Here is a 219,962-nt window from a genome sequence, read left to right as displayed (position 1 = left end):
ACGTGCTGGCGCGCCACCACCGCAGCGAGGCCGCGCTGGAAAGCTTCGAACGCGCGCTGGCCTGCCGCCCGGACTACGCCGATGCCTTCGTCAACCGCGCCAAGCTGCTCAAGGACCTGGGGCACCTCGAGGCCGCGCAGGCCGACCTCGAGCGCGCCGTCGAGCTCGAACCCGAACTCGCCGCCGCGCACTGGAACCTCGGTTTGCTGCACCTGCTGTGCGGACGCCTGGCGCAAGGCTGGCAGGGCCACGAGTGGCGCTGGAAGGTCGACCAGCTGATGCTGGGCCGCGAACGGCGCCGCTTCGACCAGCCTCTGTGGCTGGGCCAGCACGCCCCGGCGGGCAGCACCATCCTTCTATGGCCCGAGCAGGGATTGGGCGACACGATCCAGATGGCCCGCTATGCCAGGCTGCTGGCGGCGCGCGGCGCCATCGTGATCCTGGAAGTGCAGCCGCCGCTGGTGTGCCTGATGGCCGGACTGGCGAACCGCGTGCTGGCCCGGGGCGAGCCGCTGCCGGCCTTCGATTATCACTGTCCGATGATGAGCCTGCCGCTGGCTTTCGGCACCGAACTCGCCGGCATCCCCCGCGAGGCGTCTTATCTTGAGGCCGACCACGAACGGACCGCGCAATGGGACGCCCAGCTGGGCCCGGCCCGCGGCCCGCGCGTGGGCCTGGCCTGGAGCGGCAATCCGGTGCACAAGAACGACCACAACCGCAGTATCGCTTTCGACAAGCTTGCCGACGTGCTCACGCCGGCCTGCGAGTTCGTCTCGCTGCAGAAAGAATATCGCGCCTCCGACGTAGCGCTGCTGGCGGCCAGCACGGTGCGCGATGTCAGCCCCCAACTGCAGGACTTCACCGACACCGCGGCCCTGTGCGCCGCGATGGACGTCATCGTCGCGGTCGACACCAGCATTGCCCACCTGGCCGGCGCCCTCGGCAAGCCGGTCTGGATCCTGCTGCCGGAAGCCTCGGACTGGCGCTGGCTGCTCGAGCGCAGCGACAGCCCGTGGTATCCGAGCGCGCGCCTGTACCGCCAGCAACTGGGCGAGGACTGGAGCGCCGTCCTGGCGCGCGTGCGCGCCGACCTGGATGCGCTCGCGGGCGCTGGGCGATGAGCGCGCTGGTGAATGTGCCGATCGCGCCGCAGGCCGAGTCCCTGTTCGCGCAGGGGCTGGAATGGCATCGCCAGGGTTTGCTGGAGCAGGCGCTGGCCGCCTACGAACAGGCACTGCAGCTGCAGCCCGGCTACCTCGACGTGCTGCACCATATCGGCATTCTCGCCTACCAAGCGGGCGATTACGCCAGCGCCGAACAGTTCCTGCACGCCGCCATCGAGGTGGACGGCAGCGTGTCGGCGCTGCACAGCAACCTGGGCAATGTATTGAAGGCGACCGGTCGCCACGAAGCGGCGCTGGAGAGCTACGCACACGCGCTGGATCTGGACCAGGCCAATGTGGACGCCTGGTACAACTGCGGCAATACCTTGCAGGCGCTGCGCCGCTTCGACGCCGCGCTGGCCTGCTACGACCGCGCGCTCGCGCTGCAGGCGGACGATGCGCAGGCATGGAACAACCGCGCCGCCGTGTTGCAGGAACTGCGGCGCCACGACGAGGCGCTGCAAAGCTATGGCATGGCGCTGCAGCACCAGCCTGGCAACGCCGAAGCGCACTGGAACCGGGGCCTCCTGCATCTGCAGCACGGACGCTTCGCGGAAGGCTGGCGCGGCTACGAATGGCGCTGGCAGGTTGCGACTCTGTCGGTATCGCGGCAGCGCCGCGAGTTTCCGCAGCCGCTGTGGCTGGGCCGGGAAGACCTGGCGGGGAAGACCATCCTCCTGCATGCCGAACAGGGCCTCGGCGACACACTGCAGTTCTGCCGCTACGTGGACATGGTGGCCGCGCGCGGCGCCCGGGTCATCCTCGAGGTACCACCCACGCTGCTGGGACTGATGCGCACGCTGGCCGGACCGGCCAAGGTAGTGGCGCGCGGCGCGGCGCTGCCGCTCTTCGATTATCACTGTCCCTTGATGTCACTGCCGCTGGCCTTCGACAGCACGCTGGCCACTGTTCCCGCGCCTGCGGGCTACCTGCGCGCCGACGCCGGCAAGGCCGCGGCGTGGGACGCCTTGCTCGGCCCGAGGAGCAAGCTGCGCGTCGGCGTGGCATGGCGCGGCAGCCAGGCGCACAAGGACGACGATCGACGCAGCATCGATTTTGCGGTCTTCGCCAGCGTCCTGAGCCCGGCCTGCGAGTTCGTCTCGCTGCAGGACCGGCATCGTCCCGAGGATGTGCCCTTGCTGGCTGCCAGCACGGTGCGCGAGTATGGGCAGCGCCTTGCCGACTTCAGCGACACGGCTGCGCTGTGCGCGGCGGTGGATCTCGTGCTCACGGTCGATACCAGCATTGCCCACCTCGCCGGCGCGCTCGGCAAGCCGGCCTGGATCCTGTTGCCGGCCAACGCCGACTGGCGCTGGCTGCTCGAGCGCGCCGACAGTCCGTGGTATCCGTCGGCCCGCCTCGTCCGCCAGCAGCCCGGCGAGACCTGGGCTGCGGTGCTCGCGCGCGTACGCACCGGCCTTGACGCAATGGCAAGCTCGGCGAAGCCGTGAACTGGCACGGATTCATTGCTCTTAAGTTCGGATAAATCCGGCCGATAACTAGGTACATTACAGTCCGTTCAATTCGAAAAGTTTCACACGGAGGTTCAAGATGTTTGGAATGACGCAACGCGGCGTGCAAGCTTACGCCAAGGTTGGATTGGAAACCTCGGTGGTCGCCGCGTCGCCCCATGAGTTGATCGTCCTGCTGTTCGACGGCGCCCTCGCCGCGATCCACTCCGCACGACTTCACATGAAGGCTGGAAAGATTCAGGAAAAAGGGACGTCGATTTCGCGCGCCATCGAGATCGTCAACGACGGCCTGCGCGCCAGCCTCGACAAGAAGGCCGGCGGCGAGATCGCCAACAGCCTGGACAGTCTCTACATGTACATGACGGAGCGCCTGCTGCAGGCCAACCTGAAGAACTCGGTCGACATGCTCGACGAAGTGCATACCCTGCTGGCTGACCTGCGCGACGCCTGGGCCTCGATTGGCAAGACGCCGGCGCCAGCGCCAGCGACTGCCGCATCGAATGCAGCCCGGGTCCTGGCGAGTGCCTGATGATGACCCGCGACGAAATCCTGTCGACCTACGAGACACTCGAACGCATCACCGGCGACATGCTGAGTGCGGCCAGGAACGCCCAGTGGGACAGCCTGGTCGAGCTCGAACAATCATGCACGGCCCACGTGACGCGGCTGCGCGAAGGAGGCGACGTTGCACTCGGTCCGGAAGGACGCCAGCGCAAAATGGAGCTGATCAAGAAGATCCTTGATGCCGACCGTCACATTCGTGACCTGACCACGCCGTGGTTGGCACAGCTGTCGGCGATGATCAACAACACGACCACCCGGCGAAGACTGGCCAACGCCTACGGGGACGTCTAGGAGGAACGATGACGCCGCGTATCGGTCCTGGAGGCGTGTACCCGGTCGGCCAGGCCGAGCCGGTGGCGAACATCGAGGCGATCGCCCACCCCCGCCAACTGGCCAGCCAACCGTCCCTCGCGAGCCTGCTCGGCAAGTCGGTGCAGGGCCAGGTGCTGGCACGACTGGACGACGGCAGCTTCATCGTGCGTGTGAACGACCTTGCCGCACGCATGTCGCTGCCGGCCGGCGCCCAGGTCGGCAGCCAGTTGCCGCTGACCCTGGTGGCGCTGGCGCCACGTCCCACCTTCCAACTGCGGACGGATCAGGGAAGTCTCGTGCTCGCCGAAGCGGGGCTGGCGTCCGCTAAATTCGCCCATCGTCCGGATCCGCCCGCCGCACTGGTCCGCAATGTCGCGCTGTACGCCGGCGAGGCCGGGACGCCGCTGCCAGGCGCCGGCACCGGCGCCGATGGCGCGCTTGCTTCGTTCAGTCCGGCCGGCAGGCTGCTCGGCGAGGTGCTCGCCACAGCCCAGAAAAACGGCACTCCGGCGACCGCCGCCCTTGGCCGCACGCCCCTGCTGGCCGCACCGGCAACGGATGGCGAGGTGGTGGCGGCCGCACTGCAGGATGGGCTCGCGAAAAGCGGCTTGTTCTACGAGTCCCACGTGGCCGAATGGGCGCAGGGGGCGCGCCCGCAGGCAGAACTGGCGGCCGAGCCGCAGGCGCGCGGCATGGCGCCGCCGTCGGACCCGGCCACCGCCCAGCTGATCAACCTGCAGCTCAACGCCCACGAACAGGCGCGCGTCGCCTGGCAGGGACAGCTGTGGCCGGGCCAGGAACTGCGCTGGGAGATCGAACGCGATGCGCCGCAGGGCGAAGACGGCGGCGGCAATGAGGGCGATGGCAGCGATGGCGCCCAGGCCGGCTGGCAGAGCAGCTTGCGGCTGCGCTTCGGCCGGTTGGGCGAAGTGGCGGCGAAGCTCGTGCTGTCCGGCGGCCAATTGCACATCCGCCTGGACGCGCCCGAAGCCGCACGCGCGCTGCTGGAAGCCGGCAGCGGCCGCCTGGCCGATGCGCTGGACGCCGCCGGCACGCCCCTGAGCACGCTGGCGATCCACGCCGCGATTGGCAGCGATGGCACAGGACAATAAGCCTCGCCGCCAGCACGCGGTGGCGCTGGCATATGGCGCCGGCGACCCGGCGCCGAAGGTCGTAGCCAAGGGCCAGGGCCTGATGGCCGAGCAGATCATCGAACGCGCACGCGGCGCCGGCGTGTTCGTGCACGAATCGAAGGAGCTGGTGGCGCTGCTGATGCAGGTCGATCTCGACCGGCAGATTCCACCCGCCCTGTATCGCGCCATTGCCGAACTGTTAGCATGGCTTTATTATATTGAGTCAGCGCAAACTACCGGTCAGGTCTTATCCCCGCCTCCGGACGCGACGCGACTCCTGCAACCAGAAGAATCACCGGTTGGAACAGATGCAAGCAATCACTGATGCCGAACTAGAAGCCTGGCACGACTACGAAGTCGAGTCTCGCAGGGAAATCGTGGCGCTGTTGCGCCAGATCTCCGAAAAGAACCAGCTGGTCCGTGTCCTGATCAGGGGCGAGGCCGACGTTTGCGTCACCTCGATCCTCGACGTCGATCCGGACAGTAATACCATGATCCTCGACCGTCCGGTCAGCCGCGACCAGATCCAGCGCATCGTGGCAGCCGGCACGGTCCGCTGCGAGACCTCGCTCGACAAGATCCGCATCCTGTTCGGCGCCAAAGGCCTGAGCGAGATCAGCTACGACGGCGGCACCGCGCTGCGCGCCGAGCTCCCCGCCAGCCTGATCCGCCTGCAGCGGCGCGAGTTCTACCGGATGGCGACCCCGGTCAGCAATCCGGTGCGCGTGACCATTCCCATGCCCGCCGAACTGGGCGGCAAGCTGGAAGCCTTCCCGCTGGCCGACATCAGCTGCGGCGGCATCGCCATCCTCGACAACAAACAGGTGCTCGGCACGACCATCGGCGAGACCTACGTCGGCTGCCGCCTGGAGCTGCCGGAGATCGGCCCGGTCATGACCTCGCTGCAGATCCGCAACTCGCTGGACATGACGCTGCTGAACAACAAGACCAACCGCCGCCTCGGCTGCCAGTTCGTCGACATCTCGCGCGGCAACCTGGCCGCCGTGCAGCGCTACATCACCAAGCTCGAGCGCGAGCGCAACGCCCGCCTGGCCGGGCTGGTTTAAGGCATGTCCTAAATCAAACCGGGGTCAGACTCCGATTTTTGGAAACGGCCTACGGGCAATTGCCAAAATCGGGAGTCTGACCCCGGTTTGATTTGGTTTAAAGGGTAAGCCGATTACACTTGCATGTTCATGATGTCGTGATACGCCGACACCAGTTTGTTGCGCACCTGCAGGGTCGCCTGGAAGGTAATGCTGGCCTTCTGCATCGCGATCATGGTGTCGGACAGGCTCACCGAGTCGTCGCCGGCGGCGAAGCGCTTGCCCATGTCGTCGGCCTGGTTCTGGGCATTGCTGACGTTTTGCAACTGGGCTTTCAGGGCGTCCGAAAAGCTGACCTTGGACGAGGACTCCGCACTTTCCGCAGCGCCGGCCTTGCCCAGGCCGCCGACCCCGCCGATGCCGCCGGCGTTCAAGGCGGAGGCGGCCGAGGGCATGGCCGGCTTGCTGGCCGCCGCCTTCAGTTGCGCCATCATCGCTTCGATGCGGCTGCTGTCGATTCCGCCGATATTCATGTCCGCCTCTCGAGAACAGGTTGATTCAGGCTGTCAGAATATCAGCGCCACGGCAAGGGTTGGCCTCGATCAGCACCGTAAACATCCCCCTTTTCGGGGGTTTGAATGTTGCCCTACGGCTTCATAATGGCGTTCAACTACCCTAGACCCCATACCCCGACCACCCACCATGGCAACAGCAGCGGAACCACTCCTCGAGGATGACCTCGGCGCCCACGCCGAACCCAAGCCGAAGTATTGGGAAACCCCGATGGGCAAGCGCGTCGTCATCGGTGGCGCGATCGCTGCCGCGCTGGCCGTGATCGCCGCGATCTGGCTGTGGAGCTCGGCGCCCGATTACAAGGTCCTGTTCTCGAACTTCAGCGACCGCGACGGCGGTGCGATCACCGCCTCGCTCGACCAGATGGGGGTCAAGTACAAGTTTTCCGACGGCGGCACCGCGATCCTGATCCCGGCCGAGCAGGTCCACAACGTGCGCCTGAAACTGGCCGCCCAGGGCCTGCCGCGCGCCGGCAACGTCGGCTTCGAACTGCTCGAGAACCAGAAGCTGGGCACCTCGCAGTTCGTCGAGCAGGTCAACTACCAGCGCTCGCTGGAAGGCGAGCTGGCGAATTCGATCCAGGCCGTGTCCGCGGTCGCCTCGGCGCGCGTGCACCTGGCGATGCCGAAAGCGTCCGTGTTCGTGCGCGAGCAGCAGAAGCCGACCGCCTCGGTGCTGCTCAACCTGCAGCCCGGCCGCGCCCTCGACCAGGCCCAGGTCAGCGCCATCGTGCACCTGGTGGCGTCCTCGGTGCCGGAACTGACCCCGGCCAACGTGACCGTGGTCGACCAGAACGGCACCCTCCTCTCCGACACCAGCGCCCGCAACGGCAAGCAGCTCGACCCGAACCAGCTGAAGTACGTCGAGGCCCTGCAGCAGAACATCGTCAAGCAGGTCGAATCGATCATCGCCCCGATCGTCGGCCAGAACAACGTGCGCGCCGAGGCGACCGCCGAAGTGGACTTCGCCCAGGTCGACACCGCCGCCGAGATGTACAAGCCGAATTCGCCGCCGGAGCCCCAGGCGATCCGCAGCCAGCAGACCTCGGAGTCGAGCGGTCCCGGCACCCAGAACCCATCGGGCATCCCGGGCGCGCTGTCGAACCAGCCGCCGGGCGTGGCCACCGCGCCGATCGAAGGCGCCGCGCCGGCCGGCCAGCAGTCCGCCACGAGCGCCCCGACCAGTAAGAACGCGACCACCAACTACGAAGTCGACAAGACCCTGCGCTTCGAGCAGAAGCCGATGGGCGGCATCAAGCGCCTGACCGTGGGCGTGGTGGTCAACTACCGCCGCAGCGTCGATCCGAAGACCGGCAAGGTCGCGATCAAGCCGCTCGCCGCCGCCGAAGTCGCGCAGATCAACGAGCTGGTGAAGCAGGCGATGGGCTACAACCAGGCGCGCGGCGACACCCTGAACGTGGCCAACGCTCCGTTCGACGGCATCGACAAGCCGGCCGACGTCGTCCTGGACTGGTGGAAGGACCCGAACAACCTGCCGCTGGCGAAGGACGTCGCGAAATGGGTGTTCATCGCGATGGTGCTGCTGTTCCTCTGGTACCGCATCCTGCGCCCGCTGCTGAAACCCGTGATGAAGAAGTTCGACCAGGCGGTCGAGATGCCGCCGGAGCCGGAACCGGAAGTGCCGCAGCCCGAACCGGAACCCGACCACGAACAACTGGCGCGGATCGCCCGCGAGGCGGAAGAACAGAAACAGGTCATCGTCTACAAGAGCAACCTGGAGATGGCCAAGACCCTTGCGCAGAACGACCCGCGCATCGTGGCGAATGTGATCAAGGAATGGCTGGGTGCCGACTGACATGAGCGATAAAGACAAAGACATCAGCAAGGCAGCGATCCTGATGCTGGCCCTGGGCGAATCCGAAGCGGCCGAGGTGATGAAGTTCCTCGGCCCGCGCGAAGTGCTGAAGCTGGGCGCGGCGATGGCGCAGATGAAGGCGGTACAGCACGACGAGGTGCTGAGCGTGCTGAACGACTTCCGCGAGCGCGTCGACCTGCAGTCGACCGTGGGCCTGGATTCGGACGAGTACATCCGCCAGGTGCTGACCAAGGCGCTGGGCGACGACAAGGCCGCGGTGCTCCTGAACCGCATCCTGGGCGGCAAGGACGCCTCCGGCATCGAGAGCCTGAAGTGGATGGACTCGCAGTCGGTCGCGGAATTGATCCGCAACGAACACCCGCAGATCATCGCCACCATCCTGGTCCACCTCGAGCGCGACCAGGCCTGCGAGGTGCTGGCCCACTTCACGGACCGCCTGCGCAACGACGTGGTGCTGCGCATCGCCACGCTGGACGGCGTGCAGCCGGCCGCCTTGCGCGAGCTGAACGACGTGCTGACCAAGCTCCTGTCGGGCAACGAGAACATCAAGAAGTCCTCGCTGGGCGGCGTGCGCGCCGCCGCCGAGATCCTGAACTTCATGAGCGGCGACCAGGAAAGCTCGGTCATGGAGAACATCAAGAACTACGACAACGACATGGCGCAGAAGATCATGGACGAGATGTTCGTGTTCGATAACATCATCGACATCGACGACCGCGGCATCCAGCTGCTGCTGCGCGAAGTGCAGTCCGAGATGTTGATCATCGCGCTGAAAGGCGCTTCGCAGGACTTGCGCGATAAGGTCTTCAAGAACATGTCGCAGCGTGCCGCCGAGATGATGCGCGAAGACCTCGAATCGAAGGGGCCGGTGCGCCTGTCGGAAGTGGAATCCCAGCAGAAGCAGATCCTGCAGATCGTCCGCCGCCTGGCCGACGAAGGCCAGATCGTCCTGGGCGGCAAAGGTGAGGACTCGTTCGTCTAATGGTGAACTCGAAAGACTTCCAACCCATGTTCAAGCGCTGGGAAATGACCTCCTTCGGCGACGAGCGCGAAAGCAAAGTGGCCGAACGGCGCGCGGCCGAAGCCGCTGCCATGGTCGCCCAGGCCGAAGCGGCGGCACGGCGCCCGGCCGAACCGCCGCCCGCGCCGATGATCAGCGAGGCAGAGCTGGAAGAGATCCGCGAAGCCGCGCGCCAGCAGGGCTATGCCGAAGGCTTCGAGGCCGGCCAGGCCAGCGGCCATGAGGACGGCATGGCCATGGGCCGGCTTGACGCCGCGGCCGAACTGGCGCACCTGCAAGGCATCGCCGCCGCCTTCGGCGACGCCGTCACCCGGGCCGACGAAGCCATCGCCGCCGACGTGCTGGAACTGGCCCTGCACCTGGCGAAGAACATGGTGCGCACCGCCTTCGAGGTGCGCCCCGAGCTGATCCTGCCGGTGGTGCGCGAAGCGGTCGACTACCTGCCGACCCTGCAGCAACCGGCCCTCCTGGCCCTGCATCCGGAAGACGCCCTGATCGTGCGCGGCAGCATCGGCCACGAGCTCGAAAAGACCGGCTGGCGCATCGTCGAAGATGGCGGCTTGGCGCGCGGCGGCTGCCGCATCGACACCGCCAGCAACCAGATCGACGCCCAGATCGCCTCGCGCTGGCAGCGCTTGGCGCATGCGCTGGGACGCGACGTCGAGTGGCTCGGATGAGCGACGCCACGCTCGACCGTCACACGGCGCGCTGGAAGTCCTACCTGAAGGACTGCGGCAACGTGCTCGATTTCGTCGAGCCGATGCAGGTCTCGGGCCGCGTCACGCGCGTGGCCGGGCTGGTGATGGAATGCGTCGGCCTGAAGCTGGCGGTGGGCAGCGCCTGCACCATCCCGGTCGCATCGGGCGCGCGCATCGAGGCCGAAGTGGTCGGCTTCGAGGGCGAGCGCCTGTTCCTGATGCCGCAGAGCGACGTCGAAGGCGTGGTGCCCGGCTCGCGCGTGTTCCCGGTCGAACCGAGCGTGCCGAAGCCAGGCAGCGTGGATCACCCGCGCCGCCGCCCGATGGACCGCGCACGCCACCTGCCGGTCGGCTGGGGCCTGCTGGGCCGCGTGGTCGACGGCGCCGGCCGCCCGCTGGACGGCAAGGGCCCGCTCGCCACCACCGAAATGGGGCCGCTGAACGCCCGTCCGATCAATCCGCTGGAGCGCGCGCCGATCTCGGAAACGCTGGACGTGGGCGTGCGCGCCATCAATGCGATGCTGACGGTGGGCCGCGGCCAGCGTCTCGGCCTGTTCGCCGGCACCGGCGTCGGCAAGTCGGTGCTGCTCGGGATGATCGCGCGCTACACCACGGCCGACGTGATCGTGGTCGGCCTGATCGGCGAGCGCGGACGCGAGGTGAAGGAATTCATCGAGCAGATCCTGGGCGAGGACGGCCTGGCCAGGAGCGCCGTGGTCGCCGCCCCGGCCGACTCCCCTCCCCTGGTGCGCCTGCAGGGCGCGTCCTACGCCACCGCGATCGCCGAGCACTTCCGCGACCAGGGCAAGAACGTCCTCTTGATCATGGACTCGCTGACCCGCTACGCGATGGCGCAGCGCGAGATCGCCCTGGCGATCGGCGAGCCGCCCGCGACCAAGGGTTATCCGCCCTCGGTGTTCGCGAAGCTGCCGGTGCTGGTCGAACGCGCCGGCAACGGCCAGGAAGGCGGCGGTTCGATCACTGCCTTCTACACCGTGCTGTCCGAGGGCGACGACCAGCAGGACCCGATCGCCGACGCCGCGCGCGGCATCCTCGACGGCCACATCGTCCTGAACCGCAAGCTTGCCGAAGCGGGCCACTATCCGGCGATCGACATCGAGCAGTCGATCTCGCGTGCGATGCACGGCATCACCTCGCGCGAGCACCAGCAGGCGGCGCGCACGCTCAAGCAGCTGTACTCGCGCTACGAACGCGCGCGCGACCTGATCAGCGTGGGTGCCTACGTGGCCGGCACCGACCCGGTGCTGGACAAGGCGATCGCCCTGCACGAGCGCATCGAAGCCTTCCTGTGCCAGGAAATCCACGACAACGCCGACATGCTGCAGAGTTTGGGGGAATTGACCTCTCTGTTCGGCTGATTGGATGAAGCGTCCGGCCGATATACTCGATCATTATGGCCAACCCATCCGCACTCGACACCCTGATCGGCCTCGCCCAGCGCGAGTCCGACGACCGCGCCCGCCGCCTGGGCGCTGCGCTGAAGGCGCTCGAGGAAGCCGAACAGAAGCTGCAGATGCTGCTGGGCTACCGCCAGGATTATGCGGACCGCCTCGACCAGGCCCAGATGAACGGGATCACGCCCTTCGCCTACGCGAACTTCGTGGCCTTCCTGGGCAAGCTGGACAACGCGATCAACGGCCAGAAGGAAGTGATCAAGCATGCGCAGTACAAGGCCGACACGGAACGCAAGGCCCTGCAGGAGAGCGAGCGCAAACGTCTCTCCTACCGCACCCTGAACGAGCGCGCCGCAGCCCAGGCGCTGGCGGTCGAGACCAAACGCGACCAAAAAATGATGGACGATTTCGCGGCCCGGTCCGCGAGCCGAACGAGATGACGATGCAGACCACCTCCCTCCCGATCCAGCTGAACACGAACAGCCCGTCACAGGTCCAGCGCAATGGCGGGTCCGCCAGCAGCGACGCTGCGCAATTCGGCGCCATGCTGTCGAACGAACTCGATCTGCGCCAGCCCGCCCCGGCACCGGCGCCCGCCCCGAAGACGCAAGCGCCGAAGCCGCAGGCCGCCGCCAGGCCGACCCAGCCCGACGATGCGAAGGCGCCGCAGCAGGCCGCCAAACCGCAAGCAGCGGACCGGCCGGCCGACGCCAAGGATGCCGACAAGGCCGACCAGGCCAAGGAGAGCGATAGCGAGGACGGCAGCGCCGATGCGCATGCGGGCCAGGCCGGCGATCCGGCCAGCGCCATGCTGGCCCTGATGGCGAGCCTGCAGCAGCCGGCCAAGGACGCCAAAGGCGCCGCCACGGCCCAGGCCTACGACGCCCTGGGCGGGGCCACCGGCAAGGGCAAGCGCGGCGATGCCGCCCAGCTGGCGGCCCTGCAAGCGGCAATGAAGTCGGTGTCGAAGGACGGCGCCGGCATCGCCACCACCGCCGGCAAGGCCTTCTCGGACACGGCGGCCCTGAGCAACCCGGCCCTGGCTGCCGCCGGTGCCGCCCTCGTCACGGATGACAAGGCCGCAGCCGGCACCGACGCCGGCGCCAGGCTGGGCGCCGACCTGCGCGCGGCACTGACTGCGACTGCCGGCAAGGGCCAGGCCGAAGTACAACTCGATACCGCGGCGCTGAGCCTGCAGCAGGCGCGCGAGGCCGAGATGACCCGCGCCGTGCACGAACCGGTCGCCGCCGCACTGGCCCAGGCCCAGCCGGCCGTGATGGAAGCCGTGCAGGCGGCGGCCGGCGCCGCCGAGGGCCTGAGCGCGCGGGTCGGGACCGACGCCTGGGAAAACCAGGTCGGCCAGAAGATCGTCTACATGGCCGGCAGCGAAGAGCAGACCGCCTCGCTGACGCTGAACCCGCCGGACCTCGGTCCGCTGCAGGTAGTGCTCTCGGTGAGCAATGACCAGGCCAGCGTGACGTTCTCGGCGAACCAGGAAGAAGTGCGCCAGGCCCTCGAGAATGCCCTGCCGCGCCTGCGCGAGATGATGAGCGAAAGCGGCATCGCGCTGGGCAACGCCACCGTCAACGCCGGCATGCCGGACGGCCGCCAAGGCCAGGAGCAGGCGGCCCGCAACGGTGGCGGATCCGGCAACGGCAACCGCGGTCGTGGCGGCAGCGGCGGCGGGGTCGATGAAGTGGCGGCCCGACCGCAGACGCGCACCGCGATCCTGGGCGACCGCGGCATGGTCGACACGTTTGCATAAGGTAGGGTGGGCGCGGCCGGCGTAGGCACCCCGTGCCCACGCGTAAGGTTAGCGTCATACGACCATCCGCGTGGGCATAGGATGCCCACCCTGCAACAAACGCCTCAAGAAACAACGAGATAGCCCCCGTTCTCCCCTCTTTTCAACAATTGCTCCTGCTCACTTTTTCCCGATAATGACATAATGACGGGACGATCCACAGCAGCACCGAGGTATCTTGAAAGCGAATCCAAAAATGAAAGCTGATCCGAAAGCGGAGGCAGCGGCGCCGGCGGCAGGCGGCAAGAACAAGTTGTTCATGATGATCGGCGCGGCCGTGCTCGTGCTCGGCCTGGGCGGCGGCGCGGGCTGGTACTTCATGCACGGCAGCGGCGGCGCGGAAGCGTCCGGGCCGGCCAAGAAGGACCACGGCAGCAGCAAGAAGAAAAAGGAAGCGCCGCCGGAATACCTTGCGATCGAACCCTTCACCGTGAACCTGCAGCCGGAGAACGGCGACCAGTACCTGCAGGTCGCGTTCTCGCTGCAGGTCGGCGGCACCGAGCAGGTCGAACTGATCAAGACCAATATGGCCAAGGTGCGCAGCCGCGTGCTGCTGCTGCTGTCGGGCAAAAAGGCTTCCGAGATCAACACGGTCGAGGGCAAGCAGCAGTTGGCCGGGGAAATCCTGGCCGTGGTCAAGCAGCCGTTCAGCGAGCACGGCGAGGAACAGGAGGTCTCGGATGTCCTGTTCACCTCTTTCATTATCCAATGAGTATCCGGTAAAGCAGCATGGCCGATAATTTTCTCTCCCAGGAAGAAGTCGATGCCCTCCTCAAGGGGGTCAACGGCGATCAGGACGATGTCGCCGCTCCTGAAGACACCTCGGGAGTCCGCACCTATAACCTGGCAACGCAGGAGCGGATCGTCCGCGGCCGCATGCCGACGCTCGAGATCATCAACGAGCGTTTCGCCAGGTATCTGCGGGTTGGCCTGTTCAACTTCCTGCGCCGCAGCGCCGAGGTCTCGGTGGGATCGGTGCGCGTCTCGAAGTACAGCGAATTCATCCGCAACCTGGTGGTGCCGACCAACCTGAACCTGATCCACATGAAGCCCTTGCGCGGCACCGCGCTGATGGTGTTCGATCCGGGTCTGGTGTTCCTGCTGGTCGACAACCTGTTCGGCGGCGACGGCCGTTTCCACACCCGTGTGGAAGGCCGCGACTTTACCCAGACCGAGCAGCGCATCATCATGCGCATCCTCGACGTCGTGTTCGAGGCCTACACCAAGTCGTGGGAGCCGGTCTACCCGATCGAGTTCGAGTACATCCGTTCGGAGATGAACACCCAATTTGCGAACATCGCCACCCCGAACGAAGTCGTGGTATCGTCCACCTTCACCATTGAGCTCGGCTCGGTGTCGGGCCAGATCCACTTCTGCATGCCCTATTCGATGATCGAACCGATCCGCGACGCGCTGACGTCCAGCATCCAGGGCGAGGCCCTGGAAGTGGACAAACGCTGGATCCGCCTGCTGACGCAGCAGATCCAGGTGGCCGAGGTGGAGCTGGTGGCCGTGCTGGGCCACGGCAAGGCGAACTTCGACGAAATCCTGAACATGAAGGTCGGCGACGTGATCCCGATCTCGGTCCCGGAAACGATCCAGGCGACCGTGGACGGCGTGCCGGTCATGGACTGCAGTTATGGCGTCTTCAGCGGCCAGTACGCGCTGAAGGTCGAAAAACTGCTGGCCAACAGCGAAACCTTCAACAAGTAATACGACGACGAATTCCGGAGAACCTTCATGTCCGACACCCAAGACGACCAAAGCAGCCTCGACGACGATTGGGGCGCCGCGATCGCCGAGCAGGCAGCCGCGGAAGCCGCTGCGCTCGCCAGCCAGCAGCAGGCGGCCAGCGCCGCCGTGTTCAAGGACTTTTCGAACAAGGGCCCGCGCCCGGACACGCCCAACGATATCGACTTCATCCTCGATATCCCGGTACAGTTGACGGTGGAGCTGGGACGCACCAAGATCGCCATCAAGAACCTGCTGCAGCTCGCGCAGGGATCGGTGGTGGAGCTGGACGGCCTGGCCGGCGAGCCGATGGACGTGCTCGTGAACGGCTGCCTGATCGCCCAGGGCGAGGTGGTGGTCGTGAACGACAAGTTCGGCATTCGCCTCACCGACATCATCACGCCATCCGAGCGTATCCGCAAACTGAATAAATGACGACGACCGCGCGCCTCCTGAGCATCCTCGCCCTCACCTTGCCGCTGGCCGCCTGCGCGGCGCAGCCGGTGCCGGCCGGCCAGGATGTGCAGGCGGGCGGTGCGGCCGCTGCGCCTGCGGCTGCACCTGCGGCAGCTGCGCAGGCCGCCGCGGCTCCGGCTTCGCAGCCGCAGGCGCAGAGCGCCACGCCGGCCGCCCAGCCGCGCCGGTCCGCCGGCACTCCTGCCGCTGCAGGCGCTGGCGTCCCGGCCGCTGCGAATACGCCGCCGGCCGCCACGCCGGCCGCCCAACCATCCACCGTCCCGGCCGCCCAACCGTCCACCGTGCCGGCTCCGGCAGCTGACGCTCCCGTCATTAATCCGGCCAGCCCGGCCGCGCCGGAGACCACGGTCGGCGGCGGCGCCGCCAACCGTCCCGCGCCCGCCGCCGGCCCGGTCACGATGCCTTCGGGCTCGGCCACCGGCAGCCTGCTGCAGACCCTGCTGGCCCTGATCGTGGTGCTGGGCGTGCTCGGCGCCCTCGCCTGGTTCCTGAAGCGCTACGGCCCGAAGGCCGGCGGCGGCAACGCCAACCTGCGCGTGGTCGGCGCCCTCAACCTCGGCGGGCGCGAGCGCGTGCTGGTGGTCGAAGTCGGCAACCAGTGGATCGTGGTGGGCGCCTCGCCCGGCCGCATCAATGCGCTGGCCACCATGCCGAAACAGGAAGGCATGGAGCATGCGACGCTGGCGCCGCATGGAGCCAATGCGGCCCCACCCGCGAACAGCTTCGCCGACTGGCTGAAGCAGACCATCGACAAACGTAAGTAAATGCGTAAACAAACTCTCCTGCTGGCGGCGGGCCTGATCGCCTTGCCGCTGGCAGCGGCCGCGGCACCCGCCATCCCCGCCTTCACCACCAGCCCCGCACCGGGCGGCGGCACTGCCTATTCGCTGCCGGTCCAGACCCTGCTCCTGATGACGGCGCTGACCTTCATCCCGGCGGCGCTCCTGATGATGACCAGCTTCACCCGCATCATCATCGTGCTGTCGCTGCTGCGCCAGGCGCTCGGCACCCAGACCGCGCCGCCGAACCAGGTGATGGTCGGACTGGCCCTGTTCCTGACCCTGTTCGTGATGGGTCCTACCTTCGATCGCATCTACACCGAGGCCTACGTGCCGCTGCAGGAAAACCGGATCCAGATGGGCGAGGCGATGGACAAGGGCGCCGCGCCGCTGAAGGCCTTCATGCTGAAGCAGACCCGCCAGTCGGACCTGGCGCTGTTCGTGAAGATCTCGCGCACGCCGGCGCTGCAGGGGCCTGAAGACGTGCCGCTGCGGGTCCTGATCCCCTCCTTCATCACGAGCGAGCTGAAGACCGCGTTCCAGATCGGCTTTGCGATCTTCATCCCCTTCCTCATCATCGACATGGTGGTCGCCTCGGTGCTGATGTCGATGGGTATGATGATGATGTCGCCGGCGGTGATCTCGCTGCCGTTCAAGCTGATGCTGTTCGTGCTGGTCGACGGCTGGCAACTGCTGCTGGGCTCCTTGTCTCAAAGTTTTAATTAGCCAGAGCTTCAATTGAGGATACGAGCATGACTCCGGAAAGCGTCATCGCAATGGGCCGCACGGCCATGGAAGTCACCCTGATGGTGTCCGCCCCGCTGCTGCTGGTGGCCCTGATCATCGGCCTGGTGGTCAGCATCTTCCAGGCCGCCACCCAGATCAACGAGCAGACCCTGTCCTTCATCCCCAAGCTGGTCGGCGTGTTCGTCGCCCTGGTGCTGGCCGGTCCGTGGATGCTGACCGTGATGACGGACTACATGCGCAGCGTGTTCACCGGGATCCCGGGATTGATCGGTTGATCTCGTTCAGATGATCAGCTTCACCACGACCGAGCTGTATGCCTGGATCGGGGGCCTGCTGTGGCCCCTGACGCGCATCCTCGGCCTGGTGGCGGCCGCGCCGGTGTTCGGCAATACCGGCGTGCCGATGCTGGTCAAGCTGAGCCTCGGCGTGCTGCTGTCGGCGATCGTCGCGCCGACCATCACCAGCATCCCGGCGGTCGACCCGACCTCCTGGGCCGGCATCCTGATCCTGGGCCAGGAAATGCTGATCGGCGTATCGATGGGCTTCGCAATGCGCCTGGTGTTCGCCGCCATCGAGTTTGCCGGCGAAATCGCCAGCACCACCATGGGCTTCGGTTTCGCCACCTTCTTCGACCCGACCTCGGCCGGCCGCTCGTCGGCGATCAGCCAGTTCCTGGCGCTGATCGCGACCATGGCCTTCCTCGCCATGAACGCCCACCTGGTGCTGGTGCAGGCGCTGGTCGAGAGCTTCTTCACCCTGCCGATCTCCGCCACCCCGATGTCGCTCGGGGCGCCGCTCGAGATGGTGCGCTGGGGCGGCCGCATCTTCTCCGCCGGCCTGCAGATCGGCATGCCGATCATCGCCGCCATGCTGATCACCAACGTCGCGCTGGCGATCCTGACTCGCGCCGCGCCGCAGCTGAACCTGTTCGGCATCGGCTTCCCGATCACGCTGGGCGCCGGCTTCCTGGTGATCAGCCTGACGCTGCCCTACCTCGGCACGCCGCTGCAGAACCTGTTCAACCAGGGGATCGAGGCGAGCCGCCGGATTCCGCGTACCGGCGGCGAGCGGCCGGCGGCGATCGCGCCGGGAATCAGGTGATGTAGTTAAACAGCGACAGCCCCGACATCGTCTTGAACGACATCTGTGCGGCCTGCAGGGTCTGCTGCTGCTGGGTGAACAGCGAGATTGCCTTGGTCATGTCCAGATCCTTCATGTCGCTCAAGGTGCTCTGGTATTGAATGTTCAGGTTATCCCCGCTGCTATCCAGGTAATCAAGCTCTTTCAGGCGGGAACCGACCGAGGCGCGTACCGTGAGTATATTATCCAGTGCTTGGGACAAATTGGTGCTGGCCGCGGCGACGCCGTTGCTCATGAGGGCCTTGCCGGCACTGGTGCCGGTTGGCACACGCAGCGCGCCGACCAGGTTCGTGATTGTCGTGAACAGCGACTGCTTTGGGCTTGGCTGCACATCCAGGGCATCGCCATCGGCCGGCGCACCGTCCATCTTGATCGACATCCCGTCGAAGTCGATCTGCTGGCCGCCGGTGTAGGTACCGGCCGCCCTGGCGGTGTTGGTGGCGGCGTCGGTCACGGTGTAGGTCGTCACCGCCGGCGTCCCCGTTACCTGGAACTTCACGGTGTAGTTATGGCCGGTCAACTGCGTGCTGTCCGTCACTGCGGCCGTGGTGCTCACGACGTTGCCCTGGTTGGTGCCGCGGGCGTTGACTTGGAAAGTGCCGTTCCCGGTTGGGATGTTGTCGAATATGTTGCTGCCGGTCTCGCTCATTGCCATATTTCGGGTCGATCCCACCTTCAGCGAGCGCTGGCCCTGGTCGCCCTGGTAGGTGGCGCCGGTCGACGTCTGCACAAAGGGCTTGGTGTTCGTCTGGTAGCCCGAGAACAGGTAGGCGCCGGTGCCGTCGGCCGTGTTGGCCACGCCCAGCAGATCGACCATGCGCGCCTCCAGTTCGGTCGCCAGCATCCCGCGTTCGGAATCGGACAGCGTGCCATTCCCTGCCTGCACCGTCAGCGTCTGCACGTCCTGCAGCAGGCCCGTGGCATCGTCGAGCGCATTCTCCACCAGCGACAAGGACGACTTGGCATTGGCGCGGTTGGTGCCGAACTGGGTATTCATCGACTGCGACTGCGTGACCTCCAACGCCCGCGCCGAGGCAATCGGGTCGTCCGCCGCGGTCAGGACGCGTGTATTGCTGGACAGCTGCATCTGCGTCTTGGCCATCTGGGCCTGCAGCGTGTTGAGTTTGGTGGTGCCGATCGCGAAGATGGCACTGGTACTGATTCTTAATGTCACGGCTTCTTCCGCTTATTGTTAACCGCCGATGGACAGCAGCGCATTGAAGATGGTGTCGGCCACCTGCATCACCTTGCCGCAGGCCTGGTAAGCCTGCTGGTACTTGAGTAGATTGGCCGCTTCCTCGTCCAGGTTCACGCCCGACACGTTGTTGGCCGCTCCCTGGGCCTGCTCCAGCTGCACCGCGCTGGCTTCCGCATTGACCTGTACTTCGCGAGTCTTGTTGCCGATCGCGCTGACGATGTGCGCGTAGGCCGACTGGTACGTCGCGGTCCCGCCATCGAGAATGGTCTTCGACTGCAGGTCGCCCAGCAGGCCGGCGTTGCGGGTATCGCCCGGACCGGTGTTGCGCTGGATGGTAAAGGTGTCGCCGTCCTGCGGTGCCCCGGTCAGCGTGAAGCTCATGCCGGCCACGGTATAGGTCGCGCCATCCTTGAACGGGACCGGATCGCCGGCGGCGATGTCGGTGCTCACGCCGCCAAGCACCATCTTCACCGCCTGGCCCGCCGGCAGGCCGCCCAGCTGACCGCCCGTGTAGGTGATGTTCACCGGGCCGGCGAGCGGTCCGGCCAGGTAGTCCTTGGTGACCACGCCTTCACTGATCTTGGCGGTGCCCTTGTTTGTCAGCGGGATGCTGGTGGCGATCGGCGCACCGGCCGCGACCTGCGAGACGTCGCTCAGCGCCAGCTTCAGGCCGGCGGCGCCGTTGATGGTCGGGCGCACCAGGAAGTTGTCGCCGGCCGCGACCTTGGTACCCGTGATCGAATAGGACATGCCGTCGATCACCTGCGGATTGGTGGTGATGTCCCAGGGGTGGTTATCCGACAGTCGGATCACCTGGTACTTGGAGCCGTTGTACTGAACCTTGTAGTCGCTGGTGGTCAGCTTGGTGGCGTCGGCAACCGTGGCGGTAATCGTGGTGTCGGTGGTCTGGTTGTTGTTGACGTTCTTGGTGACCTCGGCCGGCGCCACGGTGAAGAAGTCGCCGCCCGGATTGCCGTTCGCGTCCAGGCCCAGGTGATGCTGGTCGTTGAAGGTCTGGGCCAGGCCCAGCGCAATGCGGCCCAGCGAGTTCTGGGCCAGGTCGAGCGACTTGGTGCGGAATTCCAGTACGCCGCCGAGGGCGCCGCCGGTGAGCGCGTTCTCCGGCAGCGGCGTCAGCTTGCCGCCGGTGACGTAGCCGATCGTCACGCGGGTCTGGTCGGTCGGTGAATTCATGGCCGCCAGCTGGAACGAGCTCGAGCCGACCACCAGCGGCTGGCCGTTGCCGATCGAGACCGTCAGCATGTTGTTGTCGCCCGGGATGACGCTGGCCTTGACCTGCTTGTTCAGGTCCATGATCAGCTGGTCGCGCTTGTCCACCAGGTCGTTCGGCAGGTTCAGGCTGTCGCCCGCGGACAGCTTGCCGATCTGGTCGTTCAGCCCGGCGATCTGCGAGGCATAGGTGTTGACCAGGGTGACACTGGAGGTGATCTGGGTGTTCACGCCCTTGCGGATCTCTTCCAGGCGCCCGTTCACGCTCTGGAAGCGCGCGGCCAGGGTGTCGGCCGAGCTCAGCAGCGCGCCGCGCGAGGGCAGACCGGCGTGGTCGCCGGTCAGGTTCTGCACCGCCGAGAAGAAATCCTGCAGCGCCGGCGACAGGCCGGAGGTGGTGTCGGACAGCAGGTTGTCGATCTGGGTGACCTGGGCCTGGTAGGCATCGAGCCCGCTGCTGGACGCCTGGGCGGTGCGCACCTGGGCGTTCAGGAACTCGTCCGAATAGCGCTTGACCTGGGCGATCTGGGTGCCGGTGCCGATGAATCCATTGCTGCCCCCCATCGCGATCGACGCTTCCTGCACCACCGCCTGGCGGCTGTAGCCCGCCACGTTGGCGTTGGTGATGTTATGGCCGGTCGTCGACAGCGCCGCCTGGGCCGCATACAAACCGGACTTGCCGATGCTGAGGAGGGACATGTGCTCTTCTTCCTATACGTATCTTGTTTTCGGCAGGACGCGCCGAAACTTTATGCCAGCGAGTGCTTGATGATGCGCGACAGCTTGGCGGCGTATTGCGGGTCGGTGGCGTAGCCGGCGCGCTGCAGGCCGTGGGCGAAGGTGGTGGCGTCGCCGCCATGCGCCAGCACTTTTTCGTAGCGCGGGTTATTGCTCAGCATCTTCGCGTAGTCCTTGAACGCATCCGCATGCGAAGCGTAGGAGCGGAATTTTTCGACGCGCGCATGCGGCTTGCCGTTCACGTACTCGGTGGTCACGGCCGTGGCGACCTTGCCCTTCCAGCCCGGGCCGGCCTTGATGCCGAACAGGTTGTTGCTGGAGCTTCCGTCCTGGTTGCGGATCACGCGCTTGCCCCAGCCGGTTTCCAGTGCCGCCTGGCCCATCATGAACTTGGCCGGCACGCCGGTGGCGCGCTCGGCTTCCTCGGCGGCGTCGGCCAGCTTGTCCTGGAAGGCGCGCACGTGGGCCGGCTTGCCGGCGCTGGTGGTGCTGCGCGCGCTGCCAGTGAGGCCCGAGGCGGCGGCCGCGCCGTCGGTCGACATGGTGTCGGCGTCGCGCTGCAGACGGGCCGCGCCGGTGCCCTGCCCGGCGCCCGGGGTGGAGCCGATTGCCAGGGCGCCTGACTGCATCTCCTTGGCCAGCGCCTGGCCGGACTGCTGCGCCGTCAGCTGGCGCACCAGCACGTCGGCCAGGCCGATGCCGCGCTTGGCCAGCTTCTGGCTCATCTGCTGGTCGAGCATGGTGGTGAAGGTCCTGGTCTCCTGGCTGTCCATCGGACCGTCCTGCGGCGTGGCGTCGCGCATGCTCTTCATCATCATGTTGACGAACATGGATTCGAATTGCGTCGCCGCGCCTTTCAAGGCTTCCGGCGAACCGGCCTTGGCGGACTGTTTCAGGTCGCCGAGGCTGTTGGTATCGAGCGCGAATTTTCCGGACAGGTCTGAGGTCGAGCCGAGCATGGTGGGCCTTCGTGGTCTTTTAGATGATCTCGAGTTCGGCGCGCAGCGAGCCGGCGGCCTTCAGGGCCTGCAGGATCGCCAGCAGGTCTTGCGGGGTCGCGCCGATCGCGTTCATCGCCTTGACGACGTCGGCCAGCGAGGCGCCGCTGTTCAGCAGGATGACCTTGCCGGCGTCCTTCTTCAGCGCTACCGACGGGTTCTGGGTGACGACGGTGGCGCCGCGCGAACGGCTAGGGGGCTGGCTGACCTGCGTGTCAACGCCGATCGACACCGACAGGTTGCCGTGCGAGATCGCGCAGCTGTCCAGGGTCACGGCGCGGTTCATCACCACCGAGCCGGTGCGCGCATTCAGGATCACCTTGGCGGCGGCTTCGGCCGGCTTGACGTCCATGTTTTCCAGGATGCCCAGGAAGGACACCCGCTGGTCGCTCGACGAGGGCACGCGCACGCGGATCACGCGGCCGTCCAGCGCGGTGGCGATGCCCGGGCCGAACTTGTCGTTGACCGCCTCGACCACGCGGCTGGCGGTGGCGAAGTCGGTGGTGTTCAGTTCCAGCCTGACCTGGTTGTCGGCGCCGAGGTTCGAGGCGACCGCGCGTTCGACGGTGGCGCCGGCCGAGATACGGCCGACCGCCAGCTGGTTCACCTGCACCGAGGCGCCGCCGCCCGAGCCCCCTGCTCCGCCGACCAGCACGTTACCCTGGGCCATGGCATAGACCTGGCCATCGGCGCCCTGCAGCGGCGTCATCAGGAGCGTGCCGCCGCGCAGGCTTTTCGCATTGCCCATCGAGGACACGGTCACGTCGATGGTCTGGCCCGGCTGGGCGAAGGCCGGCAGCGAGGTGGTGACCATCACGGCCGCCACGTTCTTCAGCTGCAACTGGGTGCCGGGCGGCAGGCTGATGCCCTTCTGCTGCAGCATCGCCATGATCGACTGCACGGTGAACGGGGTCTGGGTGGTCTGGTCGCCGGTGCCGTCGAGGCCGACCACGATGCCGTAGCCGGACAGCTGGTTCTGGCGCACGCCGCCGAAGCTGGCGATGTCCTTCAGGCGCTCGGCCTGGGCCGGGGTCGACAGGATCGGGCCCAGGAGGGCGGTGGCCAGGATGAGCAGTTTTAAGTTAGTCATATTCAGTCGGGGTCAGAGCCCACCCGCGTATCAGTCAGTTGGGGTCAGAGCCCACCCGCGTGAACCGGGCTCTGACCCCAAATAATTAAGCTTTTAAAATGGCAGCAGCGACTGGAAGAAGCGCGACATCATCGAGGTGAATTCGGCGCGGTCGATCTGGCTGTTGGTGCGGTACTCGACGCGGGCGTCGGCCACCAGGGTCGACGACACCACGTTGCCCGGCTGGATCGTATCCGGGTTGACCATGCCGGAGAAGCGGATGAATTCGACCCCCTTGTTCATCGCGACCTGCTTCTCGCCGACCACGATCAGGTTGCCATTCGGGAGCACCTCCGAGACCGTCACGCCGATCGTACCGGTGAAGGCGTTCGAGGCGGTCTGGGTGTCGCCGTCGGCGAACTTGTTGGCGGTGCTGGCGGAGATGTTCGCGCCCAGCCTGCCGGAAAGCGGTCCCGGCACGCCGAAGCTGGCGCTGCCCGACTTGTTGCCGGTGCTGGCGCCACTCTTGTTGGCGGAGGTCTTCTCGACGATGCTGACGGTCAGGATGTCGCCGATGTGGCGCGCGCGGCGGTCCTCGAACATCGGACGGAAGGTGCTGGCGTTGTAGATCGCGCCTTCGGAAGGCACCCCGGTATCGGCGATCATCGGGCGCACCGAGGTCGGGCCCTTGACGATCGAGGTCGGGGTGGCGGCGCAGCCGGCCAGGGCCAGGGCTGCCATCAGCACCAGGCCGTTCAAAACGTTTTTCATAACTGTGCCAGCTTCTGCAGCATCTGGTCGGAAGTCGTGATCGCCTTCGAGTTGATCTCGTACGCGCGCTGGGTGGTGATCATGTTGACCATCTCCTCCACCACGTTCACGTTCGAGGTTTCGACATAGCCCTGCATCAGCGCGCCGGCGCCGTTGGTGCCCGGGGTGTTGGCGTTCGCGGTGCCGGACGCGCCGGTCTCGACGTACAGGTTCTCGCCGCGCGATTCCAGGCCGGCCGGGTTCACGAAGGTGTTCAGCTGGATCGAGCCGATCTGGGTCGGGGCGGCCTGGCCCGGGGTCGTCACCGACACGGTGCCGTCGCGGCCCACGGTCAGCGACAGCGCGTTGTTCGGGACCGTGATCGGCGGCTGCAGCACGTAGCCGCTGGAGGTGACCAGCTGGCCGTTGGCGTCGGTCTGGAAGGAACCGTCACGGGTGTAGGCCTGGCTGCCGTCCGGCAGCAGCACCTGGAAGTAGCCGGCACCGTTGACCATCACGTCCTTGTCGTTGCCGGTCTGCTGCGGATTGCCTTGGGTGTGGACGCGCTCGGTGGCGACGGCGCGCACGCCGGTGCCGATCTGCAGGCCGGACGGCAGCTGGGTCTGTTGCGAGGACTGGGCGCCGGGCTGGCGCACGTTCTGGTACAGCAGGTCCTCGAACACCGCACGCGACTTCTTGAAGCCGTTGGTGCTGACGTTCGCGAGGTTGTTGGTGATGACGTCGAGGTTGGTCTGCTGCGCTTCGAGGCCGGTCTTGGCGATGAATAAGGAACGGATCATGGTGGAGTTCTCCTGACGGCGACGGAACTCCATCGCCCACCATGAAATTATGTCCCAGAAGCAATCAAGTCAAAGCGAGGATCTGGGTGGCTTTCGTCGCGTTATTCTCGGCGTTCTTCAGCAGGCTCATTTGGGTTTCGAAGGAGCGCGCCAGCGAGATCATGCTCACCATGGAGTCGACCGCCGACACGTTGCTGCCCTCGAGGGCGCCGCCGGCCACCGTCACGGCGGGGTCGGCCTGGGCGCTGCTGCCGTCCTTCAGGCGGAACATGCCGTCGTCGCCGCGCACCAGGTCGGCCTGGTTCGGATTCACCAGCTTGATCCGGCCCAGCACCGTGGGCGCGGCCGGCGTGGTGGTGGTCGAGAGCGTCGAGATGGTGCCGTCGCTGCCGACCGCCACGGTGACATCGGGCGGGATCGTGATAGGGCCGCCTTCGCCGGCAATGCTCAGGCCGTTCGAGGTCTGCAGGATGCCGTTCGGGCTGATCTGCAGCGAACCGTTGCGGGTGTACGACTCGGTGCCGTCCGGGTTCTGGACCGCGATCCAGCCCTTGCCCTTGATCGCGACATCGAGGTCGCGCCCCGTCACCTGCATCGACCCGGAGGAGAAATCGGCGCCGCTCGTGTTGTCCACCACGAAGGTACGCGTGGGCAGCCCCCCGCCCTGGACCGGCACCGCGCGGAAGGTATCGAACTGCGCGCGAAAGCCGGTGGTGCTGACGTTCGCGAGGTTGTTCGAGGTGGTCGCCTGCTGTTCCAAGATGTGCTTGGCGCCGCTGGCTGCCGTGTAAATCAAGCGATCCATGATTTTCCTCTAACCGGGGTCAGAGCCCGAATTCTGGCAACTGCCCCTTAGCTATTTCCAAAAACCGGGCTCTGACCCCGGTTTGCGTTAGCGCAGGTTCACCAGCGTCTGCAGCACCGAGTCCTGGGTCTTGATGGTCTGCGCGTTCGCCTGGTACACGCGCTGCGCCGTGATCATGTTCACCAGTTCGGCGGTCAGGTCGACGTTCGAGGCTTCGGTCGCCGACGACTGCAGCACGCCCAGGCTGCCGGTGTCGGGGGTGCCGACCAGCGGGGTGCCGGAGGACGAGGTCTCGGCGAAGGAGTTGTTGCCCAGCGGCTCGAGGCCGTTCGGGTTGGTGAAGTTCGCCAGCACGACCTGGCCCAGCGGCTTGGTCTGGCCGTTGCTGTACTGGCCCAGGATGGTGCCGTCGGCGCTGGCCGAGAAGCGCTGCAGGTGGCCGGCGGTGTAGCCGTCCTGGGTGGTCTTCTTCTCGCTGGTGTCGGCGCCGTACTGGGTGGTGCCGGCGAAGTTCAGCTTGATCGCCAGGTTGTCCTTGGCACCGGTCGGCGGATACACCGGCAGGTTGACCGTCAGCGGCAGGGTCTGCGGGCTCATCAAGGTGGCCGACAGCGCGCCGTTCGAATCGAAGTTCAGGTGGCCGACCGGCACCGAGGGCACGGAGACGGCCGCGGCGATGTCCTTGTCGATCTGGTCCGGGCTGTAGCCGGCGGTGCCGCCGGCGCTGCTGGCCGCGGTCTTGATCGCGTCGATGGTCGCGGCGCTGGCGCCGGCGGCGGTGGCGGCCGCCACCACGGCGGCGGAAGCCTTGTCGCCGTAGTCCTTCAGCTTGGCCGCGATGTCGGTCGCATCCGGCGGCGCGGCCTTGGTGGCGGTCAGCCAGGCGTCGCGCGCGGCGGTCACGGTAGCGTCCTTCTGCCCGGCCGCGGCCACGTTCACGTTGGTCAGTTCGGTGCCGTCGCTGCCGGCGTACACGTCCCAGGTGCCGGCGCCCGTCTTCACGTAATACAGCGACATCACGTGCGCGTTGCCCAGGGTGTCGTAGACGTCGACCGGGGTCTGCTTGTTGTAGGTGGTCGGGTCGTTGGCGTTGAACGGATAATTGGTCGGCTGGGAGACGCGCGAATCCAGGTTCAGCGCGGTATCGACCTTCGACGTCGGCACCGGCTTCAGGTCGGCGGTGCTGATCTGCAGCGGAATCGGCGCGCCGGCGAGGACTTGGCCGCTCGGGCCGACGCCATAGCCGGTCAGGTTGGCACCCTGCGGCGTCACCAGGAAGCCGTTCTTGTCGAGCGAGAACTGGCCGTTGCGGGTGTACTGGACCAGGCCCGAGGTCTCGGTGCGGAAGAAGCCCGCGCCGTTGATGGCGATGTCGAGCGGATTGTTCGAGGTCTCGATATTACCCTGCGTGAACTGCTGGGCGATGCCGGCCACGGCCGTGCCGATGCCGGCCTGGTTGCCGCCCGCGCCGTTCAGCGAACGCGCGTAGACGTCGGAAAACAAGGTGGTCGAACCCTTGAAGCCGACCGTGCTCGCGTTGGCGATGTTGTTGCCGATGACGTCCAGCGATTTCGCGGCGCCGTTCAAGCCGCTCAGGCCCTGTTGGAAAGACATGCTCTGCTCCTAATATTCGGATTCGAATTCGATTACAAGACCTGCTTGATGTCGGCCAGCTTGACCACGCCCTTCGCGGGCAGGTTCAGCTTGACGCCCTCTAGGCTGTTGGTGGTAACCGAGGCCACGCTGTCGAAGGCCAGCGTCTTGGCATCGTTGACCTTGTCGCCGCCCCTGGTGGCGACGACCTGGAAGCTGTAACTGCCGTCGGCCAGCGTGACCGGCTTGCCGTCGCTGCCGACCTTGCTCGCATCCGGCACGCCGTCCCAGGCCAGCGGGATCACGCCGGCCTTCTGCGCGCCCAGGTCCATGGTCTGCACTTCCTTGCCGTTCTTGTCGCTGATGACCACCTGCAGCTTGTCGACGTCGCTGCCCAGCTCCACGCCCATGACCGCCTTGCTGCCCGACAGGGTCACGTTGCTGCCCTCGACCAGCACGCCATGGCCGATCAGGCTGGTCGCCTGCATCGCTTCCGAGCTCTGGTAGCTGGCCTTCAGCGTGTTCAGTGTGTCGTTCAGCTTGTTCACGCCGGTCACGGTCTGCAGCTGGGCCAGCTGGCTGGTGACCTGCGCGTTGTCGAGCGGGTTCAGCGGATCCTGGTTCTTCAGCTGGGTGACCAGCAGGGTCATGAACTTGTCGGTGTCGGCCTGGACGCTGTCGCCACTGGTGGTCGCGGTCTTGGCGTTCATCGTCGACATCAGGTCGTTGATGGAGGTCGTCGAGCCGGTGTTGGTGTTTATGGTGGACATGGATTAGAAGTCTTTATTGGCCGATGGTCAGGGTCTTGAGCAGCATGGTCTTGGCCGCGTTCATGGTTTCGACGTTGGTCTGGTAGGAACGCGAGGCCGACAGCATGTTGACCATCTCGTCGACCACGTTCACGTTCGGCATCGTCACGTAGCCCTTGTCGTCCGCCAGCGGATTCTTGGGGTCGTACACCTGCTTCATCGGGGACGGGTCCTCGACCACTTCGCGCACCTTGACGGCGGTGGAGCCGGCGGCCACCGGCACGGCTTCGAACACGACCTGCTTGGCACGGTAGGCTTCGCCGCTGGCGCTGGTGGCGCTGTCGGCGTTGGCCAGGTTGCTGGCGGTGGTGTTCAGGCGCTGCGACTGGGCGCTCATCGCCGAGCCGGCGACGTTGAAGACATTAAAGAGCGACATGGTTAAGCGACCTTAGCGAGCGACGTCATTATTGGCCTCCCTGGATGGCGGCGAGCAGGTTGCGGATCTGGTGGTTGATCATGGTGATGCCGGCTTCGTAGCGCAGCGCGTTGTCGGCGAACTGGGTGCGTTCGGTGTCCATGTCGACCGTGTTGCCGTCGACCGCGCCCTGGGCCACGTTGCGGTACAGGACCGGGGTGCCGTCCGCCAGGGTCTTGCCATCAAGCGGGCCGTTGGCGATGTGCGCCTGGGCGGTGGTGGCCAGGCTACCCTGCGGCTGCGTGGCCCGCCCCATCGGTTTCATGAGCGCCCCCTGCAGCGCATTCGAGAAATCGATGTCGCGCGCCTTGTAGTTGGGCGTATCCGCGTTCGCGATGTTCGAGGCGAGCAGCTCCTGGCGCTGCGAGCGTAGGCTCAGCGCGGTTTCGTTGAAACGCAGGTAATCGTCGAGTTTGCCGATCATGCCGCCTCCGGGCAATAACTTATTGGACAGGATCGATCATACGGGCCTGCGGAGTCTTCCAATCCAGCAATAAAGACAGGCAAAAGGGGGCTATTCGAAGTTTCAGTAAGGAATCAAGGCACCTAAGATGGCAGCATCGAATTCCACCGAGCCGTCTTTTAGGCTTATCGCAATGATCCGCACCCTGTTTGTCATCCTGTCGGCCGCATCGCTGTTCGTCCTGTCCGGCGTCGCCCAGGCCGCGCCCGCGATCCAGAACCTGAACGCGTTGCGCGCCGTGGCCGAGCAATTCCTGATGGCCCAGGCGGCCGGCCTGCCGGGCGAGGTGTCGGTGAAGGTCGGGGCGGTCGATCCGCGCACCGCGCTGGCGCACTGTCCGGCACCGGAAGCCTTCCTGCAGCCGGGCGCGCGCGCCTGGGGCAAGACTACGGTGGGCGTGCGCTGCACGGCGCCGTCAAGCTGGACCATCTTCATCCAGGCCCAGGTAAACGTGAAGGCGGACTACGTGGCGGCGGCGGTGCCGCTGGCGCAGGGCCAGGCGGTCGAGCAAGGCCAGCTGATGTTGGTAAAAGGCGACATCGCGGCGATGCCGAACGGGATCGTCACGGACATGGCGCAGGCGATCGGACGCACCCCGACCGTCTCGCTGGCGGCGGGCACGCCGCTGCGCCTGGACCTGCTCCGCAGCAAGCCCGTAGTGCAGCAGAACCAGGCGGTGCGTTTGGTGTTGAGCGGCAACGGTTTTTCGGTGTCGGCCGAGGGCCGCGCGATCGGTACGGCCGGCGAAGGCCAGGTGGTGCAGGTACGCACCCCGTCCGGCACGGTAGTGAGCGGCACGGCGAAGGCCGGCGGCATGGTCGAGGTGGCGTTCTGACTTGTTTGAGGCTAAAGTTTTCACCTGCAAGGTCGTTAATCAATGCAGATCCCGGGCTTCCTGTTCCGACCTGCAAAGGATAATGCTGTGAAAATCAACGATACCCTCAAGAACAACGCAGGCGTGCAAGCGAATACCACGCCGCCGGCCAATGCGAAGACCGCCGACAACGCGGCCGCAGCCGCCGCGAGTGCGACCACGCCTGCCGCTACCGACACCGTGCGCTTGTCCAAGCAAGGACAGGCGATGGCTGCGGGCGGCACGAATCAGGTGTTCGACACCAAGAAAGTCGAGCGCATCAAGGCGGCCATCGCGGATGGCCAGTTCCATGTAAATTCGGAGAAAGTGGCGGACGGCCTGCTGGAAACGGTACGCGACCTGCTGCACTCCCGCAAACGATAGAGTACACATGGCCATTGCATCCCCCGGCGCAAGCCTGCGCGACGAACAGCAACTGATCGCCTCCATCGTGGAGCTGATGAAAACGGAACAGCAGTTCCTGGTCAGTGCGGATGCCGATGGTCTCTCCACCATCACCCCGAAAAAGCTGCAGCTGGCCCAGAAGGCAGCCGAGCTGTCGCGCCTGCGCCACAGGGCCCTCGGCGCCGCCGGCTTCCTCGCCGGAGAGGGAGGCATGGAGCCCTGGCTGGCGGTCGGCGGCAACGACGAGCTGCGCACCCAGTGGAACCGCCTGCTGGAACTGACGCGCGAAGCCAAGGAGCTCAACCGCGTCAACGGCATGCTGGTCAATAAGCAGCTCGCGCACACCCAGGGCATGCTGAACACGCTGCGCCCCGCGGCAGCCGGCGCCGGCGTGTACGGACCGGGCGGACAGGCGATGCCGGCCGGGCCGTCGCGCAGGTTCGTGGTCGGCTGATTTCTTGCGATAAGGCAATATCCCCCGCTCACAGCTTGCTACAACCGGAGTCTTGTGCAAACTCCGGGAGATACGCATGGACTGGAAGTCGATCATGGGAGCGGCGCTCGTCGCGGGCGCGCTGGCGGATCCGGGTGCCGCAAGGGCCGCCACCGCGGGCCAGGGCACGGTTAGTGTTCGAACAGTGTTCACGGAACTAAGTTGAAGCTGCACAATCATATGCAGTATGAACAAGCTCCTTCCCATCGGTGCGGCGGCCCGCGCACTTGACGTTTCGACCGATACACTGCGATGCTGGGAAGCGAGCGGCAGGCTCACGCCAGCACGGACCGAGGGTGGGCAGCGCCGTGACGATCTCGCGGCCCTGCTGCCCGGACGCTTTCATGGCGCCCTGACGCCCCGCCGGACAGTCGCTTACGCGCGCGTGTCCAGCCACGACCAGAAAGCCGACCTCGCGCGCCAGCGGGAGGTGCTGGAACGCTACTGCGCCAGCCAAGGGTGGCCGTTCGAGGTGATTGCCGACCTGGGCTCAGGGATGAATCACCACAAGAAGGGACTGAATGGCGTGAAGGCCGCCGTCGAGAGTGCGCAGTCATGCTGATCGCCCATCGTATCGCCCTCGATCCGAACAACGCGCAAGCCACCTGTCTGGCGCGCGCAGCCGGCACGGCGCGCTTCGCGTACAACTGGGCCCTGGCCGAGTGGAAGCGGCAGTACGACGCATGGAAGGCCGACAACACGCAGCCCGAGCCTTCCCAGGCCGCACTGCGACGACAACTGAACGCCATCAAGCGCGCGGAGTTCCCCTGGATGCTCGAGGTCACGAAGAACGCGCCGCAAATGGCGATCATCCAGCTGGGCCAGGCATTCCAGAATTTTTTCGCTGGCCGCGCCCGTTATCCTGTGTTCCGCAGGAAGTGCGTGCACGACCGTTTCTCGCTGACCAACGACCAGTTCCGCCTCGACGGTTCGCGCATTCGCATCCCCAAGTTCGGCTGGGTGCGCATGCGCGAGGCCTTGCGCTTCGCCGGCAAGATCATGTCGGCCACGGTCTCGCGCGTGGCCGACCGATGGTTCGTCAGCATCGCCGTGGACACACCCGACAGTTCACACCTTCCCGAAGCCGAAAACCAAGGCACGATCGGTGTCGACCTGGGCGTGTCGGCGCTAGCAACGTTGTCGACGGGGGAGACATTCCCCGGCCCGAAAGCCCACAAGGCGCTGCGCGACAGGCTGCGCAGGCTCTCGCGCAGCCTGTCGCGCAAGGTCAAGGGCTCGGCCAACCGCGGTAAGGCGAAGGCCAGGCTGGCAAGGCTGCACGCCCGTATCGCCGCGATCCGGTCGGACGCCACGCACAAGCTCACCACGGACCTCACGCGCCGCTTCCACACCATCGGCATCGAGGACCTGAACGTGCGCGGCATGATGGCGAATCGGCGTCTGGCGCGTTCGATCGCCGACATGGCCTTCTTCGAGGTGCGGCGGCAACTGCAGTACAAGGCGGCGATGCGTGGCGGCGTGGTGGCGGTCGCCAAGCGCTTCTACGCGAGCAGCAAGACCTGTTCAGGGTGCGGGCACAAGCTGGAAGCGTTGCCGCTGTCGCTACGCGAATGGACGTGTTCTTCGTGCGGCGCGCATCACGACCGCGACGAGAACGCCGCCATCAACCTGGCGGCCATGGCCGTGAGTTCCACGGTGTCAGCCTGTGGAGGGGAAGGCGCTGGCCCGGTGCGCGAGCACCAGGTGGAACCGGCCCCGGCGAAGCAGGAATCCGGCGGCAAAGTTAACTTTGCTTAGCTTTGTATAAGTCCGGAAGAACGGTCACGCCGGAACGCCAGCGCCTGGCGAAGAGCGACAACGTGGTGGTCGACGTCACCGTCACGAATACGAGCGCGGCCACGCAATACCTGCTGAAGTGGCAGACGCCGTTCGGCGCCATCGAAGCGCCGCTGCTCGACGTCACGCGCGACGGCCTGCCGGTGCGCTACCTGGGCGTGCAGGTCAAGCGCCGCGCCCCTTCCGCCGCCAATTACCTCGCCCTCAAGCCGGGCGCCTCGCGCAGCGTGCGGGTCGAACTGTCCGCGCTGTACGACATGGGCATCACCGGCGCCTACAGCCTGCGCTGGCGTCCCGGCGCGACGCAACTGTTCAGCCGTCCTGGCGTGGTCTGTACGGCGGCGGGTCCGGACGGGCTGCCCGCACGCCTTAGCGCCCTGCCCGATCCCGCGTCCGCCTCGGTCTGGATCGACGGCCGCCTGCCGCGCGGCGCGCTCGACGCCGGCATCCCGGCGCCGGAGGGCGCGGGCCTGTCCTTCAGCCGCTGCTCGAACGCCCAGCAGGAAACGATCGGCAGCGCCGTACAGGCCGCCCAGGCGATGGCGCAGGACGCCGGTCTCTACCTGCAGCGCAGCTCCCTGGGCGCGCGCTACGCGAGCTGGTTCGGTGCCGTCGACGCCGAGCGTTCGGCCACCGTGGTGCGCCACTTCCAGGCGCTCAGGGACGCCTTCGCGACCAGGCCGGTGACGCTCGACTGCGGCTGCAACGAGTCCTGGTATGCCTACGTCTATCCGAACCAGCCCTACAAGATCTATGTATGCAAGGCCTTCTGGAGCGCGCCGCTGACCGGCACCGACTCGAAGGGCGGCACCCTGGTGCACGAGATGAGCCACTTCAACGTGGTGGCCGGCACCGACGACTGGGTGTACGGCCAGTCGGGCGCGGCCAGCCTGGCGGTCAGCAACCCGTCGCAGGCGATCGACAACGCCGACTCGCACGAGTATTTTGGCGAGAACACGCCGGCGCTGCAGTAATCACTGCCCCACGACGAGGATGTTTCAGCGTTCGGTGTGGCTGAACATGACCGCATCCGTGCGGATATCGTTCGAGGACTCGAGCTGGCGCACGTCCGCCAGCGCGGCGCCTTCGTAGCGGATCACATAGGTATGGGTGCCCGGCTTGAAGGCGTAGGCGTGCGTGATGTCGATGGTGTGCGTGTGCGCCGAGTGCGGCGCCAGCTCGACGTAATCGTCCAGGCCCGAGGGTCCGCGCTTGACCATGCGGCCCGTGTACGGCACTTCGGCATCGCCGGGATGCACGCGCAGGTCGAACACGCGGCGCGTCAGCTCGGTATCGGAAGCGATTTCCCGCGGCAGGCCGACCCGGCGCTCGCCGCGGTTCTCGACCCTGAAAGTCACCAGCACCTTGTCATGCCTGGCGTCGACGCTCAGGCTCGCATGCACATTCATCGTCTCTCCTTTATCGGCACCCGCGGCAGCAGCCGTCACGGTCCACAGCGCGGCGCAGAGCATCGTTGGTGTTCGCATTCGACCATTCCTGTCGGGTTGGAACGATTGTGCGCTGCCGTCGATGAAATGCCAAGCGTGCGATGGCCGGAGGCCGCCACTATTCCGTGCCGGACAGGATAGTGACCGCGACGCGCCGGTTGCGCGCGCGCCCGACCGGGTCGCCGTTCGATGCGATAGGCTGGTTGGCACCGCGCCCCACCGCGGCCAGGCGCTGTTCAAGCACGCCATTGTCGGCGAACAGGCGCACCACCGTGCTGGCGCGCACCGCCGACAACTCCCAGTTCGAGGGGAAGGCCGCATTGCGGATCGGGGTGGTGTCGGTATGGCCCTCGACTTCGATCGCGTGCGGGTCGTCCTTCAGCAGGCCGGCCACCGCCTGCAGGGTCGCGCGCGCGTTGCCGACCAGGGCCGCGTCGCCTTCGTCGAACAGCACGCTGGCGTTGATCTCGACGGTGATGCCGCGGGCGGTCCGGGTGACGCGTACGCGGCCGGCGTTGACGAGCGGCGCCAGCACGCTATTGAGCTTGCGGGCCAGCAGGTCCAGGCGTTCGCGGTCGCGCCTGGCCGCTTCGAGCCGCTTGTGCGCGATGATGTTCGACAGCGGCAGCGCGTCAGGCTTACCCGGCGCGACCGAAGCGCCGGCATTCGGGGCGCCGCGGCCGCCGAAGGCGTCGCCGAGGGCATCGGACAGCACCTTGTACTTGCCCACGTTGACCACCGACACCGCGTACATCACGACGAAGAAGGCGAACAGCAGCGTGATGAAATCGGCGTAGGAGATCAGCCAGCGCTCGTGGTTCTCGTGGGAGTCGTCGTCGAAGCGTTTGCGGCGCGCCATCGGGTGCCGCCTCAGTGATGCGCCGTCAGGCAGGCGATGCGTTCCTCGAGCACGCGGGTGGTGTCGCCGGTGGCGATGTCGTGGAACACGTCGGTCAGGATCTCGTACTGCAGCACGCGCTCGGCGACGATGCCCTTCAGTTTATTCCCGACCGGATGGAACAGCAGGTTGGCCAGGCCCACGCCGTACACCGTGGAGACGAAGGCGACCGCGATGCCGGCGCCCAGGCGCGACGGGTCGCTCAGGTTTTCCATCACGTGGATCAGGCCCAGCACGGCACCGAGGATGCCGACCGTCGGCGCATAGCCGGCCGCCGATTCCCAGATGCGGGCAGCCTGGCGCTCGCGCAGCTCGTAGGCGTCGATGTCGGTTTCGAGCAGGCTGCGCAGCTTGTCGGGCTGGATGCCGTCGACCACCAGCCGCAGCCCCTTCTGGATGAAGGGATCGGCCTTGCTCATGTACTGTTCGAGCGAGAGCAGGCCGTCGCGGCGCGCCGACAGGCTCCACAGGTGGATCTCGCGCGCCAGTTGCTGGCGGCGGTCGGGCGGCGGCGCGAATACCCAGCGCAGCATGCGCAGGCCGCGGATGAAGGCCGACTTTTTCGTCTGCAGCAGCACGGCGCCGAAGGTGCCGACCACGACGATCAGGAATGCGGCCGGCTGCACCAGCGACGAGAACTTGCCGCCGTCGAGGGTATGGCCGACCAGGATGCCGGCGACCGCCAGCAGCAGCCCGAGCAGGCTGGCTATGTCCACGCACGCTCCCTCAGGTAGGAACGCAGGCGCGCCACCGCCTGGCTGTGCAGCTGCGAGACGCGCGATTCGGACACGCCCATCACCGCGCCGATCTCCTTCAGGTTCAGCTCTTCCTCGTAATACAGGCCCATCAGCAGTTTTTCGCGCGGCGGCAAGGCGTCGATGGCGTCGATCACGGCCTGGCGGAAGTCGGTCTCCATGAGCGCGCGCAGCGGGTCGTCGTCGTCGACGGCATAGCGGTCGAGGAAGCCGTCGCTGCCGCCATCGCCGTCGTTGTCGTGGAAGTCTTCGTAGTAGACCAGCTGGTGGCCGCCGGAGTCGCCCAGCAGCTCCTGGTAGTCGGCCAGCGACAGCTTGAGCGATTTCGCCACCTCGGATTCGCTGGGCGGACGGCCGAGCTGCTGCTGCAGCGTGGCCATCGCCTGCTCCACCTTGCGCATGTTCTGGCGGGTCGAGCGCGGCATCCAGTCGCTGCTGCGCAGCTCGTCGAGCATGGCGCCGCGGATCCGCAGCACCGCATAGGTCTCGAACTGGGCGCCATGGTTGTCTTCGTAGCGGCTGATCGCATCGAGCAGGCCGATCATGCCCGCCTGTACCAGGTCATCGACTTCGACGGACGGCGGCAGCTTCGCCTTCATCTGGTGGGCGAGACGCTTCACCAACGGCATGTGCTCCGTCAGCAAATGATTCTTGTCCGCTTTCCCTTTGACTGTATACATTCAAATAGATCTCATGCCCGTCGCAAAACGCCCTGCCAGGCGGCGGAATGCCACCGAGGCCCCCGCCAGCGGGAACGCGTCGACCACGGCGCGGCCCAGGCGCGCGGCGCGGTGCAGGTACTCGTCGGCCGGCACCGAACCCATGGAGCTCAGGGTTACCGCAAGGTAACGTGTTGCCGCAGATGACATATTATCGTATACCACCTTTGCCTCGGCTTCGGTAGCGCCCGTGACAAGGATGCCGAAGGGACGGCGGCCCAAATGCTGGGACAGGCGCTTGATCAATGCGTAGGCGTTGGTGATCGAGGTGGCGCTGGTCGAGACCTGCACCACGATCTCGGACGAGGCCATGATCGGCACCGGGAAGCCGCCATCCTCGGAAAATTCGCCGTCGACGATGACGATGCTGCCGGCCGACTGCTTGACCAGCACGTCGAAGGCTTTCGCCAGGCGGCGGGCATCGTCGTAAGCAGCCGTCGTTCCCGCGGTTCCTGCCGTCGCCCCCGCGAAGGCGGGGGCCCAAGCTTGGTTGCTCACCCGACTGCTCGGCGAAATTTGGATTCCCGCCTTCGCGGGAATGTCGGAGCTGGCCATTTTCACCACCGAAAAGCCCTGCGGCGCCGGGTGAATCACCTGGTTCAGCGCGCACTCCTGGCGCGCCACCTGCAGCAGGCCGGGGCCACGGTCCAGGCCCAGGCGCTGGGCCACGCCGTAGTCGCGCTCGCAGGCGTCGACGATCAGCACCTCATTGCCGGACTGCGCCAGCGAAGCGCCGAGGTTCACCAGCATGGCGCCCTTGTCGTCCTGCGGAGTCGCCGAAAGGAAGGTCACGATACGCGGTTTGGGGCCGGCCAGCATCCGGCGCAGGCCTTCGGCCTGGTCGAAGTCGAAACTAGCCAACGGTCACCTCGCGCAGCGAACGGTCATTGTTCAGGTTACCCAGGCCGGACATCATCAGCGGCAGGTCGGCATCCAGGAATTGGGCGGCGGCCTCTTTCTTGTTGCGGAAGGCGCGGTCGACCAGCATGGCGCGGTCGGCCAGGTGCAGGTCTTCCGGCACGCGTTGGCCGTTCGAGATGTAATACAGGCTCAGTTTCTGCCGCACCAGCACGTCCAGCACGTTGCCGATCGAAGCCGCTTCGTCCAGCTTGGTCATGATGCAGCCGGCCAGGCCGCTGCCCTGGTAGGCGCGCACCACTTCGTTCAGGGTCTCGTTGGTCGAGGTGGCGTTCAGGCACAGCAGGCGCTGCACGTTCGCGCCGCTCTCCGTCAGCATGGCCACCTGCTCCGTCACCATCTGGTCGCGCTGCGACATGCCGATGGTATCGATCAGCACGGTGTGCTTGTTGCGCAGTTCCTTCAGGGCGATCCGCAAGTCGGCCTCGTCCTTCACCGAGTGCACCATCACGCCCAGGATCTTGCCGTAGATGCGCAGCTGCTCGTGGCCGCCGATACGGTAGGCGTCGGTGGTGATCAGGGCCAGCTTTTCCGGGCCGTGGCGCATCACGCAGCGCGCGGCCAGCTTGGCGGTGGTGGTGGTCTTGCCGACACCGGTCGGGCCGACCAGGGCGAACACGCCGCCGCGGTCGAGGATCGCATCTTCGTCGGCCATGGTGGTGATATTGCGCGCCAGCACAGTCTTGATCCAGCGCATGGACTCGGCAACATCTTTGCCGGCCGGGAGTTTATCGATCAGGTAGCGCGACAGGCTGGCCGAAAAACCAGCAGCCAGCATCTCGCGCAGGACGGCCGCCTTCTGGGGCTCGCGCTGCTGGGTCGTGCCCCAGGACAGCTCGGACAGCTGCGATTCCATCATCCCGCGCATCGCGCGCAGCTCGCTCATCATGCCCTGCATCTCGGCGGCGGCGGCGCTTGCAGCCGCGCTTGCAGCCGACTCCTTGGCCTGGGCGATCGCGGCCGACATCATGGCCGTCATCGCGGCCATATCGATGGACGAAGTGTCGGCCTGGGCGCGGCGGTTGGCGTAGGTTTGCGAGGCCGGAGCCGGCTCGTCGAGGTCGTGGAAGGACGGCATTGCCGGGCGCGCCATCGGGGCACGCGGGCGCTCCGCCGCTGCAGCCGGCTCGGCCGGGGCTTCGTAATAGCTGCGTGCGGCCGGGGCATCGTAGGGGCGCGGCGCACCCGCTGCATGCAGCGTGCGGGCTGCCGGGGCTGCGGGCACATCGTCCATATGTTGCAGCTGGGGCCGCGGGGCCGCCATGTCGGACTCGGGAGCCGGCGACGCCAGCGAGGCGACGTCGTCGTTGTCCAGCGCCAGGATCTCGACCACGCCATCCACCGGGCGGTTCGACAGGATGACCGCGTCCGGTCCCAGGGCATCGCGCACCTTGCGCAGGGCCTCACGGGAAGTCGGGGCAGTAAATTTCTTCACGTTCATCGTTGGTCTCCGCTCTCGCAGGCAGGGTGTTCGGTCAATCGGTCGCTATCGGTACGGCGGGCGCATTGGCCCATTCATGGATAGGATTATTGACGATGCCGCCAGGAAACCATCGGGGGAAAAGGGAGGGGAAAGAGGCTTATTTCTTCAGGATTGTCATTTCGAACTGGTCATATCTTTGTGATCGGCGGAAACGAACGCCAAGGCTTGTATCGAGTGACGCGACACTGTGGGAAATGGCGACAATTTACAGCAGTATTTTCGATTACACTTGCAGGTTTGACCTGTCGCACCGCCCGACTGCCGGCATTGAAGCGGTTGTTTTCAATGAGCTAGCAATAGGTGACACCGCTATGGATACTGTCCGGAAAACTGAACGTGCCTAACATAGCCTGCCACTACGGAGTAATCGCACAGGAACTGTTATTCGTTCCTTAGAAAAGTTCTTCATCATGAAAATCTATCCAGTCATTCTCTCCGGCGGCGCCGGTACCCGCCTGTGGCCGTTGTCGCGTGCCATGATGCCCAAGCAGCTTTTGCCGCTGGTCACCGACAAGACCATGCTGCAGGAAACCGCGTTGCGGGTCCGCGGCTGGCCGGGGTTGATGGCGCCGCTGGTGGTGTGCGGCAACGAGCATCGTTTCCTGGTCGCCGAACAGCTGCGCGAGGTGGGCATCAGCCCGAGCGGCATCCTGCTCGAGCCGGTCGGCCGCAACACGGCCCCGGCCGTGACGGCGGCCGCGCGGCACCTGGCAGCCGAGGATCCGGACGCCATCATGCTGGTGCTGCCGGCCGACCACGTGATCGAGAAGAACGAAGCCTTCCGCCAGGCGGTCGAGCGCGCGTTCAGGCTGGTGCAGGACGGCTCGCTGGCCACCTTCGGCATCGTGCCGAGCGGGCCTGAGACCGGCTACGGCTACATCCGCCGCGGCGAGCCGTTGCCGGGCTGCGACGACTGCTACAAGATCGAGCGCTTCGTCGAGAAGCCGGACCGCAATACCGCCGAAGGCTTCGTCGCCGACGGCGGCTTCTACTGGAACAGCGGCATGTTCATGTTCCGCGCCGACCGTTTCCTGGCCGAGATCGAGCAGCATGCGCCCGCGATCGCCAAGGCGGCGGAGGACGCGATGCACAATGCCTACCGCGACCTCGACTTCTGCCGCCTGGACGAAGCCGCCTTCACGGCCAGTCCGTCGGACTCGATCGACTATGCGGTCATGGAACATACCCGTGACGGCGTGGTGGTGTCGGCCGACATCGGCTGGAGCGACGTCGGTTCGTGGTCGGCCCTGGCCGACGTGCAGCAGGCCGACGCCCACGGCAACGTGCAGCGCGGCGACGTCTACCTGGACGGCGTCAGCAACTCGCTGGTGCGCGCCGAGAGCCGCATCGTGGCCGTGGTCGGGGTGAAAGACCTGGTCGTGGTCGAGACCGCGGACGCGGTGCTGGTGGCGCACAAGGACCAGGTCCAGCGCGTGAAGAACATCGTCGACCACCTGAAGGTCCAGGAGCGCACCGAGCACCTGTACCACACCCGGGTGTACCGTCCGTGGGGCTTCTACGAAGGCATCGACGCGGGCGACCGTTTCCAGGTCAAGCGCATCTGCGTCAAGCCGGGCGAGAAGCTGTCGCTGCAGATGCACCATCACCGTGCCGAGCACTGGGTGGTCGTGTCGGGCACCGCGCGCGTGACCTGCGGCGACAGCGTCAAGCTGCTGGCCGAGAACGAGTCGACCTACATCCCGATCGGCATGACCCACCGCCTGGAAAACCCGGGCAAGCTGCCGCTGCACCTGATCGAAGTACAGTCGGGCAGCTACCTGGGCGAGGATGACATCGTGCGTTTCGAGGACGTCTACCAGCGCGCCTAAGCCCTCCAACAAAGTACCGGCGCAGTCAGGGCGGCGCCGGTACTTCTCCCCGCCTTGACCAACCATGTCACTCGCCGGGCTATCTGAATAAGCTGACTCTCTCAAATCCGGCGCTGTTAAACGCTTAGGCTTTGCCTCTGGCCGTATGAGCTAGGAATTAATTCAATACAATTGTGGTGGAATGTAACAGTGTGCGTTAAAGCTCGTGTTAGACTTTACTCAAGTAATCCCCCGACATGGTCAATCGAAAGGCCAGCAAATGAGACTAAGACTACCGAAACGCCAAGCTGGAGGGTCAGAAACCGTCCTCGCGTACGCTTGCGAAACGATTGACCGTAGCATTCCTCTGTTGCGCACGATGCTCATCGTTTCCGGCCTGATCGTAGCTGCCGTACGCGGCGGCCGGCTCGCCGATTTCCTGTTCGTGACCGGCCTACTCTTCCACTTTGCAATTTCGTTCGAGCACTGGTGGATAAAAAAACGGACCCGCTAAGGGTCCGTTTTTTTAAAATCCGCCGGTCAGAACAGATCAACGCATCTTTGCATCGGCGCTCATTTCGGCATCGATCCGGCTGGCCTGACCAGCTATCCAACGGCCGCGCACGAGACGGCCGTACGCCAGCACATACATTACAAGCTGTACCCCGACAATCACCAGGCTTACGACGGCAGATGCGCCGAGCAGCACGCTGGTTGTCACGCACACCGCCACCGCCGGTGCGATAACGCAGGCGACCGCCGCGTTGCGCTTCCAGGGGCGGGCCGCATCCGGACGCACGTGTTTGAATACGAGGCGGCGAAATACCAGGGTATGCAGGTGCAGAGCGTCGGGCGCACCAGGGCTCACTTTCTGGATGACCTTACGGCGATACATGCTGAACAGCACCTCGATGACCGGGTAGGCACAGATCGCCAGCACCTGCCAGGCGTTCACTGAAGGGTTACGGACCAGCAGCAGCACGGCCATTTCCGACACCCAGAAGCCCAGGAAGTAAGCGCCACCGTCACCGAGGAACAGCTTTCCGCTCGGATAGTTCACAGCCAGGAAACCCAGCGTCGCGCCGATTCCAAGCGCGCCGAGCGTAACCACCAGTCCGTCACCATGCTGGAATCCGACCGCTGCCAGGCCTGCAGCCATGATGATAATGGTGCTGCTCGACAGGCCATTAAATCCATCGATGATGTTGATTGCATTCGAACCACCGGCCACGACAATGGCAGTCACCAGCACAGCAAACGGCGTAATTGCCAGCAGAGTATCGATGCCCCACAAGTCGAGTTCGTTGACGGTTGCACCGAGCAAGGCGCTGGCAATGACTGCGCTCAGCGCCGTGGCGGCCAAGCGCATCTTCACCGACACGCGCTTGGTCATGTCCTCGACAACACCAGCGACGAAGGCGGGCAGGCTTGCGGCTACCAGCAGATAGATTTCACGGGCGAGCGATGTATTCGTACTTCCGCCGAACTGATGCTGAAAGCATAGAAATCCCAGCACAAGCCCAACGAAAACGCCAAGCCCGCCAATACGCGGCACAGCCGTCGTATGTACCTTCTGTACACCGTCGAGGTCGTGGTCATGAGACAGGCTGCCGTGCCACTTCTGCGAAAGCACAATGAGCAGGCATGCAGCGAAACTTGCGCCAAGGACTGTTAACCCGAGCTGAAAAAACTTAAATTCCGACATTAATTTACTTTCTTCTAATACGTGAGCTCGCGATAACACCCCACTTTCGAAAATTCAGCCGCATTTCGATACCGAATCAGGACAGGGAGATATCAAATTTATAGAACGACAGAAATGTTATCACGAATCAACATCTGAACTTACCGTATAGATGGGGGGAATGTTCTACTTGTTGTAGCGCAACAACCTGTAAATACATGGAAAACAAGAGCGTCCAAAGCGTCCCGTTTCAAACAAGCTCAAAACAAAGTGTTACTACGCAGTACCTACCAGGCTGGTCACCCGAATCGTCTTCGTCTCCGGAATCTCGGAGTGCGACAGCACCTTTAACTGCGGCAGCGCCCGGCGCAGGAAGCGCGAGAGGAGTGTCCGCAGCGGCCCCGGCACCAGCAGCACCGGCGTCAGGCCCATCGCCTCCTGCTGTTGCGCCGCGTTGGCGGCCTGCTGGACGATGGTGTCGGCCAGGCCCGGCTCGATGCCGGTGCCGTCGCCGCCGGCGTTCAGGGCCTGCACCAGCAGGCGTTCCAAACGGTTATCCAGGGTCATCACGGACAGTTCATTCGTGCCCGGGAACAGCTGCTGCACAATCGCGCGGCCCAGCGCGATGCGGACCAGCGCGGTCAGGTCGTTCGGATCCTGGGTGGTCGAACCGTGTTCGGACAGGGTCTCGATGATGGTGCGCATGTCGCGGATGTGCACGCCTTCCTGCAGCAGGTTCTGCAGCACTTTCTGCAGCGTCGACAACGACACGACCTTCGGCACCAGGTCCTCGACCAGTTTCGGCGCATCTTTTGCCAGATGGTCCAGCAGCGCCTGCACTTCCATGCGGCCCAGCAGTTCCGATGCGTGGGTGGTGATCAGGTGGTTCAGGTGGGTCGCGATCACGGTGCCGGCGTCTACCACCGTGTAGCCCATGCTCTGCGCCTCGTCCTTCAGGGCGGCGTCGATCCAGATCGCCGGAAGGCCGAAGGCCGGATCGGTGGTCACGAGGCCCGGCAGCGTGCCGCTGGCCATGCCCGGATTAATCGCCAGGAACTGGCCGTTCATCGATTCACCACTGCCCACTTCCACGCCTTTCAGTGTGATGCGGTAGCTTGATGGCTTCAGCTCGAGGTTGTCGCGGATGTGCACCGGGGGCGCCAGGAAGCCGACTTCCTGGGCGAATTTTTTACGGATCCCCTTGATGCGCTTGAGCAGCTCGCCATTCTGGCCCTTGTCGACCAGCGGAATCAGGCGGTAGCCCACTTCCAGGCCGAGGGTATCGACCGGCATGACGTCCTGCCAGGTCGCCTCTTCCTGCTCGGCCGGGGTCGTCGCGGCGGCGGCACCCGCGGCGCCCGCTGCCCCGCCGGCCTGCCCGGCCGCGCCCGGCGATCCCGGCGCTCCCGCCGGCGGCGCGTTCCTGTTGCGTTTTTCCACCAGGTAGCCGGCGCCGAACAGGGCGCAGCCCAGCAGCAGGAACACCAGGTTCGGCATGCCCGGGATCATGCCCATGCCGCCGATGATGGCGCCGGTGATGTACATGACGATCGGCCGGCCGAACAGCTGGCCGATGACCTGGTCGCCGACGTCCTTGTCGCTGGCCACGCGCGACACGACCATACCGGCGGCGATCGAGATGATCAGCGACGGGATCTGCGCGACCAGGCCGTCGCCGATCGCCAGCAAGGTGTAGTTCTTGACCGCATCGCCGAAGGCCATGTCATGCTGGAGCATGCCGACGATCAGGCCACCGATCACGTTGATCAGGGTAACCAGGATACCGGCCACCGCATCGCCGTGCACGTACTTGGAGGCACCGTCCATCGCGCCGTAGAACTCGGCTTCCATCGCGACTTCCGAGCGGCGCGCCTTGGCTTCGTGCTCTCCGATCAGGCCGGCGTTCAGGTCGGCGTCGATCGCCATCTGCTTGCCCGGCATCGCATCCAGGGCAAAGCGCGCGCCCACCTCGGCGATACGGCCGGCACCCTTGGTGACGACCATGAAGTTGATGATGGTCAGGATGATGAACACCACCAGGCCGACCGTGTAATTGCCGCCGATGAGGAAGTGGCCGAAGGCTTCGATCACCTTGCCGGCCGCGGCGGCGCCGGTATGGCCCTCGGTCAGCACCACGCGGGTCGAGGCCACGTTCAGCGCCAGGCGCAGCATGGTGGTCACCAGCAGCACCGCCGGGAAAGCCATGAAGTCGAGCGGCTTGACCGTGTACAGCGCGGTCAGCAGCACGATCACGGACATCGCGATGTTAAAGCTGAAGAACAGGTCCAGTGCGAAAGCCGGCAGCGGCAGGATCATCATCGCCAGCAGCATGATGATGAGGGCCGGCGCCGCCAGTGCGTTGCCGCGTCCCGCGATGCCGCGCAACCAAGCTGGCAGGGTGAAACCGTTCATTGGGTCGTACCTTTATTATTGAAAGGATCCATCTCCGGCGGCACCGGCAGCTTGCTCGGGCGGTCCGGATAATGGTCGCTGCTGCCCTTGGTGTAGGCGCGCAGCTGGTAGACATAGGCCAGCACTTCGGCCACGGCCGAGTACAGGGCTTCCGGGATCTCGTCGTCGATGTCGGTGTGCTTGTACAGCGCACGGGCCAGGGCCGGCGCTTCCAGCAGCGCGACCTTGTTTTCCTTCGCGATCTCGCGGATCCTGGCCGCGACCGCGTCGGTACCCTTGGCCACCACGCGCGGCGCGCCCTGCTTCCCATCGGCGTACTTGAGCGCCACCGCGAAGTGGGTCGGGTTGGTCACGACCACGTCGGCGGTCGGGACATTGCTCATCATGCGCTTGCGCGCCATCTCGCGCTGCAGCTGGCGGATCTTGCCCTTGATCTGGGGGTTACCGTCCGATTCCTTCGATTCCTGGATCACTTCCTGGCGCGTCATCTTGAGCTTGTTGGCGTAATGCCAGATCTGGTATGGGCCATCCAGCAAGGCGATCGCGCCGAGCGAGCCGACCATGACCAGGAAGGCCTTGGCGACCAGGCCGCCCAGGTGGGCCGTCGCGGCACCCAGGGGCTCGACCGCCAGGCCGACGACCGCATCTTTCTCGCTCATCACGACATACCAGGCGACGGCACCGACCAGCAGGGTCTTGGCGACCGCCTTCAGCAGTTCGACCAGGGCATTGGTCGAGACCATATTGCCCAGGCCATTCATCGGATTGAGCTTGCCGAAATTCGGCATGAAGGATTTGGCGGAGAAGTTCCAGCCGCCGATCAGCAAGGGTGAGACGATGGCGACGAGCATGATCGCCAGCGCCAGCGGCAGGCAGGCCAGCATCACGCCACTGATGTCGGCGCTAATGCGTTCGATCAGGACGCTCGGGTTGGTGATCTGCTCGCGGTCGAGCGACAGGCCACGCTGCAGCGTGCTGGAGAGCTTGTTGACGACGCCGCCACCCAGCATCCACAGGCCAGCGCCGGCCGTCATCAGGACGGTGAAGGTTGCGACTTCGCGCGACCGGGGAACATCGCCGCTCTCGCGTGCCTGCCTCAGCCGTTTCGCTGACGCCGGTTCTGTCTTTTCTGCGTTGCTGCCGTCCGCCATGCCCTGCTCCTGTTACGCCGGCTGCGCAGCCGACTTTCATTCAGGATGGCATTATTCCAGATGTTGCCGTAAGGCTATAGAGGGAACAGGAGCGGAAACAGAGGCCTTTTCACCTCCTGAATGCAACCCGGGGTTAGAAAAGGTGAGATTGTCGAGAAATTATTCCGGCAGACTCATGTGTTGATGCCAAAGTGGAAAAATGTCCACAATTTGCGCGATAGTGCCGGACAGGCAGGCTTGTAGTGAATCAAAGCAACATTTCGTTGTTATAATTCCTTAGCAACTAAGTATTGCTGTACTAAATTTCCAATCAAAGGACCCATCATGAAAAAAATCATTGCTACCGGCGCAATCCTGAGCCTGCTGTCGGCTCCTGTGTTCGCACAAGAAACCGCTGCTGCCGCTGCTTCGAACGCTGGTAACGCAGCTGCTGCCGCTGGCCAAGCTGCCGGCGCCGCTTCGGGCACCGCTGCTGGTACCGGCGCTGCTGCCGGTGCCGCCGCTGGCGCCGCCACTTCCGGCGGCTTCCTGGGCGTCGCAAGCGCTGCAGTGGCTGGCCTGTCGACCGGCACGCTGGTTGCTGTCGGCGCCGCTGTTGCCGGCGTAGCCGCTGCTGCTTCGGACAATGGCTCGACCACCAACCACTCGACCACGACCCACCACTAATCGGTGGCGCAAGGCTCTACCTTGTGTTCCCTTGCAGGGGACCAGTTGTAGGGAGATCGGCTGCACATGCAGCCGATTTTTTTACCCGAACACCTCGATCTCGCCGAACAGCTTCCCATTCACGTCCTTCGGCGCCAGCCGGGGTTCGCCATCAATCGGCCACGCGATGCCTAGCGTCGGATCCTTCCACAGCAGCGTACGCTCGTACTCCGGATACCAGTAATCGGTAATCTTGTAGAGCACTTCCGCTTCGTCGCTGAGCGCCAGGAAGCCATGTGCAAAGCCGGGCGGAACCCATAATTGCCTGCGGTTTTCCGCGCTGAGCATGGCGCCCACCCAGCACCCGAAGGTGGGAGAAGACTTGCGCAGATCGACCGCCACGTCGAACACGCTGCCGTACGTTGCCCTCAGCAGCTTGCCCTGAGGATGCTGAAACTGGTAATGCAGACCGCGTAGCACGCCCTTTTCGGACAAGCTATGGTTGTCCTGCACGAACTCGACCTCGTATCCGGTTGCTTCCCGAAAATCGCGTGTATTGTAGCTCTCGAAGAAATAGCCGCGGTCGTCGCTAAAGACCTTGGGCTCCAGCAGCAGCACTTCGGGGATCGCAGTCGGTGTTACTTGATAAGGCATGTTTCAAAGTATCAGGTTTCAGGAAGACTTCAGTAGCTTCAGCAGATAGTCGCCGTAGGAGTTTTTCGATAAGGGAGCGGCCAGACGTTCAAGGTCGGCATCGCCGATCCATCCCTGCCGATATGCGATCTCTTCCGGGCAAGAGACCTGCAGGCCCTGTCGTTTCTGCAGCGTGGCAATGAAACTCGCGGCTTCCAGCAAACTGTCGTGGGTGCCGGTATCGAGCCAGGCCAGGCCGCGCCCCATGATCTCGACGTTCAGTTGGTCCCGCTCGAGATAGGAGTGAATGACGTCCGTGATTTCCAGCTCCCCTCGTGCGGACGGCTTGATGTCGGCGGCGATGCTGCAGACGTTCTTGTCACAAAAGTACAGCCCCGTCAGCGCATAGTTCGATTTCGGCGTCTTCGGCTTTTCCTCGATGCTGACCACGCGGCGCTCGGTGTCGAATTCGACTACGCCGTAGCGCTCCGGCTCATGCACGTGGTAGGCGAACACGGTCGCGCCGTCGACGCGTGCGCTGGCACGCTTCAGATGCGTCGCCAGCTCGTGGCCGTAAAAGATGTTATCGCCCAAGACCAGCGCGCACGGATCGTTGCCGATGAAATCGCGGCCAATGAGGAATGCCTGGGCCAAGCCATCCGGCGAAGGCTGGACTGCGTACTGGATATTCATTCCCCACTGACTGCCATCGCCGAGCAATTCGATAAAGCGGTCGGCATCGTGCGGTGTGCTGATCAAGAGGACGTCACGGATCCCGCTCAACATCAGCGTGCTGAGCGGGTAGTACACCATCGGCTTGTCGTAGACCGGCATCAGTTGCTTGCTCACGACCTGGGTCGCCGGATACAACCGGGTGCCGGAGCCGCCGGCCAGGATAATGCCTTTGCGTTTGGGTTCAAGCATCGATGCCCCTCTCGAGAATTTGCCGCAGTACGTGAAGCGCCCCTTCCTGCCAGGGCGGAAGGCGCAGGTGGAAGGTATGGCGGAACAGGCCCGTATCGAGCCGCGAATTGGCGGGGCGCCTTGCCGCGGCAGGAAACGCCGCCGTCTTCACCGGCAACACGTCCTCAGGGCCGGCCAGCAATGGTTTGCCCGCCGCGCGGGCGGCGTCGAGCACGAAACGGGCGTAATCGTACCAACTGGTCTCTCCCGCCGCCGCCACATGGTAGATCCCGTATGGAAAGGCGGCAGCGCCCTCGCACGCGTACTGCCGGACCAGGTGGGCCGTCAGGTCGGCCAGCAAGGCCGCGGAGGTCGGGGCGCCGAACTGGTCGTCGACAACACTCAAGCGTTCGCGTTCGCGAGCCAGGCGCAATATGGTCTTTGCAAAATTGCCGCCGTGGGCACCCAATACCCAACTGGTGCGCAGGATCAGGTGGCGCGCACAAGCCCCGGCCAGCGCACGCTCGCCGGCGAGCTTGCTGCTGCCGTACACGCTGCGCGGCGCAGGCGCATCGCTTTCCGTCCACGGCGCCTGCCCCGCGCCGTCGAACACGTAGTCGGTCGAGTAGTGCACCATCAGCGCATCGAGTCGAGCCGCTTCCTCGCCGAGCATGCCGGGGGCGCGAGCGTTGACGCCGAAGGCGGTCTCCGGCTCGGATTCGGCCTGATCGACAGCGGTCCAGGCGGCCGGGTTGACGATAACGTCGGGCACAACGCGCCGCACCAGCGCGCGCAGCGCATCGGCATCGAGCAGGTTGCAGTCCGCGCGGCCGACGGCAACGACCTCGCCCAGCGGTGCCAGCGCACGCACGAGTTCGAAGCCGACCTGCCCATCCTTGCCCGTCAATAGAATCTTCATTTAGTCCCCACCTTGCGCCCCGTACTGCCTGCCCACCCAGTCGCGGTAGGCACCGCTGGTCACGTTCCTCACCCAGTCCTGGTTGTCGAGATACCAGCACACCGTCTTGCGGATGCCGCTTTCAAAGGTCTCGACCGGCTTCCAACCCAGTTCGCGTTCCAGCTTGCCCGCATCGATCGCATAGCGGCGGTCATGGCCGGGGCGGTCGGCGACAAAGGCGATCTGCTCGCGGTAGGACCTGCCGTCGGCGCGCGGGTTCAGCGCATCGAGCATATCGCAGAGCGTCGTCACCACCTCGAGATTCGCTTTCTCGCTCCCGCCGCCGACGTTGTAGACTTCGCCCACCTGCCCTGCCTCGAGCACGCGCCGGATGGCCGAGCAGTGGTCTCCCACGTACAGCCAGTCGCGCCGCTGTTGGCCGTCGCCGTAGATCGGCAGCGGCTTGCCGGCCAGTGCATTGTGGATGCATAGCGGGATCAGCTTTTCCGGGAAGTGAAAAGGCCCGTAATTATTCGAGCAGTTCGTGGTCAGGGCCGGCAGCCCGTAGGTGCGGTGCCAGGCGCGCACCAGGTGGTCGCTGGCGGCCTTGCTCGCCGAATAAGGGCTATTTGGTTCGTACCGATTGGCCTCGCTGAAGGGCGGGTCGATCCTGCCCAGCGAGCCATAGACCTCGTCCGTCGACACGTGCAGGAAGCGGAACGCCGACTTCTCCACGGCGGCGAGGCCGCTCCAGTAGTCACGCACCGACTCAAGCAGGCGGTAGGTGCCGACGATATTGGTCTGGATGAAATCTTCCGGGCCGTGGATGCTGCGGTCGACATGGCTCTCGGCCGCGAAGTTGACGACCGCGCGCGGCCGGTGCTTCGCCAGCAGCCGGGCTACCTGCGCGGCATCGCCGATATCACCCTGCACGAATACATGGCGTGGATCGGCGCAAAGGCTGGCCAGGTTTTCGAGATTACCGGCGTAGGTCAGCTTGTCAAGATTGAGCACCGGCTCGTCGGAGCCGGCGAGCCAGTCCAGCACAAAATTACTGCCGATGAAGCCAGCACCGCCAGTCGTCAAGATCATGGATGGAGTGTTCCTGTTTGCGCGTACATGGCCGGTATTGTACGCGCCAGGCCGGTGCTGTCAGTAACTGCCCCTCCAGGCCACGTTGACCGACTTCGGCCCCGGGGCGACGGCAAAGTTCGAGCCGGTATTGCTGCGCTGCGTCTGCCACAGCCAGCTGCCCATCGCATACCCGAGTACACCGCCGGCAACGACATCGGACACCCAGTGCTGGCGCCCCGCGGCACGGCCCATCGAACTGGCGGCGGCAAGGCCGTACAGCCATGGCGCATCGTATTCCTGCGCGAACGGCGTTACTGCCGCGAACGCGACCGTGCTGTGATTCGACGGGAAGGACGCGTTGGAGCGGTCCGAGGTCTTGCTCCACTGCCCCTGACCTTCGCTCGGCCGCGCGCGCCCGACGATGCGCTTGGTGGCGATCGATACGGCGGCCGCACCCGCGATCGATTCCAGCGAGATGATGCCCATGTTCTGGGCGCGGGCATCGCCGAACGCGACCGCACCAGCAGCGCCGCCGGCCAGCAGCACCGGAATGCCCTTGCCCATATTGTCCCAAGCGCGCGCGACGCGCGAGCCCGCATGCTTTTCCATAAAGCGATCGACTGGCTTGTCCAGAAGGGCACCACCCAGAATGGCGCCGCCACCGAGTATCGTACCCTTGGCCCACTGCGGCAGGGTCGGCGTATTCGAGAACGACTGTTCGAGACGCCAGCGGAAGATCGGCCACATGTTTGGTATCGGCCGCAGCGGCGGGTTCACCGCTGGGTGATTCTGCTCGTCGCGGCGCTCGGCAAAGTTGCCGAGGCCGTCGTAGGTGGTCAGGTCGCGACGCGGCTGCTCGAACAGCTCGTACAGGTCGCCCGGACTGGCGACCATCTGGCCGACGTCGCGGGTCCAGGGCGAAAGGCCGATGCCGGCCGTCGCCTGCGAATCCATCGGCAGCATGATGTTCAGCGGGACCGACAGGAAGACGCCCTTGTCGTTGTACGGATTGGCCGGCGTCCCCGGATTCGTGATGTCCCGGCCGTTGGTCTTGGCGTACCAGGCGCCGATCTCGACGCCCGACTGGAAGCGCCGCTTGAACTCGAGGCGCACGCCTTCGTCGCGGGCCAGGAAGCGCCCTGCCCTCGCGGTCGCGGTGATGTCGTACGGAAGCTTATAGTGCAGTGCACCCAGCGCCGTGACCGTCTTGTAGTCGCGCTTGTCGAACCAGCCTTTGTAGCCGCGCTGCTGCAAGGCGTCGACACTGAGGTCGGCCGCCCAGCGGCTGTCCTTCGGCAGATACAGCACCTGGCCACCGAAACCGCGATACATCTCCTCGTAAAAACCGGCCGAAGCGCGCGCGTAGATACGTTCGTCGAGTGTCAGGTACTGGTTGAGCAGCAGGCGGTTCAGCTTGAAGCGACCGCCACGCTTATACTCGGCGACGTCGGTACGTACGTGCGGCAGCAGGCTGTTCGACTTCTGGGTTACGCCAGAGACGTTCTCGAAGAGGTCCAGCTTGAAGTCGGTGTTCAGGTAGGTACCCTGACCCAGGCGCCTGTCGTAGTTGGCGGCAGCCGCCACCTCGTAACGCAGGGCGCCGCTCGGGTCGTTGAAGAAGAAGGAGATCTTCGGGATCGTCTTGAAGCGATTTGCCTCGCGGTCTTCCGATACCACCTGGACGATGTTACCGTCCTGGCCTACCTGGACCGCCAATCCGTTGCTCTCTTCGCGCACGGCGGCGAGCAGGCTTTGCTGGTCGTCGATGCGGTCCGTCGGCGTCGAATAACGCACCAGCACCGTTTGCAGGAATTCATCGCGGTTTCTCAGACCCGTCAAGTAGTCGGTGAGGCGCTGCAAATCCTGGAACTCGTAGGTCGCAATTGGCTGCTCGAGCTTGGTGTAAGTAATGTGGATCGCACGCGTGCCTTCTGGCGCGAACGCGAGCGCGGTGCGCGCGGCGCGGCCGATCGCGCGGCCCATGCTCGAGATGCGGTTATTGGTCAGCGTAAGCTTGAGGACGTTGCTATCGAGTTCGACGCGCACGTTCTTGAAGTCCTGCTCGACCAAGGCTTCGGCCAACGCAGCGCCGCGGCTGCCGTCCTGCTGCCATTCGGCGGCCGAGACGCCGGCTGGCGCCTTCTTCGCGTCGAACGGGGCCGGCTCGTACAGCTTGGGGATGAACTCGCGTTCCGAGAACGGGATGCTGACGTAGACGTTGGCACTGAAATGGTCGCGGTGGCGGGCGACCTGAGCTCCTAGCCAGCCCCAGCGGTATTCGAGACCTACCGACCCGCCCTTGCTGCGCTCTCCGGCGGCGGTTTCGGCTGCACGGAAATCCTTTTTGTAGTCGTTGGCGTCGTATTCTGCGACCATGGCCCAGCCCGGCGTCGAGAGCGGTGCCCAACGGATGCCTGCGAACACGCCATCCGGGCGCTTGCGTCCGTAACCAATGCTGGCTTCGGCGTTCCTGGCGCTGCCGAAGGTCTTGGTGGCAACGAGGTATCGTCCCTTGAACAGTTCCGTGCCGAGCAGGTCGGTCGCGCCGACCGATACCTCGGGCACCCAGCTGGATTCATTCACCAGTCTCAGTTTAGCGTCGATGACCTTGTCTTTATAGCGTCCATACTTTTGGCCGTATTCACCCTCGACATTAGTGAACCCAGGAATCCCGGTAACAGACACGTATCGGCCAGTGAGCTGGAGAAAAGGAAGCACCGTCGCCGAAACCCAGAAGCTCCCATACGGTCTGTCATATCCATACCCGGTAGAAAACGTCCCGTCGCGCTCCACCCATGCACTAGGCATATTGATATAGCCGGACTGCCCTTGTAAAGTTGGCGTCGATGCAAAGGCGTTTACGGCGCCAAAAATAATACAACTGTACCAAGAGTACTTGAATGGACTTCTAGATGATTTTAACACTGACAATCGACCAGCCGAACCTCGGCAGAAAGCAACTCAATTAATAAGAAAGTCCTGGCTGCTCGCCAACCTCATCAAGACTATCAACAGAATCATATAGCTCAGTGATTTTGGCCATCCGCTGAGATAACGAATAAGCATTCGATACCTTCATACGGGCGGCGACCGCTAAACGCTGCCGCAAGCCGATATCTTCGATCAGCTTTAACAGTTGAATCGACAAATCCTCGGCGTTATCAGCCTCAAACAACAAACCAGTATTATTATGGTCAACTAAGTCATGATTCCCGGGTATATCTGAAACGACGACAGGCAGATTTGACGCCATGGCTTCTAAAATCGCCAGTGGCATCCCTTCCCACAACGATGGCAAGACAAAAATATCAATACTGGAGAGAAGCACCGGTATATCGGAGCGCCAGCCAAGCACCTCAACCTTCTCACTCAGCTTGTACTCCTTAACTTTGCTCTCAACTTCGCCCTTGAGTTCACCGTCACCCGCAAAAAAGAATTTTACCGGGAAATCTGTTTTTTCGAATATTTTTTTTGCTGCCTCTACAAGACACAAAGGATTTTTCTGAGCCCAAAGGCGCCCGACCATGCCAATACAAATCATATTCTGATCGACGTCACCCAAAACATTTTTTCGAAAATCTTCACGGACCTCTTGCTTGATACCAAAAGCTTCGATATTCACGCCATTAGGAATCAAATGGACTTTATGTTTTGGCAATCTGAGGTTTTTTATCGCGTAGTTATAATCGGTGGCATTAAGAACGACGACCTTGTTACTCAACAGCCCGCCAATAAACTCCGCCACGAAATAAAAACACCGGACGAAACGGCTTTTCGCAAAAGGAAACGCAAATCCATGTACGGTATGGATCACATTCGGCACCCCAGCAACTCGAGCAGCCAACCGCCCCAAAATTCCGGTTTTCGACGAATGCGTGTGAACGACATCTGGGCGAAGGCGCCTGAAGCATTTCACCAGCTCCAGAAAGGCTTTGCCATCCGCTTTAAGGGAAATTTCGCGAGCCAGACTTGGGATGTATTCGCACTTCGCGCCTATGGATTTTACAGCTTCGACTAGAGGACCTGATTCTTTACACACAAGAACCGGCTCGTACTTCTTCTTATCTAACTTGGAAAACTCATCAAGTGTGACTTTCTGGACACCCGACAGTAGAGGCAAAAGTTGGAGGTGAATTAAACGAATTGGCGCAATATTAGTCTGATCTGGAATCGCCATGGTATGCGTAATTATCTTAAATTGATTAATTTGGAGTGGCAATAATTGCTTTGCGCCAAGCCATGTTATAGGCGTCCACCATTTTTTCAAGCGAGAATTTCTGTTCAATTCGCTGTCTGGCAGCTCTTTGTCGTACTTGCCAAGAGCTCAGGTTGGACGATTCGTGTTTTGACTCGATGATTGCATTACCAAGTGCAGATGAATTTCCGGCCGCGACCACCCAGCCCGTCGCGCCCACGATTGCCGCGGCATCACCAACGTTTGTGCTGATGCACGGGGTTCCGCACGCCATTGCTTCAGCAAGTACATTGGGAAATGCTTCTTTGATGCTAGACAGAACGCAAACATCAAATGCACACATTAAAACATTTATATCTGACCGAGCCCCCAACAGTGACACTGTACCGCTGAGGTTACCACTCGTCAACATCTCCGCAAGTTCGTGGTTTTCGTGAGTGATTCCCGCTCCTACCATGACGATTTTGACATCAATACCGCTTTCGACTACCCTGTGGACTGCTGCGCAAAAATTCTTATGATCTTTCATCGGATCAAATCTGGCGACCATTCCGATGACAAAATCACTCGGTTTAAAACCAAGCCGATCTCTTATGTCGGCCCTTTGAGTGCTATCCGGTTTAAAAGAATCTAAGTCATAGCCGTTATAGATTACCTGGCCGCGTTGGCGGTTATACCCCAATTCTTCATGAACTTCTCTAGCCCGTTCCGCGCAATAGATAATTTCGGAAGGAAATACATGTGACAAGACGGCATTTATTTTCGAAATAAATATGGTCCCCCGCTTTGAACGACCAGGAACAAGAGCAGAGTTGTGAACACCCCAGCATACCGGCACACGTGTAGCTGCTCGCGCTACTAAAGTCCCAAGGAGGTCCGCGTGATACATCCATGTCTGCACGACATCGGGATTATAATTTCGCACAGCCTTATATAAACCTCTGACGTTTGCAAACGTAATCTTAGATCCACTCATCTTGAGATGTTCAACCGGAATCCCAGCCTGCTCTAGCAACTCAGAATATTTTCCACGCCCGCCCAACGATATAACCAAATGCCGATTTTCAATATCAGCCCGACATAGCTGGAAAAGAATTGATTCTGCCCCACCATCGGCCAATCCACTTATAATATGCAAAACTTTCATTTCAATTGTATGACGATTTATTTTAATTCCCATCCGAACCACTTGCGATCGATCTGATGCCAGGCGTAACCAGCAGACCGAACCCGGGCTCGAACCGACAATTTCTCAATAGTTGACATCAGATAATCGCTTGCGAAAGTCTTATGCAAAGGGTCAACCAATACCAATCCGGTCCTGATATAAGCGTCGAGACTTTCCTTGTCCGTACGGGTCCCAACCGAAGTGATCGACCTAGCTGCCATGAAAGGCTTTAACAAAAACGCACATACCGCGCATCCGAAGGAATACAAGCTATAACGTAACGAAATGCGAAAATTAGAATGCACGACGGGCGGAATTCGATGGGCAAGCGTAACCATATGCGCTCCTTCGATCCAAATCCCCTTTTCATTACGTAGATCAAACGAAAGAACATCATCTTCCATCTCACCCCACCGCAATGGCGTGAGCAGGTAATTCATAAGGGAACGTCGAATAAAGAATTGCCCTCCGTTGATAGCGATTTTCTCGGAGGCGCGCTCATCGTTGGCAACAACGATTAACCGGCCTTTTCGCTCGATAGCGTCATCGAAGTTCGAATTTACGCAATGCTGTTGTAACCGAAGTTCTCCTAGGGCCAATGTCCCGTCTTGATTGAGCACATCAACTGCACCAAAACCGACGTTGCGAGAGGTGAGCGCTGCCTCCACAGTTTTTCGAAAGTTAACTGCAGGAATAAATCTATCATGGACCAAATAGACAAATTCAGACTTCAGAGCCTCGCATGCCGAATGCTTCTTAGCGTTGATACGAAAATTCTTTCCTAGATCGGGCTCGTCATTGAATTCAATGATCGCCGACGCCGGAATTTTCTTATCCAGCAAAATCTCCTTGGGGCCGCAGAGATAAAGGTCGCTACCTAGAACGAATTGGCCATTCGCAGTCCATTCTCGAATACAACGATCAATATTGCTACCTCGACCATTAGTAACGATAACTACGTTCAAAAGCTGGAGTAGAGAATTGTCCATAACACGACCATCAGATAAATAACGACACCAAACCAATACGCAGCCCGTGGTCCCCAGGACTCAGATTTCATCAAGGACCGATACAGGACCAAATTTAATGACGCCGTCAGTCCTACAACCATCCAAGGAGAAACCGCTGAAAAGATGGACGCGCCTGAAAACACCAGCAGGGCCGTTTCGACGACGATTATGCCAATCAGAAATCCGCTTCCTGCCATATTGGGACGTGCTCGACCGTCACGTAACATATTAATCATTACGATCCCTGCAGGAAGGGACGCCATATACAATGCCATGAGCATTGGCGCGGCCTGAAACGTCGTTATAGGGAGCGATTTCAGAATCCCCAATTTCGCTAAGCGCGGCTGAACATATGGAGCAAGATAAAATCCAACTATCGAAAGTAACGCCGCAGGCAGAAAGACAGCGAAACCTCGTTTTTGTTGAAAAAACATAGCTTCGTCAAGCCTTTGGTTTGGCGTGCCTGACAGAGATTCAAATACAACAGCGTCGTCCATCCCTACCTTCCGCCATGCCTGGACCAATCCTGCGGCAAGTGAAATGACCGTTAGAAATGCTGGAGCAACAGCGCCGATAACAAGTCGTTCCAGCTGAGTACTAATCAAAATTCCTGTCAAAGGCATAATGCCGTGCTTTCCGCCAGACGTTTCTATCGGATCGTTAGAATTCTGAATACCCTGCTTTTTTGCTATCAGAAAAATTACCGCATTCGCCATCGCCAAGATTAACAAAACCGCTCGCGACAGGAAAACCTCAGGCACGAACTTGGCAGCCAAAGCAATAATTATCGTCCCAGTCGCACCGCTGACTGCCTCGACAAAAAGCACTTGGTGGGCGCCATATTGCGACCTAAGCCGCCCTATCCCCGCACCGTACATCAGCAGCGAAATTCCGAACACGAGATACCACCACAATGCCTCGGCCCCGTGCACGAGAAAGATGTGGATTATCGTAAACGACAGGACGATAGCTACTATGCCGATCTCGTGAGTTTCATATGACTGGTTATTCTTTCTATATTGAAGAACTTCCAACGCCAAAAACTGAAAAGGAATGGAAGCCAAAGTCACCAAAAAATATAAAGTCAACGATTCTGCGTGATTTGCTACTGATAGCAGGAGCGGAACCCGAAGAAATTGACTGATAAAACTTATGGCAGAAAACCAACGCCAATTGTACACAGACATCTTATCCATCGAACATCCAAGCAATTCTCACAATTACCTGCGCCCTAACTCGAGATCGCCGATGGCGTTCTTGGACGCAGGACGTGGCGAAACTTCCAAATCGGCCGACGCGAGACGTGTCAACCGAAGACCAATTAATGGTTGAATGGCAAAAATAACCACAACAAATGAGATGTACATCTTAAATACTTCAGCCGATCCAATCCTCCATATATTCAAGAATAGCGCCATCGACATTGCAATCGCCACAAACGAAATGCAGCGTCCTCTCTTGAGATAATAGGCGGGCCAAAAAAACATTGCAGCGAGACCAAGTACTAAAAACAAAGACCCGCCATACGACGTTAATGCCTCGGTCATAGGTGAACTACCGATACCCTCTCCCGGAGGCGCATATAGTTTCGAAATGTATTCGGTAAAACTGATGAAGTCGACAGGCTTTAGGAACGATGGAAACTGGTTAATAAAGAAAGATAAAACTTGGCCGTATGGTGCATTGGAGAGCTCCTCGATTGCCGAGCTATTCGAATGAATAAGTTCAAAGGTTCGATACGAACTACCAAATTCATGAATAATAGGGTCGAAATAAATCCAACTTAGACCCTCGACAATCTCGTCTTTTCCTAATAAGACCGACAAGAGACCAGTATTGCGAATAAACGCGAATAACACGGCAAATAAGTAAAATGCGAATGGCATCATAAAGATGTACCGGTACTTCAGTCGCGACAATACTAAAGCTAAAACACCCGAAAGACACCAGAGGAGAATGTTGCGGCTACCAAGCGCAGAGATCAGAAAGATTGATATCAATAACAATAAGACCTTTAGCCACGACCTCGCGAATTTATTAGCATATAAGTGTGTCGCAAAAACAAAAGTCAATGCCGTAAACAGAGTTGTCACGGGATAGAAGATAAATCGAATCGGACCCTGAATATCACCAACGCGATCGTTATAAGAAACGACAAAGGCTGACGTAAAATCTCCGTACTGAGCGATCTGAACTGTAATATAAAGGACAACAGCCGCAACATAAAAAAAAGTCAGCCGAGCGTTCGAGACCTCTAATTTAAACCTGATAAAACGAACGCTTGGAAATGAGACGAGAAAGAATGCCAAGAAACACAACGAGAAATATAACGAATACATCTCAAGACTTGGCAATGCATTATCAAAAATCAATGCGGATAGCGCAGGGCTCAGGCCATACATTAGCGCCATCAACAAGCCCATCAAATATATCTTGTAGGTGTCGAATTTGATCATTAGTAGCTATGAGTACGGACAACGCCGGCATCACCGAACATCAGGTTCGATATTGCGGACCACGAACGTGTCGATGCCAGTAAATCCGCAACTTGCTCTGTGGTGTTATTCCATGCCGAAGGATTGCTTGTAATCTCTTTATATTTTGCTTCGACTTCTCTCTCGTCAAGCACCATCTGGACTGATGCTAGGGCAGAGACCGAAGCGTCCAACGATTCATGCGTGCATATTATTGGACATCCCGCAAGCGCCGCATCGAGTATTTTGTTCTTCGCCCCAGCGCCAATAGAGATCAAAGAAATGTAAATCGGCCGACGAGCAGCTAGAAAATCGACCACTGAAGGAACGTTATCGTGCAGTTCTATAGCTTCATCGTATGACCGAAGATCGTTGGCATAATACCCGACAAAAATCAACTTAATGCGGGGGAAATTTTTCAGGCGCTTTATGAGTGCCAAAGCTGCAAGGCGGTTTGGCTCATAACGAAAATTTCCTGAAAAACACACATGATCGACAGTGATAGAGCTTCGACGCGGCACCGAGGGAGGATTAATACCGATTGGTATGTGGTACGACTCTTTAAATCCGTTTGCTATCGCAGCATTTGTATCTTCACGTGACACAAAAACCAGTCTGGTTTTTCGCGACAATTTGAGCAGACGATAACGAAAACGCAGTGTTGCGGCGACTCCCTTGAACCATTTCCCAGATTTCAGAACTGAGTTCCAATAAATTCCTGCCCAGTCGCCCACATGCACAGTCGCATTGGGAATAGCGGACACCAAACGTCCCAGACTCCGGTACTCGAGATGAGTAAATATGACAGTCTCACCTTCGAGACGTTGGGCAGGCAGCGGTTCGGCATTTATTTGACCAACCGATATCATTTGATCTGAATAGAGTCGGTACGATGAAGAGTCCAAAGGAGACAAAAGACCGACAACGTTGGACATGATACCAGTCTTCTCCAACGGAAAATCGGCGACGACGATTATATTAATCATACAATTAATCAGATTATTCTATAGTTCCCTGGAAAATCATTCGTGAACGACATTATCGTCCGCTCTGATTCACGGATGACCAGTATTTCAGTTACCGAGTCTTGCCTTCATATACTCGTAATCATTAGGAAGACCGCAATGATCAATAAGCTCTGCCTCGACAAGCCGGTATTTTATATCCATACCGCGCGCGATCAAGGTGTTAAATAATGGGGCAATATATTGTTCGCCTTTGACACTAAGGCCACGCTCGTTATAGTCGAGGTATGCAGCGCGAAAATCTTCAAGTCGAGCGAAGCCGTACAAACCGTTACTGCACAGATCGGAAATCCGGTCTTTCTCAGTAGTGCGGACAACGGAGCCATCGCGGCCGGGTTCCACGAACGACCAACCATCGCCCGATCCTTTGAATACCTCTAAAAAACCGTCACCAAACTCAATTTCCGACGGCCAAGAAAATTCATAACGAATTGTATCGATGTTAAAGATTATGATCGGCTGTGAACCTGAGTAGTCGAGCGTTCCTTGCATGACTGAGTCTGCCTGACCTTTGGTTTCGTGCTGAAACTCAATTATCCGGTAATCACGTAGTCCAAGGTTAGCTAACTGAGTTGCAACAAACTGCTTTGCATGATGATCGCTTCGAACAAGGAACACAAAATGCTGTGAACCGAATTGTTGACTGAAAGATCGAACCGATTGCGCAAATACGGTTTCGCCCGCTAGCGGTAGCTGGTATTTCGGCAACTGATAACCGTGATCGAAAAACCTTGAACTTCTGCCGAGCATTGGAATAATAATCATCTTAGACCGGTAAATTTATTTCATGAAGGTTGCATAAAGACGCAAAGCATTAGCGAGAAGAGCGTGTTGTCTGCGCTGGTCATCGTTATGTAGTGGAAGCATCGAAAGGAACAACAAGATCGTCAGTGGCATAACATCGACCGGGGAAAGTCCACCAATAAATCTTCGCGCCTCAAATACCTCCTGTATCTGCCGAGTTCTTTCGTCTATATGAATCTGCAAGTCAAATTTACACAGTTTTAGGGATATCTCACATTTGAGTTCGAAGGCACCTGCGATAATAAAATCATAAAGTCCAAGTATTGAATGAGAGAGCTTAGCCAAATCATAGCGGAGATCACCGAATTGCGTTTTTTCGCTTGCGGCATTGAGACCTCGTGGATCAATGACTTTAATCCTATCGCTTCGCGAGTCGAAAAGGATATTACTTAGGCAAAAGTCTCCATGCATGATTCCAGCGAATACACCTTGGTTTTGCAGATGTTCTTGGCAATCTTTAGAGATTTTCCTTAGTCCAGGTACAGCCACTCCATTAATGATAGATGGAGTATCCAACCCAGGGTGATCAGTGAGGTCTATAAAGCGATCAAGACGTTGCCACGTCTTGTCAGTAATAAGCGCAAGCGCATCCCCGTGCACTCTTGCAATCTGTTCGCTTGTTAGCTCGACTTGGACGCACTGCTTAAGAAAATTCGAACAAAGACCAAATATTTTATCCCAGTAGAATGCAGGGTTTTTTCCATGAACGAACACTTCATTCAGTGGCGGCAGCGGAAGATACTCGAGAATATAATATGGCTGACCGCCCTTGCCCCCCCCGTCGATAAGTTGCGGAGTATATATTTTTAGCTCAGTCGGCAATTCCTGAAACCACTGAAGCTCCGCCTCTATCTTTTCATGAGGAGTTCCTGTTTTACGAACGCAGCCATCCGTTATGCTGAGTTCATTAAAGGCTCGTTCAGTGGTTAGGCGTGCTCGGCTTTGAAAATAGGTATTGACGTGACCGAAGTCATGCCATCCTTGAACTTCAGTGCGTTGCAATGCGATCAAATTATCGTATTCACGGACAGCGTGAGAAAATCGTGCCTCGGGCGCCTTAAGGAAAGACAAGAAAGTCGACGAGTCCGAAAATGCAAAATATCCACACCAGACAAATTCGGAATATGAATCCTTTTCTTCTACTTCCCAGACGTAATCCTCGTTGGTCTCGACGATACCGATGCAATCGCTGTAATCCGGTAGGTCTTGCAACCATGTGTCGCCATGCAAAAGTCGAAGCTGCAGATCGTCGCATTCGGATTTATCTAACGCTTGGGCGATCCCTTCGGCAAGAGATAACGTCTCGTCGCTGCGCAAAACGTACACCCCTTCGCGTTCGAGGTAGTATGAATCCTTATAGCCGAGAACATAGGAATCCGGCAAAGAAAGATAGATCTTTTCTTTTGGGAAAACGTTCTTTAGCGTCCGGATTTGATATTCGAACAAACGCTTGTTTCCAATAGGCAAAAGCGCTGGAGGTAGCTTGCCAAATTCTATTTGAAACTCGGCATTAACGTACGCTGCAGATGCGATCAAAATCACTTTTCTTGCCTCAGCAATTCGTAGATTTCATCAATACTGTATTTTGAAAATTCGGAAGGACGGATTGCGCGATCATCGACGTAAAAACCTTCAAAACCGCACCATGGCTTCCCTACATAAACCTCATCGTATGGAACCTCATGGCGATTGAGCCAGTCGATGACAATGGGCAATGTATGGACAGCAATTTTCCCTACGTTTCCTTCAAAAGTTCGCATATTACGACTGGTATTGATGACGATCTCAAATCCATCACGCTTGTAATTTCGAATCTGTTCGATCACAGAACTTACCGGGGTGGCATTTTTATAATCGCCACCTACGGTTCTACATACAGTGTCATCAAGGTCGATTATTAATCGTTTCATTTGGATCGCAAGTTCGATTTTAGTTCACCCCACTTGGCTGCACCAGTTGCAGATGCCAAGAACTTTCTTTTCGCCTCCACGAACAAAACGCCAGCAATGGTGATCAGAAGGGCAAACATCGTGGAAATGAACACGAGAACCAATCGCTTCGGCTTAAATGGTCGTTCAGGCTCTATTGCAGGATCAAGAACCTGAATGATAGCGGGCTCTTTTGCCTCATCGAGTCGAGCAACCTCATATTGCTTCGCCAACAATTCATAAAGCATTTGGTAATACTTGACGTCACGCAGCAACTTAATATTACCGAGCCCACCGGTACTTGTTCGATTTTCAATTTCAATTTGATTGGCACCGCGACCACGCTCGAGTTTCGCAAGCTCATCTCGAAGACTCGACAACTCCTGCTCTGTCCGCATGTACTCAGGATGGTTCGGCGTAACGAAAGGACGCATCGAATTCAGCTGAATTTCTTTTGCCGAAATCTGCGCTCGGAGCCGGGCCGCTGTTTCCAATACTGCGCGGCTTTCGGCATCGACACTGATAACACCTCCGGTGTCCAAGGAGCCTTTTAGCGACATCTCAGCGTTACCTAAGTTATTTTTAGCTTGCTCAAGTTGGCGCTCAAAGAATGCTCGCCGCTGAGATGCTTCGGTAACGGTAAGAGACTTCGTTAACTGAAATAGTTCGTCGACATAGGCGTTAGCGATTTGAGCGACCAGTTTCTGATTCTCGTCCTCGACTTCAATGACAATAAGTCCGTCCTTGCCAGAATTGATACTAGTGTTTTCAGCAATTTTTTTCCGAGCAGCTTCTTGCGAATTAAGACCGTAAGCCGTTTTAAGGTTGAACCGTTGTATTAGTTTATCCGCTATCGTTCGACTTTTAAGCATCCCGATATAAAGGTCGTTCGGGTTTTTAATTCCGGCGACACCGGCTGCTATCCCAGCCATACTTCCGAGTTGCGATAGCAACATTGATGCGCTAGATTGCGATTGCTGGGGAGGCAGCAGGTTGGTGACTGCCTTGTAGCTTTTTGGGATTGCGAAACTTATGGCTGCAGAAATAATCGCCACAGACAATGTGACCACAATAATCATCCGTTTATGCCTGCTCAAAGCAACAAAGACATCGAACAACGTCATTCCTTGCTCATCCAAACGTTCGTCCGTCTCGCTCTCTGCCATCTGAAGTTTATTCATACTGCTCATGCTTTATATCTCTCGTTTCTGCTGCACGGTAAAACCAAGGCCGCGTACCCTGGTCAATCACGGAGGGTTTTGACGGCTGCGGCACCCAGTCCGAAGTTCGCCAGAATCTGCGTCCATTCTCGCGCACCCTGCGTGAACTTGGTCCAGGCAGTCTGCTTGTCCAGCTTCTCAGGAACGATTATCGTGTCTCCCGGCATCACTTCAACACCGCCTAGCTTGCCGAAGAACCAACCCTGCGATTCCGACGACACCACGGTGCCGTCGACACGCAGCACAAAAGCGTTTTCGACATCGGCATCGGTAGTGGTACCCGCCAGCTTCAAGTAGTCCTTGACGCGACTGTTCGGTTTCCAAAGCGGTGAAGCTTCGACGTTGACGGCGCCGAACACGTGCACGAATGCCGGCTTCGAAGGCACCACCAGACGGTCGCCATTCTGCAGTGTCACCTGAGGCAAGCGGGCGAACGAGCGCTCATTCGGGTCCAGACCAAAGGCAATGCGGCCGGTCGGCTGCAGTTTGCGAAAGCGTGCCACATGCTCTTCCGCAGTGCGGCGCTCGGCTTCGAACTGGGCAGTCATCGCCGCAGCTTCTGTCGGCGACATCCCGCGCAGGTTGGCCAACTGGTGCGACTGCTCACTGCGCAACTGGCTTTCCAGACGATCCGCCGCACGCTGCAGGTTCGCCTGCTGCTCCTTCTTTACTTCTTCGCGATAGAACCCAGTACCAAACAGATAGGCGTTACCAGTCGGCCCGCCAGCCTTGGCGATCAGGCTCTGCAGCGTATCACCAGCGGTCATCTGGTACACACCCGGCACTTTGACTTCGCCTTCCACGCGGACAAACACCTGGCGCTTGTCCATCGGTACTGCCACGTCTTCTTGCGAGAAGATGGTCACGGTATCGCCCGGCTGCAGCTGGACGTTGTCCGGGCCGGTCGGGTTGGCGAAAACGGCGCCAAGGTTGAACGGAATAAGACTCACGCTCAGGTCCGAGCGGTTGACGCGCTCGACAACGGCGTAATCCCAATTAATTGGAGCGATCAAGCCACCGATGCGTGCCGCGATCTTGTCCGCGTCTTCGGTCGTATCCTTCTCGTTTTCGCCTGCCGCCACGACGTTGTTCTGGCGCTTGGTCGATTCGCGGGTGATAAGGTATTCACGGCTCGGGATCAGGTCGCTAACGCGCATACCCTGTTTGAACGGTGAACGTACCGGCTGATCGACATTACCGCGCAAGACCACGGCATTCGAAAAGTCCGGGGTTATCGAGATCACGTTAAGCACGTCGCCGTTCTTCAGCGGACGCTGCAGGCCTTCAGCGTTCAGCGCGAACTCTTCCACGCTACGCGGATGGCTTTTGCTCGGGTCGATGCGTTCCAGGAAGGCGCGGCGCGGATCGGCTACGACCGGCAGGCCGCCGGCCACGTCGAGCAGAGAGGCAACGCTGTCGCTACTATTCTTCAGTTCGTAGATAGCCGGGCTGTTGACCTTGCCGACCAGCGCGACATAGCCGCCCGCCGGCGGGATGTAGATAGTGTCGCCGTCCAGCAGCTTGATGTCGGCCGACTTGTCGCCCTTACCGATGAACGAATATAGGTCCAGCTCTGCCGCAACCTTGCCGCCGCGTTTCACCTGCACGCGACGCATGCTGCCGTTAGCGTTTGGACCACCGCTCGCGAACAGCGCCGTCACCAGGGTCGACAGGCTCGACACGGTATAGGTGCCCGGGCGACTGGCCTGGCCGACCACGTATACGGTAATCGCGCGCAGCTGGCCAAAATTCACGCTAACGGTCACGCCTTTATAGAGGCGCGCTACGGCATTGCGGATCACATTTTCCGCATCGCTTGCTTTAACGCCTGCTAGTACCACCGAACCGATGGTCGGGATATTGATCGTGCCATTACGGTCGATGGTAGCGCGGAAATCGATATCGATCGTGCCCCAGCCGCGAATCATCAATTCGTCGCCTGGGCCGAGCGGATAATCGCTGGGCACTGGCGAATTAAGGATAGGTGCAAATGTAGAGGGCGCATTTGCAAAGAATTCAGCGCCGAAAATCGGCAATACCTTGCCGGTGTTGTTCGAAACGAATTTCTGAAATTCGCTCAGCTCAGCGCTTTTATCGACGCCCTGTCTTGCCAATGCTTTCGGTGCAATCACACCATTACCTGCGTCGGCCGCAGCCTGGGCTGCGGCTGCCGCTGGGCTGGAAGCATTGGCGATCCTGACGCGTCGAGCGGCACCTGGTGCGGGCGCAGTGAGAGCGTCCCCCACGCTAGGCGACTCCTGGCCGAACATGTCAGCTTTGTTACTTGTCTCTTGAGCGGAAGCGGCAATAGCGGTCACGGCCAGCGCGACAACTGAAAAACTTTTGGTGAACTTGAACATTGGTCTCGGGAGGGATGAGCGTGGGCACGTCTGGAACAGCGCGCTATTTTACCCGACAGCAACATGGTTGGGAAACCTTTTGTTGTCTGGGTTTCTATGCTTTTTGTCGGTAAAGATGAGGAATTCGGCATATTCGCCACAATTCGCGTACGCGTTGATGGGGGATTAGCAAGCGCGCAAAACGTCTGTGTTTATCTATGTGTAAATTGATCTTGGCGAAGTAACACTGCTGTGGTTTTTAGTGAGATTTAAGATCGATCTATACCCACACGCCGATTAACATAAAACTAACGAAGTTAAAATTAATCTAATATGCGCAGACAAATTGATAGAAAAATATTTCAACTGAACAGACTTTTCCAAGTTGGAGGTTTTTTCGTTTGCCTAGCACTTGCAACAACTTCTTACCCTGCATACGGTGCAGTAGGCAGCCCGGACCTCCTGTCCGCCCAACGCGAAGCCGAAGCCCGCGCCGCCATCGCCCAAGCCGAACGCGCCGAACTCCTGGCCCGGCTGCCGCCCTCCTCCATCAAGCCGCTGCAGGGCAACATCGACACCAGGCAGTTCGGCGCCGCCGCCCTGGTGAAGGCTTTCGATTTGGCGCGCGACCTGGCTGAAGAAGTCTGCGCCGCCCTCCCTGCCGACCGCAAGACCGCCATCCATGAGCCGGCGACAACCCAGGGCATCCTGGCCGCGCGGCAGGTGTTTGACGCCATCGAGCGCCTGAAGGACGACCTTAACAAGCAGAACAGGGAACTGCAGCAGGTGATCGAAGCGCACACGCCGCAGGGCAGCGCCGCCGCCATCGGGCTTGCCCTGCTCACGGCGGTGCCGGCGACGCTGAAGGCTGGCGCCGACCTGTCCGCGCTGTTCAAGACCGATGTGTCGGCGCAAGGCATCGCGTATGGCGACGGGGCCAGGAGCCTGTTCGCGACGCTTCTTTCGCATCGGTGCCCGGACAAGGTTGCGGCGCTCGGGTCCGGCTATCTGGGCGAGCTGGACGGCAAGCAGTACGCTGCCCTGCTCTCCCGCGTGCGGGCGCTGGCGGCGCAGCGTGGCGAGCTGGCGCAACGGACCGCAACCCTCGACAGGCTGGCGGATGCGGCCAAGGGCGAGGAAAAGCGCACCCTGGCAGCCGTGGCGTCGGGCGCCGGCGCGCTGCTCAAGACCGTCGACGCCTTCATCGACTCGCTCAAGGCCGGGGAAACGGGCGACCGCAGCCCGCTGTTCAACGCGGCGCGCTACCTCGGGTATGCGGCACGCACCGAGGGGATGCTGGTGCTGGATGTCGACCTGTGCCTGGAAGGGATGACGATCGTGAAGGATGCCTTGTTCACGGGTCAGAAGCTGCGCCTGTCGGGGGTGGCTTTCCTCTGGTACCGGCTACATGAGCCGGATGGCACGCTGCGGATGGCGGATGCGGTGCGCAGGATTTCGCGGCCGGTGGAGGTGGATTTGAGAGGGGATAACGTGAGCGCGGACTTCTTCGGCTCCGGTAAGTAAGCTTGGGTTCCCGCCTGCGCGGGAACGATGGTAGTTAAGGTTCGAGCCACACCACCTTCTGCTCGATCGCCCCGAAGATCGACTTGCCCTTCTCATCCAGCATCTCGATGCGGATCGTGTCGCCGAAGCGCATGAACTGCGTGACCGGCTGCCCGAACTCGGTCGTCTCCAGGCTGCGCTGCGCGGCGATGCACGAGTACCCCTTCGATGCGTCCTTGTTCGACACCACGCCCGAGCCGACGATGCTGCCGGCGCGCATGTTGCGGGTCTTGCAAAGGTGGGCGAGCAGTTGCGGAAAGTTGAAGACCATGCCGACGCCCGCATCCGGCTGGCCGACCAGGCGGCCGTTCCAGGTCGAGCGCAGCGGCAGGTGGACTTTGCCGCCGCGCCAGCTGTCGCCCAGCTCGCTAGGGGTCACCGCCACCGGCGAAAAGCCGGCCGCCGGCCTGGACTGCAGTCCCTGCAGCTTGCGCAGCGCGACGCCGTTGGCCAGCATGAGCAGTCGGATCTGCGCGATCGCGTCGTCCGGCGTGGCGCCCGTCTTCACGTCGCCCGTGACCACGGCGACTTCGGCTTCGAAGTCGATGCCCCACTCTTCATGCGCAAGCACGATATCGTCCATCGGGCCGAGGAAGCCGTCGCTGCCGCCCTGGACCATCGATGGCTCATCGTCGCTCCCGGCGTCGGCGTGGCCGGCGTAGGCCGAGCCGGCTACCCATTGGTAGGCGCGCGGCAGCGGTGCCATGCAGCGCGCCGGGTCGAAGTCGAAGGGACGGCGGGCGCGGCCGGCATTGAGCTGGTCGTAGAGGTCCGCCAACTGGGGCGCGATGAAGGTCCAGTCGTCCAGCGCGGCTTGCAGCGTGGGGGCGATGCCGTCGGCGATGTGGGCGGTTTTCAGGTCACGCGAGACGACGGCCAGCTGGCCGTCGCGCGATCCGTCGTTGAGGGTGGCAAGTTTCATGTCGGCGCAAAGTGTGTTTGGCCGACATTGTATTAGAAGGTGCCGAGGAGCCCCAGGCCAACTACATTCTGGTAGTAGTTGTAGTCGATCAGGCTCTGCCCGTACCCGGAGAAATACTGCGTATAGCCCTTGAAATGGCCGGCCAGCGGGAATGCCCAGCTGAGCTGGACCGCGCCGCGATTGGTCGAGAAGTTCCGGCGCAGCAGGGCCGAGTAGTCGTGCCCGTTGCTGCTGCGGTAGGTGACCGCCAGGTCGCCGCGGCCCATGTAGTCGACGATGTCCGGATTGTCGTCGTCGCTGGCCGCTTCGTTGATGCGTTTCCACACCCGCCCGAGGACCGTGAAACCGGCGCGCTCGAGGCCGACCTGGGCATAGACCCGGTTCCAGCTGCGCGACAGCGTCGATGCCTGGCCGTTCGACTGGTGGACCAGGCCCAGGTTGAGGAAGCTCGCATGCATGCCCAGCACGTTAAAATTCAGCGGCGTCACCGCCATCAGTTCGGGCTGGTAATTGGTCTCGCGGAAGGGACTAGAGGCCTGGCGGTTGCCGGCCTGCCAGAAGCTGTTCTGGGTGTAGCCGAACCACAGGTCGACCGGCTTGCTCGCGATGTCCTCGGCCACCTTGGTCTTGAAACTCAGCTGGTACACCAGTTCGTTGTGCGACAGGTCGGTGTTGAAATCCGCCAGGTTGCGAAACGGCCGGTAGGGCTCGTTGTTCGGGTGCGCACTGCGCGTGACCATCAGGTAGGTCGCGTGGTGGGGGCGGAAATTGAATACGCCGCGCCGGTGCTCCTGGTCCAGCTCCCAGTGGTCGGCCAGGCTGAAGCCGCGGGTCTTTTCCGGCGACAGGTCATGCGACGTCTGGTCTGCATGATCAACCTGGGCTACCAAAGATGCGGCCGTCGCGCCGGCGGACGGGGTCGTGTTGACCCCGACGAGATGGTCATAGCAGGCAAGACGCAGGCTGGCATCCGTAATGCAGGCGCAACCGGACAGGTCGGGAACGCCCTGCTGGGCCAGGACCGGGGCGATAACGAGGAAAGGTAAAAGAGGGAGAAAGCGATACGGGTTCGTGGACATTTGTCATCATCTTGTTGAGCTGACTCTTGTCTGGCTCTCTAAATTATTGACAAGAGTGAGATGACGAGTATCGCGGAAGAACTCGTCGCGCGTCGCACGAAAGCGACATGCAAAATTATTCAACCGTTCTTTAACTGCTCTTAAACGCAATAGCGTGGCGACTTCGGCGGAGAAAAATTTACCTACCGGGTATTTGAGGCAAGTGCCATACGTAATTATGAGCAAACATATCGCTGTGCCGATGTACTGAGATAGATAATACTTACTTGCATGCTGACACCCAGTGGCTCTTAAAAAGGCGTTACATATCTCGCAATGCTAAACGAATGCCAGTAGGCCCAACTCCGGCACCTATGATGCCAACTCCAAGTTGCAACAACCGGTTTTTTATCAATCGCCCAAAATTATGACAGCCAAAACGTCACAAGGCGATTACGTTGCGCAAGTTCAAGTAGATTAAGTTGCCACCTGAAATTAATCGCTTACGTTGTCTACTCTTACACTATCGAACGAGGTGACGATTTAAGTAGGCTACTACGTCGTGATGAGAAGCGATTGCGAAGCTTGAGTGCCGGCATCTCGATAAAGCGAAGAGATATCACACTACCAACTGCTAAGAGAATAGCTCCAATTCCAAATGCAACTATATCAGGCATCCATTTAAACTTGTTTAACTTCACCGCTATTGGCAAAACAAAAAATTGAAGTAGATAAACGGCATAGGTGTATTTCCCAAGGAAAGAAAGCTTCCAATCAAAGTTCTCTTCCAAACCAAGACAAAAATATACTAACAATGCAGCCGGCCCCCCCCAGGCCACAACTCTTGGAATCTCACCCCATTCATAAACAATCCATAGTCTCGGAATTTGGCTATACATAGCGTGATCGCTTTCACCCCAGTCATGACCTGTCGACACAAGGAGCAACAACCCAAGAGATGCGAACATGCCTACTAAGAACGGCACATATCCCAACCGAACGCGCACCTCATCTATTATCGATGCCTTGTAAATACTTAGCAAAAACCCAACCATAAACTCTAGCACCAGCGGTGCACCAAAGTAAAATCCGTTCCAGATCCATGCAATGAATGACGCGCCGACTCCAACCATCGGCACTAAGATCTTGCGATCGAACGCAATCCCAACTGACACTAAAAGATAAAAATACATTTCAAATCTTAGAGTCCACCCCATACCGACGAGTGGATCAAGAAAAAACGAGGGTCCAGAGGTCGGCAGAAAAATTAGCGATTGAAATAGCTGCGATAACTCCAAAGGCTTTCCATTTGCAACCAAGTAGGCAGCAGCAGCAACAGTAACTAGTGCATAAAGCGGAAACAACCTTAGGAGACGGCTGATCACGAACGAAATTGCATTCTGAACACCAGTTCCAGATTTAGTGGTTGCAATGCCCATTACGAAGCCGCTGATCACAAAAAACACGTCCACGCCAAGCGAACCGAGAAACACTGAACCACCAAGGAAAGGATGTAAAAGTGGGATGTTAAATTCGCCACTGTGCGCCAGAACCACCGCCACGGCGGCAGCAATTCGAAGAGTTTCGAGTGATTTAAATACGGCAGAGTTGATGCCGGTAGACTGATTTTTCATTGAGTTTCGATGAAACCGTTTGGTCGAGGCTTACAGAAGTTAACTCTCTTGAGGCAACCCGTCAAGATAGCAAAGACCCCGCTTGCCGTCCAGCAACCAAATTTTTGAGTCTATGTAACGGTATGGAAATGTTGTATTTCAGCTCAAAAAGCAGGAAAATACTGAAATGTTTTTCGCTAATATGCGGTTTGTAAGCGCGGTCTTTGACCATAGGGCACCTCGAAAAACCGCCGCCGATCTGGCATGATGGCGCTGCCTCGAATCTGACGTAAATTTTCATGATCAAGACCAGTCTGTTTGCCGACCAGGAGCGTGAAGCGAAGCTGAACAAGCTGGGCGATGCGTTGCAGGTGATGGAGCAGCACGTCGACTTTGTCGCCCTGGCGGCAGAGGTCGATCGCGCCGCACCGCGGCCCGGCCGCGAGCGCGGCGGCCGCCCGCCGTTTCCCACCGAGTTGATGGTGCGCGTTCTGCTGATCCAGCAGTTGTTCAACCTGAGCGACGAGCAGATGGAATTCCAGTTGCTCGACCGCCTGAGCTTCCAGTGCTTTGTCGGCCTGCGCGCCAGCAGCCAGATTCCGGACCGCACGACGATCTGGACGTTCAAGGAACGCCTGATCCAGGCCGGCGCCAGCGAGAGCATCTTCGACGCCGTCAACAAGCAACTGTCGAGGCATGGTTATATCGCGCGTGGTGGCCAGATGATTGACGCGAGCATCGTGCAGGCGCCCAGGCAGTCATTGAGCAAAGAAGAAAAGGGAGTGGTCGGCGAAGGCGCCATGCCCATCACCTGGACACCCGCGAAGCGCCGCCAGAAGGATCTCGACGCGCGCTGGACCAAGAAGCATGGCAAATCTTATTTCGGGTACAAGGTTTCGGCCAACGCCGACAAGCGCTACAAGCTGGTGCGTAGAATCAAGGTGAGCACGGCCAGCGAACACGACACGCTGCACTTCGAAGATGTGCTCGATCCGAACAACACGAATCGCAACATCCTGGCCGACAAGGGTTATGTCGACGGCGCGCGCGAAGAGCGGCTCAGCAAGCAAGGCTGGCGCATGCACATCCAGCGCAAGGGCACGAAAGACAAGCCGATTTCCGAAACGCAGCAACGGCGCAACCATCGCATCGCCAAGACCCGCGCCCGCGTCGAGCACGTGTTCGCCGGACTGGCGCAGCTCGGTGGCAAGGTGGTGCGCTCGATCGGCCTGCCGCGCGCGACGCTGCAGTTGAACTGGAAGGTCGCTGCCTACAATTTGCAGCGCCTGGTTTATCTGAAGGAGGCCAGGATCGAGGCGTTCTGACGCCCAAGGTCCGTTTGGACCACCGAAATTGACGACTGCGGCCTGAAAAAAGGCTCGGAAACGGCTCTGCTTACGCATCGCCGTATGCATTTCACGCATTCGCCTCGGTGACCTCGCTGGAATCAGCGGTTATTCGAGGTGCCCCATAGGTTCAAGAACATCGCTGATCCGCCTGTCTTATTCCTAGGTCATCATCTGCAGGCTGGCGGGCGCCGAAGATGTCACAATATGTATGCTCCTAGCGGTGCGCTTGTCGATGGGCCTACTTAACATGTATTGCAAACCATTGCGACAGCACGTTTCCTAACCCATCTGTACATTTGCAACTGCCAAGGACTCACGCGTCGATTCACCAGTTATCCAGTTCAAACCAGCGCCAGCAAATCCAGCTGCGCCTGCTCCAGGAAACACCACTCCCCTTCCTTCAGCCCGAGCGCATCCAAGCTCAGGCCGCCGATCTGCGAGCGGTGCAGGGCCACGCAGTGGTTGCCCGCGGCCGCCAGCATGCGCTTGACCTGGTGGTACTTGCCCTGCTCCAGCACAATCTCGAGCTGGTACTCGCCGCGCTGGATGCAGGTCTGGGCCGCCAGCGGGGCCGGCTCGTCATGCAGCTGCACGCCGGCGAGCAGCTGGTCGACCAGGGCCTGGGTGACCGGCTCCTGGGTCCTTGCCTGGTAGACCTTGGGCACGTGGCGCTTGGGCGATGACTGGGCGTGGATGAAGGGGCCGTCGTCCGACATCAGCAGCAGGCCGGTGGTGTCGTGGTCGAGACGGCCGACCGGCTGCACGTCGCGCCAGGTGAATTGCTCGGGCAATAAGGTCAGCACGCCGGGATGATGGCTGGGCTTGCGCGAGCATTCGAAATTGGCCGGCTTGTAGAGGGCGATGTAGACGCGCTCGCGGTAGACCCACTCTTCGTCGAACACGGTCAACACCAGGCCGTCGGTCTCGACCGCCGTCTTGTAGCTGGTCTGGACTTCGCCATCGATCGCGACGTCGCCATCCTCGATCAGGGCACGGCAGTATTTGCGCGTGCCGAAGCCTTGCGATTGCAGCACGCGGTCAAGGGAAAGTTTGCTCATGGGGCGCGACTTTAACAGAACCGATGTGTATGGCAAAGCTCAGTTGGTTCCGGGTTTTGAATCCATACCAAGAACACGTTTGATAAACGTCAAGAGCACCTAGGGTTGTGTTGTTAGACTGAAACCTCGTTAGGAATCGGCCTACAACCGATGAGCGTAGGACTACGATCTACCAGCTTGTAGGACTCACACTCATCGAACCACACCCAAGGAATGAGGTAAACGTGCATACCCAACAAGAGCAAAGCTGCAACCCATTTTCCGCCAATGCGGCCATCGACCGTTCATGCCAGGCCGCCGCCGAGTATGTCTCGGCGTTCCCGACCGCCCTGGCGCTGGCACGCTGGACGCGCGGCGGCGATATTCCACACCTTGCTTCCTCTGCCCTCCACGCGCCGATACGCGCCGCCTGGTATGCCCAGGCCCAGTGCCATTTCCAGGCCTGGCTCGAGGATGGCGGTTTTTACCGCCAGGAGAGCTGAATCCCAAAGTGAAACGACGGCTTGCGCCGCCGTTTCCTCCCATTGCGGGGTCCAACCTGAGGAATTGAATTCACTCTAAACCGCACGTATGCGGGTCTGTAGTTATCAGCTACTAAACAACTATAGCCGACAGATCGGAAGTTTCAAGACGCATTGATGTGGATCAGCGCAAGCTCGGCACGGCGCCGCGATAGATCGAACGCACGGCGCCCGATCCCACCGATGCCCCGAATTTCTTCAGCACCCGCTCCGGCAAGCCTTCATGGGCGGTGTAGTCGATGATTTCCTCCGCTTTCACCACCTCGCGGGCGACGGTGTCGACGGTGCCGAAGCCATCCGCCAGGCCCATTTCGACGGCTTTCGCGCCGGTCCAGTAGAGGCCGGAGAAGATTTCCGGGTTTTCCTTCAGGCGCTTGCCGCGGCCGGCGCGCACCACCGAGATGAATTGCTCGTGGATTTCGTTGAGCATCGTCAGCGCGTGCTGTTTCTGCTTGTCCGACTGCGGGCTGAAGGGATCGAGGAAGCCCTTGTTCTCGCCCGCCGTCAGCAGGCGGCGCTCGACGCCCAGCTTGTCCATCAGGCCGGTGAAGCCGAAACCGTCCATCAGCACGCCGACCGAACCGACGATGCTGGCTTTATTCACGTAGATCTTGTCGGCCGCCGCGGCGATGTAATAGCCGCCCGAAGCGCAGATCTCGTCCACCACCACGTACAGCGGCTTGTTCGGGTAGCCCTTCTTGAGGCGCTGGATCTCGTCGACGATGATGCCGGCCTGTACCGGGCTGCCGCCCGGGCTGTTGATGCGCAGCACCACCGCGGCCGAACCGGCGTCGGCGAAGGCCTTGTTCAGGGACGGGATCACGGTGTCGGCGGCGCCGCTGCCTTCATCATCGATGGTGCCGTCGATCTCGATCAGGGCGGTATGGCGACCCAGCGATTCGATGTCCGATCCACTGAAGTTGAAGTCGAAATAGGCCCAGATCGCGAAAAATGCCAGCAGAAGGAAGGATAGTTTGAAGAAGATTCCCCAGCGCCGCGCAGCCCGCTGCTCGCGCACCGTGGCGAACACGAGCCGCTCCAGGGTGTCGCGTTCCCAGTTGCGGATGGGGCTGGAGTTGGCGTCGATCGCGTTCTGGTTGTCGTTCCGGTTGTTTTCGCTCATAAGTGTCTGCTTGATTTACTTCGGCGGCTGGAAATTCTGGTCCGGCTGCCAGTAGATGCCGTCTGCGGATTCACGCACGGCAATCGGGCGTAACCTGCCGCCCCGGCAAGGCCCACCGGTGCAGACGCCGGTTTCGGGAGCATAGGTCGCGCCGTGCGTCGAACACATCAGGTATAACTTGCTCGATTCGAAGAATTCGCCTTTGAACCAGTCCAGTTCGATGGGAACGTGGGCGCAGCGGTTCAGGTAGCCATAGACCTTGCCGCCATACCGCACCACGAAGCCGCTTGCATCGGTGCCGAACGCAAGGACGGGGAAGCGTATGCCGATGCCGCCATCGACCAGGGCATCGGGGTCACAGATGAAGACTTCGGCAGCAATGCTCATGCGTTCTCGATCAGCCACCGATGGAGCTCGGGCACGTTCTTTGCCGTGAAGACCGGGTGACATGCCTGCAGCTGCTGCACGGGATGCGCGCCGTACTCGACCGCGATGCCGGCGGCGCCCGCATTGTTGGCCATAAGCAAGTCATGCGTCGTGTCGCCGATCATAACGGTACGACGCATGTCCTGCCCCAGTTCCCTTGTCAATTCTTGCAACATTGCAGGATGGGGCTTGGAAAATGTCTCGTCCGCGCAACGGGTCGCATCGAAGGTCGACAGCAGGCTACAAGCGTTCAGCGCACGGTTCAGGCCGACCCGGCTCTTGCCGGTAGCGACCGCCAGGAAATAGCCGAGCTGCGAGAGCTCTTCCAGCATGGCGGGAACGCCCTTGAACAGGACCAGTTCGTGGTCTTTTGTCAGGAAATGGTAGCGATATCGCTCCACCATGCGCGGATACAGCGCCGGATCGATGTCCGGCATGACCGCCTGCATGGCTTCCGACAGCCCGAGCCCGATCACGTGCGCGGCCGCGGCGTCGCTGGGGACGCTCAGGCCGAGATCCTTGGCGGCGGACTGTATACATTTGACGATGGTGGCGGTGCTGTCCATCAGCGTGCCGTCCCAGTCGAAGACGATCAAATCGAATTGCTTTCTTGCCATGGTTTCCGCCCCCGAGGGGGCGTTCCTTCCTTAGGAGTGTTTGCCTGTTGGTTGCCCCAAGCTTACCAAGAAACGCTCGCATTCCGGCGGCAGCGGCGCCGTCAGGGTCATCGGCTTACCGGTATCGGGGTGCTGGAAAGTGATGCGATAGGCGTGCAGGAACATGCGCTTGAGGGCACCGCGCGTGTCGTTTGCCTTCTGAAGCTGCTTGTTCAAGGCAAAATCGCCGTATTTCTCGTCGCCGGCGATCGGAAAGCCGCTCGATGCCAGGTGCACGCGGATCTGGTGCGTGCGTCCGGTCTTGAGCTCGGCTTCGAGCAAGGCAAAACCTTCCCATTTGCGCAGCAGGTTGAACACGGTATGCGCTTCCTGGCCGCCGGCCTGCACCACCACGCGGCGTTCGCCATCCGGTGTCGTGAATTTATGCAAGGGCAATTTGACGTGCTGGCGCGGATTCTTCCAATCGCCGCTGACCAGGGTCAGGTAGCGCTTGTCCGTTGTGCCGTCGCGCATTTGCTCGTGCAAATTGGTCAGCGCCGAACGTTTCTTGGCCAGCAACAGCAGGCCCGAGGTTTCGCGGTCCAGGCGGTGCACCAGCTCCAGGAACTTCGCGTCCGGCCGCGCTGCGCGCAACTGTTCGATGACGCCGTAGGACACGCCCGAGCCGCCGTGCACGGCGACCCCGGCCGGCTTGTCGATCACGAGCAGGTGGCTATCCTCATGGACGATCGCGAATTCCGCGCCCGGCACCGGCGCGCTGCCGGCAGCCTTCTCGGCGATGCGGATCGGCGGGATGCGCACCACGTCGCCGGCTTGCAGGCGGTACAACTGATCGATACGTCCTTTGTTCACGCGCACTTCGCCGGAGCGGAGGATGCGGTAGATATGGCTTTTGGGGACACCTTTACAGACACGCAGCAGGTAGTTGTCGATGCGCTGTCCAGCCTCTTCTTCGACGATTGTTACGAGCTGGACAGAATTTCTCTCTAAGTCCTTCATTTTGAATATATAATCGACAGGCGGCGGTCAAACCTCTGCTGGTGTAAGAATTAAAACGATATTTTACACAGGGGCGTCTTCATCGGCCCCGCAAAAATGCGAATTCGATGAAGAAAAGAAGGAATCTTACAAAACCGAAGCGAGCGGCAGCCGTGCTGGCCGAGAAACGCAGCTGTACGAGATGTACAGCGAGCATCGCAGGCCGGCAATGCAACGCGCAGCAGGTTTGGTGAGATTACAAAACGTGTACGCACGGTCTTGCGTGGCTATCAGGGTTGCACCGCAGTTGTAATCGGGTAGCGCACAGGACTGCAGGATTGGATTGTTTGGAATCGTAAGGATAAGTACCGGCAAGCCGGCTTCAAGCTTGGCTCGCCGGGTGATGGCGTCGATAACGCTTGTCGTTTTCGCCCGACCCGATGTAAGGAACCTGGAAATCGTGCCGATCGCAGGTTGTCCATGGTTCCGGCAGGCTTTGTCGCGAGAACTTGCAGGCCAAGGCTGATGGATCGCCTGGTCCAGGATCCCGACACGGCCGCCCTGGTTTGGCTGTGGTCGCTTTTTGCACCCGCCCGAAGGCCCCTGCGCCGCCCTGACCGGGCCGCGCTGGCCAAGCAAGGTTGCGGCGTGCGCGCGACAATGACGTTCGATGCCATTTGCGCCCTGTGGCCGGCAATGCCGAGCCACACCACGGGCATACCACCGCCAACACTCCCCTCCCCGCGTACATCCCTGTATCTACTACGGCCTCAGGGTCGCGGAGTTAATAAAAATGAAACGTATGTTGTTTAACGCTACGCAGCAAGAGGAGCTGCGCGTAGCGATTGTCGACGGCCAAAAACTGATCGACATCGATATCGAGACCGCTGGTCGTGAACAGCGCAAATCGAATATCTACAAAGGTGTCATCACCCGCATCGAACCCTCCCTCGAAGCTTGCTTCGTCAGCTACGGCGAAGACCGCCACGGCTTCCTCCCCTTTAAAGAAGTCGCCCGTTCCTATTTCCGCGATGGTGTCGACGTCCGCAATTGCACCATCAAGGAAGCGCTGCGCGAAGGCCAGGAAATCATGGTCCAGGTCGAGAAAGAGGAGCGCGGCAACAAGGGCGCGGCACTGACCTCCTTCATTTCGCTGGCCGGCCGCTACCTGGTCCTGATGCCGAATAATCCGCGTGGCGGCGGCGTCTCGCGCCGGGTCGAAGGCGAAGAACGCCAGGAACTGCGCGAAACCATGGACAAGCTGGACCTGCCGCAGGGCATGTCGGTGATTGCCCGCACCGCCGGCATCGGCCGCACGGTCGAAGAACTGCAGTGGGACCTGAATTACCTGATGCAACTCTGGCGCGCGATCGAAGGCGCCGGCAAATCGGCCCCCGGCCCGTTCCTGATCTACCAAGAATCCTCCCTCGTCATCCGCGCCATCCGCGACTATTTCCAGCCTGACATCGGCGAAGTGCTCATCGATACCGACGAGATCTTCGACCAGGCCCAGCAGTTCATGAGCCACGTGATGCCCGACATGGCGCACCGCGTGAAACGCTACACCGACGACGTTCCCCTGTTCTCGCGTTTCCAGATCGAACACCAGATCGAGACCGCCTACTCGCGTACCGTCCCGCTGCCGTCGGGCGGCGCGATCGTCATCGACCACACCGAAGCCCTGGTCTCCATCGACGTCAACTCGGCGCGCGCGACGCGCGGTTCGGACATCGAGACCACCGCCTTCAACACCAACTGCGAAGCAGCCGACGAAGTGGCCCGCCAGCTGCGCCTGCGCGACCTCGGCGGCCTGATCGTGATCGACTTCATCGACATGGAAGTCGCCAAGAACCAGCGCGAAGTCGAGCAGCGCCTGAAAGATGCCCTGCACCATGACCGCGCCCGCGTTCAGATGGGCAAGATCTCGCGCTTCGGCCTGATGGAACTGTCGCGCCAGCGCCTGCGTCCGTCGCTGTCGGAAGGCTCGCACGTGACCTGCCCGCGCTGCTCGGGCACCGGCCACATCCGCGATACCGAATCCTCGGCCCTGCAGGTGCTGCGCATCATCCAGGAAGAGGCGATGAAGGAAAACTCGGCCGCGATCCACGTCCAGGTCCCGGTCGACGTCGCTGCCTTCCTGTTGAATGAGAAACGTGGCGAAGTGCTGAAGATCGAGAACCGTCACCGCATCACGGTTATCCTGATCCCGAACAAGCACCTCGAAACCCCGCACTACAAGCTCGAGCGCATCAAGCACGACGATCCGCGCCTGGAAGACGCCGCCTCCAGCTACACGCTGGCCGAGTCGGCCGACACCGACATGGCCTACGCCAAGCGCCAGAAGGAAGAAGCCAAGCCGCGCCAGGAAGCCGTGGTCAAGACCATCACCCCGGCCCAGCCGGCGCCGATGGTGGAGCGCCGCGAACCGGTCAAGGCCGAGGCTGCCCCGGCGGCCGCGCCTGCCGCCGCCGCTGCTGCTGCCACTCCGGTGACCCCGCCGGCAGAGGAAGGTTTCTTTACCAAGCTGCGCAATTTCTTCTTCGGCCGTCCGGTCCCGGCGACCCCGTCCGCTCCGGCGGCAGCGCCCGTCAAGCCGGCTGAACCGGCCCCGGCAGCCGCCGAGCGCGCCGAACGTGCCGGCCGTAGCCAGCAGCGCAATGGACGTGGCGGACGCAACGGTACCGGCACCGGCACCGGCAAAGGCCGAGAGGACCGCGAACAGGTCGCGAAAGGCGCCCCGCTGGACGAGACCGCCAAGCCGGCGGAGCTTGACGCCAAGCCGGCACGCCCGCCGCGCAAGCCGCGTGAACCGCGCGAGCCGCGCGAAACCCGTGAGACCCGCGAGCCGGTCGAGGCGCAAGCCCAGCCGACCCCGCGCGCCGAGCGTGGCGAGCGTCCGGAACGCGCCGAACGTGCGGAACGCCCGCCGCGCCCGCCGCGTGAGCGTGCCGAGCGCGTTGCAGCGCTTGACGTGAAATCCGATGAACTGAACGTAATCCAGGCCACCACCGCGACCAGCGTGACGATCGCGACGTCCGGCCCGAATGGCGAGCAGGAAATCCTGCAAGAGGAAATCGTGAAGACGGTTACCGCGATCAGCCCGAACGGCGAGGAAGTCGACACCGAGGGTGGTGACGAGCCGCGTCGCCGTCGCCGTCGTGGCGGCCGCAACCGTAACCGCCGCGACCGTGAGTCGGGTGAGGTCATCGACAACGAAAACGGTGAAGAAGGCGCCGCACCGGCCTTCGCGCCGGTCGCCGACGAGGAAGCCGCCAAGTTCCAGGCCGAGTCCAAGGCTGCGAAGTCGAAAGCTGCCAAGCCGGCCAAGGGTCAGCCGAAGGGTGACGCCCAGGGTCCGTGGCCGTTCCCGACCGCTGCTTCGGTGAAAGCCGCTGCCGACAAGGTCGCGGCCGAACGGGCGCGCGCCGCCCAGGCACGTGCCGAACAGGCCGCCGCCGCCGCGTTGCAAGCTGCCGCCGCCCAAACCGCTGCCGAGGCCGCGAAGGCATCGAACCAGGGTCCGTGGCTGTTCCCGACCGCGAAATCGGTCGCCGAAGCTGCTGCCCGCAGCGCTGCTGCTCAAGCTCCGGCTGCTCAGGCTCCGGCTGCTCAAGCTCCGGCTGCTCCGGCGCCGGCGCTGGCTCCGGTTGCCCCGACTCCGGCTGCCCCGGCTGCTCCGGCTCCGGTCGAAGCCGCACCGGCGCCACAGGCGGTCGTGATGCCGGCGCCGGTTGCTCCGGTTGCCCCGGCCCCGGTGGCAACTGCCGCACCGGCTCCGGTTGCAACTGCCGCACCGGCTCCGGTTGCAACTGCCGCCCAGGCCGATCTGGGCGAAGTGCTAGCCCAGGCCGGCCTGCAGCTCGCCTCGACCGATCCGGAAAAGCTGCGCGCCGCCCAAGAAGCGGCCCAGGTCCAGCAGCCGGTCCGTCTCGGCCGCACCCGCAAGGTGGCGCCGCCGCCGGCCCAGGAACCGCTGGTCCAGGTCGATACGCGCCAGTAAGCTGACATCGGTGCTCGAATGAGCACCAGGGTCTGCTCAAAAGGGAAGCTTCGGCTTCCCTTTTTTGATCTGGCGCTGCAAGGCAGCATCCTCCACCAGTTGTAGCAGCTCGCCGGAAAGCCTCGACATGGCAGGGCGATCGCGTTCACAATGCGGCAACATTTACATGATGACGCCGATGTCCGCCCTGCCCGACCCGCTTGCCGCCGCGCCGCCGCGCGCCCTTCCCTTCCGCACCGCCCTCGGCTACTGGCTCAAGCTCGGCTTCATCAGCTTTGGCGGGCCGGCCGGGCAGATCGCCATGATGCATGCCGAGCTGGTCGAGCGGCGCCGCTGGATCTCGGAGCAGCGCTTCCTTCACGCGCTCAACTACTGCATGCTGCTGCCCGGCCCGGAGGCGACCCAGCTTGCCGTCTACATCGGCTGGCTGCTGCACCGCACGGGCGGCGGGATCGCGGCCGGCATCCTGTTCGTGCTGCCCTCGCTGCTGATCCTGATCGCGCTGTCCTGGGTCTACATGGCCTGGGGCCACCTGCCCGCCATCGCCGGCATCATGAACGGGATCAAGCCGGCGGTGGTCGCGATCGTGCTCGGCGCGGCCTGGCGCATCGGCAGCCGCACGATCCGCAACTGGCTGCTGGCCGCGATCGCCGCCGGTGCCTTCATCGCGATCGCCTTGCTCGCACTGCCCTTCCCCTTCATCGTGCTGGCCGCGGCGCTGGCCGGGCTGGCGGGCGGGCGGCTGCGTCCCGCGCTGTTCCAGCTCGGCGGCGCGCACGCGGCCTCCAGCACCTCCTACGGCCCGGCGCTGATCGACGACGACACGCCAACGCCGCCGCATGCGCGCTTTTCCTGGGCCGGCCTCGCCCGCGTGACGCTGGTCGGCTGCGGCCTCGGGCTGGCGGCCTGGCTGCTGCTGGCGGCACTGTACGGGCCGTCCGGCGCGCTGGCCCGGATGGGCTGGTTCTTCACCAAGGCCGCGCTGATGACCTTCGGCGGCGCCTACGCCGTCCTGCCTTACGTGGTGCAGGGCGCGGTCGAGCACTATGGCTGGCTCAGCGCCGGCCAGATGATCGACGGCCTGGCGCTCGGCGAGACCACGCCCGGTCCATTGATCATGATCGTGGCCTTCGTCGGTTTCGTGGGCGGCTGGACCCATGCGCTGTTCGGGCAGGATGCGCTGTTCGCCGCCGGCGCCGCGGGAGCGGCGGTGGCCACGCTGTTCACCTTCCTGCCATCGTTCGTGTTCATCCTGGCCGGCGGTCCGCTGGTCGAGTCCACGCGGGGCGACGTGCGCATGACGGCACCGCTCACGGCGATCTCGGCGGCGGTGGTCGGCGTGATCGCCAGCCTGGCCGTGTTCTTCGGCGAACAGGTGTTCATGGCCGCCGGCCGGCCGCACTGGCAGGCGATCGCGATCGGGCTGGCCGCCAGCATCGCCCTGCTGCGCTACAAGGTCGGGACGATCCCGCTCATCCTCGCCTGTGCGGCGGCGGGCCTCGTGCTATCGTATTGGCATGTCTGAAAAAATCATCATGCTGGGCGACGCCCGGTCGCCGGCCATGCCGACTCCCGCAGCGCTGGCCGAGCCGTCCGGACTGCTGGCGGACGCGCTCGGCCGGCCGCTGCACGACCTGCGCATCTCCGTCACCGACCGCTGTAACTTCCGCTGCGTCTACTGCATGCCGAAGGAAGTCTTCGACAAGAACTACGCCTACCTGCCGCATTCCTCGCTGCTGAGCTTCGAGGAAATCACGCGGATAGCCCGGCTGTTCATCGCCCACGGCGTCGAGAAGATCCGCCTGACCGGCGGCGAGCCGCTGCTGCGCAAGGACCTCGAACGTCTGGTGGCCCAGCTGCGCGAGCTCCGCACGCCGTCCGGCCGCCCGCTCGACCTCACGCTCACCACCAACGGCTCGCTGCTGGCCCGCAAGGCAAGAAGCCTGAAGGACGCCGGCCTGGACCGCGTGACGGTCTCGCTCGACGCCATCGACGACGCCGTGTTCAAGCGCATGAACGACGTCGACTTCAAGGTAGCGGACGTCCTCGACGGCATCGAGGCCGCGCACGCCGCCGGCCTCGGCCCCGTCAAGGTCAACATGGTGGTCAAGGGCGGCATGAACGACGCCCAGATCCTGCCGATGGCGCGCCGCTTCAAGGGCACGCCGACCATCCTGCGCTTCATCGAATACATGGACGTGGGCGCCTCGAACGGCTGGAACATGGATGAGGTGATCCCGTCCAGCGAGGTGGTGCGCCGCATCTCGGCCGAGATGCCGCTCGAACCCATCGGCGCCAATTACCCAGGTGAGACCGCCGCGCGCTGGCGTTATGTGGATGGTTCCGGCGAAGTCGGCATGATCTCGAGCGTGACCCAGGCCTTCTGCAGCGATTGTTCGCGCATCCGCCTGTCGACCGAGGGCAAGCTCTACACCTGCCTGTTCGCGACCCGCGGCCACGACCTGCGCGCCCTGCTGCGCGAAGGCCGCGGCGATCTCGAGATCGCGTCCAGCATCGCCCAGCTGTGGAGCCGGCGCGCGGACCGCTATTCCGAGACCCGCACGGTCAACACGGAAGGGCTGTCGCGCGGCGCGAAGAAAATCGAAATGTCTTATATCGGCGGATAAATACAATGAATACTGCATCGATCAGCGGCCTGGTCCTGGCCGGCGGCCTCGGCACGCGCATGGGCAAGGTCGACAAGGGCCTGCAGCCCTTCGGCGGCTCGACCATGGTGGCGCATGTGCTGGAGCGCCTGCGGCCGCAAGTGGCCAGCGTGGCCATCAACGCCAACCAGAACCTGGATACCTACGGCGCCTTCGGCGTGCCGGTGTGGCCGGACGATACGCCGGGCTTTGCCGGTCCGCTGGCCGGACTCGAAGCTGGCCTGCGCCGCTGCGCCACGCCTTATTTACTGGTCGTGCCTTGCGACTCTCCCTTCCTGCCTTTGGACCTGGCTGCCCGCCTGCTGCAGGGCCTGCAAGCTGCCGGCGCCGACCTCGCGCTGGCGGTCACCGAAGAGAACGGCCTGCGCCAGCCGCATCCGGTGTTCTGCCTGGTGAAAGCCGACAAGGCCGAGGTGCTGTCCAACTACCTGGCCGCCGGCGGACGCCGCATGGATGGCTGGTACCCGCAGATCAAGGTGGCCGAGGTGCTGTTCGAGGATGCTGCCGCCTTCCGCAACATCAATACCCGGGACGAGCTGCAATCGCTGGATCCCGCACGCCCGCCCGCATCTGCTCCACGCTTGGCCGATGTGACCAGCTGCCTGTCCAGCTACGACCCGGAAGCGCTGCCGGTCCGCGACGCCCAGAAGATCATCCGCGACTTCGTGGCCCCGCTGCGCTCGACCGAACAGGTGGCGCTGCGCGCCGCGCTGGGCCGCGTGCTGGCGCTTGATGTCATCTCCCCCATCAACGTCCCGGCGCACGACAATTCGGCGATGGATGGCTATGCGCTGCGCGGCGAGGATCTGTCTGCCGACGCCCCGGTACGCCTGCGCGTGATCGATACCGTGTATGCCGGCCGCAACTCGAATGCGGTGCCCGGTCGCGGCGAATGCGTGCGCATCATGACGGGTGGCGTGATGCCGCCCGGCTGCGACAGCGTGGTGCCGCAGGAATTCGTGAGCGAGACCGACGGCATCATGACCATCGCGCCCGGCACCATCCGTCCCGGCGACAACCGCCGCTTTGCCGGCGAAGACCTGAAGGCCGGCAGCGCCGCCCTGCGCCGCGGGAAGCTCATCCGTCCCGCCGACCTGGGCCTGCTGGCCTCGCTCGGCGTGGCGGAGGTACCGGTACAGCGGCGCCTGCGCGTCGCCTTCTTCTCGACCGGCGACGAGCTGCGCTCGATCGGCCAGCCGCTCGACGAAGGCTGCGTCTACGACAGCAACCGCTACACCATCTATGGCATGCTGACCCGCCTGGGCTGCGACATCATCGACATGGGCGTGGTGCGCGACGACCCGCAGGCGCTGGAAGCGGCGCTGCGCGAGGCCTGCGAGAACGCCGACGCCATCATCACCTCGGGCGGCGTCTCGGTCGGCGCCGCCGACTACACCAAGCAGATCATGGCCCGCCTGGGTGACGTGAGCTTCTGGAAAATCGGCATGCGTCCGGGCCGCCCGCTCGCCTTCGGCCGCATCCAGTCCAAGGGCCACAGCGCCTTCCTGTTCGGGCTGCCGGGCAATCCGGTGGCGGTGATGGTCTCGTTCTACTTCTTTGCGCGCGAAGCGCTGCTGCGCATGATGGGGGCGGAGGCGCCCTTGCCCTTGGTGAAGGCGCGCTCTGTCGCCGCCATCCGCAAGAAGCCGGGCCGTACCGAGTACCAGCGTGGCGTGCTGTCGCACGGTGCGGACGGGCTGCCCGAAGTGAAGATCACCGGCTCGCAGGGGTCCGGCATCCTGCGTTCGATGTCGGAAGCGAATTGCATGGTGGTGCTGCATGATGAGCAGGGTGGCGTGCAGGCGGGCGAGATGGTGGATGTGCTGCTGTTCGAGGGACTGGTGTGAGCCTTGCCTGATTATCCGCTGGATAATTTATTGAAATCAATATGGTAGTGAATTCAGATCCCTAGCATTGAGCCTTGTGCTCATACGATGCGGGGACTCTGAATGAACCTCAAGGATGTTGTAGAAGGCTTCGCCGGCTTGACCGAGGCGAATCGCCCTATCCGTTTGCGGCTGTCGCAAGAACAGCGGGTACTCGAGGACGTCCTGCTGGTCAAGCGTGTCACCGGAAGCGAGGTCCTGTGTGGTGGCCTGGAGTACCGGCTTCTCTGCGTATCGACACGCACCAATCTCCCCTTGAAGGAATTCATCGCCCTGCCGGTCGAACTCCAGTTCGTGACGGACCGCGGTGAACTGCGCGCTGTGTGCGGCATCGTGGCACAGGCCGCCGCCGGCCAGAGCGACGGCGGCCTGGCGACCTATGAACTGGTGGTGCGCGATGCGCTGTCGCTGATGGCGTACCGCAGCAATACCCGCGTTTTCCGCAACCTGAATGAACTGGATATCACCCAGGTCGTCCTGGATGAGTGGCGCCGAAGCAATGCGGTGCTGGCCAAGGCCTTCGACGTCGACTGGTCCCATGTCACAGGAAACTATCCGGCGCGGGAATTCACGATGCAGCATAACGAGTCCGATGCCGATTTCTTGCGCCGTCTGTGGAAACGGCGCGGCATCGCCTGGTTCATGCGTCCCGGGCAAGCCAGCCGGACAAACAGCCGGGACATACCGGCCCATACCCTGGTGCTGTTCGACGACGCATTCACGCTAGCGCAAAATGCCGCCGGCACCGTTCGCTATCACCGGGATGACGGTACCGAGCAAAGCGACGCCATTTTCGCGTGGAGTCCGGTACGCATGCTCAAGCCTGGTACGGTTTCCCGCCAAAGCTGGGATTGTTTGCAGGCTCGTCCCATGGTGAGCAATGTACCGTCCCGCATCGACCAGGGGAGGACGGGCAAGCAGTTCGCAGCCAGTCTCGACGATTACCTGATCGACGTGCCGCATGCGGGCGAAGACGGAGACGATTACCGGGATCTTGGCGAATTGCGCATGCAGCGCCATGAGTACGAGTCCAAGTGTTTTTATGGCGAAGGCAGCGTGCGTTCTTTATGTGTCGGGCAGTGGATTGCCTTGAGTGGACATCCCGACATCGACACGCATCCCGAGAAGGAGCGGGAATTCATCGTGACCCGCCTGGACGTCGACGCAGAAAACAACCTGCCCAAGACGCTCAACGGCCGGGTACAACGCCTGTTTTCACTCAACCGATGGGATGACGAGCCGTTCGGCGGCACGCTGCGACAAGCCAGCGTGGAGCGCGGAATGCGCTATACGAACCGCTTTGCCTGCGTGCGGCGCGGCATTCCGATCGTGCCCGCTTTCGACCACCGTAGCGATTTGCCCCGTCCGCAATTGCAAAGCGCGATCGTGGTCGGCCCTCCCGGCGAAGAGGTGCACTGCGACCAGCATGGCCGGGTCAAGCTGCGCTTTCCCGGCACCAGGCCGGAAGACCACAGCCATGCGCAAGGCGCGGGCGCCAGCGACAGCGACCGGGACTCCGCCTGGGTACGGGTTGCCAGCACCTGGGCCAGCAGTCAATGGGGAACGATCACGCTGCCGCGTGTGGGCGATGAGGTCATTGTCGATTTCCTGGGCGGGGACCCGGACAAGCCGATCATCGTGGCCCGCGTCTACGGCCGCATGGCTCCGCCGCCCTCCTTCAACCATACCGGTACGCTGCCCGGCAACAAATACCTGGCCGGCATCAAGAGCAAGGAAGTGCAAGGGACGCGCTACAACCAACTGCGGCTGGACGACACGCCGGGGCAGATCAATGCGCAACTGTCTTCCGAGCATGGACATAGCGAACTGAATCTGGGATGGCTCACCCATCCCCGCAATGAGGGCAAAGGCGAGGCGCGCGGTGAAGGCGCCGAGCTGCGCAGCGACCTCGCCGTCGCAGTCCGCGGTGCGCAGGGCGTGCTGATCAGCGCCACGGCACGCCCGAAAGCCAGCGGCAAGCAACTGGATCGCTCCGAACTGATCGGTCTGGTCGAGGCGCTGCAGGGTGTGCAGCAGCAGTTGTCCGAACTGTCAGTAACACATCATGCGGACGATACCGACGACAAGGAACTCAAGCAGCTGATCGGCTACCTGAAGCAGTGGGAAGCCGGCAGCAATACGCAGAAGGACAGTACCGGCGCCGGCGGCCAGCCCGTGGTGGCCTTGTCCGCGCCTGGCGGCGTAGCGGTGACCAGCCAGGACAATATTGCGATCGGCGCGCAAACGCACGTCGACGTGGTCAGCATCGGGAACACGCAGCTGTCGGTCGGCAGGAAACTGCTGGCGCGCGGGTCGGAAAACATCAGCCTGTTCGCCCATCGGCTCGGCATCAAGCTGATCGCTGCGAGCGGCAAGCTCGAACTGCAGACGCACGCCGACGACATCGAGCTCACTTCCTCCAAACGCATCGTGCTCACTGCCACCGACGAAATCGTGCTGCAGGCGCCCAAAGTCCGCATCGTGGCGCAGGGTGCGCAAGTGGATATCGGCGGCGGCGCCATCACGCAGCAGAGCAGTGGCGAGCACACCATCAAGTCGTCGAAGTTTGCGCATGTCGGGCCGGGTGGCGGTAGTCCGGCTGCTGTGCCTTCGATGACCAGTGAAGCTGCCCACGATCAGCAGACTGTTCTGCGCTGGATCGGAACCGACGAACCGATGAAGAACCAGCGTTATCGCATCACGACTGAGGACGGGCGCACGTTCGAAGGACGGACCGATGCGGCTGGCTTGACCGAGCGTTTTACCAGTGCCATTCCTTTTGGGCGCTACAGCATCGAGGCGCTGGACGACTGATTTCACAGGAGGTATGTGATGACAACTGCCGAACATCCTTTACCCGCGCAACAGAACAACGGTGCCGCTCGCAAGGCGGAGGGCTTTGCGACACCGAAGCAGGACAAGAAGCCGCAATGCGCGCGCATGCTTCCGAAGCGCGTTTTGCCGATTATTTTTCTGCCGGGGATTATGGGGTCGAATTTGCGGATGAGTGCGGAGCGGCAGAAGGAGTTGAAGCAAAAGGATAATGTCGCATGGCGGCCTGATAATCTTGGCGTCACAAGTGTAAATAGCGCCGCCAAGGCCCTTCCACAACAGCGTCAACTAAAATTGGATCCGCTGCAAACGACTGTAGACATTTACGACCCTTCTGGCTTATCCGAGGTCAGCGGCGATGCACGGCACGGGAACGTCGAACTCGACAAGAACTTTCGATCTCCATTGCTGACGGACGATCTGCCAAAAACGAAGAATTCGCCTACTGCCGTACAAAAGGCGCGGGCGCGAGGCTGGGGCGAGGTTTTCTTCAAAAGCTACGGGGAGCTGTTGCAGCATCTCGAATCCTGCCTTAACAATACTTTTTCCGAAGGTAGGCTCCAGCACGAGTGGCGCGATGTCGTCGGCGTCGAGCCACGCTTCTGGGGCTCCGTCCCTGATTTGCCGCAGCTGCCACTGACGGTAGACGAGCTAAAGCAAGTTGCTAATGGTTGTTGGTTTGCCGTTTATGCGTTTGGTTATAACTGGCTCCAGTCCAACGGCGTAAGCGCCAAACAGATCGCCAAGCGGATCAACAAAGTCATTGATGATCTCAACCGGACCGGTTATGAGTGCCAGCAAGTGGTTGTCGTTACGCATTCAATGGGTGGATTGGTTGGGCGAGCGCTGGTTCACCCCAAGTATGGCAACTTGCAGGACAAGGTGCTTGGCATCGTGCATGGCGTGATGCCTGCTATCGGAGCCCCGGCGGCGTACAAGCGCATCAGAGCGGGATTCGAAGACCCAGGCATGATGAGCGGTCCGGAAGAGAGCCTTGCCGCTAAAGTAGCAGGTAATTATGGCGACGAAGTCACAGCGGTCCTAGCGAATGCTCCGGGAGCACTGGAATTATTGCCTACCGAATCTTATGGCAACAGGTGGCTACGTGTTACGCACAACGGGCAAGACCTCGACGCATGGCCAAAACAGGGCGATCCATATAGCGAAATCTATAAATTGCGGGGAAAGTGGTATTCGCTATTCCGGGAAGAATGGATTAACCCTTCTACATGGCCGCCCGAGGAAGGAGGTGGCACGTTCGAGAGGACCTGCGACTACCTTGATAGAGCTCGGATTTTTCATAGAAATATTGCGAGTACATATCATGCTAACAGCTATGCACATTACGGCGTCGACGCTGAACGACGCAGTTTCGGTGAAGTAACATGGGAAGTTAGTAAAAATTGTGCAGATCCTACTGGATGGCGAGACTGGCCAATCGTGAGTGACACGCGGCAAGGTAAGTTAGAACTTGTTCGTTGGGAGTTTAATAGTCCTAACAAAGAATTCGTTCCCCGCGTCGGCGCCGCAAGAAACAACTCAATTTACGCCACTATTCTTCCAGCTGCAGCCGCGGGCGACCAGACAGTACCAGCTAAGTCTGCCAACCACCAACTAGACAGTGGCAAATTCCAAGCCGTGTTCCGCCAGATCGGTTACGAACACCAGTCTAGCTATAAAGATTCCCGAGCCATTGCCTCGACCTTGTACAGCATTGTACGCATCGCTCAGAAAGCAACATGGAACTGCTGAGAGGAGCATCAGAAACATGGGATTCTTTCGACGCCTGTACCTTATTTCGCTTACCGCCGTGCTCCTAATAATGACCGCCTGCGATTACAATCGAAAAGAAGGGGAAACACTGAATATGATAGCACTTACGCCTCGCTTGCAAGTTGTGTTCGAGAAGACCAAAACGGTTTGTTTCGGGAGATTTCTGATTGACCTTCCTGAATCAGCAACAGTCGCGTGGGGGAATGCATCTATTCCACTTGGTGTGATAATTTATCCTAATGGCGCTGATCAAGTGCATCAGCTAGCAAAAAAATTCGCTGATGAACTAAAAGGTGAGAAGGCTATAAACCATAATGACGTCCCCTTACTGATATCAGAGGAAGATGTCGCTCAACCACAAGGAAAGATTATTACTGGGTACGAGGATTTTGATGCCGTTAACGGACTAAAAATTAATGGCTACTTCAAGTTAAACAATGATGGCGTGATCATCAGCTCACGCCCCCTTCAGGCTAACAAAAACAAAGCTATTGCAGGAATAAATAGTATAGCCCGTCGCCTGCGCCCACGTGGTGAAAATGAAATCCCATCGGAGCCTGGCAACTGCATTGAATATGCCTTTCTGGCTGAACAGCCAGATACGGATGCGTTACCGCCCATGGAACACATTCGTATCGGCTTCCGCCTTAAAGAATTTCCGGACACGCATCTTTCAATTCTACTCGGTCCATCCAATCCCCATCATTCAGAAGGCAATTCACTGGAGTGGCAGCTTGAACGGCTTGAGAAGGACTTGGCACAAGATCCTAACCAACCGCAGTTGAAGACCAAATACCTACGCAGAGGAACACGCCAAATCCACGACTGGGTTAACGGGTTCGAAGCCTTATCGCATACGCCAGAACAGGCGGAGGTACACGGGATTCATGATTTTGCAATGGATTTCAAAGGCGTACCGTCAGACCCATTGAAGCCATATGCGGACATCCGCATGCAAACCGGCGTCGCCAACAACGCCGCCGGCGCAACCAAACCCAGCCTGACCGACGAAGAAGCCATCGCAGTCTGGGACAAAATCACCAGCACGATCCGCGTGCGCCCGACCAGCGCCACACCGCTCAAAACCGCCGGGAGTGCGCCGAGACCGCAACTTCCTATTGGAGAGCTAGCCGCAACCGGACGCACTTGCCCGCAAACAGGTTGGTGGCAACCAGACGAACCGCAGAGCATTGAAGGCAGCCGGCGCCAACACTTCAAGACTGGCGAACGGATGCCCCACGTCGTCACGTTGGGGCCCCCCTCGCTATGGCAAAAACTCAAGGGTGAAAAGCCGTCGTACCGAACCGCGACGGTATGGAAGCTGGTCGCTTATGGCGATGCGCGCATCGCAGACACCGCGCGCAACGACAGCCCACCCAACGAAACGCCACCAGAGAAGAAGGGATAAGCCATGCGAAACGTCATCCGTCTAGGCGACCCCACCTCCCATGGTGGCAAGGTCGAAAGCGTCAGCGCAAATCACTTTACGGTCGGTGGCCTCGCGGTCGCCCGTGTCGGAGATCAATGCAGTTGTCCGATAAAGGGACATGACAAGTGCACGATTGCCGAAGGCGATCCGCACCACGTCATCGATGGCATCGCGGTTGCGCACGAAGGACACAGGACAACGTGTGGCGCTACCCTGATTCCCACAACAGGAGACTATGGCGGGCAATAGCACACGCCAAGTCAAGCGCAGCGATCATTCCTCGCCGTCGGCCGAGCCAGTCCCCAGCATCAACTGCGCCGCCTCGCTCGGCAAAGCCTCGACCGACTTGAGCTTGCGCGCCATCTGCCGGCTGCGCACCTCGGCATTCTCGATGTTCTTGGCTGCCCGCTCCAGCGTGGTCTTGGTGGCGGCCAGCACGTCGCCGAACTTGCCGAACTCGGTCTTCACCGCGCCCAGCACCTGCCACACTTCGGACGAGCGCTTTTCCAGCGCCAGCGTGCGGAAGCCCATCTGCAGGCTGTTGAGCAGCGCCGTCAGCGTCGACGGGCCGGCGATCGTCACGCGCAAGCTGCGCTGCAGGTCGTCCGCCAGGCCGGGACGGCGCATGACTTCGGCGTACAGGCCCTCGGTCGGCAGGAACAGGATCGCGAAGTCGGTGGTCTGCGGCGGCGAGACGTATTTTTCGCAGATCGTTTTCGCCTCGTTGCGCACCGCCCGTTCCAGTTCAGCCCCAAAACGCGCGACGCCATCGGCATCGGCCGAATCCGCCGCTTCGACCAGGCGCTCGTACTGCTCCTTCGGGAACTTGGCGTCGATCGGCAGCCACAGCGGCGGGCCGCCGTCGACCGTGCCCGGCAGCTTGATCGCGAACTCGACGCGCGCATTCGTGCCCGCCACGGTTTCGACATTCTTGGCGTACTGGTCGACCGTGAGGACTTGTTCGAGCAGCATCTCCAACTGCACTTCACCCCAGGTGCCGCGCGTCTTCACGTTGGTCAGCACGCGCTTCAGGTCGCCCACGCCAATGGCCAGTTGCTGCATTTCGCCCAGGCCCTGGTGCACGCGCTCGAGGCGGTCGGACACCTGGCGGAAGGATTCGGTCAGCCGCGTTTCCAGGGTCGCGTGCAGCTTCTCGTCGACGGTCTGGCGCATCTCTTCGAGGCGGCGCGCATTGTCGTTCTGCAGGTCGCGGATCTTGGATTCGAGCGTGCCGCGCACTTCCAGCATGCGCTGGGCGTTCGATTCGGTCAGCGTGGCGATCGCCGTGTTCATGCTGTCGGCGAAGCGTTTCAGTCCGCGCGCCTGCTCCTCGCGTCCGCCGGTGGCGTGCAGCTGGATCTGCTGGCGCATCGCTTCCAGCTGCTGCGCGGTGGCGGCCTGGTTCTGCGCCAGCTGGGCCGCCAGTTCCTGGCGCGTGGCCTGGGCGCTGGCCTGGGTTTCGTGGCGCAGTTCGCGCTCCAGGCGCTCGAAGGCGTGCGCGGAGCCGTCGGTGCGCCTGCTACGTGCGAACAGGGCGAACTGCAGCCCGAGCACGGCCAGCAGCCCGGCCACCAGAACGATGAACTCGATGGTCGACATATCAATGGGGTCTGTTGCGCATCCAGTCCGCGGTCTGGTAGAAGGCGCCCATCAGACGCAGGCGCAGCTCGTAGTCGTAGCCGAGGTCTTCCAGCGCCATCGCCATGCAGCGCAGCCACTGGTCGCGCTCGGTGGTGCCGATCGCGAACGGCATGTGGCGTGCGCGCAGCATTGGGTGGCCGTAGCGCTCGATGAACAGGTTCGGGCCGCCCAGCCAGCCGGACAGGAACATGAACAGCTTCTCGCGCGAGCTGTCGTTCGGTACCGGGTGCATGGCGTGGATGCCGGCGAAATCCGCCTCCAGCTGCATGATGTCGTAGAAGCGGTCGACCAGTTCGCGCAGGCGGGTTTCGCCGCCGATCAGTTCATACGCGCTGCGCTCGTCGGCGGCGTCCTGGTCCTGTTGGGTATTCTGAGATTCTTGCATCCGTCCATTTTATCTCAGGCCTCGCGCAGCGTCTGCAGCGGCGGCTGCCGCAACACATTGCGCAGTCCCAGCCAGCCGCCGATGAGTGCGCACGCGGCGCCGACCAGCAGCCCGGCCGCCCATACCTGCGGCTCGAAGTGCCAGGGGAACTTGAACTGGTATTCCGCCAATGCCCAGCCCAGTCCCGCCGCGCCGGTGGCTGCCAGCAGGCCGGACAAGCCTCCCACCAGCGCGAACTCGATGCGCTGCGCCGTCGCCAGCTGGCCGCGGGTGGCGCCCAGCGCGCGCAGCAGGCCGGCTTCGCGGGTGCGCTCGGCAGTCGATCCCATCAGGGCCGCGTACAGCACCAGCACACCGGAGGCCAGCGTGAACATGAACAGGAACTCGACCGCGGTCACGACCTGGTCCAGCACTTCCTGCAGCTGGCGGATGATGCCGCTGACGTCGATCACGGTCAGGTTCGGATACTGGCGCGTGAGCGCGTTGGCCAGCCCCACCCCGCGCGCCGGTACGTGGAAGGCCGTCATCCAGGTGGTGGGGGCGTCAACCATCGCGGCCGGGTTGATGATGACGAAGAAGTTGGCGCGCATCGAGCCCCATTCGAGCTTGCGCAGACTGGTAATCTTCGCGTCGACCAGCAGGCCGCCCATGTCGAAGCGCATCGTGTCGCCGAGCTTCAGGTGCAGCGTTTGCGCGATGCCCTGCTCGACCGAGGCTTCGGCGCTGCCCGCCGCATCGCGGTACCACTGGCCGGCCACGATGTCGTTCCCTTCCGGCAGGTCCTTCACGCTGGAGAGGTTGAATTCGCGGTCCGACAGCGCCTTCGCGCGCTCGCTGGTGTAGGTGCTGGCGGTGATCGCATTGCCGTTCACCGCCACCAGTCTCCCGCGGATCATCGGATACAGGGTCAGGTTGTCGACACCGGCGGCGCGGATCGTCTTTTCCACGCCGTCCTTCTGGTCGGGCTGGATGTTGATGATGAAGCGGTTCGGCGCATCGGCAGGCGTGGCCAGGCGCCAGGCGTCCATCAGGTCGCCGCGCACCACGGTCAGCACCAGCAGCGCCATCAGGCCCAGCGACAGCGAGACGATCTGCACCACGCTGGCGCCGGGGCGGCGCTGCAGCGAAGTGATGGCGAAGCGCCAGCCCTGGTTGCCGGAGACGCCGCGCAGGCTGCGCAAGCCCAGCAGGGCCAGCCAGCCGACCAGCGCGAACACGGCCAGGCCGCCAAGGAAGCCGCCGGCGGTCAGCAGCGCCAGCTTGAGGTCGCCGGCCTGCCACAGCAGCAGGCCGACGAACACCGCCGTGCCGAGGCCGTAGGTGGCGAGCGCCATCGGGCGCGGCGCCGCTTGCTCGCGGCGGATCACGCGGTTGTGCGGCACGTCGCGCAGTTGCAAGACAGGCGGCAGCGCGAAGCCGACCAGCAGCAGCAAGCCGGTGGCGACGCCCTGCAGCGCCGGCAACGCCGACACCGGCGGCAGCTCGGTCGGAATCAGGTTGCCGATCAGTGCAAGCAGCACGTAGTGCGCGCCGAAGCCGACCAGCACGCCCAGCACGCTGCCGAGCAGGCCGACCAGGGCGAACTCGATCAGGAACAGCAGGCCGACCTCGTTCTGGGTCATGCCGAGGCAGCGCAGCATCGCCACCGAATCCAGGTGACGCTGCATGAAGCGGCGTGCCGCCATCGCCACGGCCACCGCCGCCAGCATTGCCGACAGCAGGCCGACCAGGGCCAGGAAGCGTTCCGCACGGTCGAGGGTCGAGCGCATTTCGGGACGGCCGTTTTCCAGCGTCTCGATACGCACGCCTTTTACGTTCTCAAGCGCGATCCGTTCTCGTACCCAGCGCTCGAAGCCGGCCACCGCCGCCTGGTCGTTCGGCGAGCGCGCAGCCACCTGCATGCGGTAGGTGATGCGCGCATAGTTGTCGACCAGGCCGGTGGCCTTCAGGTCGGACAGCGCCAGCATCACGCGCGGCGCGAAATTCGCGAACGAGGCGCCGCGATCGGGTTCGGTGGCGATCAGGCGGGCGATCCTGAAGCGCTTGTCGCCGAGCTGGATCGTGCTGCCCACCTTCGCCTTCAAGGGCGGCAGCAGGTTGACGTCGACCCAGACCGTGCCCGGCGCCGGCGTCTCGCGGGTGGCGTCGCCCAGCGCTTCGCTGGCATCGATCGGGCTGGTGGTGACCTTCAGCTGGCCGCGCAGCGGATAGGTGGGCGAGACCGCCTTCACCGACGCCAGCACGGCCTGCGAGGCGTCGCCCTCGCCGGCCTGCGCCATGCTGGGGAAGGTGACGGTATCGGCCAGCAGCAGGCCGCGCCGCTGCGCTTCGATGCGCCAGTCCTGGCGCAGCGCCTGGTCGGCGTTGACCAGGAGGTCGGCGCCGAGCAGCTGGTGGGCGTCGCGGTTCAGGCCCGCGCGCATGCGGTCGACGAAGAAGCCGACGGCAGTGAGGGCCGACACCGCGACCACCAGGGCCACCAGCAGGAAGCGCAGCTCGCCGGCGCGCCAGTCGCGCGCGGTCATGCGCAGGGATTGCATCAGCATGCGAAAAACCGGTCGACTTCAGCCAGGTACGCGCGCTTCTGCTCCGGCTCCAGGAAGGCGGCGGCGAAGCTGTTGCGCGCGAGCTGGTGCGCGTGCGGGACGCCCAGCGGCAGTGCCTCGAACGCGGCCAGGTAATTGTCGTTGACGTAGCCGCCGAAGTAGGCCGGATCGTCGGAATTGACGGTGACGGCGAGGCCGGCGTCGAGCAGGCGGCGCAGGTTGTGCTCCCCCATCACGTCGAACACGCGCAGCTTGATGTTCGACAGCGGGCATACCGTCAGCGCCATCTGCTCGCGCACTAGGCGCTGCACCAGGTCGGGGTCGTCGAGGCAACGCACGCCGTGGTCGATGCGCTCCACGTTCAGCACGTCCAGCGCGCTCTCGATATACGCCGGCGGACCTTCCTCGCCCGCGTGCGCGACCAAGTGCAGGCCGAGGTTGCGGGCGCGCTCGAACACGCGCGCGAACTTTTCCGGCGGGTTCCCGACTTCGGACGAGTCCAGGCCCACGCCGATGAATTTATCGCGGAACGGAATCGCTTCCTCCAGCGTGGCGATCGCTTCTTCTTCCGACAGGTGGCGCAGGAAGCACAGGATCAGGGTGGCGTCTACCTTGCTGTCCTGGCAGGCGCGCCAGATGCCGTCGATCACGGTCTTGATGGAGACGCCGCGCGCGGTATGGGTCTGCGGATCGAAGAAGATTTCGGCGTGGCGCACATTGTCCGCCTGCGCCCTGGCCAGGTAGGCGGCGGTCATGTCGTAGAAATCCTGCTCGGTCAGCAGCACACTGGCGCCCGCGTAATAGATGTCGAGGAAGGATTGCAAATCAGTGAAGGCGTACGCTTGCCGCAACGCCTCCACGGTGGGGTAGGCTAGTGAAACGCCGTTTCTTTGCGCTAGCTCAAAAATCAGCTCCGGTTCCAGAGAGCCTTCAATATGGATGTGCAATTCTGCCTTCGGCATCGCCTGCAGGATGCGGCGCAGCTCTTCGTTCAGCATGAGGAATCTCCACGGTGGACCGGCGATTATCGCCTTCAGGGGAAAGTGTAGCGCATGCGCTTGCAAGGCTCATTTCACTCTGGAATTTTGTAGAAAGCCGGCACGATACACGTGCGCCACTGCTTAGCAAGTTAGTGCAAAATCCACTTACCTTTTGATAAACATGACGTCGTCCACCGGGGTCAAAAGCCCTGTCAACACAAGCTCGCCAATACCCGTTAACACGATGTCGGATCGAATCGGCAGGCTCGTCAAATCGGATCTTTTTTCTTTCTTTTCAGAAGCTTATGAGCAACGCAGTGCAACGCACGACACTGTTTTGACTTCGGGAACTAATAAGCACATAATAAATTTCATAAGCGTAAGAAGACGCTCTCAGCGGGCGCTAACAAACCGGCTGGATCGCCGGATGAGAACAAGAATATCGCCCTCCGTTTCCATGTCAGGTTTATATGACCTGACCTCTCGAACACAGACGGCGACCCCACGACAGCTTCATGCAAAAACCGGGGCTTGGACAGCCGTCTTTCATCGGCTGCCGCGACAGTGATCAGCGTTAGCACATTAGAGGACATTCACATGACCATTTTTGATAACTACGCAGCCCGCTATGAGCGTACTCGGGAAGAGGAATATTCCCTGTCGGAGTACCTGCAACTGTGCAAGAAGGATCCCCTGACTTACGCCAGCGCTCCCGAGCGCATGCTGGCCGCCATCGGCGAACCCACCCTGGTCGACACCCGCCTCGACCCGCGCCTGTCGCGCATCTTCGCCAACAAGGTCATCAAGATTTATCCCGCCTTCCGTGAGTTCTATGGCATGGAGGAAGTGATCGAGCAGGTCGTCTCGTATTTCCGCCACGCGGCCCAGGGCCTGGAAGAACGCAAACAGATCCTTTACCTGCTGGGCCCGGTGGGTGGCGGCAAGTCGTCGATCGCCGAAAAGCTCAAGCACCTGATGGAGCAGATCCCCTTCTACGCGATCAAGGGCTCGCCGGTGAACGAATCCCCGCTCGGCCTGTTCAATGAAGAGGAAGACGGCGCCATCCTCGAAGAGGACTACGGCATTCCGCGCCGCTACCTGCGCAACGTGCCGAGCCCGTGGGCGGTCAAGCGCCTGCACGAGTTCGGCGGCGACATCAACAAGTTCCGCGTGGTCAAGCGCTACCCGTCGATCCTCAAGCAGATCGCGATCGCCAAGACCGAGCCGGGCGACGAGAACAACCAGGACATTTCCTCGCTGGTCGGCAAGGTCGACATCCGCAAGCTCGAAGACTATTCCCAGGACGATCCGGACGCCTACAGCTACTCCGGCGGCCTGTGCCTGGCCAACCAGGGCCTGATGGAATTCGTCGAGATGTTCAAGGCCCCGATCAAGGTCCTGCACCCGCTGCTGACCGCGACCCAGGAAGGCAACTACAAGGGCACCGAGGGCTTCGGCGCGATTCCGTTCGAAGGCATCATCCTGGCGCACTCGAACGAGTCGGAGTGGAAGACCTTCCGCAACAACCGCAACAACGAGGCATTCCTCGACCGGATCTACATCGTCAAGGTGCCGTATTGCCTGCGCGTGTCCGACGAGATCAAGATCTACGACAAGCTGCTGCGCAATTCCTCGCTCGACAAGGCGCCCTGCGCGCCGGGCACGCTGCGCATGATGGCGCAGTTCGCGATCCTGTCGCGCCTGAAGGATCCGGAGAATTCCAGCATCTATTCGAAGATGCTGGTGTACGACGGCGAGAACCTGAAGGACACCGATCCGAAGGCCAAGTCGATGCACGAATACGTCGACTACGCCGGCGTGGACGAAGGCATGAACGGCCTGTCGACGCGTTTTGCCTTCAAGATCCTGTCGAAGGTCTTCAACTTCGATAACACCGAGGTCGCGGCCAACCCGGTCCACCTGCTGTACGTGCTCGAGCAGCAGATCGAGCGCGAGCAGTTCCCGGGCGAGACCGAGCAGCGCTACATGTCCTATATCAAGGAGCACCTGGCGCAGCGTTACGTCGACTTCATCGGCAAGGAGATCCAGACGGCCTACCTGGAAAGCTATTCCGAGTATGGCCAGAACATCTTCGACCGCTACGTGACCTTCGCCGACTTCTGGATCCAGGACCAGGAGTTCCGCGACCCGGATACCGGCGAGAGCTTCGACCGCGAATCGCTGAATGCCGAACTGGAGAAGATCGAGAAGCCGGCCGGCATCTCGAACCCGAAGGATTTCCGAAACGAAATCGTCAACTTCGCCCTGCGTGCGCGCGCGACGAATGGCGGCAAGAATCCTGCCTGGACGAGTTATGAAAAGTTCCGCACCGTGATCGAGAAGAAGATGTTCTCGAATACCGAGGAACTCCTGCCCGTCATCTCGTTCAACGCCAAGGCCAGCACGGAAGACGCCACCAAGCACGCCGACTTCGTCGCCCGCATGGTCGAGAAGGGTTACACGCCAAAACAGGTCAGGCTGTTGTGCGAATGGTACCTGAGGGTGCGCAAGTCCTCGTAAGAAGGCCATTGCCATACCAGGTGCGTGGTCGGGCGGGCCGCTTTTCTGGTCCGCCCGTAGGCTTTGTCCCACCAAAATCCGGGACGCCAACCACGTTGATGCGCGGCGCGTTAATATAGGGGCACGGGTGATACCCGGCCCGCCGCGAATTTGAGCAGGAGGCCTGTTTTGACTTACCTCATCGACCGACGCTTGCAGGGCAAGAACAAGTCTGCGGTCAACCGCGAACGCTTCTTGCGCCGCTATAAGGCGCAGATCAAGGATGCGGTCGGCCGGGCGATCAAGGGTCGCTCGATCACCGACATCGAAAATGGCGAAAAGGTTTCGATCCCCGTCAAGGACGTGGGCGAGCCGCACTTCGGACACGCCCATGGGGGTGTGTGGGAAGTCGTCAACCCCGGCAATACCGAATACCAGAAAGGCGACCAGATCAACCGCCCGCGCGGCGGTGGCGGGGGTAGCGGCCGTGGCCGTGCCGGCAACAGCGAACAGACCACCGAGGATGACTTCATCTTCGAGCTGAGCCGCGAAGAATTCATGAACTACTTCTTCGAGGACCTCGAGCTGCCGAACATGATCAAGACGCAGCTGACCCAGGTCGTCGAGTTCAAGAACCAGCGGGCCGGCTACAACATCTCCGGCACGCCGTCCAACATCCACGTGCTGCGCTCGCTGCGCGGCGCGCTCGGCCGCCGCATCGCCATCGGCGGCCCAAGCCGCAAGACCCTGGCCAAGCTCGAAGAAGAACTCGAGGAAATCCAGGCACTCGGCGCCCGGGACGACGATCCGCGCGTCGTCGAACTGAAGCGCAAGATCCACGCGCTGCACACGCGGCTGCTGGCGATTCCCTTCATCGATCCAATCGACCTTCGCTACAGCAACCGGATCAAGGTGCCGAAGCCGTCGACCTCGGCCGTGATGTTCTGCATCATGGACGTGTCCGGCTCGATGGACGAGAGCCGCAAGGACACCGCCAAGCGCTTCTTCATCCTGCTCTACCTGTTCCTCAAGCGCGTGTACGAGAAGATCGACGTGGTCTTCATCCGCCACCACACCGCCGCGGCCGAGGTCGACGAGAACGACTTCTTCCACTCGCGCGAATCGGGCGGCACCGTGGTGTCGTCGGCCTTGCACCTGCTGAACAAGGTCATTAGCGAACGCTACAGCAGCGGCGACTGGAACAGCTACGTGGCCCAGGCCTCGGACGGCGACAACTGGGACAACGACTCGGTCCTGTGCAGGCAGATCCTGACCAGCGCCATCATGCCCCGGGTCCAGTACTACACCTATGTCGAGATCACGGATGGCCCGCCGCAGAACCTGTGGGAGCAGTATTCCGAGGTGGCGGCCACGCATACGAACTTCGCGATGCAGAAGATCGTGACCCCGGCCGACATCTATCCGGTGTTCCGCGAATTGTTCAAGAAGCAGCCCAAGTAGACGAGGCCCGCTCATGCCAAGAGATCCGAAAAACCCGCGTGCCTTGCCCGACCAGTCGGAGTGGACCTTCGACCTGATCGAGCAGGCGCACGAGGAAATCCGCCGGGTGGCCAGGAAGTTCGGCCTGGACACCTACCCCAACCAGCTCGAAATCATCACCGCCGAGCAGATGATGGATGCCTATACCTCGGTGGGGATGCCGGTGTCGTACAACCACTGGTCGTTCGGCAAGCATTTCCTGACCACGGAAAAGAGCTACCGGCGCGGCCAGATGGGACTGGCCTACGAAATCGTGATCAACTCGAACCCCTGCATCGCCTACCTGATGGAGGAAAACAGCCTGACGATGCAGGCCCTGGTGATCGCCCACGCGGCTTATGGCCACAATTCCTTCTTCAAGGGGAATTACCTGTTCCGCACCTGGACCGATGCCGATGCCATCGTCGACTACATGGTATTTGCGAAGAACTACATCGCCGAGTGCGAGCAGCGGCACGGCATCGACGCCGTCGAGGAACTGCTCGATTCCTGCCATGCGATCCAGAATTACGGCGTGGACCGCTACAAGCGCCCGGCCAAGCTGTCGGTGGCCCAGGAAAAGAATCGCCAGAAAGAGCGCGAAGAATACGCACAGTCGCAGATCAACGAGATCTGGCGTACCCTGCCGCGCAGGGAAGAAACCCGGCACGACGCGCCGCCGCCGCGCTTCCCCGCCGAGCCCGAGGAAAACCTGCTCTACTTTATAGAGAAGTACGCTCCGCTGCTGGAACCTTGGCAGCGCGAGCTGGTGCGCATCACGCGCAAGATCTCGCAATACTTCTACCCGCAGCGCCAGACCCAGGTAATGAACGAGGGCTGGGCCACCTTCTGGCACTACACGATTTTGCAGGAACTATATAAAGAGGGGATCGTCGGCGACGGCTTCATGCTTGAGTTCCTGCAGAGCCATACGAATGTGGTCTACCAGCCGGCCGCGACCAGCCCTTATTACAATGGCATCAATCCCTACGCGCTCGGCTTCGCGATGATGACGGACATCCGGCGCATCTGCGAAGACCCGACCATTGAAGACCGTGCCTGGTTCCCGGACATCGCCGGCAGCGACTGGATCAAGACGCTCGATTTCGCGATGCGCAATTTCAAGGACGAGAGCTTCGTCGCCCAGTACCTGTCGCCCAAGCTGATCCGCGACTTCCACTTCTTCGCCGTGCTGGACGACGACCGCAGCGACAAGTTGACGATCTCGGCCATCCACGACGAAGCCGGCTACCGCTACGTGCGCCAGCAGTTGGCCGAGCAGTACAACCTGGGCAACCGCGAGCCGAACATCCAGGTCTGGCAGGTCAACACCCGGGACGACCGTGCGCTGACCCTGCGCCATACCCAGTTCCAGCGTCGCCCGCTGAACCAGCAGGCGCACGAAGTGCTCAAGCATGTGGCGCGCCTGTGGGGTTTCGATGTCCGGCTCGAAACCGTGGACCCATCCGGCCACGTGGTCAGCAGCCTCGAGTGCCGCCGCGAGAAGCGCGCCCGCTACTAATATATATAGAGTACTGTCTCGGTGCCGACAGGCCCGCCCGCTGGGCGGGCCTTTTTACTGTGTCAACACAAAGTTCCTTCCGCGTGGCTGCTGAGCCATATCAAAGAGGGGTGTGCACATAAGTGCCTCTTATGGCTTTTGCCCTTATCGCAGGCCTATAGCCGTTTCAACAGTACGCCCCCCGATAATGAATGTGGCTATAGTTTGCAGAAACGCCACGAATGCATCATATGATATTTGCCAAACGGCAAAATCGGCATGGAAAATTCGGTGGAAACGGCATATTTACCGCATCTTGTACACACTGGGAAAGGGTAAACGCCAAAATTATAAAAATCATAACTACATTCACCATCATGCACCTAACCTGGCCTCATTACTGATGAGCTTGTTTGCTTGGTTTTACAAGGACTTAGACACTCTTTGGAGGTATAAAAATGTATGTGCAAAAAAGAATTCGTAGGTATAATTCGCCGATGTCCCGGATGCGGCCCTGAGCTTTTTGTCGTATTTTGTGGGTTTGGTAGGAACAAAAAAGGTTGGTATTGGAGAAAGCAGGATGAATTTTTCGCATGAGAAGAACCCCGGGAAAAATATCACTGGTATCGCCATTGTCGTCGTCTTGCACCTGATCGTCGCCTACGGGATCGTTACCGGTCTCGGCAAGCGGATGGTCACCAAGATGGCCGAGGCAGTGGAGACCAAGATTGTCGAGGACGTGAAACCGCCGCCACCACCGGAAACGCCGCCCCCGCCCCCGCCCCCGGAAATGAAGGCCCCGCCGCCTCCGTTTATTCCGCCGGTCGAAGTGCAGGTGCAGACTCCGCCGCCGCAGCAGAACGTGATCGCCAATACGACGCAGGCGAAGCCGGCGACGACGGAAATCAATCGTGCGCCTCCGGCGCCCGCAGCTCCGCCGGCACCGCCTGCAGCGAAGGGCCCGAGCCGTACCGAAGCGGTTGCCGACTTCAATACCTGCGCGAAGCCGGAATATCCGAAATCGTCGCTGCGTAATGAAGAAACCGGTGTTTCCACCATTTCGTTCTTGATCGGCGTCGATGGTCGAGTGATGGATTCCAAGATCACGAAGTCGAGCGGCTTCCGTGACCTGGATAAGGCAGCTCAGGCAGCTCTGGGTAAATGCCACTTCAAGGCAGCAACGGAAAATGGCGCGCCCGTGCAAGCATGGCAGCCGGTGCAGTACGTCTGGACGCTTGAATAAGAGAGACGTCTTAACGTCTTAAGTTTTAAATTTCGTTGTCATTTGTTCAGCGAACTGTTCATTTTAAATTTTTGGAGGAAGCATGTTTAAGAATACCCGTTTGTCCGCTCTGCTGGCGGCTGTCCTGTTCTCGGTTACGGCAGCTTCGGCGCTGGTGTCCGCACCGGCCTTCGCCGACGCTCCGGCATCGGCAGCGGCAAGCGCCCCGGCGGCTGACGCAGCTGCACCTGCTGCTGCCCCGGCAGCCGACGCTGCAGCTCCGGCAGCAGCAGCTCCGGCCGCAGCTGGCGCGAAGCAAGAAGAAGTCGAGAACCCGTACGGCTTCAGTGCGGTGTGGGCTGGCGGCGTGGTGTCGCGCGGCACCCTAATCATCCTGGCCCTGATGTCGATGGGTTCGTGGTACATCATCATCACCAAGCTGCTGGACCAGATGAAGATCTTCAAGCAGTCGAAGGAAACCAACCAGAAATTCTGGAAAGCCCCGTCGATCGCTGCCGGCTCGGCTCAGCTGAGCAACGGCTCGCCGTTCCGCTTCATCGCTGAAACCGGCACCAAGGCAACCCAGCACCACGACGGCGCCCTGCTCGAGCAGATCGACCTGTCGACCTGGACCACCATGCAGATCCAGCGCGCCGTGGACAAAGTCCAGTCGCGTCTGCAGGACGGCCTGTCGTTCCTGGCAACCGTCGGCTCGACCGCACCGTTCATCGGTCTGTTCGGTACCGTCTGGGGTATCTACAACGCACTGATCGGCATCGGTATGTCCGGTAACGCGTCGATCGACAAGGTCGCAGGTCCGGTGGGTGAAGCACTGATCATGACCGCCTTCGGTCTGTTCGTCGCAGTCCCGGCCGTTCTGGGTTACAACTGGCTGGTTCGCCGTAACAAAACCGCGATGGAAGACGTCCGTTCCTTCAGCGCCGACGTGCACTCGGTCCTGATCTCGGGCGCCATGCACACCTCGGAAGCTGCGCGTGCCGCCGCTGGCGCTAAAAAGGTTGGTTAAACCATGTCGATGAGTGTCGGCTCCGATAGCGGAGATGAAGATACCGTGATGTCGGAGATCAACACGACGCCCCTCGTGGACATCATGTTGGTTCTCCTGATCATCTTTCTGATCACCAGCCCGGTGGTTCTCAAGCTGCAGAAGATCAACCTGCCGCTCGAGATCAACCAGGTTGCCAAGACCACGCCGGAAGACGTGAACATCGTCATCAACAAAGATGGTGAGATGTACTGGAACCAGAAGCGCCTGGCCAACACCGACGAACTGTTCGATTTCCTGAGCAAGGAATCGGTGAAAGTGCCGCAGCCGGAAGTAAAGATCCGTGGCGACCAGGCTACCCGCTACGAATTCATCGGCAAGGTGCTGTACACGGCCCAGCGTGCCGGGGTTCAGAAGGTCGGTTTCATCACCGAAATTCCTGACAGGGGCTAAACCTGATAAAGGCTCAAGCCTTCCGCTCGATGCCGGCAATGCCGGTATCGGGCGGACCCCCAAGATTTGAAAGGAAACACCATGTCTATGAACGTTGGTTCCTCCGGAGCTAAAGGAGCAGATCCGGAACCGATGATGGAAATGAACATGACGCCGCTGATCGACGTCATGCTGGTGCTGATCATCATGATGATCATCACCATTCCGAAGCAAAATCACTCGGTCAACTTGAACATGCCGGTTGGCAATCCGCCGCCGCCGACCAAGGAACCCGTAGTGATCACGATCGACGTGGACTTCGACGGTACTATCCTCTGGGATAACACCCCGATCCCCGATCGCGCCACCCTCGAAGCGAAGCTGGCCAGCGTGGCCGCCCAAGCTGATCAGCCGGAAGTGCACCTGCGTCCGAACAAGCTGGTCGAATACAAGGTTGTCGCTGGCGTGATGGCTGCGGCCCAGCGTCTGGGCGTGACCAAGATTGGTATGGTCGGTAACGAACAGTTCCAGTAATTAGCTTTGGCTATAATGAACACGGCAGGGATTCCCTGCCGTGTCTATTTTGAATGAAAGAATTCCGATAATGATCAAATTCCGCCTTGCACACCTCGGCCTTGCCCTGGCCGCACTCGGTTTCACCGCCGCCGTTCCGGTGGTTGGCCTGGCCCCTGCTTACGCCGCCGAGACCCTCCGTCCGGAAATCGGCAAGCCGCTGCAGGAAGCGCAGCAATTGATGAAGTCGGGCAAGAACAAGGAGGCCCTCGCCAAACTGCGCCAGCTCGACAGCGTCAGCGGCAAGTCGGCGAACGAAACCTACCTGATCGAACGCACCCGTGCCGGCGCTGCTTCGCAGGCAGGCGACTACGAGACCGCCGCCAAGGCTTTCGAATACCTGATCGGTTCGGGCAAGCTGTCCGCTGCGGAAAAGTCGCAGTTCTCGGAAGGCCTGATCGGCATCTACATGCGTGCGGGCGACCTGAGCAAGGCGAATGCCGCCATCGAGCGCCAGCTGAAAGAGCGCGACGATCCGAAACTGCGCGCCTACCTGATGCAGAACTACTACAAGCAGGGCAACGTCGCCGCGCTTGAAAACGAACTGCGCAACGCCGAGAAGCGCGGCCAGCTGAGCGAAGACCAGCTGGGCATGCTGGCCAACGTTCAACTGAAGAAGAACGACAAGGCGGGCTACGTCAACACCATCGAGAAACTGGCCGCCAACTATCCGAAGGCCCAGTACTGGACCGACCTGCTGAACCGCGTGCAGGGCAAGCCGGGCTTCTCCAGCCGCCTGGCAGTCGACGTCTGGCGTCTGAAGCTGGCCAACAACCTGATGAAGAAGCCGAGCGAATACATGGAAATGGCCCAGCTCGTGCTGCAGGCGAAGGCCCCGGCCGAAGCCATCAAGGTCATCGACAAGGGCTACAAGGCCGGCGCCCTGGGCACCGGTCCGGATGCCGCCCGCCACCAGCGCCTGAAGGACCTGGCCGAGAAGACCCTGGCCGAGCAGAACAAGAACCTGGCGGCCGACGAAGCCCAGATGACCAAGGACAAGGACAACGACGGACTGTTCGCTCTCGGTTACTCCCTGGTTCAGTCGGGCCAGAGCGACAAGGGTCTGAAGATGATGGATGCCGCCATCAAGGCCGGCGGTCTGAAGTATCCGGAAGACGCCAAGCTGCACCTGGGCGAAGCGTATGCCGTGGCCGGCAAGAAGCAGCAGGCCATCAGCACGCTGAAGTCGGTCGGCGGCAAGGAAGGCACTGCCGACCTGGCCCGTTACTTCATCATGGCGATCAACAAGCCGGCGGCCTGAGCCCCGGTTTTGTTCCCGCATCGCTGAAAAGCGCCGCCCTGCCCCGCAGGCGGCGCTTTTTTCTTTCCCCTGGTCATTCCGGTCATTGCGCTGTGCAACATGCGAGTTGCCGTATAATCTGGTATTTCGCCTCGGAGCACGAATCATCCAATGAAGGTATTTCGCGGACTTCCCAACGACAGGGCGCGCGCGCCTTGCGCACTCACGATCGGCAACTTCGACGGTGTCCACCGCGGGCACCAGGCGTTGTTGGCGCACGTGACCGCGGCCGCGCAGCACCTCGGGCTGGAGTCCGCCGTGATGACCTTCGAACCGCATCCGCGCGAATATTTCGCCCGCCGGGCAAACGACCTGTCGAAGGCTCCGGCCCGCATCGCCAACCTGCGCGACAAGTTGGAGTCGCTGTCGAACGCCGGCGTCGACCGCGTCATCGTCGAGCACTTCAACGAGCATTTCGCCTCGATGTCGCCGCGGGAATTCACGGAAAAAGTGCTGGTCGAGGGCCTGCACGTGAAATGGCTGATGGTCGGCGACGACTTCTGCTACGGTGCCCGGCGCGCCGGCAACGTCGCCCTGCTGGCCGAGGCCGGCAAGGAATACGGCTTCGAGGTCCACACCCTGCCGGCCGTGCTGCACGAATCGACCCGCATCTCTTCCTCGGCCGTGCGCGCGGCGCTGGCGGCCGGCGATTTCGATGCCACCCGCGCCCTGCTCGGCCATCCTTATTCGATGTCCGGCCACGTGATCCACGGCGCCAAGCTCGGCCGCACGCTCGGCTTTCCGACCCTGAACCTGCGCGTCGCCCACCGCCCGGCCCTGGCCGGCATCTTCGTGGTACAGGTGCACGGCCTGGCGGACCATCCGCTGCCGGCCGTCGCCAGCCTCGGCGTGCGTCCGACCGTCGAGGATGCGGGCCGCATGCTGCTCGAAGTCCACGTGTTCGACTGGAACCAGCCCTGCTACGGCAAACTGGTGCGCGTCGAATTCCTGGCCAAGCTGCGCGACGAGGAAAAGTACGTCGACCTGCCCACCCTCACCGCCGCGATCGACCGCGACGCCCAGCAGGCGCGGGCCTGGTTCGCCCAGCGCAGGGCTGCCCTCACCGCCACCGACCGAATTTGAACGTGATCGACCCGGCCATGCCGCCTGCCGCGGCTTCGGTCTCACTCACGCACAACAGCAGTCCACTTTAGAAAAATCCTATGTCCGATACGAAGAACGGCCCGAAAGGGGCTAAGCAAGGCGGCAACAAGCCCGACAGTAAATATCCGGTCAACATGACCGACACGACTTTCCCGATGCGCGGCGACCTCGCCAAGCGCGAGCCGGGCTGGGTCAAGCAATGGCAGGACAAGAAGATCTACGAGCGCGTGCGCAAGGCCGCCGCCGGCCGTCCGAAGTTCATCCTGCACGACGGTCCGCCGTACGCCAATGGCGACATCCACCTGGGCCACGCCGTCAACAAGATCCTGAAGGACATGGTCGTCAAATCGCGCACCATGGCCGGCTTCGACGCGCCCTACGTACCGGGCTGGGACTGCCACGGCATGCCGATCGAGATCCAGATCGAAAAACTGTACGGCAAGAACCTGCCGACCGCCGAGGTGCTGCAAAAGGCCCGCGCCTACGCGCTCGAGCAGATCGACCGCCAGCGCGCCGGCTTCATCCGCCTGGGCGTGCTGGGTGAATGGGACAATCCCTACATGACCATGGCCTACGGTAACGAGGCCGACGAACTGCGCGCCCTCGGCACCCTGCTCGAAAAGGGTTACGTGTACCGCGGCCTGAAGCCGGTGAACTGGTGCTTCGACTGCGGCTCGGCGCTGGCGGAGGCGGAAGTCGAATACCAGGACAAGCGCGATCCGGCGATCGACGTCGGCTTCCCGTTCGCGGAGCCGGAAAAGCTGGCTGCCGCATTCGGCCTCGACCAGCTGCCGGAAGGCGACGGCTTCATCGTGATCTGGACCACCACTCCGTGGACCATCCCGTCGAACCAGGCCCTGAACGTGCACCCGGAAGTGACGTACGCGCTGGTCAAGGCCGTCCGCAACGACAAACCTGTCCTGCTGATCGTGGCGAAAGACCTGGCCGAATCCGTCCTGGCGCGCTACAAGCTGGAAGGCGAGGTCGTCGCCACCACCAGCGGCGAACAGCTGGACGGGATCCGCTTCAAGCACCCGCTGCACAAGGCCGACCCGTTCTACGACCGCAGCTCCCCTGTCTACCTGGCCGACTACGTCACCACCGACAGCGGCACCGGCGTGGTCCACTCGGCCCCGGCCTACGGCCTGGAAGACTTCCAGTCCTGCAAGGCGCATGGCATGAAGGACGACGAGATCCTCAAACCCGTGATGGGCGACGGCCGCTTCGCCTCCACCCTGCCGCTGTTCGGCGGCATGACGATCTGGGAAGCCAGCAAACCGATCTGCGGCGCGCTGACCGAAGCGGGCGCCCTGTTCGAACTGAAGATGTTCGACCACAGCTATATGCACTGCTGGCGCCACAAGACCCCGATCGTCTACCGCGCCACCAGCCAGTGGTTCGCCGGCATGGACCTCACGCCGAAGGATGGCGGCCCGACCCTGCGCGAGACCGCGCTGGCCGGCATCGCCGATACCCGGTTCTTCCCGGACTGGGGCCAGGCGCGCCTGCACGGCATGATCGCCAACCGCCCGGACTGGACCCTGTCGCGCCAGCGCCAGTGGGGCGTGCCGATGGCCTTCTTCATCCACAAGGAGACCGGCGTACTGCACCCGCGCACCCCGGAGCTGCTGGAGCAGGTGGCCAAGCTGATCGAAGCGAACGGCATCGACGCCTGGCACCAGCTCGACCCGCGCGAACTGCTGGGTAACGACGCCGACATCTACGAAAAGAACCGCGACACGCTGGACGTCTGGTTCGACTCCGGCTCGACCCACCAGACCGTGCTGCGCGGCTCGCACAAGGAACAGTCGGCATTCCCGGCCGACCTCTACCTGGAAGGCTCGGACCAGCACCGCGGCTGGTTCCACTCTTCGCTGCTGACCTCGTCCATGCTGAACGGCCGCCCGCCCTACAAGGCGCTGCTGACCCACGGCTTCACGGTCGACGAGAACGGCAAGAAGATGTCGAAGTCGCTGGGTAACACGATGGCGCCGCAGAAGATCTCCGATACCCTCGGTGCCGACATCCTGCGCCTGTGGGTCGCCTCGACCGACTACACCGGCGAGCTGTCGATCGGCGAAGAGATCCTCAAGCGCGTGACGGAATCCTACCGCCGCATCCGCAACACCCTGCGCTTCCTGCTGGCGAACACCTCGGATTTCGATCCGGTCAAGAACGCCGTGCCGGTGTCCGAGATGCTCGAGATCGACCGCTACGCGCTGGCCGAGACCGCGCGCCTGCAGCTCGATGTCGCCGCCCACTTCGAGCGCTACGAGTTCCACCCGGTGGTCGCACGCCTGCAGAACTTCTGCTCGGAGGACCTGGGCGGCTTCTACCTCGACATCCTGAAGGACCGCCTGTACACCACCGGGGTCGATTCCCTGGCCCGCCGCTCGGCCCAGACCGCGCTGTGGCACATCGCGCACGCGCTGCTGCGCATCATGGCGCCGATCCTGTCCTTCACCGCCGAGGAAGCCTGGGCCGTGTTCGCGGGCGAGCAGGCCTACCGCGATTCGGACGAGACGATCTTCACGCAGACCCTGTGGAACTTCCCGGACGTCGCCGACGGCGCCGCCCTGCTGGACAAGTACGCCCTGCTGCGCGCCGTGCGTGCCGACGTCACCAAGCAGCTGGAAGAAGTGCGTGCCTCGGGCGCGATCGGCTCCTCGCTGCAGGCGGAACTGGCCTTGAGGGCCGCCGGCGACAAGTACGATGCCCTGGCCAGCCTGGACGACGACCTGAAGTTCGTCTTCATCACCTCGCAGGCGGCCGTCGAGAAGGTCGAGGACGCGGCCCAGGAAGCGGTGGCGGTGACCCCGTCGACGGCGGATAAGTGCGAGCGCTGCTGGCACTACCGCCGCGACGTCGGCCATGACGCGGCCCACCCGGGCCTGTGCGCCCGCTGCACGAGCAACCTGTTCGGCAGCGGAGAACAGCGCCGCTTCGCGTAAGCGCAGGTTGGCGCCCGCCTTCGGCCGCTTGCGGCGGAGGCGGGCGTGTTCCACCTTCCCTTCCCTCCTCCATCAAGCCATGGCCACGAAAAAATCCAAACCCAGCGTCTCCGCCATCACGTCGCGCTCCAGCTCCGCCAGCAGCCTGACGCCCTGGCTCGGCATCGCCTTCATCGTGATCCTGCTCGACCAGATCAGCAAGATCACCATCACCCGCACCTTCATGCACGGCGAGGAAAAGCCGATCACGAGCTTCTTCAACCTGGTGCTCGCGTATAACCCGGGCGCGGCCTTCAGCTTCCTGTCCAACCAGGGCGGCTGGCAGCGCTACTTCTTCGCCGCCATCGCCATCGGCGCGGTCTGCTTCATCATCTACCTGCTGCGCAAGCACGCCGGCCAGCGCATGTTCTGCTGGGCCCTGGCCCTGATCATGGGCGGCGCTCTAGGCAACCTGATCGACCGCCTGGTCTACGGCCACGTGATCGACTTCCTCGATTTTCATCTGTCCGGGGTCGGCCACTTCCCGGCCTTTAACATCGCCGACACCGCGATCACCATCGGCGCGATCCTGTTCATCTTCGACGAACTGCGCCGGGTGAACAAGCATTAAGCAAGCACCAAGCATTTCGGAGATAAAGCTATGAGCATGGACCTGAAGGGCAAGAAGATCGTCCTGGGCCTGTCCGGCGGCGTGGCCTGCTACAAGGCCGCGGAGCTGTGCCGGCTTCTCACCAAGGAAGGCGCGGGCGTGCAGGTCGTGATGACCGAGGCCGCCACCCACTTCATCGGCCCGGTGACGATGCAGGCGCTGTCCGGCCGCACCGTCTACACCGACCAGTGGGACGGCCGCATCCCCAACAACATGGCCCACATCGACCTGACGCGCGACGCCGATGCGATCCTGGTCGCGCCATGCTCGGCCGACTTCCTGTTCAAGCTGGCCCACGGCGCCACCGACGACCTGCTGTCGACCCTGTGCCTGGCGCGCCCGCACCAGGTGCCGCTGCTGGCGGCGCCGGCCATGAACGTCGAGATGTGGGAAAAGCCGGCTACCCAGCGCAACGTGGCGCAACTGCGTGACGACGGCGTGCGGATCTTCGGCCCGGCCGCCGGTTCCCAGGCGTGCGGCGAAACCGGCATGGGACGCATGCTGGAACCGAACGAGCTGCTGGAAGAGCTGGTGGCCTCGTTCCAGCCGAAGGTCCTGGCGGGCAAGCGCGTGCTGATCACGGCCGGCCCGACCTACGAGGCGATCGACCCGGTGCGCGGCATCACGAATCTGTCGTCCGGCAAGATGGGCTATGCGGTCGCGCGTGCCGCGCGCGAGGCCGGCGCCGACGTCACCCTGGTGTCCGGCCCGACCGCGCTGGACACCCCGCACGGCGTGCGCCGTATCGACGTCCAGAGCGCGCAGCAGATGCTGGACGCTGTCATGGCCGGCATCCAGGGACAGCACATCTTCATCGGCGTGGCCGCGGTGGCCGACTGGCGCGTCGAGAATGCCAGCGCACAGAAGATCAAGAAGGACGCCAGCGGTACGCCAAGCCTTCAGTTCGCGCAGAACCCCGACATCCTCGCCACCGTGGCCGGCACCACCTCGCTCAACGGCTGGCCGTATTGCGTCGGCTTCGCCGCCGAGTCGGAAAACCTGATCGAATACGGCGCCGCCAAGCGCGAAAAGAAAGGCATTCCTTTGTTGGTCGGCAATATCGGCCCCCATACCTTCGGTCAGGATGAGAATTCGATCGTGCTGTTCGACGACGGCGGCCACACCGTGCTGCCGCAAGCGGGCAAGCTGCAACTGGCGCGCCAACTGGTCTCCGAAATCGCCAAGCGCCTCGAACGCCGGTCGCTGCTTACCTGAGCCGCCTCCGCACCACCCATCAACGCACAAGGCTTCACGCATCACTCTCCATGAAACAGATCGACCTCAAGATTCTCGACCCGCGCATGAAGGACTTCCTGCCCACCTACGCCACCGGCGGCAGCGCGGGCCTCGACCTGCGCGCCTGCATCGACGCGCCGCTGACCCTGGAGCCGGGACAGACGGTCTTGGTGCCGACCGGCCTGGCCATCCACATCGCCGACGCCGGCTATGCGGCGATGATCCTGCCGCGCAGTGGGCTCGGCCATAAGAACGGCATCGTCCTCGGTAATCTGGTAGGCTTGATCGACTCCGATTACCAGGGCCAGCTGATGGTCTCCACCTGGAACCGGGGCCAGTCCGCGTTCACGCTGCAGCCGATGGACAGGCTCGCACAGCTGGTCGTGGTGCCCGTCGTTCAGGTTGGTTTCAAGGTGGTGGAGGAGTTCGCATCGAGCGACCGGGGCACCGGAGGGTTCGGCAGCACCGGCAAACAATAAAAAACGGAATGAGGAGCACATGACCGCCAATCGCCGCCCTGCCATCCAGGCATTTCCCGTCCTGGCCGTCGCCAGCGCCCTGCTGCTGTCCGGCTGCGCCACCCAGGGCCCGCAACAGCCCGCGATCACGCCGCGGGTCGTCGAGCGCGCACCCGAAGCGCCGGGCCTGAGCCCGCAGATGGCCGTTGCCGCCGACACGCTCACCAAGATGGCCGACCTGCAGAACCGCCTGTACAAGGTCGCGGCCCCGCTCCTCATCCAGAACGCCGAGTTGTGCAAGAACCAGGCGCGCAACCTGCTCGGCTTCACCGCCAAGAACCGCTGGTCCTACCCGGGCGAGTATAACGAAGCCGCCCACGTCGCCTTCGGCATGGACGAACGCCTGCAGGTCACCAGCGTGCTGGCCGGCAGCGGCGCCGCCAAGGCCGGCCTGCAGACCGGCGACGTGCTGCTGACGGCGGGCGGCAAGCCGCTGCCGACCGGCCAGCATGCGCTGAGCCAGGCCGGCGCCATCTTCGGCAAGATCGTCGCTTCCCAGGCCACGCTGCCGATGACGGTCGAACGCCACGACAGCGAGCGCCGCCTGTCGGTGCCGGTCACGCGCGCCTGCGCCTTCGCGATCGAACTGGGCAACGCCGACAACGTCAACGCCTACGCTGACGGCTCGCGCGTGCTGGTCACGCGCGGCATGATCAACTTCACCCGCAACGACGACGAACTGGCCTACGTGCTGGCCAAGACGATGGCCCACAACATGCTCGGCCACGCCGCCGCCCAGCGCAACGTCTCCACCATCGGCAGCATCATCGACAACCTCAAGAGCGTCACGCCGGATACCTCGATGCTGATCGGCAGCGGCGGCATCAAGGCGATGCCGCCCGAGATGGACGCCGCCGCCGACCGCCTGAGCCTCTACATGGCCGCGCGCGCCGGCTACGAGATCGACGACGCCGACAATTTCTGGAAGCGCCTGAACGAACGCTACCCTTCCACGGTCCTGAACGGCTACAACGCCAACCACCCGGCACTGTCGGCGCGCCTGGCGGCGATCGAGAAGGCGCAGGCGGAGATCAAGGCCAAGCGCTCGGCCAAGAAGCCGCTGGTGCCGTAACAGCACCGTCGTCCCCGCGCAGGCGCGGACGACGAGCAACTTATCAGCAAAGCATCCCGCATTTTTTGTATCATTGCCGATTCCCCGCCACCCATCCCGATTCGGCAGCAAGAAACGGGAGTACGGCGCTTTACAAAGAAGAACGCAATGAACACCGCCAACCTGCTGCGCCTCGTTTCCCTTGCCGCCATCTGGGGCGGCTCCTTTCTCTTCATGCGCATCAGCGCGCCCGTGCTCGGGCCGGCGGTGCTGATCGAGTTCCGGGTGCTGTTCGCCGCGCTGTTCCTGGCGGTCGTCGGCTTCGTGCTGAAGAAGCGCCTCGACCTGCGCGCCAACTGGAAGCATTACTTCATCCTCGGCTTCTTCAATTCCGCCCTGCCCTTCCTGCTGTTCGCATTCGGCGCCCGCACGCTGTCGGCCTCGGTGCTGTCGGTATTGAACGCAACCGCGCCGATGTGGGGCGCGCTGGTCGGCGCCGCCTGGACCCGCCACGCGATCGGCTTGCGCACCGCGCTCGGACTGCTGTTGGGCACGCTAGGGGTGGCCCTGCTGGTCGGCTTCGACCATGTCTCCAGCAAGCCCGGCGCCGGCATCGCCGTGGTGGCCGCGCTGGCCGCGGCCCTGAGCTACGGCGTCGCCAGCCAGTATGCGCGCTCGGCGAAGAGCGTCGAGCCGTTCGCCAACGCCCACGGCACCATGTGGGCATCCAGCGTGATGGTGCTGCCGGTGCTGCCCTTCTTTCCGATGACGGCCGCGCCCACGCTAGGCATCGTCGGGGCCGTGCTTGCGCTGGGCGTGCTGTGCAGCGGCATCGCCTACATCCTGTACTTCCGCCTGATCGAGGAAGTCGGCACCACCTCCGCCCTGACGGTCACCTTCCTGAATCCGGTATTCGGCATCCTGTGGGGCGCGCTGTTCCTCGGCGAGACCATCGGCTGGTACACCATCGCCGGCTCCGCCATCGTCCTGGTCGGCACCGCGCTGGTGACGGGCTTCGTGCCGCGCATCAAACGCCGCGCCGCGCCGGCGGCCATGCAGGGAAAGTGAACCGGTGAGCCGCTTCGCACTGTCCATCGACCTGCCGCCGGACTACCGCCGGCAGGACGTTTTCACTTTCCATGGCCGCGATGCCGAAGGCCTGGCCGAACGCATCGAGGGCGATCGCATCCGCAAGGGCGTGATGGTGGATGGCCTGCCCACGGTGCTCGAAGTCGAGCTCGGCGCGCAGCCCGGCCAGGCCCTGTGCACGGTCAACGTGGATGGCGGGCAACCGCCGGCGGCCGCGCACGGTATGTTGCTCAATATCCTGGGCCTGCGCATCGACCCCGCGCCCTTCGAGGCGGCAGTCGCGGATGACGCGCTGTTCGCGCCGCTGGTGGCGCGCGCGCGCGGCCTGCGCGTGATCCAGTCGGCCACCATCTTCGAGGCCCTGAGCTGGGCCATCATCGGCCAGCAGATCAACTTGGGCTTCGCGATCGCCCTGCGACGCACCTTCATCGCGCTGGCCGGCCGCGCCCACCCGGACGGCCTGTGGTGCTACCCGGAAGCGGTGGACGCCGCCCGGCTCGACCTCGACCAGCTGACCAGCCGCAAGTTTTCGCGTGCCAAGGCCGAGACCCTGCTGCGCCTGGCGCGGCTGGCGGCGGACGGCGAATTGGACCTGCGCCGCGATGCCGATCCGCATCAGGTTAGCGAGCGCCTGCTGGCGGTGAAGGGCATCGGCCCGTGGACCGTGAACTACGCGCTGCTGCGCGGTTATGGCTTTCCGGATTGCTCGCTCGAGGGTGACGTGGCCGTGCGCACCGCCATCGGGCGACTGCTCGGCGCCGCCGAACGCCCGACCCTGCCGGAAGCCGCCGCTTTTCTGCAGGCCTACCGTCCCCATCGCACCATGGCGTCTGCGCATCTTTGGGTCAGCCTCAGCCAGACTGCGGGATAATTCGCTAAAGCGGACTCATCCGTGATACCGAGGGGTGATATGAAACTTCAAGCAGCTTGTTGCGCACTGCTGATGGCGTGCGCCGGTTTGACCCGGGCCCAGAACGTGCCCACCGACGTGACCGATGCTCCGGACGACCACGGCGCCTATTTGTCGCTGGTGTTCGGCAACGGCCGGATCCATGGCGGCAATGCCGAGGGTTACCGCTGGATGCGCGGGCGGACCTTCGAGGTGCGGGCCGGGCGCCAGCAGCGCACCCTGTTCGGCTCGCCCTTGCCGGACAGCCTCAGCGAACGCATCGACTTCGTCCATTACAACGAAGGCCATCCGGACAACAACCACCGCGACGGCTTCGCCCTGCAATGGCTGGCGGTGCGCCGGCTCGGCGCGCGCAGCGCCGTCGAACTGGGAGTCGGCCCTTACCTGAGCATGAACACCACCGTCATCGACGGCCGCCAGATCGACGATGCCAACGTCGGCGCCCTGTTCAGCCTGGCCTTGCGGGTGCCGCTGGGCGACTTGCCGGCTGGCACTCACCTGCGCATCGGCTATAACCACGTGCAGATGCGCAATGTGCACCGCTCCGACGCCTTGATGATCGGCATCGGACGCCAGTTCGGCCGCTCCGAACCCGACCCGGAGACGGATCCGGCCAACGGCCGCACGTGGTTCGGCGCTTCGGTCGGCAATTCGATCACCAACATGTCCGGCACCGACGGCGCGATCGCCTCCGTGCTGGAAGTACGGCGCTACCTTGGCGAGCGGCTCGAGCACTGGGCGGTGTCGGGAAAATTCCTGTTCGAGGGTGACGACGGTGCCCGGGTCGACCGGCGCGGCGCCGCGGCCCAGTTGTGGTACGTGCAGACGGTCACGCCGCGCTTCGCGATGAGCGCCGGACTCGGCCCGTATGTTGCCCGGAACCGGCGCGACGACAACGTCACGCATGCGAATCTCCTGATCACGTTCCAGGCCGAGCAGGCGCTGTCGCGGCATACGCGCGCGTTCATGAACTTCAACCGCGTAAAAACCTTCCGCCAGACCGACGACCGCGACCTGTTCCAGCTGGGCCTGCTGACGGATTTCTGAACGCTTACCAGCGCGGCAAGCCTTCGAACTGCTGGGCGCCCTCGCCCGCAAAGCGGATCAGTTCGGACAAGGGCACGGTGGCCAGGTTGTCGCGCCCGTAGTGGCCGCCCAGCGCGCTCGGGATCTTCAGGCAGTACTTGCGGCCCGCGCTCAGCGGCCCCAGGGTGGACTCCGCCAGGCGCACCTGCTCGGGCATGTACCAGTCGTTCAGGAATTCCTGGTTATAGGACAGCGCGTCGAGGGCGGCGCGGTCCTCGGCCACCGGTTCGCAGCTCAGGTCCTGCGGCGACAGGCGCCAGTAGCGGCCCTCGTCGTCGCGGATGATCAGGTTGCCGAAGGCATTCTCCCCCAGCACTTCCACCGCCCTCAGGCCGACCCAGCCCCACGCCTCGTTAATCTCGTCAACAGTGATCATGATCGCTCCGCATTCAGCCGACATATCTTCGACCGGGCTGGGCCGCAGGCGTTGCGACGAAGAAGCTGGGGATTGAGGCGCTTCAGGTGCGGCCGGAGCGGCGCGGACAAATGAAAAGGCCGCTGATCCTGAACAGGATCAACGGCCTTGGAATCTGGTTGCGGGGACAGGATTTGAACCTGTGACCTTCGGGTTATGAGCCCGACGAGCTGCCAGACTGCTCCACCCCGCGTCTGATGGTTCGTATTATACGGCCCTTCCGCGGTTTAGGCAATGCCGGTCCTATTTTTCCCTCGGGTTGCAGCATAAGCTGCCAGCCTGGACAGCCTGGGGCGCGTACGGATTGCGGCACAGTTGGCACGAGACGGTGGTAAAGTAAGGGCAATGTCATTACTTCCTTTTTCCATGAAATTCTGCTCCGAGTGCGCCCATCCGGTGACGGTGGCCATCCCCGAAGGCGACAACCGGCCGCGCTACGTGTGCACCCAATGCGGCACCATCCACTACCAGAACCCGAAGATGGTGATCGGCTCGATCCCTGTCTGGGAACAGGACGGCGAGCTGAGGGTCCTGCTGTGCAAGCGCGCGATCGAACCGCGCTACGGCTACTGGACTCTGCCCGCCGGCTTCATGGAAAACGAGGAGACCACCGGCCAGGCCGCGGTGCGCGAAACCGAGGAGGAAGCGGGCGCCAACGTCGAACTGGGCGAGCTGTTCACCCTGCTCAACGTCGCCCACGTGCACCAGGTCCACCTGTTCTACCTGGCGCGCCTGCTCGACCTGGATTTCGCGCCCGGCATCGAGAGCCTGGACGTGCAACTGTTCACGGAACACGAGGTTCCCTGGGACGACCTGGCCTTCCCGACCATCCGTACCACGCTGGAGCTGTTCTTCGCAGACCGTCGCAAGGTGCTCGAAGGCGGCAGCTACGGCTTCCACAGCCGCGACATCACGAAGCCAATGCGCGCCCCTGTCGAACCCGATTGATCATCAAGAGACCATGATCCCCTGGCTCGAAGCGAATACGCCGTTCCCGGACGTATCCGAGGCGTTGACCACCGACGCCCCCGGCCTGCTCGCGGCCGGTGCCGACCTCTCGCCCCAGCGCCTGCTGCAGGCCTACCGCAACGGCATCTTCCCGTGGTTCTCGGAAGGCCAGCCGATCCTGTGGTGGAGCACCGATCCGCGCATGGTGCTGTACACCGACCGTTTCAAGGTCAGCGACAGCCTTAAAAAGACCCTGCGCAAGGTCGAGCGTTCGCGCATCAAAGGCGGCCCCTGGGTGGTGCGCTTCGACAGCGCCTTCGAATCCGTGATGCGCTCCTGCGCCGCGCCGCGCAAGGACGGCCCCGGCACCTGGATCTCGGAAGACATCATCGCCGGCTACACCGGCCTGCACCGGATGGGCTATGCCCACTCGGCGGAAGTGTGGCTGGACGGCGAACTGGTCGGCGGCGCGTATGGCGTGTGCATCGGCCGCATGTTCTACGGCGAATCGATGTTCGCGCGCGTCTCCGACGCTTCCAAGGTGGCGCTGGCCTACCTGGTGGCCTTCCTGCGCAGCCAGGGTGTGCGCATGCTCGACTGCCAGCAGGAGACCGGCCACCTGGCATCGCTCGGCGCCTTTCCGATCCCGCGCAAGGCTTTCCTCGAGCACGTGCGCGAAGCCATCGCCGAACCCGCCATCGAACGGTGGGAAGTTGCGTCACCGTTGACCACCTAACGGTGCGCCGCGCCATCTTTGGCTACAATGGGTCAAACACGTCGTCTCGAGAGCATTGCATGACGCACTTAAATGACTTGCCCTTTTCTACGCTGCAGTTCTACACCACGGCGCCCTATCCCTGCAGCTACCTGGATGCGCGCCAGGCGCGCTCGCAGGTGGCCACGCCTTCGCACCTGATCAATGCGGACGTGTATTCCGAGCTGGTGCGCAACGGTTTCCGCCGCAGCGGGATCTTTACCTACCGTCCGTATTGCGACGGCTGCCGCGCCTGCATCCCGGTGCGCGTGGCGGTGAACGACTTCGGCCCCAACCGCAGCCAGCGGCGTGCGTGGAAGCGCCACGCCGAGCTGTCCGCGATGGTGGCCAACCTGTCGTTCTCGGACGAGCACTATGCGCTCTACCTGCGCTACCAGACCACCCGCCACGTCGGCGGCGGCATGGACCAGGACAGCCGCGACCAGTACGCCCAGTTCCTGCTGCAGAGCCGCGTCAACACGCGCCTGGTCGAGTTCCGCGAACCGGACGGCACGCTGCGGATGGTGTCGATCATCGACGTGCTGTCGGACGGCCTGTCTTCCGTGTACACCTTCTTCGATCCGGACGTCGAGGGCGCCTCCTTCGGCACCTACAACGTGTTGTGGCAGATCGAGCAGGCGCGCGAACTGGGCCTGCCCTATGTCTACCTGGGCTATTGGATCGAGCAGAGCCCGAAGATGGCATACAAGATCAATTTCCGGCCGCTGGAGGCGCGGATCGACGGCGTCTGGGGAGTGCTGGAGCGATAGTTTTGGGGCCTTAGTACAGGGTAAAATGGCGGCAATTCACATCTAGGCCGCCATGTCCGACAAACTCCTGTACGCCCTCGCCCGCCCGCTGCTGTTTTCCCTCGATCCCGAAACGGCCCATAACCTGACCCTGCCGGCACTGCGCCGCGCGAATGCGCTCGGTTTGACCGGCTTGGTCAAGAAGCCGGCCCCCGATCCGCGCACCGTGATGGGCATTACCTTCCCGAACCCGGTCGGCCTGGCTGCCGGCCTCGACAAGGACGGCGCCTACATCGACGGCCTGGCGGCGCTGGGCTTCGGCTCGATCGAAGTCGGCACGGTCACGCCGCGCCCGCAGGCCGGCAATCCGAAGCCGCGCATCTTCCGCCTGCCGTCCGCGCGCGGCATCATCAACCGCATGGGCTTCAACAACGGCGGCGTCGACGCTTTCGTCGCCAACGTGCGCGCCTCGCGCTTCTACCTGGAACAGCAGGGCGTGCTCGGCCTGAATATCGGCAAGAACGCCGACACCCCGATCGAACGCGCCGCCGAGGATTACCTGCACTGCCTGCGCAAGGTCTACCCGTATGCCAGCTATGTGACGGTGAACATCTCCTCGCCGAACACCAAGAACTTGCGCCAGCTGCAGGGCGCGTCGGAACTCGACGCCCTGCTGGCCCAGCTCAAGGGCGAACAGTCGCGCCTGGCGGATGAATATGGCCGCTACGTGCCGCTGGCCCTGAAGATCGCACCCGACGTCGATGGCGACCAGATCCGCGACATCGGCGCCGCCCTGCTGCGCCATGGCATCGACGGCGTGATCGCCACCAACACCACCCTCACCCGCCGCGACGTCGAAAACCTCCGTCATGGAAACCAGCAGGGCGGCCTGTCCGGCGCGCCGGTGTTCGAGCTGTCGAACATCGTGATCCGCGCGCTCAAGCAGGAAGTCGGCGATGCCGTGCCCATCATCGGCGTGGGCGGCATCCTGAGCGGCCGCGACGCCAAGGCCAAGATCCAGGCCGGCGCCCAGCTGGTGCAGCTGTACAGCGGGCTGATCTATCGCGGACCGGGACTGATTCGGGAGTGTGCGGATGCAATCAAAAACTCTCGGGGTCAGAGCCCGGTTTAACTCTCGGGGTCAGAGCCCGGTTTAATCGGGTGGGCTCTGACCCCGACTGACTCGCGGGTGGGCTCTGACCCCGGTTTTCCTGACCCCGGTTTCCCGCCCGCGGCCCGGTGTTCAGCCGCACAGCAAGAAAGGATCTCAAATGAAGAAACACCAACTCGGCAAGACCGCCCTCACCGTCTCCCGCGTCTGCCTCGGCACCATGACCTTCGGCGAGCAGAACACGGAAGCCGACGCCCACAGCCAGCTCGACTATGCGCTGGAGCGCGGCATCAACTTCGTCGACACCGCCGAGATGTACCCGGTCATGCCCAGCGCCCGCACCCAGGGCTCGACCGAGCGCTTCATCGGCAGCTGGCTGAAGCAATCCGGCAAGCGCGACCGGATCGTGCTGGCGACCAAGGCGGCCGGCCCGAACCCGGCCATGCACTGGATCCGCGGCGGCCGCCAGAACCTGGACGCGGCCAGCATCCGCGCCGCCCTCGAGGACAGCCTGCGCCGCCTGCAGACCGACTACGTCGATCTCTACCAGCTGCACTGGCCGAGCCGCAACGTGCCGATCTTCGGCGCCAACAGCTTCGACCCGGCCAAGGAGCGCACGGCGGTCGCCATCGAAGAGACGCTGGTCGTGCTGGGCGAGCTGATCGCGGAAGGCAAGATCCGCCAAATCGGCGTGTCGAACGAAAGCCCGTGGGGCGTGTGCGAGTACATCAAGCAGGCGGAAATGAAGGGCTTGCCGCGCATCGCCACCATCCAGAACCTGTACAACCTGAGCGCGCGCGCCTTCGAGACCACGCTGCTGGACGAAGTCTGCTACCGCGAACAGGTAAGCCTGCTGGCCTACAGCCCGCTCGCCTTCGGCCAGCTCAGCGCCAAGTACCTCGACGATCCGAAAGCGCACGGCCGCCTGACCATCTTCCCGCCGACCTGGAGCCCGCGCTACCTGCGCCCTCCGGTGCTGGCGGCGGTGAAGGAATATGCGGAACTGGCGCGCGCGCACGGCATGCTGCCTTCGCAGATGGCGCTGGCGTGGTGCTATTCGCGCTGGTTCGTGGGCTCGACCATCATCGGCGCGACCAGCCTGGCGCAGCTGAAGGAAAACATCGATGCGGAGAGCCTCGCCTTGCCGGATGAGGTGGCGGCGGCGATCGATGCGATCCACGCCCGCTACACCAATCCGGGCCAGTGACGGGACGCCGGACGGCTAGCCGCGGCGCCGGAACGTCGATGCCAGGTTCGGCAGCACGTAGACCGACCACCTGCCCAGCAGGGACGCCAGCGCGAAATACGCGCCCATGCAACGCCGTGCCGGCGTGAGGCGCCTGCCGCCGGCAAGGCGGAGTTCGCGATAATCGGCATAGCTGGCGAACTGCATGAAACGCGACACCCGCCGGAAACCGGCGGCACTGCCGAACAGCCGCCGCGGCGACCAGAACAGGTTGTTGTCCTGCCTGCCGCCACGGCCGAAGGCGGACGCATAGAGGTCGCGTACCCACAGCGGCAGCCAGTGGCAGAACGGCAGCGCCGTATCGTGGTTAATCACGGGGAAGAGCTTGTTTGGCGTGGTGATGACCAGCACGTCACGGCTGATCCGGCACAATTGCGCCACGAAGTCCGCCCGCACCCCGGTATGCTCGATCACTTCGATGCAGTACACCGCATCCATGGAGCGCTCCGGCAAAGGCAGTCCTGCAATCGAGGCCTGCACCCACTCGATCCGGTGCGCGACGCCGAGAATCCCGGCGATCTGGCGCGCCGCCTCGAGACGAGCGCCGTCGTATTCGATGGCGGTGATCTTCGCCTCGGTCCGCAGCGCGAACGCGAGCGCCAGCCAGCCATATCCCGCGCCCACGTCGGCCACCTCTCCCGGCAGGCCGGCAAGGCGCAGCAGCGGTTCGACGAAATCGCCCATGTACTCGTCCAGCACCTGGTTCAGGTCCAGCTGGCGGTATTCGCTGCGTGCGAAATGATCGACGCGGCGGATGGCTTCCATCTGCTCATTCGACATCCAGCGCCTGTGCGGCGGACACGGCCGACCAGTGGCTCCTACGCCCCCCTCTTCCGGGATGATGACGACGTTCGATGTGCCTTCCATGTCCTCTTTCGACACGCCCGCCATACGGACGTTAACTAAAGAGTAATTATTGCATAGATGAAAACTTTTAAGTAAGAAATATTTTGGCGTCGAACACGTTCGTCCTGTTTACTCCACCGCCACCGGATGCAAGGCCCGTTCGATGTCCGCGCGCGTAAAACCCTGTGCGAAGCGCTCGATGAAGTCATAGGCATAGGCGCGCAGGTAGGCGCCGCGCCGTACCGCCAGCCGCGTCACGTTCGGCGCGAACAGGTGCGAGGATTCGATCGCCCGCAGGCCGCGGTCGCGCCCGTGGTCGAAGGCCATCGAGGCGACGATGCCGACCCCCATTCCCAGCGACACGTACTGCTTGATGACGTCCGAATCCATCGCCGTCAGCACGATGTCCGGATTCACGCCGGCGGCGGCGAAGGCGGCGTCGATGTGGCTGCGGCCGGTGAAGCCGACGTCGTAGGTGATCAGGGAAAACTCGGCCAGGTCGGCCAGCTTGATCGGGCTGCGGCCCAGCAGCGGGTGGCCGTCCGGCACCACCACCAGGTGGCTCCAGCGGTAGCATGGGAAGGAAACCAGGTCGGGGAAGGTCGACAGGCCCTCGGTGGCGATGCCGATGTCGGCGCGGCCCGACAGCACCCATTCGGCGATATGGTCCGGCGCGCTCTGCTGCAGGGCGATGCGCACGCCCGGGAAGGACGTGCGGAAGGCCTGCACCACCTGCGGCAGCGCATAGCGCGCCTGGGTGTGGGTGACCGCCACCGTGAGCGTTCCGCTGTCCTGGGCCGCGTATTCGCTGCTGGCCTGCTGCAGGTTCTCGGCCTCGACCAGCAGGCGCTCGATGATCTTCAGGATGCCCTTGCCCGGCTCGGTCATGCCGGTCAGGCGCTTGCCGTTGCGTTCGAAGATGACCACGCCCAGCTCATCCTCGAGCTCGCGGATCTGGCGCGACACCCCCGGCTGCGAGGTGAACAGGGCGTTCGCCACATCGGTCAGGTTGAAGTTGCGGCGCGCCGCCTCGCGTACCGAACGCAGCTGCTGAAAGTTCATATGCCTTCACCCTGGTCGACGAACACATGCATCCGGCGCGGCTTCACCAGCAGGGTCTCGCCGTCGCGCAGGCCCAGTTCGCGGTAGCGCTCATTCGGGATCACCGCTTCGATCATTTGCGCATTGTCGGCGCGCTCCAGGTCGAGCTGGGCCAGCGGGCCGATCGCGTGCGCGCGGCGCAGCTTGACCGCCACGCCCTCGCCGCCCGGCACGTAGCGCTCGACGTCGAGGTCGTGCGGGCGCACATAGGCGATGCCGGTGCCGTTCTGCACGCCGGCGTACTGCGGCGCATGGAAGGTCGCCTCGCCGCTGGCCAGCACGCCGTCATTGACGCGGCCGTGGAACAAATTGACGTTGCCCAGGAAGCCGTACACGAAGGGCGAGGCCGGGTGGTTATAGACGGCGTCCGGGGTGCCGAGCTGCTCGATGCGGCCCTTGTTCATCAGGACCACCTGGTCGGCCACTTCCAGCGCTTCTTCCTGGTCGTGGGTCACGAAGATCGAGGTCACGTGCAGCTCGTCGTGCAGCTGGCGCAGCCAGCGGCGCAGCTCCTTGCGCACCTTGGCGTCGAGCGCGCCGAAGGGTTCGTCGAGCAGCAGCACGCGCGGCTCCACGGCCAGGGCGCGCGCCAGGGCGATGCGCTGGCGCTGGCCGCCGGACAGCTGCGGCGGATAGCGGTCGGCGATCCAGTCCAGCTGCACCAGTTCGAGCAGCTTTTTGACCTTCTCGCGGATCTGCGCTTCGCTGGGGCGTTCCTTGCGCGGTTTGACCCGCAAGCCGAAGGCGACGTTCTCGAACACGGTCATGTGCTTGAACAGCGCGTAGTGCTGGAACACGAAGCCGACCTGGCGCTCGCGCACGTGGCTGGCGGAGGCGTCGGCGCCGTCCAGCAGCACGCGGCCGGCGTCCGGGAACTCCAGGCCGGCGATGATGCGCAGCAGCGTCGTCTTGCCGCAGCCGGACGGCCCGAGCAGCGCGGTCAGCTCGCCGTCGGCGAACTGCAGCGAGACGTCATCCAGGGCCGTGAACTGGCCGAACTGCTTGCGGATGTGTTGGACTTCGATCGTCATGCTCAGTGCTCCGTAGTTTGCATTTGCACGGCGGCCTTGCGATGCTGGTGCAGGCGCCACTCGATAAAGGATTTCACCGCCAGCGTAACCAGGGCCAGCAGGGCCAGCAGCGAAGCGATCGCGAACGCGGCCGTGAAGTTGTATTCGTTGTAGAGGATCTCGACCTGCAGCGGCATGGTGTTGGTCTCGCCGCGGATGTGGCCCGACACCACCGACACGGCGCCGAACTCGCCCATCGCGCGGGCGTTACACAGGATCACGCCGTACAACAGGCCCCACTTGATGTTGGGGAGGGTCACGCGGCGGAAGGTCTGCCAGCCGGAGGCGCCCAGCACCAGCGCCGCCTCTTCCTCTTCGCTGCCCTGGGCCTGCATCAGCGGAATCAGCTCGCGCGCCACGAAGGGGAAAGTGATGAAGACGGTCGCCAGCACGATGCCCGGCACCGCGAACAGGATCTTGATGTCGTGGTCCATCAGCCAGGGGCCGAACCAGCCCTGCGAACCGAACATCAGCACGTACATCAGGCCGGCGATCACGGGAGACACCGAGAACGGCAGGTCGATCAACGTCAGCAGCACGCTCTTGCCGCGGAAGTCGAACTTGGCGATGGCCCAGCTTGCTGCCACGCCGAACACCAGGTTCAGCGGCACCGAGATGCCGGCCGCGATCAGGGTCAGCTTGATCGCGGACAGCGCGTCCGGATCGACGATGGATTCCTTGTAGGTGTCCCAGCCCTTCTTCAGGGCTTCGGCGAACACGGCGACCAGCGGCACGAACAGGAACAGCGTCAGGAACAGCAGCGCCACGGCGATCAGGGCGAAGCGCACCCAGCCCGGCTCCAGGGTATTGGTGGCCTTGCGCGGTGCCTGGGCGACCGCTTCGGCGGGTTTGATGTTGTCGAGGACTGCGCTCATTGTTATTTACCTGCCCGCTTGCGTGTCCAGGCCTGCAGCAGGTTGATGGCCAACAGCAGGATGAAGGAGGCGACCAGCATGACCACGGCGATCGCGGTGGCGCCCGTGTAGTCGTACTGCTCCAGCTTGGTGATGATGAACAGCGGCGTGATCTCGGACACCATCGGCATGTTGCCGGCGATGAAGACCACCGAGCCGTATTCGCCGGTGGCGCGCGCGAAGGCCAGCGCGAAGCCGGTCAGGAGCGCGGGCGTGATGCCCGGCAGGACCACGCGCGTAAACGTCTGCCACGGGCTGGCGCCCAGGCTGGCGGCGGCTTCTTCCAGCTCGCGCTCGGCATCTTCCAGCACCGGCTGCACGGTCCGCACCACGAAGGGCAGGCCGATGAAGGTCAGCGCGACCACCACGCCCAGCGGGGTGAAGGCGACCTTGATGCCCAGCGGTTCCAGGTACTTGCCGATCCAGCCGTTGCTCGAGTACAGCGCGGTCAGGGTAATGCCGGCCACGGCCGTCGGCAGGGCGAACGGCAGGTCGACCAGGGCGTCGACGAAGCGCTTGCCGGGAAACTGGTAGCGCACCAGCACCCAGGCGACGATGCCGCCGAACACCACGTTGATGGCGGCGCCGATCAGGGCCGCGCCAAAGCTCAGGCGGTAGGACGCCATCACGCGTTCCGAGGTGACGGCGTTCCAGAACGCGTCCCAGCTCATGGTGAAGGTTTTGAGGAAGATCGCCGACAGCGGGATCAGCACGATCAACGCCAGGTAGAAGATCGTAAAGCCGAGCGACAAGCCGAAACCGGGGATGACCCGGTTGGCGCTGCTACGGCTGGTCACAAGCGTATTCATGGATGGGCCTTATTACAAATTCTTCTAATAACGCGACATAATCGCACCCAGACCACATATTGCAAACGAAGCATTCCTCATTTGCATAGACAGTTTCCGCTATTAAGATCCCAGCCTTCCTTAAACGACCAGCTTGAACGCCACCAGGGCCAGGGTCATCGCCAGCAAGCCGCGCAGGAAGCCTTCCGGCACGGCTTTCGCTGCCCAGGAGCCGAGCGTGATCCCCGGCACCGAACCGACCAGCAGGGTCGCCAGCAGTGTCCAGTTGATCGAGCCCAGCCACCAGTGGCCGACGGCGGCGATCGCGGTCAGCGGCACGGCGTAGGCGATATCGGTGCCCGCCACTTCGGCCGGGCTCAGTTTCGGATACAGCATCACCAGCAGGGTGGCGCCGATCGCGCCCGCGCCGATCGAAGACACGGTGACGAGGGTGCCGAGCAGCGCGCCGGCGGCGATGGTGGCGCCGGCGAGTGCCCTGCCCTGCAGCTGGCGGCCGGGCTTGGCGTTGACCCAGGCCAGCATGCGGACCCGGAACAGGATCGCCACCACGGTCAGCATCACGGAGACGGCGATCGAATAGCGGATGACCTGGCCGATGGCGGCGCTCAGGGGACCGAGGTATTGGAGGGCCAGCGTGGCGAGCAGCGCGGCGGGCAGCGCGCCCATGCACAGGCGGCCGACGATCGGCCACCGCACATTGCCGCGCGAGCGGTGGGTGATGGTGCCGGCGCTCTTGGTGAGCGAAGCGAAGGCGAGGTCGGTGCCGACCGCCACCGACGGCGCGACGCCGAACAGCAGCGTCAGCAGCGGCGTCATCAGCGAGCCGCCGCCGACCCCGGTCATACCGACCAGCAGGCCGACGGCGAATCCCGACAAGATATACGTAATGGACATGCTTTACCCCCAGATTGGCTCCAAGGGTAAAGGGCCTCAGCCGTAAACCAAACGACAGCTTCCTTATTTACTTATGCGGGCGTTACGCGTGGGCACGGGGTGCCCACCCTACAAGCATGCGATCGTAGGGTGGGCTCCCTGAGCCCACACCTCGGCCGTTTTACTTGTTTGGCTGAGGTGTGAGACGCAGATAAGGCCGCGGGGCATTGAAACCCTTTGGATATTTCTGCTTCAGCTGCTCCGGATCCTGCACGGTCAGCGGGATGATGACGTCGTCGCCATCCTTCCAGTTGCCCGGGGTCGCGACCGTGTAGCCGTCGGTCAGCTGCAGGGCATCGATCACGCGCAGGACTTCGTCGAAGTTGCGGCCGGTGCTCATCGGGTAGGTGATCATCAGGCGCACTTTCTTGGCCGGATCGATCACGAACAAGGAGCGCACGGTCGCGGTGGCCGACTGGTTCGGGTGGATCATGTCGTACAGGGTCGAGACCGACTTGTCGGCGTCGGCGATGATCGGGAAGCCAACCACGGTCTGCTGGGTTTCCTCGATATCCTTGATCCAGGCCTTGTGCTGCTCGGCCGGGTCGACCGACAGGGCGATCGCCTTGACGTTGCGCTTGTCGAATTCCGGCTTGAGTTTGGCGGTCAGGCCCAGTTCGGTCGTGCACACCGGCGTGAAGTCGGCCGGGTGCGAAAACAGCACCACCCAGGAATCGCCCGCCCAGTCATAAAAACGGATGCGGCCGATGGTGGAATCCTGCTCGAAATCGGGAGCGGTGTCGCCCAGGCGTAAAGTCATGCTGATCTCCTTCAGGTTAAGGAATGAAAACTGCGGTCAGAAAAATCGGTTGTAGAGAACCACGCCCCATGTCGCGGCAGCCATCGCGATCGCCAGCGCCACCGCCGCGCTGCCCAGGTCCTTGGCGGCCTTCGACAGCGGATGGCGCTCCAGCGAAACGCGGTCGACCACCGCCTCGATGGCGGCATTGATCAGTTCCACCAGCAACACCAGCCCGAGCACCGCGATCAGCGCCAGCTTCTGGAAGGCGGAAATCTTCAGCACCAGCGCCAGGATCGCCGCCGGCACCGCCACCATCAGCTCCTGGCGGAACGCGTGCTCATGCCGCCAGGCGGTCTTGAAACCTTCGATCGAATAGCGAAAGGCGGCGGCGATGCGCGCCAGGCCGCCCTTGCTCTTGAACTCGCTGCTTGGTTGATCCATACGTGTCGTGGTTACTTGTAAGTTTCGCATTATGCCCCACACTGAAACCACTCGCTAACCACAATTTTCACATTATGGTATAAAGTAGAGATATATACCGCACCGCACCAACCACAATATGAAAATGGAAACCCCCGAACCGGCGAAAACTTCCATCCAGGTGATTGAACGCATGGTAGCCCTGCTCGACGTCCTGGCCAGTTATCCCGATCCCGTGAGCCTGAAGGAGTTGTCGAAGGTTTCCGGCCTGCATCCGTCCACCGCGCACCGGATCCTGAACGACATGGTGGTGACGCGCTTCGTCGACCGCGTCGAGCCCGGCACTTACCGCCTCGGCATGCGTCTGCTGGAACTGGGCAATGTGGTGAAAAGCCGATTGTCGGTACGCGAAGCGGCGGTTGACCTGATGCGCGCCCTGCACAACAAGACCCGGCAGACGGTCAACCTGTCGGTGCGCCAGGGCGACGAGATCGTCTACATCGACCGCGCCTTCTCCGAGCGCTCCGGCATGCAGGTGGTGCGTGCGATCGGCGGCCGCGGTCCGCTGCACCTGACCTCGACCGGCAAGCTGTTCCTGTCCGTGGACGAGCCGAAGGCGATCCGCGCCTATGCCACCCGCACCGGGCTGGCCGGCCACAACAAGAATTCGATCACCGACCTCACGCGCCTGGAGCGCGAACTGGCGCTGGTGCGCTCGCGCGGCTATGCGCGCGACAACGAGGAACTGGAACTGGGCGTGCGCTGCATGGCGGCCGGCATCCACGACGACAGCGGCAAGCTGGTCGCTGGCCTGTCGATCTCGGCGCCGGCGGACCGGCTGCAGGACGAGTGGCTGGAAGACCTGGTGAACACGGCGGCACAGATTTCGGCGACGCTGGGGCACCGGGTCGGCGCCGGAGTCTAGTCAAGCGTCGCCGCCGCGACACCCGCGACGTCGTTCCAACTATCCGACCTCAGCGCGCATGAGTTCCTGCCTGCGCGGGAACACGGTGCTTATTGCGCGCTGGTCCCCGGCACCACCGCCGACACCGTCACCGGAACGCCCGCCGCAGCCGCCGACGGAATACTGGCCGGCTTGAGTGCCTCCAGCCACTTCCGCATCCGTCCCGCGTCCGCGGTGCGCGACTGCTTGCCCTTCGAATCCAGGAACACCATGACCACGTTGCGGCCCTGGATCATGGCCTGCATCACCAGGCAGCGCCCCGCTTCGTTGATGAAGCCGGTCTTCTGCAGGCCGATGTTCCAGTCCGGCATGGCGACCAGGTAGTTGGTGTTGTGGTACTGCATGCGGCGGCCACTGGCTTCGACCACGTAGTTCGGGTCGGTCGTGTACTGGCGCAGCAGCGGTTCCTGGTGCGCCGTCATGACCAGCTTGGCCAGGTCGCGCGCGCTCGATACGTTCTGGCTCGACAGGCCGCTCGAGTCCACATAATGCGTATCGTTCATGCCGAGTTCCTTCGCCTTGGCATTCATCGCCTCGACGAAGGCCGTAATCCCGCCCGGGTAATTGCGGCCCAGTGCGGAGGCGGCGCGGTTTTCCGAGCTCATCAGCGCGATGTGCAATAGGTTGCCGCGCGTCATGCGTGCGCCGACGGGCAGGCGGGAACTGGAGTACTTGTGACGGTCGACGTCGGCGTCGGTAATCGTCAGCACCTCGTCCAGGTTCTGCCGGGCCTGTACCACCAGCAGGCCCGTCATCAGCTTGGTGATCGAGGCGATCGGCAGGGCGACGGTGGCATTCTTTTCGAACAGCACTTCGGAACTGGTCTGGTCCATCACGTACGCCACCGAGGAGCGCAGGTCGAGCGGGTCGTGGATCTTGTTCAGGCCGGCGATGTCGCCGGCGCTGAGGATCGCCAGGGCCGGGGCGGCGCGGCGTACCTGCTGGTAGACCACCCTGCGCTTGCCGTGCACCATCTCGATCCGGCGCACCATGCGCTGGCGGTTGTCGTCGGCGATGACCGTGGCGAGGTCGGTCCGTTTGGCCTTCACTTTCTTGACGGTGGCCGTGCGTCCCTTGTGCCTGCTGCCCGTTGCGGCCTGGGCGGGATCAAGCAGGAATACCATGGTCATGGCGGCGGCCAACGCGAGCTTGAGCATCTGAAAATCCTTGAACGCGAACTGATGAGCACTATTGCAGTGTAGCGAAAGACGGGTGAAGCGCAAGACAATGTAGCACCTGCGCTCTCATTTTGCTACAACGCAATGTTTCACACGTTGCAGAAATCTCTTGATATTTCAACAGCTTGCGCATCAAGTATACCGAACATGCTACTCCACGAAGCGCACGAAGCTGGATACCGGTTCGCGTTCGGTCGCCAGGCTGTTCTCGACCTTGTCCGGATCGGCCCAGCCCAGCGCCATGCCGCAGACCAGCATTTCGTTGGCCGGCAGGCCGAGCTGCTCCCCGACGATGCGGTGGAACTGGATGAAGGCCGCCTGCGGACAGGTATCGAGCCCGCGCCCGCGCGCCGCCACCATGATGTTCTGCAGGAACATGCCGTAGTCGAGCCAGGAGCCCTGCTCCATCACGCGGTCGATCGTGAAGATCAGACCGACCGGGGCGTCGAAGAAGCGGTAGTTGCGGCCGTGCTGGGCCGCCATCCCGGCCTTGTTCTCGCGCGTCAGGCCCAGCAAGGCGTACAGGTCCCAGCCGACCTTGCGGCGCCGGTCGACGAAGGGGGAGACCCATTCGCGCGGGTAATAAGTGTACTCCTCGGTGTGTTCCTTCGACTGCTGCGGATCGGTGTAGGCCGCCAGGATCGCGCTGCTGACGCGCTCCTTGGCCTCGCCCGTCAGCACATAGACCTTCCACGGCTGGGTATTCGTGCCGGACGGGGCGCGCGCCGCGACTTCGAGGATGGCTTCGACGTCCTCGCGTGCGACCGGGGTCGGCAGGTAGGCCCGGATCGAGCGGCGCGAGGTGATGGCCGCGTCCACGGCCTGTTGCTGCTGGCTGGTAATCATCATCAATTCTCCTTGTAGATTACTTCTTGACGACAAAGGCGACGCCCGCCACCGCCACCACCATCCCCACCAGTCCGAGCGGACTCAGGGCTTCGCCGAACATCAGCCAGGCCATCACGGCCGTGGTCGGCGGCGTCAGGTACAGCAGGCTCGTCACTTTGGTAGCGTCGTTGCGGCTGATGAGCCTGAATAAAAGGAAGATGGCGCCGATCGACAGCGCGAGGATCGACCACAGCAGCGCGCCGACGAACTGCGGGGTCCAGTGCACGTTCGCCAGCATTGGTCCGAAATCTTCCAGCACCACGGCGAACGGCAGCAGGAGCAGCGCGCTGGCCGTGAACTGGATCAGGGTGCCCGTGCGCAGGTCGAACTGCGGGCAGAAGCGCTTCTGGTACAGCGTACCGCAGGTGATCGACAGCAGCGCCAGCACGCAGAACGCGATGGCGCTCGGGGCCAGGCCGTTCAAGCTGAGCTTGGCATATACCACCAGGCCGACGCCGCCCAGGCCGAGCAGCAGCCCGAGCCACTGGCGCGGCGTGACGCGCTCGCCCACCAGCGGCGCGGCAAAGGCGGTCAGGATCGGCTGCAGCCCGACGATCAGGGCCGACAGCCCGGCCGGCATGCCGATCTTGATGGCGCTCCACACGCCGCCCAGGTAGCCGGCCTGCAGCAACAGGCCGGCGACTGCCACGTGCACGATGCGTCCGCGCGGCCATGGTGCGCCGCTTCCCAGCACCAGCGGCAGCAGGACCAGCACCGCGCCCAGGCAGCGCAATATCAGGAAACTCAGCGGCGGCGCATACGGCAAGCCGTATTTGGCGGCGATGAAGCCCGTACTCCAGAGGAAGACGAAGAACAGCGGCATCGGCGACAGCCAGCCGGCGTGCGCCGGCGCAGCGGGTACGGCCGTGGATGGCTGGGAGGCGGGCGCGGCGGGGGACTCGGAAGTGTTTGGCGTCATCGGATTGCCAGTCTAGCATGCCCTTGGGGTCTTGCCGGCCAGCCTCCCCTGCGCCGGCTGTTGTATCGATGCAAACGAAAGACGGCGTAAACGATTGCATGTCTTGATATACCTCAGAACTGGTATTCTCTCTTGTGCGCCGCATCAAAAGTTCTTGACGCATGATCGAAACCCGGTAAAATCTGTTCATGTTGCGGCGCACAAAAGTAGTTTACATGTACCGCTGCACTACTTACCGAGCAACATCCGGGTCCACCCAAGTTCAATATTTATCCAATACTGGAGAACTACATGTTTGCATTCCCCGAGCAGTTTTCGAACGCGACCAAAGCCAATCTGGAATCCCAATTCGCCCTGCTGTCGGCCCTGACCTCCAAGACTTTCGAGGGCATGGAAAAGCTGGTGGACCTGAACATCAACACGGCCAAGGCCACGCTGGAAAACTCGTCGGCAACCGCACGTCAGCTGCTGGCCGTCAAGGATCCGCAGGAATTCTTCGCCGTGACCGCCGCCCAAGCCCAGCCGAACGCTGAAAAAGCCCTGGCCTATGGCCGTCAAGTCGCCTCGATCGCCGCCGACACCGGCGCCGAGTTCTCGCGCGCCGCCGAGAGCCAGATCGCCGAAGTCAACCGCAAGGTGATCTCGCTGGTCGACGAAGTGACCAAGAACGCCCCGGCCGGTTCCGAGACCTATGTGTCGGCCCTGAAGACCGCGATCAGCAACGCCAACGCCGGCTACGAGCAGTTCAGCAAGAGCACCAAGCAAGCGGCCCAAGCGATCGAGTCGAACCTGAACGCCGCCGTGTCGCAGTTCACCCAGGCAGCCGGCAAGGCCGCCAACGGTGCTGCCAACGCTGCCTAAATAACGCTGCCCTGCCGGGCAAGCAAAACGGCCCGGATCGCTTGAGCGGTCCGGGCCGTTGTTTTATTCGCCCAGATACGCCGCCTGCACCCGCGGATCGTTCAGCATCTGCCCCGCATCCCCCGTCATGGTGATGCTGCCCGATTCCATCACATACGCCCGATGCGCCGCCTGCAGCGCCAGCTTCGCGTTCTGCTCCACCAGCAGGACGGTGATGCCCTGCCCGGACACATCCCGGATCACCTCGAAGATCTTCGCGACCATGATCGGCGACAAGCCCATCGAGGGCTCGTCCAGCAGCAGCAGGGTCGGATGGCACATCAGGGCGCGCGCCATCGCCAGCATCTGCTGCTCGCCGCCGGACAGCGTGCCCGCCAGCTGCTTGGCGCGTTCCTTCAGGCGCGGGAACACCGTGTACCACTTCTCGATGTCGGTATCGATGCCGGCCTGGTCGTTGCGCGTGTAGGCACCCATCAGCAGGTTTTCGTGGATCGTCATGCGGGTGAACACGCCCCGCCCTTCCGGCACCATGGCCAGCTTGGCCTGCACCAGCTTGAACGACTTCGCGCTCAGTTTCTGATCCAGGAGCGGCTGGCCCATGTACGAGACGCTGCCCTCCACCTTGCACGCCGGCAGGGTGCCGGTGATGGCCTTCAGGGTCGTGGTCTTGCCCGCGCCGTTGGCGCCGATCAATGTGACCAGTTCGCCGCGGTTGACCTCCAGGTCGATGCCCTTGACGGCCTTGATGCCGCCATAGGCGACCTTCAGGCCGCTAATCTTGAGAATGTTTTCGCTCATATCAGTGGGCTCATCAAGCCGATGTGCCGGTGCCGAGGTAAGCCTCGATCACCGCCTTGTTCTTCTGGATCTCGGCCGGCAACCCTTCCGCGATCAGCTTGCCGTATTCCAGCACCGAGATGCGGTCGCACAGGCCCATCATGAGTTTCACGTCGTGCTCGATCAGCAGGATGGTGATACCGGCCGCCTGGATCTTCACCAGCAGCTCGCGCAGCCCCAGCTTCTCGGTCGCATTCATGCCGGCGGCCGGCTCGTCCAGCGCCAGCAGGCGCGGGTCGGTCGCGAGCGCGCGCGCGATCTCGAGGCGGCGCTGGTCGCCATACGCCAGGCCCCGCGCGGTGCGGTCGCCAAACTGGCCGATGCCGACGAAGTCCAGCAGTTCCAGGGCCCGCGCACGGATCGCCGCTTCTTCCAGACGCGCCGCCTTGTGCCGCAGGATCGCGCCGATCACGCCCTGGCGCGTACGCACGTGGCGCCCGACCATCACGTTCTCCAGCGCCGTCATTTCGCCGAACAAGCGGATATTCTGGAAGGTGCGGGCGATGCCGGCCTTCGCCACCTCGTGCGGGGCGGACGGCGAATACGGCTTGCCGGCCAGTTCGAAGATGCCGGTGTCCGGTTGGTAGAGGCCGGTGATCACGTTGAAGAAGGTGGTCTTGCCGGCGCCGTTCGGTCCGATCAGGCCAACAATCTGGCCCTTCCGGATGCGGATGCCGACGTCGGTCAGGGCCTGCAGGCCGCCGAAGCGTTTATTCACGCCGGAGATGTTCAGCAGGACGTCGTCGTTCATGGTTTTGCCGCCTTGTTCTCTTCGTGTTGCTCCTTGGCGATCGCCGCGCTTGGTCTGTCTTCCTTGCGCGGCGACGGCCACAGGCCGGCCGGGCGGTACAGCATGATGACCACCATGGCCAGGCCGTACAGCAGCTGGCGCAGCACTTCGGCCTCGATCAACACCTTGCCGAACAGCACCTGCTGGGCCGGCTCGACCACGTGACGCAGCACTTCCGGCAAGGCCGCCAGCAGTACGCCCCCCATCACCACGCCGGGGATGTGGCCGATGCCGCCCAGCACCACCATCGCCAGCACGGCGATCGACTCGGTCAGCGAGAAGGATTCGGGCGAGACGAAGCCCTGGAAGGCCGCGAACATCGCGCCGGCCACGCCGCCGAAGCAGGCGCCCATCGAGAATGCCAGCAGCTTGACGTTGCGGGTGTTGATGCCCATCGCCTTGGCCGCGATCTCGTCCTCGCGGATCGCCACCCAGGCACGGCCCAGGCGCGAATGCTGCAGGCGGCTGGTCATGAAGATGGTCGCGATGCACAGCAGCAGGAACAGGAAGTAATACGCGTTCACCGAAGGAATCCCGAAGCCGGCGATGTAGACCGTGGCCCGCGAACCAGCCTCGCCCGCCAGCGAGACGCCGAAGATCCGGATCGGATCGATCAGGTTGATGCCCTGCGGGCCGTTGGTGAAGTTGATCGGATCGTTCAGGTTGTTCATGAAGATCCGGATGATCTCGCCGAAGCCCAGGGTCACGATGGCGAGGTAGTCGCCGCGCAGCTTCAGGGTCGGCGCGCCCAGCAGCGCGCCGAACAGGCCGGCCACGATTGCCGCCAGCGGCACGATCGCCCACACCGACAAATGGATGCCGCTGGTGCGGATGTCTTCACCGAACAGCGCGACCAGCGAGTCCCCCAGCGCCGGCGAATAGTTGACGAGCGACTCCAGCAGGCTCGCGAACTGCGGCGAGGCCAGCAGCCCGGTCAGGTAGGCGCCGACCGCGAAGAAGGCGATGTAGCCGAGGTCGAGCAGGCCGGCAAAGCCGACCACGATGTTCAGGCCCAGCGCCAGCATGATGTACAGCAGGGCCATGTCGAGGATGCGCACCCAGGAGTTGCCGAACTGGCTGGCAACGAAGGGGAAGACGAGCATCGCCGCCAGCAGCACGCCGATGCTGGCCCAGGACTGGCGCGGTTTGTTGTCGAGGTCAAAGGTCAGGAGAGCCATGGTCTGTGTTCCCTTTCCTCAGGCGCGATCCGCGACGCGTTCGCCCATGATGCCGGACGGACGCACGGTCAGCACCAGGATCAGCACGATGAAGGCGAAGATGTCCTGGTAGTGGCTGCCGAGGAAGCCGCCGGTCAGGTCACCGATATAGCCGGCGCCCAGGCTCTCGATGATGCCGAGGACGATCCCGCCGATCATGGCGCCGTAGATGTTGCCGATGCCGCCCAGCACCGCGGCCGAGAAGGCCTTCATGCCCGGCACCGTGCCCATCGCGAACTGGATCGACGCATAGTTGGCGCCCCACATCACGCCGGCCACCGCCGCCAGCGCGGCGCCGATGGCGAAGGTGGTCACCACTACGCGGTTCGAGTCCACACCCATCAGGCCGGCCACGCGCGGGTTCTCGGCGACGGCGCGCATGGCGCGGCCCATCTTGGTCTTCTCGACCAGGAACACCAGCGCGAGCATGCTGAGCGCGGCCAGCACCAGCAGCAGCACCTGGGTCTGCGAGATCACGGCGCCGCCGACCATGATCGGCTCGGACGACAACAGTTGCGGGAACGGCAGCGGGCTGCGGCCCCAGATCATCATGGCGAAGGTCTGCAGCAGGATCGACACGCCGATCGCGGTGATCAGGGGCGCCAGGCGCGGCGCGTTGCGCAGGCGGCGGTAGGCGATGCGCTCGATCAGCACGTTGACCAGCATCGTCACCGGCATCGCGCCGATGATGGCGATCGCCAGCTGCAGCCCGCCGGACATGCCGGGGAAGGCGCTGTCGAGGCCTTTCAGGATGCTCAGGCCGACCATCGCGCCGATCATCAGCACGTCGCCGTGGGCGAAGTTAATCAGGTTTAGCACCCCGTAGACCATGGTGTAGCCGAGCGCGATCAGCGCATACATGCTGCCCAGCACCAGTCCGTTCAGGATCTGTTGGACGAAAGTTTCCATCGTTTTACTGTCTCATAAAAAAAACGGCACCCGGGTTGCCGAAGTGCCGCTTTGCTGTTGCATTCACGATTTCCGAGCGTCATCATCATAGCGATGTTTTTGAAAAACTGACATCGGAAATTGATGCGCCGGGCATGCCGGTCGATTTAAAGCGTTACGCGCTCTCAGACATCGCGCAGCGTGATGACCGGCATCGTGAGATTGCGCTTGTCCTGGAAGAAGGCGATGTCGAACAGCGCCGCCGCCCCCACCACTTCCTTGCCGACCTGGCGCAGCAGGCTTGCCGCCGCCTCGATGGTGCCGCCGGTGGCCAGCACGTCGTCGACGATCAGGACACGCTCGCCCTTGATGCGCGCCGGCTGGATCTCGATGGTCGCGCTGCCGTATTCGCGCTGGTAGTCGATGCTGATCGCCTCGCCCGGCAGCTTGCCGGGTTTGCGCGCCATCGCAAAGCCGATCGCGCGTTTATAGGCGAGCGCGCCGGCGATCATGAAGCCGCGCGCATCCATCGCCACGATGAAATCGAAATGCAGGTCGGCGGTGCGCTCGTACAGGGTGTCGATCGCAACCTGCCAGTGGACCGGGTTGTCGAAGACGCAGCCGACGTCGATGAAATTGACGCCCGGTTCCGGATAGTCCTTGAAAAACTCCAGCGGGATCGATTGAAAGCCCATTATGCGGTCGCGTCGCCGGTCAGGCCCTTCGGCAGCGGGAAGGTGACATGCTCTTCCACGCCTTCGAGGGCGCGCACGCTGGCCGCGCCGAGTTCCTTCAGGCGGTTAATCACGGCCTGCACCAGCACTTCCGGAACCGAGGCGCCGGCGGTCACGCCGATGCGCTTCTTGCCGGCGATCCAGGCCGGATCGATGGCGGCGGCGTTGTCGACCATGTAGGCCGGGGTGCCCTTCTTCTCGGCCACTTCGCGCAGGCGGTTCGAGTTCGAGCTGTTCGGGCTGCCCACCACGACCACGACCTCGACCTGCGGCGCCAGGAACTTCACGGCTTCCTGGCGGTTGGTGGTGGCGTAGCAGATGTCGCCCTTCTTCGGCTCGATGATGTTCGGGAAGCGCCTCTTCAGCGCGGCGATGATCTCGGCGGTGTCGTCGACCGACAGCGTGGTCTGCGACACGTAGGCCAGCAGTTCCGGATTGGCGACCTGCAGCTTCGCCACGTCCTCGACCGTCTCGACCAGGTGCATGCCCTCTTCCGCCTGGCCCATGGTGCCCTCGACTTCCGGGTGGCCGGCATGGCCGATCATGATGATCTCGGCCCCCTGCTTGCGCATCTTGGCGACCTCGACGTGGACCTTGGTAACCAGCGGGCAGGTGGCGTCGAACACGCTCAGGCCGCGCGACTCGGCTTCCTCGCGCACGGCCTTCGACACGCCGTGGGCCGAGAACACCAGGGTGTTGCCCGGCGGGACGTCGTCGAGGTCTTCGATGAAGATCGCGCCCTTGTTGCGCAGATCGTTGACGACGTAGGCGTTGTGCACGATCTCGTGGCGCACGTAGATAGGCGCGCCGAACTGCTGCAGGGCACGCTCGACGATCTCGATCGCACGGTCGACGCCGGCGCAGAAGCCGCGCGGCTGGGCTAACAGGATTTCGTTTTCCATGCGGGTCTTTGCTCTTTTTAGAGGACGGAAATCAGTTGCACTTCGAACTTCAGGGGCTGGCCGGCCAGCGGGTGGTTGAAATCGAACAGGGCATCGTTCTCGCGCATCTGCAGCAGTACGCCGGCAAAACGGCCGCCGCCCGGCGCCGCGAAATCGACCAGGTCGCCGACCTGATAATCGGCGTCCGGCACCGAGTTCTCGTCCAGCGTCTTCTTCGACACCGCCTGGATCAGTTCCGGGTTGCGCTCGCCGAAAGCTTCAAGCGGGCTCAGCTCGAAGCTCGCGTGCGTGCCTTCCGCCATGCCCAGCAGGCGCTGCTCGAGGAAGGGCGCAAGCTGGCCCTGGCCCAGCAACAGGGTGGCCGGCGTGCTGCCGAAGGTTGTGACGATATCAGTACCGTCGGCGGTGGCAAGACGATAATGCAGGGTCAGGTAAGCCGATTCGGTGACGATGGGAGCGTTGGTGGTGGACATTGCGGAAGTGTGTTGACATGCAAACCGCTATTGTAAGCCAGAGCCGGGCTCCCTGCCTCCCTCGACTGTTTTTACGATTGGAAAAACATGGGTATCAACGACTGGTCCGAACAGGAAAGGCCGCGCGAGCGGCTGGTGCGCGAAGGCGCGCAGGCGCTCTCCAATTCCGAGCTGCTGGCACTGCTGCTGCGAGTTGGCGTGCGCGGCAAGAGCGCGGTCGAGCTGGGGCGCGACCTCCTGCAGCACTTCGGCTCGCTGCACGGCCTGTTCGGGGCCACGCTGTCCGATTTTTCAGAAGTGCACGGGCTCGGCATGGCCAAGTATGCGCAGATGCAGGCCGTGATGGAGCTGGCGCGGCGCGCGATCGCCGAGCAGCTGCAAGCCGGCGACCTGCTGTCCTCGCCCGAGGCGGTCAAGCGCTACCTGCGCATCAAGCTCGGCGGCCGGCCCTACGAATCCTTCGTGGTGTTGTTCGTAGACGTCAAGAACCGCCTGATCGCCGACAAGGAACTGTTCCGCGGCACGCTGACGCACGCCAGCGTTCACCCGCGTGAGGTGGTCAAGGAAGCGCTGGCGTATAACGCGGCGAATGTCCTGCTGGCCCACAACCACCCATCCGGCTCGCCGGACCCGAGCGAAGCCGACCTGCGCCTGACCCACATGCTGGGCCAGGCCCTGGCCCTGGTCGATATCCGCGTGCTCGACCATTTCGTGGTCGCCGGGCCGCTGGTGCATTCGTTTGCCGAGCACGGCCAGCTCTAGTTACTCCTCCATGCAGGCCTGCATGAAGGCCATCCATGCGGCATGGGATTGAACCTCGACAAACGTGTGCACATGGCCGGCGCAGGGGCCGAGCAAGATCCCGGCGCGGCCGGATAACAGTGTGAAAACAGCAGCTTACGGCGCAATACTTGCGTAATTTTACAATTGTTAAATCCAATCGATGATTTAAGAAACAATTTTTTTCCGCAAGTTGTTGATTACGCGGCTGTTTTCACGCTATACTCTCGTTTTTCCAATTGTGGAAGTTTACTCAAGGAGTGCGCTATGGCACGTGTTTGCCAAGTTACTGGCAAGGGCCCGATGGTTGGCAACAACGTCTCCCACGCCAACAACAAAACCAAGCGTCGTTTTCTGCCGAACCTGCAGAACCGCCGCATCTTCGTAGAATCCGAAAACCGCTGGGTTTCCCTGCGTATTTCTAACGCCGGTCTGCGCGTCATCGACAAGCTCGGCATCGACGCTGTGCTGGCCGATATGCGCGCCCGTGGCGAGAAAATCTAAATAGGGAGCTATCATGGCAAAAACTGGCCGCGACAAGATCAAACTGGAATCGACCGCAGGTACCGGTCACTTCTACACCACGACCAAGAACAAGCGCACGATGCCGGCGAAGATGGAAATCACCAAATTCGACCCGAAAGCACGTAAGCACGTGATCTACAAAGAAACCAAGATCAAGTAATCTGGTTTTCTCTGGTCCAGAAAAGCCGCCACTTCGCAGTGCGCGGCTTTTTTGTTGTTGACGTGGATCATCCCGTCATCGAAACCCCCACTCCCCGCCGCGAGGCTCGCTATAGTCGAGCCCGTCTGCCGACCGCCCGGCCGGCGCTCCTGGAGGGAAAAACGATGCGGCGCGCACCCCCGAACTGGCTACGACTGCTCACCCTGCTCATCCCCGGCCTGCTGGCCGCCTGCTCCACCCCTTACCGTCCCGCGATGGTCGTGCGCGACAGCGCACCCTTCCCCGGCATCGCCAGCCTGGTCCAGACCGGCAATGGCCGCCCGCTCGACGTCATCCTGGTGCACGGCATGTGCACCCACGACGCCGCCTGGGCCAACCACGGCATCGACCGTATCGCCGGCGTGGTCTCGGCGAACGTGCCGGAACAGGCGGCGGCGGCAAGCAACGGCATCCAGCTCATCGAGCGTACCCAACAGATCGGCAGTACGCTGGTGCGCTTCCACGCCCTGGTCTGGTCGCCGCTGACCACCCCGCTCAAGCGCCAGCTCGACTACGACGACACCGGCACCCCGAGCGACTGCTCCGCCTCCGGCAGCGGCGAATGCAAGCCGAAGCGCGCCTGGCTGAACGGCTATGTCAAGGACAAGCTGCTGAACGACTGCCTGTCCGACGCCGTGATCTATGAAGGCGCAAGCCGGCAGACGATCCGCGACGCGATGGTCGAGTCGGTCTCGCGCATCCTCGAAAGCAATCCGAACGGCGACCGCACGCTGGCCGTGGTCGCGGAAAGCCTGGGCAGCAAGATCCTGTTCGACGCCTTGAGCGCGATGCTCGAATCGCGCCAGCCGCGCACCCAAGCGCTGGGCCAGCAGGCCGCGCGGCGCCTGGGCCTGCTGTTCATGGCCGGTAACCAGCTGCCCATCCTCGGCCTGGGCGAGCAGGACATCGAACAGCGGCCCGACAGCCGCTCGGCCATGGCGGCGGACGCGCTGCAGCGCTTCCTCGAACTGCGCCGCCGCCAGGTGCCGCCGGGCGTGGAAGCGCTCAGCCGGCTGGCCGTGGTCGCCTTCACCGACCCGAGCGACCTGCTCACTTACCGCCTACTGCCGGCACGCTATGCGGCACCTGACGTGGCGGTAGCGGATGTGCTGGTATCGAACGACCGGACCTGGCTGGGTTTGATCGAGAATCCGGTGTTGGCGCACCTGGATTACCTGGCAAATCCGAACGTGGCGCGGATGATTGCCTGCGGCTATCCGCACGCCGCCAATTGCCGCTGACCCGCGGCGGGCCGACCTTGGCGTGCGCCCGACAATGACGCAAGCGCGTAGATTGACAGGCTGGCCCACATCGCGTTGCGGCCCTTGCCGCGGCGGATGAAGCCGCGCGCACAGGGAGAGGATCATGAAGGAAACCGAACCGCGGACCACGTTCCGCGGCCTGCCGCTGACCCCGGAACAGGACAGCGAAATCAGGCACTACATCCATCTCCAGTCCCGTCATGGCGTCCCCTGGGACACGCCGGAACTGGAGGCCATGCTGCATGACATGCTCGACCCGCCGGAACTGGCGGACGAAGATGGACAAGCCTTGGGCAATTCGATGGCAGCCGAGCGCAGCGCGGCGGTCGGCGAGCAGGACGATAGCGGGCGCCTGGCGTCCTAGAAAACAAAAACGCCCCTCGCAAGGGGCGTTTCGGCCGTCGGAACTCAGTACTCAGGCATAGCTGCGCAGACGCAGCGAGAACTCCTGCAGCGCCTTGATGCCCGACGCTTCGGCGCGGGTGCACCAGTCCTGCAGCTGTTGCAGCAGCTGGTCGCGGGTCGAGTGCGAACGCTCCCAGATCGCGCCCAGTTCCACGCGCATCTGGTGCATGGTTTCCAGCACCTTGCTGTGCTCGAACAGCTCGCTCAGCTGGGCCTGCTGCGGCGCCTGCAGCTTGGCCGGCTCGCGCTGCATCAGCTTGCGCGAGGTCTTCAGGAAACGCGCTTCCAGCTCGGCCTTGTGCTTGAGGTGCTCGACTTCCTCGCGGAAGGCAACCTTGACGGACTTGGCGTACTTGGCCATCACGTCGTAGCGGTTGGTGATGACGGATTGCAGCGTGTCGAGGTCGGCTTCCACCTTGTTCTTGGCCAGCTTCGGCTTCGGAATGGTCTTCTTGACCTTGGCCAGGCCGACCATTTCCATCATGCGGATATAGGCATAGCCGATGTCGAACTCGTACCACTTGCTCGACAGCTTGGCCGAGGTGGCGAAGGTGTGGTGGTTGTTGTGCAGCTCTTCGCCGCCGATCAGGATGCCCCAGGGGATCAGGTTGCAGGCCGCATCGTTGCAATCGTAATTGCGGTAGCCGGTCCAGTGGCCCAGGCCGTTGATGATGCCGGCCGCGGTGATCGGGATCCACAGCATCTGCACGGCCCAGATCGTGATGCCGGCCACGCCGAACATCATGACGTTGAACGGCAGCAGGACCGACACGCCCAGCCAGCTGTACTTCGTGTACAGATTATTCTCGATCCAGTCGTTCGGGCAGCCGTGGCCGTATTTTTCCAGGGTCTCGAGGTTCTTGGTCTCGGCGCGGTACAGCTCGGCGCCTTCCAGCAGCACTTTCTTGATGCCGCGGGTGACCGGGCTGTGCGGATCGTCGACGGTCTCGCACTTGGCGTGGTGCTTGCGGTGCACCGCCGCCCACTCCTTGGTCACCTGGCCGGTGGTCAGCCACAGCCAGAAGCGGAAGAAATGACTGACGATCGGGTGCAGCTCCAGCGCGCGGTGCGCCTGGTGACGGTGCAGATAGATGGTCACGCCCGCGATCGTGATATGGGTCACGATCAGCGTGTACACAACCATCTGCCAGGGCGACAGGTCGGCCAGGCCACCGTCCAGGAAGGACAGGACAGCCTGAAAGATGTTGCTCAGAAAATTCATTAACACTCCAGAATGGATGGCTTGCGATCGCCGAGATATGTCATACGCAGCGCATGACGCAAATACGCATTTTACGCGTATCTAGTGACCTGCGGCACGCCAAGGCACAATGAAAGCAGGCTTAATTGTGGATCCGCGCCACAACCGATGCTATATGCGCATCAAGGAGGCGCGTATCAAGTGCCGGGATGCCAAGTTTGATCTCGCCGGCCTGCACCAGGGCATAGATTTTCTTGTTGATTTCGGACACCACGCCACCCTGCCCGTTTTCCGGATCGCCGATCCAGAAGCCCAGGTCGAGCTCGTAGCCTTCCGGCGCGAAGCGGCTCAGCGACACGCCCGGCGCGGGACTCTCCAGCACCCGCGGCGTGCCCACCGCCTGCTCCACCAGCAGCGGCATCACCCGGTCGAGGTCGCAGCCGTAGGCCACCATCAGCTTGGTCGAGGCCCGCACCGCGCGCATGCTGAGCGTCTGGTTCAGCACCGGGCCGGAGATCAGCATCTCGTTCGGCAGCACGGTTTCGACGCCGTCCAGGCCCTGCAGCACGGTGTAGCGGGTGTTGATCTGCGTGACCTTGCCGGTGTACTTGTCGACCGAGATCATGTCGCCGATCGACAGGCTGCGCTCGATCAGGATGATGAAGCCGGACACGTAATTGCTGGCGATGCGCTGCATGCCGAGGCCGAGGCCGACGCCGAGCGCGCCGCCGAACACCGACAGCACGGTCAGGTCGATGCCGACCAGGCTCAGGCTGATCAGCACGGAACCGACCATCAGTACCGCGCGGCTGACCCGCGCCAGCGCCACGCGCAGCGAGCTGTGCAGGGCGTGCACGCCCATCAGGCGTTCTTCCAGCGCGGTGCCGGCCCACAGCGCCAGCATCATCAGCACCCCGACCGAGACGATCGCCTGCAGGACGTCGGCCAGGGTGACGAAATCGTTGCGTTTGGTGCCGTACTTGAGCTGGGTGGCGTCGAGGAAGTCGAACACGTCCGGCCACATGCCCGTGATGTACAGCGCGACCGCCCCCCATACCACCAGCGCGAAGATCTTCTCGAAGGTGACGAAGGCCTCGCCCAGCTGGCCGTGGCGCGCGAACACGCGCCGCAGCAGGTAGAAGGCCAGGCGGATCACCACCAGCGACCAGAACACCGGGATCGCGACCTTCACGATATTGGTGTGGAAGCGGCTCGCGGCCAGCAGGGCGCTGGACAGGTACAGCAGGCCGACCACCAGCAGCGGCGCCATCACCCGCGCCAGGGATTCCATGCCGACGTTAGGCACGGTAACGCCACGCGCGGCGCGGCGGCGGCGCCACCAGAACCCCAACAGCCCGGCGCACAGCCAGCCCAGCACGATGCTGGCGGCGATGGCCCCGACCTGCCACGGCATCCCGGGGCGGCTCAGGTCATCGAGCAGGTTGTCGATCAGGCTGGTCAGCGGCATCGGCGGTCGGCGCGGTCGAATTACTCGTCGGCTTCAGCAGCCTCATCCGCCTTGGCAGGCTTGGCGCCGGCCTTGCGCTCGAACACGGCGGCGAAGAAGCCGTCGGTGCCGTGCTTGTGCGGCAGCATTTTCAAGGTATCGCCCATTTCCAGCGGAATCCGCTGCTCGGCCAGGACCTTGTTCATCGGCACCAATTCGAAGTCCGGGTGGCCGGCCAGGAATTGCGCGACGATGCCGTCGTTTTCCTCGTCCAGCAGGCTGCAGGTCGCGTAGACCAGGCGGCCGCCGAACTTCACCAGGCGCGAGGCGCCGTCCAGGATCGAGGCCTGCTTCTCGGTCAGTTCGACGATGTCCTGCGGCTGCTGGCGCCACTTCACGTCCGGATTGCGGCGCAGCGTGCCCATGCCCGAGCACGGGGCGTCGACCAGCACGCGGTCGATCTTGCCGGCCAGGCGCTTGACCTTGGCGTCGCGCTCGTGCGCGATCACGACCGGGTGCACATTCGAGAGTCCGCTGCGCGCCAGGCGCGGCTTCAGCTTCGACAGGCGCTTTTCCGAGACGTCGAAGGCGTACAGGCGGCCGGTGCTACGCATGATCGCGCCGATCGCCAGCGTCTTGCCGCCGGCGCCGGCGCAGAAGTCGACCACCATCTCGCCGCGGCGCGCGCCCAGCAGCTGGGCCAGCACCTGGCTGCCCTCGTCCTGCACCTCGATCGCGCCTTCCTTGAACAGCGGCAGGTTCTGCAGGGCCGGTTTCTTCAGCACGCGCAGGCCGGTCGGTGCGTACGGGGTCGGCTCGGCCACGATCGGGGCGGTGGCCAGCTCGGCGATCACCTTCTCGCGGTCGGTCTTCAGGGTGTTGACGCGCAGGTCCAGCGGCGCCGGCGTGTTCAGCACGGCGGCCAACTGCAGGGTTTCCTCTTCGCCGTACTGGGCGACGAACTTGTCGTACAGCCAGTCGGGCAAGTTCGCGCGTTTCTTCGGCGGCAGCAGCGAGCGGTCGATTTCCTTGATGCGGGCCAGGAAATCGTTTTCGTCTTCGCTCAGGCCGCCCAGCGACTCCACGCCGACCGCCTCGGCCATGCCGAGCAGGACCAGGCGGCGCATGGTGGCGCTGGCGCCGGTGCCGAAGCCGCCGAATTCGGTGAAAAAGTTCTTGTTGCGCAGAATCGCATACACGCACTCGGCGATGGCGCCGCGTTCGCGGCCGCCGAGGCGGGGGTGGTCCTTGAAGTAGCGCGACAGGGTGACGTCGGCCGGCGCCATGAAGCGCAGGATCTCGCGCAATACTTCTTCAGCATTGCCGAGAATCGCGGGTGGCAATCTCATGTGTTTCCTTGGTTTAAATACTGGTGGTCTCGGCGATGCGGACTTCGCCGTCGGCGATGCACAGTCTGTCTTCAACGAACAGCCGCACCGCTTGCGGATAAATGACGTGTTCCTCGGCCAGCAGGCGCTGCGCCAGGTCGTCCTCGGTATCGCCCGGCAGCACGGGAATGCGCGCCTGCAGCACGCTCGGGCCGTGGTCGAGCTCGGCGGTGACGAAATGCACGGTGGCGCCATGCTCGGGCACGCCTGCCTCGAGCGCCTGCCGGTGCGTGTGCAGCCCGGGGAACAAGGGCAGCAGCGAGGGATGGATGTTCAGCATGCGGCCGGCGTAGTGTTCGACAAAGCCCGGGGTCAGGATACGCATGAAGCCGGCCAGAACCACCAGGTCGGGCGCGAAGCCGTCGATGGTCTGCTGCAGGGCGGCATCGAAGGCTTCGCGCGAAGCGAAGGCCTTGTGGTCGACCACGGCGGTCGGGATGCCGTGCGCCTGGGCGAATACCAGGCCTTGGGCATCGGGCTTATTGCTGACCACGGCAGCAATCCTGGCCGGCCACTGCTGCGCTTCCCGCGCCCGCACGATGGCTTCCATATTGCTGCCTCGGCCAGAAATAAGGATCACGATATTTTTCATAAGCGCGCATTGTAACCCGAGGCTGGAAGTGGGCCAATGGAAAGGGATGGGATTCGCCGTGGCGTCCCCGCGGACGACGGATCACTTTCGCGGGGACGACGAGCCTATTCGAACGGCCGCGCGCCCACCCAGCCCACCGATTGGGGCGATTGCGGCTCTTCGAAGGAATAAAACACGCGGAACGGGACTTTTTTCTCGGCCCAGAATTCGGCCGCGTCGCGAAAGACGTCGAGCAGGGTTTCGCGCGCTTCCTTGTCGAATTTTTGCGTATTCGGCAATTGATCGAGCACGGCGATGAATCCCGGCTGCGGTCCGGCCTCGGCGATCACGTTGGTGATGCAATTACGCAACGCATCGAAATTCTTGCTGCACTGGCGCGGGAAGGTGAATTGTTCGCCGATGCGGGCGCAAACTTGCTGTTTGGTGAGGGCGTTGGCGCAATGAGCATATAGGAAGTGATGGCCAAGGCGGCCTGCTTCCTTCTGCAGCTCCGTGGCGCGATAGGCTCGGATCGACTGCACAAGATTAGGCGGCACTCTCATCAACAAACTCATTTTCCCCTCAAGTTTCCCACCGTTAAAACCCTTAGTCCCGTAAGGGTAACGTTTTGTAGTAGTTGAATCAACCCGAATATGGCTGGGCAGGCCACATTTGTAATAATTGCCGGGCTTTTTCAGCCTGTATTAAGGCTTTTTACACCTTTTTTCGCTGCAGAGATGTATCTATATACCTCCTTCCGGCTGTTACATTTTGTTGCCATGCGGATCGCTCCACTGCGCCGACTAGCGGTAACATTCAGTCGTGGCAGTAACCGTCCAATCAACCGAGGTACGACAATGAACTTCAAAGCCAAACTGATTCTTTCCGCCCTTGGCGTCTGCGCCCTGCCGCTGGCCCAGGCTGGCGACTTCGAAGATTTCGGCCAGGTCGTGCGTGTGCAGCCGCGCATCGAGCAGATCCGCACCCCGCGCCGCGAATGCCGTACCGACTACGTGCAGGCCCCGGTCCAGCAGCAGCGCGGCCAGGGCGGCACGGTGGTGGGTGGCCTCACCGGCGCCCTGCTGGGCAGCCAGGTCGGCGGCGGCAACGGCAAGGTCGCCGCGGCGGCGGTCGGTGCGATCGCCGGCGCCATGGTCGGCGACCACGTCGAGAACGATGGCCGCGGCAATTACGCCGGCACCCAGGAGCAGGCCGTGCAGCGCTGCCGCACCGTGGAATCGCTCGAACAGCGCACCAACGGCTACGACGTGACTTACAACTATCGCGGCCAGACCTTCAGCACCGTCATGAACCGCGACCCGGGCAACCGCATCCGCGTGCGCGTGTCGGTCGAACCGGACCAGTACCAGTAACAGTTCTACCGGTGCGGAGGACTCCCCTCTTCTCCGCGCCGTCAGTTTCCTCCGCAGCACTGCCCTACCCTGCCTTGGTGCTTGCACCTCGGCAGGACCCCATCGATAATAGGACGTTCCCTTCAGGTCGTCCTATGCTCATCAAACGCAAATCCATCGAACAGGCCGAATCCTCGCGCCGCCCCGCCTCCACGCCCGCGGACGACGCCGCATCGAAACCGAGGCGCAAGCCGAAGTTCGCTCCCGTCACCCTATCCGAACAGGACGGCGTGCGCTTCCTGCACTTCGGCACCGAATGGGTGCAAGGCGCGATGCGCATCCGCAAGCCGGACTGGCCGGAACTCGAATACGCACAGCAGATGATGGCCTGGATGCTGTTCATCGAGCAGCCGCGCGCCATCGCCCAGCTGGGCCTGGGCGCCGCCACGCTGACCAAATTCTGCTACCGCCAGTTTCCCCAGGCCCTGGTCACCGCGGTCGAGCTGAACCCGTCCGTGATCGCGATCTGCTCCTCGATGTTCAAGCTGCCGCCCGACGACGAGCACCTGCAGGTGCTGGAGATGGATGCGCTGGACTTCGTGCAGGATGAGGCCAACCACGAAGCCTTCGACGTACTGCAGTGCGACCTGTACGACGCCACCGCGCGCGGACCGGTGCTCGACACGCCCGAGTTCTACCAGGCCTGCAACGCCTGCCTGGCCGAGAACGGCGTCATGACGGTCAACCTGTTCGGCGACCACCCGAGCTACAAGAAGAACATCAAGGCGATGCGCTTCGCCTTCGAACAGGTGATCTGCCTGCCCGAAGTCCACGACGGCAACGTGGTCGCGCTGTGCTTCAAGAACAAGCCCGACCTCGACCCGGAGCGCCTGGCCGCCCGCGCCGCGCAAATCGTGGCCGCCACCAAGCTGCCGGCCAAGTCCTGGGTGAAGGGACTGCAGGCCGTCATCGCCAACAAAACCTGAGCCATGAACGCCCCCACCGCATCCGCCCGGTCCAGGGTGCTCGACCTGCAGACCATTTTCTCGTGGCTGCTGGCCGACGGCATCGTCGAGAAGTCGACGGTCAAGCCGCACTTTTCGCAGGCCCAGGGCATCCTCAAGAATGCGGTGGGCGCGATGCATCCGCTCAGCGCGGTGGCCCAGTGCAAGATTGTCTCCGCCAGGCCACCGCACCGGCTGCTGACCCTGGACTTGCTGACCGAGTGGTGCGCCGGCAAGGTCGGCCTGCCCTTTTTCCGCATCGATCCCTTAAAAATCGACTTCACCAGGGTCGCGGACGTGATGTCGGCCAGCTATGCGGCGCGCTTCAACATCCTGCCGGTCGAGCTCAAGGGCGACGTCCTGGTGGTGGCGACCGCCGACCCCTTCCACACCGAATGGCAGGACGAGATCGCCCGCATCTCGCGCCGGCGCATCGAGCTGGTGCTGGCGAACCCGCTCGACATCGCCCAGTATATCGCGCAGTTCTTCAGCCTCGCGAAGTCGATCCGCGACGCCAACAAGTCGAGCGGCCAGGACCTCGCGCTGCGCAACAACTTCGAGCAACTGGTCGAGCTGGGCAAGACCAATAAACAGGTCGACGCCAACGACCAGCACATCGTCAACATCGTCGACTGGCTGTGGAGCTATGCCTTCGACCAGCGTGCCTCCGATATCCACCTCGAACCGAAGCGCGAATCCGGCGTGATCCGCTTCCGCATCGACGGCGTGCTGCACCAGGTGTATCAGGTGCCGGCCGTGGTGATGATTGCGATGACCGCGCGCATCAAGTTGCTCGGCCGCATGGACGTGATCGAGAAGCGCCGCCCGCAGGACGGCCGCATCAAGACCAAGACCGGTGGCGGCCAGGAAGTGGAGTTGCGCCTGTCGACCATGCCGACCGCGTTCGGCGAAAAGCTCGTCATGCGCATCTTCGACCCGGAAGTGGTCGTCAAGACCTTGCCGGAGCTGGGCTTTCCGCCCGACGACGCCGAGCGCTGGGATGCGCTCACGAAGCGCCCGCACGGCATCATCCTGGTGACGGGGCCGACCGGCTCGGGCAAGACCACGACCCTGTATACGACGCTGAAGGCGCTGGCCACCAGCGAGGTGAACGTCTGTACGGTCGAGGACCCGATCGAGATGGTGGAGGCCTCGTTCAACCAGATGCAGGTGCAGCCCGGCATCGACCTGTCCTTCGCCGACGGGGTGCGCGCACTGATGCGCCAGGACCCGGACATCATCATGGTCGGCGAGATCCGCGACTTGGAGACGGCCGAGATGGCGATCCAGGCCGCGCTGACCGGCCACCTGGTGCTGTCGACGCTGCACACCAACGACGCGCCGTCGAGCGTGATGCGGCTGCTGGAACTGGGTGTGCCCTGGTACCTGCTGGGCTCGACCCTGAGCGGCATCATGGCCCAGCGCCTGGTGCGCACCCTGTGCCCGCACTGCAAGAGCCCGGACGGCGAACTGTCCGACGAGGTCTGGAACAGCCTGGTCGGGGCCCTGGAAATCCCGAAACCGGCGACCGTGTACCGCCCGGTCGGCTGCCCGGAATGCCGCCAGACGGGCTTCCGCGGCCGCACCGGCATCTACGAACTGGCAACGGTAAGCGAAGCGTTTTCCCACCTGATCCGGGAAGTGACGGACCTGGCGGCGCTGCGCCAGCAAAGTATTCTTGACGGCATGAAGCCGCTGCGCATCGCCGGCGCCTACAAGGTCGTGGAAGGCGTGACGACGGCGGAAGAGGTGCTGAAGGTGAGCTCTGCCTTGTCCTAAGTTTTACGCACCTCTGGCGTAAATCAAAACAGCCCGCTATAATGCGTGCCTTCTTCGGGTCGTTAGCTCAGTTGGTAGAGCAGCGGACTTTTAATCCGTTGGTCGCAGGTTCGAGCCCCGCACGGCCTACCAGTATTACCAGGAAGCCCACGCATTTCGGTGCGTGGGCTTTTTGCGTTCTGGTCCCTCTCTGGTCGCTTTGGAATATTCCCGTCCCGTCTTGATCTCAGGGTCAGCAGACTTTTTCTCTCACAAAGCTAGTCTAAATTGGGCCAAGCAGACGGAAAATGACCCACTTTAGCGAGCTGACCAATTGCTCTGAAGGGGGGCCGCTAATCTATCCAAGCTTTCCCGCCACTTTCCCCGGCTCTAACCCTAAAGCGCTCCCTTCTATCGCCATCTTCTACCTTTGCCGATCTGGCAAGCGTGGGTCACGTCGCCCACCACTCGGCGACATGCTATTAGTTTCACAATTTTTTCAAATAAGCAACATGAGTTGATTCTGCCGTCCAGGCTACTATCGCATCCGGTGCTGAAGAATCTCTCTTGCAGCTTTCGCGCCAAGGCGTCCACTTGCCGCACATCGGATGTTTCGATAGGCGCTCCTGTACGCCCATCATCAAGTTGCGTTCGCTCAAATTGCACCTGTGCATGACCTTGAATAATTACAAGGTTCTCATCTCAGCAGGTGCAGCATCCGCCTGGCTTGCCTGACGCCGCGTTTGCTGATTGTCGTTGTGCCGATCCTTATCCATGCCGATAGGCCGGGCAGCCACACCCACCACCTAAAGTGTACGAACTCACGACCGACCGTGCCCGACAGTGACGGGCAGCAGGAACTTGCCAAGAATGAAGCAACGCCTTCAACCCAACGGGAAGTGATGACAGATGGCAGATAACGATATAGCAAATGTGCTCGGTTTCACGCAGTACAAGCTGGCAACGCGCGACCGCCCGCTTCGCCTGATTCTGGACGGTACAGACGGCACCGGCGACGAGTCGCTGCTTCCGCAACGGATAGTCGGCAGTGAAGCGGTCTGCGGTGGCTTCGAGTTCCGGATCCTCTGCGTATCCGAGAGCGCGACACTACCGCTCAAGAACTTTATCGGCGTGCCTGCCGAACTGCAGGTCGTTACCGACCGAGGACAGCTGCGCCGCATTTGCGGCATTGTCATGGAGGCCGCGTCGGGGCAAAGCGATGGCGGTCTCGCAACCTATCAACTGGTCATGTGCGACGCACTATCGGTATTGGAAAACAAGATCAATACCCGGGTATTCCAGGACAAGAACGAGCTGGACATCATTGAGATACTTGTCTCCGAATGGCAAAGGAGTATGCCGGTCCTGGCCTCGACTTTCGACCTACATATCGACGTCGGCCTCAGGAGCCGCCAGTTTCCTCGCCGTCAATTCATCATGCAGCACAACGAATCGGACGCTGACTTCATCCGCCGACTGATGCAGCGGCGTGGTATCGCCTGGTTCTTCCGTTCTAGCCTTACGAATGAAAAAACTGTCTCCGGTAGAGGCCAGCAGACGCCCAGGATCGGCCACACCTTGGTACTGTTCGACGACTCCAGCCGGCTCGACCAGAACGCAGCCGGTAGCGTGCGTTTTCATCGCGATGCCGCCACCGAGCAGCGTGACGCCATTACAGGCTGGAGTGCAGTACGCATTCTCCGCCCCGGTATCGGGTCGCTACATAGCTGGGATTACTTACAGCCGGGCAGCACGACCTTCATGACGACCCGAGCGCCATCGCAAGCGGACCAGGGTGAACGTGGCAACCAACTTGCGGCCGGACTGGATGACTTTCAGGTCGCAGCCCCACACCTTGGCGACAGTCCGCGCGATCTCTCGGAACTGAGCAACACGCAGATATCACGGCACGAATACGCCACGAAATGGTTCAGAGGCGAAGGCGGAGTGCGCGACCTGGCCGTCGGCGAATGGTTCAGCCTGGAAGGCCATCCGGAAATTGGCACCCATCCGGACAGCGAACGGCAGTTCGTTGTCACGTCGCAGGACATCGCCTCCGAGAACAACCTGCCGGTGGAAATCGGCGCACGTGTAGAGCGATTGTTCGAGCGTAGCGGTTGGTCCCGCGGTTCGGACATGTCTCCGCCCAAGGACAACGGCCAACCGCTGCGCTACAAGACTTGCTTCACGTGCGTCCGCCGGACCGTCCGTATCGTTCCACCGCGCCCTGTCCTGCCGCGTCCGCAATTGCAGACCGCGATCGTAGTCGGCCCCCAAAACGAGGTGGTCTGGTGCGATCATCTTGGCCGCGTCAAGGTCCGATTCCTGGCTACGCGACCGGAGGACCACGCCTATGCAGCTGGCGCTGGCAGTTCCGATTCGGATCGAGATTCGGCCTGGGTGCGGGTAGCCTCCAGTTGGGCTGGCAACGGAATTGGCAATACGGTCCAGTCTGGCGCGCGCCTGCTTCCGCCCGTCGGCGCCGAGGTACTTATCGCCTTTGCCGGGGAAGACCCCGACAAGCCCGTCATCATAGGCCAAGTTTACAACGGCGCTGCGCCGCCTCCGGCATTCGCTCGGGAGGATGGGCTGCCGGATACTCGCTACCAATCCGGCTTGCGGAGCCGGGAAGTGCGCGGCCAGCGGGGCAACCAGCTTCGGCTGGACGACACGACAGGCCAAATCAGTGCACAGCTGGCGAGTGACCATGGCGCAAGCGAACTGAACCTGGGATATCTCACCGAGCCGCGCCGGCAAGATGGTTCTCGGACGCGCGGAGAAGGTGCGGAGTTGCGCACCGACGAAGCGATCGCATTGCGGGCCGCGCGCGGAATCTTGCTGAGCGCCTGGAAGCTGCTCGGCGGTGCGGGTGCCAAAGGCGCCCAGCTTGCCCGCAACGAGTACCTCGACCTGCTGCGCGAGTGCGGTGAGCTGTGCAGTTCCCTCGGCGACTACGCTACCGAGCACAATGGTCTGGCGATCGACACCAAGGAACAGGAAGCGCTGCTTGCACGATTCAAGCAGTGGGAAGACGGCAGCAACACCGCGCCCGATGCCGCCGGGCCGAGAGAGCCTGTCATTGCGGTGACCTCACCCGCCGGAATCGGCTTCGCCAGTTCCAAAGCCATCGTAAGCTATTCGGCAAGCACGATCGATACGGCCGCCCAGCATCACCTCCAGCTCACGGCCGGCCAACGCTTTGCAGTCAATGCCGGCGACGGTGTCTCGCTCTTCGCGCGCAGCGGTGGACTCAGTGCGATCGCGCACACCGGCAAGCTTCTGCTACAGAGCCAGCACGACGACATCGCCGTCAATTCGGCAAAGGAAATCCAAGTGACCGCCAACGAAGGTTCGATCACCGTATCGGCCAAAAGCATTCTGCTGGTAGCGGAAGACGGTTCATTCCTCAAGCTGGGCGAAGGCTCGCCCGTACTGGGGAGCAAGCAAGCACTGAAGTTCCATGCTCCCGATTTCATTTGGGAGGGCTCCGAGACCATGAGCGCTCAGCTCCCCTCCTTCAAAAAGGACGGGACCGATCTCAAATTCGAACCCCGCTTTTACCCCCATCTCGACGGTGGCGTGCCTGCGGCCGGGCTGGCTTACAAGATCGAATCGCCTGCGGGTAGTAGCGAGGGCAGCACGGACGCCACTGGCGCGACCACGACCTTGAAGCACGAGCAGATGCACGTTGCGAGCATTCATCTCGAGGAGAAAGAGCAGTCATGACTGACGCAAAGAGCTCAGGGCTTTACAAAAAACTGCCTTTCGACAGAGGTACTGGAAAAGGCGTGACCCTACCGGGGCAAAATAACAAAAAGATTGTCGGGGTAAAACACAACCTGCCAGGTTCGATCATTCTTGTGCATGGCGTGAATGACATCGGGGTCAGCTATGACGCGGTGGAATCGGGCCTGTGCGAAGGTCTGGCGGCGCGCTTATACGGCGACCTGACACCAGGCACTTATCGCATGCCGCAAACGGCAGACCGAGACAAGCTGGAAGAGGATCCTGACGCCGTGTTCTACAAGCGTACGATCTCCGAAGAAACCCACAGTCCGGTAATTCCGTTCTACTGGGGGTTTCGAGAAGAATCCGCGCATGTCAAGGACTGGCGGAAAACCCCGCACGGCCAAGCGATGGACCGCTTTGGTAACCGGCTGGACAGGGATTATTCGAAGGAAGGCGGTCCATTCGCCAACGCGACAACGTCCCTCCCAGAGATGTGGAACCGTGGCAAGAGCGATGCGATGGGGACTATCGACTGGGCGGCGCATGATGCAACCCACCCACTCCTGAAGAGTCCTGGCCGGCTCTACATGATCCTGGCGGCACGACGCCTCGCCGCCCTTATTTCAATGATCCGCGACTACGATGAAAACGAAACGGTTTCGATCGTTGCGCACAGTCAAGGTTGCCTACTGAGCCTGTTAGCTCAGGCTTTCCTGCTCGACCCCAATCTGCAGAAGGACCAGCCTGGCGCGCGTCCGGTCGATACCCTGATCCTCTGCAACCCGCCGTACAGCCTGATCGACGAGCTGCCAACCACGGCAGCTCTTGCTAACGGCTACGCCGGCGAAGATCCCCTGATGACGGCGGAAAAAAAAGACCGCTACCAATTCATCAGCGGCGGACAGACACTGCATGCCCGTTTAACGACATTGGCGAACATCGTCAAAGGTGTCCATGCAAAAAAACATCAAGCGCCTGAGTTAACAGAACTGACTAATACAAAAAAGCATTTCGGTGCAGTCGGCCCCAAGTGGGCGGTAGCCAAGGATCGCGATAACCGAGGCAAAGTCTATTTGTACTTTTCCCCCGAGGATATGACGGTGGCATTCGCCGGCGTCGAGGGAATTGGCTGGCAAGGCGTGCCTGACTTCCTGCGTGGTCATCGCCATGAAACCCGCCAGACCAGCGCCCGCCCAACGTTCAAGGATTTCGCGTCCCAGCAGAGCAAAACGGTCACAGTACCCGTACCGACAATACGCAGACCGCTTTCAGAGTTAGGTGATGGTTTCTTCCAGCGCGTTTTCACCTTAAAGCGCCGACCGGATTTCCGAAACGGCCAGGTTGTCCTGGTCGGACAGGCACCTCATGATTTCACGCTACGGGTCCCCGGCGAAGACGATCACGCCCACACGGCTGCGAGCGATTCGTGGACGAGCAATCACGCCCTGCGCCAGCATTTGCCGCACCTTGGCGGCGCGCCCAGCGACGCATCGGCCGAAGAGCGAGCTCGATATGGTCTTCGCCGCATCACCGGCGAGGCATTGGCGAAGCCAATTGTTGCCAGCATGGGCGAAGGCGCCTTCCCCGATGCGCAGAATCGTTTCGGCGCTAGCGAGAACGTCGACCAGATCGACGCTGCTGTCTCCATCACCAGCGATTACGGTATCGACAGCCACCACTGGGAATGTATAGCAGATCCAAGTGGCTTCTCGGCGGCATTGCGTGGCTACCAGCCAGTACCTAGTCCACGACCTGCGCTACACAAGGACAAAGTGGCGAAATGTAACGAACATCGGGCGGCGTTGACGGAAAAACTCAATCGCGACAAGGACAACGCCGATAAGTGCGAGGTCAAGAATGTCTACGTTTGTCTGGAATTTGGCTTTGATCGTCCGAGCAATCCGCCCAAGTTGTTGATCGAGCGGACCGAGACGCCGAACGAGGCGCGAAAACGCTGGCAGAAGACAAGTGTGTCACGCTCGTTTCATAGCGCGATCTACGGCGGGCGCAAGAACCACAGCCATGTTACGGCATACGACGTCGCGATTGGTGGAGGAAAAGCACCGACTCATCCGCTGTTCTACAAGTACCTGTGCGCAGTGGCGGATTGGCGGCTGAAGAAACCAAACTTAAGAGATCCGCTGCGGCCAGGGATGCCTATGTGGGAAGACTTTCTGCAACAGTTTGCAGCTTACTGGGCGGACGAACGGCCGTGGCGAAAAGCACTGATCGAGGGTAATCAAGTGTATTACTCGACCGGAAGACTGCCTGCCGATCTTCCCCTACCGCCCGAAGGTCTGCCGTCGGCCCTCGTCGTGGAATCGATGTCTGGAACGGTCGGGAAGGCCGAAAGGGTGACCTCATGAGCACACGCGATAAACCGCGTAATCGGGGAGAAGTACGACCACTGACCAGTTCGATATTCCATCGAACGCTGGCATCGCTGTTCTTTATGATTTCGATGAACGTAATCGCGGCATCCAAGCAAACGGAGGCGACAATGAGCAAACCATGGTGGCTTCTAGCGGTCGTGCTAGGAGTTGGGCTCGTGCTAGGAGTTGGGCTCGTGCTTGGAGGGCGTTGGGTGCTCGGGGCACGTGAAGCCAGCGCGCGTCAAGCGCAAGCCGGTGCTGCAGCTTCAAAGGCACAAGAACAACTAGCGACGGCGCGCACCGAACAAGGACGGCGCCAATACGTTCTAGAAGTGATCAACTTGGGAGTCACCTTGGACAAATACCGGCAAGGAAAGCTGTGGGATGCGCTTCAATCCGGCAATCCGCACACCTCACTTCGTGAGCAAGACCCAAAGAAATATCCGTGGACGATGTTCGACAAACGCGGCATGAGCGGGGGCCGTAGTGGCGACACCTTGGAAAATGGTGCCGGCTATACCGTAACGGAATGGGGGACGCCGGTCTTCAACGCAAGACCGCCCGACATGAGCAAGTATGCAAACAACCCGCTTGTGCCTGATATGGGCCTTGCTGCGTCGGCAGAATCGTCCGGCATGAGCACAAGCCTGTTCGTGGCCGGCCCAGCGCGTTTTGCGGAGCGGCCGGATCGCATACTCAAGGACATTTTCGATTTTTTCGATGCCAATCCAGACGTGCCCTATGTCGTATTGAACTCGGACGACGGCATGGATGTCCGGCATACCTCTCGGTCTCCCGGCTCGCCGCCACTCGTCAAAGAAGGCTACTACGTTCCCGAAATGCCGGACTCATCGGCACTCTTCGCACTGGCCCGCCGCGAGCGTGTTGATCCGATCCGACCGTTCGCCTACGAGGATATCGACGACTACCGGGTACCCATGGATGTGCTCAACCGTAACGGGGTCGCCAGACGTCTCTTCCTTGGTTATCTCGAACTGCAAAAAGCGGTGCCACGTCCGAATGACCCCGATTTACCGGAAAGTCGCACCGTGACTGCGGCGGAATGGCTAGACTTCGCCGCCAAGTTCAGTGTACGTCCGGATATTCGCGGCACCGGCTCGACCAGCTTTCTCGACCGGGAACTGAACGCGAAGCACCGGCCGCCGGCGGACTGGAAGCCAACGCCTTGGTTCCCTATCCCCTGGAGCAAGCTGCAACTCGAACAATTCGACAAGATGACCACGCGCGGCTTTGTTCACCGGCCCGTATTCGTGAGGACCACCGACGAACACGGCAAGCCGCTAACCCGTCGCGATGCCCGCCAAAAGGCACTCATGGAAGGCTTGCAGCAAGCACTACTTACCTTGCCTGAAGCCGAGCGGGCGAAGGCCCCGGCACGCGTCATCGTCGCCACGAACAATCAAACCGAACAGCTGATCGCTATCGAAAGCGTGTTGCACCAATATGCCGCACAGGGCGGTCCCGAGATCGACAGTGGTAAGCTCGACCAGTTCATTAATATTGATCGGCGCCTTGGCAATACGGGCGCGGCCACGTTATTCATGGAGATGGCGATCGGCGTAATCGGAAGCTATCGCGTTGGCGGCCCAAGCCTGGCGATTAACCTCCGCGACCCGCACGAGGCAACCTTCATTTTCGTCAGTCCGCCCTCCGAAGAAAAGCGCAAGGCCCAGCAACACTTGGGCGACGTGTTCCGTAGCATCAAATCTCCAGCGATCAACCCGGAGAATTACGCTGTGCCGGAGACCAAGTAACCATGAAGAACGTCATCCGGCTTGGGGATGCCACATCGCACGGCGGCAAGGTAATCAGCGCCAGCGCCTCCAACTTCAAGGTTCAGGGGATTCCGGTGGCATGCGTAGGCGACACGTGCAGCTGCCCCCTCCCTGGACATTCTGGCTGCACGATTACGACCGGGTCCCCGCATCACAAAATCAGCGGAAAGAGCATCGCCTTTGATGGCGACAGTCTCAGCTGCGGGGCAAAACTCATCTCAAGCTTCAAGCACTTCAGTACGAATATGTAACGTTGGCCAGGCTCGTACATGCGCAAGGGACCTTACCCGCAACGTTACCAGGACAAGCAGTGGTGACGCGTTGTGACGGAAGTCCTACCAACTAACCGGTTGTGCCCCTCGTTGAGAATGACTGATGAGCTCGGCAAGCGTTGCAGTCATTGATTAATAAAGGTTGCCCATACCGACCCAGCGACTTTTAATCCTTGGTCGCTCGTTCGCGCCCAGCACGGCCTATCAAGATTCAACGAAAACGCCAGCCTTCGGGTTTTTCCTACACTCGGTACATTACCTTCCCAACCACCGAATGGAGCGACCATGCGAGCACTTTCCCTCTTCCTGGCGACCACCGCTCTGCTGACCACCGTGGGCGCGGCCCAAGCCGATGCTGGATCGACCGAGCCGCTTAGCACGACTGCCCAGCAAATGGATGAAGTCACGGGCACGTACAAGCTCAGCGACGGACGCCGCGCCGAACTCTTCGTGCTGGACAACCGCATTTATGTGAGGATCGGATCTGGCCAGCAGAAGGAACTGCACCTGGCCGGAACGGACCGCTTCGCCTCGCTTGATGGCAGGCTATCGGTCCAGTTCGGCCCGCGCCTCGCCACCGACCATATCGTGCTCGCGCAGGACCGCAGCATCGCAGGACGGGACACGATCCGGCTCGCGTCGAACGAGCGCGCAGGCCGCGGCAGCGCCGACTGACGCGTTTTCTGCTCGAGGGGCTTAGCAAAATACCGCCGAGCCGCTATAATACCGGCCTTCGGGTCGTTAGCTCAGTTGGTAGAGCAGCGGACTTTTAATCCGTTGGTCGCAGGTTCGAGCCCCGCACGGCCTACCAGTATTACCAGGAAGCCCACGAATTCAGGTTCGTGGGCTTTTTGCTTTTCAGATCCATCAGGGCTTCCATGCCGCGTGACGAAACATCAAGTCATTTGCCGATAGGTCAAGCGCTTCACCTTCCGCATGCCTCCTACGATCTTGCGCGCGACCCACGGCAGTCGACCTTCGCGGTGCTCATTTTCAAGCAGATAAATCTTGAGTTCCTGCAGACGGGTCAAAGCCGCGTTTTTCGCCACTCTGTTTATATTCAGAAGATATGCCGCGCGAGACCGGTAAATGTCCAGGTTAGCCATGTCGCGCTGAATGCCCAGCAACTTGAACTTGTATTCATTGCGTCCCCAGCTGAGATGTGCCTCTTTTGCTCCGCGCTTGATTTTCTCCTGCATTGCAAGATAACAACACAGCATACCAAGACTGTATTTCGTAAATCTTGCATCATACCCAACCATTTGCGCAAAATAATGATCCCCGATACGCAGGCTCAGGCTCCCTCCGCATACCTGGCCGTCGAACAAGGCAACGACGAGCAAACCGGAGGTTTTTGCGCGCTCGGTCATCCAGGCCATCTCCTCCGGCTGAAGCCCAAAAGGGATCCTTTTTTCGTGCATGTTCGCTTTTTTTAAACTGATGAGGTCATGCACAAGCTTGACGTCGATCTCTTCATTTTCATACGTCGCAAAGTGGAATCCCGGATGATCCGCGGCAATCGCTTTCAGCTGGTGCCTGATATTGTGGCGCATCTTGGAGCTTAAACTTGATAGATATGCATCTACCGTTTTCGGCAAGGTGACGACGATATCCTCGGAATGGCCGTATTGTTGATGGATGAAACGAAGACCTCCGATATCTTTGCCGATGAGAGAAAAGGATATCCTTGATACCGAGGGGAACCGATCAAAGACATAATCTTTCAGTCTTTCTATCTCCTCCGGTGCAAGCTCTATCATTTCATTGACGACCTTCATTGTCTGGCCTTCCTGCCGCAACAGGAAAATCGCCACCGGACAGCCGTTACGGCGGACAACGTAAGCGCCCGCCTGCCTTGCTCTTTGCCTGATGGCGAAATGCGAAAGCGAAGAATTGAAGTTCTGATATAACAGGTCGAGTTCGGGCTCGAGGGACGGCAGAATAGTTTCGTAATAGGATACGGATACTTCATCAGCCGTCGCCGGCCCGGCCGCTGCCATTAAATCCTTGGGCATATTGGAGTCCTTGGATATGCTTGCTCATCTTGGAGAGTTGCCGGGGCTGCAACGCTGTTGTGCGAACGCAGCCCATGTCCTGCTCAATTATCATGCTCAATTCGAATCCTCGGTCGAGGCTTCGACACGTACCTCCCCCAATCCGATCAATCCACCTGCTGGACTATGGTCGCCACTGACGCGAACAAAGGACACCGACATCATGCCAAGGGCTCTTGCTGAAGCGCCAAGCAAGGCCGGGGTGATCCCGTATTTCAACTGGATATGATCTCCACCATGATGCATGGCAGCGTTGATTTCGAACGGCCCGAAGCTACCGATATAAACACTGCCCGGTTGTCCAGGAGTAAGCCCTGCAGAAGGAATATTCAGGTATAGCTGGTAAAAATACCCCCCTTGCTTGCCAAGTTCGCTGATTTGAATATTATCGAGAACGAGGCGCACCGAGCGGTACGCATTGCTCGTACCAGCCAAAGAAGCTGCCTGCCCTGCTGCAATCTTTGCGAGAACGCCTGCGTTCTCTGCACTGACCGGCAATTGCACACTGACCGATCGTTCACTCAGGCCGACATTCAACGCTCCACCTACCGAATAAGTTTGGCTGCTCGTCTGGCGGGGTCCGGCTATCCGGAACGAACCCACGGGCGGAATCGATCCCAGGAGGTCGTTCGACGTCGCCTGGACCCGATGTATATGGGGGTCACCAATCTTCGCTAGCGGCAATGAAGCAGGGAAGCTTTCGTTGTAGTAGCTATATCCCAGGTTCGTGCGTGTGTCATAGGTTGCCGATCTTGCGATGCTGAGCGAACTATTGTAGACATGGGTCCCTGACCAGTAGGAGTTTGTCAGCGAAGGCATTCTGCGCTTGCCGCCGGCCCTTACCCAAGCAACCCAGAGTCTGTCGACGTTCGCATGATGCAGCCAAAAAATAGGATCGAGTGGCGACTGCATCGTGGCCATGACATTACCGATCAGGTTATGGATCGGATTGTGCGGAGCGTCTTCGAAAGTCGGCTCGTAGGCGTTGCTCATTCCTCTCGGGAAATTAGTAATCTTTGATGAGAAGGGTGCCATCGTCAACGCCTGGCGCACATTCGTGTTGACACGACTAGCGTACAGCGGGTTGGTGCTGCTGGAATTTGTGAATTCCGGCGGTAATGTTGCGTTTGAATAATAGTCCCAGTAAGGAAGGACAAGCTGGCTGTCGTTGGAAATCGCGCGCAACTGGCGTTCAAAGTAGTACAAGTATCCGCGATGCCATGCAAGAAAATATGGGACACCATGCGGGCAATTGTTGAGGTGAATATTCATCCAATAAGACCAGCTGTTCGGATCAGCCGAGTTCGTATTGGATTTCATTGTAGTAATAGCATTGAGAAGCGCATCGTAATGCGTTGTTGTCGTGAATGACTGCCATTCCGGGCGGACCGTCAATGTAGTTGCCGCAAACAAGTCCAGCGGAAGCGATGATGCTCCGAATGCCAGGACAGAACTTCTCATGAAATTTCGCCGGCCAAACTTTCCTTGTACCATAATATATCTCCTGAAATTCGCGCAACTCCGGCTGTTCCATCGCCCGCTTATCGCATTTCAAGCATCATTGTCGAGTGAGCGACTGGAAAAACCTTGAATCGGGCATTTGACAGTAGTCAGAGCAGCCTCAGCCAAGTTTGATGTATGTCATACCAAGCCAGAAAAGTTTAAAAAACCACAAATTACATGTGATATTTATCAACTTTCTTTTTTAATTTACATGCTAGTCAGGCTTCGATTAGCCTACCCTGTACTAGCTGCTCGTTTGCAGCTACTCCTTTAAGGCAGAGGAAGCTGATCCATTGCTTTCTGGATCGAACTGGCACATCCTGTCGAGATAAAGAATACAAGCCTTGAGATTGATATTTTTTGGCCGGTATATTAAGAAACTTTCCGGCTGGTTCCGCGAACCATTTTTTTGGACGTCCGCCAGATATCGATTCCACGCGCAACCGCTCTTGCCGCTCCGGTATCCTTGGACTCGCAATCCAATAACGCAAATCGGGCTTCCATCGCATATCCCTGCAGAGCCACCCTGATTGCATAGGGTAAATTAAAAAAAATCGCGGCACGGTTGCGGTAGATCGTCAAGCTGTCATATTTCCGGGATTCGCCCAGCAATCGGTATTTGTAGGAAAGCCGTCCGCACATCAGATTGATTTCCGCGCCATTCATGCGCATGCATTCCATCGCGGTCCAGTAACGGCACAGCATTCCCGGGCTGAATTCGTCGTATTCGCTGTCATGGCCAGTCATGATCATGTAATAGGTGCTGCCGACGCGGCAGCAGAGAGTCGCTGCGCAGATACGATCATCAATCAAGACCAATCCCGCCAGACCCTTTTCCGCGGCCAAAGTGGCAAAGCGTTGTGCATCCTCGTCCTGGTAAGCGGAAATCTTGTTCTTAGCAGACATTCGATTCCTGTTCCAATGGACAATCCGACTGGTCAGGTCCGTATCGATGCGACTGCCCCGGATCACCTCGAAACGAAGGCTGGGGTGCCGAAGTTCGAAGGCCTTCGCATGGTGCTTGAGAGTGCGGCGTGTCTTCGTCCCCATCTTTCGCGTGTATTCCTCGGGCGCTCCGCCAAAAGGAACGACTATGTCCTCGCCGGCGAGGAATTGTTGAGAAGGATAAGAAGCTCGTAGCTTGCCCATGTGTACGCCGGAAAAACAGATCCGATTTACTTCAGGCATTCTTCCGAATATATAGTTGGCAAATTTTTCGACTTCTTCCTGCTGGGTTCTGATTGCACTATTCAAGACCCTGATCATCAATCCATCACGTTGAAACAAGAACACCGAGCGAACCGAGCCTTTGGAATGAGCAACATAGGTGGATACCGAATTGTTCAGTTTCCCGGCGAGCCGCAGATAAGCAATGGACGAATACAGGGCGCCATAACATCGATCCATCTCTTCCACCGCAAAATCCGGTATATGGTTCTCATAGCATTGGATCTCTTCCTTGCCCTCAGGAATTCGGTACTTCGCTTCCTCATGATCGGCGCTTGTCTTCATTGTGCATCCCTATCGCAACATTTCTGCAAGGTTAAGGTCTGGCTGAAGGATTGCCACCGTTAACGAAAGCATACGGGCTCGGCTTTACATTCACCGTGCATTGATAGTAATAAGTCTATGCGCCGCAAGACAGGCAAGTTCATCCGTATTTGAGGTGGATCAAACGTAGGTTCGAAACCAAAAGGGGACTGTTGATCCGCAATATGTTGAGCTGAAAATGGTTGAGTTAGCGTTCGCAACGCCCCCCCATGCGTAATGCCCGCAAGCGCAGATGAGCAGGATGGACGGCAAGTTCTGCCGATACATTGAAGCGCGGTTGACTGCCGTATCGGTATGCATGCCTTTACCAAATCACGACAATTTCCCGATGACGGACTGCTATCCTCTGCAGTTGCAATGCAGGCAATGGAAGGAGACCGCATGAACGCATCCCGTTTCGCATTCGCCGCGGCCATCCTGGCGGCAGGCGGCGCCCAGGCGCAGTTGATGGATCCGGCATCCCAGCCCCGGCTGCAGGCCCAGCCCTCGCCGGAAGCCAGGGCATTCGCCAGGATGCCCGCGCCGTTCGAGCGCGCCTACATGGTCGACGAGGGTGCGCACCCGTTTACCAGGCTATTCGAGGGCTACCGCAGCGATCCACGCCTCGTCGCCGGGATCAACCTCAACCGCTATCTGGCGCTCGAAGCGGGCTACCGGGAGCGCAAGGACCGGGGCTTCCACAGCATCGACCCGCACGATCCCCTCGACACGACGGGCGCGCTCGGCACCCAGGGCTTTCACACCTATGTCGCCGTCAAGGCGACGGCGCCGATCACCGACAGGCTCTCGGCCTACGGCGCGCTGGGCACCGCCCATAGCGAGCGGCGCGGGGGTGACGCCCTGGGCAAGACCGACAACGTCGACACCGGTACCTACACCAGGCTCGGCGCGCAGTACAAGCTGAACGAGAAGGCGTCCGTGATCGTGGAAAGCCAGAACTTCGGCAATACTTCCCAGAAGTGGGGCCAGGACACCAACGGAAATGGCGTGAACGCCAAGCTCAAACTCGGTTTCTGAGCTCCGTCCCCAGCGTGACGACGACACCGAGCGGTCGTCGTCGGGTACTACCGCGATCCGGGCGGGCATCCGCGGGTCCGGTTCTCCACCGGCCCGCTCCCGGAACGTGGCTTTGTCGATTGACGCGTTGAAGCTATATTCAGCGCTTCAGCTGCGACAGGTCGCGCACCGCACCGCGGTCTGCCGAGGTGGTCAGCGCCGCATATGCCTGCAGCGCCTGCGACACCACGCGCTCGCGGTTCACCGGCTGCCAGGCGTCGGGGCCGCGGTCTTCCATTTTCGCGCGGCGATGCGCCAGCTCTTCGGCCGACACCCGCAGGTCGATGGTACGGGCCGGGATGTCGATGTCGATCATGTCGCCCTCCTCCACCAGGCCGATCGCACCGCCTTCCGCCGCTTCCGGCGAGGCGTGGCCGATCACCAGGCCCGACGAGCCGCCCGAGAAGCGCCCGTCCGTGAACAGCGCGCAGGCTTTACCGAGGCCCTTCGACTTGATGTACGAGGTCGGGTACAGCATCTCCTGCATGCCCGGACCGCCCTTCGGCCCTTCGTAGCGGATGATGACGACGTCGCCCGCCTGCACGCTATCCCCGAGGATGGCTTCGACCGCCGCGTCCTGGCTTTCGAACACGCGCGCCTTGCCGGAGAATTTCAGGATGCTCTCGTCCACGCCGGCCGTCTTCACGATGCAGCCCTTCTCCGCGATGTTGCCGTACAGGACAGCCAGGCCGCCGTCCTGCGAGTAGGCGTGGGCAAGGTCGCGGATGCAGCCGTTGGCGCGGTCGATGTCGTTGGACGCGAAGCGCTCGGCCTGCGAGAACGCGACCTGGGTCGGCACGCCGCCCGGCGCCGCGCGGAACAGTTGATGGACTGCCGGGTCGTCGCTGCGGCGGATGTCGTATTTCTCGATCGCGTCGCCCAGGGTCGGCGAGTGCACGGTCGGTACCGAGGTGTCGAGCAGGCCCGCGCGCGCCAGTTCGCCGAGGATGGAGACAATGCCGCCGGCGCGATGCACGTCCTCGATGTGGTACTTGTCCGTCATCGGCGCGACCTTGCACAGGCAGGGCACCTTGCGCGAGATGCGATCGATGTCGGCCATCGTGAAGTCGACGCCGGCTTCATGGGCCGCGGCCAGCAGGTGCAGCACGGTGTTGGTCGAGCCCCCCATCGAGACGTCCAGCGCCATCGCGTTCTCGAACGCGGTCCTGGTGGCGATGCTGCGCGGCAGGACCGAGTAATCGTCGCCTTCGTAGTGGCGCTTGGCCAATTCAACAATCAAGCGTCCCGCGCGCAGGAACAGTTCCTTGCGGTCGGCGTGGGTGGCGACGATGGTGCCGTTCCCCGGCAGCGCCAGGCCCAGCGCCTCGGCCAGGCAGTTCATCGAGTTCGCCGTGAACATGCCCGAGCAGGAACCGCAGGTCGGGCAGGCCGAGCGCTCGGCTTCCAGCACGTCGGCGTCCGACTGGGTCGGGTCGCCGGCCTTGATCATGGCGTCGATCAGGTCCAGCTTGATGATCTTCGTGTCGTTGTTGACGGTCTTGATGACCTTGCCCGCTTCCATCGGTCCGCCCGACACGAACACCACCGGGATGTTCAGGCGCATCGCGGCCATCAGCATGCCCGGCGTGATCTTGTCGCAGTTCGAGATGCAGACCATGGCGTCGGCGCAGTGGGCGTTGACCATGTACTCGACGGAATCGGCGATCAGGTCGCGCGAAGGCAGCGAATACAGCATGCCGCCGTGGCCCATGGCGATGCCGTCGTCGACGGCGATGGTATTGAATTCCTTGGCGACGCCGCCGGCCGCCTCGATCTCGCGCGCGACCAGCTGGCCCAGGTCCTTCAGGTGCACGTGGCCGGGCACGAACTGGGTGAACGAATTCACCACCGCGATGATCGGTTTTTCGAAGTCGCCATCCTTCATGCCGGTCGCGCGCCACAGGGCACGGGCGCCGGCCATGTTGCGGCCCTGGGTAGTGGTACGGGAACGGTAGGTCGGCATGATATCTCCTCGGGAAGCGGCAATCGAATGAAGTACCCAGAGTGCCGCAGGCCCTGTGATTTGTCCAATACATGATTTATTGCTGTGTGATTCTTTTTGCGTATCACAAGATTTCCCACACGAAAGGTCTTGGCCGGATGCTCCCGAGCCGCTATAATGCGGGCCGTCGGGTCGTTAGCTCAGTTGGTAGAGCAGCGGACTTTTAATCCGTTGGTCGCGTGTTCGAGCCACGCACGGCCTACCACGAACAAGCAGTAGCAGATCAGCCAGCTTTCGAGCTGGCTTTTTTGTTTTCGCTTTCCGACCATGCCCCAGACCATCCACGTTCCCGTCCACCACGAGCTCGTCATCAAGAAGAGCCGCTTCATCGCCTGCGTGCAGCCGATGCCGGACCGCGCCGGCGCGCAGCAGGTCGTGGCGCGCCTGCGTGCCGAGCATCCCGGGGCCGCCCACGTGTGCTGGGCCCTGCTGGCCGGCGGGCAATCAGCGGCGGTCGACGACGGCGAACCGAGCGGCACCGCCGGGCGCCCGATGCTCGACGTGCTGCGCCACCAGGACCTCGAAGGCGTGCTGGCCACCGTGGTGCGCTATTTCGGTGGCGTCAAGCTGGGCGCGGGCGGACTGGTGCGTGCCTATACCGACAGCGTAGCCCAGGCCCTGTTGAAAGCGGAAAAGATCGCCATCATCCGCCAGCGCACGCTGCGCTGCGCCGTTTCCTATCCGCTGGAAGGCCTGATGCGGCGCGAATTGGAACTGGCCGGAGCCGAGCTCGAACAGGTCGAGCACCAGCAGGAGGTGCTGTTCACGTTCCGCCTGCCGGACGACAAGGCGGATGCGCTGGTCGGGCGGCTGAACGAAGCGGGGAGCGGACGCATCGCCTGGATCGAAGAGCCCTGCTAAAAAAGCCATCATCTCCACTAATACCGGTCATCACGACTCGAAAGCGGACTCACCATTCGTGCGCCGCTATAGTGGCCGGTCCTTCCCATCAAAAGAAACAAGAACGTGATCAAGAAGAGCCTGGCTCCACTGGCCCTGGGCGGTTTCGGCATCGGCATGACGGAATTCGTCATGATGGGCATCCTGCCCGACATCGCCACCGGCCTCGACATTTCCATTCCCCAAGCGGGTTACCTGATTTCAGCCTATGCCGTCGGCGTCGTGGTCGGCGCGCCGACCCTGGTCAGCATGCTTGGCCACCGTCCGCCGCGCGGCGTGCTGGTCTGGTTCATGCTCATGTTTGCCGCCTTCAACGCGCTGTCGGCCTTCGCGCCCAACTTCCATACGATGATGCTGTTCCGCTTCCTGGCGGGCTTGCCGCATGGTGCCTTCTTCGGCGTCGGCGCCGTCGTCGCCACCCGCCTGGCGGACAAGGGCAAGGAAGCGGCGGCGCTGGCCAGCATGTTTTCCGGCCTGACCCTGGCCAACGTGGTCGGCGTCCCGGCCGGCACCTGGCTCGGCCACCATATGAGCTGGCGCATCGTGTTCCTGATCGTCGCCGTGATCGGCCTGGCGACCGCCTTCATGACCCAGAAGGCGATTCCCTATTTCGAGGGCAGCGAGCGGGCCGGACTGGCCCGGGACCTGCGCATCTTCCGCAACCCCAAGCTGTGGCTGGCGCTGGGCATCACCTCGATCGGCACCGGCGGCTTCTTCGCCTGGCTCAGCTACATCGCGCCCCTGCTCACCGACGTCACGCGCTTCCACGCCGACATGATCCCGCTGATCATGACCGTGGTCGGGGTCGGCATGACGGCCGGCGTGCAGTTCGGCGGCAAGCTGGCCGACCGCGTGCATCCCCTGCACGCCATCACCATCCTGCTGGCCTCGATGATCGTGCTGCTGTGCCTGAACGCCCTGCTGGCGTCGTCGCAGCCCGCGATGGTGGTGCTGGCCTTCCTGGTGGGGGCGAATGCGCTGGCGCTGGGCCCGTCGATCCAGATGCTGCTGATCGAGCATTCGCGCGAAGCCGAGATGCTGGGCTCCTCGCTGGGCCAGTCCGGCTTCAATATCGGCAACGCCACCGGGGCTTTCCTCGGCGGCATTCCACTGATCATGGGGTATTCCTACGCCTCGCCGCAATGGGTCGCGGCCGGCCTGGCTAGTGCCGGCCTGGTCCTGGCGCTCGCGATGCAGGCGCATGGGCGCCGCGCATTCAAACCAGGACCGCCTGCCCCATCGATTCGCTGAGCTCGGCGGCCTCGCCGATGATGGCGTGCAGGGTCGCCTCGTCGACCAGGAAGTCGAGCGCGCTCTCGCTGTGCTCCGGGAGCGGCACCTTGATGCCCAGCGGCGACGGCACCCTGGCATAGAGGTTGGCCAGCAGCAGCGTGTCGAGTAGCGAGCTCGGCGGCATGTTCAGCCAGCCGCCGCGCAGCTCGAAGACGGCCTGGGCTACCGGCTCGGGCAGGGCCAGCCGGCGCCCCACCTCGCGCATGACCACATCCTCGCACAGTTCGCCCCAGCGCTCGTCGTCGTCGTCGAGCAGACCCGGGAATTCGTCCGCGCGCGTCAGCAGGTAGAAGGCGCCGATCTCGTGCACGATGCCGGTGAACATTGCCGTGTCCGGATTGACGAAGGTGACGCGGCGCGCGAACACCTGGGCCAGCGTGGCCACCTGCACGGTGTGCTCCCACAGCTGCTCGGCCTTGGCGCGCAGGCCAGGAGTCTGGATGCATGTGCCGAACTGGCGTACAACCAGGCTGGCCACCAGCATCTGCAGGTTGCGGTAACCGATCCGCGTGACGGCCGCGCGCACATTGGTGATCGGCGCATTACCGGCATTGAAGGCGGAGGAATTGGCCAGCGCCACCGTGCGCGCCGCCAGCTGCGGCTCGCCCAGTACCAGGCGGATCGCTTCCTCGAGATGGCAATCGGGTTCGTTCAGCGCCTGCTGCAGGCGCAATACGGCGTTCACGCTGGTGGGAAAGGATATGTCACCGCGCGCTGCCTGGGCCGCAATGTATCCGAAGGCTTCGATTCTGTTCACGGCGGCGATTATACCTTGCAGACTTTAGCCTACAGGCAATTTACGTCCCGACGATCGAAACCTGTGGTATCAGAACAAAAAAAACAGCCGGCTACAAAGCCGGCCGCGTTGTGGAGCATGCAGTGCTTACTTGACCTTGATCGCGCTCTTCACGGTCGTCACGCCGTCGACGCCTTTGGCAACCTTGACTGCCTTATCGGCCTCGGCCTTCGAATTCACGAAGCCGCTCAGCATCACGACGCCCTTCTCGGTCTCGACGTGGATGCCCAGCGATTCCAGGTCCGGCTCCTTCACCAGACCGGCTTTCACCTTGGTGGTGATGGCGGTGTCGGAAGCGGCCAGCCTGGTCTTGCCGGCGGCGTCCCTGGTCTTGTCGCCGGCGTTGTCCATCGCGTTGTCGCTCTTCTGGGCGGTGACGGCAGCGCTGTCGCGGGTCTTGTCGCCGGCACGATCCGCCGCGTTCTCGGTCTTCTGGGCAACCGTATGCGCCACCTCCTTCGTCTTCTCGACGGCGGTGTGGGCGGCTTCCCTGGTCTTCTCGGCAACAGTAGCGGCCACATCCTTGGTCTTGGCGGCGGCGGTCGAGGCGGCCGCCGCCGTCTTGTCGCCGGCGCGGTCGGCGGCATTCTCGGTGCGGTTGGCGACCTGGCCCGCATTGTCCTTCACGGTCGAGGGCTTGGTCTGCACCAGGCAGCCGGTCTTGCTGTCGCCGCCCTGCTGCGCGCACTTGTCGACCGCGGCGGCCTTGGCCGGTTCGCGGGTGTCGGTGCCGGCCACCAGGCCGCCGCCGCTCGAGCTGCCCGTGGCGCTCGAGCCGGTAGCGCCGGACGCGCTCGAGCCGGAGGCGGTGGACCCGGACTTGGCGTCCGCCAGCGCCGCGGTGTGGACCGACCTGGCGTTGTTCATGCAATCGTCCTTGTCGGCGCCGCTCTTCGCGCCGCACTTGGTCTTGGCCAGGTCGTACTCGGCGTCGGCCAGGTTGGTGCGCGCCTTCTCGCGGCCCTTGGCCGTGTTGTTGTACTGGGCCAGGGCGTCGGATTCGGTGCGGGTGCGCGTCAGGCGGGCCTCGGCCATGCACACGTCCTTGTCGTTGCCGCTCATGCTGCCGCATTTCGCGCTGGCCGCCTTGTAGTCCGCGGCGGCTTTCTGGGTAACGGCACGGTAGCTGGCCGGATCGTGGTTCAGTGCAACGGTGGGCGCGGCGAATGCGGCGCCGGCGGCCGTCGCGAACAGGGTCGCAATCAGCGTTTTCATGTCGGTGTCCCTTGTATCGATGGTGTTGAGATACAGGCGATTAAACGCTTCACCGGACCGGACATCTGTACGTCATCGCACAGTTGTCTAAAAAACCATAAATATCTGCTTGTCCCAGCTCAATCGTCGTTCAGCAAACCCTCTTTCCAGAGCGTTGCCGCATTCTCGAACGGCTTGTCGGCGGCGCCGAAACGCTTGCCGTCTTCGGCCAGCTTGACCCAGACCCGGGTGTCGTGGCCGCTGCGCGCCACCGGCGGCACGGCGCGCACCTTGTCCAGCCAGGCGTGGACGCGGGCGTAGTCGCCCGGGTGGCTGTGACGGGTCCAGGCCAGCGCCGCCAGGTCGGCATAGCCTTCCTCGCGGCGCATCTCGCGCATCGCCTTGGATGCCGCCAGCAGAGAGGGATCGGCCGCGGTCTCCTCGCCGACCTCGACGAAGCCAGCCGGCAGCACATGCCAGGCGCCTTGCGCATAACGCCAGCAATGCGCGATCTCGTGCGCCGCCATCGCCTCGATCAATTCGCCCTGCCGTTCCGGCGCCACGCCGGCCAGCAGCTTTTCGGCATCCGGATTGCCGCGCAGCGAAACCACCAGCTTGCAGCGCCCGCCGTCGAAACCCATCGCCAGCGGGACGTCGTTCGGGCCGGCCTTGGGCTGGACCACGACGTCGATCGGCAGCGGCAGCGGCAGGCTGCGCGCGTAGTCGAGCACGGGATAAGCGGCCACCAGCCAGCGTTTTTCGAGCGCGGTAAGCTCGGCCGCATGCGCACCGGCCATGGTGGCCTGGGATGCCGCGCACAGGGCAGCGGCGAGAAGGAAAGACTTGAACATGAGAGGGATTCCCCACGGGATAGATGACATGCCTATCGGCAATTCTATCTCTCGGTGAATCCCTTGACGGATTATTTTTTACCGTCTATATAGAACAGCAAACTTACCAGAAGTATAAAATTACGTCCCCCCGCCTGCGCGGGGACGACCTCGTTTCGCGCGGGCGATCAGCGCGCTGGTGCTGCCGTGAGCTTCGCCGCAGTGGTAAAAGAAGGGCGGATATCGTTCGGCACCGCCTTCATCTTGTCGAGTGCCTTCTGGATGTCCGGGCGGATCACGACGTACTGCTTCATCAGCGCCTGTGCGCGCGCGTAATCGCCGGTCGCCTCGATGCTCAGGAATTCGCGGTCGAGATCCGCCACCGCGCCCTTGATCTTGTTGAAGTCTACCGAGAAAGTGCCGTCGCCGTGCGAGACGAAGCCGCCCTTGTCGAGCAGGTAGTTGACCTGGATCGCCATGCCGCGCGCGTGCGAATCGGTCAGGCCGAAGTGCAGGGTGCGGAAGGCGGAGGCCAGGAAGGTGTTGTACAGCTTGCGCTCAGCCGCCGCACCCTGCCCCAGCGACGACTTCAGCTGGCCCTTGTCCATCATGTAAGCGAGCGCCCACAGACCGGTCACGTCGGCCTTGGCCTCTTCGATGGTCGAGTAGGCGTCCTTCAGGTCCTGGCGCGGGGTCGAGGGCTTGCCGCCCTGGGTGGTCGCGTGCGGTCCCAGGCCGTGCATGATCTCGTGCGCCAGGATGTGGGTGAAGAAGGAATCGAAGTCGAGGTCCTTCTGGTCCGCTGGCCTCAGGACCAGTTTCGTGATCGGCTTCAGGGTGGCCTCGAACTTCGCTTCCTGCACGTTCTTCAGCATCACGCGCTTGGAGCCGCGCTTGCTGATGATGCGCTCGTCGTTCGGCAGGTTGTAGGCGGCGGTCTGCACGCCCATGTTGCCGTCGCCGGCGCCGTACACCTGATTCACGACGACCATCGGCGCGATCGCGCCGACCTTCGGGTTGCGGTACTTCGGGTCGAGCGGCAGGTTGTTTTCCAGCTCCTGCATGTGCTTGCCGAAGAAGTTCAGCTTCTCGGTCTCCTTGGCATCGCGCACGTTCACGTAGGCCTCGAAGGCGGCCTTGTAGCCGAACAGCTCGTCGTTATAGGTTTCGTACGGGCCGATGGTGACGTCGACCGGCGAATCCAGGTCCATCCAGGCGAAGTCCGAGGCCAGGTAGTCGTTCGACAGGAAGGCGTCGGCGCGCAGGTTCAGGAATTTCTTCAGCGAGGCGTTGTCGGTGGCGTTGGCGGCTTCCTTCAGCAGCTTCGACAGCTGCTGAAGCTCGGTCACGTACTCGTCCGAGTACTTGACGATGGCGTAGCGCTTGGCGCCGCTGCCGTCTTTCGTGTTGCGGATGACGGTGAAGAACCACTGCGCCTGCTCCTTGTCCTGCGGCGACAGGGAATTCATCCAGGTTTCGAGGTCCTGCTTGCTCGCCCCTTCCGGATAGAAATTGGCGCCCGGCGGCTTTTCAAGCGGGATCGCGATGCCCGCATACTCGGCCGGCATGAAGGAACGGTTGCCGTCGAGGATAGACCACGGTCCCTTGTTCAGCCAGAAGTAGTCGTGGCGCGCACGGCCCAGGGCGCTCGTGTCCTTCTGCAGCGCGGCCCACAGCGTCTCGTTGCCGGACCAGCGCTGGCGCAGCTGCAGGGTATCGACGATCTTCGCGGCTTCGATCAGCTTTTGAATGGCGACAAGGTCGCCCTTGGACAGCTTGCTGGTGTCGGCACTCAGGTCGACCGGCGCGAAGCGCCTGGCCATCGCGTTCAGTTCGGCGGCCGTGGCCGGGCCGGCGGCGTGTGCGGGAGCTTCGACAGCAAACGAAGCCGACATGGCGCCGGCCGCCAGCAGGGCGGCGACGAGCGGGGTGAGCAGGTTCTTCATGGTGTCTGTTGGTCTCCGTATTGTTGTACCCGGCGATTGTAATCCAGGAATCAAGGCTATTCGGCGTCCGGCAGCTTCAGGCGCTTCAGGTGGAAATCGTACTCGTACAGCTCGCCGTAGCGTCCCCATTCGACGGCGATGCCGAGCGTGCGCCGGGCGCGGTTTTCCTTCATGCCCTCCTCCAGCAGTTCGATGAACGGCTCTTCGGACACGGTTCCTCCCGGGCTGTCCACCAGCGCCGCGCGGATCCGCGCCGCCAGCGGCACGTTCTCGAGCACCTGGCGGCCGAAGATTTCCTGGCGCTCGGCCTGCTCGGCGCCGGCGTAGCGCCGTCCCAGGTGGGTGAGCATGATGTCGCCGCTTTCGACATGGGCCAGCCCCAGCATCGCCAGCGCCTCGAAGGTCGGGAACAGCTCCTCGTCGGACAGCTCGGCTTCCTCGGCAAGGTGCGGCAGGTCGGCGCGGCCGTCGAACGGCGGCTCGGCCACCAGTTCCAGCACCGCCTCGATGCGGCTGACGTCGGTGTCGGGCAAGGAGAAATCGGGATGGCGCGCCGGGGCGCCCACGGCCACGGCGGCGGGCGCCCGGCGCATCGTCATCAGTCCGTACACCTCGTCGATCAGGGCGCGCACGCGCGGCGAGTCCGCATCGCGCGGGCGGGCCTGGTCGACCCGGACCTCGCTGACGATGCGCCCGGGATCGCTGGACAGGATGATGATGCGGTCGGCCATCATCACCGCCTCTTCGATATTGTGCGACACCACCACGATGCCGCGGGTCGGGATCTGGCTGCTCTCCCACAGCTGCAGGATGTCGTCGCGCAGGGTTTCGCCGGTCAGCACGTCGAGCGCGGAAAACGCTTCGTCCATCAGCAGCACGTCCGGATTGGTGACCAGGGCGCGCGCGATGCCGACGCGCTGGCGCATGCCGCCCGACAGCTCGCGCGGCAGCGCGCCGCCGAAGCCGGCCAGGCCGATCAGTTCGAGCACGGCGTCGGCCCGGCGCTCGCGCTCGTCCGGCGCCACGCCCTGCGCTTCCAGGCCCAGCTCGACGTTCTGCTGCACCGTCAGCCACGGGAACAGGGCGAACGACTGGAACACCATCGCCACGCCCGGCGCCGGACCGGCGATCGGGCGTCCGCGGTAGGTGGCGCTGCCGCCGTCCGACGGCACCAGGCCGGCCATGATGCGCAGCAGCGTCGACTTGCCCGAACCGGACTTGCCGAGCAGCGCGACGATCTCGCCCTTGCGCAGCGTGAAATCGACGCCGTCCAGGATGCGGCGCGGCGTGCCGTCGGCACCGGTGAAGGATTTGCCGACCGACGCCAGCTGGATCAGGAGTTCTTGTGCCATTTTGTTTCCTCGTCAAGCATGCGCATTTAAGCTCGCTCATTAAGCTCGGTTATCGGCAAGCAGGTACAGCTTGCGCCAGAAGAACCGGTTCAGCAGCATCACGAAGATGCACATGATGCCGATGCCGAGCGCGATCCGGTGGAAGTCGCCGGCATCGGTCATCTGCTTGATGTAGCTGCCCAGTCCATCTGCGGCCAGGGTGGTCTTGCCCCAGGTGACGTATTCGGCCACGATGCTGGCGTTCCACGAGCCGCCGCTGGCCGTGATCGCCCCGGTCAGGTAGGCCGGGAACACCGCGGGCAGGTAGACCCGCTTCCACTTCAGCCAGCCCGTCAAGCCCAGGTTGTCGGCTGCCAGCCGCAGTTCGGTCGGGATCGTCGATGCCCCCGCCACCACGTTGAACAGGATGTACCACTGGGTGCCGAACACCATCAGCGGGCTGAGCCAGATGTTCGGGTTCAGCTGGTAACGCACCAGCAGGAACACGACCAGCGGAAACAGCAGGTTGACCGGGAAGGCCGCCAGGAACTGCGCCACCGCCTGCACCCGCTGGGAGTAGCGCGGGCGCAGGCCGATCCAGACCGCGGCCGGCACCCAGAACAGCGAGGCGAGCGCGATCAGCAGCATCACCCGCAGCAGGGTCGCCAGGCCCAGCAGGACCACGTGGCCGGCTTCATGCCAGCCGACGCCGCTGTGCACGTACAGCGCCAGCTTCAGCGTGGCGGCCAGCACCAGCACTGGCAGCAGCACGTCCCACAGGCGCGGCAACAGCCGCGTCCAGCTGCGTGCCGGCTGCGCGGCCGGTGCCGCGTCCGCCGTGCCGAACCAGCCGAGGGTCATGCGCATCGTTGCCCAGAAGCGGTCGGCCAGCCGGCTGACCCAGCGGCTGCGCCGCCCCCAGTCGAGCAGCCAGGAGCGCTGCGCGGTCTCGCCCTGCGATTCCTCGAAGCGGAACTTGTCGGCCCACGCCAGCAAGGGGCGGAAGAACAGCTGGTCGTACAAGACAATGCCGGCCAACATCGCCAGGATCGCCCAGGCCACCGCACGCCCGTCCTCGCGCTCGATGGCGACCGCGATGAAGGCGCCGATCCCGGGCAGCTTGATGTCCTGGCCGGCCACCGAGATCGCTTCGGCGGCGACCAGGAAGAACCAGCCGCCCGACATCGACATCATCATGTTCCACAGCAGCGCCGGCATCGCGTAGGGAAGCTCCAGGCGCCAGAAGCGCTGCCAGCCGGACAGGCAGAACACGCGCGCGGCCTCGTTCAGCTCATCGGGCACCGTGCGCATCGACTGGTACAGGCTGAACGCCATGTTCCAGGCCTGCGAAGTGAAGATCGCGAAGATGGCGGCGCATTCGACCCCCAGCAGGCTGCCCGGGAACAAGGCGATGAAGGGCGCGATCGCGATCGCCTGGAAGCCGAGGATGGGCACCGACTGCAGGATGTCGAGCAGCGGAATCAGGACTTTTTCAGCGGCGCGGTACTTGGCGGCGACGGCCGCGAACACGAAGCTGAACAGCAGCGAGCAGCCGAGTGCGACGAACATGCGCAGGATGGTGCGCAACAGGTAATACGGGAGCTCGCCGGCATCCAGCGAGATCGGGGTCGGCTGGCCCAGCACGAAGGGACGCGCCATCTGCATGGCGCCATAGGCGGTGGCGGCGATGACTGCCAGCACCAGCGGCAGCAGCATCCAGTCCCAGCGGTTGAAGCCGCGTCCACCGCGGTCGGCTGCCGGCTGACGGTTATTGAAGAACTCGAACATCCACTTTCCTTGCACGCAGGATGATCCGTCGTTGGCAATGCGCGTGTTGCTGGAAATGTGAATGCGCCGGTGCGGACCGGAACAGAAAGATACCATCATCCTGGCAGATGACGGCAGGAGACGGGAAGCCTGCGTTATCTTGCCGAGAACGTGCCAGAAATGATCTGGCAACAACTATCGCTCGAACAAGTGCCCATGAATGGACCCAAAAAATGAAAACAGAGCGAGTGTAATTGCCGGGTCAACAGGACGTCAACCTCGGCAACATATCGTAATGTAAGCCGCCCGGACCATGTCTTTATTTGCCGACAAGCACGGGCCCGGTGTACTTCATCAGAAGGCCTTTCGGGCCGACCGCCCAGCCACTGGCCGGGCCGGCGAAACCGACCGTGTTCACCGGCGTCTTGTCGAGCACGGTCCAGCTCTTGCCGCCGTCGAGCGAGAAGCCGGAGCCGGCCAAGCCGGCCGCGACCAGGGCGCGCGGCGCGCCCGGCACCGGCACCACCACCGACATGTAGCCGGCTGGCTGTACGGGTGCCGGCGTCCAGGTGGCGCCGCCGTCTTCCGACCGCGCGCCGTTGATGCCGGCCATCTGCGTTTCCTTGTAGTCGCCGCCGGCGGCAAAGCCCTCCTTCGGATTCAGGAAAGCGACCGAGAACACGCCGCGCGCCGCCACGCCGGCCGGGATCGGCGTCGATTGCGCGCGCCAGGTCTTGCCGCGATCCGCCGAGTGGAACACGCGCGAGGTGGCGCCGCCGCCGGTGGCGATCCAGGCGTCGTTGGCGCCGGCCACGCTCAGGCAGGTGCCGCTGGCCGCGAACGCGCCTTCGTTCGGCATCGCTTCCAGCCCCTTGGCCGCGACTTCCTGCCAGCTGGCGCCGCCGTCATTCGTGGTGTAGACCTGGAAGCTGCCCTTGACCGGGTCGCCGAACAGGATGCCGTTGTCCTTGTCCCAGAACGCCATCGCGTCCCAGAAGCCCTCGGCGTAGCCATTGGTCGCCATCAGCTTCCAGCTGGCGCCGCCGTCCTCCGTGCGGTAGATGCGCGAGGCCGCGCCGGGCCCCGCACCCATCGCGATGGCGGTCTGCGCATCGACCGCGTGGATGTCGCGGAAGTCGATCTTGCCGGCGTCCGGCACCTGCAGCGCCTGCCAATGCGTGCCGTCGACCGTGCGCAGGACCGTGCCTTTCGCGCCGCTGGCCCAGGCGACCTTGTCGCTGACGACGGACAGGCCGCGCAGTTCGGCCGTGGTGCCGCTGGTGCTCGGCTGCCAGGACTGGGCGAAGGCGCTGGTGGAAGACACCAGTGCGGCAAGGAGGAGCGGGCGGGCGATCATGGATACCGGCGTGTTGTAGTGATGATTGCCGATATTACACTGCCGCCCTTTCCGGCGGCGAGGTTTGCGATAATGACGGCCTTACCCTGAATGTGAAACGAGAACCATGAGCACCCTTACCTACGAAGCCTTCCTCGACGAAGTCACGACCCTGCTCACCGAGCTGTACGATATGGAGGACGAGGCCGCCATCAAACTTGTGATGCAGGCGCAGGACGCCGAGTACTTCGTCGCCCACGACGACAAGCCGGAACTGCGCACGCTGGAGCAGGCCAAGAAAGAAGCGGTGGCTTTGTACACCGCGAAGCAGAACCGGGTGCAGACGCAGCAGAAGCAGCAGAAGCGAACCGCGGTCAAGAAGCGGCCGTAAGTGTTCGGCGACCTGGGGGACGACGGCGGATGATCCGTCATCCCCGCGAAGGCGGGGATCCAGGTTGACTCTGGTTGATCAATTGCCGGCCTTCGCAATCGTCGCCACCGGCTCCCCCTGCGTCCAGCCGCCGCCCAGCGCGCGCGCCACCGACACCGCCGCCAGCAGGCGCTGGGTACGGATCTGCGCCGCGGCGCGGTCCGCCGCCAGCGTGCTGCGCTGGGCGTCGGTGACGTCGAGGTAGGTGGAGACGCCGCGCTCGTACCTGGCCTGCGCCACCAGCAGCGCGCGGCTTGCCGCCTGCTGGGCCTGGGCCTGCACCTCGCCCTGCTGCTGGCGCTGCTCCACGTCGGACAGCGCATCTTCCACTTCGCGCAGTGCGGTCAGCAGGCGCGCTTCGTGGTTCGCCACCGCCTCGTCGTACCTGGCCTGGGCCAGCTTCAGGTTGGCGCGGTTGCGGCCGGCGTCGAACACCGGCAGCGACAGCGCCAGCGGACCGACGGAGAACTGGCGCGCACTGCCCTGCGCCAGGTTGCGCAGGCTTTCCGAGGCATAGCCGAAATTGCCGGTCAGGGACAGCGCCGGGTAGAACGCGCCTTCGGCCACCCCGACCTGGGCGTTGAACGCCTTCAGGCCGGCCACGCTCGCTGCCAGGTCGGGACGCTGGCCCAGCAGGCTGGCCGGCAGGCCGACCGGGATGTTCGGCGGCTGGGGTAACACTTGATCCTGGAGCGCGGCGTCCTGGCTGGCGGCGATCAGCGGCGCGCTCGGCGAGGCGCCCACCAGCACCGACAAGCCATGCTCCAGCGTGTTGCGCTGGCGCTGGGCTTCGTGCAGGTCGGCCTCGGCATTGGCGCGCTCGATGCGGGTGCGCGAGACGTCCAGCTCGTTGGACAGGCCGGCATTGAAGCGCGCCTCGATCAGCGCCTGGGATTCGCGGCGCGTCGCCAGCGCGTTGCGCAGGATCGCCAGCTCGGCGTCCAGGCCGCGCAGCTGCCAGTAGGTCGTGGCCACCTGGCTCGACAGCATCAGCAGGACGGCGTCGCGGTCGTCCTGGGCCGCCAGGGCCTGGGCGTCGGACGCTTCGACCACGCGGCGCACGCGGCCCCACAGGTCGAGCTCCCATGACAAGTTGGCGCCGGCCTGGTAGTTGTTGCCCGCGATCGAGCGGTGGCCCAGCGCCAGGCCTTGTGAGGTCTCGGCCGAGGTGCGCGAGTTCGACACGCCGGCGCCGACGCTCACCGACGGCAGCTGGCCGGCACGCACCACGCCCAGCTGGGCCTGCGCCTGCACCAGGCGCTGCGCGGCGGCGCGCACGTTCGGGTTGTCGTGCAGCGCGCGCTGCTCGAGGGCGCTCAGGGTCTGGTCGCCGAACACGCTCCACCAGTCGGCCGGCAGGCGCGCAGCCTGGTCCGGCTGGCCGGCCTGCGCATGGCGCCAGGCCGGGGTGGCGACGCCTGCGGGTGCCTTGAAGTCGGGGCCGACGGTGCCGCAGGCGGAAAGGAGCGCGGCGACGGCCGCGGCGAGGACGGTTTTGATGACAGGCTTGAACATAATATTTTTCATAAGAGATATCTTCAAAACCGTCTTTCCCGCGCAGGCGGGAACCCAGGGTCGCGGCATACCGCTAGCGTTTGCACTATTCACGCAAACCTGGATTCCCGCCTTCGGGAATGACGGCACAAATGTCAGTGGCCCCCGCCACCCGCCCCGCCGGGCGACTTGACCTTGTCCGCGAACCACAGCGGAACGATCGCGCCGAGCAGGATCACGCCGACGATGAAGAAACCGTCGTTGTAGGCCATCACGTAGGACTCGCGCCGCACGATGCGGTCGATCGCCTCGATCGCCTGGTTGGCCGCGGTTGCCGGGTCGATGCCGCGCGAAACGAAGGCCTGGGTCAGCTGGTCCAGCCGTGCCTGGGTCGCGCTGGACGCCAGCGACACCGCTTCGCCGATCCGCGCCGAGTGGAAGTGCTCGCGCGTGGTCAGCGCGGTGGCCAGCAGCGCGATGCCGACCGAGCCGCCCAGGTTGCGGGTCATGTTGAACAGGCTCGATGCCGACGGCATGTCCTTCGGCTGCACACCGTTCATCGCGAAGTTCGACAGGGTCAGCATCACGAAGGGCTGGCCGATCGCGCGGATGATCTGCGACAGCATCAGCTGGTCGTAGCCGGTCGACGCATCCATGTAGGCGTTCATCAGGCAGGAAATGCCGAACAGCGCCAGGCCGAACATGCACATGATGCGGTTGTCGATCTTCTGCGACAGGCGCGCCACGAAGGGCATCACGAACAGCTGCGGCAGGCCCATCCAGGCGATCACCTCGCCGATCTGCATCGGCGAATAACCGGCAATCTGGCCCAGGTACAGCGGAAGCAGGTACGACGAGCCGTACAAGCCCATCCCGATCACCGCCGACAGCGCGGTCGCCACCAGGAAGTTACGCTGGCCATAGAGCCGCAGGTTGACGAAAGGGTCGGCGCGCCAGAAGCCGATCACGACCCAGCCGAGGATGCCGACCAGCGCCATCGCCGCGAAGGTGATGATGAAGCTCGACTCGAACCAGTCCTTCGAGTTGCCCTCTTCCAGGAAGATGGTCAGGCTGGCCAGGCCGACCGCCATGAAGGCGATGCCCAGCCAGTCGGCCTTGAGCAGGGCCTGCAGGTTCAGCGGCTCCTTGTCGATGCCCCAGTACATGCCGGCGATGAGGAGTACCCCGGGCACCCAGTTGATGTAGAAAATCGAGGGCCAGCCGTACAGCTCCGTCAGGTAGCCGCCCAGGGTCGGACCCATGGCCGGGGCCAGGGTCGCGGTCAGGCCGAACATCGCCATGCCGACCGCGCGCTTGGCCGGAGGCAGGCGGGTCATCACCAGCATCATCGCCATCGGGATCAGGGCGCCGCCGGTGAAGCCCTGCAGCATGCGGAACACGATCATGCTCTGCAGGCTCCAGGCGGTGCCGCACAGGGTCGAGAACAGCAGGAAGAAGGCGGTGGTGCCCATCAGGTAGCGGCGCTGGCCGAAGGCGCGCACGAACAGCGCGGTCATCGGGATCACCACGATCTCGGCGCACAGGTAGGCGGTCGAGATCCACGAGCCCTCTTCCTGCGTCGCCGACAGCGTGCCGAGGATGTCGCGCAGCGAGGAGTTGGTGATCTGGATGTCGAGCACCGCCATGAAGGCGCCCAGCATGCCGGCGAACACCGCGATCCAGGTGCGCGCGTCGATCGGCGCGCCGTTGGCCGGCGCGCCCGGGGGCGCGTTATGCGGCGCCGGACGGGGCGCGCCGGGGCCGGCGGGCGTCCTCAACATCGGGGTGGAACTCGTCATGACGATCCTTCGGTGCTTAGTGTTTCTGGCGCAGGTCGATCTCGACCACGGTCGACATGCCCGGCACCAGGCGGCCCGCGTACTTCTTCAGGTCTTCCGGCCTGAAGGTGATCTTGACCGGCACGCGCTGGACGATCTTGGTGAAGTTGCCGGTCGCGTTATCGGCCGGCAGCAGCGCGAACTGGTTGCCCGAGGCCGGCGAGAAGCTGTCCACGCGGCCGACCAGTTCCTTGTCCTTCAGGGCGTCGACTTCGACCTTGACTTCCTGGCCCGGCACCAGGCCCGGCAGCTGGGTTTCCTTGAAGTTGGCGGTCACCCACACGTCGTCCTGGACAATCGCGGCCAGCTGCTGGCCCGGCTGGATGCGGGCGCCGACTTCGACGCTGCGCTTGCCGATGCGGCCGGCGACCGGGGCGACGATCTGGTTGTAGCCGAGCTGCTGCTGGGCGTCCTTGAGCTGGGCCTGCAGCACCTTGACCTGGGCCTTCAGCACGTCGCGCGCCGAGGCGGCGGCGGCGATCTGGGCCTTGGCGGCGGCGGCGTTGTCGCGGCGCGCATTGACGTCGGCGGTGGCACCGGCGCGGGCCGCGGTGGCGGCGTCGACCTCGGCCTTCGAGACGGCCTTCATGGTGGTGTTGTAGAGCTGGCCGTAACGCTCGGCGTCCTGCCTTGCGCGCACCAGGTTGGCCTGGGCCTGCACCACCTGGGCGCCGGCGGCCGAGGCCTGGGCACGCGCCTGCTCGACGGCGGCGTCGGACTGCGCGATCTGCTGCTGCACGCTGGCGATCTGGGCCTGGATCTGCTCGACCTTCACACCCTGGTCGGCCGGGTCCAGCTCGGCCAGCACGTCGCCGGCTTTCACGATCTGGTTGTCGTCGAACAGGACCTTGGTCACCACGCCCGGGATGCGGCTTGATACCGGATGCACGTGGCCGGTGATGTAGGCATTTTCGGTCTCGACGAAGTTGCTGCTGCGGTACCACATGCGGCCGCCGGCGCCGATGGCGGCGAGCGCGATCAGGCCGACCACGATCAGCACGCGCTTCGGCGGTCCCTTGCTGGCGTTGGCGGGCGTCGCCGGTGCGGCCGGCGGAACGGCTGCGGACGGTTTGTGCTCGACCGTGGTGTGCGAATCTGCCATGAATACGACTCCGAAGAAAAATGAAATGGGTTCATCGCATTATTCGACAAAGCTCCGGCGAAGTCAAGAAATGAAACGGTTGCATTTCATTTTCTTCTGCGCTAGAGTGTGGATATGGACAAACCATTGCACGCCCCCATTGACCCTGCCTGCAAGGCGGCCGGCCGGCCCAAGGCCGCCGACGTCGAGGCGCGCATGCAGGAGCTGCTGAACGCCGCCGCCACCCTGTTCCTCAAGAACGGCTACACCAAGACCAGCCTGGAATCGATCGCCCGCGCCGCCCACGTCGCGGTGCGCACCATCTATGTTAAGTTCGGCGGCAAGGCCGGGCTGCTGCACGCCGTGCTGACGGCCAAGCGCGACCGCTTCTTCCGCAGCCAGGCGATGCAGACCGACACCCGCCCTTTCAAGGAGATCGTGGACGAGTTCGGGCGCAATCTGTACGAGCTGCTGACCTCGCAGGAAGCGATCGACATGCAGCGCATCGTCATGGCCGAGGCGCCCACCAATCCGGAACTGGCCGAAGCCTTCTGGAACGGCGGCCCGCGCCAGACCCGCGACATGCTGGCCCGGTTCTTTGCGCGCCCGGACATCCGTGCCCAGCTGCGCGCCGACGTGCCGCTCGACCTGCTGCCCAGCCACCTGATGAGCTGCATCGGCGGCGACCAGTTGTGCCGCTTCGTGTTCCCGCCGGAAAAGCTGTCGCCGGAACAGGCGCGCCAGGAGCTCGAGCGGCGCCTCGACCTGTTCTACCGCGCAGTGCTGCCTACGCCCTGAGCGGCCGGGTCAATGTGCGGCATCGCACGGACCGCTTGCACCGCCTTGGGGCATCCTGAAGCCCTTATGAAGGAGGGTGTCATGAACAAGATAAATACAAAGACGGCAGTTCGCCGCAAGGGGGTAGCATGAGCAAGTCATCCCGTTACGAATGGCGAGACCAGCAGGCTGCGCTGCAGGAGCGCATGAAGGGTTTCCTGGCAAATCCGAACAACGAGCAGATGGAAGCCGTGGTCGCCGAGATGCGCGCCTACGCCGACGCGGCCCGTTCGGGCCATATCGAGATTCCGCAACGCTGGACCAGTTACAACTGAAGCTGCTCATCGCTACCGACCGCCGCCCGCTTTGCTGGGCGGCTTTTTTTTTGCTCAAGGCGAGCTGCTGTACGATTTGGCTGGCACCCCGCATATCGGCATCTAGAATGAACTTGCGTCACGCTTGCGGTGACGGGAGGAGAATGCCATGTTCAGGAAATGCCTTGCCGAATTCATCGGCACGTTCTGGCTCGTGCTCGGCGGCTGCGGCAGCGCCGTGCTGGCTGCCAGATTCCCCGAGGTCGGGATCGGCCTGACCGGGGTCGCGCTGGCCTTCGGGCTGACCGTACTGACGGGAGCCTATTCGCTCGGACCGATCTCGGGCGGCCACTTCAATCCTGCGGTGACGGTCGGGTTGTGGGCCGGCGGGCGCTTCCCTGCCCGGCACATCGGGCCCTACATCGTGGTGCAGGTCGCGGGCGGGATCGCGGCGGCCGCCGTGCTGTACGCGATCGCCAGCGGCAAGCCCGGCTTCGATGCGGCGGCCGGCTTCGCCGCGAACGGCTACGGCGAGCACTCGCCCGGCCACTACTCGCTCGGCTCCGCCCTCATTACCGAGGTGGTGATGAGCTTCATGTTCGTGCTGGTGATCCTGGGCGCCACCCACACGCGCGCGCCGGTCGGCTTTGCAGGCCTGGCGATCGGCCTGGCGCTGACCCTGATCCACCTGATCAGCATCCCGGTCACCAACACCTCGGTCAATCCGGCGCGCAGCACCGGTCCGGCCCTGTTCGCCGGCGCCTGGACGCTGGCGCAGCTGTGGCTGTTCTGGCTCGCTCCGCTGCTGGGCGGGGTGCTGGCCGGGGTACTGTACCGCAGCCTGCTGGAGCGCGAAGTTCCCGAGCCGGAAGTGACCGGCCGGCCCGAAGGAGGATGGCGCCACGCCCACCATTGAAGACTTAGCGCGGCGCCAGGAAACGGAAAGTCGGTTCGATGTCTTTCGCGTGCAGGTGGCGCACGATGTCTTCCAGCGTCGCGTCCTTCAACAGCAGCTCATCTGGCAAGGACGCCGGCGCCTGCCCATGCGGCTGCAGCGCGAACGGCTCGGCCGCCAGCGCGTCGAGCACCGCGCTCGATACCGGTTCGGCCGGCGCACGCGCGGGCACGGGCGGGCGGCGCTGTTCGAGCTTGCGCAGCGCCTGGCGGAACTGCTCGTCGTCGATGCTGTCGAGCCCCTCCAGAAACCCGACCTGGCCCGCCAGCGGCGGCGCCATGTCCAGCCCGGACTCCTCGGCAAACGACGCGCCCATGCCCGGATGGATGAAGGCCGCCCATTTACCGCTGCGGGGGTTCAGGCAGGGCGGCAGGTAGACCGGCGCGGTGGCGGCGTCGGGTGCCAGTTCGCGCTCCGGAAAATAGGCCTGGCGCAGCAGCTCCAGGAACTCCTGGGCCTGGGCAGCCGGCACCGGCGTCGCCAGCGATAGCCACAGGCGGTAGGCGTTGGCGCCGTCGATGCTCACCGCCGGCACCGGCAGGCCGAGCTCGGCCTGCAAGGCATTCGCCACCGTGCACAGGCGGTCCCAGTGCCCGGTCTCGCCATCGCCGAACACCTTGCGGAAAGGAATGGCAAACGCGCGGGTCAAGCCATCGGCCGTGGTCAGCTTGATGGCCAGGGTGGTGTGGCCGGCGATGTGCTGGGCCAGCGCGTCGCGGGTGATGGCTTCCGGCGCCAGGTAGAGCCGGGTCAGCTCTGCGATCAGTTTTTCCATCAGCTGATTTTACCCCTGCGCGCCGCGTTCTTGCCGAGCGCGGCCAGGTCGAGGTCGGCGTCGCCATGGTCGATGGCTTCCTTCAGCACGCCCTGCAGCGCATCGCCGAAGGCCAGCGGCAAGCCCTTGCCCTGCCCCGCCTCGACCGCCAGGCGCACGTCCTTCTGGCCCAGGGAGAGCTTGAACCCGGCAGGGCTGTAGCGTTCCTGGGCGATCATGCCGCCATAGCCCTTGTACACGGGCGAACCGGCAAACAAGGTCGTCGTGATCAGGTCGATGAAGTCGGCGGCCGGGATGCCATGCGCGCGCGCCAGCGCCGAGCCCTCTCCCATCGCCTCGATGGCGCAGGCCAGGGTCAGGTTGCAAGCCAGCTTGATCGCGTTGGCCTGTTCCGGCACCGCGCCAAAGCGCCAGGTCTTCTGGCCCAGCAGGTCGAGCAGCGGCTGCACGCGGTTGACCAGCTCGTCCGGGCCGCCGGCCAGGATGTTCAGCTTTCCCGCTTCGGCCACGTCGACACGCCCGAGCACGGGCGCAGCGATGTAGCCGATGCCCTTCTCCATGTGCAGCGCCGCCATCTCGCGCGCGAACGCGACCGAGACCGTGGCCATGTTGACGTGAATGCTGCCCGGCGCCATCGCATCGAGCACGCCGCCGTCGACCATCACGGCACGGGTCGCATGATCGTCGGCCAGCATGCTGAACACGACGTCGGCGATGCCGCACTCGGCGGCCGTGGCGGCCGGCTTCGCGCCCTTCGCGGCCAGCGCCTGCACCGGCGCCGGATTGCGGTTCCAGACGTGGACGGGCTGGCCGGAGCGCAGCAAGTTGCTTGCCATGTGGTGCCCCATGGCGCCCAGGCCGATGAATCCGATGGTCATGTGATTGCTCCTTTATCCGATGGCGAACGAAAGCCGTATTAGACCAGCAATCGTGGAACACTGCGCTACGCCTCAACGCTTCACGCTAAGCTGGCCGCATGGAAATCGCCGCCGCCGCTTGCCTGTTCCTGCTGGTCGCCACGACCGTCATCCACTACGAGGTACTGCGCCTGCTGACGGCCGGCCTGCCCTTCCTGCGGATCCGGCCCCGCGTGCAGCTCGTCCTGGTGATCATCGGCGCGTTCGGCGCGCACTTCGTCGAGATCCTGCTGTACGGCGCCGCCTACTACCTGCTCGCCACCGTCTTCGACATCGGCCACATGGGCAACCCCGGGCCGCTGCCTTTTACGCGCTGCCTGTACTTTTCGGCCGAAACCTATACCACGCTGGGCTACGGCGACGTGCTGCCGCACGGCGACCTGCGCCTGCTGGCGGGGCTGGAGGCCTTGAACGGCATGCTGCTGATCGGCTGGACGGCATCGTTCACCTACCTGTCGATGGAGCGCTTCTGGGGCGACAAGGACTAGGACGACGGTGGAACTGCGGGAGCGACGAAGCTGGAGCCCATAATAAAAAACCGGGACACGCGGCCCCGGCTTTCGGTACGACAGCTAGCTCACAGCTCAGCGCTTGCGCGGTGGCGGCAAATCGGTGCAGACGCCTTCGTAGGCTTCGGCCGCCATGCCGATCGACTCGCCCAGGGTCGGGTGCGGGTGGATGGTCTTGCCGATGTCCACGCCGTCCGCGCCCATCTCGATCGCCAGCGCGATCTCGCCGATCATGTCGCCGGCGTTGGTGCCGACGATGGTGCCGCCGATGATACGGTGGGTCTCGGCATCGAACAGCAGCTTGGTGAAGCCTTCCGAACGGCCGTTGGCCACGGCGCGGCCCGAGGCGGCCCACGGGAAGTGGCCCTTCTCGACCTTGACCCCCTTGGCCTTGGCTTCGTCTTCGGTCAGGCCGACCCATGCCACTTCCGGATCGGTGTAGGCCACCGACGGGATCACCTTGGCGTCGAAGAAGGCCTTCTCGCCGTGCGCGGCTTCGGCCGCGACGTGGGCTTCATGCACGGCCTTGTGCGCCAGCATGGGCTGGCCCACCAGGTCGCCGATCGCGAAGATGTGCGGCACGTTGGTGCGCATCTGGCCGTCGACCGGGATGAAGCCGCGCTCGGTCACCGCCACGCCGGCGGCGTCAAGCGAGAGCTTCTTGCCGTTCGGGCTGCGGCCCACGGCCACCAGCACCAGGTCGTACACCTGCGCTTCCGGCGCCGGCTGGCCCGCTTCGGCGGCTTCGAACGTCACCTTGATCCCCTCCGGCAGCGCTTCCACGCCGACGGTCTTGGTCTTCAACATGATGTTGTCGAAGCGCTGCGCGTTGAACTTCTGCCAGACCTTGACGGCCTCGCGGTCCGCGCCCTGCATCAGGCCGTCCATCATTTCGACCACGTCGATGCGCGCACCCAGGGTCGAGTACACGGTCGCCATTTCCAGGCCGATGATGCCGCCGCCGATGACCAGCATGCGCTTCGGTACCTGGCGCAGCTCCAGCGCGCCGGTCGAGTCGACGATGCGCGGATCTTCCGGCACGAAGGGCAGCTTCACGACCGAGGAACCGGCCGCGATGATCGCCTTCTGGAACTGGACGACCTTCTTGCCGCCGTCCGCACCGGTCACCTCGATGTGGTTCGGGCTCAGGAACTTGCCCACGCCCTGCACCACGTTGACCTTGCGCGCCTTGGCCATGCCGGCCAGGCCGCCGGTCATGGTCTTGATGACCTTGTCCTTGTAGGCGCGCAGCTTGTCGATGTCGACCTGCGGCTTGGCGAAGGACACACCGATGTCGCTCATGTGCGCGGTCTCGTCCATGATGTGCGCCACGTGCAGCAGCGCCTTGGACGGGATGCAGCCCACGTTCAGGCAGACGCCGCCGAGGGTCGCGTACTTCTCGACCAGCACGGTGTTCATGCCGAGGTCGGCGGCGCGGAAGGCGGCCGAGTAGCCGCCCGGGCCCGCGCCCAGCACCATCATCTCGCATTCGACGTCGACCTGGCCGCTGTAGCTCGACGCGTTCGGCGCCGGCACCGCGTTCGGTGCGGCCGCGTCAAGCTTGTGGGCCGGTGCGTACGAGTCGGTCGGACCGGCGGCGGCAGTCGGGGCCGTGGCCTGCGCGCCGATCTGGGCGGCCGGCTTGTCCGATGCGGCGGACGGTGCGGCTGCCGGAGCAGCTTCGGCGCCTGCGCCCGACTCGTCCAGGGTCAGCAGCAGCGAGCCTTCGCCCACCTTGTCGCCGACCTTGACCTTCATTTCCTTGATCACGCCGGCGTGGGTCGACGGGATCTCCATGCTGGCCTTGTCGGACTCCACGGTGACCAGCGACTGGTCGACCTTGATGGTGTCGCCCGGCTTGACCATCAGCTCGATGACTTCGACTTCCTTGAAATCGCCGATGTTGGGTACTTTGACTTCCACGGTGCTCATCTTGTCGGCTCCTTACAGCAGCGTCTTGCGCAGGTCGGCCAGGACGTCGGCCAGGTAGGCGGCAAAGCGGGCCGCGCCGGCGCCGTCGATCACGCGGTGGTCGTACGACAGCGCGATCGGCTGCATCAGGCGCGGCTGGAAGGTGGAACCGTCCCACACCGGCTTCATCGCCGACTTGGACAGGCCCAGGATCGCCACTTCCGGTGCGTTGATGATCGGCGTGAAGTTGGTGCCGCCGATGCCGCCCAGCGACGAGATCGTGAAGGTCGCGCCCTGCATGTTCGCCGGCGACAGCTTGCCTTCGCGCGCCTGCGCGGACAGCTCGCCCATCTCGGTGGCGATCTGCGAGACCGATTTCTTGTCGGCGTCCTTGATCACCGGGACCACCAGGCCGTTCGGGGTGTCGGCCGCGAAGCCGATGTTGTAGTACTGCTTCAGGATCAGCGCGCCGTTCGGCTCGTCCAGCGACGCGTTAAACGCCGGGAACTTCTTCAGCGCGGCGACCGACGCCTTGATCACGAAGGCCAGCATGGTCAGCTTGACCGGCGACTTGGCTTTCGCGTAGGCGGCGTTGGAATCGACACGGAAGGCTTCCAGGTCGGTCACGTCGGCTTCTTCGAAGTGCGTGACGTGCGGGATCATGACCCAGTTGCGGTGCAGGTTCGGACCGCTGATCTTCTTGATGCGCGACAGCGGCTGGGTTTCGGTCGGGCCGAACTTGCTGAAGTCGAGCGACGGCCACGGCAGCAGGTTCATGCCGGCGCCACCGCCGGCGGCTGCCGGTGCGGCGGTCGGGCCTGCGGCCATCACGCCCTTCACGAAGCCTTGCACGTCCTGCTGGGTGATGCGGCCCTTCGGACCGGCCCCCTTGACCTTGTTCAGGTCGACGCCCAGTTCGCGGGCGAACTTGCGCACCGACGGCGAGGCGTGGGCACTGGCGAACGACGGTGCCGGGCCGGACGATGCTGCCGGCGCAGCGGCCGGTGCGGGTGCCGCGACGGGCGCGGGCGCGGCGGCCGGTGCCGGGGCAGCAGCGGGAGCCGGTGCGGCGGCCGGAGCAGCGGCAGGCGCCGGTGCGGCCGCGGCCGGGGCAGCAGCGCCCGCGCCTTCGGCTTCCACCGTCAGCACCAGCGAACCTTCGGCAACCTTGTCGCCGACCTTGACCTTGATTTCCTTGACGACGCCGGCGTGGCTGGACGGGATCTCCATGCTGGCCTTGTCCGATTCCACCGTGATCAGCGACTGGTCGACCTTGATGGTGTCGCCCGGCTTGACCATCAGCTCGATCACTTCCACTTCCTTGAAGTCGCCGATATCGGGGACTTTGACTTCCACAATGCTCATAGTGTTAGCTCCGTATTATTGTTAGCTCAGCTGCCCGTCGTACCCGCGCAGGCGGGTACCCAAGTTCGTAGCGGACCACAGAAACTTGGATCCCCGCCTTCGCGGGGATGACGGCTAAAGCATTACTGGGTCACAGGATTCGGCTTGTTCGGATCGATGCCGTACTTCGCGATCGCGTCTGCAACGACCGACGCCGGGATCTTGCCTTCCTCGGCCAGGGACTTCAGCGCGGCAACCGTGATGTAGTAGCGGTTCACCTCGAAGAACTCACGCAGCTTGACGCGCGAATCCGAGCGGCCGAAGCCGTCGGTGCCCAGCACCTTGTAGGTGCGGCCGTTCGGGATGTAGGCACGGATCTGCTCGGCAAACAGGCGCATGTAGTCGGTGGTCGCGACGATCGGGCCTTGCGTGTCCTTCAGCAGCTGGGTCACGTACGGCAGGCGTGCTTCTTCCTGCGGGTGCACCAGGTTCCAGCGGTCGGCATCCTGGCCGTCACGGGCCAGCAGGGTCAGCGACGGGCAGGACCAGACGTCGGCGGCCACGCCCCAATCGTTCTGGAGCAGCTCGGCGGCGTATTCGGACTCGCGCAGGATCGTGCCCGAGCCCATCAGCTGGACGCGGTTGGCGGCCGACTTGTCGCCTTCCTGGAGCAGGTACATGCCCTTCAGGATGCCCTCTTCGGTACCCGGCTTCAGGCCCGGCTGCGGATAGTTCTCGTTCATGATGGTGATGTAATAGAACACATCTTCCTGCTTCTCCACCATGCGCTTCAGGCCGTCCTGGATGATCACCGCCACTTCGTGACCGTAGGTCGGGTCGTACGGCAGGCAGTTCGGGATCGTGGCCGCGATGATGTGGCTGTGGCCATCCTCGTGCTGCAGGCCTTCGCCGTTCAGCGTGGTGCGGCCGGCGGTGCCGCCCATCAGGAAGCCGCGGGCGCGGATGTCGCCTGCCAGCCAGACCAGGTCGCCGACGCGCTGCATGCCGAACATCGAGTAGAAGGTGTAGAACGGGATCATCACGCGGTTGTTCGACGAGTAGGACGTCGCCGCGGCGATCCACGAGCACATGCCGCCTGCTTCGTTGATGCCTTCCTGCAGGATCTGGCCCGCCTTGTCTTCGCGGTAGTACATCACCTGGTCCTTGTCGACCGGTTCGTACAGCTGGCCCTGCTGGTTGAAGATACCGATCTGGCGGAACAGGCCTTCCATGCCGAAGGTGCGCGATTCGTCGACCAGGATCGGCACGATGCGCTGGCCGATTTCCTTGTCCTTCAGCAGCGCGGTGATCACGCGGACGTATGCCTGGGTGGTCGAAATCTCGCGGCCGGCGGCGGTCGGCTCCAGCACGTTCTTGAAGGTTTCCAGCGGCGGCACCGGCAGGTGCTCGTCGGCCTGTTCGCGGCGCGACGGCAGGTAGCCGCCGAGGGCCGCGCGGCGCTCGTGCAGGTACTTGATCTCGGGCGCGTCGTCGGCCGGCTTGAAGAACGGGATCTCGGCCAGCTTGTCGTCCGGGATCGGGATCGCGAAGCGGTCGCGCATTTCGCGGATGGCTTCATCATCCAGCTTCTTGGTCTGGTGCGCGGTGTTGCGCGCCTCGCCCGACTTGCCCATGCCGAAGCCCTTGACGGTCTTGACCAGCAGGACGGTCGGCGAACCCTTGTTTTCCTGGGCGTTCTTGAAGGCGGCGTAGATCTTGTGCGGATCGTGGCCGCCGCGGGTCAGGCGCCAGATGTCGTCGTCGGTCATGTTGGCAACCATCTTCAGCAGCTCGGGGTGCTTGCCGAAGAAGTGCTTGCGCACGTAGGCGCCGTCCTTGGCCTTGTAGTTCTGGTATTCGCCGTCGACGGTTTCCATCATCACGCGCTGCAGGATGCCGTCCTTGTCCTTGGCCAGCAGGGCGTCCCAGCCCGGGCCCCAGATGACCTTGACGACGTTCCAGCCGGCGCCGCGGAAGTCGGCTTCCAGTTCCTGGATGATCTTGCCGTTGCCGCGCACCGGGCCGTCCAGGCGCTGCAGGTTGCAGTTGACGACCATGACCAGGTTGTCGAGCTTCTCGCGCGCGGCCATGCCGATCGCGCCCATCGATTCCGGCTCGTCCATCTCGCCGTCGCCGCAGAAGACCCAGACTTTACGGCCGTCGGTCTCGGCGATGCCGCGCGCTTGCAGGTACTTCAGGAAGCGCGCCTGGTAGATCGCCATCAGCGGGCCCAGGCCCATCGAGACGGTCGGGAACTGCCAGAAGTTCGGCATCAGTTTCGGGTGCGGGTACGAGGACAGGCCCTTGCCGTCGACTTCGCGGCGGAAGTTCAGCATCTGTTCTTCGCTGATGCGGCCTTCCAGGAACGCGCGCGCATAGACGCCCGGCGAGGAGTGGCCCTGGATGTACAGCAGGTCACCGCCGTGCTCGGCGCTCGGCGCCTTCCAGAAGTGGTTGAAGCCGATGCCCAGCATGTTCGCCAGCGAGGCGAAGGACGACAGGTGGCCGCCCAGGTCGCCGTCGGCGCGGTTGGCCTTGACGACCATCGCCATGGCGTTCCAGCGCATCCAGGAGCGCAGGCGCTCTTCATATTCGAGGTTGCCCGGGCAGTGCTCTTCGAGGTGTGCCGGGATAGTGTTGACGTACGCGGTGTTGCTGGAGAAGGGCATGAGGGCGCCGCGGCGGCGCGCCAGGTCGACCAGGCGTTCCAGCAGGTAATGGGCGCGATCGGTGCCTTCGAATTCGATGACTGCTTCGAGCGCGTCGAGCCATTCCTTGGTCTCGAGCGTGTCCGGGTCATTGGCGGCCTGGGCCGTCAACTGGTCGAGTTGAGCTGACATGTGCTACGTCTCCTTGAGTTGGTGCCCCACCCGACCTCGAGCCTGTCTGCGGACGTTTGGTGGCGAAAAGACTATCCCTAAATTAAAGCGTGTCGATTCTACCAGTGGAGCACGTATTTTTCAAAATACGATATACGATTTCATAATATGGAACGAGACCATCCACGAAGCATACGCGCCGTCGTTCCTGGCACTGCCACAAACGACTCCCCGCGCAGGCGGGGACCCATGCTGAGTATCCGGAACGGGCTCAGTGTGGCCCCCCGCCTGCGCGGGGACGGCGACTTTACAACCAACAATATTCTTTACCACCCTACCGGGCAGCTACATCTATAAATATGACAACGAACGGCTCATCGCGGCGCGCGATACCGGGCGTCCGCTTATAATTTCGTTTTTGTCCAGCCCCGAGTCCCGCCATGCCCGCCCAACTGATCGACGGAGTCAAACTTTCCCAACAACTGCGCGCCGACATCGCCCGCCGCGCCGCCGAACTGACGGCCCAGGGCCGCCAGCCCGGCCTGGCCGTGGTCATCGTCGGCGACGATCCGGCCAGCCACGTCTACGTGCGCAACAAGGTCAAGGCCTGCGGCGATGCCGGCTTCCACTCGGTGCTGGAAAAGTACGAAGCCGACTTCAGCGAGCAGGCCCTGCTGGACCGCATCGCGGCCCTGAACGCCGACCCGGCGATCCACGGCATCCTGGTGCAGATGCCGCTGCCCAAACACATCGACCCCTCCAAAGTGATCGAGGCGATCGCCACCACCAAGGACGTGGACGGCTACTCGGTGCTGTCGGCCGGCGAACTGATGACCGGCCTGGAGGGCTTCCGCCCCTGCACACCCTACGGTTGCATGAAGCTGATCGAAACCACCGGCGTGAACCTGCGCGGCAAGCACGCGGTCGTGATCGGCCGCTCCAACACGGTCGGCAAGCCGATGGCGCTGCTGCTCTTGCAACAGAACGCCACCGTGACCATATGCCATAGCGCCACCCCGGACCTGGGCTACCACACCCGCCAGGCGGACATCGTGGTCGCCGCGGTCGGCCGCCGCAACACCCTGACTGGCGACATGGTCAAGCCGGGCGCGATCGTGATCGACGTCGGCATCAACCGCAACGACGAAGGCAAGCTGTGCGGCGACGTCGATTTCGACAGCGTGAAGGAAGTCGCTTCCCACATCACCCCGGTTCCCGGCGGCGTGGGTCCGATGACCATCACGATGCTGCTGCAGAACACGCTGGAAGCCGCCGAACGCGCTGCACGCGGCGCCTGAACGCACGCGGGACAGGCCCGGGTATGATGGTGCAATCACCTGATCACCTATTAGGATAGGAAGGAATACAGAATGACCGACACCAGCAATCCCCTGCTCGACTTTTCGGGCCTGCCCCGCTTCGACCTGATCCGCCCCGAGCACGTGACGCCCGCGATCGAACAGCTGATCGCGCAGGCACGCGAAGTCGTCCAGCAGCTCGAGGCGCCGGCCAGCAGTGAAAACGGCGGCGTGAGCTGGGACAGCTTCGTGGTCCCGCTCGAAGAAGCGACCGAGCGCCTGGGCCGCGCCTGGGGCGTGGTCAACCACCTGAACCACGTGATGGACACGCCCGAGCTGCGTGCCACCTACAACGAGAACCAGCCGAAGGTGACCGAGTTCTGGACCGAACTGGGCCAGAACGAGGCGCTGTTCGGCAAATACAAGCAGCTGCACGCCAGCCCGGAATTCGTGAACCTGACGCCGGCGCGCAAGCGCATCGTCGAGAACGCCCTGCGCGACTTCCGCCTGGGCGGCGCCGAGCTGCCGGAAAAGCAGAAGCAACGCTTTGCCGAGATCCAGGAACAGCAGGCGGCACTTTCCACGCGCTTTTCGGAAAACGTGCTGGACGCGACCAACGATTTCAAGCTGCTGGTCAGCGACGAATCCGAACTGGCCGGCCTGCCGGACGACGCCAAGGCCGCGGCCCGTGCCGCCGCCGAGCGGGATGGCAAGCAGGGTTGGCAGTTCTCGCTGCACTTCCCATCCTACTTCCCGGTGCTGCAGTTTGCCGACAACCGCAAGCTGCGCGAACAGATCTACCGTGCCAACGCCACCAAGGCTTCCGAGATGGGCGCGGTGTTCTCCGAGGTCGAGAAGTGGGACAACACGAGCAACATCGCCCAGCTGCTGAAGCTGCGCGACGAGGAAGCCAAGCTGCTCGACTTCCGCAGCTTCGCCGACGTCTCGCTGGAGCCGAAGATGGCGGAAAGCCCGGAACGCGTGATCGAGTTCCTGGAAGACCTGGCGCGCCGCGCCCGCCCGTATGCCGAAAAGGACCTGGCCGAGCTGCGCGCCTTCGCGAAGGACGAGCTGGGCATCGACGACATGCAGGCCTGGGACGCCACCTACGCCTCCGAAAAGCTGCGCGAAAAACGCTATGCCTTCTCGGCCCAGGAAGTGAAGCAGTACTTCCCCGAGCCGAAGGTCGTGGCCGGCCTGTTCGGCGTGATCTCGAAGCTGTTCGACGTGACGATCGCCCCGGACCAGGCCCCGGTCTGGCATCCGGACGTGCGCTTCTTCCGCATCGAAAAGGACGGCCACGCAGGTAAGCAACTCGTCGGCCAATTCTACCTGGATCTGTACGCGCGTCCCGGCAAGGGCCAGGGCGCCTGGATGGACGACGCGCGCGGCCGCAGGCTCACCACCGGCGGCATCGTGCAGACCCCGATCGCCTACCTGACCTGCAACTTCACCCCGCCGGCCCTGGTGGACGGCCAGGCGCAGCCCTCGCTGTTCACGCACGACGAAGTCACGACCTTGTTCCACGAGTTCGGCCACGGCCTGCACCACATGCTGACCGAAGTCGACGAATTGAGCGTGTCCGGCATCTCGGGCGTGGAATGGGATGCGGTCGAGCTGCCGTCCCAGTTCATGGAAAACTTCTGCTGGGAGTGGGATGTCCTGCAGGGCATGACCGCCCACGTCAAGACGGGCGAGCCGCTGCCGCGCGAACTGTACGACAAGATGCTGGCGGCGAAGAACTTCCAGTCCGGCATGCAGACCCTGCGCCAGGTCGAGTTCTCGCTGATCGACATGCACCTGCACTACGACTTCGACCCGAACAGCCAGAAGACGGTGCAGGAGCTGGTCGACGAGGTGCGCAGCAAGTTCTCGGTGCTGATTCCGCCGTCGTTCAACCGCTTCCAGCACTCCTTCGGCCACATTTTTGCCGGCGGCTATGCGGCGGGCTACTATAGCTACAAGTGGGCGGAAGTGCTGTCGGCCGATGCCTATGCCGCCTTCGAAGAGGCGGTCGAGGCCGGCGGCGGCGCACTGATTGAGGCGGGCAAGCGCTTCCACCGGGAGATCCTGTCGGTAGGCGGCTCGCGTCCGGCGCTCGAATCGTTCAAGGCCTTCCGCGGCCGCGAACCGCAGATCGACGCACTGCTGCGCCACAACGGCATGCAGGCAGCCTGACGGCCTGCACGGGAGAGCACATGAGGAGCAGGCGGTACCAGGACGGCGGACGGCGCGGGCGGCACAGGCTGCCGGGCCTGCCGGGTTTGCTATATCTGCTGCTCGCCTGCCTCGCTGCACATCTTCCCGCTGCTGCCCAGGTATATAAATGGACCGATGCCCAGGGCACGGTCCATTACGGCGACAGTCCGCCGCCGCAGCGCGCCGCCAGCCAGCTCAAGACGCCATCCCAGGCGGAAGGCCGGAGCGCCCTGCCCTACGAACTGGCGCGGGCCGTGAAGGCCAGCCCGGTCACACTGTACACCACGGCACGCACCGGGTGCGCCGCCTGCGACCAGGGCCGTGCCCTGCTGCGCGCCCGCGGCATCCCCTATACCGAAAAAACCGTCGACACCGACGAGGACAAGGAGCTGCTGCGCCAACTCGGCGGCAAGCTGGAACTGCCCGTGCTGGTGGTGGGCAGCCGCAAGATCGTCGGCTTCCAGGACGCCGCCTGGCAGGATGCCCTGAGCGCGGCCGCCTATCCGCGCTCGACCCAGCTGCCTTCAGGCTACCAGTACGCCGCGCCGCAAGCAGCCGCACCCGCGGCCGGCCTGCCGGTCCCGCCCGCACGCGAGAAGAATGCCGCGCCGCCCGACGAAGCCGCGGCCCAGGCCGCCGAGCAGCAGCCGCGCCGCCCGTCCGCACCGCCCCCCAAGCAGCCAACGGGCAATGCGCCCCCCGGTTTTCAATTCTGACGCATTTACCGCCATGACCCGGATCGACTTCCATACCAATATCCCCGACAAGCTCGGCTACGCCTGCCGGCTGGTGCGCAAGGCCTATGCCGCGCGCGGCAAGGTCGTGCTGCTGGCCGAGACCAGCGACCAGGCCGACCAGTTGAACGAAGCCCTGTGGACCCTGTCCGGCACCGATTTCATCCCGCACGTGATGGCCGGCGACCCGCTGGCGCCCGAGACGCCGGTGATCGTCACGGTCGACGAGCGCGCCGAGCTGCCGCACCGCGACATGCTGGTCAACCTGACCCGCCGCACTCCCGAGGGCTTCGACCGCTTCGCGCGCGTGTTCGAGATCATCTCGACCGACGAGGAAGACGCCGCTGCCGGGCGTGCCCGCTACGTCGCCTACCGCAAGCAGTCGTATCCGCTGACCCATTTCGTGGCAGGCCAATCATGAGCGACACCCCCTCCTTCGACGAGATCCCGGTACTGACCGAGGTCGTGGCCGAGCCGGCGCCGGCCGCCATGCCGGACGAGGTGCCGGACGAGGTGCCGGCCCCTGCGCCGTCCGGCGACGCTGCCGCCGGCGCTCCGCCGCCCGCCACCGACGATACCGGGGCGATTCCCGTTCCTGACGTAGCGGCCGGGACTGCGCCGGCCGAAGCGGCACCGGCCCAGGCCCTCGACGACGACGCCTGGCGCACCCTCGAGGAGCGCCTGGTCACGCGCGTGCTGGACCGCCTGCAGCCGCGCATCGATCTGGTGCTGGAAGACCAGGTGCGCGACCAGATGGCGATCGTGCTCGACCACGTCGCCGAGCGCCTGGGCCAGGAGCTGCGGGCCGCGCTGCAGCAGTCGATCGAACACGTCGTCGCCCGCGCCGTCCAGCAGGAACTGGCCCACCTGAGCGCGCGCCGGGCCTGAGCGTTTCGCTGCCTTTCCGCCCCGTTGCGGGGCGTGCGTGCACCCGTCATGTGCATCGCTTCATAAAGCTTTGCCAAGTCCGGGATTTGATGTACCTTTGCCTTGCGTAATTAACACTCCCTGGAGACAAAGCATGCAGGCCACCATCAAATTCGCCCTCTTCCCGGCCGCCGTCGCGCTGGCCTTCACCGGTTCCGCCTGGGCCCAGCAAGTCGTCAAGATCGGCCATGTGGCGCCGATCTCCGGACCTAGCGCCCACCTCGGCAAGGACAACGAGAACGCCGCGCGCATGGCGATCGACGAACTCAACGCCAAGGGGTTCACGATCAACGGCCAGAAGGTCACGCTGCAGCTGATCTCCGAGGACGACGGCGCCGATCCCAAGCAGGGCACGGCGGTCGCGCAAAAGCTGGTCGACGCCAAGGTCAACGGCGTGATCGGCCACCTGAACTCGGGCACCACGGTGCCGGCCTCCAAGATCTACAACGACGCCGGCATCGTGCAGATCTCGCCGGCCACCACCGCCCCCGCCTACACCCGCCAGCACTTCCCGGGCGCCTTCCGCGTGGTGGCGAGCGACGCCAAGCTGGGCGGCACGCTGGCGAAGTATGCGGCCAACACCCTGAAGGTGAAGAACATCGCCATCATCGACGACCGCACCACCTACGGCCAGGGCGTGGCGGACGAATTCGTGAAGGGCGCCAAGGCCGCCGGGATGCGCATCGCGGGCCGCGAATTCACCAGCGACAAGGCGACCGACTACACCGCCATCCTCACCTCGATCAAGGCGAAGAAGCCGGACCTGATCTTCTTCGGCGGGATGGACTCGGTGGCCGGCCCCATGCTCAAGCAGATGAAGGCGCTGGGCATCCAGGCGACCTTCATGGGCGGTGACGGCATGTGCACCGAGGCGCTGGGCCGCCTGGCCGGCGACGGCCTCGTCGACGGCAAGGTGATCTGCGCCGAAGCGGGCGGCGTCAAGGGACCGCAGGAAAAGGTGATGGACGACTTCCGCGCCCGCTACAAGAAGAAGTTCAACCAGGACGTGCAGCTGTACGCGCCCTATGTGTACGACTCGGTGATGGTGATGACGACCGCGATGCAGAACGCCAAATCGGCCGATCCGGCCAAGTACCTGCCGACCCTCAAGGCCATCAAGTACGAGGGCGTGACCGGGACCATCCAGTTCGACCAGAACGGCGACATCAAGGACGGCGCCCTGACCCTGTACACCTACAAGGGCGGCAAGCGCAGCAAGATCGACGTGGTGCGCTGAACCTTGATCCGCGAGCGGACATGAAAAAAGCGCCCTGCTCATGGGGCGCTTTTTCATCGGGCCGGCGCAGCTTATTTTTGCGACAGCACCCACTTGACCAGGCTATGGGCTTCGGCCTCGCTGACCTGCGGATTGGCCGGCATCGGCACCGGCCCCCAGACGCCTGAACCGCCCTTCATGACTTTTTGCACCAGCTTGTCCTCGGCGCCTTTCTGGCCCGCGTACTTGGCAGCAACGTCCTTGTAGGCAGGACCGACCAGCTTGGTGCCGATCGCGTGGCACGCCATGCAGTTCTTGGCCTTTGCCAGGTCGGCTTGCGCGAAGGCGCTACTCGACACCAACGCCGAGACCGCCATCAACATCATCAGGGAACGTTTCATTCCGTACTCTCCAAAGTGAAATCCTGTGCAGATTCTATCCTGTTTCCCTTGCAAGGGCAGCAGGGATACAGTCGGTAACGGCTGATACACATTTTGGTTGACGGAAGGGCAGGATTCCGTTGCTGCGAAGCACTATTATTGTAAGATGAACGCCGAAAGGAATTCTCATGCCGCTCATCCTCCTGTTAGCCGCCCTGGTCGTCCTGCGCTTTTTCGACGTCTGGCGCTTCGCCCAACTGTCCTGGTGGTGGATCGCCCTGCTGGCGGTAGTCGCCTTCATCTGGTTCGAATTCATCGAAAAGCTGCTCGGCCTGGACAAGAAAAAGGAGCACAAGGCCGACGACGCGCGCCGCAAAGAGCGTGTCAAGCAAACCTTCGACAAACATAAATAAACCTCAAACCGGGGTCAGAGCCCGATTTTTGGAAATTGCCCAAAATCGGGCTCTGACCCCGGTTTGTGCTAACTCCATATCACATGAGCCTGGAACTTCGCCAGCTGCGCTACTTCGTCACCGTCGCCGAGGAGCTGCATTTCGGCCGGGCGGCGGCGCGGCTGCACATGACGCAGCCGCCGCTGTCGCAGGCCATCGCGGCGCTCGAAGAGTTGCTGGGTGCGCCACTGTTCGTGCGCAACCGCCGTACCGTCGAGCTGGCCCCGGCCGGCAGTGCCCTGCTGCCCGAAGCCCGCCGCCTGCTGCTCGAGGCCGACGCGCTGCCGGAACTGGCGCGCCGTGCCGCCGCCGGCGAAGCGGGACGCCTCTCGCTGGCCTTCGTCACCTCCTGCGACTACAGCGTGCTGCCGCCCTTCCTGCGCCGCTACAGCGAGCGCTACCCAGGCGTCCACCTGAATCTGCTCGAAGCGACCTCCGACGTGCAGTTTGATGCGCTGCTGCGCGGACGCGTCGACGCCGGCTTCCTGATCCCGCCGCTGCCCGACAAGGCCCTCGACGAACTCGATTACATGAAGGTGCTGGAAGAGCCGCTGATCCTGTGCGCACCGGCCGGACTCGAGGTACTTCGGGATCGCGCGCCCGTGCGCCTGCAGGACCTACCGCGCCTGCCCCTGATCATCTTCCCGAGGGATATCTCGCCGGCCCTGCACGACGCCATCCTGTCCTGCTTCCGCGCGGCCGGCATCACCCCCGTGATCGGCCAGCTGGCGATCCAGATGCAGACCATCGTCAGCCTGGTGTCCGGCGGCATGGGCTTGGCACTTGTGCCACAATCGGTGTCCAACCTGATGCGGACCGGCGTAGAATACCGTGCCCTCGCGGACCCGACCCCGCTGGTCGAGACCGGCATCGCCTGGCGCCGCGGCAACGCGTCGCCGGTGCTGAAGGGCTTTCTGGAACTACTGAGGAATCACTGATCATGCTCGTCCATCCGAACCCGGATCCCGTCGCCTTCCACATCGGCCCCCTGGCCATCCACTGGTACGGCATCATGTACGTGCTCGCCTTCGCCCTGTTCATCATCCTCGGCCGCGTACGCATCAAGACCCAGCCGCACATCCAGGCCCAGGGCTGGACCAGGGAAGACCTCGACGACATGCTGTTCTACGGGATGCTCGGCGTGGTGATCGGCGGACGCCTGGGCGAAGTGCTGTTCTACCAGCCGGCCCACTACTTCGCGAACCCGATCGAGATCTTCAAGACCTGGGAAGGCGGCATGTCCTACCACGGCGGCTTCATCGGCGTGCTGCTGGCGATGGCGTTATGGGCCAGGAAGCGCAAGCGCAACCTGCTCGACGTGTACGACTTCATCGCGCCGATGGTGCCGATCGGCTATGCCTGCGGCCGCCTGGGCAACTTCATCAACCACGAGCTGCCGGGCCGCCTGGCCGACCCTTCCCTGCCCTGGGCCATGAAGTGGCCGGGCATCGAGGACCACCTGGTCCATCCGTCGCCGCTGTACCAGATGCTGGTCGACGGCATCCTGGTGTTCGTCATCATGTGGATCTTTGCCAGGAAGCCCAGGCCGCGCCTGGCGGTCGGCGCCCTCTATACCCTGCTGTACGGCTGCGCACGCTTCTTCACCGAATACTTCCGCGTGCCGGACTGGGAGACCCACGTGATGGGCATGCCGATCACCTCCGGCCAGGTGCTGTCGCTGCCGATGATCGTGGCCGGCCTGTTGATGCTGGGATGGGCCTACTCGGGCAACGGCAAGCGCACCGTACACGCTTAAACGTTAAGTACAGCACCGCAAGGGGATGACGATGCGTTTATGGTCATCCCATGAGCAAGGCATTGTCACCAAAAAAGCTGTATGCGATGCGGCGCATGTCGATCGCCTTGAGGCGGGCCGCCGCGGCCCGGCCCTTCGGCGCAGCCACGGACCAGGGCTTGCGCTGGGCCGCGGCCTGGGGCATGTACGCCGGCATCCGCACGCCGCACACGCGCCTGCGCCTGCGGCGCGACACCCTGATCGGCGTCAGTTAGGCGCGCTTGGTCCAACGCCCGCCAGTTGGAGGATCCGCTGCCACTGCCCCGGCGTCACCGGCGACACCGACAGCCGGCTGCCCTTCTGCAGCAGCACCATGTCCTCGAGTTCCGGCACGCCGCGCAATTCCGTCAGCGGCAGATAGCGGCCCTGGGCCACCGCCTGCACGTCGACCGAAATCCAGCGCGGATTTTCCGGCGTCGCCTTCGGATCGAAGTACTTTCCACCATCTTCGAACTGCGAGGCATCCGCATACGGCGTACTGGCGACCCGCGCGATGCCCGCCACGCCCGGCACCGCGCAGCTGGAGTGGTAGAACAGGATGCCGTCGCCGGGCTGCATCTGGTCGCGCATGAAATTGCGGGCCTGGTAATTGCGCACCCCGAACCACGCCACCGTTTTATGCGGTGCCGCGAGGACGTCGTCGAAACTGACTTCATCGGGTTCGGATTTCATCAACCAGTAGCGCATGCGCTTCACTCCACGAACAACAGCACCAATAAAAAAGCGGCTGCGCACGCAAGTGTCGCAACCGCTTCGGGATTATGCCCCGCCTGTGCCGTTTTTGCCGGCATCCCGAACCTAAAGGCTCAAGGTGGTCGCAGTCAGCTCGATTTCGGGTTCGTCAAACTAGTGACGATCGCGCCCACCGAACATGTCCCGCAACCTATGCGAAAGAATGGTTCAAGGAATATATGGCAAATCTCGAACACCGCAGGGTAGACGGCAGTTTACTACGATGAACTGCCATGTCAAACGAATTTGGCCTTAAAGCAGATTTTCCTGCGGCGACAAGGCCTGATCCAACACCGAATGCATCGCTTCCAGTTTCTGCTTGACTTCGAGCATGGACTGGTCTCCGAGCGGGCCTTGCGGCGACTTCACGGACAGGAGTTCGGCCGTCACCGACAGCGCGGCCATGACGGCGATGCGGTCGGTGCCCTTGACCTTGCCCGAGTCGCGCAGCGCGCACATCTTGCTGTCGAGGTAGTGGACCGCTTCGCGCAGCGTGTGCTGCTCGCCTTCCCGGCAGGCCAGGCGATACGACTGGCCCATGATAAGCACGTCAAGGTGGATCATTGGGCGGCCTCGGCGTCGTCGGGGGTGGGTGCCTCGCCCGCTTCAGGGCTGGGGTCGGCGGGTTCCAGCTGGGCCAGCATCGCTTCGACGCGTTGCTGGGCCTGCAGCAGCCGGTTCTTGAAATCGACGTTCTCCGCGCTCAGCAAAGCGTTGGCCTGGCGCAATAGATAGTTCTCGCCGCGCAGCGACTGGGCCAGCTGGGCGAGACGGTCGATTTTATCGGACAGTTCTTGGAATTCGGAAATCATCCGTAACTATAGGATCGAGATCGATTTTTCGTCAACAGGATGCCGTGCCGTGCGCAGGTTTCAAGAAATGAATGGTAGGCTTTTGCGCTTTCCTGCCCTGCGCAGGCCCAGCCGATTGCGAATCCTCAAAAAAGTCTGGCAAATTGCCAACATCTCTGCTTGAAAAGGGAAATTATCGTCCCTATAATTAGCACTCGTTAGTGAGGAGTGCTAACAGCTCCTCGCCCGCCGCCGAATCCGGGGCGGTTTCAAACGAACAGTCAATCAACAATCAAAGGAGTTTTGCATGAACCTTCGCCCATTGCACGATCGCGTGATCGTGAAGCGTCTCGACCAGGAAACCAAAACTGCGTCCGGCCTGATCATTCCAGAGGCAGCGGCCGAGAAACCGGACCAGGGTGAGATTCTCGCCGTGGGCAACGGCAAAGTGCAAGAAAACGGCAACGTCCGTCCGCTGGAAGTGAAAGTCGGCGACCGCGTGCTGTTCGGCAAGTACTCGGGCCAGACCGTCAAGGTCAATGGCGACGAACTGCTGGTCATGCGCGAAGAAGACATCATGGCCGTCGTGGCCCAGTAATTTAGTCCAATACAGACTTCCTGAATACGGAGAAATAGAACATGGCAGCTAAAGACGTAATTTTCGGCGATGTGGCACGCGCCAAGATGGTCGAGGGTGTGAACATCCTGGCCAACGCAGTCAAAGTCACCCTGGGCCCGAAAGGCCGCAACGTGGTGCTGGACCGTTCGTTCGGCGCCCCGACCGTCACCAAGGACGGCGTCTCGGTCGCGAAAGAGATCGAACTGAAAGACAAGCTCATGAACATGGGCGCGCAGATGGTGAAGGAAGTCGCGTCGAAGACCAGCGACAACGCCGGTGACGGCACCACCACCGCGACCGTGCTGGCACAAGCCATCGTGCGCGAAGGCATGAAGTTCGTTGCCGCCGGCATGAACCCGATGGACCTGAAGCGCGGCATCGACAAGGCCGTCATCGCCACCGTCGAAGAACTGAAGAAGATCGCCCGCCCGACCACCACCTCGAAAGAGATCGCCCAGGTCGGCACCATCTCGGCCAACTCGGACGCGTCCGTTGGCGAGCGCATCGCCGAAGCGATGGAAAAAGTCGGCAAGGAAGGCGTCATCACCGTCGAAGACGGCAAGTCGCTGAACGACGAGCTGGACATCGTCGAAGGCATGCAGTTCGACCGCGGCTACCTGTCGCCTTACTTCATCAACAACCCGGACAAGCAGGTTGCCGTTCACGAGAACCCGTTCGTCCTGCTGTGCGACAAGAAGATCTCGAACATCCGTGACCTGCTGCCGGTGCTGGAGCAAGTTGCGAAAGCCGGCCGTCCGCTGGTCATCGTCGCCGAAGACATCGAAGGCGAAGCGCTGGCGACCCTGGTGGTCAACAACATCCGTGGCATCCTGAAGACCGTCGCCGTCAAGGCCCCGGGCTTCGGCGACCGCCGCAAGGCCATGCTGGAAGACATCGCCATCCTGACCGGCGGCCAGGTCATCGCCGAAGAAGTCGGCCTGACCCTGGAAAAAGTCACCCTGGCAGAGCTGGGCCAGGCCAAGCGCATCGAAGTCGGCAAGGAAAACACCATCATCATCGATGGCGCCGGCGCCGCCGAAGCGATCGAAGCACGCGTCAAGATGGTGCGCGTCCAGATCGAAGAAGCGACCTCGGACTACGACCGCGAAAAACTGCAGGAACGCGTGGCCAAGCTGGCCGGCGGCGTTGCCGTGATCCGCGTCGGTGCCGCGACCGAAGTCGAAATGAAAGAGAAGAAAGCACGCGTGGAAGACGCGCTGCACGCCACCCGCGCTGCCGTCGAAGAAGGCATCGTTCCTGGCGGCGGCGTGGCCCTGCTGCGTGCCCGCGCTGCGATCAACGTGCAAGGCGACAACCCGGACCAGGAAGCCGGCATCAAGATCGTGCTGCGCGCGATGGAAGAGCCGCTGCGCATGATCGTCCAGAACGCCGGTGAAGAGCCGTCGGTCGTGGTGTCCGCCGTCCTGGCCGGCACCGGCAACTACGGCTACAACGCCGCCAACGGCACCTATGGCGACATGGTCGAAATGGGCGTGCTGGATCCGGCCAAGGTCACCCGCTCGGCACTGCAGAACGCAGCGTCGATCGCCGGCCTGATGCTGACCACCGACTGCATGGTCTCCGAGATCGTCGAAGACAAGCCGGCCGGCGGCATGGGCGGCATGGGCGGCATGGGTGGCATGGGCGGCATGGACGGCATGATGTAATCAGCCGGACGGCGCAAGCCAACCGACGTAGTAAAGTAAAGCCCGCGGGGTTCGCCCCGCGGGCTTTTTTACGTCATGGGGGCAAGTGAATGGCATCGATCAAACTGGACGAACTGGAAAACGCGGCCATCCTGGTCGACGACGGCGAGGGCAGCGCCAAAGCCCTGGTGTCGCGCGAGACCGGCATGATCCACCTGCTCAACGACGAGTACATGGACGAGGAAGCGCCGCTGCCGGGCGACATCGAGGTCAGCGGCCAGTACGTGTCGGTGCCCGCCGCCAGCGAGCTCGGCCTGGGCCGCGAACTGATGTTCCGCTTTGCCGCCGGCCACCTGCCCGGCGACCGCGAAACGGTGCGTGAACTCTTCGAACGCGGCGACGGCTACGAGCGCTTCGCCCGCCTGCTCGAGGAGCGCGGCGTGCTCGACGCCTGGTACCGCTTCCGCGAGGATGAAACCCGCACCGCGTTGGAAGGCTGGTGCCGGCAGCATGGGCTGGAATTCGACCCGGCCAAGCCGGCAACCTAGCCACGGTGCGCCGAGGGACCCGGAAGCCGGCGCCGGCTTCCCGCCGTCACACGGTCAGCGTCGTTTGCCCTGGCGCGACCTGCCGTCGACGAAGCTCAGCGTCTGCACCGGCCCCTCGCCGTTCATCTCGAAACGCACGCTCGCGTCCTTCTCGCGGATGAAGTAGTCGACGTCGCCGGCCGGCACCAGCTCGACCGGGTCGGGTCCCAGCGGCGGTCCGGACATGTACAGCCGCTCGCCGCGGCGCTCGACGTGCAGCACGATGTTCGAGACCTGGTAGTCGCCTGCGAAGCGCTCGTACAAGGCGGCGTTCGCCGGTGCAGCCGTCCGTTCGACGGCCCGGTAATCCTGCCAGCCATACTCGGTCGCGATGCTGCGCATCAGTTCCTCGATCAGCGGCCAGGCGCCGGCGCCGTTGGCCAGGACGACCGCGCCCTGCCCGCTTCCCACGTAGCCGAACATCAGCGCCTGGTAGCCGCCGTTCGCCCCGCTATGGTGAAAAACACGCTGCATTCCCTGATGGTCGAGTTCGAAACCCAGTCCGTAGTCCTTGCCCACCGGCGTGAACAGCATGTCTGCCTGGCCCTGGCTCAGGAATGGCCCGCCGTGGCCGCCAGCTGCGCGCTGCAGCGCGATCACCATGCGTGCTAGGTCGCTTGCGGTACTCCACAGGCCGGCCGCCGCCAGTTCCGGATAGCGGCGCCAGCGGCCTTCGATGACGCTGCCGTCCGGCGCATGGCCGTAGGCGACGCGCGCCGCCAGCCGGGATGGCGGCGCCTCGGCGAACAGGCTGTCGCGCATGCCCAGCGGTGCGAATACGCCGTCGCGCGCAAGGTCTTCGAAAGGGCGGCCGGCGGCGTCGATCAGGTATTGCTGGAGTACGGCATACCCGAGGCTCGAATACGCGTAGCGGCTGCCCGGCACGGCCTGGACCTCGGCCTTCGGATTGTGCGCCGGCGGCGCTCCCTCCAGCACTTGTACCAGGGTCGGCAAAGGCTCGGCGGCGCCGTAGCCCGGCACGCCGCCCGGCGGCATGCCGGCCGTATGGCTCAACAGGGAGCGCGCGGTAACGGCCTGCGCGCCGGGCAGCCTCCATGCGCGCAGGCGCCGGTTGATGTCTTCGTCGAGCCCGATCCTGCCCTGCCCCGCCAGCCGCATGCTCAGGATGGCGGTGACGGGCTTGCTGATCGACGCGGCCTGGAACAAGGTATCCGGCGTGGCCGGACGGCCGCTGGCGGCATCGGCAACCCCGTAGGCCTGCGCCCACGCAAGCTTGCCGCCGTCGATCACGGCCACGCTCAGCCCCGGCACGTGCAAGGCGCGCATGCGCTCGGCCAGTGCCATGGTCCTGGCCGGCTCGCCGCGTACCGCGACCGGGTGGCGCAAACCGTTCTCGACGCGCTCGATGCGTGCGGCCGCGGCCATGTCGGCGTCGGCTGGCTCGGCCGGGGCGCCGACCGCCCATGCGGCGGCGCACAGGAACAGAGCGGCGGAACGGAGCTGGCTGGACGGTTTCCACATGGGCATCACTCAGGCTGGTCCTTGTCAAGCTGACTCTAGCACCGAACGCGGCATATCAGCAATAATTTATTCCACACTGTAGCAGTACCTGATGCTTCTCCATGGCATTCATGGCCAGCGCCAGGCCACCGGATGTTGCCCAAGAACTATGCTAGGTGTAGACTGGTTTTTTGGTCCACCAGCTCTCCATCCATGTCCACGCATCCTGCCCGCCTGCTCGGCGCCACCCTGCTCGCCCTGTGCGTTCTTGCCGCCTGCAAGCGCGAAGCGCCGCCGCCGCCCAAGCCGGTCGTCGCCGAGGCGCCCGCCGCGCCTGCGCGCACGCGCGACCAGGCCATCGCCCAGCTGATGGCGCTGCCGGAGATCAAGGCATGGTCGGAACAGATCGAGAAAGCCTCGCACGGCAAGGTGCACGGCGCCGTGATCGAGGACGATCCCGCCCCGCGCGTCATCGACGGCAAATCCTATTACCAGCTCAGCTTCGTCGAGAACCGCAAGCAGAACGTGCACCGCCGCGCCAGCTTCCTGGTCGCGAAGAATGGCGACGATATCCTGGTCGAGGATGCGGACACCGACACCCTGCAGTCGGTGTCCGAGTGGCGCCGCAATATCCAGCGCGTCGAATTAAAATCGAACTGACAAAACCTGGGTTCCCGCCTACGCGGGAACGACGTGATGCGTTTGATGGAACGCAAATCTGCTGCACGTTAATGCGCTTATCGTAGTCAGCGCCGCTGGCTGTGAGGTGCCGCCGCATGCAAACGCGACGGTGCCACTCCTCCCCCGGCCGGCGGCTCCTATCGTCCACGCCACTCCGCCAGGTAATGCTGGGGCGTCCTGCCCAGCAATTTCCTGAACATGTTCGTGAACGCGCTCGGGCTGGCATAGCCCAGCGTGCGCGCGATCGCGCCGACGCCTTCCCCGCGCGCCAGCATCTCGAAAGCATGCGCCAGGTGCACCTGCTGCACCCACTGCCGATAATGCAGCCCGGTCTCCTTCGGGAACAGGCGGATCAGGGTGCGCACGCTGGCGCCGGCGTCCGAAGCAAGGTCGTCCAGCCGGCGCGGGCTGCCCGGCCGCCCCATGATCTCCGCGCACAGGGCCTGCAGGCGGCGGTCGCGCGGCCACGGCACGGCGATCGGCACCGTCTCCATCGCCGCCAGCTCGGACAGGATCAAGCGCGCCAGGTCGCCGCCGCGGCCGTCCGGCGGATAATCGACCGGTTCCAGCGCCAGCGCCAGGATCAGCTCGCGCAGCAGCGGGCTCACTTCCAGCACCCGGCAATCGGCGACCAGGCTGGCGGCCGCGTCGGCGTCGATGTAGAGGGTGCGCATATTCACGTGGCTGAGCATGGTCAGCTCGTGCAGCACGCCGGGCGCGATCAGGAGCGCGCGGCGCGGCGGGATGAGCCACACGCCGTGCTCCGTGCGCACCCGCATCACGCCCTCGCTGGCGTACAGCAGCTGCACCCAGGGGTGGCTGTGGGCTTCGATCGTCTCGCCGTGCCGGGCTTCGGACGGCACCGCCGTCACGCGGCGCGGCAGCGCGAGGAATTTCGGGCGGAAGCGTGGGGAAGGCGAGAGTGTCACTTGGGCGACGAATAATGGAATATGCGTTCGAATTACCCATATTACACTGGCGGGCCATCCAGATCAGCCTTGCCATGACCATCTCGACGACTACCACCGGTACCAGGACCGCGCAAACCGGCACCGTCCTGCAAATCCTGTTTTCGGTCGCCTTCGTCCACCTGCTGAACGACTGCGTGCAGGCCGCGCTGCCGGCGATCTACCCCTTGCTCAAGCAGGAGTTCGCGCTCAGCTTCGCGCAAGTAGGCTTGATTACCCTGACCTTCCAATGCACCGCCTCGCTGCTGCAGCCCTGGATCGGCCTGTACACCGACAAGCGCCCGATCCCCTTCCTGCTGCCGATGGGGATGTGCATGACCCTGCTGGGCGTGGCCCTGCTGTCGATGGCGGGCAGCTTCGGCATGCTGCTGCTGGGCGCCGGCATGATCGGGGTCGGTTCCTCGACCTTCCATCCGGAGGCGTCGCGGGTGGCGCGCCTGGCCTCGGGCGGGCGCTTCGGCTTCGCCCAGTCGCTGTTTCAGGTCGGCGGCAACCTCGGCTCGGCGCTCGGCCCGCTGCTGGCGGCCGCGATCCTGGTCGGCCGCGGCCACGGCAAGTTCGCCTGGTGCGCGGTGCTGGTCGTGCTGGCGGTAATGGTGCTGGTGGGCGTGAGCCGCTGGTACGGCAGCCACCTGAAAAACGCGTCGAAGAAGGCGGCCGCGCACGCCGGCCCGCCGCTGCCGCGCAAGCGCGTGTTCCAGGCGCTGGCGGTGCTGGCGATGCTGGTGTTCTCGAAGTACATCTACATGGCCAGCCTGTCGAGCTACTACACGTTCTTCCTGATCGAGAAATTCCACGTGCCGGTCGGCACCGCGCAGATGTACCTGTTCCTGTTCCTGGCCTCGGTGGCGGTCGGCACCTTCGCCGGCGGCCCGATCGGCGACCGCATCGGCCGCAAGCGCGTGATCTGGGTCTCGATTCTGGGCGCGGCACCGTTCACGCTGGCCCTGCCCTACGCCAGCCTGTTCTGGACCGGTGTGCTGTCGGTAGTGATCGGGCTGGTGATGTCCTCGGCCTTCTCGGCCATCGTGGTGTTTGCCCAGGAGCTGGTGCCGGGCAAGGTCGGCATGATCGCCGGGATCTTCTTCGGCCTGATGTTCGGCATCAGCGGCATCGGCGCCGCCGCGATGGGGCATATTGCCGACGTTGCCGGCATCGAGCAGGTGTACCGGATTGCGTCCTTCCTGCCGCTGCTGGGGATCCTCGCCGCGCTGCTGCCGAATATGGAAAAGTCCCGCGCTTGAGCAGCTCACGCTGAAAAACACGGCGCAGCATGCGCCGATTCGGAGTATGCTTTTATCATCCAAGCGCCGTACTGCATGAAGTGACCCGCACCTGCCTGGTCGCAGCAATTCAACGGAAACGCATGGAACACGGCCGTCAGCGACGGCCACTCTCCGGCACGACGCAAGTGGTACAGGGAGCCGTGCGAGATCTCTAGCGGAAATCGATGGCCACCCTGCTTGCAACGATGACACTGGGGAGGACATCATGCGCCATACCTTGAAAGCGGTTTTCGCTCACCGAAGCGATGCCCAGCACGTTCTGGACGAATTACTGGCTTGCGGATATTCGCGCGCCGATACGGCGCTGTCGGACGCGGAAGGACTGGGCGCCTCGGTCAGGCATAACCTGGCGCGACTGTTTACTTCCCTGCAGCACAAGCACGCGATGGCGAATGCCGCCGCGTTCATGCAGGGACGTCACGTCGTCACGGTCACCGCCGATTCCGAACCGGATGCCGAGCGCGCCATTGGCATCATCCAGCGCTTCCGGCCGGTCGGCATCGAGGATGTGCCTGGCGAGTGGGAGCAAAGCACTGCCGGCATGAGCATGCGCAATGCCTGGACAGATGCCGTCGGGCCGGGTTCGGTCTACCCGCCAGGCACCGGGCCGGGCGCCCTGCAGTACCGGGCCCATGAAGACAGCCACTACTTCGGCACCCAGAATGCCGGAGCACCGCCAACCGGCAACACCTTCGAAGAACCGATGGAAACGTTCTCGCCATGGCCACGCGTGGACGAGGAACCCCCCTTCGGCCACATGCCGTTCCCGTTGGCCGATGCGGACAGGGACAGCGGCGGCGACATGGCCGCCTACGGTTTTGGCAAAGCGATGCGTACCAGTGACAAGTACCGCAATCGTTCCTGGGACGAAGTCGAGCCGGACCTCGAAAGCGGCTGGAAGATGCGCGAACCCGGCGCCCCGGACTGGGACGAAGCCCGTGCCGCCGTGCGCCGCGGCTGGGACAGTACGTCACCGGACATCGACGAAGACAGTTACTACCGTACCCACTGGAATGCACGATACGCGAACGGTAGCGGCGGCAGCGACTACGGCGAGCATGCGCCGGCCTATCTGTACGGCAGCGAGGCCCGGCGCAGCGAAATCTACCGCAGCCACGACTGGGGCGAGGTCGAGCCGGACCTGAAGGCCGGCTGGGAAGCGCGCCATCCCGGCCAGCTCTCTTCCTGGGAAAACTTCAAAGATGCCGTAAAGCATGGCTGGAACAGGGTCAGCCCGGGTTAAGACATCAGACGTCTATACCGGGACCGCTCCCAGGTCCTGGGCCGCTTCCAGCTGGTCCTGGGCCTTGCGCAGCCGCTCGCGGCTGTTGCCGATGTGCAGGCGCATCGCGGCCCTGGCCGCCTCGGCGTCTCCGCGCGCGATGGCGTCGACGATCTGCTCGTGTTCGCGCCCCACCTGTTCCATGTAGGCCACCGGATCGGCATGGGTCAGGCGGGCCGAATTGATGCGCGCCCGCGGGATGATGTTCGCGCCCAGGTGCTGCAGGATGGCACGGAAGTAGTCGTTGCCGGAGGCCTCGGCGATCGCCAGGTGGAAGCGCTGGTCCAGCTCGACGTTGTCCTCGCCACGGCGTGCGGCGTGCTGCAGGGCCGCCAGCGCCGCGCGCACCTCGGCCAGCTGGGCCTCGCTGCGGCGCGCCGCCGCCAGCCCGGCCGCTTCGGTCTCCAGGCCGATCCGCAGTTCCAGCAGGGCGATCACGTCGCGCACCGTGACCACGGTGGCCGGATCGATGCCCATCATGGGCGGCGGCGGCGGCAGCACGAAGGTGCCGATCCCGTGCCGCGTCTCGACCAGGCCCGCGGCCTGCAGGCGCGAGATCGCCTCGCGCACCACGCTGCGGCTGACGCCCTGCTCCACCATGATTTCCGTTTCGGTCGGCAGCTTGTCGCCGGGATGCAGCTCGCCATGACGAATGTGCTCGGTCAGCTGCGCCACCACCTGCTGGGCGAGGTTGCGGGGCTTTCTGGGTGTGGTAGGAAGCATCATGTCGATTGCTATTTCAAGAATGCCTGATTATACTGGCCTTCAGCTTGTAAGACGTCAGACAACTGACCTTATACAGAGCAACACAAGCACGGAGGCAAACAATGCGGTCAGAATCCACCGGAGCGCCACGCAGCATCCGGATGCACGACAACGATAACGTCGCCATCGTCGCCAACGATGGCGGCCTGCCTGCCGGTACCGTCTTCCCCGACGGCCTGGTACTGAAGGACAAGGTCCCGCAAGGACACAAGGTGGCGCTGCGCCCCATCGCCCAGGGTGAAGCCATCCTGCGCTACAACGTCGCCATCGGCCATGCGCTGCGCGATATCGAAAAAGGCAGCTGGGTCGAGGAATCCCTGGTCGGCATGCCGCCGGCCCGCGAGCTCGACAACCTGCCCATCGCCACGATCCGCCCAGATCCCCTGCCCCCGCTGGAAGGCTACACCTTCGAAGGCTACCGCAACCCGGACGGTTCGGTCGGCACCCGCAACATCCTCGCCATCAGCACCACGGTGCAGTGCGTTTCGGGCGTGGTCGAATTCGCCGTCAAGCGCATCAAGGACGAGTTGCTGCCCAAATACCCGAACGTCGACGACGTCGTCAGCCTGGACCACACCTACGGCTGCGGCGTGGCGATCGAGGCTCCCGGCGCCGAGATCCCGATCCGCACCCTGCGCAACATCGCGAAAAACCCGAACTTCGGCGGCCGCGCGATGCTGGTGAGCCTGGGTTGCGAGAAGCTGCAGCCGGGGCGCCTGTTCCCGGCCGGGGCACTCCCCATCCGCGACGTCGCCGGTCCGGACCACGTCTGCCTGCAGGACAATGCCCACGTGGGTTTTAGCTCGATGATCGAATCGATCATGGACACCGCCGAGCGGCACCTGATGGAACTGAACGCGCGCCGGCGCGAGACCTGCCCGGCGTCCGATCTGGTCGTCGGCGTGCAGTGCGGCGGCAGCGATGCCTTCTCCGGCGTGACCGCCAACCCGGCGGTCGGCTTCGCCAGCGACCTGCTGGTGCGCGCCGGCGCGGCCGTGATGTTCTCGGAAGTGACCGAAGTCCGCGACGGCATCGACCAGCTGACCGCGCGCGCCATCGACGAAGCCACGGCCGAGGCCATGATCCGCGAAATGGCCTGGTACGACGAATACCTGAAGCGCGGCGGCGTCGACCGCAGCGCCAACACCACCCCCGGCAACAAGAAGGGCGGCCTGGCCAACATCGTCGAAAAGGCGATGGGCTCGATCATCAAGTCCGGCACCAGCCCGATCTCGGGCGTGCTGTCGCCGGGCGAGAAGCTGCAGCAGAAGGGCCTGATCTACGCCGCCACCCCGGCCAGCGATTTCATCTGCGGGACACTCCAATTGGCCGCCGGCATGAACGTGCACGTGTTCACCACCGGCCGCGGCACGCCCTACGGCCTGGCGGCGGTGCCGGTGGTGAAGGTCGCCACCCGCGACGACCTGGCGCGCCGCTGGCACGACCTCATGGACATCAACGCCGGCCGCATCGCCACCGGCGAAGCCACCATCCCGGACGTCGGCTGGGAACTGTTCCAGTTCATCCTCGACGTCGCCAGCGGACGCAAGAAAACCTGGGCCGAGCACTGGCGCCTGCATAACGCGCTGGCGCTGTTCAACCCGGCCCCGGTGACCTAACTCCCGATGTTCACCGGCACTTGCCGCGTCCGGCTTTTCAAAAGAAGCCGGCGCGGCCCGCGCACGCCCCTACCCATAACAACCCACAAGGAGACAGCAGCATGAAGAAAGCAGCAGCCCTGATTCTCGGCCTGGCGGCCGGCGCAGCAGCCCAGGCGCAAACCTCGGTGAATATCTACGGCATCATGGACGCGGCGCTGGTCAGCGAACGCGGCGGCGTCGCCAGCCCGTCCACCAAGATCACCAGCGGCGCCGCCTCGGCCTCGCGCATCGGCTTCCGCGGCACCGAAGACCTGGGCGGCGGCTTGTCCGCCTTCTTCACGCTGGAGACCGGCGTCAAGATCGACACCGGCGAGGTCGACGCCGCCGGCACCATCTTCAACCGCCAGGCCTTCGTCGGCCTGAAGGGCGCCGCCGGCCAGGTCGCACTGGGCCGCCAGTACACTCCCTGGCACTTGGCGCTGGTCGCGGTCGACCCGTTCGGCACCGGCTATGCGGGCACCTCGAAGAACCTGTTCCCGGACAACGGCTCGAACGTCCGCACCAGCAACACGATCACCTATAAATCGCCGAAGCTGAACGGCTTCGACGGCGAACTGGCCTACGCGATGGGCGAGCAGACCACCTTCTCGGCCGGACGCCAGTACGGCGGCGCGGTCGGCTATGCCAACGGTCCGCTGGCCCTGCGCGTGGCCTACAACAGCAAGAACACCGACGTCGCCGCCACCGGCACCACGCCCGCCGTCAGCCGCTCGCTGGGCCGCAACACCCTCTTGACCGCCGCCTGGGAACTGCCGATGGCGTCGCTGCGCTTTGCGTACGGCATCGACAAGGGCACCAACGCCGCCACGCTGGGCAATGCCAACAACCCATACGGCGGCGTCAAGCCGACCCCGTCGACCGACGGCCGCGAAGTGCTGCTGGGCCTGTCCGCGCCGATCGGCCCGGGCACGCTGATGTTCTCGGTCATGCACAAGGACGACCGCACCGCCTTCAACCAGGATGCCAACGCCTGGGGCATCGGCTATCTGTATGGCCTGTCCAAGCGCACCGGCCTGTACGCCGCCTACGGCCATATCGATAACAGGAACGGCGCAGGCTACACTGTGGCCAACAATACCGAGACCGGCACCGGCAACACCGGTTACAACCTGGGTATCCGCCACGTGTTCTAAGGAGAGTCGATGTTCGAGATCAGCCAGGTCCGCTGCTTCGTCGCGGTGGCGGAAGAACTGCACTTCGGGCGCGCCGCCGAGCGCCTGAACATGACGCAGCCGCCGCTGAGCCGGCAGATCCAGCTGCTCGAACACCACGTCGGCACCCGCCTGCTGGACCGCAGCAGCCGCGGCGTGCGCCTGACCGCGGCCGGCAAGGCCTTCTTTCCCGAAGCGGCGCGGATCCTGCGCATGGCCGACGAGGCGGTGGTGACGGCGCGCCGGGTCGCCAAGGGCGAACAGGGCGCGCTGGCGATCGGCTTCACCGCCGCCTTCGGCTACGGCCTGCTGCCCGACCTGGTGCGGCGCCTGCGCGAGCGCGCGCCCGGCATCTCGCTGACGCTCAAGGAACTCGTCACCACTTCCCAGCTCGAAGGACTCGACAGCGGCCAGCTCGACATCGGCCTGATGCGCCCGCACGCGCGCCACGGCGAGCTCGAGACCGTACTGCTGGCCACCGAACCGCTGATGCTGGCGATTCCGGAGCGCGAAGCGGCCGACTGGCCGGAGCAGCCCACGCTGGCCTGCGTGCACGGCAAGCCCTTCCTGATGTATTCGCCCTACGAGGCGCGCTACTTCTATCAACTGCTGATCAACCTCTTCGACGCGGCCGGCGTGGCGCCCGACGTGGTCGAGCACATCGGCCAGATCCACACCATGCTGGCCCTGGTCAGCTCGGGCGTGGGCGTGGCCCTGATTCCCACCGCGGCCGCGCGCCTGCAGCTGCGCGGCGTGGTGCTGCGCACGATGCAGACCGACCCGGCGCAGCCGGTGCAGACCATCTGCGCCTACCGCCGCGACAACGGCAACCCCATCCTGGACGTGTTCCGGCGCGACATCCTGCCGGCCTTCGTCTCTGGACTGAAAACATGAGCAACAATCCAATTCTTGAATCGATCAAGACACTCATTGGTTTGTTTGAGCATGATTGGCGCACTAAGATTGGTGTCATAAAAACATAAATCGAATCGGACCCCTGCCGCCGGCCGGGGCGAATCAACGACACTAGGAGACACTTGTGGAACAAGCACAAGCCATCAGGGCCGCCAGCGCTACCAAAGTCCAGACCCGCACACGCTGGATGATTCTTGCCATGCTGTTCGTGATCACCACCATCAACTACGCCGACCGCGCCACGATCTCGATCGCCGCGCCGGGCATCAAGAAGGAACTCGGCCTGGATGCGGTCCAGATGGGCTTCGTGTTCTCCGCCTTCGCCTGGTCCTACGTGCTCGCCCAGCTGCCGGGCGGCTGGCTGCTGGACCGCTTCGGTTCGAAGATCACCTACTTCTTCAGCATCTTCCTGTGGTCGGTCTTCACCATGATGACCGGCGCGGCCGGTTTCTTCGCCGGCGGCGCCGCGGTGACCATGCTGTTCGCGCTGCGCCTGCTGGTCGGCGCCGCCGAAGCGCCTTCCTTCCCGGGCAACAGCCGCATCGCCTCGGCCTGGTTCCCGACCAACGAGCGTGGCCTGGCCGCCGCCATCTTCAACTCGGCGCAGTACTTCGCCACCGTGCTGTTCGCGCCGATCATGGGCTGGCTGGTGCATTCCTACGGCTGGCACAGCGTGTTCTACGTGATGGGCGGCCTGGGCATCGTGATGGCCTTCGTCTGGCTCAAGGTCATCCACGGACCGAAGGACCATCCGTCGGTCAGCCAGAGCGAACTGAAATACATCCAGGACGGCGGCGCCCTGGTCGACCTCGACGGCGCGCAAAAGGCACCGGCCCAGGTCAACACCTTCGCCGCCATCAAGGAACTGCTGGGCAACCGCATGCTGCTGGGCGTGTATATCGGCCAGTACTGCATCACGACGCTGACCTACTTCTTCCTGACCTGGTTCCCGGTCTACCTGGTGCAGGAGCGCCACATGACCATCCTGAAGGCCGGCTTCGTGGCCTCGCTGCCGGCGATCGCGGGCTTCAT

The 219,962-nt window shown here is 63.1% G+C and carries 203 protein-coding genes, 4 tRNA genes, 1 other RNA gene and 1 pseudogene (1 of these 209 only partly in view); 108 read left to right on the top strand and 101 right to left on the bottom strand.

From position 1 onward, the window contains the following. From ACI48D_RS04280 to ACI48D_RS04250, 7 genes are all read left to right on the top strand, one after another. Window positions 1-1,121 (top strand): tetratricopeptide repeat protein (locus ACI48D_RS04280; protein WP_435569965.1); only part of this gene is annotated, 1,121 nt, incomplete at its 5' end. Next, the gene (locus ACI48D_RS04275; RefSeq protein ID WP_435569964.1) at window positions 1,118-2,614 is read left to right on the top strand and encodes a tetratricopeptide repeat protein; all 1,497 of its coding nucleotides are present in this window, start codon (window positions 1,118-1,120) and stop codon (window positions 2,612-2,614) included. The genes ACI48D_RS04280 and ACI48D_RS04275, both read left to right, overlap by 4 nt. Window positions 2,615-2,714: 100 nt before the next feature. Beyond that, complete coding sequence (gene fliS / locus ACI48D_RS04270) at window positions 2,715-3,164, top strand: flagellar export chaperone FliS (protein ID WP_435569963.1); 450 nt, start codon at window positions 2,715-2,717, stop codon at window positions 3,162-3,164. Then, window positions 3,164-3,490 (top strand): flagellar protein FliT, encoded by a 327-nt coding sequence (locus ACI48D_RS04265; protein ID WP_435569962.1) that lies wholly within the window; start codon window positions 3,164-3,166, stop codon window positions 3,488-3,490. Before fliS ends, ACI48D_RS04265 begins: the two co-directional genes overlap by 1 nt. Before the next feature lie 8 nt (window positions 3,491-3,498). Next, a complete protein-coding gene (locus tag ACI48D_RS04260; protein WP_435569961.1) occupies window positions 3,499-4,623 on the top strand; it encodes a flagellar hook-length control protein FliK in 1,125 nt (374 codons plus the stop codon). Beyond that, complete coding sequence (locus tag ACI48D_RS04255) at window positions 4,607-4,969, top strand: EscU/YscU/HrcU family type III secretion system export apparatus switch protein (protein WP_435569960.1); 363 nt, start codon at window positions 4,607-4,609, stop codon at window positions 4,967-4,969. The genes ACI48D_RS04260 and ACI48D_RS04255 overlap by 17 nt, the downstream gene beginning before the upstream one ends. Further along, window positions 4,953-5,711, top strand: coding sequence for a flagellar brake protein (locus ACI48D_RS04250; RefSeq protein ID WP_435569959.1), 759 nt, complete (start codon window positions 4,953-4,955; stop codon window positions 5,709-5,711). The genes ACI48D_RS04255 and ACI48D_RS04250 overlap by 17 nt, the downstream gene beginning before the upstream one ends. Before the next feature lie 113 nt (window positions 5,712-5,824). Here the strand turns inward: ACI48D_RS04250 and fliE are convergent, their stop codons facing one another. Continuing rightward, a complete protein-coding gene (gene fliE / locus ACI48D_RS04245) occupies window positions 5,825-6,223 on the bottom strand; it encodes a flagellar hook-basal body complex protein FliE (RefSeq protein WP_435569958.1) in 399 nt (132 codons plus the stop codon). A gap of 169 nt (window positions 6,224-6,392) precedes the next feature. Here fliE and fliF point away from each other — a divergent pair, with 169 nt between their 5' ends. From fliF to fliR, 13 genes are all read left to right on the top strand, one after another. Next, window positions 6,393-8,078, top strand: coding sequence for a flagellar basal-body MS-ring/collar protein FliF (gene fliF, locus ACI48D_RS04240; RefSeq protein ID WP_435569957.1), 1,686 nt, complete (start codon window positions 6,393-6,395; stop codon window positions 8,076-8,078). A 1-nt stretch (window position 8,079) separates the two neighbouring features. Then, entirely contained in the window at window positions 8,080-9,081 is a 1,002-nt protein-coding gene (gene fliG, locus ACI48D_RS04235) for a flagellar motor switch protein FliG (protein ID WP_435569956.1), read from the top strand. After that, window positions 9,081-9,797 (top strand): flagellar assembly protein FliH, encoded by a 717-nt coding sequence (locus ACI48D_RS04230; protein WP_435569955.1) that lies wholly within the window; start codon window positions 9,081-9,083, stop codon window positions 9,795-9,797. Before fliG ends, ACI48D_RS04230 begins: the two co-directional genes overlap by 1 nt. Next, window positions 9,794-11,197, top strand: a complete 1,404-nt coding sequence (fliI, locus tag ACI48D_RS04225; RefSeq protein ID WP_435569954.1) for a flagellar protein export ATPase FliI — start codon at window positions 9,794-9,796, stop codon at window positions 11,195-11,197. Before ACI48D_RS04230 ends, fliI begins: the two co-directional genes overlap by 4 nt. Window positions 11,198-11,232: 35 nt before the next feature. Continuing rightward, window positions 11,233-11,673, top strand: coding sequence for a flagellar export protein FliJ (gene fliJ, locus ACI48D_RS04220; protein ID WP_435569953.1), 441 nt, complete (start codon window positions 11,233-11,235; stop codon window positions 11,671-11,673). Between the two features lie 2 nt (window positions 11,674-11,675). Next, complete coding sequence (locus tag ACI48D_RS04215; protein ID WP_435569952.1) at window positions 11,676-12,998, top strand: flagellar hook-length control protein FliK; 1,323 nt, start codon at window positions 11,676-11,678, stop codon at window positions 12,996-12,998. A gap of 235 nt (window positions 12,999-13,233) precedes the next feature. Further along, window positions 13,234-13,749, top strand: coding sequence for a flagellar basal body-associated protein FliL (fliL, locus tag ACI48D_RS04210; protein WP_435569951.1), 516 nt, complete (start codon window positions 13,234-13,236; stop codon window positions 13,747-13,749). A gap of 17 nt (window positions 13,750-13,766) precedes the next feature. Continuing rightward, window positions 13,767-14,750 carry a flagellar motor switch protein FliM gene (gene fliM / locus ACI48D_RS04205; protein ID WP_435569950.1) on the top strand — a complete coding sequence of 328 codons (984 nt, stop codon included), beginning with the start codon at window positions 13,767-13,769 and terminating at the stop codon, window positions 14,748-14,750. Window positions 14,751-14,777: 27 nt separating this feature from the next. After that, window positions 14,778-15,203: a flagellar motor switch protein FliN gene (fliN, locus tag ACI48D_RS04200; protein WP_435569949.1), complete on the top strand. Its 426-nt coding sequence runs from the start codon at window positions 14,778-14,780 to the stop codon at window positions 15,201-15,203. Next, window positions 15,200-16,009 (top strand): flagellar biosynthetic protein FliO, encoded by an 810-nt coding sequence (gene fliO / locus ACI48D_RS04195; protein WP_435569948.1) that lies wholly within the window; start codon window positions 15,200-15,202, stop codon window positions 16,007-16,009. The genes fliN and fliO overlap by 4 nt, the downstream gene beginning before the upstream one ends. Continuing rightward, complete coding sequence (fliP, locus tag ACI48D_RS04190) at window positions 16,010-16,750, top strand: flagellar type III secretion system pore protein FliP (RefSeq protein ID WP_435569947.1); 741 nt, start codon at window positions 16,010-16,012, stop codon at window positions 16,748-16,750. A gap of 26 nt (window positions 16,751-16,776) precedes the next feature. Further along, on the top strand, window positions 16,777-17,046 hold the full coding sequence (gene fliQ / locus ACI48D_RS04185) for a flagellar biosynthesis protein FliQ (RefSeq protein WP_047824186.1): 270 nt from the start codon (window positions 16,777-16,779) through the stop codon (window positions 17,044-17,046). Window positions 17,047-17,056: 10 nt separating this feature from the next. Then, complete coding sequence (fliR, locus tag ACI48D_RS04180) at window positions 17,057-17,872, top strand: flagellar biosynthetic protein FliR (RefSeq protein ID WP_435569946.1); 816 nt, start codon at window positions 17,057-17,059, stop codon at window positions 17,870-17,872. On the opposite strand, the gene flgL is transcribed toward fliR, so the two are convergent. The 11 genes from flgL to flgB all read right to left on the bottom strand — a co-directional run bounded on the left by flgL (window position 17,865) and on the right by flgB (window position 28,740). Continuing rightward, entirely contained in the window at window positions 17,865-19,085 is a 1,221-nt protein-coding gene (flgL, locus tag ACI48D_RS04175) for a flagellar hook-associated protein FlgL (RefSeq protein WP_435569945.1), read from the bottom strand. The two genes, fliR and flgL, sit on opposite strands and share 8 nt — an antisense overlap. 18 nt (window positions 19,086-19,103) lie before the next feature. After that, window positions 19,104-21,038: a flagellar hook-associated protein FlgK gene (gene flgK / locus ACI48D_RS04170; protein WP_435569944.1), complete on the bottom strand. Its 1,935-nt coding sequence runs from the start codon at window positions 21,036-21,038 to the stop codon at window positions 19,104-19,106. Window positions 21,039-21,088: 50 nt separating this feature from the next. Then, window positions 21,089-22,036 (bottom strand): flagellar assembly peptidoglycan hydrolase FlgJ, encoded by a 948-nt coding sequence (flgJ, locus tag ACI48D_RS04165; RefSeq protein WP_435569943.1) that lies wholly within the window; start codon window positions 22,034-22,036, stop codon window positions 21,089-21,091. Window positions 22,037-22,055: 19 nt separating this feature from the next. Beyond that, the gene (locus ACI48D_RS04160; RefSeq protein ID WP_435569942.1) at window positions 22,056-23,165 is read right to left on the bottom strand and encodes a flagellar basal body P-ring protein FlgI; all 1,110 of its coding nucleotides are present in this window, start codon (window positions 23,163-23,165) and stop codon (window positions 22,056-22,058) included. A gap of 93 nt (window positions 23,166-23,258) precedes the next feature. Then, window positions 23,259-23,915 (bottom strand): flagellar basal body L-ring protein FlgH, encoded by a 657-nt coding sequence (locus ACI48D_RS04155; RefSeq protein ID WP_435569941.1) that lies wholly within the window; start codon window positions 23,913-23,915, stop codon window positions 23,259-23,261. Then, the gene (gene flgG / locus ACI48D_RS04150) at window positions 23,912-24,694 is read right to left on the bottom strand and encodes a flagellar basal-body rod protein FlgG (RefSeq protein ID WP_435569940.1); all 783 of its coding nucleotides are present in this window, start codon (window positions 24,692-24,694) and stop codon (window positions 23,912-23,914) included. The genes ACI48D_RS04155 and flgG overlap by 4 nt, the downstream gene beginning before the upstream one ends. A 64-nt stretch (window positions 24,695-24,758) precedes the next feature. After that, complete coding sequence (flgF, locus tag ACI48D_RS04145) at window positions 24,759-25,499, bottom strand: flagellar basal-body rod protein FlgF (RefSeq protein WP_435569939.1); 741 nt, start codon at window positions 25,497-25,499, stop codon at window positions 24,759-24,761. 87 nt (window positions 25,500-25,586) lie between these two features. Further along, window positions 25,587-27,113, bottom strand: coding sequence for a flagellar hook protein FlgE (locus tag ACI48D_RS04140; RefSeq protein ID WP_435569938.1), 1,527 nt, complete (start codon window positions 27,111-27,113; stop codon window positions 25,587-25,589). Between the two features lie 32 nt (window positions 27,114-27,145). Further along, on the bottom strand, window positions 27,146-27,862 hold the full coding sequence (locus ACI48D_RS04135) for a flagellar hook assembly protein FlgD (protein ID WP_435569937.1): 717 nt from the start codon (window positions 27,860-27,862) through the stop codon (window positions 27,146-27,148). A gap of 13 nt (window positions 27,863-27,875) precedes the next feature. Further along, window positions 27,876-28,277 (bottom strand): flagellar basal body rod protein FlgC, encoded by a 402-nt coding sequence (gene flgC / locus ACI48D_RS04130; RefSeq protein ID WP_435569936.1) that lies wholly within the window; start codon window positions 28,275-28,277, stop codon window positions 27,876-27,878. Window positions 28,278-28,305: 28 nt separating this feature from the next. Then, window positions 28,306-28,740, bottom strand: coding sequence for a flagellar basal body rod protein FlgB (gene flgB, locus ACI48D_RS04125; RefSeq protein WP_435569935.1), 435 nt, complete (start codon window positions 28,738-28,740; stop codon window positions 28,306-28,308). Window positions 28,741-28,912: 172 nt separating this feature from the next. On the opposite strand from flgB, the gene flgA reads away from it, so the two are divergent. From flgA to ACI48D_RS04095, 6 genes are all read left to right on the top strand, one after another. Further along, window positions 28,913-29,614, top strand: a complete 702-nt coding sequence (flgA, locus tag ACI48D_RS04120) for a flagellar basal body P-ring formation chaperone FlgA (protein WP_435569934.1) — start codon at window positions 28,913-28,915, stop codon at window positions 29,612-29,614. Window positions 29,615-29,701: 87 nt separating this feature from the next. Continuing rightward, window positions 29,702-30,016 (top strand): flagellar biosynthesis anti-sigma factor FlgM, encoded by a 315-nt coding sequence (gene flgM / locus ACI48D_RS04115; RefSeq protein ID WP_435569933.1) that lies wholly within the window; start codon window positions 29,702-29,704, stop codon window positions 30,014-30,016. 7 nt (window positions 30,017-30,023) lie between these two features. Next, window positions 30,024-30,491, top strand: coding sequence for a flagella synthesis protein FlgN (locus tag ACI48D_RS04110; protein WP_435569932.1), 468 nt, complete (start codon window positions 30,024-30,026; stop codon window positions 30,489-30,491). Window positions 30,492-30,717: 226 nt separating this feature from the next. Then, window positions 30,718-31,092 carry an IS607 family transposase gene (locus ACI48D_RS04105; RefSeq protein ID WP_435569931.1) on the top strand — a complete coding sequence of 125 codons (375 nt, stop codon included), beginning with the start codon at window positions 30,718-30,720 and terminating at the stop codon, window positions 31,090-31,092. After that, the gene (locus ACI48D_RS04100; protein WP_435569930.1) at window positions 31,086-32,288 is read left to right on the top strand and encodes an RNA-guided endonuclease InsQ/TnpB family protein; all 1,203 of its coding nucleotides are present in this window, start codon (window positions 31,086-31,088) and stop codon (window positions 32,286-32,288) included. The genes ACI48D_RS04105 and ACI48D_RS04100 overlap by 7 nt, the downstream gene beginning before the upstream one ends. 2 nt (window positions 32,289-32,290) lie before the next feature. Continuing rightward, window positions 32,291-33,301, top strand: a complete 1,011-nt coding sequence (locus ACI48D_RS04095) for a M35 family metallo-endopeptidase (protein ID WP_435569929.1) — start codon at window positions 32,291-32,293, stop codon at window positions 33,299-33,301. Between the two features lie 24 nt (window positions 33,302-33,325). Here the strand turns inward: ACI48D_RS04095 and ACI48D_RS04090 are convergent, their stop codons facing one another. From ACI48D_RS04090 to flhF, 6 genes are all read right to left on the bottom strand, one after another. After that, window positions 33,326-33,814, bottom strand: coding sequence for a hypothetical protein (locus tag ACI48D_RS04090; RefSeq protein ID WP_435569928.1), 489 nt, complete (start codon window positions 33,812-33,814; stop codon window positions 33,326-33,328). Between the two features lie 79 nt (window positions 33,815-33,893). After that, on the bottom strand, window positions 33,894-34,634 hold the full coding sequence (motD, locus tag ACI48D_RS04085) for a flagellar motor protein MotD (protein ID WP_435569927.1): 741 nt from the start codon (window positions 34,632-34,634) through the stop codon (window positions 33,894-33,896). Window positions 34,635-34,645: 11 nt separating this feature from the next. Continuing rightward, on the bottom strand, window positions 34,646-35,389 hold the full coding sequence (locus ACI48D_RS04080) for a flagellar motor protein (RefSeq protein ID WP_435569926.1): 744 nt from the start codon (window positions 35,387-35,389) through the stop codon (window positions 34,646-34,648). Next, window positions 35,380-36,108 carry an RNA polymerase sigma factor FliA gene (locus ACI48D_RS04075; protein WP_435569925.1) on the bottom strand — a complete coding sequence of 243 codons (729 nt, stop codon included), beginning with the start codon at window positions 36,106-36,108 and terminating at the stop codon, window positions 35,380-35,382. Before ACI48D_RS04075 ends, ACI48D_RS04080 begins: the two co-directional genes overlap by 10 nt. After that, window positions 36,109-37,008, bottom strand: coding sequence for a MinD/ParA family ATP-binding protein (locus ACI48D_RS04070; RefSeq protein WP_435569924.1), 900 nt, complete (start codon window positions 37,006-37,008; stop codon window positions 36,109-36,111). Next, on the bottom strand, window positions 37,001-38,506 hold the full coding sequence (flhF, locus tag ACI48D_RS04065) for a flagellar biosynthesis protein FlhF (RefSeq protein ID WP_435569923.1): 1,506 nt from the start codon (window positions 38,504-38,506) through the stop codon (window positions 37,001-37,003). The genes ACI48D_RS04070 and flhF overlap by 8 nt, the downstream gene beginning before the upstream one ends. 452 nt (window positions 38,507-38,958) lie before the next feature. Between flhF and ACI48D_RS04060 the strand changes: the two genes are divergently transcribed. Next, window positions 38,959-40,377, top strand: coding sequence for a mannose-1-phosphate guanylyltransferase/mannose-6-phosphate isomerase (locus ACI48D_RS04060; RefSeq protein ID WP_435569922.1), 1,419 nt, complete (start codon window positions 38,959-38,961; stop codon window positions 40,375-40,377). A gap of 349 nt (window positions 40,378-40,726) precedes the next feature. Then, entirely contained in the window at window positions 40,727-40,870 is a 144-nt protein-coding gene (locus ACI48D_RS04055; protein ID WP_435569921.1) for a hypothetical protein, read from the top strand. Between the two features lie 36 nt (window positions 40,871-40,906). Here ACI48D_RS04055 and ACI48D_RS04050 read toward each other — a convergent pair whose 3' ends face one another. From ACI48D_RS04050 to flhB, 3 genes are all read right to left on the bottom strand, one after another. Further along, window positions 40,907-42,061 carry an MraY family glycosyltransferase gene (locus tag ACI48D_RS04050; RefSeq protein WP_435569920.1) on the bottom strand — a complete coding sequence of 385 codons (1,155 nt, stop codon included), beginning with the start codon at window positions 42,059-42,061 and terminating at the stop codon, window positions 40,907-40,909. A 255-nt stretch (window positions 42,062-42,316) separates the two neighbouring features. After that, window positions 42,317-44,452, bottom strand: coding sequence for a flagellar biosynthesis protein FlhA (gene flhA / locus ACI48D_RS04045; protein ID WP_435569919.1), 2,136 nt, complete (start codon window positions 44,450-44,452; stop codon window positions 42,317-42,319). Next, the gene (gene flhB, locus ACI48D_RS04040; RefSeq protein ID WP_435569918.1) at window positions 44,449-45,603 is read right to left on the bottom strand and encodes a flagellar biosynthesis protein FlhB; all 1,155 of its coding nucleotides are present in this window, start codon (window positions 45,601-45,603) and stop codon (window positions 44,449-44,451) included. Before flhB ends, flhA begins: the two co-directional genes overlap by 4 nt. 324 nt (window positions 45,604-45,927) lie before the next feature. Here flhB and ACI48D_RS04035 point away from each other — a divergent pair, with 324 nt between their 5' ends. Continuing rightward, entirely contained in the window at window positions 45,928-46,269 is a 342-nt protein-coding gene (locus ACI48D_RS04035) for a hypothetical protein (protein WP_435569917.1), read from the top strand. A gap of 81 nt (window positions 46,270-46,350) precedes the next feature. Here ACI48D_RS04035 and rfbC read toward each other — a convergent pair whose 3' ends face one another. The 16 genes from rfbC to ACI48D_RS03955 form a co-directional block, all read right to left on the bottom strand. Further along, window positions 46,351-46,902, bottom strand: a complete 552-nt coding sequence (rfbC, locus tag ACI48D_RS04030) for a dTDP-4-dehydrorhamnose 3,5-epimerase (protein WP_435569916.1) — start codon at window positions 46,900-46,902, stop codon at window positions 46,351-46,353. An 18-nt stretch (window positions 46,903-46,920) separates the two neighbouring features. Next, entirely contained in the window at window positions 46,921-47,805 is an 885-nt protein-coding gene (gene rfbA / locus ACI48D_RS04025) for a glucose-1-phosphate thymidylyltransferase RfbA (protein ID WP_435569915.1), read from the bottom strand. Beyond that, a complete protein-coding gene (gene rfbD, locus ACI48D_RS04020; protein WP_435569914.1) occupies window positions 47,798-48,703 on the bottom strand; it encodes a dTDP-4-dehydrorhamnose reductase in 906 nt (301 codons plus the stop codon). Before rfbD ends, rfbA begins: the two co-directional genes overlap by 8 nt. After that, window positions 48,704-49,774 carry a dTDP-glucose 4,6-dehydratase gene (gene rfbB / locus ACI48D_RS04015; RefSeq protein ID WP_435569913.1) on the bottom strand — a complete coding sequence of 357 codons (1,071 nt, stop codon included), beginning with the start codon at window positions 49,772-49,774 and terminating at the stop codon, window positions 48,704-48,706. It lies immediately after the preceding gene. A gap of 60 nt (window positions 49,775-49,834) precedes the next feature. After that, window positions 49,835-52,681 (bottom strand): YjbH domain-containing protein, encoded by a 2,847-nt coding sequence (locus ACI48D_RS04010; protein WP_435569912.1) that lies wholly within the window; start codon window positions 52,679-52,681, stop codon window positions 49,835-49,837. 40 nt (window positions 52,682-52,721) lie between these two features. Next, entirely contained in the window at window positions 52,722-53,933 is a 1,212-nt protein-coding gene (locus ACI48D_RS04005) for a glycosyltransferase family 4 protein (RefSeq protein WP_435569911.1), read from the bottom strand. Between the two features lie 25 nt (window positions 53,934-53,958). Then, the gene (locus ACI48D_RS04000; RefSeq protein ID WP_435569910.1) at window positions 53,959-55,131 is read right to left on the bottom strand and encodes a glycosyltransferase family 4 protein; all 1,173 of its coding nucleotides are present in this window, start codon (window positions 55,129-55,131) and stop codon (window positions 53,959-53,961) included. Next, on the bottom strand, window positions 55,116-55,961 hold the full coding sequence (locus tag ACI48D_RS03995) for a hypothetical protein (protein ID WP_435569909.1): 846 nt from the start codon (window positions 55,959-55,961) through the stop codon (window positions 55,116-55,118). Before ACI48D_RS03995 ends, ACI48D_RS04000 begins: the two co-directional genes overlap by 16 nt. 119 nt (window positions 55,962-56,080) lie before the next feature. Further along, window positions 56,081-57,325: a hypothetical protein gene (locus ACI48D_RS03990; protein WP_435569908.1), complete on the bottom strand. Its 1,245-nt coding sequence runs from the start codon at window positions 57,323-57,325 to the stop codon at window positions 56,081-56,083. Between the two features lie 24 nt (window positions 57,326-57,349). After that, window positions 57,350-58,585 (bottom strand): hypothetical protein, encoded by a 1,236-nt coding sequence (locus ACI48D_RS03985; protein WP_435569907.1) that lies wholly within the window; start codon window positions 58,583-58,585, stop codon window positions 57,350-57,352. Then, entirely contained in the window at window positions 58,585-59,538 is a 954-nt protein-coding gene (locus tag ACI48D_RS03980; RefSeq protein WP_435569906.1) for a hypothetical protein, read from the bottom strand. Before ACI48D_RS03980 ends, ACI48D_RS03985 begins: the two co-directional genes overlap by 1 nt. Before the next feature lie 138 nt (window positions 59,539-59,676). Next, window positions 59,677-60,393, bottom strand: a complete 717-nt coding sequence (locus tag ACI48D_RS03975) for a capsular biosynthesis protein (RefSeq protein WP_435569905.1) — start codon at window positions 60,391-60,393, stop codon at window positions 59,677-59,679. 15 nt (window positions 60,394-60,408) lie between these two features. After that, window positions 60,409-61,974: a phosphotransferase gene (locus ACI48D_RS03970; RefSeq protein ID WP_435569904.1), complete on the bottom strand. Its 1,566-nt coding sequence runs from the start codon at window positions 61,972-61,974 to the stop codon at window positions 60,409-60,411. Continuing rightward, window positions 61,971-62,342 (bottom strand): capsular biosynthesis protein, encoded by a 372-nt coding sequence (locus tag ACI48D_RS03965; RefSeq protein WP_435569903.1) that lies wholly within the window; start codon window positions 62,340-62,342, stop codon window positions 61,971-61,973. The genes ACI48D_RS03970 and ACI48D_RS03965 overlap by 4 nt, the downstream gene beginning before the upstream one ends. Further along, window positions 62,339-63,550 (bottom strand): GumC family protein, encoded by a 1,212-nt coding sequence (locus tag ACI48D_RS03960; RefSeq protein WP_435569902.1) that lies wholly within the window; start codon window positions 63,548-63,550, stop codon window positions 62,339-62,341. Before ACI48D_RS03960 ends, ACI48D_RS03965 begins: the two co-directional genes overlap by 4 nt. 53 nt (window positions 63,551-63,603) lie before the next feature. Then, the gene (locus ACI48D_RS03955) at window positions 63,604-65,940 is read right to left on the bottom strand and encodes an SLBB domain-containing protein (RefSeq protein ID WP_435569901.1); all 2,337 of its coding nucleotides are present in this window, start codon (window positions 65,938-65,940) and stop codon (window positions 63,604-63,606) included. A 312-nt stretch (window positions 65,941-66,252) separates the two neighbouring features. Here ACI48D_RS03955 and ACI48D_RS03950 point away from each other — a divergent pair, with 312 nt between their 5' ends. Next, window positions 66,253-67,443, top strand: coding sequence for a hypothetical protein (locus ACI48D_RS03950; protein WP_435569900.1), 1,191 nt, complete (start codon window positions 66,253-66,255; stop codon window positions 67,441-67,443). A 34-nt stretch (window positions 67,444-67,477) separates the two neighbouring features. Here ACI48D_RS03950 and ACI48D_RS03945 read toward each other — a convergent pair whose 3' ends face one another. The 3 genes from ACI48D_RS03945 to ACI48D_RS03935 all read right to left on the bottom strand — a co-directional run bounded on the left by ACI48D_RS03945 (window position 67,478) and on the right by ACI48D_RS03935 (window position 71,096). Continuing rightward, window positions 67,478-68,404 (bottom strand): fumarylacetoacetate hydrolase family protein, encoded by a 927-nt coding sequence (locus tag ACI48D_RS03945; protein WP_435569899.1) that lies wholly within the window; start codon window positions 68,402-68,404, stop codon window positions 67,478-67,480. A 32-nt stretch (window positions 68,405-68,436) separates the two neighbouring features. After that, window positions 68,437-69,483, bottom strand: coding sequence for a phospholipase A (locus ACI48D_RS03940; RefSeq protein WP_435569898.1), 1,047 nt, complete (start codon window positions 69,481-69,483; stop codon window positions 68,437-68,439). 497 nt (window positions 69,484-69,980) lie between these two features. Continuing rightward, a complete protein-coding gene (locus ACI48D_RS03935; protein WP_435569897.1) occupies window positions 69,981-71,096 on the bottom strand; it encodes an acyltransferase family protein in 1,116 nt (371 codons plus the stop codon). Between the two features lie 278 nt (window positions 71,097-71,374). Between ACI48D_RS03935 and ACI48D_RS03930 the strand changes: the two genes are divergently transcribed. Continuing rightward, window positions 71,375-72,400 (top strand): IS5 family transposase, encoded by a 1,026-nt coding sequence (locus tag ACI48D_RS03930; protein WP_435569896.1) that lies wholly within the window; start codon window positions 71,375-71,377, stop codon window positions 72,398-72,400. 365 nt (window positions 72,401-72,765) lie between these two features. Here ACI48D_RS03930 and ACI48D_RS03925 read toward each other — a convergent pair whose 3' ends face one another. Beyond that, entirely contained in the window at window positions 72,766-73,482 is a 717-nt protein-coding gene (locus tag ACI48D_RS03925; RefSeq protein ID WP_435569895.1) for a pseudouridine synthase, read from the bottom strand. A gap of 224 nt (window positions 73,483-73,706) precedes the next feature. Here ACI48D_RS03925 and ACI48D_RS03920 point away from each other — a divergent pair, with 224 nt between their 5' ends. Next, a complete protein-coding gene (locus ACI48D_RS03920; RefSeq protein ID WP_435569894.1) occupies window positions 73,707-73,964 on the top strand; it encodes a hypothetical protein in 258 nt (85 codons plus the stop codon). Window positions 73,965-74,127: 163 nt separating this feature from the next. Here the strand turns inward: ACI48D_RS03920 and ACI48D_RS03915 are convergent, their stop codons facing one another. From ACI48D_RS03915 to ACI48D_RS03900, 4 genes are read right to left on the bottom strand one after another with little or no spacing between them, the layout of a single operon-like run. Further along, the gene (locus tag ACI48D_RS03915) at window positions 74,128-75,126 is read right to left on the bottom strand and encodes a S49 family peptidase (protein ID WP_435569893.1); all 999 of its coding nucleotides are present in this window, start codon (window positions 75,124-75,126) and stop codon (window positions 74,128-74,130) included. A gap of 15 nt (window positions 75,127-75,141) precedes the next feature. Beyond that, window positions 75,142-75,513 carry a Rieske (2Fe-2S) protein gene (locus ACI48D_RS03910; protein ID WP_435569892.1) on the bottom strand — a complete coding sequence of 124 codons (372 nt, stop codon included), beginning with the start codon at window positions 75,511-75,513 and terminating at the stop codon, window positions 75,142-75,144. Beyond that, window positions 75,510-76,169 (bottom strand): HAD-IIIA family hydrolase, encoded by a 660-nt coding sequence (locus ACI48D_RS03905; RefSeq protein WP_435569891.1) that lies wholly within the window; start codon window positions 76,167-76,169, stop codon window positions 75,510-75,512. The genes ACI48D_RS03910 and ACI48D_RS03905 overlap by 4 nt, the downstream gene beginning before the upstream one ends. Before the next feature lie 30 nt (window positions 76,170-76,199). After that, complete coding sequence (locus tag ACI48D_RS03900) at window positions 76,200-77,168, bottom strand: RluA family pseudouridine synthase (protein ID WP_435569890.1); 969 nt, start codon at window positions 77,166-77,168, stop codon at window positions 76,200-76,202. Window positions 77,169-77,940: 772 nt separating this feature from the next. Here ACI48D_RS03900 and ACI48D_RS03895 point away from each other — a divergent pair. The 8 genes from ACI48D_RS03895 (at window position 77,941) to ACI48D_RS03860 (ending at window position 91,982) form a co-directional block, all read left to right on the top strand. After that, complete coding sequence (locus tag ACI48D_RS03895) at window positions 77,941-81,147, top strand: Rne/Rng family ribonuclease (protein WP_435569889.1); 3,207 nt, start codon at window positions 77,941-77,943, stop codon at window positions 81,145-81,147. A 178-nt stretch (window positions 81,148-81,325) separates the two neighbouring features. Beyond that, window positions 81,326-82,672, top strand: a complete 1,347-nt coding sequence (gene chrA / locus ACI48D_RS03890) for a chromate efflux transporter (protein ID WP_435569888.1) — start codon at window positions 81,326-81,328, stop codon at window positions 82,670-82,672. Continuing rightward, window positions 82,665-83,774, top strand: a complete 1,110-nt coding sequence (gene moaA / locus ACI48D_RS03885; protein WP_435569887.1) for a GTP 3',8-cyclase MoaA — start codon at window positions 82,665-82,667, stop codon at window positions 83,772-83,774. The genes chrA and moaA overlap by 8 nt, the downstream gene beginning before the upstream one ends. Window positions 83,775-83,779: 5 nt before the next feature. Further along, window positions 83,780-85,660, top strand: a complete 1,881-nt coding sequence (gene moeA / locus ACI48D_RS03880) for a molybdopterin molybdotransferase MoeA (RefSeq protein WP_435569886.1) — start codon at window positions 83,780-83,782, stop codon at window positions 85,658-85,660. Window positions 85,661-85,762: 102 nt separating this feature from the next. Then, window positions 85,763-88,513, top strand: coding sequence for a type VI secretion system Vgr family protein (locus ACI48D_RS03875; RefSeq protein ID WP_435569885.1), 2,751 nt, complete (start codon window positions 85,763-85,765; stop codon window positions 88,511-88,513). An 18-nt stretch (window positions 88,514-88,531) separates the two neighbouring features. Then, window positions 88,532-90,283, top strand: a complete 1,752-nt coding sequence (locus ACI48D_RS03870) for an esterase/lipase family protein (protein ID WP_435569884.1) — start codon at window positions 88,532-88,534, stop codon at window positions 90,281-90,283. 16 nt (window positions 90,284-90,299) lie between these two features. After that, complete coding sequence (locus tag ACI48D_RS03865) at window positions 90,300-91,712, top strand: T6SS immunity protein Tli4 family protein (RefSeq protein WP_435569883.1); 1,413 nt, start codon at window positions 90,300-90,302, stop codon at window positions 91,710-91,712. 3 nt (window positions 91,713-91,715) lie between these two features. Further along, window positions 91,716-91,982 carry a PAAR domain-containing protein gene (locus ACI48D_RS03860; RefSeq protein WP_435569882.1) on the top strand — a complete coding sequence of 89 codons (267 nt, stop codon included), beginning with the start codon at window positions 91,716-91,718 and terminating at the stop codon, window positions 91,980-91,982. Window positions 91,983-92,006: 24 nt separating this feature from the next. Here ACI48D_RS03860 and ACI48D_RS03855 read toward each other — a convergent pair whose 3' ends face one another. From ACI48D_RS03855 to ACI48D_RS03840, 4 genes are read right to left on the bottom strand one after another with little or no spacing between them, the layout of a single operon-like run. After that, window positions 92,007-93,332, bottom strand: coding sequence for a DNA recombination protein RmuC (locus tag ACI48D_RS03855; RefSeq protein WP_435569881.1), 1,326 nt, complete (start codon window positions 93,330-93,332; stop codon window positions 92,007-92,009). Between the two features lies 1 nt (window position 93,333). Next, window positions 93,334-93,759 carry a group II truncated hemoglobin gene (locus tag ACI48D_RS03850; RefSeq protein WP_435569880.1) on the bottom strand — a complete coding sequence of 142 codons (426 nt, stop codon included), beginning with the start codon at window positions 93,757-93,759 and terminating at the stop codon, window positions 93,334-93,336. 14 nt (window positions 93,760-93,773) lie between these two features. Then, window positions 93,774-96,305, bottom strand: a complete 2,532-nt coding sequence (locus ACI48D_RS03845) for an ABC transporter permease (protein WP_435569879.1) — start codon at window positions 96,303-96,305, stop codon at window positions 93,774-93,776. Then, window positions 96,299-97,303, bottom strand: a complete 1,005-nt coding sequence (locus ACI48D_RS03840; protein ID WP_435569878.1) for an adenosine deaminase — start codon at window positions 97,301-97,303, stop codon at window positions 96,299-96,301. Before ACI48D_RS03840 ends, ACI48D_RS03845 begins: the two co-directional genes overlap by 7 nt. 579 nt (window positions 97,304-97,882) lie before the next feature. On the opposite strand from ACI48D_RS03840, the gene ACI48D_RS03835 reads away from it, so the two are divergent. The 17 genes from ACI48D_RS03835 to ACI48D_RS03755 all read left to right on the top strand — a co-directional run bounded on the left by ACI48D_RS03835 (window position 97,883) and on the right by ACI48D_RS03755 (window position 117,852). After that, entirely contained in the window at window positions 97,883-99,805 is a 1,923-nt protein-coding gene (locus tag ACI48D_RS03835) for a PrkA family serine protein kinase (protein ID WP_435569877.1), read from the top strand. 168 nt (window positions 99,806-99,973) lie between these two features. Continuing rightward, window positions 99,974-101,245, top strand: a complete 1,272-nt coding sequence (locus ACI48D_RS03830; RefSeq protein WP_435569876.1) for a YeaH/YhbH family protein — start codon at window positions 99,974-99,976, stop codon at window positions 101,243-101,245. 13 nt (window positions 101,246-101,258) lie between these two features. Further along, complete coding sequence (locus tag ACI48D_RS03825) at window positions 101,259-102,785, top strand: SpoVR family protein (protein WP_435569875.1); 1,527 nt, start codon at window positions 101,259-101,261, stop codon at window positions 102,783-102,785. A 559-nt stretch (window positions 102,786-103,344) separates the two neighbouring features. Then, entirely contained in the window at window positions 103,345-104,007 is a 663-nt protein-coding gene (locus ACI48D_RS03820) for an energy transducer TonB (RefSeq protein ID WP_435569874.1), read from the top strand. Between the two features lie 82 nt (window positions 104,008-104,089). Beyond that, window positions 104,090-105,013, top strand: a complete 924-nt coding sequence (locus tag ACI48D_RS03815; protein ID WP_435569873.1) for a MotA/TolQ/ExbB proton channel family protein — start codon at window positions 104,090-104,092, stop codon at window positions 105,011-105,013. A gap of 3 nt (window positions 105,014-105,016) precedes the next feature. Then, on the top strand, window positions 105,017-105,445 hold the full coding sequence (locus ACI48D_RS03810; RefSeq protein ID WP_435569872.1) for an ExbD/TolR family protein: 429 nt from the start codon (window positions 105,017-105,019) through the stop codon (window positions 105,443-105,445). An 81-nt stretch (window positions 105,446-105,526) separates the two neighbouring features. Next, the gene (locus ACI48D_RS03805; protein ID WP_435569871.1) at window positions 105,527-105,958 is read left to right on the top strand and encodes an ExbD/TolR family protein; all 432 of its coding nucleotides are present in this window, start codon (window positions 105,527-105,529) and stop codon (window positions 105,956-105,958) included. Window positions 105,959-106,028: 70 nt separating this feature from the next. Beyond that, window positions 106,029-107,258 (top strand): tetratricopeptide repeat protein, encoded by a 1,230-nt coding sequence (locus ACI48D_RS03800; RefSeq protein WP_435569870.1) that lies wholly within the window; start codon window positions 106,029-106,031, stop codon window positions 107,256-107,258. A 150-nt stretch (window positions 107,259-107,408) separates the two neighbouring features. Further along, complete coding sequence (locus ACI48D_RS03795) at window positions 107,409-108,380, top strand: bifunctional riboflavin kinase/FAD synthetase (protein WP_435569869.1); 972 nt, start codon at window positions 107,409-107,411, stop codon at window positions 108,378-108,380. A gap of 80 nt (window positions 108,381-108,460) precedes the next feature. Continuing rightward, a complete protein-coding gene (gene ileS, locus ACI48D_RS03790) occupies window positions 108,461-111,352 on the top strand; it encodes an isoleucine--tRNA ligase (protein WP_435569868.1) in 2,892 nt (963 codons plus the stop codon). A 79-nt stretch (window positions 111,353-111,431) separates the two neighbouring features. Beyond that, on the top strand, window positions 111,432-111,962 hold the full coding sequence (lspA, locus tag ACI48D_RS03785; protein ID WP_435569867.1) for a signal peptidase II: 531 nt from the start codon (window positions 111,432-111,434) through the stop codon (window positions 111,960-111,962). A gap of 36 nt (window positions 111,963-111,998) precedes the next feature. Beyond that, a complete protein-coding gene (gene coaBC, locus ACI48D_RS03780; RefSeq protein WP_435569973.1) occupies window positions 111,999-113,216 on the top strand; it encodes a bifunctional phosphopantothenoylcysteine decarboxylase/phosphopantothenate--cysteine ligase CoaBC in 1,218 nt (405 codons plus the stop codon). 50 nt (window positions 113,217-113,266) lie between these two features. Continuing rightward, window positions 113,267-113,716, top strand: coding sequence for a dUTP diphosphatase (gene dut, locus ACI48D_RS03775; RefSeq protein ID WP_435569866.1), 450 nt, complete (start codon window positions 113,267-113,269; stop codon window positions 113,714-113,716). Window positions 113,717-113,735: 19 nt separating this feature from the next. Next, window positions 113,736-114,827, top strand: coding sequence for a M48 family metalloprotease (locus tag ACI48D_RS03770; protein ID WP_435569865.1), 1,092 nt, complete (start codon window positions 113,736-113,738; stop codon window positions 114,825-114,827). Window positions 114,828-114,974: 147 nt separating this feature from the next. Next, entirely contained in the window at window positions 114,975-115,874 is a 900-nt protein-coding gene (locus ACI48D_RS03765; protein WP_435569864.1) for a DMT family transporter, read from the top strand. A 4-nt stretch (window positions 115,875-115,878) separates the two neighbouring features. After that, window positions 115,879-116,766: a DNA-3-methyladenine glycosylase 2 gene (locus tag ACI48D_RS03760; protein ID WP_435569863.1), complete on the top strand. Its 888-nt coding sequence runs from the start codon at window positions 115,879-115,881 to the stop codon at window positions 116,764-116,766. Between the two features lie 39 nt (window positions 116,767-116,805). Next, window positions 116,806-117,852, top strand: coding sequence for a hypothetical protein (locus ACI48D_RS03755; RefSeq protein WP_435569862.1), 1,047 nt, complete (start codon window positions 116,806-116,808; stop codon window positions 117,850-117,852). Window positions 117,853-117,856: 4 nt separating this feature from the next. On the opposite strand, the gene ACI48D_RS03750 is transcribed toward ACI48D_RS03755, so the two are convergent. After that, window positions 117,857-118,267 (bottom strand): T6SS immunity protein Tdi1 domain-containing protein, encoded by a 411-nt coding sequence (locus tag ACI48D_RS03750; protein WP_435569861.1) that lies wholly within the window; start codon window positions 118,265-118,267, stop codon window positions 117,857-117,859. A 155-nt stretch (window positions 118,268-118,422) separates the two neighbouring features. Continuing rightward, a tRNA-Met gene (locus tag ACI48D_RS03745) sits at window positions 118,423-118,499 on the bottom strand. Window positions 118,500-118,672: 173 nt separating this feature from the next. Here ACI48D_RS03745 and ACI48D_RS03740 point away from each other — a divergent pair. The 5 genes from ACI48D_RS03740 (at window position 118,673) to ACI48D_RS03720 (ending at window position 123,075) form a co-directional block, all read left to right on the top strand. Beyond that, on the top strand, window positions 118,673-119,254 hold the full coding sequence (locus tag ACI48D_RS03740; RefSeq protein WP_435569860.1) for an NUDIX hydrolase: 582 nt from the start codon (window positions 118,673-118,675) through the stop codon (window positions 119,252-119,254). A 13-nt stretch (window positions 119,255-119,267) separates the two neighbouring features. Next, complete coding sequence (gene aat, locus ACI48D_RS03735) at window positions 119,268-119,990, top strand: leucyl/phenylalanyl-tRNA--protein transferase (RefSeq protein WP_435569859.1); 723 nt, start codon at window positions 119,268-119,270, stop codon at window positions 119,988-119,990. A 59-nt stretch (window positions 119,991-120,049) separates the two neighbouring features. After that, window positions 120,050-120,778: an arginyltransferase gene (locus ACI48D_RS03730; protein WP_435569858.1), complete on the top strand. Its 729-nt coding sequence runs from the start codon at window positions 120,050-120,052 to the stop codon at window positions 120,776-120,778. A 52-nt stretch (window positions 120,779-120,830) separates the two neighbouring features. Beyond that, entirely contained in the window at window positions 120,831-121,889 is a 1,059-nt protein-coding gene (locus ACI48D_RS03725; RefSeq protein WP_435569857.1) for a quinone-dependent dihydroorotate dehydrogenase, read from the top strand. A gap of 139 nt (window positions 121,890-122,028) precedes the next feature. Further along, entirely contained in the window at window positions 122,029-123,075 is a 1,047-nt protein-coding gene (locus tag ACI48D_RS03720) for an aldo/keto reductase (protein WP_435569856.1), read from the top strand. A 15-nt stretch (window positions 123,076-123,090) separates the two neighbouring features. Here ACI48D_RS03720 and ACI48D_RS03715 read toward each other — a convergent pair whose 3' ends face one another. The 8 genes from ACI48D_RS03715 to ACI48D_RS03680 form a co-directional block, all read right to left on the bottom strand. Continuing rightward, window positions 123,091-123,894 carry a class I SAM-dependent methyltransferase gene (locus tag ACI48D_RS03715; protein WP_435569855.1) on the bottom strand — a complete coding sequence of 268 codons (804 nt, stop codon included), beginning with the start codon at window positions 123,892-123,894 and terminating at the stop codon, window positions 123,091-123,093. Between the two features lie 195 nt (window positions 123,895-124,089). Further along, entirely contained in the window at window positions 124,090-125,022 is a 933-nt protein-coding gene (locus ACI48D_RS03710) for a CysB family HTH-type transcriptional regulator (protein WP_435569854.1), read from the bottom strand. Then, window positions 125,019-126,092 (bottom strand): sulfate/molybdate ABC transporter ATP-binding protein, encoded by a 1,074-nt coding sequence (locus tag ACI48D_RS03705; protein ID WP_435569853.1) that lies wholly within the window; start codon window positions 126,090-126,092, stop codon window positions 125,019-125,021. The genes ACI48D_RS03710 and ACI48D_RS03705 overlap by 4 nt, the downstream gene beginning before the upstream one ends. 2 nt (window positions 126,093-126,094) lie before the next feature. Continuing rightward, the gene (gene cysW, locus ACI48D_RS03700; protein ID WP_435569852.1) at window positions 126,095-127,006 is read right to left on the bottom strand and encodes a sulfate ABC transporter permease subunit CysW; all 912 of its coding nucleotides are present in this window, start codon (window positions 127,004-127,006) and stop codon (window positions 126,095-126,097) included. Between the two features lie 2 nt (window positions 127,007-127,008). Continuing rightward, on the bottom strand, window positions 127,009-127,854 hold the full coding sequence (gene cysT / locus ACI48D_RS03695) for a sulfate ABC transporter permease subunit CysT (RefSeq protein ID WP_435569851.1): 846 nt from the start codon (window positions 127,852-127,854) through the stop codon (window positions 127,009-127,011). Window positions 127,855-127,974: 120 nt separating this feature from the next. After that, window positions 127,975-128,748, bottom strand: coding sequence for a sulfite exporter TauE/SafE family protein (locus ACI48D_RS03690; RefSeq protein ID WP_435569850.1), 774 nt, complete (start codon window positions 128,746-128,748; stop codon window positions 127,975-127,977). Between the two features lie 160 nt (window positions 128,749-128,908). Next, window positions 128,909-129,547: a peroxiredoxin gene (locus ACI48D_RS03685; RefSeq protein ID WP_435569849.1), complete on the bottom strand. Its 639-nt coding sequence runs from the start codon at window positions 129,545-129,547 to the stop codon at window positions 128,909-128,911. Window positions 129,548-129,583: 36 nt separating this feature from the next. Then, complete coding sequence (locus tag ACI48D_RS03680) at window positions 129,584-129,970, bottom strand: diacylglycerol kinase (protein ID WP_435569848.1); 387 nt, start codon at window positions 129,968-129,970, stop codon at window positions 129,584-129,586. 118 nt (window positions 129,971-130,088) lie between these two features. On the opposite strand from ACI48D_RS03680, the gene ACI48D_RS03675 reads away from it, so the two are divergent. After that, window positions 130,089-130,874 carry an IclR family transcriptional regulator gene (locus tag ACI48D_RS03675; protein WP_435569847.1) on the top strand — a complete coding sequence of 262 codons (786 nt, stop codon included), beginning with the start codon at window positions 130,089-130,091 and terminating at the stop codon, window positions 130,872-130,874. A gap of 89 nt (window positions 130,875-130,963) precedes the next feature. Here the strand turns inward: ACI48D_RS03675 and pbpG are convergent, their stop codons facing one another. The 3 genes from pbpG to ACI48D_RS03660 all read right to left on the bottom strand — a co-directional run bounded on the left by pbpG (window position 130,964) and on the right by ACI48D_RS03660 (window position 133,898). After that, a complete protein-coding gene (gene pbpG, locus ACI48D_RS03670) occupies window positions 130,964-132,070 on the bottom strand; it encodes a D-alanyl-D-alanine endopeptidase (RefSeq protein WP_435569846.1) in 1,107 nt (368 codons plus the stop codon). Window positions 132,071-132,241: 171 nt separating this feature from the next. Then, the gene (locus tag ACI48D_RS03665) at window positions 132,242-132,937 is read right to left on the bottom strand and encodes a nitroreductase (RefSeq protein WP_435569972.1); all 696 of its coding nucleotides are present in this window, start codon (window positions 132,935-132,937) and stop codon (window positions 132,242-132,244) included. A 19-nt stretch (window positions 132,938-132,956) separates the two neighbouring features. After that, window positions 132,957-133,898 (bottom strand): DMT family transporter, encoded by a 942-nt coding sequence (locus ACI48D_RS03660; protein WP_435569845.1) that lies wholly within the window; start codon window positions 133,896-133,898, stop codon window positions 132,957-132,959. A 291-nt stretch (window positions 133,899-134,189) separates the two neighbouring features. On the opposite strand from ACI48D_RS03660, the gene phaP reads away from it, so the two are divergent. Next, window positions 134,190-134,759, top strand: coding sequence for a TIGR01841 family phasin (gene phaP / locus ACI48D_RS03655; RefSeq protein WP_435569844.1), 570 nt, complete (start codon window positions 134,190-134,192; stop codon window positions 134,757-134,759). A 63-nt stretch (window positions 134,760-134,822) separates the two neighbouring features. Here the strand turns inward: phaP and ACI48D_RS03650 are convergent, their stop codons facing one another. From ACI48D_RS03650 to ACI48D_RS03620, 7 genes and pseudogenes are all read right to left on the bottom strand, one after another. Continuing rightward, a complete protein-coding gene (locus ACI48D_RS03650; RefSeq protein WP_435569843.1) occupies window positions 134,823-135,557 on the bottom strand; it encodes an ABC transporter ATP-binding protein in 735 nt (244 codons plus the stop codon). Window positions 135,558-135,570: 13 nt separating this feature from the next. Beyond that, complete coding sequence (locus ACI48D_RS03645; protein ID WP_435569842.1) at window positions 135,571-136,347, bottom strand: ABC transporter ATP-binding protein; 777 nt, start codon at window positions 136,345-136,347, stop codon at window positions 135,571-135,573. Next, the gene (locus ACI48D_RS03640; protein ID WP_435569841.1) at window positions 136,344-137,564 is read right to left on the bottom strand and encodes an ABC transporter permease subunit; all 1,221 of its coding nucleotides are present in this window, start codon (window positions 137,562-137,564) and stop codon (window positions 136,344-136,346) included. The genes ACI48D_RS03645 and ACI48D_RS03640 overlap by 4 nt, the downstream gene beginning before the upstream one ends. A gap of 18 nt (window positions 137,565-137,582) precedes the next feature. After that, complete coding sequence (locus ACI48D_RS03635; RefSeq protein ID WP_435569840.1) at window positions 137,583-138,512, bottom strand: branched-chain amino acid ABC transporter permease; 930 nt, start codon at window positions 138,510-138,512, stop codon at window positions 137,583-137,585. 164 nt (window positions 138,513-138,676) lie between these two features. Beyond that, window positions 138,677-139,186 (bottom strand): adenine phosphoribosyltransferase, encoded by a 510-nt coding sequence (locus tag ACI48D_RS03630; protein ID WP_435569839.1) that lies wholly within the window; start codon window positions 139,184-139,186, stop codon window positions 138,677-138,679. Further along, window positions 139,186-140,130 (bottom strand): annotated as a pseudogene (gene ispH / locus ACI48D_RS03625) (4-hydroxy-3-methylbut-2-enyl diphosphate reductase); the annotation flags it as partial. The pseudogene ispH and the gene ACI48D_RS03630, both read right to left, overlap by 1 nt. Window positions 140,131-140,144: 14 nt before the next feature. After that, window positions 140,145-140,600 carry an FKBP-type peptidyl-prolyl cis-trans isomerase gene (locus tag ACI48D_RS03620; RefSeq protein WP_435569838.1) on the bottom strand — a complete coding sequence of 152 codons (456 nt, stop codon included), beginning with the start codon at window positions 140,598-140,600 and terminating at the stop codon, window positions 140,145-140,147. A gap of 87 nt (window positions 140,601-140,687) precedes the next feature. Between ACI48D_RS03620 and radC the strand changes: the two genes are divergently transcribed. The 5 genes from radC (at window position 140,688) to ACI48D_RS03595 (ending at window position 143,730) form a co-directional block, all read left to right on the top strand. Beyond that, window positions 140,688-141,362 carry a RadC family protein gene (radC, locus tag ACI48D_RS03615; RefSeq protein WP_435569837.1) on the top strand — a complete coding sequence of 225 codons (675 nt, stop codon included), beginning with the start codon at window positions 140,688-140,690 and terminating at the stop codon, window positions 141,360-141,362. 285 nt (window positions 141,363-141,647) lie between these two features. Continuing rightward, window positions 141,648-141,884 carry a 50S ribosomal protein L28 gene (gene rpmB, locus ACI48D_RS03610; protein WP_025511730.1) on the top strand — a complete coding sequence of 79 codons (237 nt, stop codon included), beginning with the start codon at window positions 141,648-141,650 and terminating at the stop codon, window positions 141,882-141,884. Window positions 141,885-141,897: 13 nt separating this feature from the next. Further along, window positions 141,898-142,065, top strand: coding sequence for a 50S ribosomal protein L33 (gene rpmG / locus ACI48D_RS03605; RefSeq protein ID WP_005665735.1), 168 nt, complete (start codon window positions 141,898-141,900; stop codon window positions 142,063-142,065). 164 nt (window positions 142,066-142,229) lie between these two features. Next, window positions 142,230-143,345, top strand: a complete 1,116-nt coding sequence (locus ACI48D_RS03600) for a hypothetical protein (RefSeq protein ID WP_435569836.1) — start codon at window positions 142,230-142,232, stop codon at window positions 143,343-143,345. A gap of 124 nt (window positions 143,346-143,469) precedes the next feature. Then, window positions 143,470-143,730 (top strand): hypothetical protein, encoded by a 261-nt coding sequence (locus ACI48D_RS03595; RefSeq protein ID WP_435569835.1) that lies wholly within the window; start codon window positions 143,470-143,472, stop codon window positions 143,728-143,730. A gap of 51 nt (window positions 143,731-143,781) precedes the next feature. Here ACI48D_RS03595 and ACI48D_RS03590 read toward each other — a convergent pair whose 3' ends face one another. The 5 genes from ACI48D_RS03590 to ACI48D_RS03570 form a co-directional block, all read right to left on the bottom strand. Continuing rightward, entirely contained in the window at window positions 143,782-144,993 is a 1,212-nt protein-coding gene (locus ACI48D_RS03590) for a DesA family fatty acid desaturase (protein WP_435569834.1), read from the bottom strand. Window positions 144,994-145,114: 121 nt separating this feature from the next. Next, entirely contained in the window at window positions 145,115-146,440 is a 1,326-nt protein-coding gene (locus ACI48D_RS03585) for a mechanosensitive ion channel family protein (protein ID WP_435569833.1), read from the bottom strand. Between the two features lie 20 nt (window positions 146,441-146,460). Continuing rightward, on the bottom strand, window positions 146,461-147,768 hold the full coding sequence (locus tag ACI48D_RS03580) for an RsmB/NOP family class I SAM-dependent RNA methyltransferase (protein ID WP_435569832.1): 1,308 nt from the start codon (window positions 147,766-147,768) through the stop codon (window positions 146,461-146,463). Window positions 147,769-147,781: 13 nt separating this feature from the next. Continuing rightward, entirely contained in the window at window positions 147,782-148,399 is a 618-nt protein-coding gene (gene purN, locus ACI48D_RS03575; protein ID WP_435569831.1) for a phosphoribosylglycinamide formyltransferase, read from the bottom strand. 104 nt (window positions 148,400-148,503) lie between these two features. Beyond that, window positions 148,504-148,953 carry a barstar family protein gene (locus ACI48D_RS03570; RefSeq protein ID WP_435569830.1) on the bottom strand — a complete coding sequence of 150 codons (450 nt, stop codon included), beginning with the start codon at window positions 148,951-148,953 and terminating at the stop codon, window positions 148,504-148,506. Between the two features lie 282 nt (window positions 148,954-149,235). Between ACI48D_RS03570 and ACI48D_RS03565 the strand changes: the two genes are divergently transcribed. The 10 genes from ACI48D_RS03565 (at window position 149,236) to ACI48D_RS03520 (ending at window position 161,472) form a co-directional block, all read left to right on the top strand. After that, window positions 149,236-149,751 carry a glycine zipper 2TM domain-containing protein gene (locus ACI48D_RS03565; protein WP_435569829.1) on the top strand — a complete coding sequence of 172 codons (516 nt, stop codon included), beginning with the start codon at window positions 149,236-149,238 and terminating at the stop codon, window positions 149,749-149,751. Between the two features lie 134 nt (window positions 149,752-149,885). Next, complete coding sequence (locus ACI48D_RS03560) at window positions 149,886-150,716, top strand: spermidine synthase (RefSeq protein WP_435569828.1); 831 nt, start codon at window positions 149,886-149,888, stop codon at window positions 150,714-150,716. A 3-nt stretch (window positions 150,717-150,719) separates the two neighbouring features. After that, window positions 150,720-152,513: a GspE/PulE family protein gene (locus ACI48D_RS03555; RefSeq protein WP_435569827.1), complete on the top strand. Its 1,794-nt coding sequence runs from the start codon at window positions 150,720-150,722 to the stop codon at window positions 152,511-152,513. 56 nt (window positions 152,514-152,569) lie between these two features. Continuing rightward, window positions 152,570-152,645: transfer RNA gene (locus tag ACI48D_RS03550), tRNA-Lys, on the top strand. Between the two features lie 756 nt (window positions 152,646-153,401). Further along, window positions 153,402-156,218 carry a type VI secretion system Vgr family protein gene (locus tag ACI48D_RS03545; RefSeq protein WP_435569826.1) on the top strand — a complete coding sequence of 939 codons (2,817 nt, stop codon included), beginning with the start codon at window positions 153,402-153,404 and terminating at the stop codon, window positions 156,216-156,218. After that, window positions 156,215-158,587: a T6SS effector phospholipase Tle3 domain-containing protein gene (locus ACI48D_RS03540; RefSeq protein ID WP_435569825.1), complete on the top strand. Its 2,373-nt coding sequence runs from the start codon at window positions 156,215-156,217 to the stop codon at window positions 158,585-158,587. The genes ACI48D_RS03545 and ACI48D_RS03540 overlap by 4 nt, the downstream gene beginning before the upstream one ends. Continuing rightward, complete coding sequence (locus ACI48D_RS03535) at window positions 158,584-160,368, top strand: type VI lipase adapter Tla3 domain-containing protein (RefSeq protein WP_435569824.1); 1,785 nt, start codon at window positions 158,584-158,586, stop codon at window positions 160,366-160,368. Before ACI48D_RS03540 ends, ACI48D_RS03535 begins: the two co-directional genes overlap by 4 nt. A gap of 2 nt (window positions 160,369-160,370) precedes the next feature. Further along, the gene (locus ACI48D_RS03530) at window positions 160,371-160,640 is read left to right on the top strand and encodes a PAAR domain-containing protein (protein WP_435569823.1); all 270 of its coding nucleotides are present in this window, start codon (window positions 160,371-160,373) and stop codon (window positions 160,638-160,640) included. A 306-nt stretch (window positions 160,641-160,946) separates the two neighbouring features. Continuing rightward, complete coding sequence (locus tag ACI48D_RS03525) at window positions 160,947-161,336, top strand: hypothetical protein (RefSeq protein WP_435569822.1); 390 nt, start codon at window positions 160,947-160,949, stop codon at window positions 161,334-161,336. A 60-nt stretch (window positions 161,337-161,396) separates the two neighbouring features. Further along, window positions 161,397-161,472: transfer RNA gene (locus tag ACI48D_RS03520), tRNA-Lys, on the top strand. A gap of 85 nt (window positions 161,473-161,557) precedes the next feature. Here the strand turns inward: ACI48D_RS03520 and ACI48D_RS03515 are convergent. From ACI48D_RS03515 to ACI48D_RS03505, 3 genes are all read right to left on the bottom strand, one after another. Continuing rightward, window positions 161,558-162,676: a GNAT family N-acetyltransferase gene (locus ACI48D_RS03515; RefSeq protein ID WP_435569821.1), complete on the bottom strand. Its 1,119-nt coding sequence runs from the start codon at window positions 162,674-162,676 to the stop codon at window positions 161,558-161,560. A gap of 96 nt (window positions 162,677-162,772) precedes the next feature. Next, window positions 162,773-164,176: a tyrosinase family protein gene (locus tag ACI48D_RS03510; protein WP_435569820.1), complete on the bottom strand. Its 1,404-nt coding sequence runs from the start codon at window positions 164,174-164,176 to the stop codon at window positions 162,773-162,775. Window positions 164,177-164,590: 414 nt separating this feature from the next. Continuing rightward, window positions 164,591-165,730, bottom strand: coding sequence for a GNAT family N-acetyltransferase (locus ACI48D_RS03505; protein WP_435569819.1), 1,140 nt, complete (start codon window positions 165,728-165,730; stop codon window positions 164,591-164,593). Window positions 165,731-166,150: 420 nt separating this feature from the next. Here ACI48D_RS03505 and ACI48D_RS03500 point away from each other — a divergent pair, with 420 nt between their 5' ends. Next, window positions 166,151-166,786, top strand: a complete 636-nt coding sequence (locus ACI48D_RS03500) for an outer membrane beta-barrel protein (protein WP_435569818.1) — start codon at window positions 166,151-166,153, stop codon at window positions 166,784-166,786. Between the two features lie 139 nt (window positions 166,787-166,925). Here the strand turns inward: ACI48D_RS03500 and ilvD are convergent, their stop codons facing one another. Beyond that, window positions 166,926-168,788: a dihydroxy-acid dehydratase gene (gene ilvD, locus ACI48D_RS03495; RefSeq protein WP_435569817.1), complete on the bottom strand. Its 1,863-nt coding sequence runs from the start codon at window positions 168,786-168,788 to the stop codon at window positions 166,926-166,928. A gap of 168 nt (window positions 168,789-168,956) precedes the next feature. On the opposite strand from ilvD, the gene ACI48D_RS03490 reads away from it, so the two are divergent. From ACI48D_RS03490 to ACI48D_RS03480, 3 genes are all read left to right on the top strand, one after another. Further along, window positions 168,957-169,032, top strand: a tRNA-Lys gene (locus ACI48D_RS03490). Between the two features lie 62 nt (window positions 169,033-169,094). Continuing rightward, window positions 169,095-169,688 carry an IMPACT family protein gene (locus tag ACI48D_RS03485; RefSeq protein ID WP_435569816.1) on the top strand — a complete coding sequence of 198 codons (594 nt, stop codon included), beginning with the start codon at window positions 169,095-169,097 and terminating at the stop codon, window positions 169,686-169,688. Between the two features lie 105 nt (window positions 169,689-169,793). After that, the gene (locus ACI48D_RS03480) at window positions 169,794-170,978 is read left to right on the top strand and encodes an MFS transporter (protein WP_435569815.1); all 1,185 of its coding nucleotides are present in this window, start codon (window positions 169,794-169,796) and stop codon (window positions 170,976-170,978) included. On the opposite strand, the gene ACI48D_RS03475 is transcribed toward ACI48D_RS03480, so the two are convergent. The 7 genes from ACI48D_RS03475 to ACI48D_RS03445 all read right to left on the bottom strand — a co-directional run bounded on the left by ACI48D_RS03475 (window position 170,944) and on the right by ACI48D_RS03445 (window position 180,241). Beyond that, entirely contained in the window at window positions 170,944-171,777 is an 834-nt protein-coding gene (locus tag ACI48D_RS03475; protein ID WP_435569814.1) for an HDOD domain-containing protein, read from the bottom strand. The genes ACI48D_RS03480 and ACI48D_RS03475 overlap by 35 nt on opposite strands. Window positions 171,778-171,903: 126 nt before the next feature. Continuing rightward, on the bottom strand, window positions 171,904-173,031 hold the full coding sequence (locus ACI48D_RS03470; protein WP_435569813.1) for a BON domain-containing protein: 1,128 nt from the start codon (window positions 173,029-173,031) through the stop codon (window positions 171,904-171,906). Window positions 173,032-173,150: 119 nt separating this feature from the next. After that, a complete protein-coding gene (locus ACI48D_RS03465) occupies window positions 173,151-173,861 on the bottom strand; it encodes a hypothetical protein (RefSeq protein ID WP_435569812.1) in 711 nt (236 codons plus the stop codon). A 167-nt stretch (window positions 173,862-174,028) separates the two neighbouring features. Further along, on the bottom strand, window positions 174,029-175,786 hold the full coding sequence (locus ACI48D_RS03460; protein ID WP_435569811.1) for a dipeptidyl-peptidase 3 family protein: 1,758 nt from the start codon (window positions 175,784-175,786) through the stop codon (window positions 174,029-174,031). Between the two features lie 56 nt (window positions 175,787-175,842). After that, on the bottom strand, window positions 175,843-177,138 hold the full coding sequence (locus tag ACI48D_RS03455) for an ABC transporter ATP-binding protein (protein ID WP_435569810.1): 1,296 nt from the start codon (window positions 177,136-177,138) through the stop codon (window positions 175,843-175,845). A gap of 39 nt (window positions 177,139-177,177) precedes the next feature. Next, window positions 177,178-178,905: an ABC transporter permease gene (locus ACI48D_RS03450; RefSeq protein WP_435569809.1), complete on the bottom strand. Its 1,728-nt coding sequence runs from the start codon at window positions 178,903-178,905 to the stop codon at window positions 177,178-177,180. Between the two features lie 298 nt (window positions 178,906-179,203). Continuing rightward, a complete protein-coding gene (locus tag ACI48D_RS03445) occupies window positions 179,204-180,241 on the bottom strand; it encodes a hypothetical protein (protein ID WP_435569808.1) in 1,038 nt (345 codons plus the stop codon). A 106-nt stretch (window positions 180,242-180,347) separates the two neighbouring features. On the opposite strand from ACI48D_RS03445, the gene ACI48D_RS03440 reads away from it, so the two are divergent. After that, on the top strand, window positions 180,348-180,611 hold the full coding sequence (locus tag ACI48D_RS03440; RefSeq protein ID WP_435569807.1) for a hypothetical protein: 264 nt from the start codon (window positions 180,348-180,350) through the stop codon (window positions 180,609-180,611). A 78-nt stretch (window positions 180,612-180,689) separates the two neighbouring features. Here the strand turns inward: ACI48D_RS03440 and ACI48D_RS03435 are convergent, their stop codons facing one another. From ACI48D_RS03435 to ACI48D_RS03425, 3 genes are all read right to left on the bottom strand, one after another. Further along, window positions 180,690-182,177, bottom strand: a complete 1,488-nt coding sequence (locus tag ACI48D_RS03435; protein WP_435569806.1) for an efflux transporter outer membrane subunit — start codon at window positions 182,175-182,177, stop codon at window positions 180,690-180,692. Between the two features lie 122 nt (window positions 182,178-182,299). Further along, window positions 182,300-183,925 (bottom strand): DHA2 family efflux MFS transporter permease subunit, encoded by a 1,626-nt coding sequence (locus ACI48D_RS03430; RefSeq protein WP_435569971.1) that lies wholly within the window; start codon window positions 183,923-183,925, stop codon window positions 182,300-182,302. Window positions 183,926-183,959: 34 nt separating this feature from the next. Beyond that, window positions 183,960-185,084, bottom strand: coding sequence for an HlyD family secretion protein (locus ACI48D_RS03425; protein ID WP_435569805.1), 1,125 nt, complete (start codon window positions 185,082-185,084; stop codon window positions 183,960-183,962). Between the two features lie 126 nt (window positions 185,085-185,210). Between ACI48D_RS03425 and ACI48D_RS03420 the strand changes: the two genes are divergently transcribed. The 3 genes from ACI48D_RS03420 to aqpZ all read left to right on the top strand — a co-directional run bounded on the left by ACI48D_RS03420 (window position 185,211) and on the right by aqpZ (window position 187,070). After that, on the top strand, window positions 185,211-185,861 hold the full coding sequence (locus ACI48D_RS03420) for a TetR/AcrR family transcriptional regulator (protein WP_435569804.1): 651 nt from the start codon (window positions 185,211-185,213) through the stop codon (window positions 185,859-185,861). Window positions 185,862-185,989: 128 nt separating this feature from the next. After that, on the top strand, window positions 185,990-186,175 hold the full coding sequence (locus tag ACI48D_RS03415; RefSeq protein ID WP_435569803.1) for a hypothetical protein: 186 nt from the start codon (window positions 185,990-185,992) through the stop codon (window positions 186,173-186,175). A gap of 148 nt (window positions 186,176-186,323) precedes the next feature. Next, the gene (aqpZ, locus tag ACI48D_RS03410; protein ID WP_435569802.1) at window positions 186,324-187,070 is read left to right on the top strand and encodes an aquaporin Z; all 747 of its coding nucleotides are present in this window, start codon (window positions 186,324-186,326) and stop codon (window positions 187,068-187,070) included. 4 nt (window positions 187,071-187,074) lie between these two features. On the opposite strand, the gene ACI48D_RS03405 is transcribed toward aqpZ, so the two are convergent. Both ACI48D_RS03405 and ACI48D_RS03400 read right to left on the bottom strand, forming a co-directional pair. After that, entirely contained in the window at window positions 187,075-187,884 is an 810-nt protein-coding gene (locus tag ACI48D_RS03405; protein WP_435569801.1) for a hypothetical protein, read from the bottom strand. Beyond that, window positions 187,884-188,762, bottom strand: coding sequence for an NAD(P)-dependent oxidoreductase (locus ACI48D_RS03400; protein WP_435569800.1), 879 nt, complete (start codon window positions 188,760-188,762; stop codon window positions 187,884-187,886). Before ACI48D_RS03400 ends, ACI48D_RS03405 begins: the two co-directional genes overlap by 1 nt. 98 nt (window positions 188,763-188,860) lie before the next feature. Here ACI48D_RS03400 and ACI48D_RS03395 point away from each other — a divergent pair, with 98 nt between their 5' ends. Further along, window positions 188,861-189,289: a potassium channel family protein gene (locus ACI48D_RS03395; protein ID WP_435569799.1), complete on the top strand. Its 429-nt coding sequence runs from the start codon at window positions 188,861-188,863 to the stop codon at window positions 189,287-189,289. A gap of 96 nt (window positions 189,290-189,385) precedes the next feature. Here ACI48D_RS03395 and lpdA read toward each other — a convergent pair whose 3' ends face one another. The 3 genes from lpdA to aceE form a co-directional block, all read right to left on the bottom strand. Next, on the bottom strand, window positions 189,386-191,242 hold the full coding sequence (gene lpdA, locus ACI48D_RS03390; protein WP_435569798.1) for a dihydrolipoyl dehydrogenase: 1,857 nt from the start codon (window positions 191,240-191,242) through the stop codon (window positions 189,386-189,388). 12 nt (window positions 191,243-191,254) lie between these two features. Further along, window positions 191,255-192,586, bottom strand: a complete 1,332-nt coding sequence (aceF, locus tag ACI48D_RS03385) for a dihydrolipoyllysine-residue acetyltransferase (protein WP_435569797.1) — start codon at window positions 192,584-192,586, stop codon at window positions 191,255-191,257. Between the two features lie 122 nt (window positions 192,587-192,708). Further along, window positions 192,709-195,405, bottom strand: a complete 2,697-nt coding sequence (gene aceE / locus ACI48D_RS03380; protein ID WP_435569796.1) for a pyruvate dehydrogenase (acetyl-transferring), homodimeric type — start codon at window positions 195,403-195,405, stop codon at window positions 192,709-192,711. 419 nt (window positions 195,406-195,824) lie between these two features. Between aceE and folD the strand changes: the two genes are divergently transcribed. From folD to ACI48D_RS03350, 6 genes are all read left to right on the top strand, one after another. After that, entirely contained in the window at window positions 195,825-196,682 is an 858-nt protein-coding gene (folD, locus tag ACI48D_RS03375) for a bifunctional methylenetetrahydrofolate dehydrogenase/methenyltetrahydrofolate cyclohydrolase FolD (protein ID WP_435569795.1), read from the top strand. 72 nt (window positions 196,683-196,754) lie between these two features. Next, window positions 196,755-198,860 (top strand): M3 family metallopeptidase, encoded by a 2,106-nt coding sequence (locus ACI48D_RS03370; protein ID WP_435569794.1) that lies wholly within the window; start codon window positions 196,755-196,757, stop codon window positions 198,858-198,860. 20 nt (window positions 198,861-198,880) lie between these two features. Then, window positions 198,881-199,597, top strand: a complete 717-nt coding sequence (locus ACI48D_RS03365) for a DUF4124 domain-containing protein (RefSeq protein ID WP_435569793.1) — start codon at window positions 198,881-198,883, stop codon at window positions 199,595-199,597. Window positions 199,598-199,610: 13 nt separating this feature from the next. Then, window positions 199,611-200,036 carry a DNA polymerase III subunit chi gene (locus tag ACI48D_RS03360; RefSeq protein ID WP_435569792.1) on the top strand — a complete coding sequence of 142 codons (426 nt, stop codon included), beginning with the start codon at window positions 199,611-199,613 and terminating at the stop codon, window positions 200,034-200,036. Then, window positions 200,033-200,503 carry a hypothetical protein gene (locus ACI48D_RS03355; protein ID WP_435569791.1) on the top strand — a complete coding sequence of 157 codons (471 nt, stop codon included), beginning with the start codon at window positions 200,033-200,035 and terminating at the stop codon, window positions 200,501-200,503. Before ACI48D_RS03360 ends, ACI48D_RS03355 begins: the two co-directional genes overlap by 4 nt. A gap of 133 nt (window positions 200,504-200,636) precedes the next feature. Continuing rightward, on the top strand, window positions 200,637-201,779 hold the full coding sequence (locus ACI48D_RS03350; RefSeq protein WP_435569790.1) for a branched-chain amino acid ABC transporter substrate-binding protein: 1,143 nt from the start codon (window positions 200,637-200,639) through the stop codon (window positions 201,777-201,779). A 71-nt stretch (window positions 201,780-201,850) separates the two neighbouring features. On the opposite strand, the gene ACI48D_RS03345 is transcribed toward ACI48D_RS03350, so the two are convergent. Then, complete coding sequence (locus ACI48D_RS03345; RefSeq protein WP_435569789.1) at window positions 201,851-202,159, bottom strand: c-type cytochrome; 309 nt, start codon at window positions 202,157-202,159, stop codon at window positions 201,851-201,853. Window positions 202,160-202,326: 167 nt separating this feature from the next. On the opposite strand from ACI48D_RS03345, the gene ACI48D_RS03340 reads away from it, so the two are divergent. The 4 genes from ACI48D_RS03340 to ACI48D_RS03325 all read left to right on the top strand — a co-directional run bounded on the left by ACI48D_RS03340 (window position 202,327) and on the right by ACI48D_RS03325 (window position 204,600). Then, window positions 202,327-202,551 carry a TIGR04438 family Trp-rich protein gene (locus tag ACI48D_RS03340; RefSeq protein ID WP_435569788.1) on the top strand — a complete coding sequence of 75 codons (225 nt, stop codon included), beginning with the start codon at window positions 202,327-202,329 and terminating at the stop codon, window positions 202,549-202,551. An 83-nt stretch (window positions 202,552-202,634) separates the two neighbouring features. After that, window positions 202,635-203,528, top strand: a complete 894-nt coding sequence (locus ACI48D_RS03335; RefSeq protein ID WP_435569787.1) for a LysR family transcriptional regulator — start codon at window positions 202,635-202,637, stop codon at window positions 203,526-203,528. A gap of 2 nt (window positions 203,529-203,530) precedes the next feature. Continuing rightward, window positions 203,531-204,346, top strand: a complete 816-nt coding sequence (gene lgt / locus ACI48D_RS03330) for a prolipoprotein diacylglyceryl transferase (protein ID WP_435569786.1) — start codon at window positions 203,531-203,533, stop codon at window positions 204,344-204,346. 50 nt (window positions 204,347-204,396) lie between these two features. Then, on the top strand, window positions 204,397-204,600 hold the full coding sequence (locus ACI48D_RS03325; protein ID WP_435569785.1) for a hypothetical protein: 204 nt from the start codon (window positions 204,397-204,399) through the stop codon (window positions 204,598-204,600). Here ACI48D_RS03325 and ACI48D_RS03320 read toward each other — a convergent pair. The 4 genes from ACI48D_RS03320 to ACI48D_RS03305 all read right to left on the bottom strand — a co-directional run bounded on the left by ACI48D_RS03320 (window position 204,593) and on the right by ACI48D_RS03305 (window position 205,929). Next, a complete protein-coding gene (locus ACI48D_RS03320; protein ID WP_435569784.1) occupies window positions 204,593-205,072 on the bottom strand; it encodes an EVE domain-containing protein in 480 nt (159 codons plus the stop codon). The two genes, ACI48D_RS03325 and ACI48D_RS03320, sit on opposite strands and share 8 nt — an antisense overlap. A gap of 72 nt (window positions 205,073-205,144) precedes the next feature. Further along, a non-coding RNA gene (ssrS, locus tag ACI48D_RS03315) (6S RNA) lies at window positions 205,145-205,325 on the bottom strand. 44 nt (window positions 205,326-205,369) lie between these two features. Further along, on the bottom strand, window positions 205,370-205,681 hold the full coding sequence (locus tag ACI48D_RS03310) for a cell division protein ZapA (protein WP_435569783.1): 312 nt from the start codon (window positions 205,679-205,681) through the stop codon (window positions 205,370-205,372). Then, entirely contained in the window at window positions 205,678-205,929 is a 252-nt protein-coding gene (locus ACI48D_RS03305) for a hypothetical protein (RefSeq protein ID WP_435569782.1), read from the bottom strand. The genes ACI48D_RS03310 and ACI48D_RS03305 overlap by 4 nt, the downstream gene beginning before the upstream one ends. Window positions 205,930-206,215: 286 nt before the next feature. Between ACI48D_RS03305 and groES the strand changes: the two genes are divergently transcribed. The 3 genes from groES to ACI48D_RS03290 all read left to right on the top strand — a co-directional run bounded on the left by groES (window position 206,216) and on the right by ACI48D_RS03290 (window position 208,721). After that, complete coding sequence (gene groES, locus ACI48D_RS03300; RefSeq protein ID WP_435569781.1) at window positions 206,216-206,506, top strand: co-chaperone GroES; 291 nt, start codon at window positions 206,216-206,218, stop codon at window positions 206,504-206,506. 41 nt (window positions 206,507-206,547) lie between these two features. Then, window positions 206,548-208,194, top strand: a complete 1,647-nt coding sequence (gene groL / locus ACI48D_RS03295) for a chaperonin GroEL (RefSeq protein WP_435569780.1) — start codon at window positions 206,548-206,550, stop codon at window positions 208,192-208,194. 89 nt (window positions 208,195-208,283) lie between these two features. Further along, a complete protein-coding gene (locus ACI48D_RS03290) occupies window positions 208,284-208,721 on the top strand; it encodes a hypothetical protein (RefSeq protein WP_435569779.1) in 438 nt (145 codons plus the stop codon). Window positions 208,722-208,775: 54 nt separating this feature from the next. On the opposite strand, the gene ACI48D_RS03285 is transcribed toward ACI48D_RS03290, so the two are convergent. Then, window positions 208,776-210,248 (bottom strand): serine hydrolase domain-containing protein, encoded by a 1,473-nt coding sequence (locus ACI48D_RS03285; RefSeq protein WP_435569778.1) that lies wholly within the window; start codon window positions 210,246-210,248, stop codon window positions 208,776-208,778. Between the two features lie 186 nt (window positions 210,249-210,434). Between ACI48D_RS03285 and ACI48D_RS03280 the strand changes: the two genes are divergently transcribed. Beyond that, the gene (locus ACI48D_RS03280) at window positions 210,435-210,881 is read left to right on the top strand and encodes a hypothetical protein (protein WP_435569777.1); all 447 of its coding nucleotides are present in this window, start codon (window positions 210,435-210,437) and stop codon (window positions 210,879-210,881) included. Window positions 210,882-211,039: 158 nt separating this feature from the next. Here ACI48D_RS03280 and ACI48D_RS03275 read toward each other — a convergent pair whose 3' ends face one another. After that, a complete protein-coding gene (locus ACI48D_RS03275) occupies window positions 211,040-211,831 on the bottom strand; it encodes an AraC family transcriptional regulator (RefSeq protein WP_435569776.1) in 792 nt (263 codons plus the stop codon). A gap of 74 nt (window positions 211,832-211,905) precedes the next feature. On the opposite strand from ACI48D_RS03275, the gene ACI48D_RS03270 reads away from it, so the two are divergent. After that, complete coding sequence (locus ACI48D_RS03270) at window positions 211,906-213,114, top strand: MFS transporter (RefSeq protein ID WP_435569775.1); 1,209 nt, start codon at window positions 211,906-211,908, stop codon at window positions 213,112-213,114. Between the two features lie 247 nt (window positions 213,115-213,361). Continuing rightward, on the top strand, window positions 213,362-214,399 hold the full coding sequence (locus ACI48D_RS03265) for a hypothetical protein (RefSeq protein ID WP_435569774.1): 1,038 nt from the start codon (window positions 213,362-213,364) through the stop codon (window positions 214,397-214,399). Between the two features lie 12 nt (window positions 214,400-214,411). On the opposite strand, the gene ACI48D_RS03260 is transcribed toward ACI48D_RS03265, so the two are convergent. Beyond that, a complete protein-coding gene (locus tag ACI48D_RS03260; RefSeq protein ID WP_435569773.1) occupies window positions 214,412-215,164 on the bottom strand; it encodes a FadR/GntR family transcriptional regulator in 753 nt (250 codons plus the stop codon). Between the two features lie 101 nt (window positions 215,165-215,265). Here ACI48D_RS03260 and garD point away from each other — a divergent pair, with 101 nt between their 5' ends. From garD to ACI48D_RS03240, 4 genes are all read left to right on the top strand, one after another. Continuing rightward, window positions 215,266-216,822, top strand: a complete 1,557-nt coding sequence (garD, locus tag ACI48D_RS03255; RefSeq protein ID WP_435569772.1) for a galactarate dehydratase — start codon at window positions 215,266-215,268, stop codon at window positions 216,820-216,822. Between the two features lie 101 nt (window positions 216,823-216,923). Next, on the top strand, window positions 216,924-217,997 hold the full coding sequence (locus ACI48D_RS03250) for a porin (protein ID WP_435569771.1): 1,074 nt from the start codon (window positions 216,924-216,926) through the stop codon (window positions 217,995-217,997). A gap of 9 nt (window positions 217,998-218,006) precedes the next feature. After that, window positions 218,007-218,909, top strand: a complete 903-nt coding sequence (locus tag ACI48D_RS03245) for a LysR family transcriptional regulator (protein ID WP_435569770.1) — start codon at window positions 218,007-218,009, stop codon at window positions 218,907-218,909. A 208-nt stretch (window positions 218,910-219,117) separates the two neighbouring features. Further along, window positions 219,118-219,962, top strand: partial view of an MFS transporter gene (locus tag ACI48D_RS03240; RefSeq protein ID WP_435569970.1) — the 5' portion only. It continues 448 nt past the right edge of the window; 845 of the gene's 1,293 nt are visible here — the first part of the coding sequence; the start codon lies at window positions 219,118-219,120; the stop codon falls past the right edge of the window.

This window comes from Massilia sp. LXY-6, from assembly GCF_051233485.1.
GTDB lineage: Bacteria > Pseudomonadota > Gammaproteobacteria > Burkholderiales > Burkholderiaceae_D > Telluria.
This window is presented reverse-complemented; position numbering and strand designations above follow the sequence as displayed.

Bases quoted from the DNA above. Each gene is read 5' to 3' on its own strand.
- rpmG (WP_005665735.1), top strand. From the start codon at position 141,898: ATGGCAAAAACTGGCCGCGACAAGATCAAACTGGAATCGACCGCAGGT.
- ACI48D_RS03720 (WP_435569856.1), top strand. From the start codon at position 122,029: ATGAAGAAACACCAACTCGGCAAGACCGCCCTCACCGTCTCCCGCGTC.
- ACI48D_RS04140 (WP_435569938.1), bottom strand. From the start codon at position 27,113: ATGTCTTTCCAACAGGGCCTGAGCGGCTTGAACGGCGCCGCGAAATCG.
- ACI48D_RS03835 (WP_435569877.1), top strand. From the start codon at position 97,883: ATGACCATTTTTGATAACTACGCAGCCCGCTATGAGCGTACTCGGGAA.
- ACI48D_RS03690 (WP_435569850.1), bottom strand. From the start codon at position 128,748: ATGTCCATTACGTATATCTTGTCGGGATTCGCCGTCGGCCTGCTGGTC.
- ACI48D_RS03870 (WP_435569884.1), top strand. From the start codon at position 88,532: ATGACAACTGCCGAACATCCTTTACCCGCGCAACAGAACAACGGTGCC.
- fliS (WP_435569963.1), top strand. From the start codon at position 2,715: ATGTTTGGAATGACGCAACGCGGCGTGCAAGCTTACGCCAAGGTTGGA.
- ACI48D_RS03535 (WP_435569824.1), top strand. From the start codon at position 158,584: ATGAGCACACGCGATAAACCGCGTAATCGGGGAGAAGTACGACCACTG.
- ACI48D_RS03325 (WP_435569785.1), top strand. From the start codon at position 204,397: ATGAGCAAGGCATTGTCACCAAAAAAGCTGTATGCGATGCGGCGCATG.
- flgG (WP_435569940.1), bottom strand. From the start codon at position 24,694: ATGATCCGTTCCTTATTCATCGCCAAGACCGGCCTCGAAGCGCAGCAG.
- ACI48D_RS03900 (WP_435569890.1), bottom strand. From the start codon at position 77,168: ATGAAGGACTTAGAGAGAAATTCTGTCCAGCTCGTAACAATCGTCGAA.
- radC (WP_435569837.1), top strand. From the start codon at position 140,688: ATGGGTATCAACGACTGGTCCGAACAGGAAAGGCCGCGCGAGCGGCTG.
- ACI48D_RS03985 (WP_435569907.1), bottom strand. From the start codon at position 58,585: ATGATCAAATTCGACACCTACAAGATATATTTGATGGGCTTGTTGATG.
- ACI48D_RS03500 (WP_435569818.1), top strand. From the start codon at position 166,151: ATGAACGCATCCCGTTTCGCATTCGCCGCGGCCATCCTGGCGGCAGGC.
- ACI48D_RS03430 (WP_435569971.1), bottom strand. From the start codon at position 183,925: ATGTTGAGGACGCCCGCCGGCCCCGGCGCGCCCCGTCCGGCGCCGCAT.
- ACI48D_RS03470 (WP_435569813.1), bottom strand. From the start codon at position 173,031: ATGAAAACGCTGATTGCGACCCTGTTCGCGACGGCCGCCGGCGCCGCA.
- ACI48D_RS03515 (WP_435569821.1), bottom strand. From the start codon at position 162,676: ATGCCCAAGGATTTAATGGCAGCGGCCGGGCCGGCGACGGCTGATGAA.
- ACI48D_RS03980 (WP_435569906.1), bottom strand. From the start codon at position 59,538: ATGTCCAACGTTGTCGGTCTTTTGTCTCCTTTGGACTCTTCATCGTAC.
- ACI48D_RS03950 (WP_435569900.1), top strand. From the start codon at position 66,253: ATGCGCAGACAAATTGATAGAAAAATATTTCAACTGAACAGACTTTTC.
- ACI48D_RS03280 (WP_435569777.1), top strand. From the start codon at position 210,435: ATGTCCACGCATCCTGCCCGCCTGCTCGGCGCCACCCTGCTCGCCCTG.
- ACI48D_RS03710 (WP_435569854.1), bottom strand. From the start codon at position 125,022: ATGAACTTTCAGCAGCTGCGTTCGGTACGCGAGGCGGCGCGCCGCAAC.
- ACI48D_RS03450 (WP_435569809.1), bottom strand. From the start codon at position 178,905: ATGTTCGAGTTCTTCAATAACCGTCAGCCGGCAGCCGACCGCGGTGGA.
- coaBC (WP_435569973.1), top strand. From the start codon at position 111,999: ATGGACCTGAAGGGCAAGAAGATCGTCCTGGGCCTGTCCGGCGGCGTG.
- rfbA (WP_435569915.1), bottom strand. From the start codon at position 47,805: ATGCTTGAACCCAAACGCAAAGGCATTATCCTGGCCGGCGGCTCCGGC.
- ACI48D_RS03850 (WP_435569880.1), bottom strand. From the start codon at position 93,759: ATGCAAGAATCTCAGAATACCCAACAGGACCAGGACGCCGCCGACGAG.
- fliJ (WP_435569953.1), top strand. From the start codon at position 11,233: ATGGCCAACCCATCCGCACTCGACACCCTGATCGGCCTCGCCCAGCGC.
- ACI48D_RS03705 (WP_435569853.1), bottom strand. From the start codon at position 126,092: ATGACGATCGAAGTCCAACACATCCGCAAGCAGTTCGGCCAGTTCACG.
- ACI48D_RS04050 (WP_435569920.1), bottom strand. From the start codon at position 42,061: ATGTCGGAATTTAAGTTTTTTCAGCTCGGGTTAACAGTCCTTGGCGCA.
- ACI48D_RS03270 (WP_435569775.1), top strand. From the start codon at position 211,906: ATGACCATCTCGACGACTACCACCGGTACCAGGACCGCGCAAACCGGC.
- ACI48D_RS03600 (WP_435569836.1), top strand. From the start codon at position 142,230: ATGCGGCGCGCACCCCCGAACTGGCTACGACTGCTCACCCTGCTCATC.
- ACI48D_RS04135 (WP_435569937.1), bottom strand. From the start codon at position 27,862: ATGTCCACCATAAACACCAACACCGGCTCGACGACCTCCATCAACGAC.
- ACI48D_RS03770 (WP_435569865.1), top strand. From the start codon at position 113,736: ATGACCGCCAATCGCCGCCCTGCCATCCAGGCATTTCCCGTCCTGGCC.
- ACI48D_RS03400 (WP_435569800.1), bottom strand. From the start codon at position 188,762: ATGACCATCGGATTCATCGGCCTGGGCGCCATGGGGCACCACATGGCA.
- cysW (WP_435569852.1), bottom strand. From the start codon at position 127,006: ATGAGCGCAGTCCTCGACAACATCAAACCCGCCGAAGCGGTCGCCCAG.
- aceF (WP_435569797.1), bottom strand. From the start codon at position 192,586: ATGAGCATTGTGGAAGTCAAAGTCCCCGATATCGGCGACTTCAAGGAA.
- chrA (WP_435569888.1), top strand. From the start codon at position 81,326: ATGTCCGCCCTGCCCGACCCGCTTGCCGCCGCGCCGCCGCGCGCCCTT.
- ACI48D_RS04265 (WP_435569962.1), top strand. From the start codon at position 3,164: ATGATGACCCGCGACGAAATCCTGTCGACCTACGAGACACTCGAACGC.
- flhB (WP_435569918.1), bottom strand. From the start codon at position 45,603: ATGGCGGACGGCAGCAACGCAGAAAAGACAGAACCGGCGTCAGCGAAA.
- fliF (WP_435569957.1), top strand. From the start codon at position 6,393: ATGGCAACAGCAGCGGAACCACTCCTCGAGGATGACCTCGGCGCCCAC.
- ACI48D_RS03750 (WP_435569861.1), bottom strand. From the start codon at position 118,267: ATGATCACTGTTGACGAGATTAACGAGGCGTGGGGCTGGGTCGGCCTG.
- fliN (WP_435569949.1), top strand. From the start codon at position 14,778: ATGTCCGACACCCAAGACGACCAAAGCAGCCTCGACGACGATTGGGGC.
- flgJ (WP_435569943.1), bottom strand. From the start codon at position 22,036: ATGCTCGGCTCGACCTCAGACCTGTCCGGAAAATTCGCGCTCGATACC.
- cysT (WP_435569851.1), bottom strand. From the start codon at position 127,854: ATGAATACGCTTGTGACCAGCCGTAGCAGCGCCAACCGGGTCATCCCC.
- ACI48D_RS03940 (WP_435569898.1), bottom strand. From the start codon at position 69,483: ATGTCCACGAACCCGTATCGCTTTCTCCCTCTTTTACCTTTCCTCGTT.
- ACI48D_RS04000 (WP_435569910.1), bottom strand. From the start codon at position 55,131: ATGGGAATTAAAATAAATCGTCATACAATTGAAATGAAAGTTTTGCAT.
- flgF (WP_435569939.1), bottom strand. From the start codon at position 25,499: ATGGATCGCTTGATTTACACGGCAGCCAGCGGCGCCAAGCACATCTTG.
- ACI48D_RS03555 (WP_435569827.1), top strand. From the start codon at position 150,720: ATGAACGCCCCCACCGCATCCGCCCGGTCCAGGGTGCTCGACCTGCAG.
- ACI48D_RS04105 (WP_435569931.1), top strand. From the start codon at position 30,718: ATGAACAAGCTCCTTCCCATCGGTGCGGCGGCCCGCGCACTTGACGTT.
- ACI48D_RS04215 (WP_435569952.1), top strand. From the start codon at position 11,676: ATGCAGACCACCTCCCTCCCGATCCAGCTGAACACGAACAGCCCGTCA.
- ACI48D_RS03265 (WP_435569774.1), top strand. From the start codon at position 213,362: ATGCGCCATACCTTGAAAGCGGTTTTCGCTCACCGAAGCGATGCCCAG.
- ACI48D_RS03855 (WP_435569881.1), bottom strand. From the start codon at position 93,332: ATGTCGACCATCGAGTTCATCGTTCTGGTGGCCGGGCTGCTGGCCGTG.
- ACI48D_RS03440 (WP_435569807.1), top strand. From the start codon at position 180,348: ATGAGCACCCTTACCTACGAAGCCTTCCTCGACGAAGTCACGACCCTG.
- ACI48D_RS03260 (WP_435569773.1), bottom strand. From the start codon at position 215,164: ATGATGCTTCCTACCACACCCAGAAAGCCCCGCAACCTCGCCCAGCAG.
- ACI48D_RS03285 (WP_435569778.1), bottom strand. From the start codon at position 210,248: ATGCCCATGTGGAAACCGTCCAGCCAGCTCCGTTCCGCCGCTCTGTTC.
- lpdA (WP_435569798.1), bottom strand. From the start codon at position 191,242: ATGAGCACCGTGGAAGTCAAAGTACCCAACATCGGCGATTTCAAGGAA.
- ACI48D_RS03925 (WP_435569895.1), bottom strand. From the start codon at position 73,482: ATGAGCAAACTTTCCCTTGACCGCGTGCTGCAATCGCAAGGCTTCGGC.
- ACI48D_RS03800 (WP_435569870.1), top strand. From the start codon at position 106,029: ATGATCAAATTCCGCCTTGCACACCTCGGCCTTGCCCTGGCCGCACTC.
- ACI48D_RS04275 (WP_435569964.1), top strand. From the start codon at position 1,118: ATGAGCGCGCTGGTGAATGTGCCGATCGCGCCGCAGGCCGAGTCCCTG.
- purN (WP_435569831.1), bottom strand. From the start codon at position 148,399: ATGAAAAATATCGTGATCCTTATTTCTGGCCGAGGCAGCAATATGGAA.
- fliE (WP_435569958.1), bottom strand. From the start codon at position 6,223: ATGAATATCGGCGGAATCGACAGCAGCCGCATCGAAGCGATGATGGCG.
- ACI48D_RS04260 (WP_435569961.1), top strand. From the start codon at position 3,499: ATGACGCCGCGTATCGGTCCTGGAGGCGTGTACCCGGTCGGCCAGGCC.
- aceE (WP_435569796.1), bottom strand. From the start codon at position 195,405: ATGTCAGCTCAACTCGACCAGTTGACGGCCCAGGCCGCCAATGACCCG.
- lgt (WP_435569786.1), top strand. From the start codon at position 203,531: ATGCTCGTCCATCCGAACCCGGATCCCGTCGCCTTCCACATCGGCCCC.
- ACI48D_RS03730 (WP_435569858.1), top strand. From the start codon at position 120,050: ATGACGCACTTAAATGACTTGCCCTTTTCTACGCTGCAGTTCTACACC.
- rfbB (WP_435569913.1), bottom strand. From the start codon at position 49,774: ATGATCTTGACGACTGGCGGTGCTGGCTTCATCGGCAGTAATTTTGTG.
- pbpG (WP_435569846.1), bottom strand. From the start codon at position 132,070: ATGCTCAAGCTCGCGTTGGCCGCCGCCATGACCATGGTATTCCTGCTT.
- ACI48D_RS03310 (WP_435569783.1), bottom strand. From the start codon at position 205,681: ATGATCCACCTTGACGTGCTTATCATGGGCCAGTCGTATCGCCTGGCC.
- ACI48D_RS03620 (WP_435569838.1), bottom strand. From the start codon at position 140,600: ATGTCCACCACCAACGCTCCCATCGTCACCGAATCGGCTTACCTGACC.
- ACI48D_RS03585 (WP_435569833.1), bottom strand. From the start codon at position 146,440: ATGCCGCTGACCAGCCTGATCGACAACCTGCTCGATGACCTGAGCCGC.
- ACI48D_RS03335 (WP_435569787.1), top strand. From the start codon at position 202,635: ATGAGCCTGGAACTTCGCCAGCTGCGCTACTTCGTCACCGTCGCCGAG.
- flhF (WP_435569923.1), bottom strand. From the start codon at position 38,506: ATGAACGTGAAGAAATTTACTGCCCCGACTTCCCGTGAGGCCCTGCGC.
- fliG (WP_435569956.1), top strand. From the start codon at position 8,080: ATGAGCGATAAAGACAAAGACATCAGCAAGGCAGCGATCCTGATGCTG.
- ACI48D_RS03645 (WP_435569842.1), bottom strand. From the start codon at position 136,347: ATGAACGACGACGTCCTGCTGAACATCTCCGGCGTGAATAAACGCTTC.
- ACI48D_RS03860 (WP_435569882.1), top strand. From the start codon at position 91,716: ATGCGAAACGTCATCCGTCTAGGCGACCCCACCTCCCATGGTGGCAAG.
- ACI48D_RS03650 (WP_435569843.1), bottom strand. From the start codon at position 135,557: ATGAGCGAAAACATTCTCAAGATTAGCGGCCTGAAGGTCGCCTATGGC.
- ACI48D_RS03245 (WP_435569770.1), top strand. From the start codon at position 218,007: ATGTTCGAGATCAGCCAGGTCCGCTGCTTCGTCGCGGTGGCGGAAGAA.
- ACI48D_RS03460 (WP_435569811.1), bottom strand. From the start codon at position 175,786: ATGAAGAACCTGCTCACCCCGCTCGTCGCCGCCCTGCTGGCGGCCGGC.
- ACI48D_RS03810 (WP_435569872.1), top strand. From the start codon at position 105,017: ATGTCGATGAGTGTCGGCTCCGATAGCGGAGATGAAGATACCGTGATG.
- ACI48D_RS03865 (WP_435569883.1), top strand. From the start codon at position 90,300: ATGGGATTCTTTCGACGCCTGTACCTTATTTCGCTTACCGCCGTGCTC.
- ACI48D_RS03485 (WP_435569816.1), top strand. From the start codon at position 169,095: ATGCCCCAGACCATCCACGTTCCCGTCCACCACGAGCTCGTCATCAAG.
- ACI48D_RS03965 (WP_435569903.1), bottom strand. From the start codon at position 62,342: ATGAAACGATTAATAATCGACCTTGATGACACTGTATGTAGAACCGTA.
- folD (WP_435569795.1), top strand. From the start codon at position 195,825: ATGCCCGCCCAACTGATCGACGGAGTCAAACTTTCCCAACAACTGCGC.
- ACI48D_RS03930 (WP_435569896.1), top strand. From the start codon at position 71,375: ATGATCAAGACCAGTCTGTTTGCCGACCAGGAGCGTGAAGCGAAGCTG.
- flhA (WP_435569919.1), bottom strand. From the start codon at position 44,452: ATGAACGGTTTCACCCTGCCAGCTTGGTTGCGCGGCATCGCGGGACGC.
- ACI48D_RS03530 (WP_435569823.1), top strand. From the start codon at position 160,371: ATGAAGAACGTCATCCGGCTTGGGGATGCCACATCGCACGGCGGCAAG.
- ACI48D_RS03290 (WP_435569779.1), top strand. From the start codon at position 208,284: ATGGCATCGATCAAACTGGACGAACTGGAAAACGCGGCCATCCTGGTC.
- ACI48D_RS03590 (WP_435569834.1), bottom strand. From the start codon at position 144,993: ATGAATTTTCTGAGCAACATCTTTCAGGCTGTCCTGTCCTTCCTGGAC.
- ACI48D_RS03545 (WP_435569826.1), top strand. From the start codon at position 153,402: ATGGCAGATAACGATATAGCAAATGTGCTCGGTTTCACGCAGTACAAG.
- rfbD (WP_435569914.1), bottom strand. From the start codon at position 48,703: ATGAAGATTCTATTGACGGGCAAGGATGGGCAGGTCGGCTTCGAACTC.
- flgB (WP_435569935.1), bottom strand. From the start codon at position 28,740: ATGATCGGCAAACTCGACGATTACCTGCGTTTCAACGAAACCGCGCTG.
- ACI48D_RS03960 (WP_435569902.1), bottom strand. From the start codon at position 63,550: ATGAGCAGTATGAATAAACTTCAGATGGCAGAGAGCGAGACGGACGAA.
- ACI48D_RS03595 (WP_435569835.1), top strand. From the start codon at position 143,470: ATGAAGGAAACCGAACCGCGGACCACGTTCCGCGGCCTGCCGCTGACC.
- flgA (WP_435569934.1), top strand. From the start codon at position 28,913: ATGATCCGCACCCTGTTTGTCATCCTGTCGGCCGCATCGCTGTTCGTC.
- ACI48D_RS04090 (WP_435569928.1), bottom strand. From the start codon at position 33,814: ATGCGAACACCAACGATGCTCTGCGCCGCGCTGTGGACCGTGACGGCT.
- ACI48D_RS03560 (WP_435569828.1), top strand. From the start codon at position 149,886: ATGCTCATCAAACGCAAATCCATCGAACAGGCCGAATCCTCGCGCCGC.
- ACI48D_RS03250 (WP_435569771.1), top strand. From the start codon at position 216,924: ATGAAGAAAGCAGCAGCCCTGATTCTCGGCCTGGCGGCCGGCGCAGCA.
- ACI48D_RS03840 (WP_435569878.1), bottom strand. From the start codon at position 97,303: ATGCTGAACGAAGAGCTGCGCCGCATCCTGCAGGCGATGCCGAAGGCA.
- garD (WP_435569772.1), top strand. From the start codon at position 215,266: ATGCGGTCAGAATCCACCGGAGCGCCACGCAGCATCCGGATGCACGAC.
- ACI48D_RS03395 (WP_435569799.1), top strand. From the start codon at position 188,861: ATGGAAATCGCCGCCGCCGCTTGCCTGTTCCTGCTGGTCGCCACGACC.
- ACI48D_RS03355 (WP_435569791.1), top strand. From the start codon at position 200,033: ATGAGCGACACCCCCTCCTTCGACGAGATCCCGGTACTGACCGAGGTC.
- ACI48D_RS03455 (WP_435569810.1), bottom strand. From the start codon at position 177,138: ATGGCACAAGAACTCCTGATCCAGCTGGCGTCGGTCGGCAAATCCTTC.
- ACI48D_RS03580 (WP_435569832.1), bottom strand. From the start codon at position 147,768: ATGAGATTGCCACCCGCGATTCTCGGCAATGCTGAAGAAGTATTGCGC.
- ACI48D_RS03540 (WP_435569825.1), top strand. From the start codon at position 156,215: ATGACTGACGCAAAGAGCTCAGGGCTTTACAAAAAACTGCCTTTCGAC.
- ACI48D_RS03740 (WP_435569860.1), top strand. From the start codon at position 118,673: ATGAAATTCTGCTCCGAGTGCGCCCATCCGGTGACGGTGGCCATCCCC.
- ACI48D_RS03630 (WP_435569839.1), bottom strand. From the start codon at position 139,186: ATGGGCTTTCAATCGATCCCGCTGGAGTTTTTCAAGGACTATCCGGAA.
- ACI48D_RS03640 (WP_435569841.1), bottom strand. From the start codon at position 137,564: ATGGCTCTCCTGACCTTTGACCTCGACAACAAACCGCGCCAGTCCTGG.
- fliO (WP_435569948.1), top strand. From the start codon at position 15,200: ATGACGACGACCGCGCGCCTCCTGAGCATCCTCGCCCTCACCTTGCCG.
- ACI48D_RS03570 (WP_435569830.1), bottom strand. From the start codon at position 148,953: ATGAGTTTGTTGATGAGAGTGCCGCCTAATCTTGTGCAGTCGATCCGA.
- rfbC (WP_435569916.1), bottom strand. From the start codon at position 46,902: ATGCCTTATCAAGTAACACCGACTGCGATCCCCGAAGTGCTGCTGCTG.
- ACI48D_RS03805 (WP_435569871.1), top strand. From the start codon at position 105,527: ATGTCTATGAACGTTGGTTCCTCCGGAGCTAAAGGAGCAGATCCGGAA.
- fliQ (WP_047824186.1), top strand. From the start codon at position 16,777: ATGACTCCGGAAAGCGTCATCGCAATGGGCCGCACGGCCATGGAAGTC.
- ACI48D_RS03975 (WP_435569905.1), bottom strand. From the start codon at position 60,393: ATGATTATTATTCCAATGCTCGGCAGAAGTTCAAGGTTTTTCGATCAC.
- ACI48D_RS04160 (WP_435569942.1), bottom strand. From the start codon at position 23,165: ATGACTAACTTAAAACTGCTCATCCTGGCCACCGCCCTCCTGGGCCCG.
- ACI48D_RS03935 (WP_435569897.1), bottom strand. From the start codon at position 71,096: ATGAAAAATCAGTCTACCGGCATCAACTCTGCCGTATTTAAATCACTC.
- ACI48D_RS03425 (WP_435569805.1), bottom strand. From the start codon at position 185,084: ATGGCAGATTCGCACACCACGGTCGAGCACAAACCGTCCGCAGCCGTT.
- fliL (WP_435569951.1), top strand. From the start codon at position 13,234: ATGAAAGCTGATCCGAAAGCGGAGGCAGCGGCGCCGGCGGCAGGCGGC.
- ACI48D_RS04075 (WP_435569925.1), bottom strand. From the start codon at position 36,108: ATGTATACAGTCAAAGGGAAAGCGGACAAGAATCATTTGCTGACGGAG.
- ACI48D_RS03340 (WP_435569788.1), top strand. From the start codon at position 202,327: ATGCCGCTCATCCTCCTGTTAGCCGCCCTGGTCGTCCTGCGCTTTTTC.
- ACI48D_RS04110 (WP_435569932.1), top strand. From the start codon at position 30,024: ATGGCCATTGCATCCCCCGGCGCAAGCCTGCGCGACGAACAGCAACTG.
- ACI48D_RS03875 (WP_435569885.1), top strand. From the start codon at position 85,763: ATGAACCTCAAGGATGTTGTAGAAGGCTTCGCCGGCTTGACCGAGGCG.
- ACI48D_RS03795 (WP_435569869.1), top strand. From the start codon at position 107,409: ATGAAGGTATTTCGCGGACTTCCCAACGACAGGGCGCGCGCGCCTTGC.
- flgK (WP_435569944.1), bottom strand. From the start codon at position 21,038: ATGTCCCTCCTCAGCATCGGCAAGTCCGGTTTGTATGCGGCCCAGGCG.
- aqpZ (WP_435569802.1), top strand. From the start codon at position 186,324: ATGTTCAGGAAATGCCTTGCCGAATTCATCGGCACGTTCTGGCTCGTG.
- ACI48D_RS04255 (WP_435569960.1), top strand. From the start codon at position 4,607: ATGGCACAGGACAATAAGCCTCGCCGCCAGCACGCGGTGGCGCTGGCA.
- ACI48D_RS03345 (WP_435569789.1), bottom strand. From the start codon at position 202,159: ATGAAACGTTCCCTGATGATGTTGATGGCGGTCTCGGCGTTGGTGTCG.
- ACI48D_RS03715 (WP_435569855.1), bottom strand. From the start codon at position 123,894: ATGTCGAATGAGCAGATGGAAGCCATCCGCCGCGTCGATCATTTCGCA.
- fliI (WP_435569954.1), top strand. From the start codon at position 9,794: ATGAGCGACGCCACGCTCGACCGTCACACGGCGCGCTGGAAGTCCTAC.
- fliP (WP_435569947.1), top strand. From the start codon at position 16,010: ATGCGTAAACAAACTCTCCTGCTGGCGGCGGGCCTGATCGCCTTGCCG.
- dut (WP_435569866.1), top strand. From the start codon at position 113,267: ATGAAACAGATCGACCTCAAGATTCTCGACCCGCGCATGAAGGACTTC.
- ACI48D_RS03845 (WP_435569879.1), bottom strand. From the start codon at position 96,305: ATGCTGATGCAATCCCTGCGCATGACCGCGCGCGACTGGCGCGCCGGC.
- motD (WP_435569927.1), bottom strand. From the start codon at position 34,634: ATGGCGCGCCGCAAACGCTTCGACGACGACTCCCACGAGAACCACGAG.
- lspA (WP_435569867.1), top strand. From the start codon at position 111,432: ATGGCCACGAAAAAATCCAAACCCAGCGTCTCCGCCATCACGTCGCGC.
- ACI48D_RS03910 (WP_435569892.1), bottom strand. From the start codon at position 75,513: ATGAGCATTGCTGCCGAAGTCTTCATCTGTGACCCCGATGCCCTGGTC.
- ACI48D_RS04060 (WP_435569922.1), top strand. From the start codon at position 38,959: ATGAAAATCTATCCAGTCATTCTCTCCGGCGGCGCCGGTACCCGCCTG.
- ACI48D_RS03725 (WP_435569857.1), top strand. From the start codon at position 120,831: ATGTCCGACAAACTCCTGTACGCCCTCGCCCGCCCGCTGCTGTTTTCC.
- ACI48D_RS03820 (WP_435569874.1), top strand. From the start codon at position 103,345: ATGAATTTTTCGCATGAGAAGAACCCCGGGAAAAATATCACTGGTATC.
- ACI48D_RS04155 (WP_435569941.1), bottom strand. From the start codon at position 23,915: ATGAAAAACGTTTTGAACGGCCTGGTGCTGATGGCAGCCCTGGCCCTG.
- ACI48D_RS03510 (WP_435569820.1), bottom strand. From the start codon at position 164,176: ATGAGAAGTTCTGTCCTGGCATTCGGAGCATCATCGCTTCCGCTGGAC.
- ACI48D_RS03765 (WP_435569864.1), top strand. From the start codon at position 114,975: ATGAACACCGCCAACCTGCTGCGCCTCGTTTCCCTTGCCGCCATCTGG.
- ilvD (WP_435569817.1), bottom strand. From the start codon at position 168,788: ATGCCGACCTACCGTTCCCGTACCACTACCCAGGGCCGCAACATGGCC.
- ACI48D_RS04100 (WP_435569930.1), top strand. From the start codon at position 31,086: ATGCTGATCGCCCATCGTATCGCCCTCGATCCGAACAACGCGCAAGCC.
- ACI48D_RS03905 (WP_435569891.1), bottom strand. From the start codon at position 76,169: ATGGCAAGAAAGCAATTCGATTTGATCGTCTTCGACTGGGACGGCACG.
- ACI48D_RS03465 (WP_435569812.1), bottom strand. From the start codon at position 173,861: ATGTTCAAGTCTTTCCTTCTCGCCGCTGCCCTGTGCGCGGCATCCCAG.
- ACI48D_RS03815 (WP_435569873.1), top strand. From the start codon at position 104,090: ATGTTTAAGAATACCCGTTTGTCCGCTCTGCTGGCGGCTGTCCTGTTC.
- ACI48D_RS03685 (WP_435569849.1), bottom strand. From the start codon at position 129,547: ATGACTTTACGCCTGGGCGACACCGCTCCCGATTTCGAGCAGGATTCC.
- ACI48D_RS03955 (WP_435569901.1), bottom strand. From the start codon at position 65,940: ATGTTCAAGTTCACCAAAAGTTTTTCAGTTGTCGCGCTGGCCGTGACC.
- phaP (WP_435569844.1), top strand. From the start codon at position 134,190: ATGTTTGCATTCCCCGAGCAGTTTTCGAACGCGACCAAAGCCAATCTG.
- fliM (WP_435569950.1), top strand. From the start codon at position 13,767: ATGGCCGATAATTTTCTCTCCCAGGAAGAAGTCGATGCCCTCCTCAAG.
- ACI48D_RS03945 (WP_435569899.1), bottom strand. From the start codon at position 68,404: ATGAAACTTGCCACCCTCAACGACGGATCGCGCGACGGCCAGCTGGCC.
- rpmB (WP_025511730.1), top strand. From the start codon at position 141,648: ATGGCACGTGTTTGCCAAGTTACTGGCAAGGGCCCGATGGTTGGCAAC.
- ACI48D_RS03365 (WP_435569793.1), top strand. From the start codon at position 198,881: ATGAGGAGCAGGCGGTACCAGGACGGCGGACGGCGCGGGCGGCACAGG.
- ACI48D_RS03825 (WP_435569875.1), top strand. From the start codon at position 101,259: ATGCCAAGAGATCCGAAAAACCCGCGTGCCTTGCCCGACCAGTCGGAG.
- ACI48D_RS03350 (WP_435569790.1), top strand. From the start codon at position 200,637: ATGCAGGCCACCATCAAATTCGCCCTCTTCCCGGCCGCCGTCGCGCTG.
- groES (WP_435569781.1), top strand. From the start codon at position 206,216: ATGAACCTTCGCCCATTGCACGATCGCGTGATCGTGAAGCGTCTCGAC.
- ileS (WP_435569868.1), top strand. From the start codon at position 108,461: ATGTCCGATACGAAGAACGGCCCGAAAGGGGCTAAGCAAGGCGGCAAC.
- ACI48D_RS04005 (WP_435569911.1), bottom strand. From the start codon at position 53,933: ATGGCGATTCCAGATCAGACTAATATTGCGCCAATTCGTTTAATTCAC.
- moaA (WP_435569887.1), top strand. From the start codon at position 82,665: ATGTCTGAAAAAATCATCATGCTGGGCGACGCCCGGTCGCCGGCCATG.
- fliR (WP_435569946.1), top strand. From the start codon at position 17,057: ATGATCAGCTTCACCACGACCGAGCTGTATGCCTGGATCGGGGGCCTG.
- ACI48D_RS03435 (WP_435569806.1), bottom strand. From the start codon at position 182,177: ATGAAAAATATTATGTTCAAGCCTGTCATCAAAACCGTCCTCGCCGCG.
- ACI48D_RS03990 (WP_435569908.1), bottom strand. From the start codon at position 57,325: ATGGATAAGATGTCTGTGTACAATTGGCGTTGGTTTTCTGCCATAAGT.
- ACI48D_RS04230 (WP_435569955.1), top strand. From the start codon at position 9,081: ATGGTGAACTCGAAAGACTTCCAACCCATGTTCAAGCGCTGGGAAATG.
- ACI48D_RS03320 (WP_435569784.1), bottom strand. From the start codon at position 205,072: ATGCGCTACTGGTTGATGAAATCCGAACCCGATGAAGTCAGTTTCGAC.
- ACI48D_RS03680 (WP_435569848.1), bottom strand. From the start codon at position 129,970: ATGGATCAACCAAGCAGCGAGTTCAAGAGCAAGGGCGGCCTGGCGCGC.
- ACI48D_RS03305 (WP_435569782.1), bottom strand. From the start codon at position 205,929: ATGATTTCCGAATTCCAAGAACTGTCCGATAAAATCGACCGTCTCGCC.
- ACI48D_RS03405 (WP_435569801.1), bottom strand. From the start codon at position 187,884: ATGGAAAAACTGATCGCAGAGCTGACCCGGCTCTACCTGGCGCCGGAA.
- ACI48D_RS03895 (WP_435569889.1), top strand. From the start codon at position 77,941: ATGAAACGTATGTTGTTTAACGCTACGCAGCAAGAGGAGCTGCGCGTA.
- ACI48D_RS03370 (WP_435569794.1), top strand. From the start codon at position 196,755: ATGACCGACACCAGCAATCCCCTGCTCGACTTTTCGGGCCTGCCCCGC.
- moeA (WP_435569886.1), top strand. From the start codon at position 83,780: ATGAATACTGCATCGATCAGCGGCCTGGTCCTGGCCGGCGGCCTCGGC.
- aat (WP_435569859.1), top strand. From the start codon at position 119,268: ATGATCCCCTGGCTCGAAGCGAATACGCCGTTCCCGGACGTATCCGAG.
- flgC (WP_435569936.1), bottom strand. From the start codon at position 28,277: ATGTCGCTCTTTAATGTCTTCAACGTCGCCGGCTCGGCGATGAGCGCC.
- ACI48D_RS03675 (WP_435569847.1), top strand. From the start codon at position 130,089: ATGAAAATGGAAACCCCCGAACCGGCGAAAACTTCCATCCAGGTGATT.
- ACI48D_RS03505 (WP_435569819.1), bottom strand. From the start codon at position 165,730: ATGAAGACAAGCGCCGATCATGAGGAAGCGAAGTACCGAATTCCTGAG.
- ACI48D_RS03755 (WP_435569862.1), top strand. From the start codon at position 116,806: ATGAAACTTCAAGCAGCTTGTTGCGCACTGCTGATGGCGTGCGCCGGT.
- ACI48D_RS03565 (WP_435569829.1), top strand. From the start codon at position 149,236: ATGAACTTCAAAGCCAAACTGATTCTTTCCGCCCTTGGCGTCTGCGCC.
- ACI48D_RS03525 (WP_435569822.1), top strand. From the start codon at position 160,947: ATGCGAGCACTTTCCCTCTTCCTGGCGACCACCGCTCTGCTGACCACC.
- ACI48D_RS03445 (WP_435569808.1), bottom strand. From the start codon at position 180,241: ATGATCGCCCGCCCGCTCCTCCTTGCCGCACTGGTGTCTTCCACCAGC.
- ACI48D_RS03360 (WP_435569792.1), top strand. From the start codon at position 199,611: ATGACCCGGATCGACTTCCATACCAATATCCCCGACAAGCTCGGCTAC.
- ACI48D_RS03415 (WP_435569803.1), top strand. From the start codon at position 185,990: ATGAGCAAGTCATCCCGTTACGAATGGCGAGACCAGCAGGCTGCGCTG.
- groL (WP_435569780.1), top strand. From the start codon at position 206,548: ATGGCAGCTAAAGACGTAATTTTCGGCGATGTGGCACGCGCCAAGATG.
- ACI48D_RS04250 (WP_435569959.1), top strand. From the start codon at position 4,953: ATGCAAGCAATCACTGATGCCGAACTAGAAGCCTGGCACGACTACGAA.
- ACI48D_RS03635 (WP_435569840.1), bottom strand. From the start codon at position 138,512: ATGGAAACTTTCGTCCAACAGATCCTGAACGGACTGGTGCTGGGCAGC.
- ACI48D_RS03915 (WP_435569893.1), bottom strand. From the start codon at position 75,126: ATGAGCGAAAACAACCGGAACGACAACCAGAACGCGATCGACGCCAAC.
- ACI48D_RS03660 (WP_435569845.1), bottom strand. From the start codon at position 133,898: ATGACGCCAAACACTTCCGAGTCCCCCGCCGCGCCCGCCTCCCAGCCA.
- ACI48D_RS04035 (WP_435569917.1), top strand. From the start codon at position 45,928: ATGAAAAAAATCATTGCTACCGGCGCAATCCTGAGCCTGCTGTCGGCT.
- ACI48D_RS03665 (WP_435569972.1), bottom strand. From the start codon at position 132,937: ATGATTACCAGCCAGCAGCAACAGGCCGTGGACGCGGCCATCACCTCG.